The 228,471-nt window shown below is 58.6% G+C and carries 209 protein-coding genes, 3 pseudogenes and 1 other annotated feature (2 of these 213 only partly in view); of the genes and pseudogenes, 95 read left to right on the plus strand and 117 right to left on the minus strand.

Translation table 11 applies throughout. From position 1 onward, the window contains the following. The 4 genes and pseudogenes from CWM57_RS04205 to CWM57_RS04220 form a co-directional block, all read left to right on the plus strand. Window positions 1–460: pseudogene (locus tag CWM57_RS04205) on the plus strand (MFS transporter); it begins 1,193 nt to the left of the window's first position. 28 nt (window positions 461–488) lie between these two features. Then, complete coding sequence (locus CWM57_RS04210; RefSeq protein WP_100675664.1) at window positions 489–1,574, plus strand: HlyD family secretion protein; 1,086 nt, start codon at window positions 489–491, stop codon at window positions 1,572–1,574. Beyond that, the gene (locus CWM57_RS04215) at window positions 1,571–2,941 is read left to right on the plus strand and encodes an efflux transporter outer membrane subunit (protein WP_100675665.1); all 1,371 of its coding nucleotides are present in this window, start codon (window positions 1,571–1,573) and stop codon (window positions 2,939–2,941) included. The genes CWM57_RS04210 and CWM57_RS04215 overlap by 4 nt, the downstream gene beginning before the upstream one ends. 103 nt (window positions 2,942–3,044) lie before the next feature. After that, a complete protein-coding gene (locus CWM57_RS04220; protein ID WP_032754220.1) occupies window positions 3,045–3,704 on the plus strand; it encodes an O-methyltransferase in 660 nt (219 codons plus the stop codon). A gap of 100 nt (window positions 3,705–3,804) precedes the next feature. On the opposite strand, the gene CWM57_RS04225 is transcribed toward CWM57_RS04220, so the two are convergent. Both CWM57_RS04225 and hrpA read right to left on the minus strand, forming a co-directional pair. Beyond that, complete coding sequence (locus CWM57_RS04225) at window positions 3,805–4,605, minus strand: hypothetical protein (RefSeq protein WP_227520634.1); 801 nt, start codon at window positions 4,603–4,605, stop codon at window positions 3,805–3,807. Window positions 4,606–4,847: 242 nt separating this feature from the next. Continuing rightward, window positions 4,848–8,750: an ATP-dependent RNA helicase HrpA gene (gene hrpA / locus CWM57_RS04230; protein WP_100675666.1), complete on the minus strand. Its 3,903-nt coding sequence runs from the start codon at window positions 8,748–8,750 to the stop codon at window positions 4,848–4,850. A gap of 203 nt (window positions 8,751–8,953) precedes the next feature. Between hrpA and azoR the strand changes: the two genes are divergently transcribed. The 3 genes from azoR to nadS all read left to right on the plus strand — a co-directional run bounded on the left by azoR (window position 8,954) and on the right by nadS (window position 10,422). Next, window positions 8,954–9,559 (plus strand): FMN-dependent NADH-azoreductase, encoded by a 606-nt coding sequence (gene azoR, locus CWM57_RS04235; RefSeq protein ID WP_100675667.1) that lies wholly within the window; start codon window positions 8,954–8,956, stop codon window positions 9,557–9,559. Between the two features lie 244 nt (window positions 9,560–9,803). Next, window positions 9,804–10,136, plus strand: a complete 333-nt coding sequence (locus tag CWM57_RS04240; protein ID WP_008805112.1) for a type II toxin-antitoxin system RelE/ParE family toxin — start codon at window positions 9,804–9,806, stop codon at window positions 10,134–10,136. A gap of 1 nt (window position 10,137) precedes the next feature. Continuing rightward, on the plus strand, window positions 10,138–10,422 hold the full coding sequence (gene nadS, locus CWM57_RS04245; RefSeq protein ID WP_100675668.1) for a NadS family protein: 285 nt from the start codon (window positions 10,138–10,140) through the stop codon (window positions 10,420–10,422). Window positions 10,423–10,454: 32 nt separating this feature from the next. Here the strand turns inward: nadS and paaY are convergent, their stop codons facing one another. From paaY to paaA, 13 genes are all read right to left on the minus strand, one after another. Continuing rightward, window positions 10,455–11,051, minus strand: a complete 597-nt coding sequence (gene paaY, locus CWM57_RS04250) for a phenylacetic acid degradation protein PaaY (protein ID WP_008805114.1) — start codon at window positions 11,049–11,051, stop codon at window positions 10,455–10,457. A 9-nt stretch (window positions 11,052–11,060) separates the two neighbouring features. Continuing rightward, window positions 11,061–11,987 (minus strand): phenylacetic acid degradation operon negative regulatory protein PaaX, encoded by a 927-nt coding sequence (gene paaX / locus CWM57_RS04255; RefSeq protein ID WP_165451785.1) that lies wholly within the window; start codon window positions 11,985–11,987, stop codon window positions 11,061–11,063. Window positions 11,988–12,086: 99 nt separating this feature from the next. Beyond that, window positions 12,087–13,403 carry a phenylacetate--CoA ligase PaaK gene (gene paaK, locus CWM57_RS04260; RefSeq protein WP_100675669.1) on the minus strand — a complete coding sequence of 439 codons (1,317 nt, stop codon included), beginning with the start codon at window positions 13,401–13,403 and terminating at the stop codon, window positions 12,087–12,089. A gap of 26 nt (window positions 13,404–13,429) precedes the next feature. After that, window positions 13,430–14,635, minus strand: coding sequence for a 3-oxoadipyl-CoA thiolase (gene pcaF / locus CWM57_RS04265; protein WP_100675670.1), 1,206 nt, complete (start codon window positions 14,633–14,635; stop codon window positions 13,430–13,432). Continuing rightward, complete coding sequence (gene paaI / locus CWM57_RS04270; RefSeq protein WP_002902876.1) at window positions 14,635–15,057, minus strand: hydroxyphenylacetyl-CoA thioesterase PaaI; 423 nt, start codon at window positions 15,055–15,057, stop codon at window positions 14,635–14,637. Before paaI ends, pcaF begins: the two co-directional genes overlap by 1 nt. Continuing rightward, window positions 15,047–16,468 (minus strand): 3-hydroxyacyl-CoA dehydrogenase, encoded by a 1,422-nt coding sequence (locus CWM57_RS04275; protein ID WP_100675671.1) that lies wholly within the window; start codon window positions 16,466–16,468, stop codon window positions 15,047–15,049. The genes paaI and CWM57_RS04275 overlap by 11 nt, the downstream gene beginning before the upstream one ends. Window positions 16,469–16,471: 3 nt before the next feature. Next, complete coding sequence (gene paaG, locus CWM57_RS04280; RefSeq protein WP_100630859.1) at window positions 16,472–17,260, minus strand: 2-(1,2-epoxy-1,2-dihydrophenyl)acetyl-CoA isomerase PaaG; 789 nt, start codon at window positions 17,258–17,260, stop codon at window positions 16,472–16,474. A gap of 2 nt (window positions 17,261–17,262) precedes the next feature. Continuing rightward, entirely contained in the window at window positions 17,263–18,030 is a 768-nt protein-coding gene (gene paaF / locus CWM57_RS04285) for a 2,3-dehydroadipyl-CoA hydratase PaaF (protein WP_100675672.1), read from the minus strand. Then, window positions 18,027–19,097: a 1,2-phenylacetyl-CoA epoxidase subunit PaaE gene (gene paaE / locus CWM57_RS04290; RefSeq protein ID WP_100675673.1), complete on the minus strand. Its 1,071-nt coding sequence runs from the start codon at window positions 19,095–19,097 to the stop codon at window positions 18,027–18,029. The genes paaF and paaE overlap by 4 nt, the downstream gene beginning before the upstream one ends. Before the next feature lie 7 nt (window positions 19,098–19,104). Further along, the gene (gene paaD / locus CWM57_RS04295) at window positions 19,105–19,602 is read right to left on the minus strand and encodes a 1,2-phenylacetyl-CoA epoxidase subunit PaaD (RefSeq protein WP_061154786.1); all 498 of its coding nucleotides are present in this window, start codon (window positions 19,600–19,602) and stop codon (window positions 19,105–19,107) included. A gap of 11 nt (window positions 19,603–19,613) precedes the next feature. Then, window positions 19,614–20,369: a 1,2-phenylacetyl-CoA epoxidase subunit PaaC gene (gene paaC / locus CWM57_RS04300; RefSeq protein WP_074386018.1), complete on the minus strand. Its 756-nt coding sequence runs from the start codon at window positions 20,367–20,369 to the stop codon at window positions 19,614–19,616. Window positions 20,370–20,376: 7 nt separating this feature from the next. Next, window positions 20,377–20,664 (minus strand): 1,2-phenylacetyl-CoA epoxidase subunit PaaB, encoded by a 288-nt coding sequence (gene paaB, locus CWM57_RS04305; protein WP_002902768.1) that lies wholly within the window; start codon window positions 20,662–20,664, stop codon window positions 20,377–20,379. Window positions 20,665–20,675: 11 nt separating this feature from the next. After that, a complete protein-coding gene (gene paaA / locus CWM57_RS04310; RefSeq protein ID WP_004176377.1) occupies window positions 20,676–21,605 on the minus strand; it encodes a 1,2-phenylacetyl-CoA epoxidase subunit PaaA in 930 nt (309 codons plus the stop codon). Window positions 21,606–21,891: 286 nt separating this feature from the next. On the opposite strand from paaA, the gene paaZ reads away from it, so the two are divergent. Together paaZ and tynA are read left to right on the plus strand one after the other, a co-directional pair. After that, a complete protein-coding gene (gene paaZ, locus CWM57_RS04315) occupies window positions 21,892–23,937 on the plus strand; it encodes a phenylacetic acid degradation bifunctional protein PaaZ (protein WP_100675674.1) in 2,046 nt (681 codons plus the stop codon). Between the two features lie 279 nt (window positions 23,938–24,216). Then, window positions 24,217–26,484, plus strand: coding sequence for a primary-amine oxidase (tynA, locus tag CWM57_RS04325; protein ID WP_074386020.1), 2,268 nt, complete (start codon window positions 24,217–24,219; stop codon window positions 26,482–26,484). Window positions 26,485–26,486: 2 nt separating this feature from the next. Here tynA and CWM57_RS04330 read toward each other — a convergent pair whose 3' ends face one another. The 7 genes from CWM57_RS04330 to CWM57_RS04360 form a co-directional block, all read right to left on the minus strand. Beyond that, window positions 26,487–27,470 carry a zinc-dependent alcohol dehydrogenase family protein gene (locus CWM57_RS04330; RefSeq protein WP_165784133.1) on the minus strand — a complete coding sequence of 328 codons (984 nt, stop codon included), beginning with the start codon at window positions 27,468–27,470 and terminating at the stop codon, window positions 26,487–26,489. 22 nt (window positions 27,471–27,492) lie between these two features. Beyond that, window positions 27,493–28,311 (minus strand): phytanoyl-CoA dioxygenase family protein, encoded by an 819-nt coding sequence (locus CWM57_RS04335; RefSeq protein ID WP_064142375.1) that lies wholly within the window; start codon window positions 28,309–28,311, stop codon window positions 27,493–27,495. 24 nt (window positions 28,312–28,335) lie between these two features. Further along, entirely contained in the window at window positions 28,336–29,505 is a 1,170-nt protein-coding gene (argE, locus tag CWM57_RS04340; protein ID WP_100675779.1) for an acetylornithine deacetylase, read from the minus strand. Beyond that, window positions 29,498–30,172, minus strand: coding sequence for a DUF1028 domain-containing protein (locus tag CWM57_RS04345; RefSeq protein ID WP_100675675.1), 675 nt, complete (start codon window positions 30,170–30,172; stop codon window positions 29,498–29,500). Before CWM57_RS04345 ends, argE begins: the two co-directional genes overlap by 8 nt. Beyond that, window positions 30,169–30,603 (minus strand): RidA family protein, encoded by a 435-nt coding sequence (locus tag CWM57_RS04350; protein ID WP_061154791.1) that lies wholly within the window; start codon window positions 30,601–30,603, stop codon window positions 30,169–30,171. The genes CWM57_RS04345 and CWM57_RS04350 overlap by 4 nt, the downstream gene beginning before the upstream one ends. Window positions 30,604–30,627: 24 nt before the next feature. Then, a complete protein-coding gene (locus CWM57_RS04355) occupies window positions 30,628–31,887 on the minus strand; it encodes a flavin-containing monooxygenase (RefSeq protein ID WP_100675676.1) in 1,260 nt (419 codons plus the stop codon). 168 nt (window positions 31,888–32,055) lie between these two features. Continuing rightward, window positions 32,056–32,970 (minus strand): LysR substrate-binding domain-containing protein, encoded by a 915-nt coding sequence (locus tag CWM57_RS04360; protein ID WP_004190428.1) that lies wholly within the window; start codon window positions 32,968–32,970, stop codon window positions 32,056–32,058. A gap of 488 nt (window positions 32,971–33,458) precedes the next feature. On the opposite strand from CWM57_RS04360, the gene CWM57_RS04365 reads away from it, so the two are divergent. From CWM57_RS04365 to CWM57_RS04380, 4 genes are read left to right on the plus strand one after another with little or no spacing between them, the layout of a single operon-like run. Next, window positions 33,459–34,979 carry an amino acid ABC transporter permease/ATP-binding protein gene (locus tag CWM57_RS04365; RefSeq protein ID WP_004224471.1) on the plus strand — a complete coding sequence of 507 codons (1,521 nt, stop codon included), beginning with the start codon at window positions 33,459–33,461 and terminating at the stop codon, window positions 34,977–34,979. A 26-nt stretch (window positions 34,980–35,005) separates the two neighbouring features. Continuing rightward, window positions 35,006–35,878, plus strand: coding sequence for a phytanoyl-CoA dioxygenase family protein (locus CWM57_RS04370; RefSeq protein ID WP_004224469.1), 873 nt, complete (start codon window positions 35,006–35,008; stop codon window positions 35,876–35,878). Window positions 35,879–35,901: 23 nt separating this feature from the next. Then, complete coding sequence (locus CWM57_RS04375) at window positions 35,902–36,732, plus strand: ABC transporter substrate-binding protein (RefSeq protein WP_100675677.1); 831 nt, start codon at window positions 35,902–35,904, stop codon at window positions 36,730–36,732. A 5-nt stretch (window positions 36,733–36,737) separates the two neighbouring features. Continuing rightward, window positions 36,738–37,469, plus strand: a complete 732-nt coding sequence (locus tag CWM57_RS04380) for a class II aldolase and adducin N-terminal domain-containing protein (RefSeq protein WP_100675678.1) — start codon at window positions 36,738–36,740, stop codon at window positions 37,467–37,469. A 17-nt stretch (window positions 37,470–37,486) separates the two neighbouring features. On the opposite strand, the gene CWM57_RS04385 is transcribed toward CWM57_RS04380, so the two are convergent. Together CWM57_RS04385 and CWM57_RS04390 are read right to left on the minus strand one after the other, a co-directional pair. Then, window positions 37,487–38,377, minus strand: a complete 891-nt coding sequence (locus tag CWM57_RS04385) for an oxidoreductase (RefSeq protein ID WP_074386026.1) — start codon at window positions 38,375–38,377, stop codon at window positions 37,487–37,489. A gap of 124 nt (window positions 38,378–38,501) precedes the next feature. After that, a complete protein-coding gene (locus CWM57_RS04390) occupies window positions 38,502–40,001 on the minus strand; it encodes an aldehyde dehydrogenase family protein (protein WP_100675679.1) in 1,500 nt (499 codons plus the stop codon). Window positions 40,002–40,236: 235 nt separating this feature from the next. Between CWM57_RS04390 and feaR the strand changes: the two genes are divergently transcribed. Continuing rightward, window positions 40,237–41,139 (plus strand): transcriptional regulator FeaR, encoded by a 903-nt coding sequence (feaR, locus tag CWM57_RS04395; protein ID WP_100675680.1) that lies wholly within the window; start codon window positions 40,237–40,239, stop codon window positions 41,137–41,139. On the opposite strand, the gene CWM57_RS04400 is transcribed toward feaR, so the two are convergent. Genes CWM57_RS04400 through CWM57_RS04410 form a run of 3 tightly spaced genes read right to left on the minus strand, consistent with a single transcriptional unit; the run spans window position 41,140 to window position 44,292 of the window. Beyond that, complete coding sequence (locus CWM57_RS04400) at window positions 41,140–41,463, minus strand: YdbL family protein (protein WP_012541948.1); 324 nt, start codon at window positions 41,461–41,463, stop codon at window positions 41,140–41,142. 7 nt (window positions 41,464–41,470) lie between these two features. Beyond that, a complete protein-coding gene (locus CWM57_RS04405; RefSeq protein WP_012968375.1) occupies window positions 41,471–41,656 on the minus strand; it encodes a YnbE family lipoprotein in 186 nt (61 codons plus the stop codon). Beyond that, window positions 41,653–44,292: a YdbH family protein gene (locus tag CWM57_RS04410; protein ID WP_100675681.1), complete on the minus strand. Its 2,640-nt coding sequence runs from the start codon at window positions 44,290–44,292 to the stop codon at window positions 41,653–41,655. Before CWM57_RS04410 ends, CWM57_RS04405 begins: the two co-directional genes overlap by 4 nt. A 205-nt stretch (window positions 44,293–44,497) precedes the next feature. Here CWM57_RS04410 and CWM57_RS04420 point away from each other — a divergent pair, with 205 nt between their 5' ends. The 3 genes from CWM57_RS04420 to hslJ all read left to right on the plus strand — a co-directional run bounded on the left by CWM57_RS04420 (window position 44,498) and on the right by hslJ (window position 46,698). Continuing rightward, a complete protein-coding gene (locus CWM57_RS04420) occupies window positions 44,498–44,998 on the plus strand; it encodes a DedA family protein (RefSeq protein ID WP_074386029.1) in 501 nt (166 codons plus the stop codon). 147 nt (window positions 44,999–45,145) lie between these two features. Continuing rightward, window positions 45,146–46,135, plus strand: a complete 990-nt coding sequence (locus tag CWM57_RS04425) for a 2-hydroxyacid dehydrogenase (RefSeq protein ID WP_074386030.1) — start codon at window positions 45,146–45,148, stop codon at window positions 46,133–46,135. Window positions 46,136–46,257: 122 nt separating this feature from the next. Continuing rightward, window positions 46,258–46,698: a heat shock protein HslJ gene (hslJ, locus tag CWM57_RS04430; protein WP_074386031.1), complete on the plus strand. Its 441-nt coding sequence runs from the start codon at window positions 46,258–46,260 to the stop codon at window positions 46,696–46,698. Between the two features lie 44 nt (window positions 46,699–46,742). Here the strand turns inward: hslJ and CWM57_RS04435 are convergent, their stop codons facing one another. After that, window positions 46,743–47,006 (minus strand): DUF333 domain-containing protein, encoded by a 264-nt coding sequence (locus CWM57_RS04435; RefSeq protein WP_004140155.1) that lies wholly within the window; start codon window positions 47,004–47,006, stop codon window positions 46,743–46,745. 363 nt (window positions 47,007–47,369) lie between these two features. Between CWM57_RS04435 and nifJ the strand changes: the two genes are divergently transcribed. From nifJ to ttcA, 5 genes are all read left to right on the plus strand, one after another. Then, a complete protein-coding gene (gene nifJ, locus CWM57_RS04445; RefSeq protein WP_032730192.1) occupies window positions 47,370–50,897 on the plus strand; it encodes a pyruvate:ferredoxin (flavodoxin) oxidoreductase in 3,528 nt (1,175 codons plus the stop codon). Between the two features lie 358 nt (window positions 50,898–51,255). Next, window positions 51,256–52,380: a porin OmpK37 gene (gene ompK37 / locus CWM57_RS04450; protein ID WP_088716947.1), complete on the plus strand. Its 1,125-nt coding sequence runs from the start codon at window positions 51,256–51,258 to the stop codon at window positions 52,378–52,380. A gap of 142 nt (window positions 52,381–52,522) precedes the next feature. After that, entirely contained in the window at window positions 52,523–52,735 is a 213-nt protein-coding gene (locus tag CWM57_RS04455) for a KTSC domain-containing protein (RefSeq protein WP_074386033.1), read from the plus strand. An 81-nt stretch (window positions 52,736–52,816) separates the two neighbouring features. Further along, window positions 52,817–53,251 carry a universal stress protein UspF gene (gene uspF / locus CWM57_RS04460; RefSeq protein WP_008805149.1) on the plus strand — a complete coding sequence of 145 codons (435 nt, stop codon included), beginning with the start codon at window positions 52,817–52,819 and terminating at the stop codon, window positions 53,249–53,251. Window positions 53,252–53,482: 231 nt separating this feature from the next. Then, complete coding sequence (gene ttcA / locus CWM57_RS04465) at window positions 53,483–54,418, plus strand: tRNA 2-thiocytidine(32) synthetase TtcA (RefSeq protein WP_002902422.1); 936 nt, start codon at window positions 53,483–53,485, stop codon at window positions 54,416–54,418. Between the two features lie 45 nt (window positions 54,419–54,463). On the opposite strand, the gene dbpA is transcribed toward ttcA, so the two are convergent. The 3 genes from dbpA to zntB form a co-directional block, all read right to left on the minus strand. Further along, on the minus strand, window positions 54,464–55,837 hold the full coding sequence (dbpA, locus tag CWM57_RS04470) for an ATP-dependent RNA helicase DbpA (RefSeq protein ID WP_008805151.1): 1,374 nt from the start codon (window positions 55,835–55,837) through the stop codon (window positions 54,464–54,466). A gap of 14 nt (window positions 55,838–55,851) precedes the next feature. Next, window positions 55,852–56,028, minus strand: a complete 177-nt coding sequence (locus tag CWM57_RS28345; RefSeq protein WP_373996481.1) for a hypothetical protein — start codon at window positions 56,026–56,028, stop codon at window positions 55,852–55,854. 333 nt (window positions 56,029–56,361) lie between these two features. Continuing rightward, window positions 56,362–57,345, minus strand: coding sequence for a zinc transporter ZntB (zntB, locus tag CWM57_RS04485; RefSeq protein WP_061154809.1), 984 nt, complete (start codon window positions 57,343–57,345; stop codon window positions 56,362–56,364). Between the two features lie 277 nt (window positions 57,346–57,622). Here zntB and CWM57_RS04495 point away from each other — a divergent pair, with 277 nt between their 5' ends. The 3 genes from CWM57_RS04495 to CWM57_RS04505 all read left to right on the plus strand — a co-directional run bounded on the left by CWM57_RS04495 (window position 57,623) and on the right by CWM57_RS04505 (window position 59,878). Continuing rightward, window positions 57,623–58,366, plus strand: a complete 744-nt coding sequence (locus tag CWM57_RS04495; protein ID WP_074386035.1) for a DeoR/GlpR family DNA-binding transcription regulator — start codon at window positions 57,623–57,625, stop codon at window positions 58,364–58,366. After that, complete coding sequence (locus tag CWM57_RS04500) at window positions 58,329–59,447, plus strand: oxidoreductase (RefSeq protein ID WP_100675683.1); 1,119 nt, start codon at window positions 58,329–58,331, stop codon at window positions 59,445–59,447. The genes CWM57_RS04495 and CWM57_RS04500 overlap by 38 nt, the downstream gene beginning before the upstream one ends. Window positions 59,448–59,683: 236 nt before the next feature. Next, the gene (locus CWM57_RS04505; RefSeq protein ID WP_061154812.1) at window positions 59,684–59,878 is read left to right on the plus strand and encodes a hypothetical protein; all 195 of its coding nucleotides are present in this window, start codon (window positions 59,684–59,686) and stop codon (window positions 59,876–59,878) included. A gap of 117 nt (window positions 59,879–59,995) precedes the next feature. Here the strand turns inward: CWM57_RS04505 and CWM57_RS04510 are convergent, their stop codons facing one another. Continuing rightward, window positions 59,996–60,745 carry a hypothetical protein gene (locus CWM57_RS04510; RefSeq protein ID WP_100630875.1) on the minus strand — a complete coding sequence of 250 codons (750 nt, stop codon included), beginning with the start codon at window positions 60,743–60,745 and terminating at the stop codon, window positions 59,996–59,998. Window positions 60,746–60,981: 236 nt separating this feature from the next. Further along, complete coding sequence (locus CWM57_RS04515) at window positions 60,982–62,358, minus strand: amino acid permease (RefSeq protein ID WP_100630876.1); 1,377 nt, start codon at window positions 62,356–62,358, stop codon at window positions 60,982–60,984. A 334-nt stretch (window positions 62,359–62,692) separates the two neighbouring features. On the opposite strand from CWM57_RS04515, the gene CWM57_RS04520 reads away from it, so the two are divergent. Next, a complete protein-coding gene (locus CWM57_RS04520; protein ID WP_061154814.1) occupies window positions 62,693–63,172 on the plus strand; it encodes an Lrp/AsnC family transcriptional regulator in 480 nt (159 codons plus the stop codon). Between the two features lie 250 nt (window positions 63,173–63,422). Next, the gene (locus tag CWM57_RS04525; RefSeq protein ID WP_023322497.1) at window positions 63,423–64,037 is read left to right on the plus strand and encodes a YitT family protein; all 615 of its coding nucleotides are present in this window, start codon (window positions 63,423–63,425) and stop codon (window positions 64,035–64,037) included. A 115-nt stretch (window positions 64,038–64,152) separates the two neighbouring features. Here the strand turns inward: CWM57_RS04525 and CWM57_RS04530 are convergent, their stop codons facing one another. From CWM57_RS04530 to CWM57_RS04540, 3 genes are read right to left on the minus strand one after another with little or no spacing between them, the layout of a single operon-like run. After that, complete coding sequence (locus CWM57_RS04530) at window positions 64,153–64,821, minus strand: methionine ABC transporter permease (RefSeq protein ID WP_004892563.1); 669 nt, start codon at window positions 64,819–64,821, stop codon at window positions 64,153–64,155. After that, the gene (locus tag CWM57_RS04535) at window positions 64,814–65,827 is read right to left on the minus strand and encodes a methionine ABC transporter ATP-binding protein (RefSeq protein ID WP_100675780.1); all 1,014 of its coding nucleotides are present in this window, start codon (window positions 65,825–65,827) and stop codon (window positions 64,814–64,816) included. Before CWM57_RS04535 ends, CWM57_RS04530 begins: the two co-directional genes overlap by 8 nt. An 8-nt stretch (window positions 65,828–65,835) precedes the next feature. Then, window positions 65,836–66,642 carry a MetQ/NlpA family ABC transporter substrate-binding protein gene (locus CWM57_RS04540; RefSeq protein ID WP_074386039.1) on the minus strand — a complete coding sequence of 269 codons (807 nt, stop codon included), beginning with the start codon at window positions 66,640–66,642 and terminating at the stop codon, window positions 65,836–65,838. A 220-nt stretch (window positions 66,643–66,862) separates the two neighbouring features. Here CWM57_RS04540 and CWM57_RS04545 point away from each other — a divergent pair, with 220 nt between their 5' ends. Beyond that, window positions 66,863–68,038 carry an aminotransferase class I/II-fold pyridoxal phosphate-dependent enzyme gene (locus tag CWM57_RS04545; protein WP_040968439.1) on the plus strand — a complete coding sequence of 392 codons (1,176 nt, stop codon included), beginning with the start codon at window positions 66,863–66,865 and terminating at the stop codon, window positions 68,036–68,038. A gap of 45 nt (window positions 68,039–68,083) precedes the next feature. On the opposite strand, the gene CWM57_RS04550 is transcribed toward CWM57_RS04545, so the two are convergent. Beyond that, window positions 68,084–69,118, minus strand: coding sequence for an NADP-dependent oxidoreductase (locus CWM57_RS04550; RefSeq protein ID WP_100675684.1), 1,035 nt, complete (start codon window positions 69,116–69,118; stop codon window positions 68,084–68,086). An 88-nt stretch (window positions 69,119–69,206) separates the two neighbouring features. Between CWM57_RS04550 and CWM57_RS04555 the strand changes: the two genes are divergently transcribed. Then, window positions 69,207–69,755 (plus strand): TetR/AcrR family transcriptional regulator, encoded by a 549-nt coding sequence (locus CWM57_RS04555; protein ID WP_060612847.1) that lies wholly within the window; start codon window positions 69,207–69,209, stop codon window positions 69,753–69,755. Between the two features lie 58 nt (window positions 69,756–69,813). Here CWM57_RS04555 and CWM57_RS04560 read toward each other — a convergent pair whose 3' ends face one another. Both CWM57_RS04560 and CWM57_RS04565 read right to left on the minus strand, forming a co-directional pair. Beyond that, a complete protein-coding gene (locus CWM57_RS04560; RefSeq protein WP_074386041.1) occupies window positions 69,814–70,725 on the minus strand; it encodes an NmrA/HSCARG family protein in 912 nt (303 codons plus the stop codon). Next, window positions 70,718–71,588: pseudogene (locus CWM57_RS04565) on the minus strand (MBL fold metallo-hydrolase). The gene CWM57_RS04560 and the pseudogene CWM57_RS04565 overlap by 8 nt, the downstream one beginning before the upstream one ends. A gap of 87 nt (window positions 71,589–71,675) precedes the next feature. On the opposite strand from CWM57_RS04565, the gene CWM57_RS04570 reads away from it, so the two are divergent. Next, window positions 71,676–72,599, plus strand: a complete 924-nt coding sequence (locus CWM57_RS04570; RefSeq protein WP_100675685.1) for a LysR family transcriptional regulator — start codon at window positions 71,676–71,678, stop codon at window positions 72,597–72,599. Window positions 72,600–72,617: 18 nt separating this feature from the next. Here the strand turns inward: CWM57_RS04570 and CWM57_RS04575 are convergent, their stop codons facing one another. Then, window positions 72,618–73,523, minus strand: coding sequence for a LysR family transcriptional regulator (locus CWM57_RS04575; RefSeq protein ID WP_100675686.1), 906 nt, complete (start codon window positions 73,521–73,523; stop codon window positions 72,618–72,620). Window positions 73,524–73,661: 138 nt separating this feature from the next. Between CWM57_RS04575 and CWM57_RS04580 the strand changes: the two genes are divergently transcribed. Then, window positions 73,662–74,591 carry an aromatic alcohol reductase gene (locus CWM57_RS04580; protein WP_074386045.1) on the plus strand — a complete coding sequence of 310 codons (930 nt, stop codon included), beginning with the start codon at window positions 73,662–73,664 and terminating at the stop codon, window positions 74,589–74,591. Between the two features lie 25 nt (window positions 74,592–74,616). Next, complete coding sequence (locus CWM57_RS04585) at window positions 74,617–74,823, plus strand: DUF1471 domain-containing protein (protein WP_077268394.1); 207 nt, start codon at window positions 74,617–74,619, stop codon at window positions 74,821–74,823. A gap of 56 nt (window positions 74,824–74,879) precedes the next feature. On the opposite strand, the gene CWM57_RS04590 is transcribed toward CWM57_RS04585, so the two are convergent. Continuing rightward, on the minus strand, window positions 74,880–75,758 hold the full coding sequence (locus CWM57_RS04590) for an AraC family transcriptional regulator (RefSeq protein ID WP_004151595.1): 879 nt from the start codon (window positions 75,756–75,758) through the stop codon (window positions 74,880–74,882). A 158-nt stretch (window positions 75,759–75,916) separates the two neighbouring features. Here CWM57_RS04590 and CWM57_RS04595 point away from each other — a divergent pair, with 158 nt between their 5' ends. Then, window positions 75,917–76,672 carry an SDR family NAD(P)-dependent oxidoreductase gene (locus CWM57_RS04595; protein WP_100630886.1) on the plus strand — a complete coding sequence of 252 codons (756 nt, stop codon included), beginning with the start codon at window positions 75,917–75,919 and terminating at the stop codon, window positions 76,670–76,672. 4 nt (window positions 76,673–76,676) lie between these two features. On the opposite strand, the gene CWM57_RS04600 is transcribed toward CWM57_RS04595, so the two are convergent. Then, entirely contained in the window at window positions 76,677–77,270 is a 594-nt protein-coding gene (locus CWM57_RS04600) for a TetR/AcrR family transcriptional regulator (RefSeq protein ID WP_074386048.1), read from the minus strand. A gap of 73 nt (window positions 77,271–77,343) precedes the next feature. Between CWM57_RS04600 and bdcA the strand changes: the two genes are divergently transcribed. Then, window positions 77,344–78,057, plus strand: a complete 714-nt coding sequence (gene bdcA / locus CWM57_RS04605) for an SDR family oxidoreductase (RefSeq protein ID WP_008805173.1) — start codon at window positions 77,344–77,346, stop codon at window positions 78,055–78,057. Between the two features lie 66 nt (window positions 78,058–78,123). On the opposite strand, the gene CWM57_RS04610 is transcribed toward bdcA, so the two are convergent. The 22 genes from CWM57_RS04610 to CWM57_RS27150 form a co-directional block, all read right to left on the minus strand. Beyond that, complete coding sequence (locus CWM57_RS04610) at window positions 78,124–78,618, minus strand: hypothetical protein (protein WP_100675687.1); 495 nt, start codon at window positions 78,616–78,618, stop codon at window positions 78,124–78,126. Window positions 78,619–78,724: 106 nt separating this feature from the next. After that, complete coding sequence (gene tssJ / locus CWM57_RS04615) at window positions 78,725–79,267, minus strand: type VI secretion system lipoprotein TssJ (RefSeq protein WP_100630888.1); 543 nt, start codon at window positions 79,265–79,267, stop codon at window positions 78,725–78,727. Beyond that, window positions 79,245–80,330 (minus strand): type VI secretion system baseplate subunit TssG, encoded by a 1,086-nt coding sequence (tssG, locus tag CWM57_RS04620; protein ID WP_074386051.1) that lies wholly within the window; start codon window positions 80,328–80,330, stop codon window positions 79,245–79,247. The genes tssJ and tssG overlap by 23 nt, the downstream gene beginning before the upstream one ends. Continuing rightward, the gene (gene tssF, locus CWM57_RS04625; RefSeq protein WP_100675688.1) at window positions 80,294–82,048 is read right to left on the minus strand and encodes a type VI secretion system baseplate subunit TssF; all 1,755 of its coding nucleotides are present in this window, start codon (window positions 82,046–82,048) and stop codon (window positions 80,294–80,296) included. The genes tssG and tssF overlap by 37 nt, the downstream gene beginning before the upstream one ends. Before the next feature lie 75 nt (window positions 82,049–82,123). Then, window positions 82,124–82,594: a hypothetical protein gene (locus tag CWM57_RS04630; RefSeq protein ID WP_074386053.1), complete on the minus strand. Its 471-nt coding sequence runs from the start codon at window positions 82,592–82,594 to the stop codon at window positions 82,124–82,126. After that, entirely contained in the window at window positions 82,591–83,646 is a 1,056-nt protein-coding gene (locus CWM57_RS04635; RefSeq protein ID WP_074386054.1) for a polymorphic toxin type 44 domain-containing protein, read from the minus strand. Before CWM57_RS04635 ends, CWM57_RS04630 begins: the two co-directional genes overlap by 4 nt. Window positions 83,647–83,682: 36 nt before the next feature. Further along, window positions 83,683–85,281: a type VI secretion system protein TssA gene (gene tssA / locus CWM57_RS04640; protein ID WP_074386055.1), complete on the minus strand. Its 1,599-nt coding sequence runs from the start codon at window positions 85,279–85,281 to the stop codon at window positions 83,683–83,685. Further along, window positions 85,278–88,736 carry an ImcF-related family protein gene (locus CWM57_RS04645; protein ID WP_100675689.1) on the minus strand — a complete coding sequence of 1,153 codons (3,459 nt, stop codon included), beginning with the start codon at window positions 88,734–88,736 and terminating at the stop codon, window positions 85,278–85,280. Before CWM57_RS04645 ends, tssA begins: the two co-directional genes overlap by 4 nt. After that, entirely contained in the window at window positions 88,733–89,941 is a 1,209-nt protein-coding gene (locus tag CWM57_RS04650) for a hypothetical protein (RefSeq protein WP_074386057.1), read from the minus strand. The genes CWM57_RS04645 and CWM57_RS04650 overlap by 4 nt, the downstream gene beginning before the upstream one ends. Before the next feature lie 339 nt (window positions 89,942–90,280). Beyond that, window positions 90,281–90,502, minus strand: a complete 222-nt coding sequence (locus CWM57_RS04655; protein ID WP_074386058.1) for a hypothetical protein — start codon at window positions 90,500–90,502, stop codon at window positions 90,281–90,283. A gap of 183 nt (window positions 90,503–90,685) precedes the next feature. After that, entirely contained in the window at window positions 90,686–91,045 is a 360-nt protein-coding gene (locus tag CWM57_RS04660) for a maltose transporter permease (RefSeq protein ID WP_227520635.1), read from the minus strand. 162 nt (window positions 91,046–91,207) lie between these two features. Next, window positions 91,208–93,058 (minus strand): TIGR02594 family protein, encoded by a 1,851-nt coding sequence (locus CWM57_RS04665; RefSeq protein ID WP_100675690.1) that lies wholly within the window; start codon window positions 93,056–93,058, stop codon window positions 91,208–91,210. A 17-nt stretch (window positions 93,059–93,075) separates the two neighbouring features. Next, the gene (locus CWM57_RS04670) at window positions 93,076–93,477 is read right to left on the minus strand and encodes a DUF4431 domain-containing protein (RefSeq protein WP_226682273.1); all 402 of its coding nucleotides are present in this window, start codon (window positions 93,475–93,477) and stop codon (window positions 93,076–93,078) included. 11 nt (window positions 93,478–93,488) lie between these two features. Then, window positions 93,489–96,179 (minus strand): type VI secretion system Vgr family protein, encoded by a 2,691-nt coding sequence (locus CWM57_RS04675; RefSeq protein WP_165784152.1) that lies wholly within the window; start codon window positions 96,177–96,179, stop codon window positions 93,489–93,491. A 1-nt stretch (window position 96,180) separates the two neighbouring features. Next, window positions 96,181–98,835, minus strand: coding sequence for a type VI secretion system ATPase TssH (gene tssH / locus CWM57_RS04680; protein WP_100675692.1), 2,655 nt, complete (start codon window positions 98,833–98,835; stop codon window positions 96,181–96,183). Window positions 98,836–99,099: 264 nt separating this feature from the next. Further along, window positions 99,100–99,591, minus strand: a complete 492-nt coding sequence (gene hcp, locus CWM57_RS04685) for a type VI secretion system effector Hcp (protein ID WP_002902160.1) — start codon at window positions 99,589–99,591, stop codon at window positions 99,100–99,102. A 4-nt stretch (window positions 99,592–99,595) separates the two neighbouring features. Continuing rightward, a complete protein-coding gene (locus tag CWM57_RS04690; RefSeq protein WP_100675693.1) occupies window positions 99,596–101,302 on the minus strand; it encodes an OmpA family protein in 1,707 nt (568 codons plus the stop codon). Next, a complete protein-coding gene (gene tssL, locus CWM57_RS04695; protein WP_100675694.1) occupies window positions 101,299–101,988 on the minus strand; it encodes a type VI secretion system protein TssL, short form in 690 nt (229 codons plus the stop codon). Before tssL ends, CWM57_RS04690 begins: the two co-directional genes overlap by 4 nt. Continuing rightward, entirely contained in the window at window positions 101,985–103,328 is a 1,344-nt protein-coding gene (gene tssK / locus CWM57_RS04700; protein ID WP_165784135.1) for a type VI secretion system baseplate subunit TssK, read from the minus strand. Before tssK ends, tssL begins: the two co-directional genes overlap by 4 nt. Window positions 103,329–103,337: 9 nt before the next feature. Next, window positions 103,338–104,882 carry a type VI secretion system contractile sheath large subunit gene (tssC, locus tag CWM57_RS04705; RefSeq protein ID WP_064159186.1) on the minus strand — a complete coding sequence of 515 codons (1,545 nt, stop codon included), beginning with the start codon at window positions 104,880–104,882 and terminating at the stop codon, window positions 103,338–103,340. A 42-nt stretch (window positions 104,883–104,924) separates the two neighbouring features. Continuing rightward, on the minus strand, window positions 104,925–105,416 hold the full coding sequence (gene tssB, locus CWM57_RS04710; protein ID WP_004176434.1) for a type VI secretion system contractile sheath small subunit: 492 nt from the start codon (window positions 105,414–105,416) through the stop codon (window positions 104,925–104,927). A gap of 160 nt (window positions 105,417–105,576) precedes the next feature. Beyond that, complete coding sequence (locus tag CWM57_RS27150; RefSeq protein ID WP_133122267.1) at window positions 105,577–105,864, minus strand: hypothetical protein; 288 nt, start codon at window positions 105,862–105,864, stop codon at window positions 105,577–105,579. A gap of 126 nt (window positions 105,865–105,990) precedes the next feature. Here CWM57_RS27150 and CWM57_RS04715 point away from each other — a divergent pair, with 126 nt between their 5' ends. Next, window positions 105,991–106,557: a DJ-1/PfpI family protein gene (locus tag CWM57_RS04715; protein WP_100675781.1), complete on the plus strand. Its 567-nt coding sequence runs from the start codon at window positions 105,991–105,993 to the stop codon at window positions 106,555–106,557. 156 nt (window positions 106,558–106,713) lie between these two features. On the opposite strand, the gene CWM57_RS04720 is transcribed toward CWM57_RS04715, so the two are convergent. Continuing rightward, window positions 106,714–107,475 (minus strand): SDR family NAD(P)-dependent oxidoreductase, encoded by a 762-nt coding sequence (locus tag CWM57_RS04720; protein ID WP_100675695.1) that lies wholly within the window; start codon window positions 107,473–107,475, stop codon window positions 106,714–106,716. Window positions 107,476–107,583: 108 nt separating this feature from the next. Here CWM57_RS04720 and CWM57_RS04725 point away from each other — a divergent pair, with 108 nt between their 5' ends. After that, window positions 107,584–108,498: a LysR family transcriptional regulator gene (locus CWM57_RS04725; protein ID WP_074386067.1), complete on the plus strand. Its 915-nt coding sequence runs from the start codon at window positions 107,584–107,586 to the stop codon at window positions 108,496–108,498. A gap of 302 nt (window positions 108,499–108,800) precedes the next feature. After that, window positions 108,801–108,989, plus strand: a complete 189-nt coding sequence (locus CWM57_RS04730) for a cold-shock protein (RefSeq protein ID WP_071839087.1) — start codon at window positions 108,801–108,803, stop codon at window positions 108,987–108,989. Between the two features lie 52 nt (window positions 108,990–109,041). On the opposite strand, the gene CWM57_RS04735 is transcribed toward CWM57_RS04730, so the two are convergent. From CWM57_RS04735 to opgC, 5 genes are read right to left on the minus strand one after another with little or no spacing between them, the layout of a single operon-like run. Continuing rightward, on the minus strand, window positions 109,042–109,512 hold the full coding sequence (locus CWM57_RS04735) for an ATP-binding protein (protein ID WP_074386068.1): 471 nt from the start codon (window positions 109,510–109,512) through the stop codon (window positions 109,042–109,044). Then, the gene (locus CWM57_RS04740) at window positions 109,505–109,843 is read right to left on the minus strand and encodes an STAS domain-containing protein (protein ID WP_074386069.1); all 339 of its coding nucleotides are present in this window, start codon (window positions 109,841–109,843) and stop codon (window positions 109,505–109,507) included. Before CWM57_RS04740 ends, CWM57_RS04735 begins: the two co-directional genes overlap by 8 nt. Beyond that, the gene (locus CWM57_RS04745) at window positions 109,833–111,047 is read right to left on the minus strand and encodes a PP2C family protein-serine/threonine phosphatase (RefSeq protein ID WP_074386070.1); all 1,215 of its coding nucleotides are present in this window, start codon (window positions 111,045–111,047) and stop codon (window positions 109,833–109,835) included. The genes CWM57_RS04740 and CWM57_RS04745 overlap by 11 nt, the downstream gene beginning before the upstream one ends. Window positions 111,048–111,055: 8 nt before the next feature. Next, window positions 111,056–111,955, minus strand: a complete 900-nt coding sequence (locus tag CWM57_RS04750) for a hypothetical protein (RefSeq protein WP_061154854.1) — start codon at window positions 111,953–111,955, stop codon at window positions 111,056–111,058. A 10-nt stretch (window positions 111,956–111,965) separates the two neighbouring features. Beyond that, window positions 111,966–113,183: an OpgC domain-containing protein gene (gene opgC / locus CWM57_RS04755; protein ID WP_100675696.1), complete on the minus strand. Its 1,218-nt coding sequence runs from the start codon at window positions 113,181–113,183 to the stop codon at window positions 111,966–111,968. Window positions 113,184–113,459: 276 nt separating this feature from the next. Between opgC and CWM57_RS04760 the strand changes: the two genes are divergently transcribed. The 7 genes from CWM57_RS04760 to CWM57_RS04790 are packed head-to-tail and all read left to right on the plus strand — an operon-like array spanning window position 113,460 to window position 124,843. Then, window positions 113,460–115,277, plus strand: coding sequence for a glycosyltransferase (locus CWM57_RS04760; protein WP_100675697.1), 1,818 nt, complete (start codon window positions 113,460–113,462; stop codon window positions 115,275–115,277). Continuing rightward, window positions 115,274–116,605 (plus strand): DUF3131 domain-containing protein, encoded by a 1,332-nt coding sequence (locus CWM57_RS04765; protein WP_074386073.1) that lies wholly within the window; start codon window positions 115,274–115,276, stop codon window positions 116,603–116,605. Before CWM57_RS04760 ends, CWM57_RS04765 begins: the two co-directional genes overlap by 4 nt. Next, a complete protein-coding gene (locus CWM57_RS04770; RefSeq protein ID WP_100630902.1) occupies window positions 116,602–118,149 on the plus strand; it encodes a DUF3131 domain-containing protein in 1,548 nt (515 codons plus the stop codon). The genes CWM57_RS04765 and CWM57_RS04770 overlap by 4 nt, the downstream gene beginning before the upstream one ends. Continuing rightward, window positions 118,134–119,528, plus strand: a complete 1,395-nt coding sequence (locus tag CWM57_RS04775; RefSeq protein WP_074386074.1) for a DUF3131 domain-containing protein — start codon at window positions 118,134–118,136, stop codon at window positions 119,526–119,528. Before CWM57_RS04770 ends, CWM57_RS04775 begins: the two co-directional genes overlap by 16 nt. Beyond that, window positions 119,525–119,959: a globin gene (locus CWM57_RS04780; protein ID WP_025714185.1), complete on the plus strand. Its 435-nt coding sequence runs from the start codon at window positions 119,525–119,527 to the stop codon at window positions 119,957–119,959. Before CWM57_RS04775 ends, CWM57_RS04780 begins: the two co-directional genes overlap by 4 nt. A 2-nt stretch (window positions 119,960–119,961) precedes the next feature. Beyond that, complete coding sequence (locus tag CWM57_RS04785; RefSeq protein WP_100675698.1) at window positions 119,962–122,655, plus strand: response regulator; 2,694 nt, start codon at window positions 119,962–119,964, stop codon at window positions 122,653–122,655. After that, window positions 122,645–124,843, plus strand: coding sequence for a glycoside hydrolase family 2 protein (locus CWM57_RS04790; protein ID WP_100675699.1), 2,199 nt, complete (start codon window positions 122,645–122,647; stop codon window positions 124,841–124,843). The genes CWM57_RS04785 and CWM57_RS04790 overlap by 11 nt, the downstream gene beginning before the upstream one ends. 24 nt (window positions 124,844–124,867) lie before the next feature. Here CWM57_RS04790 and CWM57_RS04795 read toward each other — a convergent pair whose 3' ends face one another. Further along, a complete protein-coding gene (locus CWM57_RS04795; RefSeq protein ID WP_100630906.1) occupies window positions 124,868–125,737 on the minus strand; it encodes an aldo/keto reductase in 870 nt (289 codons plus the stop codon). A 78-nt stretch (window positions 125,738–125,815) separates the two neighbouring features. Further along, window positions 125,816–125,920: pseudogene (locus CWM57_RS28385) on the minus strand (hypothetical protein); the annotation flags it as partial. Window positions 125,921–126,076: 156 nt separating this feature from the next. On the opposite strand from CWM57_RS28385, the gene CWM57_RS04800 reads away from it, so the two are divergent. The 5 genes from CWM57_RS04800 (at window position 126,077) to CWM57_RS04820 (ending at window position 133,258) form a co-directional block, all read left to right on the plus strand. Beyond that, window positions 126,077–127,210 carry an efflux RND transporter periplasmic adaptor subunit gene (locus CWM57_RS04800; protein WP_074386214.1) on the plus strand — a complete coding sequence of 378 codons (1,134 nt, stop codon included), beginning with the start codon at window positions 126,077–126,079 and terminating at the stop codon, window positions 127,208–127,210. After that, window positions 127,207–130,287: an efflux RND transporter permease subunit gene (locus CWM57_RS04805; RefSeq protein WP_100675700.1), complete on the plus strand. Its 3,081-nt coding sequence runs from the start codon at window positions 127,207–127,209 to the stop codon at window positions 130,285–130,287. Before CWM57_RS04800 ends, CWM57_RS04805 begins: the two co-directional genes overlap by 4 nt. Then, a complete protein-coding gene (locus CWM57_RS04810) occupies window positions 130,284–130,985 on the plus strand; it encodes a heavy metal response regulator transcription factor (RefSeq protein ID WP_061154864.1) in 702 nt (233 codons plus the stop codon). Before CWM57_RS04805 ends, CWM57_RS04810 begins: the two co-directional genes overlap by 4 nt. Next, complete coding sequence (locus tag CWM57_RS04815; protein WP_074386079.1) at window positions 130,969–132,360, plus strand: heavy metal sensor histidine kinase; 1,392 nt, start codon at window positions 130,969–130,971, stop codon at window positions 132,358–132,360. The genes CWM57_RS04810 and CWM57_RS04815 overlap by 17 nt, the downstream gene beginning before the upstream one ends. A gap of 124 nt (window positions 132,361–132,484) precedes the next feature. Next, window positions 132,485–133,258: a hypothetical protein gene (locus CWM57_RS04820; protein ID WP_074386080.1), complete on the plus strand. Its 774-nt coding sequence runs from the start codon at window positions 132,485–132,487 to the stop codon at window positions 133,256–133,258. A gap of 60 nt (window positions 133,259–133,318) precedes the next feature. Here CWM57_RS04820 and CWM57_RS04825 read toward each other — a convergent pair whose 3' ends face one another. Beyond that, window positions 133,319–133,573, minus strand: a complete 255-nt coding sequence (locus CWM57_RS04825) for a late histone H1 (protein WP_100675701.1) — start codon at window positions 133,571–133,573, stop codon at window positions 133,319–133,321. Window positions 133,574–133,647: 74 nt separating this feature from the next. Between CWM57_RS04825 and CWM57_RS27155 the strand changes: the two genes are divergently transcribed. After that, the gene (locus CWM57_RS27155) at window positions 133,648–133,908 is read left to right on the plus strand and encodes a hypothetical protein (protein WP_133122268.1); all 261 of its coding nucleotides are present in this window, start codon (window positions 133,648–133,650) and stop codon (window positions 133,906–133,908) included. Between the two features lie 176 nt (window positions 133,909–134,084). On the opposite strand, the gene CWM57_RS04830 is transcribed toward CWM57_RS27155, so the two are convergent. Genes CWM57_RS04830 through CWM57_RS04840 form a run of 3 tightly spaced genes read right to left on the minus strand, consistent with a single transcriptional unit; the run spans window position 134,085 to window position 138,204 of the window. Further along, complete coding sequence (locus tag CWM57_RS04830) at window positions 134,085–135,872, minus strand: aryl-sulfate sulfotransferase (protein WP_074386081.1); 1,788 nt, start codon at window positions 135,870–135,872, stop codon at window positions 134,085–134,087. A 23-nt stretch (window positions 135,873–135,895) separates the two neighbouring features. After that, window positions 135,896–136,639 carry an ABC transporter ATP-binding protein gene (locus CWM57_RS04835; protein WP_061154870.1) on the minus strand — a complete coding sequence of 248 codons (744 nt, stop codon included), beginning with the start codon at window positions 136,637–136,639 and terminating at the stop codon, window positions 135,896–135,898. Further along, a complete protein-coding gene (locus CWM57_RS04840) occupies window positions 136,636–138,204 on the minus strand; it encodes an ABC transporter permease (RefSeq protein WP_074386082.1) in 1,569 nt (522 codons plus the stop codon). Before CWM57_RS04840 ends, CWM57_RS04835 begins: the two co-directional genes overlap by 4 nt. Window positions 138,205–138,427: 223 nt before the next feature. Between CWM57_RS04840 and CWM57_RS04845 the strand changes: the two genes are divergently transcribed. Continuing rightward, a complete protein-coding gene (locus CWM57_RS04845; protein WP_074386083.1) occupies window positions 138,428–139,495 on the plus strand; it encodes an ABC transporter substrate-binding protein in 1,068 nt (355 codons plus the stop codon). Here CWM57_RS04845 and CWM57_RS04850 read toward each other — a convergent pair. Together CWM57_RS04850 and CWM57_RS04855 are read right to left on the minus strand one after the other, a co-directional pair. Beyond that, entirely contained in the window at window positions 139,492–140,436 is a 945-nt protein-coding gene (locus tag CWM57_RS04850) for a LysR family transcriptional regulator (RefSeq protein WP_100675702.1), read from the minus strand. The two genes, CWM57_RS04845 and CWM57_RS04850, sit on opposite strands and share 4 nt — an antisense overlap. A gap of 172 nt (window positions 140,437–140,608) precedes the next feature. Further along, the gene (locus tag CWM57_RS04855; protein ID WP_061154874.1) at window positions 140,609–141,496 is read right to left on the minus strand and encodes a LysR family transcriptional regulator; all 888 of its coding nucleotides are present in this window, start codon (window positions 141,494–141,496) and stop codon (window positions 140,609–140,611) included. A gap of 95 nt (window positions 141,497–141,591) precedes the next feature. On the opposite strand from CWM57_RS04855, the gene CWM57_RS04860 reads away from it, so the two are divergent. From CWM57_RS04860 to CWM57_RS04875, 4 genes are read left to right on the plus strand one after another with little or no spacing between them, the layout of a single operon-like run. Continuing rightward, window positions 141,592–142,380: a substrate-binding periplasmic protein gene (locus CWM57_RS04860; RefSeq protein ID WP_074386085.1), complete on the plus strand. Its 789-nt coding sequence runs from the start codon at window positions 141,592–141,594 to the stop codon at window positions 142,378–142,380. 5 nt (window positions 142,381–142,385) lie between these two features. Then, window positions 142,386–143,177, plus strand: coding sequence for an amino acid ABC transporter ATP-binding protein (locus tag CWM57_RS04865; protein WP_012968429.1), 792 nt, complete (start codon window positions 142,386–142,388; stop codon window positions 143,175–143,177). After that, window positions 143,177–143,851 (plus strand): amino acid ABC transporter permease, encoded by a 675-nt coding sequence (locus CWM57_RS04870; protein WP_063106100.1) that lies wholly within the window; start codon window positions 143,177–143,179, stop codon window positions 143,849–143,851. The genes CWM57_RS04865 and CWM57_RS04870 overlap by 1 nt, the downstream gene beginning before the upstream one ends. 6 nt (window positions 143,852–143,857) lie before the next feature. Then, entirely contained in the window at window positions 143,858–145,264 is a 1,407-nt protein-coding gene (locus CWM57_RS04875; protein ID WP_100630912.1) for an MmgE/PrpD family protein, read from the plus strand. Between the two features lie 37 nt (window positions 145,265–145,301). Here CWM57_RS04875 and CWM57_RS04880 read toward each other — a convergent pair whose 3' ends face one another. Next, a complete protein-coding gene (locus tag CWM57_RS04880; protein ID WP_100630913.1) occupies window positions 145,302–146,918 on the minus strand; it encodes a peptide ABC transporter substrate-binding protein in 1,617 nt (538 codons plus the stop codon). Then, window positions 146,915–147,031 carry a hypothetical protein gene (locus CWM57_RS27425; RefSeq protein WP_165784137.1) on the minus strand — a complete coding sequence of 39 codons (117 nt, stop codon included), beginning with the start codon at window positions 147,029–147,031 and terminating at the stop codon, window positions 146,915–146,917. The genes CWM57_RS04880 and CWM57_RS27425 overlap by 4 nt, the downstream gene beginning before the upstream one ends. A 72-nt stretch (window positions 147,032–147,103) precedes the next feature. Here CWM57_RS27425 and mpaA point away from each other — a divergent pair, with 72 nt between their 5' ends. After that, entirely contained in the window at window positions 147,104–147,811 is a 708-nt protein-coding gene (gene mpaA, locus CWM57_RS04885) for a murein tripeptide amidase MpaA (protein ID WP_061154878.1), read from the plus strand. Here the strand turns inward: mpaA and ycjG are convergent. After that, window positions 147,808–148,773, minus strand: coding sequence for an L-Ala-D/L-Glu epimerase (ycjG, locus tag CWM57_RS04890; protein ID WP_074386089.1), 966 nt, complete (start codon window positions 148,771–148,773; stop codon window positions 147,808–147,810). The genes mpaA and ycjG overlap by 4 nt on opposite strands. Before the next feature lie 102 nt (window positions 148,774–148,875). Between ycjG and tpx the strand changes: the two genes are divergently transcribed. After that, on the plus strand, window positions 148,876–149,382 hold the full coding sequence (gene tpx / locus CWM57_RS04895; protein ID WP_008805229.1) for a thiol peroxidase: 507 nt from the start codon (window positions 148,876–148,878) through the stop codon (window positions 149,380–149,382). Between the two features lie 70 nt (window positions 149,383–149,452). Here the strand turns inward: tpx and CWM57_RS04900 are convergent, their stop codons facing one another. From CWM57_RS04900 to pspA, 8 genes are all read right to left on the minus strand, one after another. After that, on the minus strand, window positions 149,453–150,505 hold the full coding sequence (locus CWM57_RS04900) for an AbrB family transcriptional regulator (protein ID WP_165784138.1): 1,053 nt from the start codon (window positions 150,503–150,505) through the stop codon (window positions 149,453–149,455). A 100-nt stretch (window positions 150,506–150,605) separates the two neighbouring features. Further along, complete coding sequence (gene tyrR / locus CWM57_RS04905) at window positions 150,606–152,147, minus strand: transcriptional regulator TyrR (protein ID WP_100675703.1); 1,542 nt, start codon at window positions 152,145–152,147, stop codon at window positions 150,606–150,608. 227 nt (window positions 152,148–152,374) lie between these two features. Beyond that, window positions 152,375–153,436, minus strand: a complete 1,062-nt coding sequence (locus CWM57_RS04910; RefSeq protein ID WP_100675704.1) for a TIGR01620 family protein — start codon at window positions 153,434–153,436, stop codon at window positions 152,375–152,377. Next, a complete protein-coding gene (locus tag CWM57_RS04915; RefSeq protein WP_023297458.1) occupies window positions 153,433–154,830 on the minus strand; it encodes a YcjX family protein in 1,398 nt (465 codons plus the stop codon). Before CWM57_RS04915 ends, CWM57_RS04910 begins: the two co-directional genes overlap by 4 nt. 102 nt (window positions 154,831–154,932) lie before the next feature. After that, window positions 154,933–155,151, minus strand: coding sequence for a phage shock protein PspD (gene pspD, locus CWM57_RS04920; RefSeq protein WP_002901915.1), 219 nt, complete (start codon window positions 155,149–155,151; stop codon window positions 154,933–154,935). A gap of 28 nt (window positions 155,152–155,179) precedes the next feature. Then, entirely contained in the window at window positions 155,180–155,539 is a 360-nt protein-coding gene (gene pspC / locus CWM57_RS04925) for an envelope stress response membrane protein PspC (RefSeq protein WP_100675705.1), read from the minus strand. Continuing rightward, the gene (gene pspB / locus CWM57_RS04930) at window positions 155,539–155,763 is read right to left on the minus strand and encodes an envelope stress response membrane protein PspB (protein ID WP_002901911.1); all 225 of its coding nucleotides are present in this window, start codon (window positions 155,761–155,763) and stop codon (window positions 155,539–155,541) included. Before pspB ends, pspC begins: the two co-directional genes overlap by 1 nt. A 55-nt stretch (window positions 155,764–155,818) precedes the next feature. Next, entirely contained in the window at window positions 155,819–156,487 is a 669-nt protein-coding gene (gene pspA / locus CWM57_RS04935; RefSeq protein ID WP_061154884.1) for a phage shock protein PspA, read from the minus strand. A gap of 152 nt (window positions 156,488–156,639) precedes the next feature. On the opposite strand from pspA, the gene pspF reads away from it, so the two are divergent. Further along, complete coding sequence (gene pspF / locus CWM57_RS04940) at window positions 156,640–157,629, plus strand: phage shock protein operon transcriptional activator (protein ID WP_165784139.1); 990 nt, start codon at window positions 156,640–156,642, stop codon at window positions 157,627–157,629. Here the strand turns inward: pspF and CWM57_RS04945 are convergent. Next, window positions 157,620–159,011, minus strand: coding sequence for an MFS transporter (locus CWM57_RS04945; protein WP_100675706.1), 1,392 nt, complete (start codon window positions 159,009–159,011; stop codon window positions 157,620–157,622). The genes pspF and CWM57_RS04945 overlap by 10 nt on opposite strands. A gap of 25 nt (window positions 159,012–159,036) precedes the next feature. Further along, complete coding sequence (locus CWM57_RS04950; protein ID WP_074386093.1) at window positions 159,037–160,206, minus strand: M20 aminoacylase family protein; 1,170 nt, start codon at window positions 160,204–160,206, stop codon at window positions 159,037–159,039. A 171-nt stretch (window positions 160,207–160,377) separates the two neighbouring features. On the opposite strand from CWM57_RS04950, the gene CWM57_RS04955 reads away from it, so the two are divergent. Continuing rightward, window positions 160,378–162,708: a helix-turn-helix domain-containing protein gene (locus CWM57_RS04955; RefSeq protein ID WP_074386094.1), complete on the plus strand. Its 2,331-nt coding sequence runs from the start codon at window positions 160,378–160,380 to the stop codon at window positions 162,706–162,708. Here the strand turns inward: CWM57_RS04955 and CWM57_RS04960 are convergent. Further along, complete coding sequence (locus tag CWM57_RS04960; RefSeq protein ID WP_061154887.1) at window positions 162,663–163,505, minus strand: helix-turn-helix transcriptional regulator; 843 nt, start codon at window positions 163,503–163,505, stop codon at window positions 162,663–162,665. The genes CWM57_RS04955 and CWM57_RS04960 overlap by 46 nt on opposite strands. 107 nt (window positions 163,506–163,612) lie before the next feature. Between CWM57_RS04960 and CWM57_RS04965 the strand changes: the two genes are divergently transcribed. The 6 genes from CWM57_RS04965 to sapF all read left to right on the plus strand — a co-directional run bounded on the left by CWM57_RS04965 (window position 163,613) and on the right by sapF (window position 170,138). After that, window positions 163,613–164,521 carry an SDR family oxidoreductase gene (locus CWM57_RS04965; RefSeq protein WP_165784140.1) on the plus strand — a complete coding sequence of 303 codons (909 nt, stop codon included), beginning with the start codon at window positions 163,613–163,615 and terminating at the stop codon, window positions 164,519–164,521. Window positions 164,522–164,852: 331 nt separating this feature from the next. Further along, on the plus strand, window positions 164,853–166,496 hold the full coding sequence (gene sapA / locus CWM57_RS04970) for an ABC transporter substrate-binding protein SapA (protein ID WP_074386096.1): 1,644 nt from the start codon (window positions 164,853–164,855) through the stop codon (window positions 166,494–166,496). Next, window positions 166,493–167,458: a putrescine export ABC transporter permease SapB gene (gene sapB, locus CWM57_RS04975; RefSeq protein WP_061154890.1), complete on the plus strand. Its 966-nt coding sequence runs from the start codon at window positions 166,493–166,495 to the stop codon at window positions 167,456–167,458. The genes sapA and sapB overlap by 4 nt, the downstream gene beginning before the upstream one ends. Next, window positions 167,445–168,335, plus strand: a complete 891-nt coding sequence (sapC, locus tag CWM57_RS04980) for a putrescine export ABC transporter permease SapC (RefSeq protein ID WP_061154891.1) — start codon at window positions 167,445–167,447, stop codon at window positions 168,333–168,335. The genes sapB and sapC overlap by 14 nt, the downstream gene beginning before the upstream one ends. Then, a complete protein-coding gene (gene sapD, locus CWM57_RS04985) occupies window positions 168,335–169,327 on the plus strand; it encodes a putrescine export ABC transporter ATP-binding protein SapD (protein ID WP_061154892.1) in 993 nt (330 codons plus the stop codon). Before sapC ends, sapD begins: the two co-directional genes overlap by 1 nt. Window position 169,328: 1 nt before the next feature. Then, window positions 169,329–170,138, plus strand: coding sequence for a putrescine export ABC transporter ATP-binding protein SapF (gene sapF / locus CWM57_RS04990; RefSeq protein ID WP_004140269.1), 810 nt, complete (start codon window positions 169,329–169,331; stop codon window positions 170,136–170,138). Window positions 170,139–170,167: 29 nt separating this feature from the next. On the opposite strand, the gene CWM57_RS04995 is transcribed toward sapF, so the two are convergent. Genes CWM57_RS04995 through CWM57_RS05015 form a run of 5 tightly spaced genes read right to left on the minus strand, consistent with a single transcriptional unit; the run spans window position 170,168 to window position 174,777 of the window. Next, complete coding sequence (locus CWM57_RS04995) at window positions 170,168–171,667, minus strand: HAL/PAL/TAL family ammonia-lyase (protein ID WP_100675707.1); 1,500 nt, start codon at window positions 171,665–171,667, stop codon at window positions 170,168–170,170. Then, window positions 171,664–172,458, minus strand: coding sequence for an ABC transporter ATP-binding protein (locus CWM57_RS05000; RefSeq protein WP_061154894.1), 795 nt, complete (start codon window positions 172,456–172,458; stop codon window positions 171,664–171,666). Before CWM57_RS05000 ends, CWM57_RS04995 begins: the two co-directional genes overlap by 4 nt. 1 nt (window position 172,459) lies before the next feature. Further along, window positions 172,460–173,191 carry an ABC transporter permease gene (locus CWM57_RS05005; protein WP_012968438.1) on the minus strand — a complete coding sequence of 244 codons (732 nt, stop codon included), beginning with the start codon at window positions 173,189–173,191 and terminating at the stop codon, window positions 172,460–172,462. Between the two features lie 9 nt (window positions 173,192–173,200). Beyond that, window positions 173,201–173,920, minus strand: a complete 720-nt coding sequence (locus CWM57_RS05010; protein ID WP_100675708.1) for an ABC transporter permease — start codon at window positions 173,918–173,920, stop codon at window positions 173,201–173,203. An 11-nt stretch (window positions 173,921–173,931) separates the two neighbouring features. Further along, window positions 173,932–174,777: a transporter substrate-binding domain-containing protein gene (locus CWM57_RS05015; RefSeq protein ID WP_100675709.1), complete on the minus strand. Its 846-nt coding sequence runs from the start codon at window positions 174,775–174,777 to the stop codon at window positions 173,932–173,934. Window positions 174,778–174,987: 210 nt separating this feature from the next. Between CWM57_RS05015 and CWM57_RS05020 the strand changes: the two genes are divergently transcribed. From CWM57_RS05020 to osmB, 7 genes are all read left to right on the plus strand, one after another. Next, the gene (locus tag CWM57_RS05020) at window positions 174,988–175,530 is read left to right on the plus strand and encodes a HutD family protein (protein WP_100675710.1); all 543 of its coding nucleotides are present in this window, start codon (window positions 174,988–174,990) and stop codon (window positions 175,528–175,530) included. A gap of 198 nt (window positions 175,531–175,728) precedes the next feature. Beyond that, the gene (gene fabI, locus CWM57_RS05025) at window positions 175,729–176,517 is read left to right on the plus strand and encodes an enoyl-ACP reductase FabI (protein WP_061154898.1); all 789 of its coding nucleotides are present in this window, start codon (window positions 175,729–175,731) and stop codon (window positions 176,515–176,517) included. Window positions 176,518–176,710: 193 nt separating this feature from the next. Further along, window positions 176,711–177,868: a CMD domain-containing protein gene (locus CWM57_RS05030; protein WP_074386101.1), complete on the plus strand. Its 1,158-nt coding sequence runs from the start codon at window positions 176,711–176,713 to the stop codon at window positions 177,866–177,868. A gap of 81 nt (window positions 177,869–177,949) precedes the next feature. Further along, complete coding sequence (locus tag CWM57_RS05035) at window positions 177,950–179,884, plus strand: exoribonuclease II (RefSeq protein WP_074386102.1); 1,935 nt, start codon at window positions 177,950–177,952, stop codon at window positions 179,882–179,884. 158 nt (window positions 179,885–180,042) lie between these two features. Further along, window positions 180,043–180,222, plus strand: a complete 180-nt coding sequence (locus CWM57_RS05040) for a hypothetical protein (protein WP_012542045.1) — start codon at window positions 180,043–180,045, stop codon at window positions 180,220–180,222. Between the two features lie 71 nt (window positions 180,223–180,293). Then, window positions 180,294–181,043, plus strand: a complete 750-nt coding sequence (locus CWM57_RS05045; protein WP_100630918.1) for a DNA-binding transcriptional regulator YciT — start codon at window positions 180,294–180,296, stop codon at window positions 181,041–181,043. Between the two features lie 274 nt (window positions 181,044–181,317). After that, window positions 181,318–181,536, plus strand: a complete 219-nt coding sequence (osmB, locus tag CWM57_RS05050) for an osmotically-inducible lipoprotein OsmB (RefSeq protein ID WP_002901783.1) — start codon at window positions 181,318–181,320, stop codon at window positions 181,534–181,536. A gap of 130 nt (window positions 181,537–181,666) precedes the next feature. Here the strand turns inward: osmB and yciH are convergent, their stop codons facing one another. The 5 genes from yciH to pgpB all read right to left on the minus strand — a co-directional run bounded on the left by yciH (window position 181,667) and on the right by pgpB (window position 185,313). Beyond that, on the minus strand, window positions 181,667–181,996 hold the full coding sequence (gene yciH, locus CWM57_RS05055) for a stress response translation initiation inhibitor YciH (protein ID WP_100675711.1): 330 nt from the start codon (window positions 181,994–181,996) through the stop codon (window positions 181,667–181,669). Next, on the minus strand, window positions 181,996–182,733 hold the full coding sequence (gene pyrF / locus CWM57_RS05060; protein WP_023297452.1) for an orotidine-5'-phosphate decarboxylase: 738 nt from the start codon (window positions 182,731–182,733) through the stop codon (window positions 181,996–181,998). Before pyrF ends, yciH begins: the two co-directional genes overlap by 1 nt. 191 nt (window positions 182,734–182,924) lie before the next feature. Next, complete coding sequence (gene lapB, locus CWM57_RS05065) at window positions 182,925–184,094, minus strand: lipopolysaccharide assembly protein LapB (RefSeq protein WP_008807790.1); 1,170 nt, start codon at window positions 184,092–184,094, stop codon at window positions 182,925–182,927. 6 nt (window positions 184,095–184,100) lie between these two features. After that, complete coding sequence (locus CWM57_RS05070; protein WP_061154905.1) at window positions 184,101–184,409, minus strand: LapA family protein; 309 nt, start codon at window positions 184,407–184,409, stop codon at window positions 184,101–184,103. 136 nt (window positions 184,410–184,545) lie between these two features. Continuing rightward, window positions 184,546–185,313 (minus strand): phosphatidylglycerophosphatase B, encoded by a 768-nt coding sequence (gene pgpB, locus CWM57_RS05075; protein WP_100675712.1) that lies wholly within the window; start codon window positions 185,311–185,313, stop codon window positions 184,546–184,548. A 163-nt stretch (window positions 185,314–185,476) separates the two neighbouring features. Between pgpB and ribA the strand changes: the two genes are divergently transcribed. After that, the gene (gene ribA / locus CWM57_RS05080; protein ID WP_008807788.1) at window positions 185,477–186,079 is read left to right on the plus strand and encodes a GTP cyclohydrolase II; all 603 of its coding nucleotides are present in this window, start codon (window positions 185,477–185,479) and stop codon (window positions 186,077–186,079) included. Window positions 186,080–186,125: 46 nt separating this feature from the next. Here the strand turns inward: ribA and acnA are convergent, their stop codons facing one another. The 4 genes from acnA to topA all read right to left on the minus strand — a co-directional run bounded on the left by acnA (window position 186,126) and on the right by topA (window position 193,516). After that, on the minus strand, window positions 186,126–188,798 hold the full coding sequence (gene acnA, locus CWM57_RS05085) for an aconitate hydratase AcnA (RefSeq protein WP_100675713.1): 2,673 nt from the start codon (window positions 188,796–188,798) through the stop codon (window positions 186,126–186,128). A gap of 390 nt (window positions 188,799–189,188) precedes the next feature. After that, window positions 189,189–189,356 carry a YmiA family putative membrane protein gene (locus tag CWM57_RS05090; RefSeq protein ID WP_002901776.1) on the minus strand — a complete coding sequence of 56 codons (168 nt, stop codon included), beginning with the start codon at window positions 189,354–189,356 and terminating at the stop codon, window positions 189,189–189,191. A 245-nt stretch (window positions 189,357–189,601) separates the two neighbouring features. Continuing rightward, window positions 189,602–190,576 (minus strand): HTH-type transcriptional regulator CysB, encoded by a 975-nt coding sequence (cysB, locus tag CWM57_RS05095; RefSeq protein ID WP_008807786.1) that lies wholly within the window; start codon window positions 190,574–190,576, stop codon window positions 189,602–189,604. 342 nt (window positions 190,577–190,918) lie between these two features. After that, window positions 190,919–193,516, minus strand: a complete 2,598-nt coding sequence (gene topA, locus CWM57_RS05100; RefSeq protein WP_008807785.1) for a type I DNA topoisomerase — start codon at window positions 193,514–193,516, stop codon at window positions 190,919–190,921. A 406-nt stretch (window positions 193,517–193,922) separates the two neighbouring features. Between topA and CWM57_RS05105 the strand changes: the two genes are divergently transcribed. Then, window positions 193,923–194,174: a YciN family protein gene (locus CWM57_RS05105; RefSeq protein ID WP_002901761.1), complete on the plus strand. Its 252-nt coding sequence runs from the start codon at window positions 193,923–193,925 to the stop codon at window positions 194,172–194,174. A 46-nt stretch (window positions 194,175–194,220) separates the two neighbouring features. Here the strand turns inward: CWM57_RS05105 and sohB are convergent, their stop codons facing one another. Beyond that, on the minus strand, window positions 194,221–195,267 hold the full coding sequence (gene sohB / locus CWM57_RS05110) for a protease SohB (protein WP_008807783.1): 1,047 nt from the start codon (window positions 195,265–195,267) through the stop codon (window positions 194,221–194,223). Window positions 195,268–195,522: 255 nt separating this feature from the next. On the opposite strand from sohB, the gene CWM57_RS05120 reads away from it, so the two are divergent. Together CWM57_RS05120 and cobO are read left to right on the plus strand one after the other, a co-directional pair. After that, complete coding sequence (locus CWM57_RS05120) at window positions 195,523–196,284, plus strand: YciK family oxidoreductase (RefSeq protein ID WP_100675714.1); 762 nt, start codon at window positions 195,523–195,525, stop codon at window positions 196,282–196,284. Further along, window positions 196,281–196,871 carry a cob(I)yrinic acid a,c-diamide adenosyltransferase gene (gene cobO, locus CWM57_RS05125; protein WP_002901749.1) on the plus strand — a complete coding sequence of 197 codons (591 nt, stop codon included), beginning with the start codon at window positions 196,281–196,283 and terminating at the stop codon, window positions 196,869–196,871. Before CWM57_RS05120 ends, cobO begins: the two co-directional genes overlap by 4 nt. A 60-nt stretch (window positions 196,872–196,931) precedes the next feature. On the opposite strand, the gene rluB is transcribed toward cobO, so the two are convergent. Continuing rightward, complete coding sequence (gene rluB, locus CWM57_RS05130; protein WP_008807781.1) at window positions 196,932–197,834, minus strand: 23S rRNA pseudouridine(2605) synthase RluB; 903 nt, start codon at window positions 197,832–197,834, stop codon at window positions 196,932–196,934. A 281-nt stretch (window positions 197,835–198,115) separates the two neighbouring features. Beyond that, window positions 198,116–199,015, minus strand: a complete 900-nt coding sequence (gene gcvA / locus CWM57_RS05135) for a transcriptional regulator GcvA (protein WP_074386218.1) — start codon at window positions 199,013–199,015, stop codon at window positions 198,116–198,118. A 111-nt stretch (window positions 199,016–199,126) separates the two neighbouring features. On the opposite strand from gcvA, the gene CWM57_RS05140 reads away from it, so the two are divergent. Beyond that, window positions 199,127–200,035, plus strand: a complete 909-nt coding sequence (locus CWM57_RS05140) for a DMT family transporter (RefSeq protein ID WP_100675715.1) — start codon at window positions 199,127–199,129, stop codon at window positions 200,033–200,035. 21 nt (window positions 200,036–200,056) lie between these two features. Here the strand turns inward: CWM57_RS05140 and CWM57_RS05145 are convergent, their stop codons facing one another. Then, window positions 200,057–200,677, minus strand: a complete 621-nt coding sequence (locus CWM57_RS05145) for an L-threonylcarbamoyladenylate synthase (protein ID WP_008807778.1) — start codon at window positions 200,675–200,677, stop codon at window positions 200,057–200,059. A 16-nt stretch (window positions 200,678–200,693) separates the two neighbouring features. Beyond that, complete coding sequence (rnm, locus tag CWM57_RS05150; RefSeq protein WP_061154911.1) at window positions 200,694–201,557, minus strand: RNase RNM; 864 nt, start codon at window positions 201,555–201,557, stop codon at window positions 200,694–200,696. A gap of 159 nt (window positions 201,558–201,716) precedes the next feature. After that, window positions 201,717–201,812 (plus strand) — a sequence feature (Trp leader region). A gap of 33 nt (window positions 201,813–201,845) precedes the next feature. Between rnm and CWM57_RS05155 the strand changes: the two genes are divergently transcribed. Genes CWM57_RS05155 through trpA form a run of 5 tightly spaced genes read left to right on the plus strand, consistent with a single transcriptional unit; the run spans window position 201,846 to window position 208,377 of the window. Further along, on the plus strand, window positions 201,846–203,408 hold the full coding sequence (locus CWM57_RS05155) for an anthranilate synthase component 1 (protein ID WP_100675716.1): 1,563 nt from the start codon (window positions 201,846–201,848) through the stop codon (window positions 203,406–203,408). Next, a complete protein-coding gene (gene trpD, locus CWM57_RS05160; RefSeq protein ID WP_100630922.1) occupies window positions 203,408–205,003 on the plus strand; it encodes a bifunctional anthranilate synthase glutamate amidotransferase component TrpG/anthranilate phosphoribosyltransferase TrpD in 1,596 nt (531 codons plus the stop codon). The genes CWM57_RS05155 and trpD overlap by 1 nt, the downstream gene beginning before the upstream one ends. 3 nt (window positions 205,004–205,006) lie before the next feature. Further along, a complete protein-coding gene (gene trpCF, locus CWM57_RS05165; protein ID WP_074386111.1) occupies window positions 205,007–206,365 on the plus strand; it encodes a bifunctional indole-3-glycerol-phosphate synthase TrpC/phosphoribosylanthranilate isomerase TrpF in 1,359 nt (452 codons plus the stop codon). A gap of 9 nt (window positions 206,366–206,374) precedes the next feature. Next, the gene (trpB, locus tag CWM57_RS05170) at window positions 206,375–207,568 is read left to right on the plus strand and encodes a tryptophan synthase subunit beta (protein ID WP_012542059.1); all 1,194 of its coding nucleotides are present in this window, start codon (window positions 206,375–206,377) and stop codon (window positions 207,566–207,568) included. Beyond that, on the plus strand, window positions 207,568–208,377 hold the full coding sequence (trpA, locus tag CWM57_RS05175; RefSeq protein ID WP_100630923.1) for a tryptophan synthase subunit alpha: 810 nt from the start codon (window positions 207,568–207,570) through the stop codon (window positions 208,375–208,377). Before trpB ends, trpA begins: the two co-directional genes overlap by 1 nt. Before the next feature lie 218 nt (window positions 208,378–208,595). On the opposite strand, the gene CWM57_RS05180 is transcribed toward trpA, so the two are convergent. Genes CWM57_RS05180 through CWM57_RS05190 form a run of 3 tightly spaced genes read right to left on the minus strand, consistent with a single transcriptional unit; the run spans window position 208,596 to window position 212,271 of the window. Further along, a complete protein-coding gene (locus CWM57_RS05180; RefSeq protein ID WP_100675717.1) occupies window positions 208,596–209,855 on the minus strand; it encodes a glycerate kinase in 1,260 nt (419 codons plus the stop codon). A gap of 2 nt (window positions 209,856–209,857) precedes the next feature. Next, window positions 209,858–210,946 carry a tartrate dehydrogenase gene (locus CWM57_RS05185; RefSeq protein WP_074386114.1) on the minus strand — a complete coding sequence of 363 codons (1,089 nt, stop codon included), beginning with the start codon at window positions 210,944–210,946 and terminating at the stop codon, window positions 209,858–209,860. A 14-nt stretch (window positions 210,947–210,960) separates the two neighbouring features. Then, on the minus strand, window positions 210,961–212,271 hold the full coding sequence (locus tag CWM57_RS05190; RefSeq protein ID WP_074386115.1) for an MFS transporter: 1,311 nt from the start codon (window positions 212,269–212,271) through the stop codon (window positions 210,961–210,963). 128 nt (window positions 212,272–212,399) lie between these two features. Here CWM57_RS05190 and CWM57_RS05195 point away from each other — a divergent pair, with 128 nt between their 5' ends. Beyond that, complete coding sequence (locus tag CWM57_RS05195) at window positions 212,400–213,308, plus strand: LysR family transcriptional regulator (protein ID WP_100675718.1); 909 nt, start codon at window positions 212,400–212,402, stop codon at window positions 213,306–213,308. Between the two features lie 43 nt (window positions 213,309–213,351). Here CWM57_RS05195 and CWM57_RS05200 read toward each other — a convergent pair whose 3' ends face one another. Next, window positions 213,352–213,810 (minus strand): MarR family winged helix-turn-helix transcriptional regulator, encoded by a 459-nt coding sequence (locus tag CWM57_RS05200; RefSeq protein WP_074386117.1) that lies wholly within the window; start codon window positions 213,808–213,810, stop codon window positions 213,352–213,354. Window positions 213,811–213,884: 74 nt separating this feature from the next. Between CWM57_RS05200 and CWM57_RS05205 the strand changes: the two genes are divergently transcribed. From CWM57_RS05205 to ybiX, 3 genes are all read left to right on the plus strand, one after another. Next, window positions 213,885–214,832: a quinone oxidoreductase family protein gene (locus CWM57_RS05205; RefSeq protein ID WP_100675719.1), complete on the plus strand. Its 948-nt coding sequence runs from the start codon at window positions 213,885–213,887 to the stop codon at window positions 214,830–214,832. A gap of 700 nt (window positions 214,833–215,532) precedes the next feature. Beyond that, window positions 215,533–217,818 carry a catecholate siderophore receptor Fiu gene (locus CWM57_RS05215; protein ID WP_100675720.1) on the plus strand — a complete coding sequence of 762 codons (2,286 nt, stop codon included), beginning with the start codon at window positions 215,533–215,535 and terminating at the stop codon, window positions 217,816–217,818. Window positions 217,819–217,866: 48 nt separating this feature from the next. Then, on the plus strand, window positions 217,867–218,544 hold the full coding sequence (ybiX, locus tag CWM57_RS05220; RefSeq protein WP_074386121.1) for a PKHD-type hydroxylase YbiX: 678 nt from the start codon (window positions 217,867–217,869) through the stop codon (window positions 218,542–218,544). An 84-nt stretch (window positions 218,545–218,628) separates the two neighbouring features. On the opposite strand, the gene ompW is transcribed toward ybiX, so the two are convergent. Beyond that, a complete protein-coding gene (gene ompW, locus CWM57_RS05225; RefSeq protein ID WP_012542066.1) occupies window positions 218,629–219,267 on the minus strand; it encodes an outer membrane protein OmpW in 639 nt (212 codons plus the stop codon). A 269-nt stretch (window positions 219,268–219,536) separates the two neighbouring features. Here ompW and CWM57_RS05230 point away from each other — a divergent pair, with 269 nt between their 5' ends. The 5 genes from CWM57_RS05230 (at window position 219,537) to yciA (ending at window position 224,266) form a co-directional block, all read left to right on the plus strand. Further along, window positions 219,537–219,950, plus strand: coding sequence for a YkgJ family cysteine cluster protein (locus CWM57_RS05230; RefSeq protein ID WP_061154919.1), 414 nt, complete (start codon window positions 219,537–219,539; stop codon window positions 219,948–219,950). 25 nt (window positions 219,951–219,975) lie between these two features. After that, on the plus strand, window positions 219,976–220,719 hold the full coding sequence (locus tag CWM57_RS05235) for a YciC family protein (protein ID WP_100632202.1): 744 nt from the start codon (window positions 219,976–219,978) through the stop codon (window positions 220,717–220,719). Window positions 220,720–220,773: 54 nt separating this feature from the next. Next, entirely contained in the window at window positions 220,774–221,313 is a 540-nt protein-coding gene (locus CWM57_RS05240) for a septation protein A (protein ID WP_008807761.1), read from the plus strand. A gap of 271 nt (window positions 221,314–221,584) precedes the next feature. Further along, complete coding sequence (locus tag CWM57_RS05245; RefSeq protein ID WP_074386222.1) at window positions 221,585–223,768, plus strand: TonB-dependent siderophore receptor; 2,184 nt, start codon at window positions 221,585–221,587, stop codon at window positions 223,766–223,768. A 99-nt stretch (window positions 223,769–223,867) separates the two neighbouring features. Next, window positions 223,868–224,266, plus strand: a complete 399-nt coding sequence (gene yciA, locus CWM57_RS05250; protein WP_008807759.1) for an acyl-CoA thioester hydrolase YciA — start codon at window positions 223,868–223,870, stop codon at window positions 224,264–224,266. A gap of 29 nt (window positions 224,267–224,295) precedes the next feature. On the opposite strand, the gene CWM57_RS05255 is transcribed toward yciA, so the two are convergent. Further along, window positions 224,296–224,832, minus strand: a complete 537-nt coding sequence (locus CWM57_RS05255; RefSeq protein WP_074386140.1) for a YniB family protein — start codon at window positions 224,830–224,832, stop codon at window positions 224,296–224,298. A gap of 188 nt (window positions 224,833–225,020) precedes the next feature. Here CWM57_RS05255 and hxpB point away from each other — a divergent pair, with 188 nt between their 5' ends. From hxpB to CWM57_RS05275, 4 genes are all read left to right on the plus strand, one after another. Beyond that, window positions 225,021–225,689, plus strand: a complete 669-nt coding sequence (gene hxpB, locus CWM57_RS05260) for a hexitol phosphatase HxpB (RefSeq protein ID WP_012968454.1) — start codon at window positions 225,021–225,023, stop codon at window positions 225,687–225,689. Window positions 225,690–225,838: 149 nt separating this feature from the next. Continuing rightward, on the plus strand, window positions 225,839–226,600 hold the full coding sequence (gene kduD, locus CWM57_RS05265; protein ID WP_032730134.1) for a 2-dehydro-3-deoxy-D-gluconate 5-dehydrogenase KduD: 762 nt from the start codon (window positions 225,839–225,841) through the stop codon (window positions 226,598–226,600). Window positions 226,601–226,691: 91 nt separating this feature from the next. Then, window positions 226,692–227,282, plus strand: a complete 591-nt coding sequence (locus CWM57_RS05270; RefSeq protein WP_002901611.1) for a metal-dependent hydrolase — start codon at window positions 226,692–226,694, stop codon at window positions 227,280–227,282. Between the two features lie 135 nt (window positions 227,283–227,417). After that, on the plus strand, window positions 227,418–228,471 hold the 5' portion of the coding sequence (locus tag CWM57_RS05275; RefSeq protein ID WP_061154921.1) for an L-cystine transporter. Its footprint extends 338 nt past the window's final position; 1,054 of the gene's 1,392 nt are visible here — the first part of the coding sequence; the start codon lies at window positions 227,418–227,420; its stop codon lies off the right edge, out of view.

A 228,471-nucleotide genomic window follows, 5' to 3' on the forward strand; every position in this document is an offset into this window, starting at 1 on the left:
CGCCTTCTTCCTGGCCCCGGCGATGCTCGCCGGCATTGGCGGCGTGTTTGCCGATCCGCGCAACCTGGTCAGCTTCTCGGTGCTATTCGGCATGAGCCAGAACATCGGCGGCCTGCTGGGGTCGGCGATCCTCGGCACCTTCCAGACCTGGCGGGAAAAATTTCATTCCAGCCAGCTGGCGGACCAGATAACCACCCTGAACCCGCTGATCGTCGAGCGGCTGCAGCAGTACAGCCAGATGTACCAGAGCCAGATCGGCGACAGCACCCTGCTTAACGTCCAGGCCACCACTTTGCTGCAAAACGCCGCGACGCTGCAGGCCAATATTCTCGCCTGGAATGACACCTATCTGCTGACGGCGGCGATCTCCGCCGGCACATTAGTGTGGGTTTTCTGGCGCTTAATTCGCTTACGACTGACCGCCCGTATCGCCTTAAAACGCGCCACCGGCAGCAAATAATTATCATCATTTCATCTCTGGAGTCGTTATGAGTCAGCAGGATGCGGCCAAACAACAGGCCAACACCCGGAACAACATTCGCGTGGTCTCCATTTTTTCCGCCGCGGCGATAGGTCTCGTCGGCGTACTGGTGATCCTTTACGCCTGGCAACTGCCGCCGTTCACCCGGCATAGCCAATTTACCGACAACGCCTATGTGCGCGGGCAGACCACCTTTATCAGCCCGCAGGTCAACGGCTACATCACTGCCGTCAACGTCAAAGATTTCGCGATTGTCGAGCCGGGCGAGGTGCTGTTCCAGATAGACGATCGCATCTATAAGCAGCGGGTGCATCAGGCTCAGGCTACGCTGGCGATGAAGGAGGCCGCGCTGCGCAACAACCTGCAGCAGCGCAAAAGCGCCGAGGCGACGATCGCCAAAAATGAAGCCGCGCTGCAAAACGCCCGCGCGCAGAATCTGAAAATCCAGGCTGATTTAAAACGGGTGCAGGAGCTGACTGCCGATGGTTCGCTGTCGATCCGCGAGCGTGATTCGGCGCGCGCCAGCGCGGCGCAAGGGGCTGCGGATATTGAACAGGCGAAAGCGGCGCTGGAGATGTCGCGCCAGGACCGTGAATCGACCATCGTCAATCGCGATTCGCTGGAAGCCGACGTCGCCAGCGCCAAAGCCGCCCTCGAGCTGGCGCAGATTGACCTGCAGAATACGCAGATCATCGCCCCCACCGGCGGCCAGCTGGGTCAGATTTCGGTGCGTCTTGGCGCCTACGTCAGCGCCGGAACCCATCTGACTTCGCTGGTCCCGCCGCAGCACTGGGTGATCGCCAACCTGAAAGAGACCCAGCTGGCCGATGTGCGTCTCGGTCAGCCGGTGACCTTCACCGTCGACGCGCTCAACGGCGAGCGTTTCCACGGCAAGGTGCAGAGCATCTCCCCGGCGACCGGGGTGGAATTCAGCGCCATCTCACCGGACAACGCCACCGGCAACTTCGTCAAGATCGCCCAGCGGATCCCGGTGCGCATTACGGTCAACGACGGGCAGAAGTACAGCGAACACCTGCGTCCCGGTATGTCGGTGCAGGTGACCATTGATACCCGCGCGGAGAAACAGCCATGATCCGCCCGGTCACCCTTGCCCTCGCCCTGGCGCTGGTCGGCTGTCAGTCCGCCGACGTGCAGCAGGCGCAACCGACGCTCACCATCCCTGCCGCCTGGCGGGCCGACGTTGGCCCTGCCAGCCCGGTGGAAGGCGTCTGGTGGCGTAATTTCCATGACAGCACGCTCAATCAGTATGTCGACCGGGCGCTGCGCTATAACAGCGATGTGCTGATCGCCCGGGAGCGGGTGAATGAGTATCAGGCGCGGGCCTATGCCGCCGACAGCAGCCTTTTCCCCTCGCTGGACGCCAGCCTGACCGGCACCCGCGCCCGCGCGCAGTCCGCCGCCACCGGCCTGCCAATCCATAGCACGCTGTACAAAGGCGGCCTGACCGCCAGCTATGACGTCGATATCTGGGGAGCGAACCGCAGCGCGGCCAGCGCCGCCGGGGCCAGCCTCGAGGCGCAAAAAGCCGCTGCAGCCGCGGCCAATTTGAGCGTCGCCAGCTCGGTGGCCGTCGGCTACGTGACGCTGTTGTCGCTGGATGAGCAGCTGCGGGTTACCCAGCAGACGCTGAAATCACGGGAAGACGCGTGGCGCCTGGCCAAACGTCAGTTTGAAACCGGGTATACTTCACGCCTTGAGCTGATGCAGGCAGATTCGGAGCTGCGCTCAACGCGGGCGCAGATCCCGCCGCTACAGCACCAGATTGCGCAGCAGGAAAATGCGCTCAGCGTGCTGCTGGGTGATAACCCCGGCGCGGTAAAACGCGGCGAGTTCGCCCAGCTCACTCCGCTGCGTCTGCCGTCGCAACTGCCGTCCACCTTACTCAACCGCCGCCCGGATATCGTACAGGCTCAGCGTCAGCTGGTGGCCGCCGATGCCACCCTGGCCTCGTCGCAGGCGCAGCTGCTGCCGTCTATCAACCTCACCGCTACCGGCAGCATGCAGGATCGTACACTGCCGGACCTGCTGGACAACCCGCTGCGGCTGTGGAGCGTCGGCGGCAGTATTCTGGCGCCGCTGCTTAACCGCCAGGCGTTAAATGCCCAGGTGGATGTCTCCATGGCCCAGCGCAACCAGGCGCTCTATAGCTACGAGAAAACGGTGCGCGGCGCGTTCAAAGAGGTGAATGACAGCCTTGACGCCATTAGCCGCTACGGCGAACAGCTGGCCGAACTGCAGGGGCAGGTGGCGGTGGCGGAGGAAACATTGCGCATTGCGCAGAATCGCTACCGTAACGGCTACTCTTCGTATCTGGATGTGCTCGATGCCCAGCGAACGCTGTTCTCCACCCAGCTTAGCGTAGTGCAGGTGAAGAACAACCTGCTGCTGGCGCAGATCGATCTTTACCGGGCGCTGGGAGGCGGCTGGATGAACGCGTGAATCCCCTGTGCGCGCCGGTCCACAACCGTGGAGAGCGCAGAAACCCATATTCAGGCCGGTGTAGCGCAGCGCTACCCGGCAACAACCACCAGGGAGTCAATCTATGCAACAACAGTGGTCTGCCGTCGATAATTTCATGATTTCTTCGCTTATTCCTGAAGATGACATACTGAGTCAGGTACTGGAAAACAACAAACGCGCCGGGCTACCTGAACATGATGTTGCGGCCAATCAGGGGCAACTTCTGGCGCTGTTGGTGCGCATAACGCAGGCGCGGCGGATCCTGGAAATTGGCACGCTCGGCGCCTATAGCGCTATCTGGATGGCGCGCGCGCTGCCCGCCGACGGAAAGCTGATTACCCTCGAGGCCGATCCTGGCCATGCCGGGGTGGCGCGCCAGAATATCCGCCTTGCGGGGCTAAACGAGCGCATTGAACTCATTGAAGGACCGGCGCTGAACACGCTGGAAAATTTCGCGAATGTGCAGCCGTTCGACCTGATCTTTATTGATGCCGATAAACCTAATAATCCTCGCTATCTGGAGTGGGCGCTGCACTATTCGCGCCCCGGGACGCTGATCGTGGGCGATAACGTGGTGCGCGATGGCGAAGTGATTAACGGACAAAGCGATGATGCGCGCGTGCAGGGCGTGCGTCGGTTTATCGAAATGATCGGGGATAACCCGCGGCTCACTGCCACCGCGCTGCAGACGGTGGGCATCAAGGGATGGGATGGGTTTACGCTGGCGCTGGTGAATGGGTAAGATCCTGGCGGCCTGATGCCCTCATCCCGGCCCTCTCCCCCAGGGAGAGGGAGAAAACCCGCGCCGGGACGCGTCACCAGCGGCATTCGTCCGCTGACGATCATTGGGGATAATACGTATACTGATAGTGCAGAGACGCGTCGCTTTTTCCGCCGTATCCTTCATGCTCGCCATATTCCCCGGTACAGTTCCCCTCGGGGTCCCAGCCTAAACAGCGCGACTGGTGTTTTGTACTATACGTGGTGGTTCTTTCCTCGGATAACCACCGCCCTTTTTCATCCCAACGCAGCGTCGTGGTCGCATCCGAGTCGGCAATGCGGCTTAAATGCCCTTCCGCGTAGTGATAATTGACAACAAGCATGGCCATCATGCCGCCATTGACCGTTTTACGCGCCAGCCGGTGGCGGTCGTCATAGTGATAGGTGGTTGTGCTCATGGCTTTGGGCGGTTGCTGCGACACGAGTAGATTATCTGAACGTACAATGCGCCCGAGATTATCGGTATAAAACTGAGTGCGTATAATCATCTTGCTGATATTTCCCGTCGCGCTCCGGGTCTGTCGGATATATTCCCGCATCCATCCTTTATCATTTCGCCAGTGAACATTATCTCTGACTATCGTGGAGTCATTCGCGGTATTAAAGGTTTTTGCTCGCTCGTAACTTTCCAGCCGACGGCACTGGGCAAAACGAAGGGTGCCAGACTCGTTATTTTTGCTACCGACGATTTGCACGCTCTGCACCTCGCCAGTCAGCGGCGTAAGATAGGTCAAAATAAAAAAATTGGCATCGTTGATCGCCCGCGGTGTTTCATCACAGGAGAAAGCGTCAATGAAGGGTTTACACGCCGTAATAACAAGAATTGCCGACACCAGCATAAATAGTCTGTACATAGCCATCATGGTAAAAATAGACTCCGTGTCCTGTTTATCCGGCAAAGCGAGGATAAAAATACGCCAATAAAGCAGGTTCCCCAAGCCACCGGGGCGATTTTCAGAATCCGTTAATTTTACGACCGGGATAACCGGTATGGGTCACATCAGGGACGGGAAGATTATCGGGTACGGCGTACTGATGAGTATCAGCCTCAGGATATGCCCCCGCCCGGCAAGCACAGCGCCACCGGGCGGGGGGAAGGAGGGGATTACGGCGTGATCTGCTCCATCGCCTGCAGGACGCGTTTGTCCGAGATAGGATACGGGGTGCCCAGCTGCTGGGCGAAGAAGCTCACCCGCAGTTCCTCGATCATCCAGCGGATCTCCCGAACATCGTCGTCCTCACGGCGGTTCGGCGGCAGCTTATTCAGCCACTGCTGCCACGCCTGCTGCACGCTCTCAATTTTCAGCATTTGTGCGCGATCGCGGTGCGGATCGATAGCCATCTTCTCCAGACGCTTTTCAATCGCCTGCAGATAGCGCAGCGTATCGCCAAGACGGCGGAAGCCGTTGCCGGTGACAAAACCGCGATACACCAGGCCCGCCATCTGCGCTTTGATATCCGACAGCCCCAGCGCCATGGTCATATCCACGCGGCCTTTCAGCCGTTTGTTGATATTGAACACCGCGGTGAGGATCTGCTCGACCTGTTTGGCGATCTCCACCACCGTGTCGTTGAGCTCGGCTCGCACTTTATCGTGCAGCTGACTGAAGCCCTCTTCCGTCCACACCGGACCACCCGCCTCGTCGATAAGCTTATCAACGCCGCAGGAGATGCAATCGTCAATCAGATCCAGCACTTTGCCGTACGGATTAAAATAGAGCCCAAGCTTGGCTTTATTTGGCAGTTTCTCGTGCAGATACTTAATCGGCGACGGGATGTTGAGCAGCAGCAGGCGACGCAGACCGCGCCACATGGCCTGCTGCTGTTCCTGTGGATTATCAAACAGCTTGATGGCCACGCTGTCGCGCTCGTCCACCAGCGCCGGCCAGGCTTTCACCTTATAGTTGCCGCGCTTCTGTTCGTAACTTTCCGCCAGCGTGCCAAAGCTCCAGATATGCAGCCCGCTCTGCTCGATGCCGTCATCGGCCACCGCCGACAGCGTCTCCTGAACTTTGCCCTTTAGCGCGTCTTTCAACGCCTGCAGCGAGCGCCCTTCCTGCAGCTTCTTGTTTTTGTCATCCACCACCCGGAAGGTGATTTTCAGGTGATCGGGCACCTGATCCCACTGCCAGGCCTCGCGGTCGATGGTCACGCCGGTCATCTTACGCAACTCACGCTCCAGCGAATCAAGCAGCGGCAGCTCAAGCGGCGTCGCCCTGCCGAGAAACGCTTCCGCATAGTTAGGGGCCGGGACGAAATTGCGCCGCACCGGCTTCGGCAGCGATTTTATCAGCGCGATAATCAGCTCGCGACGCAGGCCGGGGATCTGCCATTCAAACCCGGCCTCCTCCACCTGATTCAGCAGCGGCAGCGGAATATGCACCGTCACGCCATCGGCATCGGCGCCCGGTTCAAACTGGTAGCTAAGCCGCAGCTTGAGGTTGCCCTGATGCCAGAAGTTCGGGTAGTCCAGCTTGCTGACCTGCTCCGCCCCCTCTTTAATCAGCATGCTCTTTTCAAAATTGAGCAAGTCTGGCGTTTCGCGGCTGGCCTGCTTCCACCAGGCATCAAAATGACGGGCGGAGATGACGTCGTGGCTAATGCGCTGGTCGTAGAACTCGAACAGGGTTTCGTCATCCACCAGAATGTCGCGGCGGCGCGATTTATGCTCCAGCTCTTCGATTTCCGCCCGCAGCTTCAGGTTTTCCCGGAAGAAGGCATGCCGCGTCTGCCAGTCGCCCTCCACCAGCGCGTGGCGGATAAACAGTTCGCGGCACAGCGCCGGGTCGATCTGGCTGTAGTTGACCTTGCGTGCGCCAACGATCGGCAGGCCGTAGACGGTGACCTTCTCCGTCGCCATCACCGCGCCCTGCGCCCGCTCCCAGTGCGGTTCGCTGTATGAGCGCTTGATCAGGTGCTGCGCGACCGGCTCAACCCACTCCGGCTCAATGCGGGCGGCGATGCGCCCCCACAGCCGGCTGGTTTCCACCAGTTCCGCCACCATCGTCCATTTTGGCGGCTTTTTAAACAAACCGGAACCCGGGAAGATGGAGAAGCGGGCGTTGCGCGCGCCGGTAAACTCCTGCTTATCGGCATCCTTCATGCCGATGTGCGACAGCAAACCGGTCAGCAACGCGGTATGGATCTCGCGATATTCCGCCGGCTCGCTGTTGATCGGCAGGCCGAGCTCTTTCACCACCTGGCGCAACTGGGTGTAGATGTCCTGCCACTCGCGCACGCGTAGATAGTTAAGAAAATCGACCCGGCACTGGCGGCGGAACTGATTCGACGACAGCGCCTTCTGCTGCTCGCCAAGGTAGTTCCACAGATTGACGAAGGCGAGGAAATCGGACTCTTTATCATGGAAGCGGCGGTGTTTTTCATCCGACGCTTGCTGCTTATCCATCGGCCGCTCGCGCGGGTCCTGAATCGACAGCGCGGAGGTGATGATCATCGCTTCCCGCACGCAGCCGTGCTTCTGCGCCTCCAGCACCATGCGCGCCAGACGCGGATCCACCGGCAGCTGGCTGAGCTGGCGGCCCATCGGCGTTAGCTTATAGGCGGTGGCCTGCTCATCGGTGGTGATGGCGCCCAGCTCTTCCAGCAGGCGCACGCCGTCCTGGATATTGCGCTTATCCGGCGCTTCGACAAACGGGAAGGCGGCGATATCGCCTAAGCCCAGGGCGGTCATCTGCAGGATGACCGACGCCAGGTTGGTACGCAGAATTTCCGGGTCAGTAAACGCCGGGCGCGACAGGAAATCGTCTTCCGAATAAAGACGAATACAGATCCCTTCCGAAACGCGGCCGCAGCGGCCCTTACGCTGGTTGGCGGACGCCTGGGAAACCGGCTCGATAGGCAGGCGCTGCACCTTGGTGCGGTAGCTGTAACGGCTGATACGCGCAGTACCGGGATCGATAACGTATTTAATGCCCGGCACGGTCAGCGAGGTTTCCGCCACGTTGGTCGCCAGCACGATGCGTCGTCCGCTGTGCGGCTGGAAGACGCGGTTCTGCTCGCTGTTGGACAAACGAGCGTACAGCGGCAGCACTTCGGTATGGCGCAGATCCAGTTTATTCAGCGCATCGGCGGTATCGCGAATCTCCCGCTCACCGCTCATAAAGATCAGAATATCACCGGGCCCTTCGCGCCCCAGCTCGTCGACCGCATCAAAAATCGCCTGTAACTGATCGCGCTCGGTGTCGTCCGCCTCTTCCACTATCGGCCGGTAGCGAACTTCCACCGGGTAAGTCCGCCCGGAGACTTCGATAATGGGCGCATGATTGAAATGCTTTGAGAAACGTTCCGGGTCGATGGTCGCCGAGGTAATGATGATTTTCAGGTCCGGGCGGCGCGGCAGGAGCTCTTTCAGATAGCCGAGCAGAAAATCAATGTTCAGACTGCGCTCGTGCGCTTCATCGATAATGATGGTGTCGTACTGCATCAGCAGGCGATCCTGCTGGATCTCCGCCAGCAGAATACCGTCGGTCATCAGCTTGACCATGGTGTTGTCGCTGACGTGATCGCTAAAGCGGACTTTATAGCCGATGCAACCGCCCGGCTCCGTTTGCAGCTCCTCGGCGATACGGTTGGCGACGGTTCGCGCGGCCAGACGACGCGGCTGGGTATGACCGATGAGTCCTTTCAGCCCGCGCCCCAACTCCATGCAGATTTTGGGCAACTGGGTGGTTTTGCCCGAACCGGTCTCCCCGGCGACAATCACCACCTGGTGGTCGCGCACCGCCTCGAGAATCTCTTGTTTTTTCTGGCTAACCGGCAGGTTTTCCGGATAGGTGATGGCCGGACGCGCCGCTTCGCGCAGCAGGACTTTACCGGCTGCCTGGCTTATCTCCTGCGCCATCTCCTGCAGAATGGCCTGTTGCGATTCAGGATTTTTAACCTTCTTCACACCGTGCAGACGGCGGGCAAAGCGCGTTTTATCGCGCAGCATCAGGCCGTCGAGCTGTTGATAAAGCTGGGGGAAGGTGATTTTTTGTTGTTCTGTCATAGCGTTATCGGGCAGAGCTCTGCCGGGAAAATCTCTTTTGAAGTATTGCCTTAGAGTACCACATCTGTGTCATTCGCGCCTTGTTCAAAAAATCTGAACGTAGGATTCGATATATTGCGCTATCTCTGTGGCGCGATTGTGAATACAGTGTCAACAAGCACCAGGGCATTGACCCGTCAATCACATTAAAAAAGGAAACACCCATGAGCAAAGTATTAGTTCTGAAATCCAGTATTCTGGCAGGGTACTCACAATCTGGTCAGCTTTCCGACTATTTTGTTGAACAATGGCAGGAAAAACACCCGGGCGACGAGATCACCGTGCGTGACCTGGCCGCTAATCCGATCCCGGTCCTGGATGGTGAACTGGTCGGCGCCCTGCGTCCGAGCGACACCCCGCTGACCCCGCGTCAGCAGGAAGCGCTGTCCCTTTCCGACGAGCTGATCGCCGAACTGAAAGCGAACGATGTGATTGTTATCGCTGCCCCGATGTACAACTTCAACATCCCGACGCAGCTGAAAAACTATTTTGACCTGGTGGCTCGCGCCGGCGTCACCTTCCGCTACACCGAGAAAGGGCCGGAAGGTCTGGTGACCGGTAAACGTGCGATCGTCGTCACCAGCCGCGGCGGTATCCATAAAGATACCCCGACCGATCTGGTCACCCCGTACCTGTCCACCTTCCTCAGTTTCATCGGCATCACCGACGTGAACTTCGTGTTCGCCGAAGGTATCGCTTACGGCCCGGAAGTGGCGGCCAAAGCGCAGTCCGACGCGAAAGCGGCCATCGACAGCGTGGTTGCAGCCTAAGATTTCCACTCCCGCCGCCCGGTGGGAGTGTTTTTTTCCCCTCGCCCGTTTCCCCTTTTACGAGCCGCCTCGTAAATTCACGCATCATTCCAACGCCTTAAGCATCCAGTCTGTACCATGGCTGTCGCCGCACGAATCTGGCTCACTGCCGGTGGCTGACGGCAACCGTTGTCATGGTCAAAAACAGGAGTGCGTACTATGTACACTCAATGGTGTACATGGTACCTTAGCAAGGCGCGTTTTCGTGTGTCATGCCATTGAATTTATCGAAACGTCGCTATTTACCCGCCAGATAAAACAGCTGGCTAGCGATGAAGATCTGAGGGCACTGCAGAGGCAACTCATAGGCAACCCGGATTTTGGCGATCTTATCCAGGATACCGGCGGGTTACGGAAAATAAGAATGGCGACAGGCTCACAGGGAAAAAGCGGCGGCGTGCGGGTGATTTATTTTCTGGCAACCCGCGAGATTATCTATCTCGTCTTAGCCTACCCGAAGCACACCAAAGAGAGCCTGAGCGCTGCGGAAAAAAACGAACTCAGGAAACTGACCCGGCGACTAAAAAATGAGGTTTGAAATGGGTTACTTTGACGAGCTTAAAGCGTCTCTGGAAGAGGCTGTTGAGATCAAAGACGGCAACAAGGTCCCAGCCCGTGCGACGCGCTATGAAGTGGCTGATGTGAAAGCCATCCGCGCGCAGCTTAATGTTTCGCAGGCGGAAATGGCAAAAGCGCTGGGTACCAGCGTGGATACCATCAAAAGCTGGGAGTCCAGGCGGCGCAACCCGACAGGCCTGGCAGCAAAAGTACTGGCGGTTATCCAGGCCAACCCGGCGTTCTTTCGCGAACTGGCTGAGCACTAATCCACTCAACCTCTCCGGGTTGCTCTGGGAAGTTAGCGCTGCGTTTTTGGCCGCAGGTTTTCATCAAACTCCAGCCGCTTACGCCCTGCTTCCACTTCCCGCAACGGTTCAACCTGATGCAGCGTCTGCTTACAGCGCTCCACCAGCACCTGGTATTCACGGGTACCCTGTTTTTTCCACGCCAGCTCCTGTTCGCTCAGGGTGCGAATCGCTTTTGCCGGGCTGCCGATAATCAGATGGTTGGCGGGCATCTCGGCGTTGGCTTTGACAAAGGCCGAAGCGCCGACAATGCTGTTTTCGCCAATGACCGCCCCGTCGATAATCACCGCGCTCATGCCCACCAGCGCGTTGCGGCCAATCACGCAGCCGTGCAGAATAGCGCCGTGACCGATGTGGCCATCCTCTTCCACCACCGTATCCTGGCCGGGGAATCCATGCATGACGCAGTTGTCCTGAATATTGGCGCCGTCTTTGACCACAATGCGGCCAAAATCGCCGCGCAGGCTGGCGTTGGGCCCAACATACACCCCTTTACCGAGGATCACGTCGCCAATCAGCACGGCGGTTGGGTGGACGTAGCTCTCTTCCGGCACCACTGGCGTCAGTCCATCAATCTGATAAATCGGCATGCAACCTCCTTATGCGCCCGGCAAACCGCCAAAGCGCTGATAATAGAGCGGGCCCGGCGCGGGAAGCTCGCCCACCGAGCTTTCCCCTTTCTCGCTGACGAACGCCAGCGCGCCGGGATTCACGCGTTGATAAATATTGATACACAGCTGGCGGGCGGTTTGCCCCGCCCAGTGCGCCGGCAGCAGCTCTTCCGGCAGCAGCGGATCTTTGAGCACCACCCGGCGATAAAAATGGATCAGCAGCAGCTGGATCTGGAAACAGCGCGCCGGCGTCAGCTCGGCCGGGTCGCAGTCGCGCAGCAGCGGCAGTAACGGTCGGAATAGCGAGATGAACGATTCATACATCTCGTTTTGTTCGGTGAGATGCCAGCACTCCTCCACCCGGCTGCGCAGCGCCGCACGGGAGAGCGCCAGCGGCGAATGGGCTTCAAAACAGATGACGTTTTCGGCGACGCCCGCTTCATGGAGCAGCGACTGGACATCGGCCAGCTTTTGCGACGGCGAGGCCAACAGGCTGGGCGCCAGTGCGCCAAACCCCTGCCACAGCAGTTGCTTTTTGACGTCGGCCAGCACATTTTTCTCCAGGCCTTCCGAGAGCAGCAGCAGCCAGGTGCCGTCCCATTCCGGCGCGTTCGCGCGATAAATTTTATGTTCCGCGCGCCGGGTCAGGCGCAGGCCTTTATCGCTCAGGCGATAGAAGCTACGCCGGCCGATACGCACGACATCGAGCCACTCTTCTTTATTGAGGCGAAACAGCGCAGTGCGGACAAAGCGCTCGCCAAATCCTAATCCTTCCAGCAGCGCCGCGACGCTACCCAGCCACACTTCCCCACCGCGTTGTAACAGGGCATCGCCATACAGCGAGGCAATTAATGACGTGCCGCTGATCGGCGTCGCCGTCACCGCTTGTTGAATAAAGACGTCGAGTTTACTCATCTGATTCATTCTGTTGTTATATTTTTCCTTTATGAATCATAGCACAGGAAAATCCCGGCTTATGGCGTAAAGGCCTCAGCCGGGTTACCGGGGAGAGAATTAACCGCTGACCACCGCTTTACGCAGGTCGAATACCCGACAGGCTTTCCCTTCAGAGCGGGGAATGCTGCCGCAGTTGACGATAGTAATATCGGTAGAGATCCCGACCATCGACTTAATGCGATGGCGCAGCTGATGGCAAATCTGGCAGCGTTGTTCATGACTTAACGCCAGCCCGCTCTCTTTCAGCTCAACGCGTACCGCCAGCGAATCAAGATGACCGCGGCGATTGACCTCTAACTGATAGTGCGGCGCCAGGTGTTCAAACTTGAGGATCTCCTCTTCCAGCTGCGAGGGGAAGACGTTAACCCCGCGGATAATCAGCATATCGTCGCTGCGTCCACTGATGCGATCCATGCGGCGCATGGTCCGCGCGGTGCCCGGCAGCAGGCGCGTCAGATCGCGGGTACGATAGCGGATCACCGGCAGCGCTTCTTTGGTCAACGTGGTAAACAGCAGTTCGCCATGCTCGCCATCTTCCAGCGGCGTACCGTCGTCCGGGTTGACGATTTCCGGGAAGAAGTGGTCTTCCCAGATGGTCGGGCCGTCAACGGTTTCCAGGCACTCCATTGCCACCCCTGGCCCCATCACCTCTGACAAACCGTAAATATCCAGCGCGGTGATCCCCAGACGACGCTCGATCTCCGCGCGCATCGCCAGCGTCCACGGCTCGGCGCCAAACACGCCGACTCGCAATGAACAACCGCGCGCATCGCCGCCCATCTGGCGCTCCAGCTCTTCAATCAGATTCAGACAGTAGGACGGCGTCACCATGATCATATCCGGCTGGAAGTCGCGGATCAGTTGCGCCTGTTTTTCGGTCTGTCCGCCAGACATCGGGATCACCGTCGCGCCTAAACGCTCCGCGCCGTAGTGCGCGCCAAGGCCGCCGGTAAACAGGCCGTAGCCGTAGGCGACGTGAATTTTATCTTTTGCTGAACCACCGGCCGCGCGCAGCGAACGGGCGACAATATTGGCCCAGTTATCAATATCGTTTTGCGTATAACCCACCACCGTCGGTTTGCCGGTGGTGCCGGAAGAGGCGTGAATGCGCACCACCTGCTCCATCGGCACCGCGAAGGTATCGAAGGGATAGTTGTCGCGCAGATCCTGTTTGGTGGTACAGGGGAATTTTTGCAGGTCGTTTAATTCCCGGAAGTCGTCAGGGTGCACGCCGGCAGCGTCGAATTTGCGGCGATACATCGGCACATTGTCATACGCATGCTTGAGCGTCCATTTCAGGCGCTGGGTTTGCAGGGCCTGCAGTTCGTCACGCGATGCGGTTTCAATCGGATCTAATTTTGTAGTAGTTATCATTGTAGGGTACTCGCAGGTAAATTAGCTCACACTCGCTCGAGGATCATGGCAATGCCCTGACCCACGCCAATACACATCGTACACAGCGCATAGCGCCCGCCCCGGCGTTGCAGCTCAAGACTGGCGCTCAGCGCTAACCGCGCGCCGCTCATGCCCAGCGGATGGCCTAACGCGATGGCGCCGCCGTTGGGATTCACGTGCGCCGCATCGTCCGGCACGCCAAGCTGTCTGAGCACCCCCAGCGCCTGGGCGGCGAAGGCCTCATTCAGCTCAATCAGATCCATATCGTTAATATTGAGTCCGGCGCGCTCCAGCACTTTACGCACCGCCGGTACCGGCCCCAGTCCCATCAGGCGCGGTTCAACACCCGCCGTCGCCATCGCCACGATACGCGCCCGCGGCGTGAGCCCCTGTACGCTGGCCTGCTGTTCACTGGCGATAATCAGCGCCGCGGCGCCATCGTTAACGCCGGAAGCATTGCCCGCGGTAATGACGCCGCCCTGGCGGAACGGCGCTTTCAGTTTCGCCAGCTGCTCAAGCGTGGTTTCCGGGCGGGGATGCTCGTCCTCGCGCACGTCGCTAACCACCCCTTTCCGGCCCACAATCTGCACCGGCACGATCTCCTGGGCCAGAATGCCGTCGCGCTGGGCCTGCGCCGTACGCTGCTGGCTGCGCCAGGCGAAAGCGTCCTGATCGGCCCGGCTAATATTTAACAATTCAGCTACATTCTCGGCCGTTTCCGGCATGCTGTCAGTTCCGAAGTGTTGCGCCATGAGCGGGTTCACAAAACGCCAGCCAATCGTGGTATCAAAGAGTTCCGTCTGACGCTGATACGGCGCGCTGGCTTTTCCCATCACGAACGGCGCGCGCGACATCGATTCCACGCCGCCGGCAATCAGCAGATCGGCATCGCCAGCTTTGATCGCCCTGGCGGCAAAACCAATTGCATCCAGACCCGATCCGCACAGGCGGTTAATCGTGGTGCCCGGCACGCTATGCGGGTAACCGGCCAACAGCGTCGCCATGTGCGCCACGTTGCGGTTATCTTCACCGGCCTGGTTAGCGCAGCCGAAAATCACATCATCTATCGCTGCCGGGTCGAGCCCGGGGTTACGGCTCAGCAGCTCACGTAGCGGGATCGCCGCCAGATCGTCGGCGCGGACGCCGGCCAGCGCGCCGCCGTAGCGGCCAATCGGCGTGCGGATCCCGTCACAAATAAAGGCGTCGCGCATTACACGTCTCCTGTGATTGTGCCGCCGATGCGGTGCGATTTGCCGCGGAACAGGGCCACAATTTTTTGCTGTTGATTAACAATTTCAATGTCGTAGACACCGGTCAGCTTGCCCTGCTGTTTGACTCTGGCGGTGGCGACCAGCCGGTCGCCGGCAAACGCCGGACGAAGAAAATCAATGCTTGCCGCGGAAGCCACCGCCGCCAGCCCCTGGCTGTTACAGGCGTAGGCAAAAGCGGTATCGGCAAGCGTAAATAGCTGGCCGCCGTGACAGGTCTGATGGCCGTTAAGCATGTCCGCCGAGACGGTCATGCTCATCTGCGCAAAACCGTCGTCCATTTCGATAAGTTCGATCCCCATCTTTCTGGCGCAGGTATCTTTTTCGTACATCACGCGCGCGTTGCGCCACGGATCATTGCTCATAGTGCTTCTCCATCAGCGCCTTCTGGCGCAACAGGGAACTGGGGCGATAGCGCTCCTCGCCATAATGATGTTGCAGGTTCTCCAGCAGACGCAGCACCCGCCGCCAGCCGAGGCGTTCTCCCCACGCCAGCGGGCCGTACGGATAGTTGACGCCAAGGCGCATCGCGGTATCGATATCCTGCGGGCTGGCGACGCCTTTTTGCACCGCATCCAGCGCTTCGTTAATCAGCATCGCCACCGTGCGCCATACCAGCAGGCCGGGATAATCGGCAATACGCAGTACTTTCTTGCCCTGCTGCTGGAAGTAGTGCACCGCTTTGTCCGTCGCCGCCGGCGCGTTGGTCGCCGCTGCGGCCAGCACCACCGTATCGCTGGCGCACAGGTCATACACCACCACCGGGCGGTGGTGCTTCACACTCAGCGCCAGCGCCGTCTCGCCTTCGGTCTCCAGCAACAAGAGATCATCTAATTCAGTGACGTTGTCACTTAGAACTGTAATGGATTGAGCGCCAGTAGATACGGGCGGCAACGCCGCGTCCGGCTGCGTCTCCGTAGGCCAGTGATAAACGCCGTGACCGCTCTTTTTACCCAGCCGCCCGGCCAGCGCCAGCTCTTGCTGCAGGAGCGATGGCAGGTAGCGGCGGTCCTGCCAGAAGGCGTTAAATACCGAGCAGGTCACGGCGAAGTTGACGTCCTGACCAATCAGGTCCGTCAGCGCTAACGGCCCCATCGGAAAACCACCGCCGTCACGCAAAGCGGCATCAATAACCTCAGGGGCGGCAACCTGCTCTTCCAGCGCGCGCCAGGCCTCAGCGTAGAATGGACGCGCTACGCGGTTAACAATAAAACCGGGCGTTGAGCGGCAGCGTACCGGCTGTTTCCCCCAACCGCTTACGCACTGGCACAGCTGCTCTACCACCTCCGCAGACGTCTCCAGGCCACTCACCACCTCGACCAGCTTCATCACCGGCGCCGGATTAAAAAAGTGCAACCCGGCCACCCGCTCCGGGTTTTTGACCCCGGCGGCGATGGCGGTAATCGAAATCGACGAGGTATTGCTGGTCAACAACGTTGACGGCGCGCAGATCGCCGCCAGCTGCGCGAACAGCGCCGTTTTGACCTCCAGCCGTTCAGAGGCCGCTTCGATCACTAAATCCGCGTCGGCAAGCGCGGCTAAATCGTGGGCCGGATGCAGGCGCGCCAGCAACGCGTCGGCCTGCTCTGACGCCAGTTTGCCGCGCTCGACCCGTGAGGCGAGACGCCTGGCAATGCCGTCGATCGCCCGGGCAATCGCGGTTTGATTAATATCGAAAATACGCACCGGATGTCCGGCGGCGGCGGCCACTTCGGCAATACCAGCGCCCATGGTGCCGCTGCCGATCACTGCCACCGTGGATAAGGATGTTGTCATGGCCTATTTCCCGCTGAACTGTGGTGGTCGTTTGGCCAGAAACGCGCTGACCCCTTCGCGGTAATCATCGCTGCGCCCGGCCAGACGTTGATAATCGCGCTCCAGGTCCAGCTGCGCGTCGAGACTGTTGGTTTCAGCAGCCAGCAGCGCCTTTTTAATCAGCCCAAGACCAAACGTCGGTTGCGCCGCCAGATGGCGCGCCAGCTGCAGACTGGTATCCGCCAGTTCTGAATCGTCCACCAGCTGCCAGATCATTCCCCACTGCGCGGCTTGTTCCGCGCTGAGGCTATCGCCCAGCAGCGCCAGCCCCATCGCGCGCGCGCGGCCGGCCACCCGCGGCAGGAACCAGCTACCGCCGCAGTCCGGCACCAGGCCGAGCTTACTGAACGCCATCACAAATTTGGCCGAACGCGCGGCCAGCACGATATCGCAGCCCAGCGCCAGGGTAGCGCCTGCGCCGGCGGCCACGCCGTTAACCGCGCAGATGACCGGTTTCGGCAGCGCCGCCAGACGGCGTACCAGCGGGTTGTAAAAGCGTTCTACCGACAGACCAAGATCCGGCGGCGGGCCGCTGGGGTCGACATTGCGGTCGTTCAAATCCTGGCCGGCGCAGAAGCCGCGTCCGGCGCCGGTGATCAGCAAGCAGCGTACGCCGTCGTCGCGCTCGGCCTGCTTCAGACAGTCCGCCAGCTGTTGATGCATCAGGTCGTTAAAACTGTTGAGGCGGTCCGGGCGATTGAGGGTAATGGTCATAACGCCCTGTTCCACTGCGCTGAGAATGAAAGCTTCCACGATTAGCGTCCTTTAAAGTCCGGTGTACGTTTTTGTAAGAAGGCGTCGATGCCTTCGCGGCGGTCCTCGGTGGCGCTCAGCAGGCTAAACAACTGACGCTCCTGTTGCAGACCGGCCTGCAAACTGACTTCCTGCGACAGGCGCAGCGACTGTTTTGCCGCCCGTAGCGCTAACGGCGAATGGCGGGCGATGGTGGTTGCCAGTTTCAGGGCGTACTCATCGGTTAACGCCGCCGGATGGATATCGCTGACCAGCCCGGCCTGCAGGGCCTGGCGGGCGTCAATACTCTCGCCGCTCAGCACCATCCGGCTGGCCAGCGCCTTGCCAACGCTGCGGATCAGCCGCTGGGTGCCGCCCGCGCCCGGCATAATGCCGAGGGTAATTTCCGGCAGGCCAAAGCGGGCGTTGTCGCCGGCGACAATCAGGTCGCACAGCAGGGCCAGCTCGCAGCCGGCGCCAAGCGCGTAGCCGTTGACCGAAGCGATGAGCGGTTTAGTGAAAGCATCAATTCGTGCCCACAACCGTGGGCGAATATCGTCAAGGGTGGCTGGCAGATCTTTCTCCGCCATCTCATTGAGGTCGGCCCCGGCGGCGAAAAAACGCGGGTTGCCGCTGATAACGCAGACGCCGACGCTGTCATCAACTGCCGCAACCTCCAGCGCCTCGGCAATCTGGGTCAATAAGGCATTGTTCAGCGCGTTGCGGGCCTGCGGACGGTTTAGTGTCAGCTGTAGCACCCGGCCATGACGGTGGATCAGCAGGTCACTCATGCCATCCCCCGCGCGTCAAAGTCGACCACCACGTCGCCGCTGGTTGGCAGCGACTGGCAGCTCAGGACATATCCCGCCGCCAGCTCATCCGCTTCCAGGCTGTAATTGGCGGCCATCGCCACTTCACCGCGCAGCACTTTGCATTTACAGGTGGCGCATACCCCGCCCTTACAGGCGAACGGCAGATCCGCGCCCTGACGCAACGCGGCATCCAGAATGCTGTCGTCTTCGGCGCTGAGGGCGATCAGCCTATCGCGCCCGTCCTGGCGGATGGTCACCGTGCGCCCTTCCGCCTGCACGCCAGCGGCGCGCTTCACATTGCCGCCTGGTGTATTAAAGCGTTCGAGATGAATCGATTTCTCCGCTACGCCAAGTTCACGTAACGCCGCTTCCGCCTCGTCCATCATCACCGCCGGACCGCAGATAAAGGCCTCGTCGAAACGGCTAAAATCCAGCAGATGGTCAGCGAGCTGGCGCAGTTTGTCGCCGTCAATGCGCCCCTGTAGCAGATCGCTGTCCATCGATTCCTGGCTAAACAGGTGTATCACCTGCAGGCGCTGCGGATAGCGGTCTTTTAAATCGGCCAGCGCCTGGCGGAACATCATGCTATGGCTGCTGCGGTTGCCGTAGATCAGCGTGAAGCGGCTTTGCGGCTCGGTCGCCAGCGTCGCGCTAATGATCGCCATCATCGGCGTGATCCCGGAGCCGGCGGCAATCGCCAGATACTCACCCTGCCGTTCAGCCTGCGGTTGATAACCGAAATGCCCCTGCGGCACCATCACGTCCAGCTCCATACCCTGCTGGATATCGTGCTGGGCGTAGCGCGAGAAGCGCCCGCCGTCGATAGCTTTGACCGCGACGCTAATTTCGCCGGGCGTGCGGCTGCGACAAATGGAGTAACAGCGGCGCAGTTCTTCGCCGCCCAGACGGGCTTTTAGCGTCAGATGCTGGCCCGGACGAAAGCAGTATTCCGCCTGCAGGGCTTGCGGGATCGCAAAAGTGATGGTCACCGCATCGCGGGTTTCCGGCTCGACTCTCACCACCTTAAGCGAATGGAACGTCGTCATGGCAACCTCAAATACATTTAAAGTAATCAAAAGGTTCGCGGCAGTTGTCGCAGCGATAGAGCGCTTTGCAGGCCGTGGAACCGAATTCGCTTATCAGCGAGGTATGGGTGCTGCCGCAGCGCGGACAGCTCACCTCGGTGGGCATGTCCGCATGGCAGGCGTGCCCCTGCGGCGGGCTGATGCCGTACTGGCGCAGGCGCTCGCGGGCCTCCTGGCTCATCCAGTCGGTGGTCCACGGCGGATCCAGCTGCAGGACGATATGTACCGGCACAAAGCCATGTTCGCTCATCACGGCGCGGATCTCGCCCAGCAGATGCTCCGTTGCCGGACAGCCCGAATAGGTCGGGGTAAAGCCAATCACCCAACCGTCGCCGTGGCGCGCGACGCTGCGCACCATACCGAGGTCGGTGATGGTGAGTACCGGCACTTCCGGATCCGGGATCGCGCTTAATAATCCCCAGATGGTACGAACCTCTGCTGGAGCGATATCGGCAAGACGTTGCATAGTCACCTCACTTACCACTGCAGTCCGGGATGCGAACGCTGCAGATATTGCATCTCCGCCAGCAGCGGGCCGAGATGTTCACTGTGCAGCCCCTGTTTGCCGCCGCTGCGGAAGGCCGCTTCCTGCGGGATCTGTAAACCGGAGTCGAGCAGCGCCGTATGTACCGCGCTTTGCCATTCGGCCTGAAGCTCGCGCGGATCAACCGCAATACCCTGCTCAACCAGGCTGAGCTCCACTTCATCGGCAAGGAACAGTTCGCCGGTGAAGCGCCACAGATTGTCGACCGCCTGCTGCATTTTGCGATTTGATACCTCGGTGCCGTTACCAAGACGCTCCAGCCAGCCGCGGCTAAAGCGCTGGTGGTAACGCACCTCTTTCAGCCCTTTGGCGGCAATGGCCGCCAGCTGCGTATCGCGGCTGTTCACCAGCCGGCTGAACAGGGCAACATGCCAGACGTCGATAAAGAACTGGCGGGCGATAGTGTCGGCAAAATTGCCGTTTGGCTGCTCCACCAGCAGCAGGTTGCTGAACTGGCGCTCATCGCGGCCAAAGGCCAGCGTATCTTCGTCGCCGCAGCCGTTAAGCTCGGCGGCATAGCTTAAAAAATTGCGCGCCTGGCCGAGCAGGTCGAGGCCGATGTTGGCCAGCGCAAGATCGATCTCGAGCTCGGGAGCATGGCCGCACCAGGCGCCTAAACGCTGGGCCAGAACCAGACCATTGTCGCCAAGACGCAGGGCGTAGGTGGCTACGGGGTTAGGGTTATTCATCGCCGCCTCACATATGTTCCATGCCGTCCGGCACGGTATAGAAAGTCGGATGACGGTAGACTTTGCTTTCCGCCGGGTCGAAGAATTCGCCGCGATCTTCCGGCTGCGAAGCAACGATTTCGCTGGCCTTCACCACCCAAATTGAGCAGCCTTCGCTGCGGCGGGTGTAGGCATCGCGGGCATTCTCCAGCGCCATTTGATCATCGGCAGCGTGCAGACTGCCGACGTGACGATGGGATAACCCCTGTTTGCTGCGAACGAACACTTCATATAACGGCCAGTAAACTTTGCTCATGTTGTCTCTCCTCATGCCGCGCTGCGGGCCTGCTGTTTTTGCGCATGGGCCAGCGCGGCTTCGCGCACCCATTCGCCCTCTTCCCAGGCCTTACGCTTGGCGGCCAGCCGCTCGTGATTGCAAATGCCGCGGCCGCTAATCACCTCGTTAAATTCCTGCCAGTCGATTTCGCCGAAGCGGTAGTGGCCGCTGGCTTCATCAAACTGCAAATCCGGGTCCGGGACGGTCATACCGAGGATCTCTACCTGCGGCACGGTGTTATCGACGAAGCGCTGACGCAGTTCGTCGTTGGAGTGCAGTTTGATTTTCCACGCCATGCTGCGGGCGCTGTTCGGCGAGTTGTCATCGTTGGGGCCAAACATCATTAGCGCCGGCCACCAGAAGCGGTTAATGGCGTCCTGCAGCATCTGCCGCTGCGCGTCATTGCCCTGCGCCAGCGCCATGCAGGCTTCAAATCCCTGGCGCTGGTGAAAGCTCTCCTCTTTGCAGATTTTGACCATCGCCCGGGCATAGGGGCCGTAGGAGGTCCGGCACAGCGCCACCTGGTTGACGATGGCCGCGCCATCGACCAGCCAGCCGATCACGCCGATATCGGCCCAGCTGAGGGTTGGATAGTTAAAAATGGAGGAGTATTTCATCTGCCCGTCGAGCATCTTCTGATATAGGTCTTCCCGCGCGCAGCCCAGCGTTTCCGCGGCGCTATAGAGATAAAGCCCATGCCCGGCCTCATCCTGTACCTTAGCCAGCAGGATCGCTTTGCGGCGCAGCGTCGGCGCGCGGGTGATCCAGTTGCCTTCCGGCAGCATGCCGACGATTTCCGAGTGCGCGTGCTGGCCTATCTGACGAATCAAGGTCTTACGGTAGGCATCCGGCATCCAGTCCTGCGGTTCGATGGCCGTTTCCTGCGCGATGCGCTGGTCAAAGCGTTGTTCTTCTGTCACGTCATCACCTTTATGATTCCGATATTCACAACAAAAATATTTATGTGAATCACTTTGTTTATTGAAGGTTACATATTGGTTAAATAAAACCACAAATTTTGTTTGTTCTTTTTGTGATGCTAACCGCAAAACCTTTTGTAAACAGCCTATATATCAGTGATATAAACAAAACAACCCATTACCCACCGATCACAATGTTAATAAATTATTAAATACAGACTTGCTTTTTATGATTCATAAAAGAACTATTTATAGATATCACACGTAACACATTTGGAGATTGACGATGCAGCAGTTAGCCAGCTACTTATCCGGCGCCTGGCAGACCGGCCGAGGCCGCGCCCGTACTATCCATCACGCCATTACCGGGGCCGCGCTGTGGGAGGTGACCAGCGAAGGCCTGGATATGGCGCAAGCGCGCCGCTTCGCGATTGAGCGCGGCGGTAAGGCTCTGCAAGCCATGACCTTTATTGAACGCAGCGCGATGTTAAAAGCGGTAGCAAAACGGTTGCTGGAGCAGAAAGACGAGTTCTACGCCATCTCCGCGCAAACCGGCGCCACCCGCGCCGACAGTTGGGTGGATATTGAAGGCGGCATCGGCACCCTTTTCACCTATGCCGGGCTCGGTAGTCGCGAATTGCCGGACGATATCCTGTGGCCGGAGGACGAGCTGATCCCGCTCTCCAAACAAGGCGGTTTTGCCGCGCGTCATGTGCTGACCTCGAAATCAGGCGTCGCCGTCCATATCAACGCCTTCAATTTCCCCTGCTGGGGAATGCTGGAAAAACTGGCGCCTACGTGGCTTGCCGGTATGCCGGCTATCATTAAACCGGCCACCGCTACCGCCCAGCTCACCCAGGCGATGGTAAAAGCGATTGTCGACAGCGGCCTGGTGCCGGAAGGCGCTATCAGCCTGATTTGCGGCGGCGCGGGCGATCTTCTCGACCATCTCGATAGCCAGGACGTGGTGACCTTTACCGGCTCAGCCGCCACCGGCCAGCAGCTGCGGGCGCACCCTAACCTGGTGGCCAAATCGATTCCCTTTACGATGGAAGCGGATTCGCTCAACTGCTGTGTGTTAGGCGAAGATGTCACCCCGGAGCAACCGGAATTCGCGCTGTTTATCCGCGAGGTGGTCCGCGAGATGACGGCAAAAGCCGGGCAAAAATGTACCGCTATCCGTCGCATCATTGTTCCGCTGGCGCAGATCAATGCGGTTAGCGATGCACTGATCGCCCGCCTGCATAAAGTGACCGTCGGCGACCCGGCGCAGGAAGGCATAAAAATGGGGGCGCTGGTCAATAGCGAGCAGCGTCAGGACGTACAGGAGAGCGTGAATAAACTAATTGCCGCCGGCTGCGAAGCGCTGCTTGGCGGAGAAGCGGACCTCAGCGCGGCCGGCGCGTTCTTCCCACCGACCCTGCTGTACTGCCCGCAGCCGGATGAAACGCCGGCGGTTCACGCCATTGAAGCCTTTGGCCCGGTGGCGACGCTAATGCCGTATCGCGACCGCCAGCATGCGCTGACGCTGGCGCGCGCCGGTGGCGGTAGTCTGGCCGGTACGCTGGTCACCGCCAGCGGCGAGCTGGCCCGCGAGTTTATCCTTGGCGCCGCGCGCGCGCATGGTCGTATTCAGATCCTTAACGAAGCGTCCTCGGCAGAGTCGACCGGCCACGGCTCGCCGCTGCCGCAGCTGATACACGGCGGCCCTGGCCGCGCTGGCGGCGGAGAAGAGCTTGGCGGACTGCGCTCGGTGAAACACTATATGCAGCGTACCGCGGTCCAGGGCAGCCCAACGATGCTGGCGACCATCGGCCAGCAGTGGGTGCGAGGCGCGCAGGTTAGCGAAGACCGCATTCACCCGTTCCGTAAATACTTCGAAGAGATCCAGCCTGGCGACAGTTTACTGACCCCGCGCCGAACGCTGACCGAAGCGGATATCGTTAACTTCGCCTGCCTGAGCGGCGACCATTTTTATGCGCATATGGACAAAATCGCCGCCGCTGAGTCGATTTTCGGCGAGCGGGTGGTTCACGGCTATTTCCTGATCTCCGCCGCGGCCGGGCTGTTCGTCGATGCCGGCGTCGGGCCGGTTATCGCCAACTACGGCATGGAAAACCTGCGCTTTATTGAGCCGGTCAAACCGGGAGATACCATTCAGGTTCGCCTCACCTGTAAGCGTAAAACCGTTAAGCGTCAGCGCAGCGCCGATGAGAAAGCCACCGGCGTGGTGGAATGGGCGGTGGAGATTTTCAACCAGCACCAGCAGGCGGTGGCGCTGTATTCCATTCTGACCCTGGTGGCGCGCCAGCAAGGGGATTTCCCGGCGTGATGCGCTGAAAATCGCCCGGCGGCGCTGCGCTTGCGCGGGCCTACAGACAGTCAGACCCGGTTGGGTAGGCCGGGTAAGGCGTCAGCCGCCACCCGGCAAAAAAATCGGCGCACGTTCTCAATGCCTCTGCGGAGGCATTTTTTACGCCCGTCTGGCAAAACTGACAAACAAGCTGGCAAAAGCAAACAAACGCCCCGGCGCCGCTGGCTGGTAGCTTAAGGGTGACAAAGCCGACATTCGCAGCGGCAAGAGACAACACAACAATAAGATGAGGTCATCATGGCAAACGGCTTGAAATTTTCTCCTCGTAAAACCGCGCTGGCGCTGGCCGTGGCGGTGGTTTGCGCCTGGCAATCACCGGTCTTCGCCCACGGCAGCGAAGCCCACATGGTACCGCTGGATAAAACGCTGCAGGCGTTCGGCGCCGATGTGCAGTGGGATGACTACGCACAAATGTTTACCCTGATAAAAGACGGCGCTTACGTCAAAGTGAAGCCCGGCGCCAAAACGGCGATCGTCAACGGTAAAACCCTTGACCTGCAGGTGCCGGTGGTGATGAAGGAAGGAAAAGCCTGGGTCTCCGATACCTTTATCAACGATGTCTTCCAGTCCGGTCTCGATCAGACCTTCCAGGTGGAAAAGCGCCCGCACCCGTTAAACTCGCTCTCGGCGGCGGAAATCAGTGAAGCGGTGACCCTTGTTAAAGCCGCGCCGGAATTCCAGCCCAATACCCGCTTTACCGAAATTTCCCTGCACGAGCCGGATAAAGCGGCGGTGTGGGCCTTTGCTTTGCAGGGAACGCCCGTTGACGCCCCGCGCACCGCCGATGTGGTGATGCTGGATGGCAAACACGTGATTGAAGCCGTCGTCGATCTGCAAAACAAAAAAATCCTCTCCTGGACGCCAGTTAAAGGCGCCCACGGGATGGTACTGCTCGATGATTTTGTTAGCGTGCAGAACATTATCAATGCCAGCAGCGAATTCGCTGAGGTGCTGAAAAAGCACGGCATTACCGATCCTGGCAAAGTGGTCACCACCCCGCTCACCGTCGGCTATTTTGATGGCAAAGATGGCCTGCAACAGGATGCGCGTCTGTTGAAGGTAGTGAGTTATCTCGATACCGGCGACGGCAACTACTGGGCGCACCCGATTGAAAACCTGGTGGCGGTGGTCGACCTTGAAGCGAAGAAAATCATCAAAATTGAGGAAGGCCCGGTGATCCCGGTGCCGATGGAACCCCGTCCGTATGATGGCCGCGACCGCAACGCCCCGGCGGTGAAACCGCTAGATATTACGGAACCAGAGGGCAAAAACTACACCATTACCGGGGATACCATTCACTGGCAGAACTGGGATTTCCACCTGCGCCTTAACTCGCGCGTCGGGCCAATCCTCTCGACGGTGACCTACAACGATAACGGCAAAAAACGCCAGGTGATGTATGAAGGTTCCCTCGGTGGGATGATCGTTCCCTACGGCGACCCGGACGTCGGCTGGTATTTCAAAGCCTATCTGGACTCCGGCGATTACGGCATGGGCACCCTGACCTCGCCGATTGTCCGCGGCAAGGACGCACCGTCGAATGCGGTGCTGCTGGATGAAACCATCGCCGACTACACCGGCGCGCCGACCACCATCCCGCACGCAGTCGCCATATTCGAACGCTACGCCGGGCCGGAATATAAGCACCTGGAGATGGGCAAGCCCAACGTCAGTACCGAGCGCCGGGAGCTGGTGGTGCGCTGGATCAGCACCGTCGGCAACTACGACTATATCTTTGACTGGGTGTTCCACGACAACGGCACCATCGGTATCGACGCAGGCGCCACCGGGATTGAAGCCGTCAAAGGCGTGATGGCGAAGACCATGCACGACCCCAGCGCCAAAGAGGATACCCGCTACGGGACGCTGATCGACCATAATATTGTCGGCACCACCCACCAGCACATCTATAACTTCCGCCTCGACCTCGACGTGGACGGCGAAAACAACACCCTGGTGGCGATGGATCCTGAAGTGAAGCCCAACACCGCCGGTGGCCCGCGCACCAGTACCATGCAGGTGAATCAGTACACCATTGACAGCGAGCAGAAAGCAGCGCAGAAATTCGACCCGGGCACCATTCGCCTGCTGAGCAACACCAGCAAAGAGAACCGCATGGGCAACCCGGTCTCTTATCAGATCATCCCGTATGCCGGCGGTACGCACCCGGCGGCGACCGGCGCGAAGTTCGCCCCGGACGAGTGGATCTACCATCGCCTGAGCTTTATGGATAAACAGCTGTGGGTGACGCGCTACCACCCGACAGAGCGTTATCCGGAAGGGAAATACCCGAACCGTTCCGCCCAGGATACCGGCTTAGGGCAGTACGCAAAGGATGATGAGTCGCTGACTAACCACGACGACGTCGTGTGGATCACCACCGGCACCACTCACGTGGCGCGCGCCGAAGAGTGGCCGATCATGCCGACCGAATGGGCGCACGCCCTGCTGAAGCCGTGGAACTTCTTTGACGAAACCCCAACCCTTGGCGAGAAGAAAAAGTAATCTTAACCGGCGGTGAAATCGAGCAGGATTTTACCGCCTCTTCCCGGCTGGTCGGCGGCGGTAATTGCCTCACGCCAGTCGTTCAACGCTATGCGCTGGGCCGGCGGCTGGGTGGTCGTTGGCAAGCGCAGCCAAATCTCGTCAAACGCCGCCCGCCACGCCGCCACGCTGAGTGTCGGCAACGCCTCCCGCAGATGAAACTTGCGCACCGTCGCGCTACCGCGCGTCTGGGTCAGCGGCCGCCCGGATAACAGCCCATAGGAGATCAGGGTCGACGATGCGGGCAGCACCGACAGCAGCGTATTCGCCAGTTCGCCGCCCACCGCGTCAAACACCAGATCGCTGTGTTGGCTGACCTTCTCCATCAGCGCCCGGTCGGTATCGAGGATCGGATAGATCCCGGCCTGTTCCAGGCGCGCCCGGTGCTGCGGCGAGCGAATAATCCCGCTCACCGAGCGGGCGCCCATCGCCAGCGCCCACTGTCCCAGCAGGCTGGCGCAGGAGGACGATGCCGCGGTCAGCACAAGGTGTTTTCCGGCAACCGGCCAGCGCTTGAGCATCAGCATAGCCGTCAGCGGATTGATATACCCGCGGGTGGCCAGCAGATCGTCAACCGCTGGCGGCACCGGCACCAGCCAGGTCTCATCCAGATCGATAAACCGCTGCCAGGTGCCGCCCCCGCGAAGAGGTAGCACCCGCTGTCCCGCGGACAGCCGGCTGCCGTATGGCGCGGCGACCACCTCGCCAAGGCCTTCATAGCCGGCGACGGCCGGCAGTCGGGTGCGGTGGCGATAGGCGCCGGTCACGGGGATCAGATCTGAGGGATTCACCGGGGCATAGCGCATCCTGACCCGCACCCGTCCGCCCGCCAGCGGCGCCAGCGGCAGGCGTTTCAGGATCAGCACCGCGGCCGGCGGCCCGTAGCGATCATAAACAATGGCGTCGTTGAACATCGACAGGCTCCAGACAGCGAAAGGCGGGATCATAGCAGATCCCGCCGCCAGTGGCTCACGCCCGCGGCCAAACCTGGGGGAACAGCGGGGAATCCAGCGGGTCGCCGTCCCGCAGGGTCAGCTCGGGGAACGGTGGCGATGTCACGCCGCCGCGATCGGCAAACGCGGCGTCATCCCCCACCCAGCGGGCGGAGAAGACCCGTCGCGCCCGCGCGCCGGGGTTGCCGCGGGCGCCATGGACGGTGCGGAAATGGAAGGCCACCGCATCCCCCGGCTCCAGCGCCCAGCTGACGATATCGTATTCGTCCTCATGGGCGTCGATATCCGGCAGGGTGCTGAACCGGGTGTGCTCGTAAAGCTTAGTGCCATTGAAACGGGTAGGACTGAACTCCTCCTCCCAGCGATGCGACCCGCGAATGCAGCGCAGCGAGGTGGCCTCCGCCACCGGGTCCAGCGGGATCCAGAAGCTGACGTTCTGTCTGCCGGAGACGCAATAGTAAGGCTGGTCATGATGCCAGGGAGTCACCGTGCTGCCTCCGGCCGGTTTGACCAGCGTATGTTCATGGAAAAATTTCGCCGTTTGCGACTGCATCAGCGCCGCCGCGATCTCGGCGGCCGCTGACTGAAAGACAAATTCGCTAAACGCCGGGATCCGCGACCAGTTGCAGTAGTCCTGAAAAAAAGGCGGCGAACCATCTTTGGGGATCACCGTGCGCGCATGACCATACTCGCTGGGGCTGGCCATCAGCGCCGTGACCCCTTCGGCGAGGCGCTCGACCCAGGGGGTAAAGACGCCTTTTAATAACACCGCGCCATCCGCCTGCCAGCGGTCGATGGTCGCTTGATCGATGTGGGGAGAGTGTTGATTGTGCATCGCTTGGGTTCCTGTGTTGAGGGATCAGGTGAGCGGTTCCGCCGGTTCGGCACGCATCCACGCGCAAAGCTGTCGCAGCATCGTCATACAGCGCTCGGTCTGCGCGATGCTGATGTACTCATCGGCCTTATGGCCCTGGGCCATGCTGCCCGGTCCGCAGACCAGGGTCGCGACGCCCATCTCATCGAACAGCCCTCCTTCGGTGCCGAACGCCACGGTGGAGAAGCGATCGCTGCCGCACCACTGCGCCAGCCAGCGGGCGAAGTCGGACTGCGGATCGCTGAGCAGCGGCGGATAGTGGCTTAACAGCTGGAACTGGATGTCGCTCCCACTGGCTACCCGGCGCATCTCCGGCAGCAACTGGCGACGGGCGTAGGCCGCCAGCGCCTCGGTGACCGCTTCGGGACGCATCCCCGGCAGGTAGCGGATCTCAAAATCAAAGCGGCAGGACTGCGGAACGATGTTCAGCGCGGCCCCACCCTGAATGGTGCCCACCTGCAGCGTGCTGAAAGGCGGCGAAAAGCGGCTGTCCTGCTGCCGGGCCAGACGCACGCCCAGCCGATCCAGGTGGTTGATCAGTCTGGCCGCGTAGCGGATGGCGTTCACTCCTTGCGGGGCATAGGCCGAATGGCAGGCCTGCCCCTCGATGCAGCAGCGCATGGCCAGTTTGCCTTTATGACCGAACACCGGCTGCATCTCCGTCGGCTCGCCGATGAGGCACAGCGCCGGTTTCTCCGGCGAGGCCTGCAGAAAATCCACCAGGCTGCGCACACCGAGACAGCCGACCTCTTCGTCATAGGAGAAGGCCAGATGCAGTGGCATGCGCAGCGGCGCCGCCAGAAAGTCATCCACTGCCGCCAGCACGCAGGCGAGAAACCCCTTCATATCGGCGCTGCCGCGGCCATAGTAGCGGCCATCGCGCTCGGTGAGGCTGAAAGGCGGAACGCTCCAGGCCTGGCCGTCCACCGGGACCACGTCGGTATGGCCCGAGAGCATCACCCCGCCGCCGCCGGACGGCCCCAGCCGGGCGTAGAGATTGGCCTTGCCGCCCGACGGGTCATAAAAGCGGCGGGACGCCACGCCGCGGGCAGCGAGAAAATCGGCGATCCAGTCGATCATCGCCAGGTTCGAATGGCGGCTGGTGGTGTCAAAGGCCAGCAGCGCGGCCAGGATCGCCCCCGGCGTGTTATTCATCGCCGGGGACGCCATAGGCGGGCGCATCGCGCGGGTCGAGCGCCCGGGTAATGTAGGCGTCCATTTGCGGCTCCCAGGCCAGCCACAGTTGCTCAAGGGCCGCCAGCGGATCCGTCTCCGCCCAGTCAATGCGCAGATCGACCACCGGCCACGGGTAATCGTCCACCACCTTCACCGCCGCCGAGTGGACCGGGCCGGCCTCGCCCCCGGCGGCAATCCCCGCGCGCAGCCCGGCCAGCAGCCGGCTGGCCAGTTCACCGCTCGCCGTCTCGAAGGCGGCCACCATCGCGGCGATCACCCCGTGACTGGCCAGCATGTTGCCCGCCGCCACGCAGTTATCCCCCGCCTGGGTGCCGCCGATGCCGAGGGTATATTCCCCGCTGAACACCGCCACTTCACCGTTGGCGTCAATCGCCGCGACCTGGCGATATTCGCGGAAGCGATCCTCCGCCAGGGCCAGGTTCAGAGCCTGCTCAACGGAGGCCCCCGCCTCAAGGGCGCCAAGAATATGCGGCCCCAGCGACGGTAACGTGATGTTCTGACTGGCGACCGCGCCGACGCCGGGCAATAGCCACGGACAGCGCGATCCCACGGCCATGCTCGACGAACTAATGGCAATGCCCATCTGACCTGATTCCGGACAACGGGCGCTAATAGAGAGAGTCATTCTGCTGCCTCCCCCTGCCAGTCGTCGGGGATCACCGCCGTAACGTCAATCTCCATCAGCCACTGCGGCTGCGCGAGGGCCGACACCACCACCCCGGTGGAGATGGGAAAGACGCCTTTTAACCATTTGCCCACCTCCTGATAGACCGGCTCGCGATAACGAGGATCGATCAGATAAGTGGTGGTCTTGACGATATGCGTGAGGTCGCTGCCGGCCTCTTTCAGCAACTGCGCGACATTCTTCATCGCCTGCTCCGCCTGCGCTCGCGGGTCGCCGAGGCCAATCAGATTACCGGCGAAGTCGGTGCCAACCTGGCCGCGAACGTAGACGGTATTGCCGGCCCGCACCGCCTGGCACAGATCGTTGTTCAGCGTCTGGTTCGGGTAGGTCTCTTTGGTGTTAAACATGCGAATACGGGTATGAGTTGGCATCAAAGCACTCCTTAAGGAAAACGGTTAACAGGACGGCTGGTAACGCTGGTACTGGCGCTGAATGGCGATCTGGTCGGCAATATATTTGGCATCGTGCCAGACGCCCCAGATAAAGGTGGACCCGCGCCGCGAGAGCCACGGCAGGCCGAGGAAATAGACGCCCGGCTCCGTCGACACGCCGCGATGATGCTGTGGCCGCTGTGCGTCATCGAAAGCGTTGACCTTCAGCCAGCGATAGTCGGTGGTGTAGCCCGTCGCCCAGATGATGGTGCCGATCCCGGCCTCGGCCAGATTGAGACTGAGCAGCGGGTCGGTAACGCAGGCCGGATCGGGCAGAAATTCGCGGGCAGAGGGCTCTTCGGGCAGGTCCATGCCGTTGCGGGCCACCCACGCGTCCGCGGCGTCGAGCAGCGCAAGGTAGGAGGCATCGCCGCGGCGGATATTCTCCGCCAGGTCGTGGTGAAACAGTGCTTTGTCACCGTCAAAGCCACGGGTCTGCCCCACTAACGTGACCCCCTGATGCGCCAGCTGGCGAAAATCGACGGTATGGCCGCCGCGCGCGCCGCTCACCGCGATAGTGACATGCTCTTTACCCGGCGCATTGGCCGCGGCATCCCACATTCCCAGCACCCCGAGCCACCAGCAAAAATCGCGCTGACGATAGCGACGCGGCGGGCGGTCGTGCGCTCCCACCGACAGCCACACCGCGCGTCCGGCTCGCTGTAGCTCATCGGCAATCTGCACGCCGGAGGAACCTGCGCCAATCACCAGCACACCGCCCTCCGGTAGCTGCTGCGGGTTAAAATAGTGCGCGGAGTGGAGCTGCTGAATAGCCTGACTCTGCGGGGCGATGGCCGGGATCACTGGCCGCTGAAACGGCCCGGTGGCCGCCACGATCCGCTGCGCTTCAATCACCCCCTGCGAGGTGTCGACACGAAAGCCCGGCCGTCCGACGAGGCGTTCGGCGCTGAAAACCTCCACCCCGGTATGGATCGGCGCATTGAAGCTGCGGGCATAGGCGGCAAAATAGTCTGCCACCTGCTCTTTGCCGACAAAGCTGTCTGCCGGGCAGTCCGGGAACACCATGCCCGGGAACCGATCGTGCCAGGCCGGGCCGTTGGCGACCAGCGAATCCCAGCGTCCGCTGCGCCAGGCCTGGGCAATACCCTGCTTTTCCAGCACCAGGTGGGGGATATCCAGCCGGGTCAGATGCTCGCTCATGGCGACGCCCGCCTGCCCCGCGCCCACCACCAGGGTATCGATCTCGGTAATCTGTTCAGTCATTTCGCTATCCTTCAAGCACAGTTGCCGACGACGTCGCCGGAATTGACGGCTTTCAGGTTATTTAACTGTGACGAATTGGTAAAATATTATAAAACGATCGACTGAATAGAATTTTACGAGGCTGAGTGACGACAAAAAATAATGCCTGCCGGATCGACAGGCGTTATTTCAGGCGTGAGTTGGGGTTAATTCGATGCTGCGACAATAATCCATAAACAGTTGCGTCGGCCGCGTGGGCTCATTATTCGCGAGATGCGCCATAATTAAGGTCGAGGCGGGCATCTCGTCGGCAATATCCCGCTGCACCACTCTTTCGCCATCGTAGGTCATATCGCAGCAGGGCCGGGTGACCAGCACCGAAAAACCCAACCCCTGACCCACCATACAGCGCACCATTTCAATGGAGGGGGAACTGTAAGCCACTTCCGGGTGATAACCCTTTTCCTTAAAGATGGAGATAAAATAATTTTTACTGGGGACCGCATCGAGGAGGATCATCGGCTCGCGGCTCAGCTCCTGCAGCGTCACCTGCGCCTTCTGCGCCAGCGGATGCGCGGCGGGCAGCAGCGCGTAGGGTTTATGCGGGGCATTGAGCCGCTCTTTATTGATCGAATGGCCGAGCTCCAGATCGTAAACCAGCGCCAGGTCGAAGCGGCCGCGGTGCAGGCCATGCATCAGCTCATGCTGTTCGCCGTCGTACAGATGCAGGGTGATTTCCGGATAGCATTTCTTAAACCCGGCCACCAGCTTCGGCATATACAGCGGAGCCACCGATTCAAAGCAACCGATGGAGATCATGCCAGAAACCAGCTCTTTATCCGCTCGCGAATTCTGTTCGAACTCCCAGGACAGGCGCAGCAGTTCTTTCGCTTTATCGTAGATCCGCCGACCGCTGGAGGTGAGCGAAACGCCCTGCGCATGGTGGCGAATAAACAGCTGCTGGTCGAAGGTGCTCTCCAGATTCTTGATGGCAATCGAAATCGACGGCTGCGCAATGTGCAGCTGGCGGGAGGCCTCGGCGATACTCTCCGTCTCCACCACGGTGACGAAATATTTGAGCTGCTTCAGGGTAAATCGGTTCATAGCATCACCATTGATAAAATATGGTCCGGCGCACACGGGGAATAGTTTTCCTCTAAGTCCCAAGCAATCCGCGTGCCACCCGCGGAAAAGAGCGGCGCGTTGCCCGACAAGGGGCGACAATATTTATTATTGCTCTACGCCCGCCTGGTTTATTTCCGCCGTTGCACCATCATGCGCCACGCTGCACGCCAGACAGGCAGCGTCTGCCCCAGTTTCGCGCAAAATAACCTTCTTCCACAAAATAGCGTTATTGAATTACTGTCATTGTTTTTAAATTGTTTACACAAAGTATCTCAGCAATCACTTTAAATTCCATATCGTTAATATCGCTGTATAGTTTTTTTAAACTTAAAGGCCAAAAATTTACTAATTGCCTCTGAAAGCATCCTGCCAGCATAGTGTATTCGCACGATGAATACCGGTGGCGCTCCATTACGGCACAGCCGAGCCACTTTCATTTTTGATAATTATGACGAGTGAAATAGCCCATGACGTTTAACTGGAACTACATGTTAAGCCTGCTCAGCGATGCCGATTTTTGGTGGGCCACCTGGACCGTCATTAAATTAAGTCTGCTGACCTGGGGCTGCAGTATTGTGCTCGGATTTATTCTGGCGCTGGCCAAACAGTCGCCGCGCGGCTGGTTATCCACCCCAGCCCGGCTGTATATCTGGTTATTTCGCAGTATGCCGCTGCTGGTCCTGCTGATTTTTGTCTACAACATGCCGCAGGCGCTGCCCTCCTTCGCCCCGGTGCTGAACGATCCCTTCTGGGCAGGCCTGCTGGCGATGGTCCTCAGCGAAGCGGCTTATATCGCCGAGATCCACCGCGGCGGGTTGCTCTCTATCCCTCGCGGGCAGAGCGAAGCCGCGCGGGCCCTGGGGTTGCGCTACGCTGGGATCCAGTGGCGGGTGATCATCCCCCAGGCGCTGCGCGTCGCCCTGCCGGCGCTGGCCAATGAATATATCGCCATCGTGAAGCTCAGTTCGCTGGTGTCGGTGATCTCCCTGACCGAAATATTGATGGTCGGCCAGCAGCTCTACTCGCAGAACTTTCTGGTCATGGAGACGATGACGGCCGTGGCGTTTTATTACATCTTTATCGTCACGGTGTTCGATTTTCTGCTGAAACGGCTGGAGAACTACCTTGACGTGACCCAGCGCAATACCGCTCGTCCGGTAGATGCCGAGATGCAGCGGCTGGCCAGCGCCCGCCGCCCGGCGATGGCGCGCAGCGTCGCCCAGAGTCATGAGCCGGCGCTGCAGGCCTCTAAGCTGCATAAGGCCTACAACAACGTCGAAGTGCTGGGGGCGGTGAGCCTGCAGATCCAGCCCGGCGAGGTGGTCTCGGTCATCGGTCCGTCAGGCTCGGGGAAAACCACCCTCATTCGCCTGCTGAACGGTCTTGAGCAGATCGATAACGGCGAAATTCAGATTAACGGCCAACCCTTTATTCACCTGGACCGTCAGGGGCAGCAGAAGCCGCGCTTTATGGAGAATGCCGAACATCGCCTGAACATCGGCATGGTGTTCCAGAGCTTTAACCTGTTCCCGCATCTGACCGTGTTCGGCAATCTGCTGCTGGCCCCGCGCTATCACCATCTGGCAAGTGACGCGGAACTGCGCCAGCACGCCTGCGAACTACTGCACAAAGTGGGCATGCTGGAGCACGCCTGGAAGTATCCGCACCAGCTCTCCGGCGGACAGCAGCAGCGGGTGGCGATCGCCCGCGCCCTGATGATGCGTCCGCAGATCATGCTGTTCGATGAGCCCACCTCGGCGCTGGATCCGGAAAAAGTGAATGAAGTGCTGCAGGTTATCGAATCCCTGGCCCACGAAGGCATCACCATGGTCATCGTCACCCACGAGATGAACTTCGCCTTCAAAGTGTCCGACCGGATCGTGTTTATGGAGAAAGGCCGGGTGGTGTGCGATGACACGCCGCAGGCGATGCGTAGCGGGCAACACCCGCGGGTCGAGGCCTTTCTCAAAGATGTTTCTCTGGCTTAACTATCGGAACGTGAAGAGGAAAAACTATGATTGCGCAGTGGCAAATTGATCAGTTTCATCAGCAGGGTTTTCTGGTGGTCGAAGAGGTGCTTTCCAGCGCCGACATCGCCGCCCTGCAGAGCGATTTCGACGGCTGGGTCGAGGAGAGCCGCGGTCACGCGACGGTGTGGGGAGAAACCCTCGACGGGCGGCCGCGCTTCGATATCGAGCGCGATCATGCTCCTGACCATCCGTCGCTGCGCCGGGTCGCCTCCCCGACGGAGATCTCCGAGGCCTATCGCCACACTGCGCTGAATTCGCGGATGGCGACCATCGCCGCGCAGCTGATCGGCGGCAGCGGCACCCGCTTTCATCACAGCAAAATTAACTCCAAGCTGCCGCACACCGCCACCGAGGTGAAATGGCATCAGGATTTCCTTTTCACCCCGCACAGCAATGACGACATCATCACCGCCCTGCTGATGGTCAGCGAGGTGACGCCAGAGAATGGCCCGCTCAACGTGGTGCCGGGCAGTCATCAGGGGCCGCTGTGGTCCCACTGGCAGGAGGGGCGCTTCACGGGGGCGGTGGATGATGAGGTGGTGGCGACGCACTGCCAGCAGCCGCAGGCCTGTTTTGGCCCGGCGGGCTCAGTCTGCTTTATGCATACCCGCCTGCTGCACGCCTCCAGCCCCAACGAGACCGCCCTGCCGCGCACCCTGTTCATCAGCGTCTACGCCGCGGAGGATGCGCTACCCTACGGCGAAAACCCGCTGCCGAGCCGCCATGCCGGCCAACTGGTCGCGGGAGAAGAGAGCGGTCTGGTGCGCAGCACCAATAACCAGCTTCGTCTGCCGCAGAAGCCGCGCGGCGCTTCGTTTTTTGTTCAGCAGGCCGGCGCCGATCGCGCCAGCATGTAATTTGCCCACACTCCGGAGGTTTTATGACACGCATTTTCGCACCACGCCCGCTGACCCTGCTGCTCTGCGCAGCGGCTGCTCTGACATCCTTTAGCGCACTGGCCTTTCAGCAAAGCGGTAAGATCACCGCCGGTTCGGACATGACCTTTTTTCCTTACGAGTACATGGAAAACAATAAGCCAGCCGGTTTTGACATCGAGCTGCTCGATGGTCTGGCGAAGACTATGGGCCGTGAAGCAGTGAATATCGATACCCGCTTCCCCAACCTGATCCCCGGGCTGCAGGGCGGGCGCTTCGATATCACCAACTCGTCGATGTACATTACCGCCGAACGCCTGAAGGTGATCGATATGGTGCCGTACCTGAAAAGTGGGGAAGCGATCCTCGCCCGCAAAGGCGGCGACTACCAGCCTAAGACCCCGGAGGACTTCTGCGGGCATAAAATCGGCTCGATGGGCGCCACCTCGTGGCTGGCGCAATTGCAGAAGCTTTCCGCCGACTACTGCGTGAAGAAGGGGTTGAAGCCGATTGCGCTGAGCGTTTATACCACCGACCCGCAGACCACCCAGGCGCTGTTGTCGCACGCGGTGGATGCGCAGATCACCGACGCCGCCGTGGCGCGCGGGGTGGTGGAAAAACTGGGTGACCGGGTGGTTATCTCCTCTGACACGCTGATCTATCCGGTGCTGAACGGCTTTGGCGTTAAAAAAGGCAATACTGAGGTGAAAACCGCCCTCGAAGAGGCGCTGAAAAAATACAGCGCGACGCCGGAATATGCCGCCCTGCTGAAGAAATATCACTTCCAGGCGCCGACGGCGGACGATCTGCAGACCCTGATGCCGAAAGCGGAGTAATGCCCATGCGCGATTCCGATGAAGAGCAGATCCGCATCGACCTGGCGGCCACCTTTCGCATCATTGCCCATCTTGGCATGCATGAGGCGGTGGCCAACCATTTCAGCGCCGCGCTCTCCGCCGACGGGAAAACGTTTTTACTCAACCCGAAGTGGAAACACTTTTCGCGCATCCGCGCCAGCGATCTGCTGGTGCTGAACGCCGATGATGAACGTTGCGCCGCGCGCCCTGACGTCGATGCCACCGCGTGGGCCATTCACGGGCAGATCCATCAGCGGCTCCCTGACGTAAGGGTGGTGCTGCATTTGCACCCGGTGTACACCACCAGCGTCGCCTGTCTGGCGACGCCGCAGATCCTGCCCATCGACCAGAACACGGCCCGCTATTTTAACCGGGTCGCCGTCGATACGCTGTATGGCGGGATGGCGGACACCGCGGCAGAAGGCGCCCGGCTGGCGGGCCTGCTGGCGGACAAACGCCGCCTGCTGATGGGCAATCACGGGGTGCTGGTGACCGCCCCGACCATCGGCGAAGCGTTCGATGATATCTGGACCCTGGAGCGCGCCTGTCAGATCCTGATCACCGCCTGGTCCACCGGCCAGCCGCTGAAGGTACTGTCAGACGCGGTAGCGGAAAAAACGGCCCAGGACTGGGAGAAGATCGCCGATTTCTCGCGTCAGCATTTTGCCGAAATGAAGCAGTTAATGATCGACCTCGATCCCTCCCTGGTGGACTAACCCCGCGCCTGCCCGGGTCAGCCCGGGCCGTCGCTGGCTGCCGCCAGCAGCGGCACGATGATATCGCTGAGCGGTGTCGGAATGCCGTGCTGACGCCCGCGACGCTGCACCACGCCGTTACGAATATCCCACTCCAGCGGTCGGCCATGCAGGCGATCGATCAGAATAGAGGTGCTTAAGTCGGCAGGCGCCCGGTGAAAGCCGGCGATAATCTCCTCCGGCACGCTGTCGCCCAGGGCGGCCCCTTCCGCCCGCGCCACCTGCAGACATTCGCGCAAATAAGCCAGTCCGAGGGCAGTGATGTCCTCCCGGGCAAACATCCCGGCGCGTCGTCCGGTCAGCACCATCAGTCCGGCGACGGCGTTCTGCAACAGTTTACGCCAGGCCACGGTGGTAAAATCCGCCGCCAGGTCCACCGCGCAGCGGGTCCCCGCCAGCGCCTGCTGTACCCGCTCTGCCCCCGGCAGATCCGGGAGGGTCAGGCGCGGCGTGGCGCGCAGCCAGACAGAGGCATCGGCATCGCGCTGCGCCGGAAACCAGACCACCGAGGGCAACACCGTCGCGCCGCCGGTCAGGGGGGCAAACTGCTGGCGCTGCTCAACGCCGTTTTGCAGCACGCACACCACGGTGTCCGCGGAACACAGAGCCGTCAGCCAGGGGGCGATGGCCTCCGTCTGTGTGGTTTTCACCGCGACAAACACCAGGTCGAAGGGGGCGGCTATCGCCGTTGGGTCGGTATGCACCGGGCCGGGCACCACGATCTCGCCCTCGTCAGTGCGCAGCACCAGCGCCGAATGGGCGGTACGGCCGCAGACCACCGGCGCCCTCCCCACCGCAAACAGGGCGGCGGCGATAGTCGTGCCGATGGCGCCGGGACCAATAAGTGCAACCTTAGGAAATGCTGTCATGCCGAAGACCTCCTGATGATTCACCGCCCTGGTTGGGCAAAGATTGCCCTCCACAGTAGCGAGAAAGACCGGAGGTCGGCAAGCGGCGCGTCGGGAAAAGCCATTCGCTTTCCCCGACAGCGGTCTAGTAACGCACGCAAACGGATTTGGTTTCGCACCAGCCGTCGAGCCAGTCAGGGCCGAAATCGCGGCCGGTACCAGACTGCTTCATGCCGCCGAAAGGCAGGTTGGCGTCAATCAGGGTATGGCTGTTGACCCATACCGTTCCCGCCTGCAGACGGTCGGTGTAGTTCAGGGCCTGGGTCAGATCGCGGGTCCAGACGCTGGCGGTCAGGCCAAAATCGCTGTCGTTGGCCAGGCGCAGCGCCTCCTCGCCGTCGGCTACCCGCACCAGGTTCACCACCGGGCCAAATACCTCCTCACGGGTGAGGCGCAGCCCGGCGTCGGGGTTAACCACCAGCGTCGGCGGAATATAGTACCCCCCCGCATCCGGTCCGGCGCTGCCGCTGATGAGCTCTGCCTTCTGCTGGCGAGCCTCTTCGAGGTAGGCCGCCACCTTGTCGCAGTGGGCCCGGGAGACCACCGGGTTGATCTGCGCCGTCTCCTGCATCCCCGGCCCCACCTGCAGCGATTTTACCGCCTGCTCGAAACCGCTGACCAGGGTGTCAAACAGCGGCGCTTCGATGTAGATCCGCGAGCTGGCGGCGCAGACCTGTCCCTGATTGAGGAAGCTACCGGTCATCAGCCCCTCAATAACCCACTGGGGATCGGCATCTTTGAGCACAATCGCCGGGTTCTTGCCGCCCAGCTCCAGCGTCACGTGAGTCAGGCGGTCGGCGGCCACGCGGGCGATCTGTTTCCCGGTCGCCGTTGAGCCGGTAAAGCTGACCTTCGCTACCTGCGGATGGGCGGTCAGCGCCGCGCCACAGCCGGCACCGCTGCCGGTGACCACGTTGAACACCCCGTCAGGAATGCCCGCCTGGGTCGCCAGCTCCGCCACCCGCAGCAGGGTCAGCGGGGTGGTTTCAGAGGGTTTGATGACGATCGAACAGCCCGCCGCCAGCGCCGGCATGACCTTCCACATGCCGATCATCAGCGGGAAATTCCACGGGACGATGCCCGCCACCACCCCGACCGGCTCTTTTTTGGTCCACGCCTGGTAACGCGCCCCTTGCGGGAACGGGATCGACACGTCCAGCGTCCGGCCGCTGATCTTGGTGGTCAGCCCCGCGGTGTAGCGCATCCAGTTCAGGGTGCAGCCGACCTCAAAGGCGCGAGAGATCGCAATGGATTTGCCCTGCTCGAGGGTTTCCAGTTGCGCCAGCTCTTCGCCGTGCTGCTCCACCAGATCGGCAAAACGCAGCAGGATGCGTTCACGGTCGGCCGGGGTGCGCCCGGCCCAGCGGCGATCGACAAAAGCGCGCCAGGCGGACATCACCGCCCGGTCAACATCCGCCGGGCTGGCATCGGCGGTGGTGGCAATCGCCTGCCCGGTGGCCGGATCCCAGACGGTTAACCGGTTTTCGCTCTGCGCGGCGCAGGGGGCGCCGTCGATATACAGGCCATGCTGACGGTCTAAAAACTGCTGGACGCTGGCAAGCAGCGCTATCTGAGAGGTGGACATACCCTTTCCTTATTCTTCGCGGATAGTGCTTTCAGTCTATGTCCGGTTGGCGGCTGGCGCTTTTTTCTCTGTGACATTCGTTTGCGCCGCTGTGACAGTCGCCGCAAATCCGCGGCTTGCCCTGGCAGAAATGTGCCGCAGGTAATAGTTCTTTCATATACCCGCCATCGCGGCCTTGCCTGAGGCGGCATAAATGCAACAATGCGGAAACATTGTTATTACAGGAGAAGGGCGAATGATGACCACGGCAGAGGGGGGGCTGGCGTACCAGCGCTGGCTGGCGACGATCAATCAGGTCTGCGGCCATTTCGCCGCCCGGCCGCTGGAGGGGCGCTTCCACGGCGAGATTGACGCCCGCTACGCCGGTAACCTCAAGGTCAGCACGGTCACCGCCGCCGGCGTTAATCTCTACCGCACACGCAATGAGATAAAACGCGATAACGACGCCTGGTTCTATACCGTGTTTCAGCTTGCCGGCGAAGCCATCATCGAACAGGACGATCGCCAGGTGACGCTGGCGGCGGGCGATATCACGTTAATCGACGCCGCCCGCCCCTGCTCGATTGTCTGGCAGCAGACCTCGCGTCAGGCCTCCCTGCTGCTGCCGCGCCAGCGGGTGGCGCCCACAGGCGACATCGCCACCGCCTGCCGGCTGGACAAATCCCTACCAATGGTGCAGCTCAGCCAGCGACTGTTGCTGGAAAGCATGGGCGGCACGACACTCTCCGCCAGCGAGAGTGAAGCGGCGCTGGAGGCGATCGCCTGCCTGTTACGCCCGGTGCTGCATCAGCGCGAGCCTACCCCTTCCCGGCGGGAAAAGCAGTTTCAGAAGATTATTGCGTTAATCGATGCGTCCATTCAGTCGGAGCATTTGCGCCCGGAGTGGCTGGCCAGCGAGACGGGGATGTCGGTACGCAGCCTGTACCGGTTGTTTGCCGACAAAGGGCTGGTGGTGGCGCAGTATATTAAGAACCGGCGGTTGGACCTGTGCGCCCGGGCGTTACAGAACGTCCATGACGACGAAAAGCTGGCTGGGATCGGCTACCGCTGGGGCTTCAGCGACCACAGCCATTTCTCTACCGCCTTTAAGCAGCGCTTTGGCGTCTCGCCGGGCGAATACCGCAAGCGCTGCCGCTGATCATTTACGCCGCCACTGGCCGTTCAGCCCCTGGACGTACTCCCCGGGCTGAGCGCGGGCCACCAGCTTCTGCCCGGCCATTTTCGCCACTTCATCTACCGGCAGATTGTTGTCATCCGCCAGCTGCTGATAGCTTTCGCTGCGCGCGGCATTGATCTGCTTCACCAGCGCTAAGGTCTCTTTATCCTGGCGCAGCGGCGCCAGATAGCCGTTCAGCGTTTCCCCCACCCGCCCCTGCTGCCGCGCTTCGCTCAGGGTCAACGCCAGCGCGGGCGCGCTGAGTAAGGTCAGCGCCAGCGCTGCGCTTAACAGTCGTTTTCTCATCGTCGCCTCAGAACAAATCACTGCGGGATTTCAGCAGGTTTTCCACATCCTTATCGACCTTGATGTGGATCTCATGCTCAATTTTGACATTCATGTTAATAGTGATGGGCTCTTTCGAGGCCGCAATTTCGATACGCGGCGTACAGCCGGCGAGCAGCATCGGCGCCACCATGGCCAGTAGCAACTTATTCATTTAGGTTCCTTACATGTCTTACCGTCCGTCCAGTGCCGCACGGGCAGCATGGCATTCTGTTCGAGCCACGCCTGTAAATTGTCGCCGAAGCGTAAACTGCGCCACAGGTCGAAAATATTCTCTTCATGAGCGTAGTTTAAATGCACGGTACTGCTTTTCCCTTCCACCCGGCTGGTGCCGTTGATGGTGGCCTTAAGCGTCAACACGCCCAGATTGTCGAGGTTAATCCGCGTCCACGAGCGGGAGATCTCCATATAGCGCAGCCAGTTAATCGCCGCCCCGGCGGAGACATTGTCCGCCACCAGCGCATCGGCAGTGTCTTTATCCAGCCGCAGGGTCATCGGCCCGTCATTACGCAGCCAGCCGTCGTGGATGATCCATTGGTTGTTTTCCAGCCACAGCGGCAGCGCGCCGCTCACCGCGCCGGACATGGCGAACTGCTTCACCTTGACGGCGCTGGTGAGTTCGCTGCTGGAGATATGTTGCAGACGGATCAGCGCCGGGTCGCGCTGCGGTATGCGCAGCTGCAGCAGGGTCAGTTTTCCGCCTAACAGATCGACGCTGACGTCGCTGAGCTGCAGCGGATTGGCCTCACTCCACGGCCAGGTGCCCTGCAGGTCCGCCGTCAGATTGCGCGCGGTAACCTGGTTGACGATTTCGCCAATACGCAGGGAGACCGGACGGCGGGTGCCCAGTTGCCATTGGCCATCGCTGAAACGGAATGGCAGCACGAAGTCGACGCCGTTAATCTGGTTATCCGGCATCCAGGCGCTGCCTCCCTTCAGCACGCCGTGGCCGCCCGCCTCAAATCCCTGCCCGGCTGCCGCCGAAAAGGCCACCTGCGCATAGAGACTCCCTTCCCGCAGGTTCATCTTCCAGTCTGGTGGCACCAGCGGCTGGAACACCGTCAGCGACTGTTTTGGCCACCACGCCTGGCCGCGCAGCCGTTCGCCGTCCCAACGCCCGGTCAGCCGCACCGGGCCAATGGTATCGGCGTGCAGGGAGCCGGTGAACTGGAACCACGTCGGATCCCGGCCGTCGAGGGCAAATTTCAGCGTTGACGCCGGGAGATAGCTGCCGCCGGAGAAGGTGGTTTTTGCCGCGTCCAGCGACAGCGCGCCGGTCAGCCGCGGGTGCTGGGCATCACGCAGCCAGCGGATCGGCTGCTCGAGCGTCAGACGCGGCGTACTGACCCGCATCGTGCCGTACTCGAGCTTATCGAAGCCGGTGGAGAGGCTGCTCAGGGTAATGGCATTGTCGCGCCACTCCCCGCTGCCCTTCACATCCCAACGCGCCTGCATCGGGGTGAAGTGTCCCTCACCCCAGTAGCGCCATTGCCAGCGGCCGCTGTCAGGCAGAAAATCGCTCGCCTGACCGTCCAGATGCAGCGTAAAGTCGCCCATCTGCTGCTCATGGGCGCGGAGGATCGCCTGCAGGCGGCCATCGACGCCCTGCTGGGTCACTTTCACCCCAGCCAGCGGCCAGCGAATTTCATCAATATTCAGCGCATCGATCACCCGTCCTCGCGAACGCAGCAGCGCCCCGGGATGAAACGCCAGCTGCGGGCTGACCAACGACCCGCTGAGCTGGGCCGGCAGCGCCGCGTAGAAGATCATCTCACCCAGCTTGGCCTCGCCGGTGAGCCGCAGCGGCATGTCGCTGTTATCCATGCTTAGCTTGCCCGGACCGATATTCAGCACTGCGTTGCCTTTGCCAGCATGCCCCTCGGTGAGGACATTTAAGCGACCGCTGACGGTCATCTGCTCGGTCCCCTGCTGCCAGTTGCCCACCGACAGTGCGACACGCCCGCTGAGCGGATAGTTCTGGTAGCGGGTGCGCCAGCGGCCGTCGCTGATGGTGATCCGCTCCGGAGTGATCTCCCACGGTAAGTCCAGGATCGGTTCTACCTCGCCGCGCGGCGTCACCAGCAGCTGGCCGCGATTGTGCTGCCACTCGAGCTCGGCATCGATCCATTCCGCGGTCTGTGGAAATTCAAAGGTGCCCTGCATCTGGCCGTCGACCGGCAGGCCATCCGGCACCAGCGGCAGATGGAAGGTCCCCACCAGCTTCACCGGCGGCTGATCGTCAGTCAGCCGGGCGCTGAACTGGCTGACGGTGAGGGCCTGGCCGCGCAGGCGCGCCTGCAGACTCAGTTCCTTACCGGCAAAGCCGATGTCCTGCTGCGCTGGCGTCAACGACATCACCAGCCGCCCCTGCCATTTCTCCCACGGCGACAGCCGCAGGTTATCAATCGTTAACCAGCTGTAGGGCAACATCGATTGCCATTCGGCGAGGGTGCGCGGCGATCCCGGCGTGGGCTCGCTGGCCGGCAATTTGCTCAGACAAGCGCTGTTGATGTCCAGCTGGCCAATATGCAGCCGCCAGCGGCTGGGACGCGAGAGGCGGGTATCGGTCACCCGGGCGAGTTCACAGTCACCCACCAGATAGCGCAGGTCGGGGATCAGCAGAGCGGACCGCGTCAGACGCGGGCTCTCCTGCAGCGAGATACGAGTGCCCACGGGCAGCCAAATGCCCGCCAGCGTCGGCACCCAGTGGGTCAGCGTCAACAGCAGCGTTAGCGGCAATAACACCAGCACTAACACCAGCGCGATGGCGGCTTTATATTTACCCTTCATGGGCAGTTAATATCCTGATTCAACATAAGTAAAAGCCGAATGGCGTCTATTGTGACACGTTCGACCAGTGAGTGAAAGTTTGCGGCCTGTTAAAGCATAGTTGCCAGCGGGTATCGCGGCGCGGCGATCGGCCGTCATCATTTAGCTTTTGTTTAAGCAACGCCTGCCACACTCCAGCCAGACAGAATGGCTTGCGGGAGAGACGGTGTCGTTCATTATTTCGCTCATTGAGAGCGCACAGGGCCACTATCCATGGGTGTTGCTGATTGTTTTCCTGCTCACCTTCACTAAATCCTGCGCGCTGGTGTCGCTGGCGATCCCGGGCACCTCCGGTCTGCTGCTGTTGGGGACATTCGCTTCCGCCAGCCTCGGTCATTTCCTGTTAATGTGGTCCAGCGCCAGCCTCGGCGCCATCGGCGGATTCTGGCTCTCGTGGTGGTTAGGCGTTCGCTATCGTCACCGCCTCACACAGTTACGCTGGCTGACCGCCGAGCGGCTGGCCCGCAGCCGACTCTTTTTTCAGCGCCGCGGGCTGTGGGCGGTCTTTTTCAGTCGCTTCCTCTCTCCCCTGCGCGCCACCCTGCCCCTGGTCAGCGGCGCCAGCGGCCTGCCGCTGTGGCCATTTCAGTGGGCTAACGTTACCTCTGGATTACTGTGGCCGCTCCTGCTGCTCTCCCCCGGCGCTTTTAGCCTCAGTTTGTGGTGAAAAAACTTTGTCTTTCAAAGAGATTCCGCAAATCCGCGATATGCTCTAGAATTAGCATAAGCACCTGCTATTTAAACTATTTTTTAATAATTGTACGATTATTTTAAATATGCTACCGTGACGTTATAATCACTGGAGAAAAGTCTTATGAAAATCGCGGTTTACAGTACGAAGCAGTACGATAAAAAGTACCTGCAGCACGTGAATGATACCTACGGCTTTGAACTGGAATTCTTCGACTTCCTGCTGACAGCGAAGACCGCCAAAACCGCCAACGGTTGCGAAGCGGTGTGTATCTTCGTCAATGACGATGGCAGCCGCCCGGTGCTGGAAGAGCTGAAAGCCCACGGCGTGAAGTATATCGCCCTGCGCTGCGCCGGGTTTAACAACGTCGACCTCGAGGCGGCGAAAGAGCTTGGCCTGCGCGTGGTCCGCGTCCCGGCGTACTCTCCGGAAGCCGTCGCTGAGCATGCGATCGGCATGATGATGTCGCTCAACCGCCGCATCCACCGCGCCTACCAGCGTACCCGTGATGCCAACTTCTCTCTCGAAGGCCTCACCGGTTTCACCATGTACGGCAAAACCGCCGGGGTGATCGGCACCGGCAAAATTGGCGTGGCGATGCTGCGGATCCTCAAAGGTTTCGGTATGCGTCTGCTGGCGTTCGACCCGTACCCAAGCGCCGCCGCGCTGGAGCTGGGGGTGGAATATGTCGACCTCGCCACGCTGTACAAGGAATCGGACGTGATCTCCCTGCACTGCCCGCTGACCGACGAAAACTACCACCTGCTCAATCGCGAGGCGTTTAACCAGATGAAGGACGGGGTGATGGTGATTAACACCAGCCGCGGCGCGCTGATCGACTCTCAGGCGGCCATCGACGCCCTGAAGCACCAGAAAATTGGCGCGCTGGGGCTGGACGTTTATGAGAACGAACGCGATCTGTTCTTTGAAGACAAATCCAACGACGTTATCCAGGACGACGTCTTCCGCCGCCTCTCCGCCTGCCACAACGTACTGTTCACCGGCCACCAGGCGTTCCTCACCGCTGAGGCGCTGATCAGCATTTCGGAGACCACTCTGGGCAACCTGCAGCAGGTCGCCAACGGCGAAACCTGCCCGAACGCCATCGTCTGATTCCTTTCCCTTTTGTGCTCCTCTCCCGGGGGGAGCACATTCAGATAATCCCCACAGATCCCCGCTGCGATACCGTTACACTGGCTTTATTTTATTAGTAATGTGAATGTTTCGGAGTACAAATGAACAAATTTGCAGCGCTACTGGCGGCAGGTATGCTGCTGTCCGGCTGTGTCTACAACAGTAAGGTGTCCACCGGCGCGGAACAGCTGCAACATCATCGCTTCGTGCTGACCAGCGTCAACGGCCAGGCGGTCAACGCCGGCGACCGGCCGCTGGAGCTGAGCTTCGGTGAGAAGATGGCTATTACAGGCAAGGTGTATGTAACGGGCAATATGTGCAACGGCTTTAGCGGGGAAGGTAAGGTGTCGGACGGCGCGCTGAAGGTGAAGTCGCTGGCAATGACCCGGATGCTGTGCAACGATGCCCAGCTTAATACCCTTGACGCGACGATCGGCAAGATGCTGCGCGAGGGCGCACAGGTCGATCTGACGGAAAACCAGTTGACGCTGGCGACCGCCGACCAGACGCTGGTCTATAAGCTCGCCGACCTGATGCACTAGCCGGCATTGAGGTGCCGCTGACGCTGCCCCGCGACGGGGCGCCGTTAGTAGCCGCAGCTGCCGCCTGCCAGCGCCTGCTCGCTGCAGCGTTTGCCGTTCGGCAGCGCACACATGCCAATCGCCGAACCATCGAGCTGACGAGCCACCGATAACGAGCCGCCTATCATGGCGCAGTTGGCCTGACCGGCGTCGCTCATCGCCGCCCGCATGCCTGGCGTGACGTGCGCCGCCGTGGCCTGCTGAACGGGTTCACTACTGCACGCCGACAGCAACAGCGCCGCACAACCTACTAACATCGCAGCTCGCATTCTCTCTCCCCTCGGAAACGTCTTAAAAAAGCAAACCCCAGAATAATAGGCAGCGTGGCGGGCGGCGTCGAGAGGGGAAGTACGTATTTATGCGCCTCATTAACATTTTCTAGCAAATTTTCGCCGAAAGCTTGATCTGCTCCGGCCTGGTCGCCGGGCGCGCGTGGTTCCCCCCCTCTGCAGGCAGCCATTTTCTCCGCGAACCATGCAAAATATTGATCTGGTCACGGGTGCCCGGCGCATTGAGGACACAAATGCAAAAATGGCCGCGCCAACGGTTTGCTAAACTACCCCTTATATAATTACAGGGCGCGTCGCGGTTTCACGTGTCCATTCTTTTGCGCAATGTAAGGGTGTCTTCATATGATTACGATTGATGGTAATGGCGCGGTCGCTTCCGTCGCGTTTCGCACCAGTGAAGTTATCGCCATCTACCCGATCACGCCCAGTTCAACGATGGCGGAACAGGCCGACGCCTGGGCCGGCAATGGGCTGAAAAACGTCTGGGGCGATGTACCCCGCGTGGTCGAAATGCAGTCGGAGGCAGGCGCCATTGGCGCCGTACATGGCGCGCTGCAGACCGGCGCCCTCTCCACCTCCTTTACCTCATCGCAGGGCCTGCTGCTGATGATCCCCACGCTGTACAAACTGGCCGGCCAGCTGATGCCGTTTGTGCTGCACGTCGCCGCCCGCACCGTCGCCACCCACGCGCTATCGATCTTCGGCGATCATTCCGACGTCATGGCCGTGCGGCAAACCGGTTGCGCCATGCTGTGCGCCAGCAGCGTCCAGGAGGCGCAGGATTTTGCGCTGATCTCGCATATCGCCACCCTGCAAAGCCGGGTGCCGTTTATTCATTTCTTTGATGGTTTCCGCACCTCGCACGAAATCAACAAAATCGCCCCGCTGGCGGATGACACCATTCGCGCCCTGCTACCGCAGGATAAAATCGCCGAGCATCGCCAGCGCGCGCTCAATCCGGAACACCCGGTGATCCGCGGAACCTCGGCCAACCCCGACACGTACTTCCAGTCCCGGGAGGCCACCAATCCGTGGTACGACGCGGTCTATGACCATGTTGAGACGGCGATGAACGACTTCGCCGCCGCCACCGGCCGTCAGTACAAACCGTTTGAGTTTTACGGCCACCCGCAGGCAGAGCGCGTGATCGTCATTATGGGTTCGGCTATCGGTACTTGCGAAGAGGTGGTTGATGAACTGCTGAGCCGCGGCGAGAAAGTCGGCGTGCTGAAAGTGCGCCTCTATCGCCCGTTCTCCGCCGCCCACCTGCTGGCAGCACTGCCGGAAAGCGCCCGGGCGGTAGCGGTGCTCGATCGCACCAAAGAGCCTGGCGCGCTTGCCGAGCCGCTGTATCTCGATGTGATGACCGCCCTGGCGGAAGCCTTTAACCGCGGCGAGCGCGAGACGCTGCCGCGCACCATCGGCGGCCGCTATGGCCTCTCCTCCAAGGAGTTCGGCCCGGAATGCGTGCTGGCGGTATTTAGTGAACTGCAGTCCGCTCAGCCGAAGCCACGCTTTACCGTCGGTATCTATGATGACGTGACCAATCTGTCGCTGCCGCTGGGAGAAAATACCCTGCCGGCTGAGGCCAAACTCGAGGCCCTGTTCTACGGTCTCGGCAGCGATGGCAGCGTGTCGGCCACCAAAAACAACATCAAAATCATCGGCAACTCGACCCCGTGGTTCTCGCAGGGCTATTTTGTCTATGACTCGAAGAAAGCGGGCGGCCTCACCGTCTCGCATCTGCGCGTCAGCGAAAAACCGATTCGTTCTTCGTATCTGATTTCGCAGGCTGATTTCGTCGGCTGCCACCAGCTACAGTTTATCGATAAATACCAGATGGCCGAGCGGCTGAAGCCCGGCGGTATTTTCCTGCTCAACACGCCGTACAGCGCCGATGAGGTCTGGTCTCGCCTGCCGCAGGAAGTTCAGGCCACTCTGAATCAGAAAAAAGCGCGATTTTACGTGGTCAACGCGGCGAAAATCGCCCGCGAGTGCAGCCTCGGCGCGCGCATTAATACCGTGATGCAGATGGCGTTCTTCCATCTCACCCGCATCCTGCCGGGCGACAGCGCGCTGGCGGAACTGCAGGCGGCGATCGCCAAAAGCTACAGCAGCAAAGGCCAGGAGCTGGTGGAACGCAACTGGCAGGCGCTGGCCCTGGCCCGCGAATCGCTGGCGGAAGTGCCGCTGCAGCCGGTGAACGCCAGCAGTCCGAACCGCCCTCCGGTGGTCTCCGACGCCGCACCGGATTTCGTCAAAACGGTCACCGCCGCGATGCTGGCCGGCCTCGGCGATGCGCTGCCGGTCTCCGCCCTGCCGCCGGACGGCACCTGGCCCATGGGCACCACGCGCTGGGAGAAACGCAATATCGCCGAAGAGATCCCCATCTGGAAGGAAGCGCTGTGTACCCAGTGCAACCACTGCGTCGCCGCCTGCCCGCACTCGGCGATCCGCGCCAAAGTGGTCGCCCCGGAAGAGATGGAGAACGCGCCAGCCAGTCTGCACTCGCTGGACGTCAAATCCCGCGATATGCGCGGACAAAAATACGTTCTGCAGGTCGCCCCGGAAGACTGCACTGGCTGTAACCTGTGCGTTGAAGTGTGCCCGGCGAAAGATCGCCAGAACCCGGAGATCAAGGCCATCAATATGATGTCGCGCCTGGAGCATGTGGAAGAGGAGAAGGTCAATTACGATTACTTCCTCAACCTGCCGGAAATCGACCGCACAAAACTGGAGCGGATTGATATTCGCACCTCGCAGCTGATCAGCCCGCTGTTTGAATACTCCGGCGCCTGCTCCGGCTGTGGCGAAACGCCGTATATCAAACTGCTGACCCAGCTGTACGGCGATCGGATGTTGATCGCCAACGCCACCGGCTGCTCCTCCATTTACGGCGGCAACCTGCCCTCGACGCCGTACACGACCGACGCCAACGGCCGCGGCCCGGCATGGGCCAACTCGCTGTTTGAGGATAACGCTGAATTCGGGCTCGGCTTCCGCTTAACCGTCGACCAGCATCGTCAGCGCGTGATGCGCCTGCTGAGCGAATTTGCCGACAAACTGCCGGCAGAGTTGAACGCGGCGTTACATGCCGAGGCGACGCCGGAAGTACGCCGCGAACAGGTGGCGGCCCTGCGCCAGGCGCTGGCCGGCGTGGACGGCGCTGAAGAGCTGCTGACCGATGCTGACGCGCTGGTGGAGAAATCCGTCTGGCTGATCGGCGGCGACGGCTGGGCCTACGATATTGGCTTCGGCGGTCTGGATCATGTGCTGAGCCTGACGGAAAACGTCAACATTCTGGTGCTGGATACCCAGTGTTACTCCAACACCGGCGGCCAGGCGTCAAAAGCCACCCCGCTGGGGGCAGTCACCAAGTTTGGCGAACACGGCAAACGCAAGGCGCGCAAAGATCTTGGCGTCAGCATGATGATGTACGGTCATGTCTATGTGGCGCAGATTTCGCTCGGCGCGCAGCTGAACCAGACGGTGAAAGCGATTCAGGAAGCAGAAGCCTATCCGGGACCGTCGCTGATCATCGCCTACAGTCCTTGCGAAGAGCACGGCTACGATCTGGCGCTCAGCCACGATCAGATGCGTCAGCTGACCGCCACTGGATTCTGGCCGCTCTACCGCTTCGACCCGCGTCGCGCCGACGAAGGCAAACTGCCGCTGGCGCTGGATTCTCGTCCGCCGTCCGACGCGCTGGCCGAGACGCTGCTCAACGAGCAACGCTTCCGTCGCCTGAACGCCCAGCAGCCGGAGGTGGCGGAGCAGTTGTGGAAAGACGCCGCCGCGGATCTGCAGAAACGGTATGACTTCCTCGCCCAGCTGGCTGGCAAAGCGGAGAAATCACCGAGCGAAGGCTAAGGTTCTTTTCCACACGGTAGCCATAAAAAAAGCCCGAACATGTTGTTCGGGCTTGTCGTTTTACCGATAAACAAAATCATTCCGCAGAATGAGACGGCAGCAATAAATGATTGGCGTGACAATAAAGGCATATAACGTTCGAATAATACGTGATTATCGCGGGCATGTATAATTTTTATTTTGTATATTTTCTTTAGACATATTCAGCGCAATTATCACCATTTCTTTGGTATTATTTATTTTAGATTTTACTTATATCGTAACAATTGAGTCTTACCGGATCTCAGACCGCTCCTTTAGCATGAGTTCACTTCCTTCCCGGAAGCTAAAACATAAAAACAGTTAAAGGAATTTCTTCATGAAAAGAAAAGTACTGGCCCTCGTTATTCCGGCTTTATTAGCCGCCGGTGCCGCCCATGCGGCAGAAATTTATAATAAAGACGGAAATAAATTAGATCTCTATGGCAAGGTAGACGGTCTGCACTATTTCTCCAGCGACTCGAAAAAAGACGGCGACCAAACTTATTTGCGTTTTGGCTTTAAAGGCGAAACTCAGATCAACGATATGCTTACCGGCTATGGTCAGTGGGAATATAACGTTCAGGCCAACAACACCGAGAGCTCCAGCGATCAGGCGTGGACCCGTCTGGCATTCGCGGGTATCAAGGTCGGCGATTACGGCTCCTTCGACTACGGTCGTAACTACGGCGTGCTGTACGATGTTGAAGGCTGGACCGATATGCTGCCGGAGTTCGGCGGCGACTCCTACACCTATGCGGATAACTTTATGGCAGGCCGCGCCAACGGCGTCGCGACCTACCGCAACAGCGATTTCTTCGGCCTGGTGGAGGGTCTGAACTTCGCCCTGCAATATCAGGGTAAAAACGAAGGCCAGAACGCGCAGGATATCAACGTCGGCACCAACAACCGCAGCAGCGACAGCGATGTTCGCTTCGACAATGGCGATGGCTTCGGTCTCTCCACCTCTTATGACTTCGGCATGGGCATCAGCGCGGCGGCAGCCTACACCTCTTCTGACCGTACCAACGATCAGATGACTCAGACCAACGCCCGCGGCGATAAAGCCGAAGCCTGGACCGCCGGCCTGAAGTACGACGCCAACGATATCTACCTGGCGACCATGTACTCAGAAACCCGCAACATGACCCCGTACGGCAATGACGGCGTGGCCAATAAAACGCAAAACTTCGAAGTCACCGCGCAGTACCAGTTCGACTTCGGCCTGCGTCCGGCTATCTCCTACCTGCAGTCCAAAGGCAAAGATCTCTATAATAACGGCCGCTACGCCGATAAAGATCTGGTCAAATATATGGACGTTGGCGCCACCTATTACTTCAACCGTAATATGTCTACCTACGTTGATTACAAAATCAACCTGCTGGATGACAACGACAACTTCTACAAAGACAACGGTATCTCTACCGACAACATCGTCGCTCTGGGCCTGGTTTACCAGTTCTGATGCGCCAGCCCGTCGGTTCCGGCGGGCTTCTTCCTCCTGCCGTACAGTAGATAAAACAAAACAATATATCCCGCCGGTTAAAATAGCCGTCCATTTAGTGATATAGTCGTGCTCAGTCAGTGCTTGCCCGAGGACGTCCACCATGCATCATCACCCGGTAAAATCATCCCGAATTATCTCTGTCGCCTACGATGACGCCTCCGCCACACTGGAAATCCATTTTTATCACCAGCCACCGTTGCAATATACCGGCGTGCCACCGCGTATTTTCCGTGACTTTTTACAGGTGGTGTCAAAAGGTCGATTTTATGACGGCGTGATCAAAGGGAAATTTCCCGAACGCAAGCCACGTTAATGTCAAAGTGTGACCTCGGTCATGATACAAAACGTGCTCTAATGCCGTACAATGTGAGGGGATACTTAAACAGGAGGTTTTATGAGCAGAATGATTCTTGTCCCCATCGATATCTCTGATAAAGAATTTACTGAACGCATTATCAGTCACGTTGAATCGGAAGCACGGATTGACGACGCCGAGGTCCATTTCCTCTCCGTGATCCCTTCCCTGCCCTATTATGCCTCACTGGGAATGGCCTACACCGCCGAGCTGCCCGGTATGGATGAGCTGCGCGAAGGAACGGAAACGCAGCTTAAAGAGATCGCCAAACAATTTTCTATCCCAGAAGATCGGATGCATTTTCACGTCGCCGAAGGGTCGCCAAAAGATAAGATCCTCGCACTGGCCAAGTCGCTACCCGCCGACCTGGTGATCATCGCTTCGCACCGGCCAGATATCACCACCTATCTGCTGGGCTCCAACGCCGCCGCGGTGGTCCGCCACGCCGAGTGCTCAGTCCTGGTGGTTCGTTAACGCCACAGCCCGCCGCCCGGCGGGCTTTTTATTTCCGCTTACACCGCCTCCGCCTGCCTGCCCGCAGCGGAAAGTGCCGGAAAGATGCTGACATTCCGCCCCTGAATCCGTACCATACACGCCACGGTTGTCTGTCAGACCTCATTAATTGCTACGCGCCAGCGCCATGTTGTCCAGGCTGGCAGAACGCGTGCTCTTCTGATGCCACACTATGAATTGAGCCACTATTACATGCTGCAAAATCAAGAAATCAGTAAAAAAGAAAAATACAACATCGATAAGCTGCAGAAACGTCTGCGCCGCAACGTTGGTGAGGCGATCGCCGACTTCAATATGATTGAAGAGGGCGACCGCATTATGGTTTGTCTTTCTGGCGGCAAGGACAGCTATACCATGCTGGAGATCCTGCGTAATCTGCAGAAAAGCGCGCCCATCTCCTTCTCGCTGGTGGCGGTGAACCTCGACCAGAAACAGCCTGGGTTCCCGGAGCATATTCTGCCGGCGTATCTTGAGCAGCTGGGCGTGGAATACAAGATTGTCGAAGAGAATACCTACGGCATCGTCAAAGAGAAGATCCCGGAAGGGAAAACCACCTGCTCGCTGTGCTCTCGCCTGCGTCGCGGTATCCTCTACCGTACCGCCACCGAGCTCGGGGCGACCAAGATCGCCCTCGGCCATCATCGCGACGACATCCTGCAGACGCTGTTCCTGAATATGTTCTACGGCGGCAAAATGAAAGGGATGCCACCGAAGCTGATGAGCGACGACGGAAAACACATCGTCATCCGCCCGCTGGCCTACTGCCGCGAAAAGGACATCGAGCGCTTCTCCCAGGCCAAAGGCTTCCCGATTATTCCGTGCAACCTGTGCGGTTCGCAGCCAAACCTGCAGCGTCAGGTGATCGCCGATATGCTCCGCGACTGGGATAAGCGTTATCCTGGGCGCATTGAAACCATGTTCAGCGCGATGCAGAACGTGGTGCCTTCACATCTGAGCGATGTCAATCTGTTTGATTTTAAAGGCATCACCCACGGCTCCGAGGTGGTGGACGGTGGCGATCTGGCGTTTGACCGGGAGGATATTCCCTTGCAGCCCGCCGGCTGGCAGCCGGAAGAAGAAGACGCCCGTCTCGATGAACTGCGTCTGAACGTGGTGGAAGTGAAGTAACCCTCACGCGTCTCAGGCAGCCGCCTGAGACGCACTAACCAGCCCTTACTTCAGCAGTCGAACGCGGCAGGCTTTGCCCTTAATCTTACCGTTTTGTAACTGCTTATACGCCTTCTGCGCCATATTCTGGCGGATCGCCACATAGACATGAGCCGGATGGACGGTAATTTTGCCGATATCGGCGCCATCAAAGCCCATATCCCCGGTCAGGGCTCCCAGCACATCTCCCGGGCGCATTTTCGCCTTTTTACCGCCGTCAATACACAGCGTGGCCATCTCCGCCGTCAGCGGTGCGATGGTGTTGCCCGTCGGCGCCGGCAGCCAGTTCAGGGAGAGCTGCAGCATGTCGGCCAGGATCGTGGCGCGCTGCGCCTCTTCCGGCGCACAGAAGCTGATGGCCAGCCCTTGTTCGCCGGCGCGGGCGGTACGGCCGATGCGGTGAACATGCACCTCCGGATCCCAGGCCAGCTCGAAGTTCACCACCAGCGCGAGGGATTTGATGTCGAGGCCGCGGGCGGCGACGTCGGTCGCCACCAGAACCCGGACGCTGCCGTTGGCGAAGCGCACCAGCGTCTGATCGCGGTCGCGCTGCTCAAGATCACCGTGCAGCGACAAGGCGCTCTGCCCGGCGGCGTTGAGCGCATCGCAGACCGCCTGGCAATCGCGTTTGGTGTTGCAGAACACCACACAGGATGCGGGCTGATGCTGGCTGAGCAGGCGCTGCAGCAGGGCAATCTTACCGTGGCGGGAAACTTCAAAAAACTGCTGCTCAATCGCCGGGAGCGCATCGACAGTGTCGATCTCTATCGTCTGCGGATTGCGCTGCACCCGGCCGCTGATCGCCGCGATTGCCGCCGGCCAGGTGGCGGAAAACAGCAAGGTCTGCCGGTCAGCCGGCGCGAAGCGGATCACCTCGTCGATGGCGTCGCTGAAGCCCATATCGAGCATGCGGTCCGCTTCATCCATCACCAGCGTCTGCAGCGCGTCAAGGGAGACCGTCCCCTTCTGCAGATGATCGAGCAGACGGCCCGGGGTGGCGACGATAATATGCGGCGCGTGTTGCAGAGAATCTCGCTGGGCGCCAAAGGGCTGGCCGCCGCAGAGCATCAAAATCTTGATGTTCGGCAGGCAGCGCGCCAGGCGACGCAGCTCGCCGGCAACCTGATCGGCCAGCTCGCGGGTCGGACACAGGACCAGCGACTGGGTTTCAAAGCGCGCCGGATCGATATGCTGCAGCAGACCCAGCCCAAATGCGGCCGTTTTTCCGCTGCCGGTTTTTGCCTGCACGCGCACATCTTTTCCCGCAAGGATCGCCGGCAGGGCGGCGGCCTGAACCGGCGTCATCGACAGATAACCCAGCTCATTAAGGTTGGCTAATTGGGCGGCAGGTAAAACAGTCAGGGTAGAAAAAGCGGTCACAATGTATTCTCGTATTAAAGGACGGACAATCTGCAGGCGCGTATCCTCGCAGATCTCCGCGCCTGATGCGACAATTTAATCGGCTCTTCGTCAGGCGGCGGATCGGGCTGCGGCTGCGGACGCGGTCGTGGGTCGGGTAAAGGAACCGGATCGTTCGGTTCGGGTGAGATGGGGATAGACTGGGCTGTCAGCCCTGAAGCGTAATGCATAGAGGCCTCCCGGAGAGTAATACGGGCGTACCCGCAGGCTTAACGGCCTGAAGACCGTCGGGTGTCTTAGTAAGCGTAGAAGCTGGTCCGGAGAGCGCAAAAAAAAGCCGACTCAACAAAGTCGGCGTCGTACGAATCAATTGTGCTATGCAGTAATTCAAAAAAGGAAGTAAGACAATATGGAGCGCAACGCCCATCGCTTGACGTTGCATTCACCTGCGAGAGAGATATTGCCCTGAATGGGTAGGTGGTTTATTGATTTCGCTCAAACATTGCCGGGTTTTCCCGGCAATGCGGCCGCTAAAAGGCGATTCTTTACAACCATTTACTGCGATGTAACCACCACGCAACACCACCGATGACAACAACTAACATCAGGCAGAAGAGGCTAAATCCCAGATGCCAGCCGTTGCCGGGGATCCCGCCAAGGTTGACGCCGAACAGGCCGGTTAAAAAGGTGCTGGGCAGAAACACCATCGCCATCAACGACATTGTATAAGTCCGCCGCGCTAGCGACTCCTGCATAATCTGGGCGATCTCATCGCTCATGATCGCCGTCCGGGCAATACAGCTGTCGATCTCATCCAGCCCGCGTCCCAGCCGCTCAGCGATATCCTGCATTCGCCGCCGCTGATCGTCACTCATCCACGGCAGACGCTCGCTGGCCAGCCGGGCATAAACATCGCGCTGCGGCGCCATATAGCGGCGCATCACGATCAGTTGCTTACGCAGCAGCGCGAGAAAACCGCGCGGCGGCACCTGCTGGTCAAGCAGGTCATCTTCCAGGTCGATAATGCGGTCGTGCAGCTGTTCGATAAACTCGCTGGCATGATCGGTCAGCGCATCGCAGACCTCCACCAGCCAGCTGCCGCCGTCCGTCGGGCCATTGCCTTCGCGCAGGTCGCCAAGCACATCATCCAGCGCCAGCACCTTGCGCTGACGGGTGGAAACGATCAGCCGCTCGTCCATATACAGACGCATCGCCACCAGCTGGTCGGGACGCTCATCGGTACTGCCGTTAATGCAGCGCAGGGTGATCAGCGCCCCGTCGCCGATCCGCGTCACTCGCGGCCGGGTGCTCTCCCCCGCCAGGGCGTCACGCACGTTATTGGGCAGCAACGGGGTGGCCGCCAGCCAGTCAGCGCTGTCGCTATGGGTATAGTTCAGATGCAGCCAGCAGGGCTTGTCCTTGTCGATAATATCGTTATCGGTAAGCGGCTTCACGCCGCCCTGCCCGTCGAGCACCCACGCGAAGATCGCGTCCGGTATCTGCAACTCCGAGCCTTTAATCGCGTCCACTCAACCTCCGTTAATCCATACCTGTCACATTGCGCGTACTCTCTATAAGGTACGCGAAAGCGCGCTTTTTCGCTTTTTGTTGCCCGGAAGACTGGCTAATGGCTTCATTGAAAAGCGCTTTTGCCCCGGGTCGCGCCGCTCTCCTCATTTAACGTTAAAGCGTAGTGAAATCAAGTTCTTCCCGTTTTGCCGATCTCACTGCGTCTTTTTGCGGTTTATTTTGCCATTCATTGCTGTATTATGCTGTTTATTGCGTTAATTTGCGGAGGCGCTTGCCATGCATAAGCTCGCCAGACAAAAACACATCCTCGACAGGCTGAGTGAAAACGGCCAGCTAAGCATCAGCGAACTGGTCGAAGGGCTACAGGTCTCGGCCGATACCATTCGCCGGGATCTGAGCGAGCTGGAAAAACAGGGCGTCCTGCAGAAAAGTCACGGCGGCGCCATCGCTCTTAACGTCCCGGCGATGACGCGCCAGGGTCGAAACGCCCTGCTCCCCCAGACCAAGCAGCGCCTGGGCCAGCGGGTCGCCGCGCGCATCCCCCTCGGCTCAACGCTGTTTCTCGACGCCGGAAGCACGGTGCTGGCGGTCGCCGCCCAGCTTAAAGGGCCGATGACCGTGATCACGCCTTCGCTGGATATAGCCCAGCTGTTTAGCGACCGTGCGGATATCCAGCTGATCCTGCTTGGCGGCCAGTGGGACAGTGAACAGCGGCTGTTCGCCGGCAGCGCCACGCTGTCGCTTGTCGCCCGCTACCGCGCCGACATCGCCATTCTCGGCGCCTGCGCGCTCCATGCCGGGCTGGGGCTGAGCGCCAGCCAGGAGGCCGATGCTGACGTGAAGCGCGCCATGCTGGCCGCCAGCGCAGAGCACTGGCTGGTGGCAGACCATACCAAAGTCAACCATTGCGAGCCGTGGCTGGTGGCCGGGCTCAGCGACATTCACCATCTTTTTCTTGATCGTCCCTGGGCTGAGCTGGGGGATGACCCCGCCCTCTCTGTACACATTGCTGACGCTTAACCGCGTGGAGAACCTGATGAGTAACAACACAATAAATATCGCCCTGATTGGCTATGGCTTCGTCGGTAAGACCTTCCACGCGCCGCTTATCCGTTCAGTGCCGGGCCTGAATCTGGCGTTCGTCGCCTCGCGAGATGAAGAGAAAGTCAAACGCGACCTGCCGGATGTCACGGTCATCGCCTCCCCGGAGGCAGCGGTCCAGCATCCGGATGTCGATCTGGTGGTCATCGCCTCCCCCAACGCCACCCACGCGCCGCTGGCCCGTCTGGCGCTCAACGCCGGCAAGCATGTGGTGGTGGATAAACCCTTTACCCTCGATATGCAGGAGGCCCGGGAGCTGATCGCCCTGGCTGAGGAGAAGCAGCGCCTGCTCTCCGTCTTCCATAACCGCCGCTGGGACAGCGATTACCTCGGGATCCGTCAGGTCATTGAGCAGGGCGCCATCGGCACCGTGAAACACTTCGAGTCGCATTTTGACCGCTTCCGTCCTGAAGTTCGCGTCCGCTGGCGTGAGCAGAACGTCCCGGGCAGTGGTTTATGGTTCGATCTGGGGCCGCACCTGATCGATCAGTCGCTGCAGCTGTTTGGTTTGCCGCAGTCGGTACAAGGCAATATCGCCACCCTCCGCGACGGCGCGGAGATCAACGACTGGGCGCATGTGGTCTTAAACTACCCGGCGCATAAAGCGATCCTGCACTGCAGCATGCTGGTCGCGGGCGGCTCGTCGCGTTTCACCGTGCACGGCGATAAAGGCAGCGTTATCAAAGCGCGGGCCGACCAGCAGGAGAGCCAGCTGCTGGCGGGCGTGGAGCCCGGAAGCGCCGGCTGGGGTCAGGATGATGACAAGCTGGTGATCTATGACGCCTCGCTGCAGGCCCACTCTCAGGCCACCCCGCAGGGCGATCAGCGCCAGTACTATAAGCAGATCCGCGACGCGCTGAAGGGTCAGATCGCCAATCCGGTGCCGCCGGTTGAAGCGCTGGCGGTAATGGCCGTTCTGGAAGCGGCGGTGCGCGCTGCAGAAAGCGGCATGGTGCAGACCCTGGACCTGACCGACGACGAGCGCAACGCGCTGCGCTAATCCTGCCTGTTCTCCGGTTATCTGCGCATCCCGCAGGTAACCGGATCTCCCGCCCAACGTCAGAAAAAATCACTACCCATACGAAATTTAACCTTTCTTTATCCTGCTTTATAGCGCAAAGCACCGCTGGAAATTTCAGCCAATTGGGAGGAGGATAGAGAGCAGATCGATCGTGATGAGAAAAGGGTTGCTGACGCTGTGGACGTGGCGACCGCATTAATGGACAGGAGAAGCTCATGTATTACACGTTAGGAGATACCACTCTCCATTTTTATCGCTATCAGTGCAAATTTTACGTGGCCCACTGGGACGGGGGTAACGTGATGGACGACAAATTTAAACCCTTTATTGAACAGATCACTGAGAAGACCGGGCTGGATGCGAAACGCGTCGAGACCGCCGCGCGCGATTATTTTACCAACGTGGATTAACATGCAACCTGGCGCTGTAGGGCGTGGGTGCAGGCTGGCGCGATGACCGTGCATGCGAACCCACGCTTTCGCCGCCGGGTGTTTCTCCCCCTGGCGGCATCCCTTCCCCCGTCTGCGTTAAACCGTGGACAGTTTGGCCAGAATGGCGGCAAAGGCGTCATTGACGTCATCGCCGGCGAGCAGTTTTTTACGCAACGTGAAGCTTCTGCCGCTGGAACGGATCAGTAGTCGAACTTTCGCATCATTATTCCCGCGCTCAGCCAGCACAACGTCACGCAAGGGAATAACGTAAGTATCGGCATAGAGTCCCGGCGTAAATATCATCGACTCGCCGCTCACGCCAATCACCACCCGATTCTGCAGACGATAGCCGTTGCACAGCGCCAGAATACCGGCGGCAATAAACACGCCACCAATCCCCATGCCAATCATTAAGATAATAATGCCGGCAATGAGCGCCAGTCCTCCCTGAGGATAAAAACCGGACGCATTAAAGGTTAATAGCCGGTGATTATCGTCGCTGCCCATCGCCCCGGTTGTTGACCGCCACAGGGTAAAACCGGCGTTAATCCGCGTTTGAAAGCTGAACATACAGCCAACCAGAAAGATCATGCTGGCAGGTACCATGACGATACCGCCAATAAACGCCAGCACGATGGCCAGATAAGGATAGCGGCCTGACAGTATAATACTGACAGCCTGAACCACCACGGCGATAAACAGGGCGAGCACCAGCCAGGACCACATGCTGTCCGCCCGACGATGAAAGTTCAGCTGTCCTTCATCGAGTAATAAATTTCGCGCGACAAAACAGATAATAATATTGACGAACAGGCCTATCCAGACCAGCTTATGAACATGCTTCATTCCATACTCCATTATGTATTTTGCTATTCCATTCGGTGGCATTATAAAATAAACCTGAATGCCGCCTGGATATTACCAAAGCGCCACGCAAGATCAATAAAAAGCATGTCCACTTACTCTATTCCCAGATTAACATGTCCTGTTATCATTTATCGGAATTATATAATCAACTATAAGTATTGACGTTATTTTTCACGATGAGAATATCACCCTGCCGCCCGGCAGGGTGTTGGCTATTAACCCTCTTTCATCGCCACCAGCGCCGGGGCGCTTTTCTTCCGCAACAGATAACCGGCGGCGAGGATCAGCAGCCATACCGGGATCAGGCAGACGGAGATGCGGATGTCGGGGGTGAGATACATCACCACGAGGATCCCGGCGAGAAACAGCAGGCACAGCCAGTTAGTCAGGGGATAACCGAGGCTTTGGAAGGCCGTTACCTTTCCGGCCCGCTGCATAGCGCGGCGGAACTTAAGATGGGTGATGCAGATCATCGCCCAGTTAATCACCAGGGCCGCCACCACCAGCGCCATCAGCAGGCCAAACGCCTTACCTGGCATCACATAGTTAATCACCACGCAAAGCGCCGTAGCGAAGGCAGATACCGCCAGCGCGGTCAACGGGATCCCCCGGCGGTTAACCCGCAGCAGCGCCCGCGGAGCATTGCCCTGCTGAGCCAGGCCGAACAGCATCCGGCTGTTGCAGTAAACGCAGCTGTTGTAGACCGACAGCGCGGCGGTGAGCACCACCAGATTGAGAGCGTTGGCCACAATATTGCTGTCAATGGCATGAAAGATCAGGACAAAGGGACTGCCTCCTTCCACGACGTTACGCCACGGGTAGAGTGACAGCAGGACCGCCAACGATCCCACATAAAACAGCAGAATGCGATAGATCACCTGGTTAGTGGCTTTGGGAATGGTTTTATGCGGTTCGTCGGCTTCCGCCGCGGTGATCCCCACCAGCTCAAGCCCGCCGAAGGAGAACATGATTACCGCCATCGCCATCACTAAGCCAGTGATGCCGTTAGGGAAAAATCCCCCATCCTGCCACAGGTTGGCGACCGTCGCCGCCGGACCGCCGTGGCCGCTAAATAACAGATAGCTACCAAAGGCGATCATGCTGATGATGGCGGCCACTTTGACAATCGAGAACCAAAACTCCAGCTCGCCATACACTTTGACATTCGTCAGGTTGATGGCGTTGATCGCCACGAAGAAGATCGCCGCCGACAGCCAGGCGGGTACTTCCGGCCACCAGTACTGAATATAGATCCCCACCGCCGTCAGCTCCGCCATGCTCACCAGCACGTACAACACCCAGTAATTCCAGCCGGACATAAACCCGGCGAAGGGTCCCCAGTAGCGGTTGGCAAAATGGCTGAATGACCCGGCCACCGGCTCTTCCACTACCATTTCGCCAAGCTGACGCATGATGAAGAAGGCGATCGCTCCGGCGATGGCGTAGCCCAGCAGGACCGAGGGGCCTGCCATGCGGATCGTCTGCGCGATACCTAAAAACAATCCGGTGCCGACTGCGCCCCCGAGGGCGATCAACTGGATATGGCGGTTTTTTAACCCACGTTTTAATTGATGCTCTTGCTGCGTTGTCATCTCTGACCTGCCCCTGTCTGTAAAAAGTCACCTTCGGCGATAGCAACTTTCAGGCCAGGGCGCAGCAACCCGGCGTAAGAGCAAGAGCAATATATTGAATTTCATTAAAATATTATTTATCCGTCTGCTCCGGGGCGTGAGTCATGCGCTGCCAGGTCAAACATAACGCGCGAAAAATCGCCTTAAATCGCACAGTTCATGAGAAAACCAGCCATTTCATGCATGAATCTGACCCGTTTTGGTGCGCTTCGTCCTCCGGCTAGCCTGGCGGGCTTCACGCAGGGAAAAAAGCTGTTAGGCTGTTAGCCACTCTTACGCTCCGCTAGTGGCCACCATGTACAACATCGACGACTATGATCTGAAAATACTCACCCTGCTGCAGGCCAATGGCCGTTTGACCAATCAGGAACTGAGCGATCTCATCGGCCTGTCAGCCTCCCAATGCTCACGGCGCCGCATCGCCCTTGAACAGGCACAGCTTATTCTCGGCTACCATGCGCGGCTGGCGCCGGATGCTGCCGGGAAGGAGATGCTGGGTCTGATAGAAGTGCGCTTGCTGAATCACACCCCGCAATGCGTGGAGAGCTTTCACCAGATGCTCAGTGAAGTGGACGCCATTCTGGACGCCTGGAAAACCACCGGCGACGCCGACTATCTGCTGCGGGTGACGGTTCCGGATCTGCCCGGCCTGAGCCATTTGATCAGCCATATTCTGTCGCAAAACAAAGGGGTCGCCCATTTGAAAACGGCGGTAATACTCAACCGCCTCAAAGAGAATGGTCAGCTGATGCCGGGGACGGATCCGCTGCGCTGAACCGGGGCACTGTGCCCTGCGGTGGTGCAAACGCAGGGTTACTCAATGCATCATGGCATAACAATTTACACAGATCGCGCAATACATTGCAGAAAATCGCATGACTTGTGCAATTTTCTCTTTTCGGCATAACAATACGTTAGGCTGAATGGCGCCTGTTTTTTCCGCAAACGATCGCCAGGCCCCCTCCTCTGGTGCGATTTTTGCAAATAGGGACTTATCCTTGTTAACGAAAAGATAGTGCTTATTTATGGATAATATCCTGTCCCCTGAAAAACTGACCCACACCTGGCTGGAGGATACCCTGGCGCTGCTGTTCGGCACGCTGATGATCTCCTTTGGCATTATTTTATTTCGCCAGGCGGGTGCCCTGACCGGCGGGACGGCGGGTATGGCCTTTCTGATCCACTATGCCACCCACCTGCCGTTTGGCGTGGTCTTCTTCGTCATTAACCTGCCTTTCTACTGGCTCTCCGTCCGGCGGATGGGGGCTGCCTTCACGCTGAAAACCTTCTGCGCGGTCGGACTGGTGTCCCTGTTCTCTGACCTGCACGGCTACTTTATTCATGTCGATCGCCTGAACCCCTATTACGCCACCCTCTTCGGCAACATCATGGTCGGCATTGGCTTTGTGGTGCTGTTTCGCCATAAAGCGAGCCTCGGCGGCGTTAATATTCTGGCCCTCTATCTGCAGGACAAAAGCGGCATCCGCGCCGGTAAATTCCAGATGGTGGTTGACGCCTGCATCGTCACCGCCTCGCTGTGGGTAGTGAGCTTGCCGATGCTGCTGGTCTCTATCCTCGGCGCCGTCGTTTTGAATTCGATTATTGCCATGAACCACCGTCCCGGACGCTACGCAGTGTAATGGTTTCACTTTTGGTCGGCGGCCTGGCAGTGATCTGTGACACTGCTTTTGCCCCGGTCTCCACGCGCTAAGCCGCTGTCCCGCCAACCGCGGTTACCCCGGGGCGGGACGACGGTTATTCGCGACGCAGTCGGCGAGCCAGGCGGGTGCCCAGCGTCTGAATGAGCTGGACAATCACAATCAGCACCAGGGCGGTGGTGAGGGTGGCAAAGGCGTCGAAGCGCTGATAGCCATAGGTGATCGCCAGGTCGCCAATTCCGCCGCCGCCCACCGTTCCCGCCATGGCGGTCGCGCCAAGCAGGCCGATGGTCGCCGTGGTGAGGGCCAGAATCAGCGACGCTGCCGCCTCCGGCAGCATAAAGTGCCAGACCGTCTGCAGGGGGGTCGCGCCCATAGCATCCGCGGCTTCGAGGATCCCCTCATCCACCTCCAGCAGTGAGCTCTCCACCAGCCGGGCAATGTAGGGGGCGACAAAAACGATCAGCGGCACGATGGCCCCCGCGGTGCCGATAGTGGTGCCCACCAGCAGTCGGGTAAAGGGCAGGATCACAATCAGCAAAATGATAAACGGCAGCGAACGCAGCACGTTAATCAGCGGATTCAGCGCCTGATGCACCACCGGGTTGGCCACGATGCCGCCGGGACGGCAAACCACCAGCACAATCCCTAACGGTACGCCGATCAGCGCGCCAAAGCCCAGCGAGACGGCGACCATAATCAGCGTGTCATGCAGCGCCAGCAGAAACTGATCGCCGGTAATGGCGGTATCAATAAGATCAAACATGGGTGATTTTCACTCCTGCATCGGCCAGATGGGTGATGGCGCGTTCGGTTTCGTCAGGCTCGCCGAGGAGTTGCACAATCATAAATCCCAGAATCCGGCCCTGAACTTCAGACATGCTGGCAAACAGGATATTCACCTCGACAGCATACTCGCGGATCAGGTGGTTAATGATCGGTTGCTGCGCAGTCGCGCCGATAAATTCGAGACGTAAAGCCCGGGCGCCGTTATCGCGCTGCAGGAGCGACGCCACCCGCTGCGGCAGACGATCGTGCACCACCGACTGCACGAAACTGGCCGTTACCGGATGCTGCGGCTGGGCAAAGAGGTCGAAAACCGTCCCCTGCTCAACGATACGGCCCGCCTGCATCACCGCCACTTTGTGACAGATTTTCTGGATCACCGACATTTCATGGGTGATCAGTACGATAGTGATACCATAGCGGCGATTAATCTCCTGCAAGAGCAGTAAGATCTGCACCGTGGTGTGAGGATCGAGCGCCGAGGTGGCTTCATCGCACAACAGCACCGACGGGTTGGTGGCCAGCGCCCGGGCAATACCGACCCGCTGCTTTTGTCCGCCCGACAGCTCATTAGGGTAGCTGTGGATTTTGTCGCTCAGATCGACGAACGCCAGCAGTTCCGCCACCCGCGCCTGGATAAAGGCCTTGTCGCGGCCTTGTAAAATCAGCGGGATGGCGATGTTATGGAAAACGGTTTTCGAATTCAGCAGATTAAAATTCTGAAAGATCATGCCGATATCTTTTTTGATGGCCTGCAGGCGCTGGCCGCTGCAGGCCTGTAGCGGCTCGCCGTTTAACAGCACCTCGCCCTCGCCAGGCGTTTCCAGACGATTAATCAGCCGTAATAAGGTGCTTTTTCCTGCTCCGCTGTAGCCAATAATGCCGAAAATATCGCCTCGTTCAATGCTGAGATTAATATCCTGCAGGGCCAGAACCGGATGTCCTTTCCTGGAAAAGCTTTTACTGACGTGGCGAAACTCTATCATCGCGTTATTCATTTTAAATAATCAGGAAGCAGGTAACCATCATACTGCGGATGGCTGAGAATATATTTTTTGAAATCGGCAGAGTGGTAGCCATCGATAATATCTTTGGCAAACTGCGCCTTCTGATTTTTACCGGCGACGGTCACGACATTAATAAAATGGCTGGTGGCTGCCTCCAGCTTTAATGCCGAAGTCAGAGACATACCGCTGGAGACGGCGAAATTGCCCTGAATCAGGCCATAGTCGACGTCCGGCAGAGCGCGTACCTGCTGGGCATTATCCATCTCTTTGAGGACAATTTTGTAGGGATTATCAACGATATTGCGCTGCGAAAAGGTGGCGGGGTCGCTGTCCGGTTTGACCTTCACCCAGCCCAGGCTCTGCAGCACCAGCACCGCGCGATATTCGTTTGACGGCTGGTTCGGTACCGACACGACGGTCCCTGCCGCCGGCGTCCCCAGGGTGGTCAGTTTACCGCCGTACAGCCCCATCGGCGGCGTGGGGACCTGCACAATGCCCACGTTATCGATCCCCAGCCGCTCATTAATTGCTTTCAGATATACCGGATGTTGCATAATATTCGCTTCGATATCGCCGCGGGCTACCGCGTCATTCACCTGAATACCGTCGCTGAAATCCTTATATTCGATTTTATACCCTTTACTCAATAAATAGGGCGCAACGCCTTTCTCAAATTGCTCTTTATACGGCCCGGGGTTAAAGCCGATGCGGATAAGGTGGTCTTCGGCGGCGGCATAAAAAGAGGTGGCCGACAACAGGGCGAGGGTCATCCCGAGCGCAACTGACTTGTTCATAAGGTATTTTCCTGGAAGGTTGACGATATTGAGCGATTAAATCACAGCCGACTGAGGGTTGTAAGCCAGAACGCCGGATTTCCTTTTGCTAATTCCTCATTAACTTTTGCTATATCGACATATCCTAAAAACAAGAATCCTTTGCGTATTTTGTTATTTAGCCAGGCGTAATAAATCCCTTAAAGATGGCTAATTATTCGTGACTTAAACCGGGAATGTTATGCCTGATTTTACTGCTTCACCGCTGGTGGACGCGCTGGAAGAGAATCTGTTCAGCCTGCTGGAAAAACTGGCCGCGGAGGTCAACACCGAAGCGCTGCCGCTGATCGATCTTTCCAGCGGCAGTCCGGATCAACCCACTCCGCCGGAAGTGATTGACTCGCTGCAGAGCGCCATTCATCGTCGTGAAAACCATGGCTACCCGTCGTTCTGGGGCAAACCACAGGTCCGCGAGGCGATCGCCCAGTTCTATCGCCGGCAGTATGATGTGGAACTCGATCCGCACAGCGAAGTCGCCGTGTTTCAGGGTTCGCATATCGGCATTGGCGGCATCCCGCGGGCACTGCTCAGCCCCGGGCAATATCTGATCTCCACCGATCCCTGCTATCCGATTTACCGCTCGGCGGCGCTGCAGTCCCAGGCCGCGTTTTATGGCCTGCCGCTCAGGGCGGAGAACCATTTCCTGCCGGATTTTAACGACCTCCCCCGGGAGGTGGCTGACAAGGCCGGGCTGGTGGTGCTGAACTACCCGCATAATCCAACCGGCGCCCTCGCCACGCCGGCGCTGTTCGCCAGCGCTCTGCAATTTGCTCGTCGTCACCAGGTGCCGATCCTCCATGATTTTGCCTATGCGGCCATCGGCAGCGCGGCCAGCGATGCGCCGCTGAGCCTCTTCTCCCAGCCCGACGCGAAAGCGTGGGGAGTGGAAACCTATACCTTTTCTAAGACCTTTAATATGGCCGGCTGGCGCTTCGGCTTCGCGGTCGGCAACGCCTCGATTATCCGGGCGTTTAAAAAGCTGCACACCCATAGCTACAGCACGGTGTTTGGCGCGATTCAGGATGCGGCGATCGCTGCGCTCAACCTGCCGGCTGAGCGGATTGCGCAGCTGACGGCGGTCTATCATCAACGTCGGGAGTGGGTTCTGCGTCGACTGGCCGCGCTGCGCTGGCCGGCGCGTGCCGCACAAGGCACTTTCTTCCTCTGGCTCGGCGTGCCGCCCGGCTACCGTTCGCAGGAGTTTGCCCGCCTGCTGCTGCAGGAAGCGCATATTCTGGTGGCGCCGGGCACTGGTTTTGGCGAAGGGGGTGAAGGGTTTATTCGCATCAGCCTCACGGCAGGCGACGACGCGCTGAGCAATGCGCTGGACCGTCTCGCCCGGCTGGCGCTGTTTTAGTCCGCCGCCGGGAGAAGTGAAAACACGTAACTCTCGCCGCCGGGGTTACTCCGCTGACGAGTCCATCACCGACAGCACAATTTTGCCCTGCAGACGACCTTGCACCGCTCGCTCGTGCGCCATCTGCGCCTGCGCAAGGGGGAAAACGCTGTCAATCGCCACCCGGATGACCCCGGCGTCCAGCAGGTCGGCAAGCCGGGCGAGTTGCGCGCCGCTGGAGCGCACCTGGGTAGTCGAGACCGTCACTCCGCGCTGTCGCGCCTCTTCCGCCCCGGCAAAGCCGAGCGGAAAGACCGGGTACAGCGCGCCGCCGGGCCGCAGGGTACGCAGAAAACGGCCGCTGGCCGCCCCGCCCGGCGCATCGATGACCAGATCCAGGTCACGCACCGCCTCCTCAACCGCAGTAGTCGTATAGTCGATAAAAGCATCGGCGCCGAGCTGACGCAAAAAAGCTTCGTGGCGGCCCGCGGCGACGGCAATCACTTGGGCGCCCTGCCACTTCGCCAGCTGTACGGCGAAATGACCAACGCCTCCCGCCGCACCGTTGACCAGGACGCGTTTACCCGCCAGCGGCACCGGCCGATGCGGCCCCGGCTGCAGCGGATTCGCCACCTCATGCCCGGGATCGATCATGAACTGCCAGGCGGTGAGGAGCGACATCGGCACCGCGGCGGCCTGCTGATGGCTCAGGGTTAGGGGTTTGCGGGCCAGATCGCTGACCGGCACGCTAACGTACTCGGCGTAAGCGCGGCTGCCCCCTGCTGCCCCTTCGGGAAAACGCGCCATGGCGTAGACTTCGTCGCCGACCGCCACCTCCCGGACGTCATCCGCCCGCGCCACCACCACCCCGGAGAGATCGGTCCCGAGGATCAAGGGAAAGCGGACCTCGGGCCGCCACTCCGGGGGCAGCTGTTGATAGCCATCGCGCAGATAGCTGTCCGGTGGGTTCACGCCCACCGCGTGCACCTGCACCAGCACCTCGCCGGCCTGCAGCACCGGCAGTGGCGCATCCTCATAGTTCAGGACTTCCGGCCCGCCAAAGGCGTGCTGTTGAACGGCCTTCATCATCTGCGTCGACATCGCTTTCTCCTCATATGGAAATGCGTTATATTTAACGGAGCACTGTTCCGAATATATGGAGCGGTGCTCCGCTTGTCAAGGAACGCCAATGAGAGCTGATGCCAGAAAAAATTATGATCTGTTAATCGAGGTGGCCCGGGACGTCTTCGTGGAGCAAGGCGCCGAAGCCTCGCTGCGCGATATCGCCCGCCGGGCGGGCGTCGGAATGGGAACCCTTTACCGCCACTTTCCCAACCGCGACAGCCTGCTGGAAGCCCTGCTTCGCAGCCGCTTTGCGGCGCTAACCGCCCGGGCAGAGTCGCTTCTGCTCGCCGCCGATCCTGCCGCGGCGCTGCTGGAGTGGCTGGCCGAGAGCGTGGCGTTTACCCATCAGCATCGCGGGATCATCGCTCCGCTGATGAGCGCCATCGACGATCCTGAGTCCGCCCTGCACAGCGCCTGCGTTGCCCTGCGCGCCGCCGGTACGTCGCTGCTGACCCGCGCGCAGCAGGCCGGCCAGGCACGGCCAGATCTCAGCGGAGACGAACTGTTCGATCTGATTGCCGCGCTTGCCTGGCTGCGGGAGCAGCCCTCCCATGCCCCACGCGCAGAGCGGATTTTAGCGGTGCTGGCCGACGCGATCCTGACTGCCGGCTAGCGGCGGCCAGCCACCGGCGAGACAGCACACGCCTGGAGAGTGACCGGTACGCCTGCCTTTAACGATTAAACGCCCAGTTGGCCCCGCTGGTCAGCGCCTGCTCGAAAGCGGGACGGCCGGGGCCGGACAGCCAGCCGGCGAAGGTGTGCAGCTGCGGGTGCAGCTGGCGCATGGCGTCGAGGTCGGCGTGCCCGGCCAGCCGCCCGTCGTCCACCAGCCCGGTCAGCTTGTGCAGAAAAGGGCTGGCGGCCAGCACCTCATCGGAAAATCGCGAATAGGGGATCGGCCGTCCCGCCGCCGCGGAGAATAACGCCTCCAGTTGACGGCCGGTCACGCTGTCGCTGGCGATCTCAAACGTCTTGCCGGCAAACCGCGCTGGCGCGGCAAAAACCGCCGCGACAAGATGGCCAATATCCTCCACCGCCAGCACCTGCATCCTCCCCTCCGGCAGCATAAAAAAGTGAAAATGACCTTCATCAAGGCCAAAACCGGGCATCACCAGCAGCTCCATAAAGGTGGCGGGCCGCACGATGGTCGCCACCAGCGGCAGGCGGCGGATATGCCGTTCAATTTCCGCTTTGGTGTCATAATGCGCTACGCCGGTGGGCGTCTCCCCTGCCGCGCTGCCGGAGCTGTACACCAGATGCTTCACCCCGCACTCGACGGCGAGATCGGCGATAGTTATCCCGTAGCGTACCTCCTGCTCATCGGTCACCGTCCCTCCCGGCGAACTGGGCTGGACGCTGAAGACGCCGTCGACCCCGGCCATTGCCGACCGCATTGCCGCCCGGTCTTCAAAGGTACCCACCACCAGCTCGGCTCCCCGTGCCGCCAGCGCGACGGCCCCGGCGGAGAAAGGATCCCTGACCAGCGCCCGAACCCGCCAGCCGCGGTGCAGCAGCGCCCGCGCCACCGAGCCTCCCTGCTGACCGGTGGCGCCAAAAACCAACACGCTTTGCGCATTATTCATCACTGTTTCCCCTTATCTGCAGCCTGTTGCCCGGCCTCTCGCCAGCGATAGTCACCTTGCTTATCCTTCTCCAGCCAGCCGCAGGAAGGCCCGGCAAAATGCCCGGTGAACCATTGAGCATGATGGCTGGCTCCCCACGCCATCATCTCCCGTCGGGAGGCTTCCGCCTGCCGGGGATCGCCGCAGAACGCTGAGTTCCACTGCGGATGGGCAAACTGGAGCGGAGAATGAAGGAGATCGCCGGAGAAACAGGCGTAATCATCTCCGGCGGCGAGGATCAGCGCGGCATGGTCCGGACTGTGGCCGGGGGTGGGCACAAAGGCGATCCGCCCGCCGACCCGCGGCCGGGCCGCCACATCGACGGTTTCCAGCTGGCCGGCCTCGATCACCGGCAGCAGGCTGTCGAGCCACAGCGCCCGGTAGCGTTCGCTGTTTTTCACCCGCGTCAGCTCTTTTGCCGAGCACAGGTAGCGGGCGTTGGGAAACAGCGGCACCCAGCGATCATCCTGCCAGACGGTATTCCATCCGACATGGTCGGTATGCAGGTGGGTCAGTAGCACCAGGGTCACGTCCTCCGGGTTCACTCCCGCGGCGCGGAGATTCTCCAGATACGGCGTGTTAAGTTGATGATAGAGCGGATTGCCGCCGCGCTCCCGACCGTTGCCAGTGGCGGTATCGATAACAATCAGATCGTGGGGGGTCTGCACCACCCAGCTGTGGATCGACAGCGCAATCGACTGAATAACGTTGTCCGCCTCCGCTACCGGGAACGCCTGTGGATAGAGCGCCGCTGGCTGCAGGGTCATCTCACGCTCCGGCACTTTGAAAATCAGGCTATCGCCTGTCTGGTAAGTTTGCATCACACCCTCCGCGCGCATTGCGCTGGTTGATTTATCGGGGTGAGATTCACTATGCTGCCGGGATAACCCACATTCAAATTGATTATCATAATGAAGAAAATCATTGAAAATGATTTTAGTCGTATCGATCTGAATCTGTTGACGGTCTTGATGGTGCTGTACCGCGAAGGGAGCGTCACCCGCACCGCAGAGGTGCTGCATCTTGGCCAGCCGGCTATCAGCGGGGCGCTGAAACGCCTGCGCGAGATGTTTGACGATCCGCTGTTCGTGCGCAGCGCCAGAGGCATGCTGCCAACGCCGCGGGCGCAAGCGCTGATGACCGACCTGCAGCCGCTGATGGAAAACCTGCATTCGGCGATGTTTGGCGCCGGGGAGTTCGTCCCGGCGCGCGCGCAGCAGCTTTTTCGCATCGGCCTCAGCGACTGGAGCGAACACTGGCTGATGCCCCCGCTGTTACCCGGGCTGATGCAGGAGGCGCCCGGGGTCTCACTGCAGTCGATAGCCGCCGACCCCTTCCAGGTTCGCCAGCTGCTGGAGGAGGAGCGCATTGATGTCGCGGTGTCCCTCAACAAACAGAGCCGCGGGGAGGTGGTCAGCGAGCCGGTGATGGCCATGGGAGTCACCACCCTGTGGTCGCCGCAGCAGATCCCCTGTCGCGGGCCGCTGTCGGTGAGCGACTTTGTCGCCTGGGAACACGTGATGGTGGCCTATCGTGAAACCGGCCACGGGGAAATAGACCGCCAGCTCGCCAGCCAGGGGCTCGCGCGGCGCGTGCGCTTTGCCACGCAGAATTTCTCCACCTTTCCCCTGCTGCTGACCACCCTGCCGCTGTTCGCCACCGTCCCGCAGGGGCTGGCGCAGCGCTGGCAGGCGCAGTACGCGTTGCGTGCAGACGCCCCGCCGGTAGCCTACCCGGAATTTACGCTGTGCATTTTGCGGCACAAACGCCGGGCGCAGGATCCGGCGCTGAACTGGCTGGTGACGAAGTTAAAACAGGCCATGCGCGGCCAATAACCGGGCCGATGCCCGGCATCAGGCCTCGCTGAGCGGGGGTTGCAGAACGCGCCTGCTCCAGTCATAAAACGCGCGCACCGCCGGCGGCAGATAGCGGTTTTGCGGATAGACCAGCGACAAGGGAAGATCAGAAGCGGCCTGCTCAATACAGGCGACCAGCGCGCCGCTCTGCAGATAAGGTTGCGCCAGATAGCTGGCGACGCGGATCAGGCCCAGCCCCTGAACGCCGGCCTGGATATAGGCATCGGTATCGTCGACCACCAGCGTCTCCTGCATACGGATCGCGCAGTCGCCGTCATCGAGGGAGAAAAGCCAGTCGATGGTCCGCCCGGTACGGTGGTTCAGGTAGCCCACCGCCCGGTGGTGGTGCAGATCGTCGATGCTCTGCGGCCGGCCGTGGGCCGCGAGCCAGGCCGGCGAGGCGAGGACCATCCAGCGGTAGCGGGCCAGAGGACGCGCCACCAGGGTGGTGGAATCTTCGATCCGCCCGGTACGGATCACGCAGTCATACCCCTCCAGGATAATATCTTCCACGTTGTCGCTTGAGCAGAGGATTAGCTCCAGGTCGGGATACTGCTGCAAAAACTCGCCGATCCTCGGCAGAATGCAGTGGCGGGCAAGGGATTGCGGCATCCCCACCTTGAACCGCCCGGCGGGCTGAGCCGAGCGCCCGGGAAAGGAGGCTTCCATCGCCGCCATCTCGGCCAGCAGCCTTTTACACTCCTCGTAGTACCGGCGACCCTCCGCCGTCACGCTGAGCTTGCGGGTGGTACGCTGAAGAAGCTGCGCCCCAAGCCAGGCTTCCAGCTCCTTCACTACCCGCGACACCGTGGAGCGCGGCTGCCCGAGCACCTCCGCCGCACGGGCGAAGCTGTGGGCATCCACAACAGCAACATACAACTGCATGGCATCCAGTCTGTCCATTTCGTTCTCCCCCGGCAATTATTATCCCATTATCACGAACAGTCTAACCCGAAATCCTGTTCTTATCGAATGATGCCCGCCCCCCTACACTGAGCCTGTAGCCAGTCAGTACAAGGCTTAACTGAGCAAGGAGTCAAAATGAAAACTGATAATCTTAATCATGAGGAAAAGGTATTGGTGCTGGGAGCGGGACAACTGGGCACCGCCGTTCTCGATGCGCTGGTGCCTGCGGTGATCCAGCGCCAGGGCACGGTATCGGTTATCGTCTCGCCGGCGGCCTGGGATGAAACCGGCCAGCTGCGATCGGCAAACCATCAGGCACTGGCCGACGCCGGGGCCACCTTTCTCGCCGTCGACATCGCCGGTAGCGCCATGGAGACGCTGGCTGGGCAGTTTCGCGGATTCACCACCGTGATTAACTGCATGGGGTTTGTCGCCGGTCCGGGGACACAGCTGAAAATTACCCGCGCGGTGCTGGCGGCCGGGGTACCCCGCTATTTTCCCTGGCAGTTTGGCGTCAATTACGATGTGGTCGGCAAAGGCAGCGGCCAGCCGGTCTGGGACGAGCAGTACGATGTCCGGACCCTGCTGCGCGCGCAGCAGGCCACGGAATGGGTCATTGTCTCCACCGGGATGTTTACCAGCTTTCTCTTCGAGCCAGACTTCGATGTGGTGAATTTATCCAACCGAACCCTGCACGCCCTTGGCAGCTGGGACACCCAGGTGACCGTCACTTCGCCGGCAGATATTGGCCGCCTCACCACGGCGATTTATCTGCATCAGCCGCGGATTGCCAACGAAGTGGTATTTGTTGCCGGCGAGACAATCTCTTACCGCCAGCTGGCAGACACCGTAGAGCGCGTGACGCAGCAAACGTTCAGCAAAGCTGTCCATACCCTGCCCGCCCTGCTGGAGCAGCTGCGGGCGGACCCGGAGAACACCATGCTGCGCTATCGCGCCGCCTTCGCCCGGGGCGACGGCATGTGGTGGCCGATGGAGGATACCTGGAATGCCCGGCATCATCTGCCGACCCAGAACGTTGCCGGCTGGCTGCAGGCCGCGCGCTGATTTTCTCCCACAGGACAGAATGAAGATGAAAAAGTTGATTCCACTGATCGTATTGAGTTGTCTGCTGCCGCTGGCGGCAAATGCCAGGACCATCACCGCCACCGGCGATACCCTGGACCATGCGGAGAGCAAAATCCGCCAGCAGGCCGCCCGCGAGGGTGCGACCGCCTATCGCATTACTGAAGCGCGAATGGGCAACAAAGTGCATATCACGGCGAAAATCACGGACTAAACCACCGGCGCCAGGCTCAGGGACGAGCTACCGCTGTCGCTTGCCCGCGCACCAGGTCAGGCGCTCATTTTTTCCCGCCGACGATCGCGGCCTGGCGGCGCGCCGTACAGGCGAGCGTATTCCCGGGTAAACTGCGACACGCTGATATAGCCCACCTCCCCGGCAGCCTGCGCAATGCTCATCCCTTCCGCCAGCATCAGGCGGCGGGCGTGGATCAGGCGCAACTGCTTCTGAAACTGCAGCGGCGACAGCGTGGTCATGGCGCGGAAATGACGGTGAAAGACAGAGACGCTCATCCCGGCGGCATCGGCCAGCGCGTCGACGCTGACGGGCTGCATAAAATCCCGGCGCAGCATCGCCACCGCCCGGCGGATCCGCGCCGAATGGCTGTCTACGGCGCCCAGCGCCCGAATGGCCGGCCCATGGACACTCTGCAACAGCCAGTAATGCAGCTCCCGCCGCAGACCTTCCCCCAGCACCGCCAGCGCCCCCGGTTGATCAAACAGCCTTGCCAGCCGGTAAGCGGCGTCTGTCACATCGGCATTCATCGGTTCGATACCGACACGGGGCGCCTCATCCGGCCCTGACGGCCCGGCCTCCTGCAGCTCGCGCAGGATAGCCAGGTCCAGCTCCAGCACCAGCGCGTAATAGGGAAAACGCTGACTGGCCTCGGTGATCTGGCTGGTGGTGGGGACATCCGCGGCAATCACCATCGCCTCGCCCGGGCCATAGTCAAAGCTCGCCAGACCGGTGGTCACGCTCTTACGTCCCTGGAGCAGCATGGCCACCAGCGGCCTGGCGATAGCCGCCTGTAAATCGCCAGGATGGAGGGCCCGCACCAGGGTGATGCCGGGAACCGGGGTAACCGCCACCCCGCTGCTATCGACATGAGCATCGGCAAACCGGCGGCAGAGATCAAACAGGGCGTCGCGCATAAGATCCTTTCAGGCAAGTTTTAAAGCCTGAGTATGCGCTATTTCCCGGGGAAAGGGAGTGAATGGAGAGAAATGGGCAAAAAATAACAAGGATTGGGCAACCCGACCTGACGCGCGGCCCCTATTGTAGAGCCTCAACATACCAGAGAGGACCGAACATGACTAAGATTGCACTTATTACCGGCGCCAACCGCGGCCTTGGCCGTCAGACCGCACTGGATATCGCCCGCCAGGGTGGGGATATCATCGTCACCTGCCGTGGCAATCTCGAACAGGCGGAAGGGGTGGTCGCGGACATCCGCGCCCTGGGTCGCAAGGCCATCGCCCTGCCGCTGGATATGGCGCAAACCGCCAGCTTCCCGGCCTTCGCCGACAGCCTGAGCGCTGCGCTGGCCAGCGTCTGGGGGCGGGTCACCTTCGACCATCTGATCAATAACGCCGGACACGGCGAATTTGCCTCGCTGGCCGAAACGCGCGAAGCGCAGTTCGACGGGCTGTTTAACGTCCACGTTAAGGGGGTATTTTTCCTCGTACAAACCCTGCTGCCGCTGCTGGCGGACGGCGGACGGATCGTTAACTTTTCTTCCGGGCTGACCCGCGTCTCCTATCCTGGCTTCTCCGCCTACGCCGCGGCCAAAGCGGCTGTGGAGATGCTGAGCGTGTATATGGCCCGCGAGCTGGGCGGGCGCGGCATCACCGTCAATACCATCGCCCCCGGCGCTATCGCCACCGATTTTGGCGGTGGGCTGGTGCGGGACGACGCAGGGGTTAACGCGCAGTTTGCCGCCATGACGGCGCTGGGACGGGTGGGCGTTCCTGAGGATATTGGGCCGATGATCGCCAGCCTGCTGCGCGACGATAACCGCTGGGTGACCGCCCAGCGGATCGAGGTGTCGGGCGGACAAACCATCTGACGACTCAGGCTGGCAGGATGCGCTCCAGCGCCAGGCCTGCCAGCCGCACGGTCTCCAGAAGACGCGGCAGGCTATCCCCTTCCCGCGCTTTCGCCGACAGGCCAAGCATCAGTGTATCCATATAGTCAGTCACCCGCAGCGCGTCCTGCGGGTGATGGCGGGCGATATACTGCTGGATTTTGGCTCTTGCCGCAGCATGCCATTCGCCTGCCGCCACCCGGGCGTCGGCATCCTGACAATGCCCCCCCTCCAGCACCAGACAGCCGGCGGCGGCCGGATCGGCCACATAGCGGCGAGCCGCCTCCTGCAGCACGGCGATGAGCGACGCCGCCACCGGCTGGTCGTCTCGCAGCAGGGCGTCGATGGGAATGGCCCCGGTCTGGCTGTAGCGCTGCAGGACGCGGGTATACAGCCCGAGCTTGCTGCCGAAAGCGGCATAAAAACTCGGGGGATTGATACCGAAAGCCTGGGTCAGATCGGCCACGCTCACCGCGTCGTAGCCTCGCGCGTGAAAGAGGCGTTGCGCCGTTTCAATGGCCTGTTCCGCATCAAACTGGCGAGGACGTCCCGGAGTACGCCCTTGTTTTGTAGTGGTCACTATATTAATCCTTGACAGCCTGTTTTGCCGCAGCATATTGTAATCATCACTACAATATCATGAGGTACGGGATATGACAGCATTTCACAACAAATCAGTGCTGGTTTTAGGCGGGAGTCGGGGAATTGGCGCGGCGATCGTCAGGCGTTTTGTCGCCGATGGCGCATCGGTGGTGTTTAGCTATTCCGGTTCGCCGGAAGCGGCCGAGCGGCTGGCGGCGGAGACCGGCAGCACGGCGGTGCAAGCGGACAGCGCCGATCGCGATGCGGTGATAAGCCTGGTCCGCGACAGCGGCCCGCTGGACGTGTTAGTGGTCAATGCCGGGATCGCGATTTTCGGTGACGCTCTCGAGCAGGACAGCGATGCCATCGATCGCCTGTTCCGCATCAATATTCATGCCCCCTACCATGCCTCCGTGGAAGCGGCGCGCCGGATGCCGGAAGGCGGGCGCATTATTGTCATCGGTTCGGTTAATGGCGATCGCATGCCGGTGCCTGGGATGGCGGCCTATGCGGTCAGTAAATCGGCCCTGCAGGGGCTGGCGCGCGGCCTGGCGCGGGATTTTGGCCCGCGCGGCATCACGGTCAACGTCGTCCAGCCCGGCCCTGTTGATACCGACGCCAACCCGGAGAACGGCCCGATGAAGGAGCTGATGCACAGCTTTATGGCCATTAAGCGTCATGGCCGCCCGGAAGAGGTGGCGGGAATGGTGGCGTGGCTGGCCGGTCCGGAGGCGTCGTTTGTCACTGGCGCCATGCACACCATCGACGGCGCGTTTGGCGCCTGATACTCCAGGGCGGCGGCGCGCGCTTTGCACCGCCGCCGCGGTGATGTCATGGCCTGTCAGGGATCATCAGGCCAGACTGTCGACCGCCATAAAAAAGCGATCTTCGGTAAGCATCAGCCGCACTTCCGGGGACTGGTGCGCCTTGCGGATCATCCAGCCATCCTCCGGGGCCAGGCTCAGATAAAACATCTCCCGGGATCCCGCGCCGCCGGGTGTCTCGAGACTCAGCGTCACGATCCCCTTTTCCACGCCATCCAACAGCTGCTGTGGCACGATATTGACGCTACGTTCGCCGTTTTGCAGGCGGATGGTCGGGATATCGTAGCGGCAGATGCCGCTGTTGAGGCTGTACCCAAGAGTGCTCAGGTCGTGGAGATGGCGGGTCGACATCACCACCTCGATACCGGTTCCATCAAACCACTGACTTATCTGCTGAGCCAGCGCCGCCATTTGCTGGCGAAACCTGGCGATATCCGCGGCGGCCGACCCGTCGAGGGCCGCTGTCCGCTGCGGATTTTGCTGTTGCTGCAGTTTCTTAAAAAAACGTTCCCTCGCTGTCACGTTATCTCCCTGTGCTGTGGTGAAGATGGTTATCGCCCGTTCGCTGGTTACGAAGATTGAGGGCGAACTGGCGCGATGGCCCCGCCACAAATGTTTGTTTTCGACGTTACTTCGCCGCTTCAGGCCTGAGCCGTAGCTGGTTGTGTTCGGCGGTCAAAATGCGCGGCTTGTCCGGATCCAATTCCTCACGCGCCAGCACCTGCTTCCAGGTATTCCTGTCTGTGTCCGGATGGCGGAACAGGCCGACAACCGCCACGAACGTCGCCTCCGCTTCCAGCGGCATATTCAGACTGGCACCCCCTCCGGGACTGATCACCACATCGCGACTGGCGAGGAGATCGGCGGCGAGCAGAATATCCCCCTCCTCCAGCAGCTGCTGATAAACCAGCCGGTCAAAGGTCTGGCGATCTTTAAGCTGATAGATGCGCACCACCACCGGTTCAGAGAGCGAGTGATTCTCTCTGGCATCGGTGTTGAGCGCTTCACGCGCGGTAAAGTCCAGATGCAGCGTATTAATTTGCTTATAAAAAACGGCGTTGAAGGCAGTTTTGGTCCCCTCCGAGACGCGCTGAGTGAGCCCGCACCCGCTCAGACAAAGTGCAAGCAAGGGCAGCAGGCAGGCTGTTTTAGTCAAACTTGTACGTAACACGTCGGTTTCCTTGTAGAAAGGTGGCAGGCTGCAGGCCCGTATAGGTACCCAGCTCGGTGGTAAAGGTCTGAGGAATATCGTCCTGACTCTCGCCCTCCCCCACACCCAGCACGCCGTTCATACCGAGCCAGAACGGCTCGTCCCCCAGCGGTGGGACAGCCAGCAGTCGGGTCGGCGCGGTCAGGGTGATGTTGGCCCGGAATCGCCAGCCGAGGTATACCCGCAGCAGGATGAGAAAGTCCCGAAACAGCGGGCCGTCAGGCTTCCAGCCCTGCGCCTCCGCGGGATTGTCGGTGGTAAGGGCGACGAGGAGCTGGCTGCTGGCGTCCGTCGCTTCGTCACCCAGCGGCGTATTGCCGTCCAGTAAGAAGTCATCATCGCCGTAAAACCCCAGCGGCTGGCTGATCGCCACCGGACGCAGGCTATACGGGCTCACCCTGACGGTGGTCTCCGGGGCCAGCAGGGTGACCAGCGCCTGGATCCCCTGCTGGGTTTTGCCAGGCTGACGCAGCACGCCAGTTAGCGCCAGAAAGCGCGACGCCGGCGAGGCGATATGTTGCGTCGTGCCGGGGATGCCCAACCCCGCCAGGCCCAGCAGCGACTGCGAGAGACGATCGGTGCCGCCAGGCTCAAAGGTGGCGGGCCAGGAGTATTTCCGCCAGATGCGGTAAAACTGCGTCATGATCCGGTGGCTGAAGATATCCAGTAAGCCCTGCAGCGCTTCATGCCCTTCCCTGCGCTGGGCGATATCATCGAGATATGCCGTCGGGAGCGGCGAATCGACACCGTACAACCCCATAAAGGTGGTGCGAATGACCGGCGGCCCGCAGTCATCGGCCTCATCGTATTCCACGGCTCTGAGTTCGCTGGCCGGGAATCCCATCCCCGGATGCGGGTAAAAACGCACCGGATCGTCAGCCGGATGGCTGGTCGCCCCCATCAGCTGTTGGCCGGGACGCCGTTTTTCCAGAAGCTGGCAGAATCGGTAAAAATTGATCCGCGGCAGATCGGCCTCCAGCCGCGGGGTCAGCCGGGAATGCGTCGGCTGTGCTTCTCTTCCCATTCCAGTCGTTCTCCGGTTGGTTGCAGAATGATAATCAGGCGGTTGAACAAGTAGATGTCGGTGTAGAGCGCAAAGAAGCGGCTAAGCATCTCGCCAAACAGGCATATGTCGCCTCGTCCGGCAAAGCCGTGACTGTCGAGGGTGACTTCGATCTGCACGCCGCGCACCAGATGGCCCCGCGCAAAGCGCTCTGTTGCGCGGTGCTTCACGTCGAGGATGGCTTCCAGACGCCGACGATTCATCTCGCTGTCGGTCCATTCATACAGCGCCAGGGTGCCGCGCAGGACTTCAGCGTTGTCCATCAGGGAAAGAAAACTGCTGCCCAGATGGCTCAGCACCCGCCAGTGAAAACGATCCTGGGCGGGGGGATAGCACGGCAGCGTTGGTGCGCAGAGGTTACGCACCGCGACGCTGGCCGAAGTGGTTTTCATCACCGTATCAAGCACGGTACTCTGCAGCGCGCGACGCGGCAGCTGGCCGTTAGTTCCGGTGAGGGTCAGCGACAGGCTTTCATCTTCCGGTACGGTATGATTATCAAAGGCTTCTCCGCCGACGATAAGCCAGGTGTTGTACAGCCCGGAGGGGCCACGGCGCACCCGGGTATGATAGTAATATTCCGCCGCGTCATGACGCATCATGCCGCCTTTGTGGCGAAAACTTGAGAACGGCGTGTAAACCTGCTGGTGCGAGGAGATCACGGAATCGACGGTGTAAATTTCGGTGTGGCCGTCCTGCACGCGCATCGGGCGCAGCGGGTATTCGGTCTGCAGGGAGTTGATGGTCAGCGGATCGGACTCCAGCGGAAACAGGTTGATCACTGGCACGCAGTGCAGGCGCAGCTGCTTTTCGCTGAAGCGGAAGTCATGTTCCCAGCGTTCCGCCAGCACGACGTCGATTTCAAACCACGCCAGTCCGGCCGGTAAATCCACTGTCTCCAGTCCGCGCAGGTCGATGAACATGAACTTTTCGCGGAAGGTAAAATACTCCAGCAGCAGCTGATAACCGCGAAAACTGCGGCCATCTTCAGGCCAGAGGCCGTCCTCCTCGCCAAATCCCAGCGCGCTGAAATACCCGTCCAGCGGCCTTCTGTCCACCTCATCGGGCATGCGCAGCCACATCCGGGCCACATTGAGGGTAAAGGCCTCGTGCATGGCGCAGGCTAGCGGTGCATCGGCGTTGCAGTAGAGCGGGATATGACTGAGATCGACCCGGCTCCAGTCCGTCAGCTGGCTGCAGGTAAAGCGCAGCGTGATCACCGACCGGCCATCCGTATCGGTGGCCAGCTGGACGCGCTCAAGGGATAACGGCTGTAGAGCGATCGCTTTGGTGGTGGTGTACCGGCAGCGCGTGCCCTTTTCACCGATCGGCCGGGAAAGCACTTCAAAGCCTTTGGCCATCGTCATCGGCTCTTTCATTTCCGGCCAGTCGGGGGTGAACTCCACGACCGACATCGAGGGAATGGTACGTAAATAATGTGGCCACAGCAGACTGACCACGCCTTCGGTCAGCTCAGGCAGATCGTCATCGAGTTTCTCGCGCATGCGGCCCATCAGGAAGGCAAAACCTTCAAACAGGCGCTCGACAAAGGGGTCGCGGGCGCCCGCTTTGTCGAGATTGAGCATTGCCGCCTGCTCAGGATGAGCGCGGGCAAACTCTTCACCCGCTTCCAGCAGGTAGCGCATTTCAGCGTCGTAATAACGCAGGGTTAAATCGTCCATAAATTAATATTGATTTCCTTTCAATCATCAGATTTTGAAACAGGCATCTAAAAAATAACCTTTATAACACCTGAATTAATACTTATAATTAAATGCCTTTATTTTTTTAAAACACTTATTGCTTGAACCATTTTTAATCGTACCCTTAAAAAAATCATCTTTTATATAAATCGATGCGTAGCACACGCCCTCTTTTGAAGAAAGAATAAAATTTTGACCACCGCTACCTGCAGCGTTATATTCGTATTGACCACCAACCCTCCAACCAATGTCAAGCGCTGCATCTTTCCTAATCAGAGATGTAAACGAAGCTTTAATCTTAACTCTTTTTCCAGGTGCTATAATTTCAGGCTTTGATCGTACTATGCGCGCGACTTCGTCAGGCTCAGGTTCGACATTATATACACTCTCACCTGCATACACGAATATAGTTTCATTAGTGTTATTTATAATAACAACAACTGGCCTTATCGGAATAAAATGAGCGACAAGGACTAACACCACCATAAATAATGCAATACCCGTTAACGTTTTTATTTTTTTCAAAATGATGAGTCACTTTTTTCTGGATTATCTGTATTCCAGCACCAATGATTTTCTCTTGAGTGAGGAAGGTGCGCGCCAGGTGTTGTTTCTAAAACGCAAAGAATATTATCTGCCGTCAACGTCTCAGCAAATTTCCCATGTTCATAAAATAGATTAAACCCTATTTTCATGCTAGTAATGTCATCCATGGTATCATCCCCCATTGCACCTGGCGTCATGTTTTGTTCCCAAGTGGACCCTTTCAAGAGAATTGCTTCAGAAAAACCGACACTACGTCCAACATAACCATAATGTATGTTTGACCAAACATCATAAAAATAATCATGCTGTTTGAATTTATGATAATAAGACTTTGATGATTTTCCTTTCCTGGGAAGTGGTCGTACTACTGCAACGGATGAAAACAGATCGCGGATCTTCGGTTTATGATCCCAGATTGAACCTGTTTTCACGGTCTGATACCAAATAGCCATTGCAGCAAGTAAATCTGCTTTAGGGGGCGGACCCAGCCTTGCATAAAAGGGAAGTTTATTCCATTCAGTAAGTCTTTTTATTAAAAAATCTTCGTCAATTAAATATCGTATTGTTTCTGCCGTATCGCTTCTGACATTCGCCTTTATTTCACTTAGTATATATTCTGCAACTTTAATCGCCCCATCTGTGTGAGTACACTGTCGTTCAGTCTTATTTTCTGGATGAAGATTCTTGTAGGGTTCCTGTAAAGATGCCATAAGCCCATCGAGTGAAAATAAAGTAGTTATGCACTCACCTCCTTTCTCATAAGTATCATTCATCATTGATGGAATAAACTTCGCCTTACAGGGGCAAGTACTACAGCTGTCGAGGGTTCCGGCCATTCGCCGGCCGTGAATGGTATCGTTGTCGATGCCACCGGCAATCTTGTATAGCCCCGCGTGCTTTCCGCAAGTGACGCTGTCCTGCTCCCGGACAACAGGTTTATCAAACAGAGTGTGATCTTCTGCGCCTGTAGTGATTCTTCCGCCGCAGGTCGTTCTGTCTCCCTGTACCAGATAAAAACCTTTTGCTGCCATACGTTCTCCTTAGTGTCAGTGTCAGTTTCCGTTCTGTTAGCCGCAAAGCACCGCGCTACTGGCTGGATCGAGCGCAATCAGACCTGCCAGCAATTGATCCATCTCCGGTTGCAACCGTAATTTTTCACTCTCGCTGCGCGTAGCTTTCATGCGCAGTAGCCTGAGCCGTCGCGATTTAATCTCGAACAACAGAGCTGGGATCCACTGCGTGAGGGTGATTGATCCCGCCGTATCGTCGAGTTCTCGCAGCAGATAGAGCGCGAGGTCATTCTTCCCCTTTTGTTCGGCCACGCGGGCCATCAGCAGGCGCAACAGCCATTTTTCTTTAGTGGATTCCGTGCCCGGGCGCGTCTGAATCCAGTGGAGTGCAGCATCGAGACCGTCAGTGTCAGCTTTCTCAAGCGCTTCAGGTTCAAGTGCCAGAATGTCGTTATCAGCGCCGCTGGCAGCCGATACTGGCTCATCCTGCCAGACGGACATATCGTCAAGTACACTCTGATTTATCCAGTTCAGCGTGACCTCATCGGCAAAGGGTGTGCCGTCGTTAAAAGCTAATGTTTCAAGCCCGGTGAGACGGCGCAGCAATCCTTTCAGATCGGCAATGATAATATCGGCCAGTACATCCTGACCCGACCTCGCCAGCGCCTGATGGATATACCATTGCAGGTCAAGCCAGAGGTGGTTAGCGCCACGTGAGAAGGTACTGTCCGCCTGTTCCAGTATCTCCGACCAGCTCTGTTGCAGGTACAGCCGCTTGAGCATGGCCCGCTGATCTGCTCTGGGAGGCTCGATACGTGTTTTTCCTTCAGCATCAGGCGCAGGGATGATTGTCAGGGTGTCATGACGAAGGCTTTTCATTAGCCGATGTGCGGCAAGCCAGCCATCGGGTTGAACGCGCAGGTATGCTGTCAGGGTTCGCGCCTGGGCCAGCAGATCCTGACCGGAGGTGATGTTACTGAGAACCGGCGCTTCGTATTCAGCCGTGCGGGAAGCAGTTTGAGCCAGCCCCCGGTTTCCGACGTTCTGCGGCACCACTGCATCGACTCCCCCGCCCTTTATCAAACGAGACTCCAGTGCGCCCCAGAGTGCTTGCAGATCTGGCCGTGATGTTTCTGGTTCTGTCGTCAGACAATCATCAATGAGAAGCAGCGCGCCGACGGTACGCCTTGCGTCCTCCCGCACAACTTCTGGAAAAAGTGAAAGACTGTCTAAGATACGAGTACCCGCCAGCCACTCGAGGGCTGCTTTGCGGCTACGGTCGCGCTGCGGATAAAGCTGCATACTATATCGTTGCAGCAAGCCTGCCAGCAGCTCCAGCCCATCGGCCAAGCCAGCTTCCCCGTCCTGGTGCAAACGGGCCCAGCAGTAATAGGTAACAATCCGGATATCTTTTGTTGTTGCCAGTAACTGTCCAGCCAACTGGCAAATCAGTACGGTATCGACACCGGAGATCTTATTGACCTCCTCGCGGATACGCTGAAAATCATCGTCATAGCCCGGATCGTCCCCGGTTGGCTGGGTGTCACTGATTGGCGCAAGCCAGGACTGCCACTGCGCCTGGCGTGACCGGGCCTGCTGGCGCAGTACGCTTTCATCCAACTGACTGGCGGCAACCAGATTTTGTAAAATGCTCATAATTCCATCTCATCCATGTCACTATTCCCTCCCCCCGTCGTCAGGGCCTGTGCGCTCTCAGCCGCATCGACACTAAAAATCTGATCCGGCAGGGTCAATCCGCGCAGCGCCAGAAGCACCAGCGGGCCGCTCCCAAGCTGGGAGCGCAATACCCACTGCAGGGTGCGGCCATCCGGAGCGGTGAAGCTCATCATCCACTGGCTGCGTTCGAGTTGCTGGCGTTTACCCTGCTCCAGCCAGCGAATAAAGCCCCAGGTACCGCTGTAGTCACCAAACAGACGCGTGCCCGCATTGACGGTGGTCCAGGTCAGCAGAGTGCCGGGTTTATACGTCTCCCCCGGCCAGCGGAAAGTCTGCCAGTCGGCAATCTGATTGAAATAGCGCAGCTTTTGGCCGTCTATCGTCAACTGTGTCTCGACAACCTCCGGGGCAGGCCTGGCCTGTAACTCAAAGCTGATCCCCTGGCTGCCGTCGGTGAAAAGAATGTCGGACAGCTGGCTTAGCTGGTTGATAGCGCGCAGAAAGGCCGGATTAAAGACCAGGCCGTGGCTGTTGACCTTATCCGGCACCCACTGGCTACCTTCTTTATGCAGGACACCGTTCAGCTCCGTCGTGAGAAAACGGTCGATCCGCCCGCTGTCCTTGCGCACAAACTCAGCCAGCATCGGCAGCGAGGCGTCACTTTTGCTGGCGGCAAACGGAAAGCGTCCGTCAAAGGCGGTGTGCCAGTTGGCGACCACCGAGCGGCGCCATTTATCATTCAGACTGGCCGCCGACGGCAGAAGCACGGTTTCCCATGCCTGGGTCAGCGGTTGCACAAACAGAGTGTTGCCGAAGCCACTCCACTCTTCGCCAAGGCTTGCCGAAATCAGGCTACCGTACTGTTGCGTGTCGGTCAGGTCGACGCTTTTCCCCTGGAAGACGGTCTGCGCCAGGGTCTGCATCATCTCCTGCGGATCGGAGGCATTCGCAACCTGCTGCAGGCGCAGGCGCACGCGGGTGATACGGGTCAGATAGGTTTGCAGGCTCAGGGTGCTATCGGCCGACATGACGTTGCTGCCCGTGTTTTTCCCCATCAGCTGGAGCAGTGGGCCGAACGTGTCATCCAGAGGCCCCTGCGGGCCGGCGGCCGACTGGTCGATGACCGGCTTGTCTTTCCCGCCCACCAGGTCTTTGGCCGATTTAATAAGGCTGTCCGACAGCCCCTCCCTCTGTTGTCCAGCCTGTCCCTGCCAGGCAAGAGTATTCATCAGGGCAATCAGCGGCGACTGGCGGACATCGCTTATCAGCGTGAGCTGGTCGGTAACATCGGCGATATTGGTCGCCGGATTAAGTCGCAGACTGTTGAGAAAATTCAGCCAGCTGCCGGCGAAATCGGTGAAGTAGCGTCGGGTCAGACGCGCTTTCAGCGCCTCCGGCGACAGGTCTGTCGACACCGTTTTGCGCGAATCGCTCAGCACCCAGTCGATTTCTTCCCGGCGCGAGCTGGCTGCCTTATCAATGGCCTGCTGAATGCCGCCTTCCCATGCCTGGCGGGTAAACATCCCCGGGACCACTTCATCGGTGGTAAACAGGCGGCGCGCATCGGTGCCACTGGTCATGTCTTCCAGCGACACATCGGCAAAATTACGACGCACGGATTTGAGCATGTTCTCATATAAGGTGCTTTCGGCATTGCGGCGACCTATCTGCTGTAAAAGAACCTGGCGGCTCTGACTGACCCGTTGCGCATCCGGAGTTATCTTCCATTCAGGCCGTTCGGCCAGCAAGGAGAGATAAAAGGCCCACAAATCCGGCGCCAGACTTTGCCACAGACCGGTCGAGATCCCCATTCGCGTCGGCTGGACCGTTTTCATGGTCTGCGCGAAAAATGCGCCATCGGCTTTATCCGGACGAGCCATCATCAGCCAGGCTTTCAGCTGGTCATAGCCCGGTTTCGCCAGCTGGGCTCGTTGGTCGCTGTTGGGGGCGGAGTTGACCAGCGCGCTGAGCGCCTGCTGCAACGCGGCATTGGCCGGGTCACGTATCAGGCGATGATTCGCCACACCGTACCAGGGCAGGACGGCGTCTAATAGTTGCTGATGATGATCCAGGCCAAAACGCCGATACCAGGGAGCCCCCTTCTGTCCATCGTGCACGAGACGGCCGGCCTCATTGCGCAGGGCATGGAGGGCCGTCAGTTGATAGTCAGAAACGGAGGGGTGGGCCACCAGGTCGCGGGCTTTTCCCGCGACTGTAGCAATCTGGTTGTAATTGAGGGTAAAGGAGAGCAGCAGTCCCGCCGCCCACAGGCCGAGGGTGGCCAGCAGTGTCCAGGCCAGCGTCTGTTCCCACGCCATACCGACACGGTGGCCACGTACACGGGTGCAGTCATCCACAATGCCCTGCCAGGTGGCGGGCAGCGTCAGGAGATGAGGCTGGCCCGCAGGCAGGGCATCAGCTTCCTGATACGGATCCACGGCGCGAGGTTCTGGCAGGCTAAACATCAGGCCACGCAGCGCAAGCCGCTGCCGCGAGGCGGTCAGCCACGGCGCCAGCTGCCAGCGCCATTGCGCGATCCCCCCGTCGATAAGCCGATGCCCCAGACGCAGCAGGAAGTCGTGGCGGGTCTCCTCCGCGATCTGGCGCATCCCCTGCTCCCGCAGCGTGGGCAGCATCTGCGCAAGCTGACGGGCGACATCGTCCTCGGTAGCGCGTAACGGGAAGCTAACCCCTACCGCCTGCACCACGCGGTCAGCCTGCGACCACTCACTGTCGCACAGTTTCCACAGCCAGACCGGGGCGGCATAGCGCAGCAGTTCGCTGATTTTTTCCAGCCCACGCAGGTCGCTCTCACTTATCTGCGGCGTCAGGGTGAGAGACGACGGCATCACCCGCACAATTCCGTCCAGAGGACGACCGCGGCGCAGCTTGCGCAGCGCGGCGTATTGTTGGCGATCGGGTTCGGAGAGCAAGCTGCCGCCGTAAATCAGAACGGTACGCTGGCCCTCCAGCCAGCGCTGCTGACGCAGACCCGGTGCCAGTTGTTCGATTGCCGCCTCGTCGCCGGTGACTAAAAGCAGGCGGACTTTGCGTCGCCAGTGAATTCCAATTCGGGTTCGCAGATGGTCACGAATCCTGGCACACATCACCACTGCTGGAGAAACAGAGATGTTTTCACTCTCATCTTTTCTCTTATTGTCATCACCACGAGTGACATCCAGGAGAGCCTCAAACTCCTTTTTACCGGCACTGCGAGCTGTCCACAGGAGCATAACTAACATGATAAAGATACATCCGGTAATGCAGCACCCACCAATAAGCCAGTAATTCTGCTGCTGACTATCGCCCTCAAGTCCGGCCATGTCAGGATGTTTCCAGACGATAAATGTCATTGCAGCCAAGAGTAAAAAGAGAATGAATACGACTGAAAGATAGCGACCTTCCGCAGTTTTCGGTGCTAAAAGTAACTTCACAGATCCATCTCCTGTCTTGAAGCTATCGGGGTAATAAGCGTGCTCCATAGCACTTTCTGAGTGGTATCCCCGCAGATAATCATCTGCGGGGATTGTGTTTGTCGGGCGATTTCAGTGGCGGCAGCAATAGCCAGCCAGGGTGCAGCGGCTCCAGCATTCCCCATGGATATATCGAGTGAAATGACAGCCTCATCTTTTACGCACTGCGCAGGATGTGCATTCTGACATCCAATCGCTTCTGCACGTTGCTCACCTGTCATTCCAGCGAGCCATAAATTTTCCACCATATTTTCTTTTAGCGGGACGTTCCAGGCGGCCATCCTCATCCCCTCGCTCAGTTCACCTGATGGAGCAGCATCTGGCCGGTGTAGTAATGCGAGGGGGTCAAGCGCCTCTTGCGTTAGGCGGTTGCCAAGAAGTAGAGCAACAGCTGCTTCAGCAGTATTGTTTGTAACAATCGGATCAATCTGGAGGCCAACAATCAATAGCATTGCTTTATCTTTAATACGTTCATTTAACCAACGGTCAATTACACTAAGACCACTCCCTTCACCGTGTTCAACAGGAAAAGTGATATTGTTCTTTTGCCATGCCTCATCCCAGTAATGGCGAATGTTCTCCAAAGGCAGCGATGTTGTTACATCAAAAACTACTACTAATGGGCATTTATCAGGGATTTGTGTAAAAGGAATGTCTGCAATCATCTGCGAAAAAATATTTATTATCACGAATTCCATAGAATCCTGCGGGCTGGAAGAAATTTGGCTCATTCTGGCGCTTTCATTACCATCCCGGCCGACCTGTGAAACAATAATGCTGTCGTTATTTTGCATAGCAATAGCGGTATCTTTCTGAGCAACTGATGAGTGGCCGGTAATAAATGTTGCACTCAGCACTTGTAATGCACGCCGTGCCTTACGGGTTTCTCGAAGAATCCACTGTTCTCGCTGTTTGTCAAAAGCGTTTGCTTTGCTATCCTGTAAAGACCAAACAAGCAGACGAGAAGAAAGCAAGACACTCCATAAAGCAACAGGAAAACCTACAGCTAATCTCCAGAAGTACAGATTTTCAACATAACGCCCAAATATACGCATTATGATAATACTGACCGAAAGCATGACAACCAGAGCAACAAGCCAACGAGAGAATTTCAGAGGCTTAGGTCTGGGGTAGCGTTCTGGCAAATGTTTAAGTGTAAATGGCATTAATTTCCTCATGTTACAGGATGGCTAAATTAGCTTGATATGCAGACGAAACAAAATTTACCACATTATATTTCTCTCATTAGCAAACTCACACTTAAACATACGACCATCCTTTTTGGTAACAAAACATAAATCAACGTGCTAGTTTACTTTTGTCGTTGAAACGGCCTTCCATTTTTTTCAGCATGTAATTTAACAGAGACTTGTCTTTTTTAACTATAATCTGGAATCGGAGGGTTTTCTCCACCACACCTACCATTTTCAACTATGATATTCTCTTCCCCTCGTAGTGCATATTTCAATCCATTTTATACGCGAAATACTTGACAGTAACTGGGTCTATCCCATCAATACATCCAATTTATAAGCAAATAAAACAGTGCCTTCGTCATTAGTAAAGCTACTGTTTATTTCAATTGATTCTTTTACCCCATTCACATTAATATCCATTTCATAGTCAATAATATAATCATTTGAAATGCAATCATCCTTACCCTTTGTCACCTGTTTTACAGATAAATGCTCTGCAGTATTATTCTGGTTGATTTCCTTTTTCATCACCAGTAAATGCTTACCAGAATTACCTTCCCACTTTGTAGAAAAGATTAGATTTTTAGTAAAAGTAGAATTTATTGGCTACAAAATAATATGCAACACAACCTAAAAAGCAGCAAGAACGCCGAATAATGATTCATCAACAACACCCTTAATTTATAGCGAGATGCTTACTTCAATACTCACAAGCTATTTTTGCAGCATAAATTTATTGGCAGCTTTGCAAGCTAAAGTTCCGTCGGGAAGAGAATCAAACAAAGAGGTAAAGTTATATAGGACTGTTTTCCCATTAACTTTCTTAAATTCAATAAAATACCCATAAGCACCATCATCATCACATTTTTTTCTAATAGACTCTGGTAGTGCAAAAGATACATTCCATACACACACTTTTTCATTTGGGAAAACTGCCGATGTGTTAACAGGATACTTTGATTTTTTGTCCACTCCCCAGCCATAGTAAACCTCAGATACATTGACAAGTGTACTGTATTTATTTTTGATAAGTAAATCACTTTCAACATAATGCCTCACTTCTTTTGAAGACATTTCAATCAACAACTTCTTATTGTTTTTTTAAAAACCTCTCTTAGAGAATCTATATTTGAGTTATCCATACACTCTTCTGCCAGTACACAGGAGCTGTAACCAAGTAACAATGCTAAAACATAATAATACTTCACATCACCTCCAGTATTAAATTTTTATTTATCACCTTGTTCTTCCATCCTCGTTCGAGAGTAGATTGGCTCCAAGGCTTTCACGCAACTCTGCAATATTAGAAATCGCTGCTTCTATCGAGCCAGAATTTATTATTTTTTGTGCATAAGAATAATATGAATCAGGTACATAGAACCCTATCAACTCATAATGTAACCGTCCATTGATATAAACTTGATATAATGGGTTTATTGTTACACTATCTCCCTGATTTCCGCCAAGCACACCTATTTCTCCATCCTCAAAAAGACAGTATATAAAAGCAACGTGCCCTTTCCAAGATCCTTTTTTCCGTAAAACGACTATTGCACCGTATATAGGTTGAGACACTTTTATAAAACTTTTATTTTTCGAGAAAGATTGAGAACTGGCGCTACCAGATGTTGAATATCCAGATTCTTTAAGGCAATAATTTACAAAAGAAGCACACCACGGATTAGAGTCACCAACCATGGATGACATATTAATGCCTGTCTTCTTATGGTAGTTTATTCCGCCATCGCCTTCCTTTACACGCCCCCATTTCCATCGAGTCTCTCCCTCCTCGAATGCAACCGCCATCCACGGAGCCTCTCGCTGATCATGAGGAAGTAACGCAATCGGATTACCGGAATTTTTTCCTCCGACTGATTCCAACGTTTTTTTATTGGAATTTACTTCTTTGTTTTGTAGTTGTTTTTTACTCACTGTTTTTGAGGTTGGAGGATTAACTGCTGAGTTATCGGACTCGACCGCAGTATTGCTACCATTTTTTCTTATAGAAATTGATTGCCCCGGATATATTTTATTAGGGTCTGATATATTATTCTGACGCGCAATATCGTCAACATTCGCACCATTTTTTTCTGCGATCTTCGCCAGCGTGTCACCAGGTACAACGATATAGATTAAGGGGCTATTAGTTTTGGCACCATAAATCATCAAGTGTTGACCAGGGAAGATCTTACTCACATCTTTTATATTATTGTTTTTGGCAATTTCATCAGCACTTGTCTTATAACGTTTGGCAATTTTTGATAGAGAATCTCCTGGCATGACTATATACTCTATCGGTTTCAGAGCGCTCTTCTCACGTGGCACTTTGGGAGTCTCGGCAAGTGTTTTTGCAGAGAATTGAGAAAAATTTCGCGTGAGCAGTATATTCTTCGTTTCATCCCCAGCAACTGCTGAATAAACAACATCCTCTTTTCCAGCAGAATTAGTATATTTGACGACAATAACCATTCCTTGTTTCGTATGAATAATTGTCTTGAGCTTGCCGTAAGCGTCTGTTTTCCACTCGTAGCTAGTACTTTCTAGTGTTACCTTAAATGGCACATTAGCAACTGGGCGAGAGCCGTCTGAAACCGTCAAGTTTGTCACATACACCCATTTTTCAGTACCAGCCTTCAGGCCCCCTTCTTTTTTACTGATCGCATCCACAACTTTGCCGAATTCTTTATCATCCAAGTCAGATATTTTTTTATCTTTTGCAACGCCACTCTCTGAACTTATAAAGTTAGCATAAGCAACGGGATCATTGCCTGCGGTTTCAGGAGCATACTGCGACATCATCTCAGATATGGTGTCATTTTGATATTTTCGCCTCAATAATGCACATTTTTCACGCTCCCCAGCTTCAATGCTGGAAAAAATCGCAAATGTATTTTCTTTCGGATTATATACAGTACCGACACCTATTCGCCCTTTTTGCTTACTTGCATCAGGCAATGCCATAATATTTCCGGGGTTGTTAAATCTCCAGTTTAATGTCCCTGCAGTTTTTAGCAAACGAGTCCCATCACCAGCTTCGTACTCAACCGTCTTGGTTTCAAGATGGTATGTCGCTTTTATAAATCTCATACATCATCCTTTTTATTTTATTCTGTTGGCTGAAAGCTGGTGTCGTTTAATAAGACGGAAGTCATATGATAGCCTGTGACAGCAAGCATAACTTTTCCATCTACAATGACATGGTGATTAAGTAGATTGCGTTTAGTTTTATAATCGTCACCACTAACAATGAGCTGAATATTGCTATCCCAACCTTTTTGCTCAGTATTAGCATCAACCACGCACTTTAGCGGACTATTTATATGCAGGATCCAGTAGAGTAATTTTTCGTCATGCGCCCTATCTTCCCCCCAATTTGGGGGGCCGTAAAATATTTCTTCTTTCATTATTCCTGTGAGTACAATCTTATCCCCCTCTTTCAGGCATGCAGCATATACACCGAAGTTATAAAATAAGATAGCCAGACTCAACGTAAGTTTCATAAGCATACTTAACACTATCAACTATCCTTTGTTAAACTTAATAAAGTTGAAATCATTGATTCAGTCAATGCTGATGTTCTATCATCTTCAAAACCCACTTCACTTAAATAAAGATCGGCATCAGGTGCTTCATCCTCAAAATCCTCCATACTGTCGTCTTCAGTTGATGAGACAGAATGATCCTCTTTACTCCAAGTTTCTCGGCCAATGATTAAATTTAATGTATCGCTTTCAGGAAGTACTATTTTGGGGAAACGACCTGAACTGTCTACTGTTCCGGTAGACAGAATTTTTCCAGCGCTATCAGTAATACTGTACGGCTGATTTATCAGCCAGTTCATACTTTGGCTGACACTATCCGCACCTGGAAAAGCAAAACGTAAACTGTGCTCTCCAGGCTCCATTACAGGAAATACAGGCATTTTGACTTTTTCAGAAGCGCTTTCCTGACGCCCGTAATATCCTGCTTTCGTGCGATATTCGCCTGCAGTAGCAGATTCAATCGCATTTGCATCAAGTCTGATATAGCTCCCTCCACCATTCAAGGTCAGCTTCTTCTTCGCGATGATTTTGATTTCATCCTCCGTGCTGACAATGCTGATTTCCTTCCGGGCAAGCAGCGCCATCAGGTCATTCTGCGCCTGCATCTGCACCGGTCCCTGATTCGCTATCAGCCTGATCCCAAGCTTTCGCACAAACACGCTCAGCGCACTGCCCACCCCGATGAACAGGTTTTTCACCACGCTGACATCCGCATTCTTTCCGGCCGTGGCAATCAGGTTATGCCCGGCTGAGACCTGCAGATGCTCCCCGCTGGTCAGCGCTATCCCCTCCGGCGCGCTGAACAGCAGCACCGATTTTTTGAGGTCCGTCAGCTGCTGCTCCAGCAGGGTAATTTGCGCCTGGAGATCGGCCGGGTTCGCGGTCGCCTTCTGCGCGTCACCGGAGATGGACATCATCTGCTCCCGGGCTTCAGCCAGATTGCTGACCGCCGGCTCCATCGCCAGCACTTGCCCCCGGGCCTGAGCCTGTCCGTCCGCGCTGATAAATATCCCTTTCTGTGCCCGGATGGCGCCCCGGCTGTCGGTTCTCAGCTCAAAACCGTCCCCGCGCTGCTGCTTTTCAGCATCCACGAGATGGCCGAGATTGAGCTGGCTCTTGCCGCCGTACTCCGTCGACACCTTGATATGCTCTTTCCCGCGCTCGTCGTCGAGGCGGATTTTGTTGTTGGCCGGGGTGCGCAGGACGTTACGTTTGTCATTGCGGATGGTGACGTGGTCGCCGTGTGCCGAGTCGTGCACCACCCCCGCGATATACGGCCGGTCGGGGTTACCATCCTCAAAGCCAATCGCCACCTCCGTCCCCGCCAGCAGCGGCAGGTGCAGGCCGTAAGTGTCTCCGGCATACGGCCGCGACTGGCGGACCCACAGACTCTCGAACCCGGTTTCCCAGCGCGCCCGGTCAAACAGCATATTCACCCGGTAGCGCCCGTGTTTGTCGATATGCCCGTAGGTGTCGTTTTCCCGGGTGCTGGTCACGCGGGCCGGCAGCGTCCCGGCCATCACCGGACGCGCACCGGGCTCAGGCCGGTAACCGACGTCCGGGCTGTCCGGTATGCCGGCAAACTCCACTGCAAAGTCGGCATCGCGCCGGGCGTGGCTGTGCATCGCCGTGACGAGCACGCCATCAGCAAACTCCCCGGCCACCTCCTCTCCGCCGGTGACCTTCAGCACCTGACCCGGGCAGAGCGTCGGGCAGCTGGTGGTGGCCTGCATCCGGGTCTGGCCGTTAAGATAACGCTCATGACGAAGGCGGGCGTAAAACGCCCCGGACTCCGGCGCCGGATGGCGGTCATGGACATTCCCCGCGGTCAGGTAGTTATCTCCCCAGTGGTAAGCCTCCCCGAAGGTGGTGGTCTCCCCGCGGGTGACATCCACCTGCGCGTTCATGTCCGCCGTCGCCTCGCGGTAGTTGTAGTCGCGGGTACTGACCTGCTGCTCCACGACGCGGTGGCGGCATGCCATCTCCCACACCGCGTCCACCCCGGCCGACTGCTGCCCGGACGGCGGGACCGAAGGCAGCGTCAGTCCCTTCTCATAGCCCTGCTGACTGTCGCAGAACTCAGCGACGTCGATGTGCAGCCGCGTGTCGGCGCTAAAGCGAAACCAGATCCCCACCTCACCCAACAGCCGGGTGATAAAGCGCAGGTCATCCTCGCCGTACTGCATCACCTGCTCGCGTCGCGGATACGTTTTTGTCAGTGAGAACAGAAAATCCTGACCGCGCAGGCCGTGGCGCTCGCGGAGGATTTTTTCCACAATCTGCGGAACGGACTGGTCCTGGTAAATGGCGTTCTGGTGCGAGCGGTTAAGCAGCGCCAGGCGCGGCTGAAGCGTCAGCGCGTAGTGCGTTTCATCCCTGGAGGTACTGAGCCGTTCAAACCCCGTCACCACGCCCTGGATCACCCGCACGGGTTGCTGAACATGGATGCCGAAGCCCTGAGCCACCGGCGCCTGCATCGTCAGGGAGGCTGCCTTCATCAGCATCATCTCTTTGCTGATGGCATGGTTTGCGCTGGTGAATTCGATACGGTAGCGGAACGGCTGGCTCAGGGCTTCATCGCCCTCAAACGCCAGCACATCAAGCCCGGCTTCACATCCTTTCACCGAAAGCAGGTGGTGGTTGTGGCTGAACAACAACGATTTCACGCTACTCATCGGCGATTGCCCCCTCGTCAAACGCCATCACGACGCCTTCCTCTTCGTGATACCCCAGCGTCACCTGGCGCGGTTTCTGCCCCGCCGCCATATGGCTCAATAGCTGCTGACTCAGCGCCGGCAGGATCTGCTGATTCAGCAGGCTGTCGACGTTGCGGGCGCCGGTGTCCGGCAGCAGGCAGGCCTCGGTCAGCGCGTCGAACAGGCTCTCGCTGAGGGTGGTGGTGATTCCGTAATGGCAAGCCAGACGCTGGCTCACCTGCCCGAGCTTCATCCCGACAATGGCGCGCAGCGCTGCCGCCGGCAGCGGACGGTAAATCACCGTCTGGAAGCGGGCCAGCAGCGCCGGCTGGAAGTGGCCGCGCAGCACCGGGCGCAGCAGCTCGTGCAGGTCTGATTCGCTGGCCTCCGGCTGTTCATCCAGCAACTGCATCAGGAGGTCGCTACCGAGGTTGGCGGTCATCAGGATCACGGTGTTGCGAAAGTCAATTTCACGCCCCTCGCCGTCGCGCATCCCCCCCCGGTCGAAGACCTGATAGAACAGGTTCATCACATCGCGATGGGCCTTCTCCACCTCATCGAGCAGCACCACGCTGTAGGGGCGTTTGCGCACCGCCTCGGTCAGGATCCCGCCCTGGCCGTAGCCGACGTAGCCCGGCGGAGAACCCTTCAGCTGGCTGACGGTGTGCGACTCCTGGTACTCGGAGAGATTGATGGTGATCAGCGCTTTCTCACCGCCGAACAGCGCATCGGCCAGGGCGAGCGCCGTTTCCGTTTTGCCGGTGCCGCTCGGCCCGACCAGCAGGAACACCCCCTGCGGACCGTTCTCCGGCGTCAGGCCGGTTTTTGCGGCGCGCAGGCGCCGGGCAATGGCGCTCAGGGCCGCCTCCTGGCCAACCACCCGTTTGCCGAGGCTCTCTTCCAGGCTCAGCAGCTCCGTCTGCTCATCTTTCATTAGCGAGGAGAGCGGCACGCCGGTCCAGTCGGCAATCACCGTCGCCACGGTGCGGACGTCGACGTCCAGCCCGAGCAGCGGATTGCCCTGCTGGACAGCAATAAGCGCGCTTTGTAGTTCGCTGATTTCCGCCTGGCGGGAGATATCGCGGCGACAGACGAGCAGCGCCTCCGTCAACTGCAGCTCCTGACCATACTGGGTTTCGAGGGTATCCAGCGCCAGAATAAGGCGGATCTCCTCCTGCTCAATGGCCGCCAGCCGTTCGCCGTGGGCGCTGTTGCCCAGCGCAATATCTTCCAGCAGCGCCTGTTTCTCCATTGCCAGCGCGGTGAGCTGCGCCTTCATGCGGGTCAACGGCTCAGGCACGGTATCGAGACTCATACGCAGGCGGGCGGAAGCGGTGTCGAGTAAATCCACTGCCTTGTCCGGCAGCTGGCGGCCGGTGAGATAACGTCGAGACAGCGTCACGGCGGCGCGCACCGCATCATCCGTGATATGCACGCCGTGGTGGTCGGCATAGCGGGACTTCAGGCCGCGCAGCATCAGGCAGGCGGTGTCGTCGTCCGGCTCATCCACCTTGACCATCTGAAAGCGGCGCTCCAGCGCGGCGTCGCGCTCGAAGTACTGCTTGTATTCACTCCAGGTGGTGGCGGCGATGGTCCGCAGTTCGCCCCGGGCCAGCGCCGGTTTCAGCAGGTTGGCGGCATCCGCGCCGCCCGCCTGATTACCCGCGCCGATGATCGTGTGCGCCTCGTCGATAAACAGCAGCACCGGCGAAGGCGACTGCTGTACCGCCTCAATGATATTTTTCAGCCGCTGCTCAAACTCGCCTTTGACCCCGGCGCCGGCCTGCAGCAGACCGAGGTCGAGGGTGCGCACCGACACCGGCTTCAGCGCGTCGGGGACGTTGCCTTCGGCAATACGCAGCGCCAGGCCTTCCACCAGCGCGGTCTTGCCCACGCCCGGCTCACCGACGAGGATCGGGTTGTTTTTACGACGACGGGAGAGAATGTCCACCATCTGGCGGATTTCCGTGTCACGTCCGAACACCGGGTCAATCTGGCCGTCTCTGGCTTTGGCGGTGACGTCGAGCGTGAATTTGTCCAGCGCATTCTGCAGCGCCGGGTTGAGCCCATCCGCATTCAGTTCGCTGCCCGCAGGACGCCCCACAAATTCAACATCCCCGCCATGGCGCTGCGCCAGTGCCGCTTCCTGCTGCGCTGGCGGACGTTCGTCGGACTGGGCATCCAGCAAGGGGCGCAGGCGATCCAGCTGGCTCTGGCCCAGCGTTAACAGCGGCCACAGGCCATCGCACTGGATCAGATTCTGTTTTTCAATCAGCGCCATCAGCAGGTGAACACTGCGGATCTGCGCTTCGCCGCTGAGAGAGGCAATCAGCCAGGCCTCCTGCATCAGCCTCAGGATAGGATCAGAGAGCTGGGGACGATGACGTACCGAGCGCGGCTGTTTATCCAGCCAGTTCAGCAGATCCTGCCACAGCGCATCCATATCCCATTCATAGCGCCGCGCCAGCACCGTCAGATCGCCTTCCCCCTGTTCCAGCAGCTTGAGCAGCCAGTGCTCGGGCAGGATCTCGGCATGCGCCCGGGTCTGGCACAGGGAGGCGGCGCCTTCCATCGCGCGGGCACAGCTGGGATTAAGACGGCGTAACAGGCTGGCTGGATTTTCCATGAGATCCTCTCTTATTGGTTCCGGACACGCTACCGCCCGTCGCTGTTCCCGAACAGGAACCCAAAGCGCACAAGGTCAGGCAGACAGATTGTGTTTTTCTTTGCTGAGAACCCGCATCTCAGGCACTCAGCAAAAAACGGCGGGCAGAGAAACGCTGCCCGCATCAGGCGATCGCCCGCAAAAATCCCCGGCCGCAGAGATAACGATGCGGCCGGGATGAGCGAACGTCGCCTGCGCGCCAGCGGCGCGAAATATGACGGGCAATTACGCGGTGGCGCGTTCGTTCCAGCTATCGGAGTGAATGATGTTGCCGTCTTTATAGGTCCAGGTGATCTTCTCGTAGCGCAGCTCAATCTGTTCCAGATGGTTGTGCTTCTCGTAGGCGGGGTTTTTGATGTCGTGCATCAGGGGATTCACTTTCACCACCTTGACGTTCTCAAGTTTGGTATTGAAATACTCCACTTCCTGGCCGGCATCGTTGATTCTGTACCACTTGAACTCAGCGGATTTCAGGGTCTGGCCGGTGGTCACTGCCTTGTACAGGTAGGGGCTGGAGGAGTCGATCTCCTTGGTGAACAGGAACGGCGTATGGATACGCGTGCCGGTCAGTTTGCCGGTGTTGTTATCGGTCGGGATGTACAGGTTGTGCTCCTGGGCCACCACTTCGATACTGCCTTCACGATCCTGAACGTCGACAGACCCTTTAATGTCCGCGCCGCCGTCGTCTTTCAGCCAAAGATAAACAGGAATTGCCATGGAATTACTCTCCATTGTGTAGTGAAGCGCCATCATCCTGGGATGACGCAGAGGGTTGGTCCGGTAACCGGCAGGCGTCTACCTGCGGCACCAGACTGATTTCGACACGGCGGTTCAGCGCACGGCCTTCCGGCGTATCGTTTGTTGCAATTGGTCGGCTTTCGCCATAGCCCTGAACGGCAAAGCAGCTGTCCGGCACGTCGCCGGTATCGCGCATCCAGTCGCGGACCGATTCCGCGCGTTTCAGCGACAACAGCTGGTTGGCTTTTTCCTCACCCACGCTGTCGGTGTGGCCCGCCACCACGATCAGCCACCCGGGCCTGGCCTTAATGTCCACCAGCGAGTTGACCAGCCGCTTTGTCGAACCGGGCTTCAGTACCCATTTCCCGGTATCGAACAGCGACATGCTGTCAAGGCGGATGACGTTCGGCGCGACGCGCTGCACCGGCCTGGGCGGCGGTGGCGGCGGCACGTAACCGCGAATCGCCTCCAGCAGCGGCAGGCGAATCCGCTCCCCGCGATACAAGCCCAGACTCAGGCGCAGCGGGACACCGTTACGCGCCCAGCTATCCAGCAGCGCGGCATCTTCACGCAGCACCCTGACAGCGCTGGCTTTTGGCCGATAATCATCCATCGCAATCCGCTCATAACGGGCAATATCGACGCCCACGCGCTGCAGCAGCTGTCGATTGTTCCAGCCACTGCTGAGCAGCGCGGCGACAGCCGCAAGGGTGAAAATCGCGAGCGCCGCGCGCCAGGCCCTGCCTCGTGGCGTGAGTCCCCGTCCCGCCGGTAACTGCGGCAGGATGAATTCCGGCAATGCTGAAGCGTCTTCGGTGTCGCTCTCGCCAGGCTGCCAGCCCGCTACCCGCGACAGACCGCTATGTCGGGATAACCACGTCGTCCAGGCCGACGACGCCAGACTGCCAGGCAGCGAGGGCCCGAGGCCCCACAGCACGGCCGCTGGGGTCAGAGGCGGCAGGTCGGTATTCTCTTCCGTCAACACGGCATGGACGTGCTGTTCAAACCAGCCCATCAGGCTGTTCATCAGCACCTGCTGCTCCAGCGCGGCCGCCCCGCCGGCGCTTACCCAGGCCGGTACGGAACAGGGGGCGCAGGAGGGCTGCCAGACTTTCACCGCTTCACCCGACATCGCCGCCTGCCAGAGCAGGTCGCGACTCATCGTGCTGCCCACCTGCCCCTGCAGCGCCAGCGGTACAGCATACCCCGTCTGCTGGCGCAGCTGGCTGAGTTGCCAGCGCAGGGCCAGCAGAGCGCTGGTCAGCGCATCGCTTTGTGCGTGCCGCTGCGGGCAGACGCAGAGCAGCACCGACAGCTGAGGCCCCCATTCCGGCCGCTGGCTCAATATCTGACGCGCGACCTGCTGCAGCTCCTCCGTCTTTTCCACGCGGATCCAGCAGCCCTGTTTGACGACCCGCACCGGAGACTTTTGCGACCAGACACACGGCAGATCGCCGCAAACGAGGACCACCGGCTGGCGATAAGCGGCCGCCGGGAGATCGTCCAGGCTTGACGCAACGTTACGCCCGGAACGACGACTGGCGATGCGCCAGATCCCGATGATCAGGGCCAGCGTGACCAGCAGAATGAGCCACGCCCCCCAGCGGGGAACCGGCAAAAATAGCAGGCACACCAGCGCACTCAGCAGACTGGCCCACAGCGCCAGCCCACGCTGCTGCGCGGGGCTCATTTCACCTCCCCCGGTAACAGCGTCAGCAGCAGGTGATCGAGCCAGTGGTTCAGCCCCCACCACAGGACGAGTACCACCATCACGCTCAGGCCAATACGTACCGGCCAGGAGGCCAGCCAGCCGCTTATCCCCAGTCCGGCCCGACTCTCTACCAGTACGGGAGCGGCTGACGGGCACTGAAAAGGTGGGACATGCTCACTGAGCGCGTTGATCAGCTTCAGGCGCTCGGGATCGTTGAGGGAGCGAAAGCTGCCAACAAAACCCAGCTGCATCACCCGCTGAAAACAGGTGACCACGGCCAGGTCGGGCGCCGGTTCACGCAGCACATCACGCATCCGATCGCACAGCGTATCACCGGCATCCATGGTGCCGAGGAAGTGCCCCTGCAGCGGAATGTCATACCACTGCAGGCAGGCCTCATCCTCCACGCCGCGCCCTTTCACGGCTTCATCGAGCAGCGCGCACTGGGCGGTGAGAATATGCTGACAGCTGGCGTCATCAAGCCCGCTCGCCTTCAGCTCATGTTGCACGCGCTCGACATCAGCAATACAGCGCTGCCATAGCGTGTACCCTTCCTCATCGCGGAACTGCGGGCCGTGGCGCAGGCTGATAACCTGTAGCCAGGTGTTCTGCAGCAGCGCATCAATATCAATGGACGCGGCGTTACCGCGTTTAGGCTCATTCACGTTCGTAGTACCGCAAAAAGTTCAAGTTCAGGCTCACCGAGCATCCCCGGGACGTAAAACATACAGGTGCCGCTCTGCAGCATTTCCGTCGCCAGAGGGTGGGACACATCGAGGCTGAAATACTGATTTTCCAGACGCAGCGGGATCGCCGCCGGCACATGACGCAATGGCGTCAGGGGCACCCCTGTCCGCGAGGAGTTGACGATGGCTTTGACATGATCCGGACTGCCCACTTTGCACTGTCGCGGAAACTGCTCCTGCAGCCGGGCGACCGGTACCGACGAACGAACCGACAGGTAGTAATCAGCCCCTTCCCGCAGCCGGGCATCGTGCAGACGCGCCTGCCAGAAGTGCAGCCGGGCATCATGCTCCAGCGCAATCGCCACCACCCGCGACGGCAGGCTCGCCTCCAGCAGATCGCTCAGTAAATCAAACAGCGGCGGAAAAACCGTGTTCAGCTGGTCATGTTGATAGATCGGGACGGCATTCGCCTGATGGGTGAGCGAAAAGGTCAGCAGGCTGCCAGCCAGGCGCGCCAGCTCCGGATAGAGGCGTTCCGGCGGGCTCTGTTGGTCACGCAGAAAGTACCCCAGCACCGGCTCGGCGCTGTTCAGCGCATTCAGCAACCAGAACAGAGAGACATCGGCCACGGCAAAATCAGCCATCCGTTCATTGCTCTCGCGACGCATGGCCATCAGGCGCGTCAGACGAGCCCGAAGCTGAGTAAGCAGCTGTTCAAGCTGCGCCGCCAGCCAGCGGCTGCCCTGGATCTGCAGCAGCGGCGGGAGAAAGGTCTCGTCGATAAGCCAGGCCCCCTGCGAGTCCCGCTGCAGGCGAACAAGCGGGCAGGTCAGGTAATCGCTGTTGTCCTGATGGGCGAAGCGGAGGGTCAGCTCCGGCTGCATGACGGCAATCTGCCGGGTATCATCCCCGAACTGGTTGCGGACATCGCGCCAGCGCTGCCGGAAACGCACCGGCCTTTCGGCCACCTCCTCCGGCTTCAGACAGTTGCCGCCATTCGCCTGCATCAGGGGCAGCGCCAGCACGATCACCGCCTCGCCGTCCACCCTGTCCAGTGACAGCGCGGACGGCAGCGCATCGGCATTGTCCGTATCAATCATCGTGCCATCCTGGAACCGGACCTGCAGCCTGTGAACCTGCAGGCGGCCCAGTTTGAGCATCTCTGGTTCGAAGGTAACCTGAACCACTCCCCAGGGGTGGTTAAGCCCCATCCGGGCAATCATTTCCGCAGTCCAGGCTGCATACGCAGCCTGCTGTTGAAAATGCTGGGGCGACACCATAATGCCCCGGCCCCACAACGGACGTTCCGTTTTCATCATCGTCCGGACCTACGCCTTCGCCTTCGGCATCTGGCTGACCAGCGACAGATTGACGTCCATCCCCTCGACCTGGAAATGCGGCACCGCGTACAGCTTCACGCGGAAGAAGCCCGGGTTATCCTCAATATCTTCCACCACCACGCTGGCATCGCGCAGCGGATGGGAGGCCTGCAGCTCGTCGCCAGGGTCGGTCATTTCGGTCACCAGGCTCCGCACCCAGGTGTTCAGCTCCAGCTCCAGCAGTCGCCGGTCCTTGGTGGTGCCGATATTCTCGCGCTGGATCATCTTCAGGTAGTGCGCGATGCGCGAGAGCAGGAAGATGTAAGGCAGACGCGCGTTGATGCGGCTGTTGGCGGTGGCGTCGGCGGTATCGTACAGCGCCGGTTTCTGCGCGGAGTTGGCCGAGAAGAAGCAGGCATAATCGCGATTTTTGTAGTACGACAGCGGAATAAAGCCCAGGCTGGCGAACTCAAACTCCCGCGTTTCCGGGATCATCACCTCGGAAGGGATCTTCACCTGGTTGCCGGTGCCCAGATCGTACAGGTGGATGGGCAGATCTTTCACCGCACCACCGGCCTGCGGACCGCGGATCTGCACGCACCAGCCGTTATTGACAAAGCTCTTCACCATATTGGAAGCGAAGGAAAACGCCGCGCTGGTCCACAGATACTTTTCGTGGTCCGGGCCCTTCACCTGCTCGACATAGTTGAAGCTGCGCACCGGCACGGTATCCGGACCGTACGGCAGACGGCCCAGCACGCGCGGCATCACCAGGCCGATATAGCGGGCATCGTCGGTTTCACGAAATGATTTCCAGCGAATATATTCCGCGCGATCAAAGTAGTTGCCGATATCCTTAATAGCAGCCACCTCTTCCATGGTCTCTTTCAGGAAAAAGGCCGGACCGACGGCGCCGATAAACGGCATATGGGCGGCAGCAGAGACGCGGGAGATATTGCGCAGCAGCGCCACATCCTGCGGGCTGGCATCGAACTCATAAGCCGAGATCACCGAGCCGATCGGCTCGCCGCCGGGAGTGTCATACTCCGCGGTATAGGTGTGCCAGTAGAGTCCGCTCTGGATAAGCTCCGGCGCGTCCTCAAAGTCCTGGCGCAGATCATCTTTGGCGACGTCCAGGATCTCCGTTTTGACGTTCTGGCGATAGTCGGTGTTGTCCACCAGCTGTTTGAGGCCGCGCCACAGGGATTCGACCTGCTGAAACTCCTGGTGGTGCATCACCGCGTCCAGCTGGCGGCTTATCTGGAAATCCAGTTCGGCGATATGGTGATCAATCAGCGTTTTGTCGAGCTTTTCCACCCGCTGGCCGGACTGTCGGATGCGCTCCATAAACACCTGCATCGCCGCGGTGAGACGTTCTGCCGCCGGCGCCTCGGAGAGCGCGGCATCGTCCAGAAAGTCGTTGATATCCCCGAGGCGAGACGCCGGGGCGAGATTAATTTTCTCAAACAGCGAGGCGTAAACGCCCTCGCCCGCCCTATTTTCCTGCAGCGTGGTTTGCCCCTGAACAGGAGCATTTTCTGTGGTAACAGACATTAGCATTTTCCCGGTTAATCCATTAACAGACTTGCCTCGAAATTATTTCGGAGCAAGTGCACTCATTTCGTCACGTAATTCCTGGGACAGCGCCGGATCTTTCAGGATTGCCTCAAGCTCTTTTCTGAAAGTGGCGTTATCAAGCAGATTGGATTTGAGATCGCGTAATAAATTACGCATCGCCAGCATGGCGCGGAGTTGCGGAATTTGCCGGGCAACCTGCTCCGGTTCAAAATCTTTGATGTCGGTAAAACGCAGTCTGACATTCTCCTCTTCGCCGTTGCCGGCCAACGTATTTGGCACCGAGAGATTCACCTCCGGGCTAAATTCCGAAAGTACGCTGTTAAAGTTATTTTTATTGACGTTGATCTTTTCTCTTTCCGATAAGGGCCGGTTTTCCTTACCATGACTAAAATCGCCAATGGTAAGCAGCTTCAGCGGCAGTTCGACCTTCTTTTGCGCGCCGCCGGTATGAAGAGATAATTTGAGATTAATGCGCGCTCTGGGGACTTCATTCTGGAACGTATCAGCCATAGTAGTTCCTTTCCTTGAGGAATAATTGTTGAAGAATTGACGGTAAAAAACCTGAGGATGATAAAGCAAAAATAGATTATCGACCAACTTAACAAGAAGATTGATTGAATATACTCACAAGGTGAATGAATTTATTTCCCTCGGCACTCAACGTGAATATTTAATAAGTCAATACAAAGCCTGCAAATAATAATCGTAATAAATCCCGCACAAAATTAAAATAAAAGAATAAACATAGCGGAAGCACCACCTGGGATAAAATCATCCAGATATCAACGCAATTAACTCCTGCTGGCGGGTAAAAATTATTATCTGCATGCACCAGACGTGACGAGGAAGGGCCTGCGGAACCCGCGGTATTTTCCACCGCAGACAGCCGTCTGTAGCTGAAAAGGATATTTTTCCGGGTAACTGACCGCAGGGCGGCGATGCCGGAAAAAGTTGTCATTGCCAGAAAAACATGACCCCGATAACAAGATACGCACGCCACCGTCTTCGGCATCCTGAGGGGGTCGCATTCTGCGGATCGCCAGGCTATATCTAAGACACCTTTCTCCCACAACGAGTAAAAATGATGAGCAAGAAGATCCTGATGCTGGTCGGCGATTATGTCGAAGATTACGAAACGATGGTCCCTTTCCAGGCACTGCAGATGATTGGCCACCAGGTCGATGCCGTCTGCCCGGATAAAGCCGCTGGCGACTATGTCATGACCGCAATCCATGACTTTGACGGCGCCCAGACCTATAGCGAAAAACCGGGGCACCGCTTCACCCTGAACGCCGACTTTGCCGCAGTGAAGGCCGAGGACTACGACGCGCTCGTGATCCCCGGCGGCCGGGCGCCAGAGTATCTGCGCCTGAACGAGGAGGTTATTAAACTGGTACAGGCATTCGACGCCGCGCGTAAACCTATCGCCGCCGTCTGCCACGGCCCGCAGCTGCTGGCCGCCGCCGGTATTCTGCAGGGCCGCACCTGCAGCGCCTATCCCGCCTGCGCTCCGGAAGTGCGCCTGAGCGGTGGGCACTATGCGGATATTGGTATCGACCAGGCGCATGTGGACGGCAATCTTGTTACCGCCCCCGCGTGGCCGGCCCACCCGCAGTGGCTGGCGAAATTCGCCGCTCTGCTGGCGGAATAACGGCCTGTAGAGAAAGCGTGTTCTGACGAAGGGAATTGTCCATCGCCGCGCTGGTGCTCTCCTGCCCACCGGCACGGCGGTGTTTGATCAGCCGTTCCCGCAGCAGCTTAACCTGACTCAACTCCGCATGACATTGACCGGGCAATATCCCGCGATTTAGATCCGCATTCCCCCGGAAACTTCAATTCGCTGGGCATTCACCCAGCGATGATCGTCAGATAGCAGCGAGGCGATCATCGGCCCGATATCCTCTGGCAGACCAGGCCGCCCCAGCGCCGTCATCCCGGCGACAGCCTGGGCGACCTGCGGGTTATCCCGCACCGCCCCGCCGCTGAAATCGGTGGCGATGGCGCCGGGCGCCACGCAGTTCACCGTAATTCCGCGACTGCCCAGCTCAAACGCCATATAGCGGGTCAGGGTTTCCACCGCGGACTTCATGATCGCATAGGGCGCCCGGTTCGCCATCACGATACGGGTTAGCCCGGACGAGACATTCACTATCCGTCCGCCATCTGCCATCAGCGGCAATAGTTTTTGGCTGAGGAAAAAAACGCCCTTCACGTGGATACGATACAGCGCATCGAATTCCGCTTCCGTGGCGTTAAGAAAACCCATACCGCTGGCGTTGCCGGCGTTATTGACCAGATAATCAAATTTATCGGCACCCAGCTCCGCCAGCGCGCCCTGAAAGGCGCTAACAAACGCGTCAAAGGTGTCGATGTCGCCGGCGCTGAAGGGCAGCGCGATCGCCCGCGCGCCCAAGTCTGTAACCCGCGCGACCACCTCGTTCGCCTCGGCAAGACGCGTTTTGTAGGTCAATACCACGTTCACGCCGCGCTGAGCCAGCGCTTCAACGGTCGCGCGCCCCAGGCCGCGACTGCCGCCTGTCACCATGGCAATTTTTGCGCTATTGTTCATGTTTCCCCCTTTTATCTCTGCTGAAAACATGAGCGATTATAGGCTTCTGCATGCCGACGATAAGACCGCGTTGCGCGACAGGATTGTTTTGCCAGCTGGAACAATGTCATGGATAAACTGGATACCCTGACCCTGTTCGTGCGCATCGTCGAACGCGGCTCATTCAGCGCCGCCGCCGCGGACCTCGGTCTTTCCCGGCCGGTGGCGACCGCGGCGATTCAGGCGCTGGAGGCCAGCCTCGGGGCGCGACTGCTGCAGCGCACCACCCGGCACGTGCAGCCCACGGCAGAGGGCACGCTGTATTATCAGCGCTGCGTGTCCATTCTGGCGGCCCTTGAGGAGGCTAACCGCAGCGCCGGGGGGAGCATTGCCGGTATGATCCGCGTGGACGTGGCGGGCAATCTGGCGCGAACCCTGCTGTTGCCCGCGCTGCCGCAGTTTCTCGCCCGCTATCCCGCCATTACGCTGCAGATCGGCGAAAGCGAACGCGACGTCGATCTGGTTCGCGAAGGGGTCGACTGCGTTATTCGCGGCGGCCATCTCCCCGACAGCGAGATGATTTGCCGGCCGCTCGCCAGGCTGCAGGAGATCACCTGCGCCAGCCCGGCCTACCTTGCCCGGTATGGTACCCCGGAAACCATCGACGGACTGACAGGCCACGTGATGATCGGGTTTGTTTCAACGCGTACCCACCGGACCCTGCCGCTGAGCTTTACCCTGGATGGCAGGCAGACGGAGGTCAGTTTGCCCTGTCGGCTGCTGACCTCCGATGCTGACGTCGGCGCCGAAGCGGCAAGGCTTGGCTTTGGCCTGTATCAGGCCCCCTCTTCCCGCGTTCAGGTCGATCTGGCGTCAGGCGCGTTAACTGAGGTGCTGGCCGATTTTCGCCCTGCGCCGCTGCCGCTCTCCCTGCTCTATCCCAGTAATCGGCAGCTCTCTGCCCGGGTTCAGGTGTTTATCGACTGGGTTACCGCGCTGATGAAGGCACCCCTGACACAGCAGGCATCCGGAAGGCTAAAATAATATTTGCTATTATTCGCGGCACGTGCGTTAATCGTTGTGTCGATTTACCAGACGAAAAGTTATTATCTGAGTACGAGTTCTCATCTCCAGGCGTTATCCCTGATACCACCTTCCTTTGAGCAGTCCCGTTAGTATTTTGCTTTTTCTGTAAACAGGCTCTGTCAGCCCCCTGCTGGCTCGTTAATAAAGCCCTCCGTCTGACCCAATACCCGGCTTACCACTAACTAAAATCAGCCGCGTTAATTTCCCTGAAAACGACCATTGTCTTTTCAACAGAACATTACCCATACAAGGTTTACATTATGATCGAACATATCCATTTTAGATGCCCATGCTGCCATGGCTCCCAGTACAGAACGTCCCAGTTTGACGTGACTGAAAAAAATCCCTTTGGTGCGAAATGCATTTTCTGCAAATCGGCAATGATGACATTTGATGCTATCCGCCCTCATCATCTGGGTGCGTTGTCCACCGCGCACGCGCAACAATAAGAATGCGCAGGAAAAGAGTGCCCGTTATCCGCCTGGGGATAACGTCTTTTTTTCAATCGCGGTTTTTGTCGGTTGAATAATTAACGCCGGGATCAGGCAACGCTTTTATCAGGGTGGTGATATTCTTCCCTGCATTCATTTCAACGTTAAAATAGTCCACCGCGCGCAAAATAAGTCGCAATCCTCTACCACTTTCCGCTAACGGGTCGACATCGAAGCGCTCATCGCTACGCGCCAGCGCCAGGCGCTCGGCGGGAAAGATTTCCCCCGCGTCGGTAAAGCGCAGCGTCACCCGTCGGTCCGCGACCCTAAATTCCACACCAAAACGACTTTCCCGATCCTCATGCAGCGCATAGCGAATAATATTCGTTGCCGTTTCACAGGCAGCGAGATCGAGCGCGAAGCGCCACTCGTCCGCAACAGGCAGCGGCGCCATTCGCTGGGCAAGCCACTCCGCCAGCGGTGAAAGCGAGGTGAGTTCGGCAGGAAACATCATGATGTTGTTCACGGGCACGTCACTCATTTAACTGCGCAAGTGCCGAGGTACGATCCTCGCAAATGCGGAAAATACGATCCATACGGGTCAGCGTGAACATATTGCGGATGCCAGGATTCAGCGCGCACAGCATCATCTCACCTTTGCCGTTCATCATCTTCATCAGAGAAACCAGGGTTCCCAGACCGCTACTGTCGATAAAATCGATTTTGCTGAAATCAACAATCAGATCGGTGCGAGATTCGCCTATCTCCTGGGCGATTGCCGATTTAAAGGCTACTGCGACGGAAGCATCCAGCCGACGCACGGCCGGCGTCAGGATCGTCACCGAGGCCTGCCGTTCGGTTTCAATTTTCATCACTGTCCCCTGTACGTTCAATAATCAAGAGTGAAACATCATCAGCCATTGCCTGCGACTCCCGGTCATCACCATTGCGCCAGCAAGTAAGATGCTCGGCAAACTGCGCCAGCAGCGTGGGTAGCGAAAGCGTTACGCCATCCTGCAAACGGCGCTGCAGGCGCGCTTCGCCAAACTGTTCACCGTTACGGGTTTCACATTCGGTTATACCGTCGCTGAACAAGCACAGCCGCTCACCCGCCGCCAGCGAGAAGCTAACATCTGACCACGTGAGATTGGACATCAACCCCACCGGCGCCCCACCGCTGCCGACCGTGCGCACATCTCCGTCCACGGTGACGATAAACGGTGTGGGATGCCCGGCCTGACACAGTTTCCCCTCGCCGGTTGCCAGGTCGATGACGCCATAGATCAGGGTGAAATAGCTGACGATCTCTGCCTCGTCGCTACAAAAACGACCATTCAGGATCTGCACCACCTCGGCTGGTGACGCCGGCTGGTTGTCTGCAGTAAAAAGAAAACGCTCAACCGCTCTGCCATGCAGAAACTGACGGGCGACGGCGAGCGACATCATCGCCGCCCCCACACCGTGGCCGGAGACATCCACACAGTAAAATCCGAGATGATCCCCCAGCGTGAAAACATTAAAAATATCCCCCGACACCCAGGCCGACGGCAGGAATATCCAGTCGGAGAAGAAGCCCTGATGGCGCAGCTGATGGGCCGGGAGAACCGACTGCTGGATGCGGGCCGCCAGCTCCAGATCTTGTTCAATCTGATGCAGTGCTTCGCTTAGCCGCGTATTGCGCGCGGCGAGATCGGCTTCAAGGGAGAGGATCCGCGCCCCGGCGTGCAGTCGCGCCCGCAGTTCACTCTGCTCCACCGGCTTACTGAGAAAATCATCGGCACCGGCCTCAAACCCCAGCGTCAGATCGCCTGGATTTTCGCGGGCAGTGAGCAATATCAGATAAACATAGTGACCAAAGTGGCGGCGGCGCACTTCCCGGCACAGCGTCAGGCCATTCATCTCCGGCATTTCCCAGTCGCTAATCACCAGGCTGACGGGCTGGTTCTCCAGGATCGTCAGCGCAGCGACGCCGTTTTCCGCCTCGCTGACGATATAACCCCACTGCGTCAACATTCGACTCAACAGCCGACGATAAACCAGTGAATCTTCAACAATCAGGACGTGCTGCACCGACATCGCGCCTCCTAAATCGGCAGGAACCAGATAAGGCTGACCGTGCCTTCACGAAACTTGCCGCTGCCACTGTCATGGCCCGGATAGCGGGTGCCGGCATAGTTGGCGTACTGCACTGAAAATGACCCTGGCGTATAGCCCGCATAGCCGAAGCTGTAGCTGTAGTCACCGTTCCACGGCTGCTGTTGGCTGCTGTCGGGGTACCAGAACGCCGTCGCACGAATAAAGAAATGTTGCTTAAAGGTATATCCGCATCCCCCGAGCAGCACGTTTTTGTTTTTGCGGATATCGTCGCTCTCCAGATCGTAATAACGCGGGACCCAGCTGTAGCCCACCTGGCACATGATGGCATCGCCTTTATTGATCAGCAGCGCATTCTCCATTTTCTTCGGCAGGGAAAATTTATATGCCAAAGTGATGGCTCCCTGTTCAAAATAGGTATGACGCGTGCTGCCTGAGGTCCAGAAATGGTTATCACCATAGTTACTGTAAACCAGGCTGACGGTGTTGGCATGCCAGTCGTCATAGCCAAAACTATAGCGAAAATCGGCGGTATAGCGGCTGGTGTCAGTTACCGGTAGACGCGATGTCACGTTGGCGAACCAGAAGCTGTAAGGCGAATATTGCAGGCTAAGATTTAATGTCTGGTTATATTTTTTCTTCTTTTCCGCGCTGTCGGAGCTGTTGGGAATCGTCATCCACTGCTCTTTCAGGCCCGAACTGAAGCTCAGCGCGCCAGAGAAAACCTTATCATTACCGGAAAAAAGTCGTCCCCAGCGGCTGGTAAACACACCGGCCTGCACCGGTTCACCATTTTTGTCGCGCAGTGGTTCAGTCTCGTTTTTGTCTGCGCCTTCCGCACCCGAGACTGCGCACCATAGCGCACAGGCCAGCATATATTTCTCCCGCATTTGCCCTTCCTTAGTTAGGTATCCAGCGTGCGGCGACATGATATTTCGCCATCAGCCACAGCACGCCCAGCGCGGCCGCGTGGATCAGGGTGTTCACTATCCAGTCCTGGCGCCACAGATCGAAGGTGACCACCTGGCTTACGGCGAGCACGACGTAAACATGCAAAATAAAGGTGTAGAGCGAACGCTGACCGAGCGGGATCAGGAACCAGCCTGCCAGCCAGTTAAGGGGCCGCCAGCACCAGCTCAATAGCAGATAAATGGTTACCATCAGACTGATATCATTCAGGATCCGCACCGGACCCAGGCCGTTTTTCGCCGCCCAGGTATGGTAAAAAGCGTTAAACTCCGCCGGTGGGATCACGTGCATCAGCAGCGCGGGCGGCATAAAAGGATTGGTATGGTTCTGGGCGACAAACGCAAGGATAAGCGCGATGAACACCAGCGCCGCGACGGCGACTTTGCCGGGCGGTGTGCGGGCGAAAGAGAGCAACTCCGCTTTGTACCAGCCGCAGCACATCCCCAGCACAAAGATAAATTGCCAGGCCAGCAGGGGAAAGGCGAATTCAAATTCGCAGAGCGTCACCCGTATCGGCCAGCGTTGCCAGCAGCCGTAGATGAGCAGCGAGACGCCCAGTAATGGATAGACGTGACCCTTTTGCAGCATTCCCAGAAACAGCGGGCTGAGCAATAACAGAAAAATATAGAGACCGAGGATCTGCGTCTGATGCGGGCCAATCTGCAGATAGAGGATAATGTTAAACCACGTTTCTTTTATTTGCGGGGTGAGCGGGTAGAGCGACCAGCTGGTACCGGAAAAGCGGTCGGTAAAATGAGTCACTTCAAAGACATTAATATACGGAAAATATCCCAGCAACAGAAAAGAGACAATGATAATAATATTAACCCGGTATATTTTCCATGCGCGCAGATAAAGTCCCCAGCCCACCGTCAGTAATACTGCCTTTTGTAATCTGACACGATTTAGCATCCCTAACATAAAACCCGACAGGATCACAAAGCCCTCGGCGCCGGTGGTCAAACCAAAACGTTCCCAGCTGAAAATATTAAATATCGACATCACTTCCGTATGCGCCACCACCATCATAACGAGGGCAATGCCACGCATAAAGTCGATACGCAGGTCACGATCACCGGCCAGGGAATAACGCCAGGATATTGATTTATCAGTTTCTTTTTGCAAAATCGCTGAAGCAGCCTGGCTCATGGGGGATCCTGTCGTCTACCCTGCAACACTTATTACAAATTATTTAGATAGTGTAGAATGTGCTATCTTGCAATGCCCCTTTTATAAATTCCGCCTGCAGACATCACACTATGTTAAGTCATCCAGGCGCCAGTCAATTCACGCTGTGGAAATTTTTACGCCACCATCTACACTCAATTTACTGTTATTTACCTGCCCTTATGCGTCCTGCAGAATGCACCCAGTCGATAACAGATCTGTCACTCAAACTCAGCGCGGAATCAGGATATCCTTGCTATGGATTTTTATTTTTCCCGTTTTGAACATCGCCGACCGCCTGAGCCGCTCAGCACCCCGAACTGGGTGAGAATGATCTGGCAGGTATTCGCTGTGGCCGCCCTGGTTCTTGGCGCCAATTATATTTACTGGCGCTGGACCGCGTCCTTAAACACTGACGCCCTGTGGTATGCGATCCCTCTGGTGCTGGCGGAAACCCTGGCGTGGATTGGCACCGTCCTGTTCACCATTAATTTATGGCAGGAAGAAGATCCTCCGCAAAGCGCGCCCCCGACGGAGATCAACGACTGTTTGCGCGCGGATGAAGCGGTGGAGTCGAGGCCGATTAAAGTCGATCTGTTTATCGCCACGTATTCAGAAGACGTGGAGCTGGTCAGGCTGTCGATTCGTGACGCTATGCAGATGACCTATCCCGGTCCGCTCGACTATAAGGTGCATGTCCTTGACGACGGGCGTCGTCCGGAAATGAAGGCGGTCTGCGAGCAGGAGGGGGCGAACTACATCACCCGTCAGAGCAATATCGGCTATAAAGCCGGTAACCTGCGCAACGGGCTGGAACACACCGACGGCGACTTTCTGATCATCTGTGACGCCGATACCCGCGTTTTCCCGACCCTGCTCAGTCACACGCTCGGCTATTTTCGTGATCCGGACGTCGCCTGGGTGCAAACCCCGCAGTGGTTTTTCGATCTACCAGAAGGCGAAAACCTGGCGCGCTGGCTGCGGCGTAAGGCAGGCAACGCAGGCTACGGAGTGGGCTGGCTGGCGCAGAAAATCGTCGGTCCGGTGACCATCGGCCGCGACCCCTTTTTCAACGATCCGCGCATGTTCTACGACGTGATTTTACGCCGCCGCAACTGGGCTAACGCCGCGTTCTGCTGCGGCGCTGCCTCCGTTCACCGGCGCGAAGCGGTAATGCAGGCGGCGCTGCGCAGCTACGTCTGGAGCGTTGAGGCAGAGATCGCGCGTCATACGCGGGATATTCGCGATCCCGCAACGCGGGAAGCGCTACAGGATGCCATGCGCCCCCACGTAGCCTTCGATACCGAACTGACCCCCTACAAGTTTCACGTCTCGGAAGATATTTATACCTCCATCCTGCTGCACGGCGACGCCGCGCGTCGCTGGCGTTCGGTGATGCACCCGCGGATCGAATCAAAAATGCTCTCTCCACAGGATATGCTGACGTGGATGATCCAGCGCTTTAAGTACGCTGCGGGATCGCTGGATATCCTGTTCCATGACAACATCTTCAGCCGACGCCGCTTTAAACTCTCGCTGCCGCAAACGCTGATGTACGCCACCACCTTCTGGTCCTATCTGGCCTGCGTGTGGAATACCGTATTCCTGATTTCACCCATTATCTATCTCTTCACCGGCATTCCCCCGGTGTCGGCGTGGTCTACCCCTTTCTATCTGCACTTTTTACCCTTTTTTATTGTCTCCGAACTGGCCTTTATGTTCGGTACCTGGGGCATTTCGGCCTGGGACGGCCGGGCCTCTTACCTCTCCTTTTTCTCGATGAACCTGCGGGCGCTGAACACCGTTTTGCGCGGCGAGCAGATCAAATTTCACGTCACGCCGAAAGAGCGACAGACGGGCCGCTTTCTCTATCTCGTCAAGCCGCAAATTGCCATCGTTTTGCTTACCCTGGCGGGGCTGATATGGGGCGGTATTCAGGTGGCGCGCGGACAGGTTGACGACCCCTCAGGGTATGTCATCAACATCTTCTGGGGCGCGGTGAATATTGCCGCCATGCTGCCGCTGATCTTCGCCGCCATGTGGACGCCCCCCGAAGAGCAGGAGGCAAGCCAATGAGAATACGCGACGCCCTGCTTTCCGCCCGCAGCTATCTCACCATCCTCATTGGCTTCCTGCTGGGCTTTGCGATTGTCGTGTGGGTGGAAAAGCAAATGCCTGCGCGCGTCGAGAGCAGCGGCGGGTTGATATTGAGTCAGGATTTCCCGCCGCTGCCCGCCCCGCGCGCGCTGACCTTTGACGAGGCCATCTGGGCGCGGGTGGCCTGGCAGTATTATGTCAACAATACCCAGCCAAACGGTCTGGCCAACGCGCACGATGGCGAACCCTGGCTCAGCCTGTGGAGCGTCGGGAGCTATCTTTTCGCCGTGGTCGCCGCACAGCAGCTGCATATTGTGACCGTCGCCGAAGGTGATGAGCGCATTGCCGCCGCCCTGTTTACACTCGGTCAACTGCCGCTCAACGACCAGGGATTGCCCGCTGCCCAGTACCATGCCGACACGCTGCAGATCCTCGGCAACCCGGACGCCTCCGCCATCGGTATGGGACGCCTGCTCACTGCCCTGCAAACGCTGCTCTGGCGCTATCCTCAGCATGCGGATGCGGTGCGAGATCTGTTTAATCAGTGGCAGGTCGGCGCGCTCATCAGCAACAGCCCCGCCAGCCAGGCCGCGGCGCCGCTGCACCACTGGGCGCTGGCGGCGGATGAACCGCGGGACAGCTTTGGCTACCGACTCTATGCCAGCCATACATTACGGCTGATCGACAGCGCAGCGGGGCTGGCGGTGACCAATCCGCCCCAGGGGCAGCAGATGGTCGATATCGACGGCATCATGGTGCCTGACGAGGGGCTGCGCACGCCCTGGGGGAGACAGCCGTCGCTGATCAGCCTGCCGTACTTGTTAACCGGGCTTGAGCTGGGTTTCGACGCGCAAAGCGCTGAGATCGCCTGGCGTATTATGCAAATTCAACAACGGCGGCATAGCCTGAAGGTCAGCAAGCCGCCGATCAGCACCGACTACGCCGAGCCTGCCCCGGATTATGCCAGCGCGCTGGCCGACCGGCAGCCGCCGAGCGCCTTCGCCCCACGCAGCGCCGCCCCGGAGCAAACGGCGATCACCTCCACCCGCACCGCCTTTGCCTGGTACGCCCTGTTCCGTAATAGCTGGAGCGAGGCGCTGCGCCAGCAGGTTCAGACGCTGCAGGTCCCGGGCAAGGGCTGGCAGCGTGGGTTAAATCTCAACCGCAGCGTCAACGACGTTATTGACGGCGATACTAACGCGATCGTGCTCGAAAGCCTGGCCTACATTTCCCGGGGGCAGATGCTGTGTCTGGCCTGCCTGAGCCCTGCCCCCCCACTCACGTCCTCAGCAGGAGCAACGCCATGAAGCTGACACTGTTATCCCGTTTCCCCCTGCTGGCCGGACTCATGGCGCTGTGGCTCTCACTTTCTGCCGTACAGGCTGAAACCGGGCTGCCGGCAGCGGAATACGCCCCGCGCAGCGGGGAGCTCACGCCAAGGGAGATGACTATTGCCAAAAATGCCTGGCAATATTTCGTCACCAACTTTCAACCCACGACCGGACTGGTTAATGCGGTTAATAAATACCCCTCCACCACCATGTGGGACAGTGCCTCCTATCTGGCCGCAATGACCGCGGCCCGTGAGCTGGGAATTATTGACAAAGCGGAATTCGACCGTCGGATGCTGAAGTTTCTCGCCACGCTGAATAAGCTCGTTTTATTCCGTAATGAGCTGCCCAACAAAGCCTATAACACCATTAGCGGACAAAAGGTGAACTACCAGAACCAACCGGGTGAAATCGGCTATTCGGCGCTGGATATCGGCAGAATGTTGATCTGGCTGAAGGTGATCAAGGAGCGCTATCCGGAATACAGCAACAGCATCGATAACGTAGTATTGGGGTGGGATTTTAGCCACGTGGTCGATCCCTGCGGCACGCTGTACGGGGCGTATCTGGAAAACGGCCAGCCCAAATACGTTCAGGAAGGGCGCCTCGGCTACGAGGAGTACGGCGCGGCGGGCTTTCAGCTATGGGGATTTAACACCTGTCAGGCCAGCCGGCCTCAACCGTATGAGCTGGCGGAGATTTACTGCGTGATGGTCCCTTATGATTCTCGCGACCCGCGGCAAACCAGCCAGCATAACTATGTGGTCAGTGAATCCTATGTGCTGTATGGCATGGAGTTTGGCTTTGATAATCCTGCTGACCGGAACAACAGCCCGCGCGAGTACTCCCATCCGTGGATGAAAAACTTCGCCGACCGGGTTTATCAGGCTCAGGAGAATCGCTACGCCATCACCGGGATCCTCACTGCCCGCTCCGAGCATCAGCTCGATAAATCCCCGTACTTTGTCTATGACACCGTGTTCAGCGACGGTTTTAACTGGAACACGATAACCGACAAAGGTCAGTTCGTACCGAACAGCGCCGCGGTGTCGCTCAAAGCGGCGATGGGGATGTGGGTGCTGTGGAACTCGCCCTATACCGATCGTCTGCTGGATGCCATTGAAAATGCGAACGAAGCGGGAAAAGGCTATTACGAGGGACTGTATGAAAACGGCGACGGCCCAATCAATGAATTCACCGCCAATAATAACGGCATCATGCTGGAAGCGCTGCTGTTTAAAAAAGAGGGCAAACTGCTGCAGTTTTCCAGCGACAATCCGAAAAACCGCGATTTCGCCCCATCGCTGTGGGACAAAAAGCTGGTGGATCTCTTTGAGCCGAATAACAGCCCGCGCAACCGTCCGTTCCTGAGCAACACTCCTGCCGTCAAAACATGGTGCGAACAGACCGGGACCACGCAGCGCACCAAACCCGCCTGCCAGGCCTGCCAGTGCGCCGCCTGCCAGGCTGACGAGCCCGTTAAACTTCCGCCGGTGACCGCGCAATGCTTAAAACCCTAGCTCGCTGGCTGGCTGTCGCCGTCGTCCTGCTGCTTATCGCGCTGGCGCTGTTCAGTCGCGAAGGCGCGGGGTGGCGCTGGCTGACCAAAGGCGGCTGGCACACCACCGCCCGTATCAGCAGCCTGACGCCGCAGGAGCGGACGTGGGCGCAGATCGCCTGGCAGTATGTCAAGAACAATACCCAGCCGCAAACCGGCCTGGTCAACGGCAGCGACAAACAGCCGCGGGCGACGCTGTGGCAGATGGGCGACACCCTTATCGCCCTCCTCGCCGCCAGAGAGCTGGGGCTGGTAAAGGAAGCCGAATTCGACGCCCGCCTGACGCCCCTGCTTGGCACCCTCAATCGCCTGACGCTGACCGACGGCGGTTCGCCGGGCAGGCTATACTCCACTCAGACGGCGACCCCTGTCGACTTCAGCGGCAAACCGGCGGCCAGCGGCTGGTCAGCAAAAGATATGGCCCGACTGATGCTCGCCCTGCGGCTCACCGCCGAACGTGCGCCGCAGTACGGCGAGTACATTGATAAAATTATCCTGCGCTGGAACTTCTGCCCGGTGATCGATAAAGACGGAGAGCTGTGGTCCGCCTCACTGCAGAACGGTCAGCAGACGATCCGCGAGGAGCTTCGGCTGGGAGACAGTGAATACGCCGCCAGCGCGTTTCGCCTGTGGGGATTCCCGGTCGGCAAGGCCTTCTCTCCCCCGGCGCGCAATGTGATTATGTATCAGCGCCGCCTCGCCGTTGACGACCGCGACCCGCGCACCACCTGGCAACCCGTGGTGCTCTCCACTCTGCCCGCCATGCTACCGGGACTGGAGTTCGGCTGGCAGCCGCCCGGCGTGCCGGAAGAGGTACAAAAAGCCATGCGCGAACGGGCGGAAGGGATATGGCTCAGCCAGAAAACGCGCTGGACACAGGATAAAGTGCTAACCGCCCGGGCCGATTTTTCGCTTAGCCAGGCGCCCTGGCACGTGGAAGACACCGTGTGGGGGAATGGCTACGCCTGGAATACGCTCGGGGACGACGGGAAATACTATCCCCGACTGGCGCAGGTGACCACCAAAGCGGTCTTTGTCCTGTGGACGCTATGGAAGGCCGAGTATACCGATGCGCTAATGGCGGTCACTGCCCATCTTAACGACCCACAGCGCGGCTGGTTTGAAGGGCGGGTCGAGGCCACCGGCGACGTCAACGCCACCCTCACCCTCTCCACCAACGCCATGGTGCTGGAGGCGCTGCTTTACAAACATAACGCCGGACCGTTGTTCAAAAACGGCCTCGCGAATGACAACAGCTATTTTGCCCACCGCACGACGGACGAATTTAACCCACCCGGCCGTTGCCTGCCGGGCGAACGGGTCATGAGGAACGCACCATGAAGTTTTATCGCGATCTTTTTGAAGCCAGCCTGAATCGCGTCGTACCGGAGCACGATAAAAAGCGCTTTTTTCAGGCCTTCTACAGCACCTTTATCCATATGTCTCCCGAGACGGAGCAGCACTTTTCACGACGCCCGGGCGAGGAAGGCCAGCAGATGATCTTTAAAAGCTTTTTCGCCATGCTGGCGGTCAACGGTGATCTCTTCGTACCCGATTTTCTGGAACGGCTGGCGCGCGAGCAGAGCGAGGAAGGCCTGCGCCTGCCGCCGCGTTTTTTTGCACTGTGGCGGGAAGCCATGCTCAAAACCGTCCGCGCCAGCGATCCGCTGTGCGATGAAGAGATCCTCACTGCATGGGCGATGGCGATCGCCCCTGGCCTTGAGTATCTACGCCGCCAGGCGGAGCTCCACTATCAGACAGCAGGTCAGTAATCATGTGCGCCGCTAACCGTGTCGACCTCAACGTCCTGCCCTCGGCGGTGATGATCTACGATGAGCGCGAACGACTGCAGGCCTGGAATGATAAGGTGGCGCTGTTTTATCCCGCGATCGCGCCCTGGCTGGCCGTCGGCGCTCCCCTTGAGAGCCTGGCGGAGAAGTTCATCGATGCCGGGTATAACATCGACCCTGGCCGGCAACAGACGCTACGCGAGATGATTATCCGCAACTGCCGCCAGACGAACCACTGCGAGGTCCGCCAGTCGGGCAACCGCCGGATTTACGTTCAGCATCAGCGGCTGGCGGATGGTGGAATTGTCAGTCTGCATACCGACATCACCGAGCTTGACGAGGCCCGACGCGCACGTCACCAGCTTCACGACGATTTTTTATTCACCGCGGAGTCGATCCAGATCGGTATCTGGGACTGGCAGGTCTCCCACGACAACCTGCAGGTGAATGACACCCTGCTGGCGATGGTCGGCCAGTCGCGCGCACAGTGGCGTTATCCGCTGCGTTTTATGCTCAATCTGGTTCACGAGGACGATCGCACTACCCTGCAGCAGGCGATGATCGCCTCGCAAAACGAACATATGCCGGTTTTTGAATGCGAACTTCGCGTCCAGCACCCGACGCAGGGCTGGCGCTGGATGCTGCTCTCCGGGCAGATCGTCACTCTCAATATGCAGCAGCAGGCAGAGCGGGTGATCGGGACGTTGCAGGATATTACCCGGCGCAAAGCTGCAGAGCTGCTGGCCATTGAGGCGGCGAAGGAGGCTCGCGAGGCGAACGAAGCGAAAAGCGCCTTCCTCGCCAATATGAGCCACGAAATCCGCACCCCGATGAACGGCATTCTCGGCATGACGCAACTGTGCCTCGATACGCCGCTGACCGCGGAGCAGCGGGAGTACCTTTCGCTGGTGATGAGCTCAGCCCAGTCGCTGCTGCACATTATTAACGACATTCTTGATTTCTCACGCATTGAGTCGGGCAAGATGCAGGTGGACGAAGAGCCGCTGGAGATCCGCCCCTTTATCCAGTCGCTGATCCGCCCGCATATGCCTGCCGCCAGCGAAAAGGGCATTGAGCTGCTGGTGGATATCTCCCCTGCGGTACCGGAGGTGCTGATCGTCGATGGCCCCCGGCTGCGGCAAATTCTGACAAACCTGTTGGGTAATGCGCTGAAGTTCACTCATCAGGGGGAGGTCCTGCTGGCGATAGCGCCGGCCGGCGACGAAAACCGCTGGCGCTTTCGCATTCGCGATACCGGGATCGGCATCGCCCCAGAGAAGCAAAAGGCGATCTTCGAGGCCTTCAGCCAGGCCGATAGCTCCACCACCCGCCGCTACGGCGGCACCGGGCTGGGGTTAACCATTTCGGCCCGCCTGGTCAGCCTGATGGGCGGCGAGCTGACGGTGGAGAGCCAGCCCGGGGCGGGCAGCGAATTTGCCTTCACCCTGCCGCTGGAAGGCCTGAACGCCGCGGCCTCCGGTAGCGCTCCGCTGAGCCGCTTCAACAACCAGCGGGTGCTGGTGGTTGACGACAACAGCACCAACCTGCGCCTGCTCGACACCATGCTTCGCCAGATGGGGCTGATGCCAAGCTGCGTGGACAACGCCGGCGAGGCGCTACGCCGGGCCGCCGAAGGGCCGCCCTGGCCACTGATCCTGCTGGATGCGCAGATGCCGGATATGGACGGTGTGTCGCTGGCGCTGGAGCTCTCCGCCCTGCCCGAGGCCAGACAAAGCCAAATCATTATGCTCAGCTCCATGAGCCGCCATTTTGACGCCAATATGCTTAAGCGCATCGGTATCGCCCACTATCTGCATAAACCGGTGGCGCAGCGCGAACTGCATCAGGTTATCGCCGGGATTCTGGTTCCCGCACCGGTGGCGGCGTCAACGCCAGCCCCCGTTGCGGTGCCGATCAAGGCCCAGGCCGGGCTGCATATCCTGCTGGCCGAAGATAACCTGGTGAATCAAAAGGTCGCCAGACGACTGCTGGAACAGCTTGGCCACCGCTGCGAAGTGGTGAATAACGGCCGGGAGGCGCTGGAGCGCTGGCACGCCGCCTGCTGGGATCTCCTGCTGATCGATCTGCAAATGCCGGAGATGGACGGTGAAACCGCCATCCGCCTGCTGCGCGAAGAGACGCTGGCGCGGGGCCGGGAGCACCAGCCCGCGATTGCCATGACCGCCCACGCCATGCAGGGCGATAGAGATCGCTGTCTGGCGATGGGCTTCGACGACTATATCGCCAAACCGGTGAGCCAGGAGGCGCTGAAGGAAGCCATCGCCCGCGTCGGCGCAGCGGAAGATAGCGGTCCGGACGAAGAGGCAGGCCTGCCGGACGAGGCCCACCTGCTAAAACAGTGCGCCGACAATCCTGAGCTGGTCGAGGAGCTGCTGGGACTCTTCGCTGAAGGGCTTGACGCCGCAATCATCGCCCTCACCCACGCCATTGACGCCAATGACCGGGAGACGTGGCGCCGTACCGCCCACAAGCTGCGCGGCGAGGCGGTTACCCTCGGCTTTCAACGCCTTGCCGGGGTGCTTCAGCAGCTGGAGAGCCAGGCGACGTCGCCCGACCAGACCGTGCCAGATGACCTGCGCGACGCGCTGGCCGAGGCAACCACAGGCTGCCACCGGTGGCTACATCGCAGATCGCAGGAGGTCCTCCGTGATCCATAGACGCCTTCTGCTGCTGGTCGTTTGCCTGCCGCTGGCGCATGCCGGTTCTACGCCGGTGACCTGGTCACTGGCCGGACAATGGCGGGTGCATGACGCCAACGACAGCGCCTTCAACGGCGCGCAGGCTTCCGACGGCGACTGGCGCACGCTGCGGGTACCGGCAAACTGGTACAGCGCCGGATACGATCATCAGGGTGCCCTGTGGTATCGCCATCAGTTTACCCTGCATGGCATGTCGCCGGATGCCATGGCGACGCTGGTGTTTGACGGCGTCGATTACTTTGCCGAGGTGGCGCTCAACGGCAAGACGCTGGCCCGACACGAGGGCTATTTTCAGCGCTTCCCGGTGGACATCAGCGGGGCCGTACGCCGCCATAATCAGCTCGCCGTGCGGGTCGACAGCCCCTATGAAGACCCGCAAAAGATCTGGCCGCTGCACAAAACGCTGATGAAAGGGATCCTGAATCAGCACGACACCCGCCCGGGCGGCGCCTGGTCGGTTCAGGGGCAGGATGCCAACTCCGGGGGGATCTGGGCGCCGGTGAAGCTCCATCTGAGCCGCGGCGTCACCATCGACGAGGTGATCCTGCGCCCGGACTGGCAACAGGGGCTGGAGCAGCCCATGCTGCGTGCCGAAATACGCTATCGCGCCGTGACGCCCGGCCCCGTCACGCTACGCCTGACGGCTACCCCGGACAATTTTTCCGGCCCACGTTTTCAACAGGCCTTCGCGGTCACTCTGGAGAAAACCGCAGGTGTCCTGCACGTCTCGCTGCCCATGCCGTCCGCGAAGCTCTGGTGGCCCGTGGGCGCAGGCAAGCCGAACCTGTACCGGGTGCGCGCCAGCCTAACGGATAACCGGGGAATGATGGATACCGCCGTCACCCGCACCGGATTACGTAAGGTGGAAGCGCTGGCGGATAATCAGGGCTGGCGCATCAACGACAGACGGCTGTTCATTAAGGGCAGCAACTATATTGGCTCCCCATGGCTAAGCACCATGACGCGGAAAAAGTACCGTCGGGATTTCAGGCTTGTCACGGCGATGAACGCCAATGCCATCCGCGTTCACGGCCACGTGGCGGGCCGCGCGCTGTATGAGGTGGCCGATGAGATGGGGCTGATGATCTGGCAGGATGTCCCCCTGCAGTGGGGTTACGATGACAGCGTCGCCTTCGCCGATAACGCCGTGCGCCAGACCCGGGCGATGATGGAGCAGTTCGGCAATTCGCCGGCGATTATTGTCTGGGGCGGTCACAACGAACCACCGTGGAACTCGCCGTGGATGGAAAAACGCTTCCCCGACTGGCATAAAACCTTAAACCAGACCTTGACGCAGCGGGTGGGCGATGCGCTGGCAGAAGACACCTCCCGCATCGTGCATCGGTTTTCCTCCGTCGAAGAACACTACTGGGCCGGCTGGTATTTCGGTACCCTACGCGACCTGCTCGCCCCGGCGAAGACCGGGATTATTACCGAGTTTGGCGCCCAGGCGCTGCCCCGGCTCTCCACCCTGAAGACCATTATCCCGGCTCATCTGCTGTGGCCGAAAACGACCGCCGCCGACGACCCCGGCTGGGTGCGATGGAAATACCATAATTTTCAGCCTTTCCAGACCTTTAAATTCGCGGGCGTTCCGCGGGGAAATAATATTCAGGAAATGATCGCCAATACCCAGGCGTATCAGGCCCAGCTGGTGGCACTGGCGGCGGAGAGCTACCGCCGCCAGCGTTATCAGCCGGTGACCGCCCTGTTCCACTTTATGTTTGTCGAGACATGGCCCTCCATCAACTGGGGGGTGGTGGATTATCTGCGCCAGCCGAAGGCGGGGTACTATGCCCTGCAGCGCGCCTATCAGCCGATCCTGCCGTCCATCGAGCCGGTGACCGCCAGCTGGCGTCAGGGAAGCCCGGCGACGGTGCGCCTGTGGGCGATTAACGATACCTGGGCAGCCTGTGAGGATTGTCGCCTGAGCTGGCAGGTCAGGCAAAATGGCCAGATACTGACGCAGGGGGAAACCACGCTGACCCTGCCGCCCGACGCCGGCCAGAAGATCAGAGAGCTGACCGTCACCCCCACCAGCCAGCAGCCCGTAACGATCGTCTACCGCATCGACAACCGTCGCGGCAAACGCGTGGGTGCTAACCAGCATACCGAGCCCGTCGCCGCAGCTCAGGCGGCTAAATGAAGGCGGCTTCACGCTGAGCCGCGATCAGTCGTGGATTTTCACCCCCAGACAGCCGCGAACAAATTCAGGGTTAAAGTGTTTCACCGCTTCGCCGACATAACCTAAATCCAGGGCGCCGATCTGCGCCATTTCGCTCGCGGTAAGCGAGAAATCCCAGATGGCAAAGTTCTCTTCAATACGCTCCTGGCGGGTGGATTTCGGGATCACCGTGACGCCACGCTGCACGTTCCAGCGCAGGATAACCTGCGCAATGGTTTTTTGATGGGCATCGGCAATCCCCTGCAGCATTGCCTCTTCATACGGGTGATGTCTCCCGCCGCCTAACGGCGCCCAGGCTTCAGGCTGAACGTGATAATGCTTCATGGTTTCCAGCGCCGCTGGCTGCGCGAAATAGGGATGCAGTTCAACCTGGTTCACCATCGGCCTGATTCTGACGGTTTCGCAGAAGTTAGCTAACACATGGGGATAGAAATTGGAGACGCCAATCGCTTTCAGCTTCCCGGCTTCATACGCGTCTTCCAGCGCGCGCCAGGCGCTGAAATAATCGCCCATCGCCTGATGCAACAGATAAAGATCGAAGTATTCCAGCCCGGATTTTTTTAAGGATGCGGCAATCCCGGCTTTCGCCATCCCGGTGTTGGCCATGTCCTGGACCCACAGTTTGGAGGTAATAAATAGCGCCTCTCGGGTACACAGACCTTCGGCGATGGCTTCGCGAACGGCATCACCCACCGCATCTTCATTATCGTAGACGGCAGCGGTATCGATGAGGCGGTAGCCAGTACGAATGGCGTTCAGCACCGACTGCTTACACTCTGCTTTATCGGTCACCTTGAACACCCCAAAACCCAGCATCGGCATTTTACGGTTGTTACTTAATACGGAATATTCCACGGTGAAGCTCCCCTCTTGTTAAAACACCATGGTAAGACAGGAACGCGGTCACGATTAGCCTGTCATTCCTGATTTGACTTATGCATTCAATTCATTAATCGCAGTGCGCTGAGATGCCCCACTCAGGTCAAAAGTGCTGCGCCATCGCAGACGGTCATACGCCACACCTTCCGCCACGGCCCCCTCGGGCAGCGTTCACGTCAGCCATGTCCGCGAGGACAGACTGAATTATCTGCTCGGTCTTCCACCGCAAGATGACAGGATTGTCATCTGGTTAACGCCTTTCTGTCGGGTTCCCACGAGTAGACTGCCTCTATTTCTTCCAGACAGCGAATGATCATGACACTACTTCGCACAAGACCCCTGCTTATCATTGGTCTGATGTTAGGCGCTGGCCTTTTTTCGTATGGTATCCTCCACCAGACCAGCGATGCGGCGCCAGCACACAACGTCGCCGAACCGCTTGTCAGCCTCAGTCAGGCACAGGTGAAACTCGTCCCGCTGCGGCTCTCTACTCAGGGACATGTGGTCTCCCTCAATCAGGTCGATATCCAGTCTCAGGTGACCGGCACGGTAAAATCGGTGGCCTTCAAGGAGGGGGATTTCGTTCAGCAGGGACAACTGCTGTTTACCCTCGACGATAGCACGCAACAAGCCACGCTACGCCATGCGGTGGCGACGCTGGCTGAATCCCACTCTGAGCTGACAAAAGCGCAGAACGATCTCGCCCGCGGCCGTAGCTTAAAGGCGAAGAATTATATTTCGGCGTCAGACTGGGACACGTTAAAAAGTACTCAGCAGCAGTACGCTGCACAAAGCAGCGCCGCGCAGCAGGATATCGAGACGGCTCAGGCGCAACTGGGCTACACGAAAATTTATGCCCCCGTCAGTGGTAAAACCGGGGTGTTGAACGTCCACATCGGTAGTCTGGTACAGCCCGGGAGTACCTCGCCGATGGTAAGCATTAACCAGTTCGATCCTGTCGGCGTTTCGTTCACCTTACCTGAAGCCAGCCTCAATGCGGTACTGGCCGCGCAAAGCCAGGGACCGGTAAAAGTATGGGTGAAAAATGCCAGAGGCGAAGACGTCGCGGGACAACTGGATTTCATCAATAACACCGTGAGTACGGATAGCGGCACTGTCGTCTTTAAAGCCCGTTTTTCGAATGCCGACCATCTGCTGTGGCCGGGGGCATTTGAGGATGTCAGCGTCGATGCCGGCTCGCAACATGTCGTGGTACTGCCACCTCAGGCTGTACAGAACGGTCCGGAAGGTCACTTCGTCTTTCTCGTCGATAGCAGCAGACGCGTGTCCACGCAGGCCATCACGCTGTTGCGCATGCAGCAGGGAATGGCGATCGTCAATGGCGTGGCGCAGGGAACCCGGGTGGTCGTGGAAGGCGCTAACGCGTTGCGCCCGGACATGACCGTCAGGCTGGCAAGCCATGCGGCAACCCAGGAGCCCAGGTCATGAAGTTTGCTGAATTGTGTCTGTCACGGCCCATTGCCGTGATGCTGCTGTGGCTGGCGGTGATGGTGACCGGGATCATTTGCTGGACGAAGCTGCCTGTTGCCGCGCTGCCTGAGTTTGATACCCCGACGATTAAAGTTAACGCATCGCTTTCCGGTGCCAGCCCGGAGACCATGGCCTCATCGGTGGCGACACCGCTGGAAAAAAACCTCTCCACTATCGCCGGAATATCAACGCTGACCTCAACCAGTCTGCAGGGGGCCACCACCATTGTGATGGAGTTCGCCCCATCGGTGAATATTGATTCAGCCGCGGTGGATGTACAGGCCGCCCTGTATCAGACGATGAAAAATCTGCCGTCAGAAATGACCACCCCACCCTCGTTTCGCAAGGTCAACCCGGCTGATGCCCCCATTGCCATTATTGCCATCGACTCGCCCTCAATGACGCTGTCGGATCTTAACCGTTTTAGCGACAACCTGATTTCTCCGGCACTTTCCACGATTAAAGGTGTGGCTGAAGTTACCGTGAGCGGCCAGAAAAAGTATGCCGTACGGGTTGAAATCGATCCTGACAAGCTCGCGGCGATGGACCTGACGCTCACTGACGTGCAGTCGGCGCTGAAATCGGCAAATTCGAATGCGCCTATTGGAGAACTGGACGGTAAGCGACAAATGATGATGCTGCAAACCCGTGGCGACCTGCGTAATGCCGCCGACTTTGCCCAGGTCATTATTGCGACCCGCAACGGCCAGCCGGTACGCCTGTCCGATATCGCCAGCGTGCAGGATAGTATTGAGAACACCCTGAGCTACAGCTCGGTAAACGGCCACACGGCAATTGTACTGAACATCAGCCGCCAGCCGGGCGCGAACATCGTCTCAACTATCGACGCCATCAAAGCACTGCTGCCACGGCTGCAGTCACAAATGCCGCCGTCGGTACACCTGCAACTGCTCAACGACCGTTCTTTATCTATCCGTCAGGCGATCCATGACGTCAACATCACGCTGCTGGTGACTATCGCGCTGGTGATTCTGGTGATCCTGCTGTTCCTTCGTCAGCTGCGCGCGACCCTGATCCCGGCGCTCAGCGTGCCGATGTCGCTGCTTGGGGCATTTGCCCTGATGTACGTGATGGGCATGAGCCTGAACAGTATCTCCCTGATGGGACTGACGATCGCCGTCGGGCTGGTGGTCGATGATGCGATCGTGGTGCTGGAGAACATCATGCGCTATCGCGAGCAGGGAGAAACAATATGGCGGGCGGCGCTGCTGGGTGTGCGCGAAGTGGCGTTTACCGTCATTTCCATATCGCTGTCGCTGGTTGCCGTTTTCCTGCCCATTTTCCTGATGCCAGGCACGCTGGGGCTGCTGTTCCATGAGTTCGCGTGGGTGGTTTCCCTGGCGATCCTGGTCTCGGCGGCGGCGTCATTAACGCTGGTGCCGCTGCTGGTATCGCTGCTGATTAAAGACCATGAGATTGAGCAAGCGCAGCCTGCGTGGAGCCGTTATTTCGAACGCGGATTTGATGCCCTGCTCAAAGGTTACGCACGTGCCCTGGAGGTGGCGATCGCCCATAAAATGTGGATGGTGCTCACGGCACTTGCCACAGTACTGCTGACGGTCTTCCTTTACTGGAGCGCGCCGAAAAGTTTCTTTCCGCAGGAAGATATCGGTCAGATCACAGCGAATATTGATACGCCACAGGACATGTCCTATGACGGTCGCCTCGCCGTGGCGCAGCAGATCGGCAAAACGTTGCTCGCCGATCCTGTCGTGGCTGACATGGTCACCAAGGTCGATCATGACACCACGCAGGTGGTACTGACGCTGACAGATCGTTCGCAGCGTCCGGCCATGGCGCAGGTGGTGCAGCAAATGCGAGCAGAAACCAGCTATATGCCGGGGATCACCGTGTTCTTCAGCCCGGTACAAAATCTGAAAATCGGCGGCCGCTCGTCGAAAAGTAGCTATCAATACACGCTGCAATCCGTCAACAGCAGCGATGGGTTAGCGCTGAATAACTGGGCGAACAAGCTGATGGAGGGGATGAAAAAAACCGGCGTATTTGTGGGCGTCAACAGCGACTCGCAGCTCAACGGCCTGGAGGCTGATCTGCAGATAGACCGTAATAAAGCCTCACTGCTCGGTGTCGATACCAGCCAGATCCGCAGCAATTTGTATGCCGCCTTTGGCACTCAGCAGGTCTCGACCATCTACGCCCCGGAAGACAGCTATGAAGTGATTATGGAAGTGAAGCAGCCGTTTCGTCAGAACGAAAGCGATCTGGCGAAGATCTATGTGCGCTCATCTTCCAACACACTGCTACCGGTAACCACCTTCACCCACATTTCGCGTGCGCAAGGAATTACCGCGGTTAACCACCAAGGGCAGTTGCCGGCGATAACCGTCTCATTCGACCTGGCGCCCGGTAAGTCACTGTCGGATGCCACCGCCGCGATAGCTCAGGTCGAGAACGACATGCAGATGCCCGCCTCGGTCTTTGGGAGCTACGCCGGGCAGGCGGCGCTGTACCAGCAGTCGCAGAGTAGCCAGATTTGGCTGATTGTGATGGCGCTGGCGGTGATCTACGTGATCCTTGGCGTGCTGTATGAAAGCTGGATCCACCCATTGACCATTTTACTCGGCCTGCCTTCGGCGGCAGTCGGCGCGCTGCTGGCGTTAAGGCTATGCAATCTGGATCTCACCTTTATCGCCATGATTGGCATTCTGCTGCTGATCGGGATCGTAAAAAAGAATGCCATCATGATGATAGATTTTGCGCTGGCGGCGCAGCGCCAGCATAATTTATCTGCCCATCAAGCAATCACTCAGGCCTGTCTGCAGCGCTTCAGACCCATCATGATGACGACCTTTTGCGCCATGATGGGAGCCCTGCCTATCGCGTTTGGCTGGGGCGCGGGCGCCGAGCTTCGTCAGCCGATGGGCGTGGCGATTGTCGGCGGCCTGCTTTTTTCTCAACTGATCACGCTGTTTATTACGCCCGTTTTATACCTGCTGTTTGAGCGGAAAGCCCGTCCACAGGAGAATGCAGCACAATTGCTGGAGGAACAATGAGACTACTGTTGGTAGAAGACCAGTCAATGGCCGCGGACTACATCGCAAAAGGGCTCAGAGAGAATGATTTCGTCGTGGACGTGGCCAATAACGGTGTCGACGGACTGCACTACCTGTTGACCAACGACTACGATCTGGCCGTCCTCGACGTGATGTTGCCGGGAATGAACGGCTGGAAAATCCTTGAGTTAGCGCGCCAGGCTGGGAAAGCCACGCCGGTGATGTTTCTGACCGCGCGGGATGACGTAGAGGATCGGGTCAGAGGGCTTGAGCTGGGTGCGGAAGATTATCTGGTTAAGCCATTTTCATTTAGCGAATTGCTGGCGAGAGTACGCGTCATCATGCGTCGTCAAACCGTCCATAGCACACCGCTGGAAGACGCCGTATTACAAATCAGCAATCTGCAGCTCGACTTCCATAAACATCGCGTTATTCGTGATGGAAAACGCATCGAGTTGACGCAGAAAGAGTTTTTACTGCTTAACCTGTTGATGCGTCGCAGCGGCGAAGTATTATCGCGTACCGTGCTGGCAGAACAGGTCTGGGATATGAACTTTGACCCGGAAACCAATGTTATTGACGTCGCTATCCGCCGTCTGCGCAGCAAAATTGATGATGGTTTTGATGTGAAACTGCTTCACACCATTCGCGGCGCAGGCTACGTGCTGGAAGAGAGACAAGATGCAGATCCCGCGTAATATGTCGATAACCCTCCGGCTGACGCTCTACTTTACCCTCGCGATGTCGCTGGTGCTGTACAGCGTCTCCGGACTATTGTACTCCACTATGCGCAATCAGCTCAGCCAGAAGGATGAGAACGAACTGCGCAGCACCCTGCAGTACCAGCAGGAGATTGCCACCACCATCAGCGAACGTCAGGGGCCAACCGACCTCTGGCAACAGGAACTGTTCGAATTTATCGCCCGCCAGGACCGGCTTTCGCTGCGCATTATCAGCCCTGATGGGAAAGTCTGGGCGCAGTCGAAGACTATGCGGGCGCCAGAAGCAGTTTTCCCCCCGCCATCCCGTGACTTTACGTACCGTTCATGGCGTTATCACGAAGGAGAGATAAAGGAAAAGTACCTGATCGCGTCAACCAATTTTATCCTGAAAGGCAATCAACCGTGGCTGGTTCAGGCTGCGCTGAATGTCTCGCGAAACAATGAAATCATTGAAGATTACTGGCAGCGGATGCAGATTGCTGTAGCGCTGGCCATTGTGGTTTTTTCGGCCATTGGCTACTGGCTCGCACGGCGTGGCCTGCTGCCGTTGCGCAAAATCAGTCGCGAAATTGCGTATATTCATGCCGAAGACCTGGATACCCGCTTGGCAACTCAACACTGGCCATCAGAATTGAACGCGCTGGCGGCCTCCTTTGACGGGATGATGACCCGGCTTGAAGCCTCCTTTAAACAGCTAAGCCGCTTCTCCTCCGACATCGCTCATGAGCTTCGCGGCCCGATTAACAACCTGATCTCGGCCGCCAGCGTGACGCAAAGTAAAGACCGCAGCCCGCAAGAGTACCAGGAGACCCTGGCCGCCATCGTCGAAGAAGGCGAACGACTGTCGCGCATGATTTCCTCTATGCTGTTCCTGGCCCGAGCCGATAACAGCCGCGAAACGCTGCACCGGGAGTTACTCAATAGCGTCACGGAATTTGAACGTCTCATCGGTTACTACGACATTCTGGCGGAAGATAAAAACATCCGTTTAACCCATGAGGGGGATGTCTCTTTCCCTGCCGATGCTCTGCATTTGCAGCGAGCGCTCTCTAACCTGCTGTCTAATGCTATTCGCCATACCCGCTCGGGCGGTACGGTACATCTCAAAGCATCTCAGGCGAACAGCTCAGTCTTACTGGCGGTGCAGGATAATGGCGAGGGCATCAGTCCGGAGCATTTGCCGCATATTTTTGACCGCTTTTATCGCGTGGATGCGGCACGCAGCAGCGCGGATAACACCGGGCTGGGCCTGGCCCTGGTAAAAACCATTGCCGAATTACACGGAGGAAGCGTTCAGGTGGAAAGTATTCCGGGCCAGGGAAGCTGCTTTACGCTGGTACTTCCCCTGTAATGAGGTTGCCAGCCAACCTGACAAAATTGTCATCCGGGCGTTGAGTTTTGGTCATGGTCAGAAGCGAATAATTGCAGAACATTTATTCCGGAAATTCACTTTTCCCTGACATGAGAAGACCCCTATGACTATTCCGCAAAGTCATTCAGTGTGGCTCAATAAAGTACCTGAGATTACGCTTGTATTCTGGTTAATCAAAATGATGTCGACCACCGTTGGCGAAACGGCGGCAGATTTCCTTAATATGGATTTGCAGTTTGGTTTAACCAATACTTCAATAGTAACTGGCGCGCTGCTGGCATTGTCGCTCTTTTTCCAGATGCGGGCCACACGCTATCAGCCGGTGTTGTATTGGGTCACGGTCGTGTTTATTAGCGTATTCGGCACCTTGATCACAGATAACTTAACCGATGCCTGGCATGTACCGCTGGCGCTCTCTTCGCTGGTGTTCAGCGTCCTCTTATTGGTCATCTTTGTCACGTGGTACCGGCGGGAAGGTACGCTGTCGATTCATCACATCGATAGCCGGAGCCGTGAATCATTTTACTGGCTGGCGATTCTGGCCACATTTGCCCTCGGTACAGCGGTAGGTGACTGGCTGGCGGAAGGCGTGAGTCTGGGTTATTACGGTGCGGCAATGTTCTTCGGGACGTGGATCCTGATTATCACCGGCGCCTGTTTTATCTTTAAAGCAAACCGCGTATTTTGCTTCTGGGCGGCGTATATTCTGACCCGCCCATTCGGCGCAGCCTGCGGAGATTTACTTTCACAACCGGTTGATAACGGTGGTATCGGCTTAGGGGCAAACCTCACCAGCCTGATTTTCGGGCTCGCGATTATGTTCATGATTGCCTGGCTGATGGTGCACGACTGGCGTAAGCGTTCTGCTGAAAGATAATGGCAGGATGGTAGAACAAGCGTCACTATGATGACGGTGGGTTCCCCCACCGTCTCGTTATTATTTATTCACTGCATTTTTGGCGTTATTTTTTGCATTATTGCAGGCGGTCTCATTTTTAGCGCAGGCTGCTTTAGCCGCTTTCGCTTCTTTTTGCGCATCCGCTTTTGCCGTGGACTTGGCCTGGGAACACTGCGTCGGGTTATTCTGGCAGGCTGATTTAGCTTTTGAAATCATCTGACCATTTGCTGCATTGGCGGCGCCGCAAACCATAAGCGCGCAGATACCCAGCGCCATTGCGAATTGTTTCATCATAGTTATCCGTATTATTAAATTTAAGTGAGTCACATCCGGGATAATTCCCGTCCGTTAAGAGCAGGAATAAGCTTATGCCGCAGGTGCTGGCGAGCTTACCGCCGTTGGCGTACCCTGCTTCATCTGCAGGCGGTGCTGCAATTCAGTTTTGCAATCAGCATTCCCTTTCCATGCGCACCGCGCCAGTTCACGACCGTTCATCTGTTGCGGGGATTTGCTGGCACAGCCTGCCAGTAGCAGAAGCGCGAGGGGGAATAATATTTTCTTCATCGCCAGATTACTCGTTAGTTAAAAACCACATGAATTATCAGGATGAAATATTAAGACTTAATTAAGTGAAACGAGAGATAGCATGGATAGCTAATAGTACAAGGTCGCGGCACGTCGCGACCTTGTAAGGTTTAACCATGGTTTTCTGACATCATCAGGCAACCACTGCTCATCACTGGCTGGTTAAGCGCTGCGCCAGACTCAGCCGCAGCGCCACAGTTATCCTCTCAACCGGATAGCATCACAGGCTGACACTGTTCAACCAGTTGAGCAGACTTTCCACTGAGTATTGCGTCGGTGCGCGCGATATCGGTTGGCCCGATGTTATCAGCAGTAGCGTCGGCAGGCCGCGTACGCCGAGGTCGCTGGCCAGTTCCTGATGCAAATCGGCATCCAGATAGCGCGTTTCAAACTGAGCAATACGCTGGCTGAGTTTTTCATGGGCCAGCAGCTGCCAGAGTTTACGGCAATGCACACAGCGCTCCGCGCCAACGAACAGCAGCACGGGTCGTTCACCCTGCAGTTCACTCGCCGCGCTTATCGGCCGGAATGCGCTTTCCGCAACGCGGAACAGCTTCGGACTGCGGCGCAGCGTATCGTTATCGGTAGCTACGCATAGCGCATCGGCGCTTTTACTGTACGGCTGTACGCCCGCCACGCGCACCACGCTCTGCGCCGGGCCCGCCGCCGCCGCGCCCGGCTGACGCAGAGTGCGGACATCGACTGCCGCAATCGGCGTCTCCTGCGGTTGCGCAAGCTGCGGGATCCACGCGTAAGGAATGCGGTAGGCGCGGTAAACCATATTATTATTCAGCGTCTTGCCCCAGAACGGCGAAATATATTCCCAGACAATGTCGTGATCGCGGGTCACTTCAAAAATGCGGCCGTTCGATCCTTCGTTAATCAGCGTATTGCCATTTTCCAGGCGCTGCATATTACTGATATACGGGCTGTAGAAGCGATAGGAGTCGGTCGGTTGCGGCAGATCCGCTTCATAAGGCGAGTAGCGCCACTCAATATCGAGGGTCAGCGGGTTGATCTCAAGGATCCGTGAATAATCGCGCCAGGCGTTTTTCACCCCATCCGCCGACGCCGGATTCGGCGCACCGTATCCGGCCCAACCGCCGTTGTCGAAAATAAGGATATTGCCCGCGCCCGGCAGCCCCTGCGGGATCATATGCGCATGATGCTGGCCGATGATCCAGCCGATGTGCTTCAGCTCCGGTTTGCTGTAGTCCGGGCCGAGCTGCCAGACAATTTTGCCGCTCTGCTTATCGATAATGGCGATAATGTTGGATTCGCGGGCGTCCCAGATAATGTTATCGGGATGAAAGCGCGCATCGCCGGCGTCATACCATTTATTCGGTCCCAGCGCCGACATCGAGTTGATATGCATCCAGTCGCCCATTCCGCCGCCGCTGGCGCGCATATTCGGGTTATTGTACAGCGCGGTGCGTGCCGCATCGTCGAAGCCCAGCTCATGAAAATGGTCGCTGCAGCGCCACTCCCAGACCACATTGCCCTGCCAGTCGACTTCAATAATGGTGTCGTCCAGCAGCAGCTTGTCGGAGATCGCTTCATTAACCAGATTGGTGTGGGCGAGGATCAGGGTATTGCCGCCATCCACCTGCGGCTCCAGCCCCGGTGCGTAGTAGCCGACCGGGTTACCCGCTCGCTGATAGTCGTGATGAGCGCGCGCCATCCAGCGCGTTTCGTTGCCGGGATCGCTGACCTGTTCGTAGCGGTCGAATTTCCAGGTTACGTTGCCCTCCCAGTCCACCTGGATCAGATCGAGCATATCCTGCATGCCATAGCGCGGGTCGCGCTCGCCGCTGTGGCCAAGGATGGCACCGCCGGGCAGAATTTTGTTGGGAAACCCATGCAGTTCAGGCCATTCCCGCACCACGTGACCATTCATATCCACCAGTACCGCGCCGTGTTCGGTGGCCTGGAAAAGGGTGTAGCCGCTCCAGGCGCGCTGCGGATCGTAAAGGGTGGCGCCGGTCGGGTAAACGGAAGGATGTCCCATATGTTGCTCCTTAAATAATAAAATCAGACAGAAGTAATCAGGTTGCGAATGTGGCGGCAGGCGGCGGTAAACGAGTCATCATCACGCTGGCGCGGATGAGGCAGCGCCAGGTTCACGATTTCTCGTATCCGCCCCGGACGCGGTGAGAGCACGACGACGCGATCGGCCAGGGCGACGGCCTCTTCCACATCGTGCGTCACCAGTAACGTGGTGGTTCCCGCGCTTTGGTGGATCTGTAAAAGTTCCTGCTGCAGGGTGTGACGCGTCAGGGCATCCAGCGCGCCGAAAGGCTCATCGAGCATCAGGATCTGCGGGCGGGCCACCAGACCGCGGGCAATAGCCACCCGCTGGGCCATGCCGCCGGAAAGCTGCGCGGGCAGCGCGCTGGCGAACTCGCTGAGCTGCACGCGCGCCAGCATCTCCAGTGCCCGCTGGCGCTTCGTCGCCCGGCTGAGCTTTTCATCCGCCAGGCCGAGCATCACGTTGTCGAGCACGTTAAGCCACGGAAACAGGCGCGGCTCCTGAAACACAATGCCGCGCTCTTTGCCCACGCCGGTGACCGGCTCGCCGTTAATACAAATATCCCCCTGGGTGGCTGACTCAAGGCCCACCAGCATCCGTAGCAGCGTCGATTTACCGCAGCCGCTGCTGCCCACCAGCGCGACCAGTTCACCGGCGGCGATATCCAGGTTGAAATTCTGTAGCGCCGTCACCTGTTGCCAGGATTTACGCACGTGACGAAAAGAGACCAGAGTTGAAGAGGTCATAACTGCTCCTGTTGACGCCAGCGGGTGGCGCGCATTTCCAGTAAACGTCCAGCTTTATCCAGCGCCGCGCCGGTGATACCGACCAGCACCATGCCGCAGAGAATAGTGGGCATATCCAGCAGCTGCTGGGCATTGATCATCAGGCTGCCGATCCCGACGCCGGAGGACATGAAATATTCCGCGCCGATATTGCCAAGCCAGGCGTAAATCAGCGCCAGCCGCAGACCGGCAAAGATCCCCGGCGCGGCACCGGGAAGAATGACCCGGCGCAGGCGCGCGAATTCGCCCAGCCGCAGTACCCTGGCGACTTCATCGAGTTGCGGATTTCGCTGAAGCACCGCCTGCAGGGTGCTGAAGAACATCGGAAAGAACGACGCCAGCGCGATAAAGACAATTTTGCCGCCGTTATCGTTACCCACCCATGCCGTCAGCAGCGGCAGCCAGGCAAACAGAGCAATATGGCGCAGCACGTTAAGCGTGGGGGTGAAAATTTGTCCGGCGCGTGGGCGCAGCGCCAGCAACAGCCCGCACAGCAAACCGCCGGCAATCCCCAGCGCGCCGCCGACAACCGCTCTCCCCAGACTGGCCAGCATCGCGGCGCTCAGCTCTCCGCTCAGGATCCCCTGAACAAAACGCGCCGCCACCGCCAGCGGCGAAGAGAATAATCCGCCATCAATCCAGCCCCACTGGCTGGCCAGCTGCCACAGCGCCAGCAGGACTATCGGCAGCTGCAACGCCCGCCAGCTGGCCTGCGGTTTCCACGCCAGGCGTCCGGCGGCTGGCTGCGGCCAGAACACCAGTCGGGAACAGGCCCGATTCGCCGCCCACTCCATCAACATGCCGCTCAGGCCAACCACCGCGATGGTGACGAAGACAATATCCAGCTGAAACAGCTGGCGGCCCCAGACCATCAGGTAGCCAATACCTTCTGAAGAAGCCAACAGCTCGACAACGATAAGCGATACCCAGGCCTGCGAAAGCGCCAGACGCAGACCGGTAAACCAGCCCGGCAGGCTTGCCGGGATCACCAGCCAGCGCAGCCGCTGCCAGCGGGAAAAGTTCATCACCCTGCCGGCTTCGCTCAGGGTCAGCGGCACGCTGGCAACTGCCTGCTGAGTGTTGATGGTCATCGGCACCACGGTGGTTTTCACGATAACCGCCAGCTTGAGGCCGTTATCAATCCCGAACAGCACCATCAATAGCGGGATCCAGCCGAGCGTCGGAATTTGCGCCAGCGCGTAGAACAGCGGTTCCACCCGCTGCGCGGCCGCTGGCACCAGGCCAAACAGCGCCCCGAGCAGCGTGCCGGCGATGGCGCCCAGCAGCAGGCCAAGCGCCAGATGCTGGAGGCTAAATCCCCACTGCGCCAGCAGATCGCCGCTCAGCAGCGACAACGCGGTATCGGCAACCACCGACGGCGCGGGCAAAATTTGCGCGGGCATCCATCCCTCGCGGGCGGCGATGTACCACAGCAATAGCAGTAGCGTTGGCAGCAGCCACGGCCAGCCGTTAAGCCGGAAACCCGGCCTGCCAGGGGCATCGGTTCTTAAGATCATCTGCGACATATCGGTCCACTCATCGGAAAGTGATGCCGCTATGAAAACGTGACTCACGCTGCCCCGCTATTGCGTAAGGTGAATAATCCCGATGCATCGAATGCATTTCAGCCTGGCGGGCACGCTGCGTCTGATTTAGCTTTTTTTCACCCATGCTTGGCGAATAAAAGCATTTAACACACCGCCCGCCGGCTCTTTAGGGTGAGAAAAAAACTCAAGGGAGCAATACGTTATGATGAAAGCATTTTTTAGCCGCACCTTGCTGGCATTGGTCACGGTCATCGGTCTGGCGGCAAACGCCCAGGCCGAGACGCTACGAACCATTCGCATCGGCGTGCCGGATCAGAGCGCAGGCAGTCAACCTTTTATTGAGGGGCCGGTCGGCATGGCGTTTATCCGCCATCAGCTGGAAGAGGTGTTTAAACCGCAGGGTGTGGAAGTGCAGTGGCAGTTTTTCAAGGGGGCAGGCCCGGCGGTGAATGAAGCGTTAGCCAACCGACAGCTTGATTTTGTTTACCTCGGCGATCTGGCGGCGATTATCGGTAAGGCCAATGGTCTGCCGACACGCCTGCTTCTGGGCAGCCGCGGCTCGGAATCCTGGCTCGCGGTAACCAAAGCCTCGGGTATTAAAACGCTGGCCGACCTGAAAGGCAAACGGGTAGCGGTCTATCGCGGTACGGCGGACCAGTTGGCCTTTGACCGGGCGCTGCAAACCGCCGGCCTCAATGAGCGCAGTTTGCAGGTCATCAACCTTGACTGGAACGCGGGTAAAGCAGCGCTGGCGGCCGGTCGCGTCGATGCGGTATGGGGAGGCGTCTCCCTGCTGGCGCTACGCGGCGACAAAATTGATGTGGTGGTTAAAAGCGGCGACTCAGGCCGCCAGAACACCACCCAGGCGGGGTTCCTCGGCACGCAGACGTTTATCGAGACCTGGCCGCAGGCGACTCAGCAGATCGTTAATGTGCTGGTGAAGAATGCCGCTGAAATCAGCGATCCGGCTAATCGAGACGCCTGGTCTGCCGAGATGGCGCAGCAAAGCCAGATCCCCAAGGCGTTATTTCTGGAAGCGCTGCAGCCGCAGGATCTGAACTTTACCACCTCACCGCGTATTGACCCGTTCCTGACCGACAGCTTCAGCAGTAGCGTCGAGCAGGCTAAATCGGGTCGTCTGATCCGCAGCGCCTTTGACGTTAAGCAGTGGGTGGACGGCCAGTTTGTCGAGCAGGCGCTGAAAACGCAGCAACTGGAAAACCGCTGGCCACTGTACGATGCCAAAGGTGAGGCGAAAAACGCCGGTTAATCCCCCTCCTCCTGCGCCAGCAGCTGAAGCTGATGCTGACGGTCGGTGTGGAGGATAATCTCAATCAGCCTCTCAACCAGCGGCGGCTGAATCGCATGAACCGGGGAGATAATGGCAAACCGGGTCTGCATTAGCCGCCACTCATCTGGCAGATCGCTAAGTTCCAGTTTCACCAGCCGATGGCTGTGCTGGCACAACGCGAAGCCGTCCTCGCTGGCGAAGCTTATCGCGTGGGTTTGCGCCAGAGTGGAAAGCAGCGCGTAAATATGGTCGCACTGGATCGCGGGCGTAAAGTCCTGTTGCTGGCTGAGGGTTGCCAGTACCTTGCGTACCCCCGGCGGCAAATAGGGGGCGGCAAAAGGATAGCGCAGCATCTCCTGAATCGAGATCGTCCCCTGTTTTGCCAGCGGATGTTCGGCATGGCAGACAAAGAAACAGCGTTGTGGGCTGAGCGGCTGCACGCGTAACTGCGGGTCAAGCTCGGCCTGCCAGCTATCGGCGACCACAAAAGGATAGTGCTGGGAGGTAAGCGTCTGATGCAGAGCAAGCCAGTTATCAATGTGAAAACGCACCCTCGCCTGCGGCAAAAGACGATGAAACTCACCGATGGCCGCCGGAATCAGCCTCGCGCCGGGGGCCGGGCCGCAGCCAAAAGCGACCTCGCCATTTTGCGCATCGTCCGCCTCACGCAGCTGGCTACTGAGCTCGATATTGAGTTCCTGAAAACGGCGCGCATAAGGCAGCAGCTTTTGCCCATGCAGCGTGAGCGTCGGTAGCTTGCTCTGGCGGTCGAATAAAGGATGACCGACACTCTGCTCCAGCGCCTGAATACTGCGGCTAAACGCCGACTGCGACAGGCAAACCGCCTCCGCCGCACGATTAAAACTGCCGTACTCCACTAGCGCCACAAAATTGCGTAACTGGCGAAAATCCAGATGCATCGATCCACTCCCTTCCCTCTACTATTCAACAAAAGTACTGGAAGGCGGCCTGGCGGTAAACCACAGACACCACTCCCGGTGAGTTAGTCCACGGTGACTGGGAGTGAAAGTTCGCGTTGCAGAATAGTGATGAATCTGCAAGAGCGGCCAGCCACAGAGCCTCACGCTGATCTCATGTTTCAGCCATTAATTCCGTCATCACTTTCGCAAACACTTCGCCCGGCTGAGACAGGGTGCTATGTCCATCCGTCACCGCGACGACAGAAACCGGCAACGCATGACGGAACGGCCGCACCGCCAGACCGCTGGTGTCGACGCCCTGTAGAGAAAAACTGTCAACAATAGTCATACTGTTGTTGCCGTGTCTGACAAGATTAATCGCCATGCTGTAGCGGTTGGTTTCTACCGCCGCCACCTGGCGCTGGCGGAACGCCGGCACCTCTTCGGCAATCATGGCAACCAGCCGCGCGTCGGTCGTGATATACACCAGGTCGCGCGTCGGGATATCCTGCCAACGGATTTCCGTCTGCTGCGCCAGCGGATGCTGCTCGGGCAGCACACACACCATTTCGCCCCGGCAGATGGCCAGCGGGTTATCCTCTGGTTCGTAGCCGGGTTTCACCAGAAAACCGAGATCGTAACGCCCTTCTTCAACCGCTGTCTCAATTTCATTGTTGAGACACATATCCGCCACCACACCATAATCGGGAAAGGTCTGGCGAAAACGCGCCACCGCCAGTGGCAATATATTCAGCGCCAGCGCAGGCGTGGCGCAGACCCGCAACTGACCAACGCGATACTGGCGGATGTGATCAACAAAACGCTCAAAACGAAGCCGATCTTGATGCACGCGCAGCGCCTCTTTATACAGCGCTCTGGCTTCCGCGGTTGGCTGCATCTTGCCTTGATAGCGCTCAAACAGGCTGAACCCCATCTGCTGCTCGATAAGCGCCAGGCTTTTACTCACCGAAGGCTGCGACATGGCCAGCTGCGCCGCTGCCGCTGTCACTGAACCTAGCTGAACAATACTGATAAAGACCTCGAGTTGCTTGGGTGTCATTGCCATTTTCCTGATAACGATATGCTGATTATGCATTTAAAAAATATGCACTCAGGGTTATAGAATCCATAATTATATTCACCAGAGGACATAAAATGAAATTTTTCACGTCACGCTTCATGTCGATATTGTTGCTTATACCGGGGATGTTCTTAGCCCAGTCTCCTGCTCAGGCCGGGGAAGAAATCAATACGATTCTGCCAGACCATGTGATCCGCGTCGGTGCGGTCAACGCACCGCCGTGGTATCAGAAAGATCTGCTGACCAACCAGTGGACCGGGCTGGTTCCGGATGTTGTGCAGGCGATATTTAAAAACACCGATATCAAGATTGAATACGTTGATACGCAATGGGGCACCGCCGTCGCGGGTTTACAATCTGACCGTTTCGATATTTTAGGTGGTTTTAATAATACGCCAGAAAGGGCCAAAGCCGTCGACTTTACCCGCCCAATGGGCTCGCACCAGATGGGCGTCCTGACTCTGGAGAAAGAGACGCAGAAATATCAGCGCTGGGACACTATCAACACTTCACAGACCAGACTCAGCGCGATTGATGGCTCGGCAGCCGTCACGCTGCTGCAGCCTCAACTGGACAAAGCCCAGTGGATTATCGTTCCCGATAGCGACAACATGCAGCTCCAGATGGAGAGCGGCCGCGCGGATGCCATCGTCACTAACGATATCCAGATGGCGCAATATATTCAAAAGCGTCATCAGGGCACGATGATTATTCCGCAGCCGGTCAAAGAACAGGCAACCAATATGGGCCTGCGTAAAGATCGTCCGGAATTACAGGCGTGGCTGAATGGACGGCTCGAACAGCTGGATAAAGACGGCACGCTGAAAAAAATCTGGCATAAATATACTCACCCAGCGAAATAACTCTGATGAACCCACAATCATTATTACCGTTGCTGAAAATTGAAGCGCTTAGCAAATCATTTTCAGGTAATAAAATTATAGATGATGTTTCCTTCGCGGTTCGTCCCTCGGAGGTGATTGGCATCATTGGCCGCAGCGGCGCGGGTAAATCCACCCTGCTGCGTTGCCTGAACATGCTTGAAGTCCCGGATAGTGGGCATATCTGGCTGGGTGAGGAAGAAATAGGCTTTCACGGCGCGCAGAGAAAACAGGTCACACAGCGCACATTAGCGCGCCAGCGTGCCTCAATGACGATGGTATTCCAGCACTTTAATCTGTGGCCACACCGCAGTGTATTGCAGAATATTATTGAAGGTCCGGTACAGGTCCTGGGCGTGCCGCGTAAAAAAGCCATCGAAAAAGCCATGGCGCTGCTCACGCGTATGGGCCTGCAAGAAAAAGCCGGAGACTTCCCGGTGCAACTTTCAGGCGGTCAGCAGCAGCGGGTATCTATCGCCCGCGCCCTGGCTATGGCGCCGCAAGTGATCCTGTTCGACGAACCGACTTCCGCACTCGATCCGGAATCTGTCGGGGAGGTGCTGTCCGTTATTTCCGAACTGGCGGCCAGCGGCACCACCATGCTGGTGGTTACCCATGAAATGCGTTTTGCCCTGCAGGTCTGTAGCCGGCTGCTGTTGATGGATAATGGCAAACTGGTGGAAGAAGCATCCCCGCAGGAGATCTGGTCACGACCGCCCGATGCCCCTATCCGACGCTTTATGACGCTGTCCGGCGTAACGGCAGAGGAGCTGCGCTAATGTCTTATCACTGGGATTTCTCAATACTGTGGCAATATCACGCGGTTTTGCTGGAAGGGATATTGACCACTTTTAAAATTGTGCTGGCCTCAGTCACGTTAAGCATTCTTGGCGGAGCGCTGTTGGCCCCGTTGCGCGGCGCGTCCAGGGCGGTCATCCGCTTACCCACCCAGGGGTTGATTGAGATTGTGCGTTCAATCCCCCCTCTGGTGCTGATTGTCTGGGCCTACTACTGTCTGCCCATTTTGTTCGGCCTGACCCTCTCCTCGTATCTGACCTGTGTCCTCGCCATCTCGTTATATGGCAGCGTATTTTTTGCTGAAATATTTCGTTCTGGTATGCAGTCGGTCGATCATGGTCTGGTCGAAGCGGGCCTGTCGGTGGGGATGTCACCGCTGAAAGTATTAGTTCGCATTACCGGGCCGGTAGCCTTTTTACGAATTCTACCGGCGTTTGTCAGCCAGTGCGTGATGTCGGTTAAGAATTCCGTGCTGGCGAGTTATATCGCAACGGGTGAGATCCTCTATCAAGGGCAACGGCTGAGTACCGCCACCTTCCGCCCTCTGGAAACACTGACTTTTGTGGCGCTGTTTTTCGTCGCCACCATTCTTCCGCTGTCACTGCTGGCAAGCTATGCCGAGCGCCGGATCCGCAGCCGCTACTTCAAACGTTGAGTAACCATGACTATTTCCGCAACACGCCAGCTGGTCAATTTTGCCAGTACCTTATCTGCGCCAGCTATCCCGGCTCCCCTTCGGCGCAAAATTCGACTGCATTTACTGGATGCTCTCGCCTGCGGTTGGGCGGCCAGTGGTCACCGGGTCAGTGAACCGATGATACGCGCCTCCCGGCTATTTGGCGGAAACGGTCACTGTAGCGTCTTCGGTGAGTCCGGTTTCAGCCCATTAGCGGCCGCGTTCGCGAACGCCGCCATGATAAACGGCCTGGATCACGATGACGGTGTGGAGATCGACGGAAAAGGGCTCGGCCATCCGGGAGCCACGCTGGTTGCCGCCGCGATGGTTGCGCTTGACCTCAATCCTGAGCCGGTAGCTCAGGACGTGCTGATTACCACCCTGACGGCCGGTTTCGAGGTGAATAACCGGCTCATCCACGCCATTCAACCTTCGGCAGAACGCTTCAGCCAGGTCTACGGCGTGGCGCAGCACCAATCTATCGGCGCAGCCGTGGTGGCCGGTCGGTTGTTGGGGTTAAACCCTGAGCAATTACATCACGCGGTGGGCCTGGCCGCCGCGTTAACCCCGCTCCCCAGCCTGCACCAGTATAACTGGCGACAACGGCCGCTGTTGTCGCTCAAAGATGCCGTGGCGCCCGCCGCGCAAGTCGCCGTCCAGGCGGTGATAATGGCGCAGCAAGGCCTCAGCGGCAGCCTTGACGTACTCGATGGCGAACAGGGCTTCTGGCGGATGATTGGCTCTGACCAGTTCGCGCCAGACAGGTTGACCGACGATCTCGGCAGCCACTGGTACGCTGGTTACGGTAGCTTTAAGCGATATCCCGCCTGCCGCTGGCTGGCCTGCGCGCTGGAATGCATGGAGGGCATTATGCAGCAGACCGGCTGGTCTGTTGCGGATCTCCGCACCATTGAGGTACAAAGCTTTCCCCGCCTGGTCAACGATATGATGGACTACCGGCCGCAAACGGTGACCGACGCGCAGTTCAGCCTGCCGTGGACGCTGGCAGCGGTCGCCGCTGGCCTGCCACCTGGTGCCGGCTGGTATACAGAAGACAATATGCAAAACCCAGCCTTGCTGGCGGTGGCGGATAAAGTCACGGCCACTGTCACACCTGAATTTACACAGCGAATGAACGGTCCGGCACGCCAGCCTGGCGCGCGCGTTGTGGTCACAAACAGCTGTGGTGAACGTGCAGAGCAGGAACGCTACAAACCCCTCGGCAGCGCCGAACGCCCGCTTAGCGATGGCGAAATTATTGCCAAAGCGCGGCGAAATTTGCCCGGACATAAGATAAAGGTTAACGAACTGCTTACGAGCGTGATGGAGGAGGAAACGGCTCGGTATTACTCCTCTTCGGCAGATCTGATGGGCTTTGCACTACCGGCGTAGCAAGGGTTGCCTGACATCATCAGGCAACCACGACCGATTAGTGCTTCTCGATATACATGGTACGGCTGTAGGCCACATCTTCCGGGTTGGTGATCGGGTATCCTTTCAGCCACGGCTTAATCAGCCGGCCGTTCGTGTACTGGTAGATCGGCGCGATCGGTGCTTTGACCATAATGATCTTCTCCGCCGCGTTGTAATCGTCGTTACGCGCTTTGGCCGAATTCTCCACCGCCGCCTGGGCGAGGATTTTATCGTACGCCGGATCGTTAAAGCGCGAGATATTTCCGCTGTGGGTGGAGGTCAGTAGCGACAGGAAGGTGGACGGCTCGTTGTAATCCCCCACCCACGAGGCGCGGATCACGTCGAAATTGCCGGTGTTACGGCTGTCGATATAGGTTTTCCACTCCTGGTTCTGCAGTTTCACCTCCACGCCGAGGTTTTTCTTCCACATCGACGCCACCGCGATGGCAATCTTCTGATGGTTCTCAGAGGTGTTATACAGCAGCGTCAGCTTCAGCGGACGATTCGGGCCGTAGCCGGCGGCAGCCAGCAGGGCTTTCGCCTGGGCGTTAAGCTCGGCCTGACTCATGCTCTCAAACTGTGAAGGCTGGGGGGTGAAGCCCGCCGTCACGTCCGGCGTGAAGCGCCAGGCCGGTTTTTCCCCGGTTCCCAGCACTTTCTCCGCCATCACCCGGCGATCGATGGTCATACTCAGCGCCAGTCGCACCCGCTCGTCCGCCGTCGGCCCCTTTTGGGTATTAAAGGCGTAATAGTAAGTGCCCAGCTGCGGCGGGGTATAAACCTGCCCCGGAATATCCTTCAGCAGCTTCTGATACATATTTTTCGGGAAAGATTCGGTGATATCGATATCGCCGGCAAGATAGCGCTTGGTGGCGGCAGACTCCTGGTTGATCGGCACAAAGGTGACCTGCTGGATCACCGTTTTGGCGTTATCCCAGTAGTGCGTGTTCGGCACCAGCACCAGCTTTTCATTCACGACGCGGTCTTTCAGAACATAGGCGCCGTTGCCCACCAGGCTGCCGGGCCGCGTCCAGTTTGCCCCGCTGTCGACGTTCGCCTTTTGTACCGGGTAGAAGGCAAAGCTGGCGGTCAGGTTGCTGAACCACGGCAGTGGTTTATCCAGCTGTACCCGCAGGGTGTGGGCATCGACGGCGGTGACCCCCAGGGTCTCCGGCGCGGCTTTGCCGTCGATGATGTTCTGCGCGTTAGCGATCCCCGCCAGCGCCGCGAACCAGGCGAACGGCGAAGTGGTTTTCGGATCCACCAGACGTTGCCAGCTATAGACGAAATCCTCGGCGGTAACCGGCGTGCCGTCGGACCAGCGCGCGTCATCGCGCAGGGTAAAGGTCCAGACGCGGTTATCGTTGCTCTGCCAGCGGGTCGCCACGCCTGGAACCAGGTTGCCTTTCGCATCCTGATTGACTAAACCTTCAAACAGATCGCGGATCACCTGGATTTCCGGCAGGCCCACCGCTTTGGCGGGATCTAACGAGGCGGGTTCATCTTTGATATGGCGTACTAACAGCTGTTTTTCAGCCAGTACCGTGCCCGGCGGTACGTCCGCCGCCCAGGCTAAAGAAGATACGCTGGCTAACCACAGCGCGCCGCATGTCAAAGCGACAGGATACTTCATAAGATCCCCTTTAAAATGAAAAAAATACCGCCAACAGAGCGATAATTATTTGTTTTATCACCTGAAATTGCAAACGACATATGATAGAAAATTGATGTGTCGTCGGATTTCACGCCTCAGGGAATGGGTTTGATCACGACACGCTTTTCGCCAACACTGAATAATAACGACACACAGGAAGCCCTATGTCTATTTCACGTCCTCGTCCGCAGCGCGGCGACTTTCCGCCGGGAACCCGGCAGTACGGCAGCTCGGAACTGGGCGCGCCGTTGCTGTGGTTTCCTGCACCGCAGGCCGACAGTCGCAGTGGCCTGATTATTGCCGGCACCCACGGTGATGAAAATTCGTCGATTGTGACCCTCTCCTGCGCCCTGCGCACCCTGAAACCCGAGCTGCGCCGTCACCACGTGGTGCTAACGGTCAATCCTGACGGCTGTCAGCTCGGGCTGCGTGCCAATGCCCGCGGGGTTGACCTCAACCGTAACTTTCCAGCCGCTAACTGGCGACAAGGGGAAACGGTTTATCGCTGGAACAGCGCGGCAGAGGAGCGCGACGTGGTGCTGTTGACCGGCGAGCAGCCGGGTTCGGAGCGGGAGACCCAGGCCCTGTGTCAGTTGATCCATCAGATCCATCCGGCGTGGGTGGTCTCCTTTCACGATCCGCTGGCCTGTATCGAAGACCCGGGCCACAGCCCGCTGGGGCACTGGCTGGCTAATGCCTTCTCCCTGCCGCTGGTCGGCAGCGTGGGCTACGACACGCCGGGCTCCTTTGGCAGCTGGTGCGCCGATATCGGACTCCCCTGCATCACCGCCGAGTTCCCGCCGGTCTCCGCCGACGAGGCAACGGAGCGTTACCTGCCGGCGATGACCGACCTGCTGCGCTGGCAGGCTTAAAGATGAAGCACGCCGGTGCTGAACCGCAGCGCCGGCTCAACGTCCACCGCCAGCCATGTCGGGCCGTCGAGATCGGCGAAGCGCGCCAGCGGCGCCAGGGGGAGCGCGGCGGCGATCCCGCGCGAGGTGCAGAGCATACAGCCCAGCATCCGTTCAAACCCCTGCCGTTCCGCCTCCTCGGCCAGAGCCAGCGCTTCGGTCAGACCGCCCGTTTTATCCAGTTTGATATTGACCATCTCATAGCGCCCGCGCAGCCTCGGCAGGCTCTCCCGGGTATGGCAGCTCTCGTCGGCGCAAATCGGTAACGGATGAACGAAGTTTTCCAGCGCCGCATCGGCGTCAGCCGGGAGCGGCTGCTCGAGCATCGCCACGCCGAGGTCCGCCAGCAGCTGACAGCGCGCCGCCAGCCCCTCGCTGTGCCAGGATTCATTGGCGTCGACAATCAGGGTGGCCTGCGGCGCCGCCTGACGGATAGCGATTAACCGCTCGCTGATCAGCCGGTCGTCAAGCTTCACTTTCAACAGCTGGGCCCCCTTCTGCCACAACGCCGCGGCGCTGGCTGCCATCTGATCCGCCGTACCAATGACCACCGTTTGGGCGGTGATCACCCGGTTGGGTAACGCCACACCCAGCAGCTGGGGCAAGGTTTTGCCTTCGCGCCGCGCCTGCAGATCCCACAGCGCGCAGTCAACGGCATTGCGCGCGGCGCCTGCCGGCAGCAGTCGCTGCAGCTGTTCGCGGGTGAGGCCCGCTTCCAGTTGCTCGCCGATCGCCATCACCTGGGCCATGACCGAAGCGATGCTCTCGCCATAGCGGGGATAAGGTGTGCATTCGCCCACCCCTTTCACACCGTCCTCCTCCAGTTCCACCACCACCACTTTTGCCTCGCTGCGGCTGCCGCGGGCGATCACAAAAGGGGTATGTAGCGGCCAGGCTTCCTCATACACTCGCACGTTGCGCATTCCCTTGTCCTCTCTGGTAGATGTTAAATAGGGTTTGCCGTGTAGCTGGCGGATGTCATACACTACTCGTGACGTTAACTATATGTAAACAGGAAGATAACCATGTCACAAACCGTGCATTTCCAGGGCAACCCCGTTTCTGTTCAGGGCACCATTCCGCAGGCAGGCGCTAAAGCGCAGCCGTTTACGCTGGTCGCCAAAGATCTCTCTGACGTCGCGCTGAGCCAGTACGCCGGCAAACGTAAAGTACTGAATATTTTCCCGAGCATTGATACCGGCGTGTGTGCCGCATCAGTGCGTAAATTCAACCAGCTGGCCGCTGAACTGGACAACACCGTGGTGCTGTGCATTTCCGCTGACCTGCCGTTCGCCCAGTCCCGCTTCTGCGGCGCGGAAGGCCTGAGCAACGTGGTGACCCTTTCCACGCTGCGCGGCGCGTCGTTCCTCGCTGACTACGGTGTCGCCATCGCCGCCGGTCCGCTGGCTGGCCTGGCTGCTCGCGCCGTGGTCGTTATCGATGAAAACGATCAGGTCGTCTACAGCCAGCTGGTGAACGAAATCACCGAAGAGCCGGACTACGACGCCGCGCTGGCCGCCCTGAAAGCCTGATAACAGCGTGCCCGGGCGCATCGCGCCTGCGGACATTCTCTTTGCTCAGCCCCCGCTCTGCGGGGGCTTTTTATTGCCGTGGCGCATAGCGGGAGATAGCCCGCGCCATCGCCGGGCCGGTCAGTAAAATGGTAAACAGCCGCAGCGTCTGTAGCGCCATAATGAACGACATATCCGCCCGGGTGCCGGCGGCGATAATCGCCACCGTGTCCAGCCCGCCTGGACTGGTGGCCAGATAGGCGGTCATAAAGTCCATCTGCAAAATATGAGTCAGGCCGAGGGCCATCAGGGCGCACATCATGATCAACCCGAGAATAGAGGCGATAATCTGCGGCAGCGTCTTCAGCGCCAGCAGAAAAATGGCTTTATTAAACTGAAGCCCCACCGTCCAGCCCAGCACGGCATAGGCCATCGCCAGCAGCCACTCCGGCAGCTCCAGCATCACCCCACCGCTGCCCTGCGCGAGTGCGCCGAGCAGCATCGGCAACAGCATGGCCCCGGAGGGGATGCGCAGCCGCATGCCCAGCCAACAGGCTAGCGCCGTCAGCAGCAGCGTGAAAGGGAAATTCAGGGTCAACGATGGAAACCAGACAATATCCTGAGTCATTTCCTGCGCTTCATTGCCCAACGCATAACGCACCACCAGCGCCGCCGCGCCGACGACAAACAGCACCCGCAGATACTGCATCAGCGCCACCAGCCGCACATCGGCCCCGTATTCCTGGGCCATCACCACCATTGCCGACGCGCCGCCGGGAGAGCTTCCCCAGGCGCCAGTGGCGCCCGGCAGCGCGCTATAGCGAACCAGTAGCCAGCCGGTGAGGCCGCTAATCGCCAGGGTGGTCAACAGGATCGCCAGTACCAGCGCCCAGTTGTTGAACAGCACACCAAAAACAGAGGGGTTGATCGCCCGGGCAATCATGCAGCCGACAATGGCCTGCGCCGCCAGGTAACAGGGGCGGGGAAGCTGCAGCGTCACCCCGCGCAGGCTGAAGATGATGCCGGCGATTAGCGGCCCCAGCAGCAGCGCCGCCGGCAGATGAAGGCGTAACAGCAGCGAGGAAAAGAGAACAGAGAGCAGCAGCAATGCCAGCCATTGCCCGATCGCGCGACGCGACGCCAAGATGCACCACCCGGAAAAAGGATTAAAAAACCAGTATATACAGGTTTGGCCCGCTTTGCAGGCCAGGATGCCGGCAACGAGGGTCGCCGGCCTGGCGGGATTATTCGTCGCCCTTTTTCTGACTCAGACCATATTCACGCAGCTTATTGGCGATGGCGGTATGCGACACCCCCAGCCGCTTCGCCAGCTTACGGGTACTGGGGTAGCTGCGATAGAGCTGGGTCAGCACCGAGCGCTCAAAGCGGCGGGTGATGTCGTCCAGCGACCCTTCCATCGCCTCCTCGCCCACTGGCAGCGACGCGACGTCATGGTCCGGCAGCAGAATGTCCTGTGGGCGCAGCTCGAATCCCTCCAGTTGGGTCAGTGCGCGATAGACGGCATTCTTCAACTGGCGAACGTTGCCGGGCCAGCTGTAGCGGGTGAGCACCGTACTGAGATCGGCGGAGAGCTTCGGCCGCGGGACCCCCTGCTCATCAGCAAAGCGGGCCACGAACAGCTCCGTCAGCGGCATAATGTCCTGCGGGCAGTCGCGCAGCGGCGGCAGATACAGCGTCAGGACGTTGAGGCGATAGTAGAGATCTTCACGGAACAGCCCTTTCTGCACCAGCTCGACCAGGTTTTTCTGCGTCGCGCAGATCACCCGCACATCGACGTGCACTTCATGATCCTCGCCAACGCGACGGAAGGTGCCGTCGTTGAGGAAGCGCAGCAGCTTAGTCTGCATTCGCGGCGACATCTCGCCAATTTCATCCAGCAGCACCGAGCCGCCGTTGGCCTGCTCGAAGAAGCCCTTCTTACCCTGCAGCGCGTCGCCAAACAGCTCGCTCTCGACCGCGTCCTCGGGAATGGAGCCGCAGTTGAGCGCCAGATAGGGTTTGCCCGCCCGCGGACTGGCCAGATGGCAGGCATGCGCCAGCAGATCTTTGCCGGTACCGGTGTCGCCGACAATCAGCAGCGGCGCGCTGAGCATCGCCAGCTTGCGCGCTTGCTCCACCACGTGGCGCATTTTCGGCCCCACCGCGAGGATCTGGCTGAAGGCGCTGGTGTCCTGGCTGGTCATGGTCTGCAGCTGACGTCCCATCCGCACGGTTGAGCGCAGCATCGCCACGGCGCCGGTCAGCACCCGCTCGTTATGCTCCCCTTCCAGATAGACCGGAGTCACTTCCAGCAGGTAATTCTGACCATTCACCACCACATGTTCCGCATGCGTCTCCAGCGGGCTGCTCTCCAGCCAGCGCTGAACGTTAAAATCGGCGATCAGCTGGGCCACAGGATGGTTACGCAGCTTCGCCTGGCTTTGACCAAACAGCAGACAACTGGCGGGGTTGGCCAGTTCCACCTTGCCTTTGGTATCCAGCGACAGCACCGGCTCCGGCATCGCCACCAGCAGGGCGCTGAGCGCCAGGTGTTCACGCTCCGATGGCATCCACGGCACGGTGCGCACATCTGTCACGCCGGCGATACGACGGATCTCTGCCATCAGGCTGCTGAACGTGGCGAACTCCAGTTCGGCAAAATTGAGGTAAATTCGGCCAATAGGGTCAATATCGATACCACGTAGATCAATGCCGCGCAGCACCAGCAAATCGAGCAATTCACGAGTCAGACCGAGACGGTCTTCACAAAAGACTTCAAGACGCATGGGAGTGTTCACCCTAAAAGTGCCAATGACGGGAGAATAATAGGACAGGAATGGGTTTTCGGGAAGCTAACTGTCAACAATTATTGACAGTATGGCGGAAAAATGGGCGTTGTGCCGTAAAGTCAGGCGGTCAGTGGCTAAATGACCGCCTCGGCGAGCCGGGATCCGACGTGCCCTGTCGGCCGGGCAAGGCGAAACCGCCGCCCGGCAATGTCTTTCAGCGGGGATCAGTTCTCCGGGCGGGTTTTGCTTTTCTGCAGGGTCTCTTTCAACTGCCCAATCAGCTCGCGACGAAAATCGCCGAGCCGCGGTTTATCATCGGCGATCCACGGCAGTGGGCGGCACAGCTCCATTGCCTTGATCCCGAGACGGGCGGTCAGCAGTCCGGCGCCGATGCCCTGCGCGGCGCGCGCCGACAGCCGGGCCGCCAGATCCTGCGACATCCAGTCCATCCCCACCTCGCGCACCAGTTCGCTGGCGCCAGCGAAAGCGATATTCAGCAACACCAGGCGAAACAGTCGCAGACGGCTGTAATACCCGAGCTCAATGCCGTACAACGTGGCAATTCGATTGATCAGCCGCAGGTTACGCCAGGCGATAAACGCCATATCCACCAGCGCCAGCGGGCTGACGGCAATCATCAGCGTCGACTCCGCCGCCGAACGGCTGATTTCCCGCCGCGCCTGGGCATCCAGCACCGGCTGCACCAGCTGCGCATAAAGGCTCACCACTTCCCGGTCGCTTTGCGTTTCGTGGATCGCGGCATACCAGCGCTGCAGCGCCGGATGCGACTGATCCAGACCCGCCTGCTGCGCCAGCTTCTCACAAAACGCTTTCGCTTTACCGACCGCGTGACTGTGCAGCATATCGCGCGCTTCATCGCGTTCGTGGGCGCGCTGGCGCAGTCGCCACAGACGGCGCCACTCGGTAGCTACCGATCCGACGCCGGCGCCGACGATCAGCGCCCCGGCGACGCAGCCGCCCAGCGCAATCCAGTCCTGGGTCTGCCAGGCGTTGGCCGTCCACTGCACGCCTTGCGCCACGACGCTGACGCCGAAGATCGCCAGTCCGGCGCTGACCATCCGCCGCCACAGGCTGCGTTTGGGTCGCAGGACCGACTCCACCACCGCTTCCGCCGCCCCCTCTTCCTCTTCGCCGGTCACCAGCCGCGCTGGCGCGAAGTTGTCCGCCTCGAGGCGGTCGAAGGCGCGGGCGCTTTTCAGCGGCGGTATTTTTTCCGCTTGCAGCGGGCCATCAAAATCAATCCGCGGTTTTAAGGGTTCGCTCATCGCAGTTTATCTCCAATCAAAAATTCCAGCGCCGCGTCGAGGCGAATGTGCGGCAAAGGCCGATCGACATCCATGACCTGCGGACGAAAGTTTTCAAACTGAAATCCCTGCTGCTGCCAGAAGGCCTGGCCCGGCAGGCGCGCGGGTACCTCGCCAGGATAGATGGTCAACGGCTGGCCGTCGCTCAGCCGATCGCCGCGCAGGGCGGGAATTTTCTCGCCATTCACCTCAATCAACCCACTCTGGGTCGCCTGAATGGACGCCAGCCCCAGGCAATCCATACTGATCCCCTCAAAGGCGGCGTTCTGCCACGCATCCTGAATCAACTGCTGCAGGAGCGACACCATATTGCTGTGCTGATCGACCGTGACGTGATCGGCTTTGGTGGCGGCAAACAGCAGCTTGTCGATGACCGGCGAAAACAACCGGCGGAACAAGGTGCGCTGCCCGTAATGGAAACTTTGCATCAGCTGGGTCAATGCCAGGCGCATATCGTTAAAGGCCTGCGGCCCGCTGTTGAGCGGCTGCAGACAGTCCACCAGCACAATCTGCCGGTCGAAGCGCAGGAAGTGCTCTTTGTAGAACCCCTTCACCACCCTTTCGCAATAGTATTTGTAGCGTTCGCGCAGCATGCCGGCGTTGCTGTGTTTGTCCGCCTGCGCCAGCTTGGCTTCGCCGACGGCATCGACGTCAGGCCATGGGAAAAACTGCAGCGCCGGCGCGCCCGCCATTTCACCGGGCAGGACAAAGCGCCCGGGCTGGATAAAGTGCAGCCCTTCACGCTTACAGGCGTGCAGATAGTCCGTCCAGGCGGCGGCGATATCTGCCAGACGGGCCTCGTCGGCAGGGGCCAGCGGATCCAGCCCGGCGCACAGCTGCCGCCAGCGGGCCGACCACTCCGCACGCTGTCCCTGCAGGAGTCCGGTCATCTGTCGTGACCAGCTCAGATAATCCTGTGCCAGCATCGGCAGATCGAGCAGCCACTCGCCTGGATAGTCGACGATCTCCAGATACAGCGTGGAGGTGTCTTTAAAATGGCGCAGCAGGGAGTCATTCGAACGGTAGCGCAGCGCGAGACGGATCTCGCTCACCCCGCGCGTCGGGGTTGGCCACATAGGAGGCTGGCCGTACAGCTGGGCCAGCCCTTCGTCGTAGGTGAATCGGGGAATGCCAAAGTCCCGCTGCGGCACGCGCTTGACGCCGAGCAGCCGCTCTTCGCGTGCGGCGCTCAGCAGCGGCAGGCGGGCGCCGGTGTGGATATTCAACAGTTGATTGACCAGCGCGGTGATAAACGCCGTTTTACCGCTCCGGCTCAGGCCAGTCACCGCCAGACGTAAATGCCGGTCAACCCCGCGGTTGACCAGCGCATTCAATTCAGTTTTCAGTCGCTTCATCGCCAGTCCGTTATGCCCTGAAGGTGGTTCTCGTTATCATAAGCTATCTGGTGAGGATAAGCAGGGCAACGTTCATCCCTGGGGGATTTCCTCACGGCGGCATTATTTCATCCCGCGCGTGACGCGGTTGGCCAGCCGGCTGAGCAGCGGCTCCAGCGCCACCGCCAGCAGCATTTTCAGCGGCCGACGCGCGACCGATTTGACCGCCCAGCCGGCAACGCCCGCCGGGCCATAACGCAGCGCGGTCAGCAGCGCCAGCTTACCGACGATTTTCAGACCGGGCTTTACCTGCTGCCCGGCGCGTTGCCATTTGCTATTCATGCGTTGCCTCACTCGTTAAAAACAGGATTTACAGCTGGCGAAAGCGGCTGCGCAGCGTAAAGGTGTCGGAGGTCACATACCGCTCCATTTCACGCAGACGCTGTTCACCGGAGGCCAGCTCAGCATCCACGGCGGCCAGCAGATCGCCATTGCTCGGCGCTTTGTGGCCGTACAGCTCGCTGTCCGGCATCGGATCCAGAGCAAAAGTCAAAATGATGTAGGCCACCAGGACAAAGAAAAAGAGGCCGAAAATCATCGCCAGCACGGTAATCAGTCGCACCAGCTTCACCGGGACATCAAGATGCTGAGCAATGCCCACGCAGACGCCCTTCACCATCCCGCGCTGCGGGATACGCCACAGTTTTTTATTCAGATCCAGTCCGGCCATTATTTGTCTCTCCAGTTCGGATGTTCGGCATCCAGGATCGCTTCCAGCGCCTGAATGCGTTCGCGCATCCGCTTCGCGTCATCGGTCAACTGCAGCAGCCGTTGCTGCTCATTTTGCGTCAGACTGCCGTTGGCGCCGCGATTGTTATAATGCAGCCACAGCCAAACCGGCAGAACAAACAGCACAAACAGCGTCAGCGGAATGGCGAGAAAAAGCATGCTCATGTGTACTCCTTACAGGGGGTGAGCCGCGGCGCAACGCCGCGCCGCGCAATCGTACTTACTGGTTCGACTGGTTCATTTTGGCTTTCAACGCCGCCAGTTGATCGCTGATTTCGTCGTCTGCTTTCAGTTCGGCAAACTGCTGATCCAGCGTCTGCTGCTTGCCAAAGCGGTGGCTCTCCGCTTCCGCTTCCATCTGATCGATGCGGCGCTCAAACGATTCAAAGCGGGCCATCGCCTCATCCAGTTTACCGCTGTCCAGCTGGCGACGCACATCGCGGGACGAACTCGCCGCCTGATGGCGCAGCGCCAGCGCCTGCTGACGGGCGCGGGTTTCGCTGAGTTTGTTCTCGAGCTCGCCAATCTCTTTTTTCATGCGCGCCAGCGTTTCATCCACCAGCTGCACTTCGTGGTCCAGCTGAGCAATCAGGTCGGTCAGCTTCTGTTTTTCGATCAGCGCCGCCCGGGCCAGATCCTCTTTCTCTTTACGCAGCGCCAGCTCGGCTTTTTCCTGCCATTCCGCCTGTTGGGCGACCGCCTGCTCAATACGACGGGACAGCTGTTTCTTTTCCGCCAGCGCGCGGGCCGACGTCGAACGCACCTCCACCAGCGTGTCTTCCATCTCCTGGATCATCAGACGCACCAGCTTTTGCGGGTCCTCCGCTTTCTCCAGCAGGGAGTTGATGTTGGCGTTCACGATGTCGGCAAAACGAGAAAAAATACCCATAATTTCAATCCTCATAGTTCTGGTTTCAGGTATTCACCTGTGGCTTAGCTAATACAAATGGCGTGCCAACTTTTTATCTTATTGATTTTAAACAGAGTGGTTGCGAATTGTGCAAGGCGTTGCTACAGTCACCTGGTTAATCACACTACTTAATGGCGAAATTCATCATGGCGCAGTACAAGGATAATCTGCTGGGCGAGGCCAACAGCTTTCTCGAGGTGCTGGAACAGGTTTCCCGGCTGGCCCCGCTGGATAAACCGGTGCTGGTCATCGGCGAGCGCGGTACCGGGAAAGAGCTTATCGCTAACCGTCTGCACTACCTCTCCAGCCGCTGGCAGGGGCCGTTTATCTCGCTGAACTGCGCGGCGCTGAACGACAATCTGCTCGACTCGGAGCTGTTCGGCCACGAAGCCGGGGCCTTCACCGGGGCCAGCAAGCGCCATCCCGGGCGCTTCGAACGCGCCGACGGCGGGACGCTGTTTCTCGATGAGCTGGCGACGGCGCCGATGCTGGTGCAGGAGAAGCTATTAAGAGTCATTGAATATGGCGAGCTGGAGCGCGTAGGCGGTAGCCAGCCGCTGCAGGTTAACGTCCGGCTGGTGTGCGCCACCAACGCCGATCTGCCGCAAATGGTAGAGGAAGGCCATTTTCGCGCCGACCTGCTCGACCGTCTGGCCTTCGACGTGGTACAGCTCCCCCCGCTGCGTGAACGGCAGAGCGACATCATGCTGCTCGCCAACCAGTTTGCCATTCAGATGTGCCGCGAACTTGGCCTGCCGCTGTTTCCCGGCTTTAGCGAGCGGGCGACCGCAACGCTGCTCGGCTACCGCTGGCCGGGCAATATTCGCGAACTGAAGAATGTCGTCGAGCGCTCGGTGTATCGCCACGGCGACAGCGAGCATGAGCTGGACGCGATTATCCTTAATCCTTTCCGCCAGACTACCTCACCCACGCCGGAAGCCGCGTCCGGCGAAGAGCTGCCCGCCCTGCCGCTGGATTTGCGCGATTTTCAGCTGCAGCAGGAAAAACGCCTGCTGCAGCGGAGTCTGGAGCAGGCGAAGTATCATCAGAAGCAGGCGGCGGAGCTGCTGGGGTTGACCTATCACCAGCTCCGCGCGCTACTGAAAAAGCATCAGCTGTGAGAGGTGCGCGGCAGCAGCAGCGCGCTCACCGCCATCGCGCCCAGGCATAAGACGGCGTTGAACCACAGGGCATACTGGGCGGCATGGGCCATGCACAGCGGTAAAAACAGCGCAAAAAGTGACGCCGTCACGGCAATGCCCATTGCCCCGCCCAGCGAGCTGCCCATCTTGTAGATCCCCGAGGCGACGCCGATTTTGTTCTCCGGCGCGTTGGCCACCGCCGTATCCGTTGACGGCGTGGCGTAGCAGCCCAGCCCGAGACCAAACAGCACATTGCTGGCGAACACCACCCCGATATACAGCGCCTTATCGAGAAAAGTGCAGGATATCAGGCCGATGGCAATGGCGGTCAGCACCGGCCCGGCCATCATCGGCAGCCGGGCGCCATAGCGCTGCAGCAGCTTCTCGCCGACCCGGATCATCGCCAGGACGGTCACCAGATAGCCGAGGGTCATCATCCCGCTCTCCAGCGGCGTCAGGTGGTGCCCCTGCTGCAGCCAGATGCTGGCGATCATCATGGTGCCAATCGCCCCATTGAGCAGAAAGTTCGACAGCACTGCCGCGCCGTAGGCCCGGTTACGAAACAGCGCAAAATCAATCAGCGCCGCCTCGCCTTTGCGCATGCCGTTGCGGATAAATACCGCCCCCGCCGCCAGCGCCCCGACCAGCATGGTCAACGACAGCGGACTGCTCCATCCCCAGCCATGGCCCTTGCTGATAAACAAATTCACCAGCACCAGCGCGGCAATCAGGCTCAGCAGACCGCCGACGTCCAGCTTATGCTGGCTGGCGCTGGCGCTGCGGCTCTCCGGCGTGCCGCGCAGCAAAAACAGCGCCAGCAGGGCGACGGCGATGGAGAAGACGAAGATCCAGCGCCAGCCGAGCCCGGTGGCGATGGCCCCGCCAACGAAGGAACAGAGACCGCTGCCGCCCCACGAGCCGATGACCCAGAAGCTGACCGCCCGCTGACGCGCACGCCCCTCATACCAGGTCTTAATCAGCGCCAGCGTCGCCGGCATAATGCACGCCGCCGACAGCCCCTGTAGCACCCGGCCGGCCAGGAACAGCCCCGGTCCCTGAGCGACCACCAGCATGGCGCTGCCGACGATGCTCAGCCCCAGTCCGAGGGTGGTCATCCGCATCCGGCCAAACTTGTCCGCCAGGCCGCCGCTGGCGACCACGAAACAGCCGCTGAACAGCGCGCTGAGACTGACGGCCAGGGTTAAGGTTTCAAGGGAGATATCAAGACTGCTTTTCATCGCCGGCACCACGTTAATCACCGACTGGGCAAACAGCCAGAAGGTTAAAACGCTTAGCACAATCCCCACCAGCAGGCGATCGCTGCCGACAAAGGGGGGGTCGCTCACGGTGACAGTGCTCATCGCATGGCCCTCCTGTTTCCGGTGATTAACGCAGATAGTGTTCCGCCAGACCGCACCACAGCGCCGCCCCGGTCAGCAACAGCGCGTCGTTGAAGTCATAGCCCGGGTTATGGACCATGCAGCGATCCGGCTCATCGCCGGCGCCGATGGTGAAATAGCTGCCATGCGGGTGCTGCTCCAGCATGAAGGCAAAATCTTCACTGCCCATAAACGGCTTCACCTCGCCCACCTGCTCTGCGCCAAACAGCGATGTCGCCACCTCCCGCACCATCGCGTTGGCCGCCGGATCGTTACGCAATACCGGGCTGCCGTTGACGTGCGTCAGCGTGGCCGTGGCGTTGAAGCTCTCCGCCTGAGCCATGGCGATATCATGGATCCGCTGCAGCACGGTCTCGCGCACCTGCTCATTGAGGGTGCGCACCGTGAGCTTCATCAGCACGTGATCGTTAATGATATTGGGCGCGTGTCCGGCCTGGATGCTGCCGACGGTCACCACCGCCGGTTCGAACGGGGTGATATTGCGCGAGACGATCGACTGCAGCGCGAGGGTGATATGGCAGGCGACCAGCGTGGCATCCACGGTATGCTCCGGTACCGCGCCGTGGCCGCCAACGCCTTTCACCTCAATATGCAGCGTATCGGAGGAGGCCATCATCGCCCCGTCGCGCAGGCCGATCTTGCCCAGCGGCTGACCCGGCATATTGTGCAGGCCAAAGATGGCATCGCAGGGGAACTGGTCAAACAGACCGTCCTCGACCATCACTCGCCCGCCGTACAGCAACTCTTCCGCGGGCTGGAAAATCAGCTGCAGCGTCCCGGTAAACTGGCGGGTGCGCGCCAGATATTCTGCCGCGTAGAGCAGCGTGGTGGTGTGCCCGTCATGGCCGCAGCCGTGGAATCGCCCCTCGACCTGGCTTGCCCACGGCTTCCCGCTCCGCTCCTGCATCGGCAGGGCATCCATATCCGCCCGCAGGCCGAGGCGTTTTTTCCCGTGGCCGACGCGCAGCGTGCCCACCACTCCGGTGCCCGCCAGGCCGCGGTGAACCTCGTATCCCCACTCGCCAAGCAGTCGGGCGACCTCGCTGCTGGTCTGATGCTCTTCAAAGCCGATCTCCGGCTGCTGGTGGAACTGGCGACGCAGGGCAATAAATTGCGCCTCGTTGACCTGCAAGGCTTCAAGCAACGGATGTGTCATTTTTGTTATTCCTGTGTTGTGTTTGCACGACACTTTCGAGTTTATGCGGGTGAAACAGCTTTCAGGTGCGCTTTTTTGTTTTATATTGACGAGAAATCAATGACTGTTTTTCATACATATCAGTTATGGCAAAAAATAACGGGTTGTTTTTTGTCTGCGGAGGAGTGTTACGTGGAGCAGCATTCAGGGGACTTTAGCGTTGCCGTGCGCGATGTCCGTCAGTTGAACCAGCCGGAAAGCGATCTGCTGACGCTGCTGTGGGTGCTGGAGGGGTCTGTGACGCTGACGGAGGCCGACGCTGCGCAGCCGCTCGCCGCCGACGGGCTGGCGATCGTTAACCGCAATCGTCGCTGGAACCTGCGCGGCGACGGGGCCAATGCGGTGATGTTCCTGACCCTTTCCGCCAGCTGGTTGACCCGCATTGACAGCGCTTTTTTTGCCGTCGATTACCAGATAACGCCGCGCACCCGGGATGCGGAGGACGGCCTGCGCCGCCTGATGCGCCAGCTGCTGGTGAGCGGCCTCGTCAATCATCCTGGCCATTACCGGCTGGAGGCCAATCGCTGGCTGAGTGAGATAGCGCTCCTGCTGGCCACGCGCTTCAGCCAGCCCATCGCCTCCACGCCACGCCGTGGGGCGGAGAACTGGAGCCGGCGAATCGCCAGCGTGGTGGCGCGGATCGACGCCAACTATCAGCGCCGCCTCTCGTTACAGGAGGTGGCGGCAGCGGAATTTGTCTCCGAGGCCTGGCTGTCACGCTTATTTCACAAAGAGGTCGGGGTGAGTTTTGTTCAATACCTCACCGCGCTGCGCCTGCGCCACGCCGCCGAACAGTTGTTGACCACCCGCAAACCCGCCCAGCAAATCGCCCGCGAACAGGGGTTCGCCAGTACCCGTATGATGAGCGATCTGTTTAAGCGCCAGCACGGCGTGACGCCGCGCCAGTATCGTGAACAGCATCCCCGGGAGATTGCCCGGCCGCGTCCGCCGCAGGCCGACCGCTGGCAGCCGGTCGCTGTCGACCGGCTCTATGCTCGCCTCAATGAACCGGAACCACGCGACCGGGAAAGTCCCCCGCTGCCGATCAATCCGCCGCAGACCCGGGAGATCAACCTGCAGGAACGCCCGGCGCGCGCCGCCGTGCTGCGCCATACCCGGATGGTGGTGACCGTGCGCGAGCTGGACGATCTGCTGCGGGAGGATGTGCGCCGGGAACTGGAGCAGTTGCACCGCGCCCTGCCGGTGTATGCCATCGATATCAACGATCCCTTTCTCAGCAGCCGGCTGTTCGGCACCGGCTGGGACGATCCGCAGATGGCCGGCTACGCCTGCTGGTATAACCTGCAGCAGATTTTTAGCTGGCTGGCGGCGATGGGCTGGAACGTGATCCTTCACACCGGCGTCACCACCCGCAGCGACCTGCTGCAGCGGTTTCTGCTGCTCGCCGCCAACCATTTTCCGCCGGCCACGCTCAACAGCTGGCGCTTTGTCTGGCACTGGTCGCCGCAGGCCAGCGAAGCGGCCCGCCAGGCGGCCTGGCGCCAGCAGCGCGAGGTTCTTCACCGCCTGCTGCCGCAGCCGCAGCTGGGGATCTGGCACCGCTTTGCACCCAGCGATCCCGGGAACGATCCGCTGTTTCACTCACCGCTGCTGGCGGAGGCGGATTTTCTCGCCTGCCAGGCAGATGCCAACGAACAGCTGGATCTGGCGCAGGCAGACAGCAGCCGCCTGGCGTCCAGCGAACATTATCCGCTGCACAAGTTGCGGCAGATCCACAGCGCCCTGCGCCAGCGACAGCTTAACCTGCCGCTGTGGCTGCTCTCCTGGAATACCCTGACCGGCGATACGCGGGATACCAACGGCCGCTTTTTTCGCGGCGCGCTGTTGATGGATAATCTGCTGGGGGTGGCGGACCAGGTCTGGCTGGCGGGCTTCTGGTTAAATTCAGGCCTCCAGGGCGAAGCCCGTGCTAACGGGAAGCTCGATACCTCCAGCCTGGCGCTGCACTATCTGCATGGCCTGCCTCGCCCGGTTTACTGGGTACTGTGGCTCTGGCGGCGGCTACGCGGCGAGATCCTGTTTCAGGATAAAAACCTGCTGTTGCTTCACCACCAGGGGCACTACCAGCTGCTGCTGCGCAATACGGTGGTCTACAATCCCTGGCTCTCCAGCGAAGCGGCTTTTATCCAGCGCTTCAGCCAGCCCTACAGCGTGCGGCTGCAGGGACTGGAGGGCGGCTGGCGCGTCAAACAGCACCTGTTCGATCAGCATCATGGCGCGTTATTCCCGCTGGTCGACGCCTTTCGCAGCCGCAGCGGCCCTGACGCCGAGGATTACCAGTGGCTGATGCATCAGGCCCGTCCGGCGCTCAGCGTGGAAGATGCCCGGCTCGACGGACACTGGCTGCGGGTCGACTCGCTGGAGAGCAATGCTCTGGCGCTGTACGAATTTACGCCTCAGCGCTCACCAGGCGAGGATCCCGCCCCCGCAAGCAAACCGTGAATTTTCCGCTGACTTTCCGTCGTTGCCGGATTAAAGACCAGTAGCGAAAGATCGGGGCGGCCTTCCACGGCAAAAGAGGTGAACTCCAGATCGAGCGGGCCCATCTGCGGGTGGTGAATGCGCTTATAGCCTTCTCCGTGGCCGGCGACGTCATGGCTTTGCCAGAAACGGGCGAACTCAACGCTCTGCTGCGTGAGTTCAGCGATCAACTGGTCAGTTTCCGCCGTCGCCCCCATCCGGGTGACGTCGGCGCGAAAAGCGTTGACGATAAGCTGCCCCACCGTCTGCCAGTCTTCCAGCGTGCTGCGGGCTTCAGGTCGGGTAAACAGGCGGCGCAGTACGTTGCGCTCCGCCAGCGGAAGCTGGCTGTAGTCGGTTAGCACCCTGGCCGCCGCCGCGTTCCAGGCGATGACGTCCCAGCTGGCGGTGCGGATAATCGCCGGAATGGTGAAAGCATCAAGCACCCGCTGCAGCCGCGGCGTCATATCATCTGTCACCGTCAGACGCGTCTGCGGCGGATGGCCAAAGGCGAGAATAAACAGATGCTCGCGCTCCGGGGTGGTCAGCCGCAGACCGCAGGCGATCCGCTCCAGCACCTCGCGGGAGGGCGCCCCGCCGCGCCCCTGTTCAAGCCAGGTATACCAGGTCGGGCTGATACTGGCGAGCTGCGCGACCTCTTCGCGGCGCAGCCCCGGCGTGCGTCGACGTCCCGCAGGGAAGCCAAACGTCACCGGATCGAGACGCTGGCGCCGGGCGCGGAGAAAATCGCCTAAAGCATGGTTGTCAGAAGTGTTCATCATCTGCCTGTGGGATCTGCCTGTTAGAATTTATACCCCGATAATGTCTCTACTTTTATAGTATGGCATCGCGGGTAGGATACGCCTGAAACCCGTTCAGGAGATCCATGATGCGTATATTTCTTACCGGCGCGAGCGGCTTTATCGGCTCACGTATTCTTCCGGCGCTACAGGCGTCGGGCCATCAGGTTATCGGCCTCGCGCGCAGCGACACCGCAGCGCAGACCCTGAAGGCGCATGGCGTCGAGGTGCACCGCGGCACGCTGGACGCCCCGGAGTCGCTACTGGCAGGCGTCGAGGGCGCTGACGCCGTGATCCATACCGCTTTCGACCACGACTTCAGCCGCTTTGCCGCCAACTGTGAAAAAGACCGCCAGGCGATCCTGACCATGGGTCGGGCGCTGCAAGGTAGCCCGCGGCCACTGATCATCACCTCCGGCACGTTGATGGGCGACGACGGGAGCGGCATCCCGGCCCGGGAGTCGTGCTTTAACGCAGGGCACCCCAGCCCACGCACCGCCTCTGAGCTTGCCGGCCAGCAGTTGCTGGAAGCGGGAGTGGATGTCCGGGTGGTCCGCCTGCCGCAGGTGCATGACACCGTGCGTCAGGGGCTACTGACCAGCTACATCGAACGCGCGGTCGCCAACGGGGCGGTGGCCCTGCGCGGCGAGGGAAGCAATCGCTGGTCCGCCGCCCATGTCGATGACGTCGCGCGACTGTACGTTAGCGCCCTGCTGCAGGGCGCGGCCGGTGAGCGCTATCATGCGGTGGACGAAGAGGGGATCGCATTGCGGGATATTGCTGCGCTCATTGCTCAGGGATTAAACCTGCCGCTGACCCACCTGGATGAGTCGCAGGTCGACGCCTGGTTCGGCTGGTTTGCGCCATTTACCGCTCTCGATCTGCGCGCCAGCTCCGCATGGACCCGTGAGCGATTGCAGTGGCAGCCGGTTGGCCCCGGGCTGCTGGAGGACCTGCGGAACATGGATTACCAAAAAGTGACGTTGTCACCATAAGCAGGCACGGCCCCTGCTTATTTCCTGACGGGCTCGCCCGCTGCCCGTCAGCCCCTCTGCTCTCTCCCCGCTATACTGAATACATCTCCCCGGCGTCAGCGCCTGTTTCATCGTCTTGCAAACCGCGGCCAAACAGACCTGACTGGCGATATCGGCGATAAAAAGTTACCATGTTTCAATATACAGACTCGGTTCCGCTACTATTTTAATCAATTGACTGAATACTATACGCTCCCGGTGACCGCATTATCCCTCAGGCTTGTTGAAGGCGGTGGTGAATGTCTATTAATCTTAATAAGATAGAGTTCAACTCTATAATCAAACAGAAAATATGCGCCTGAAATTGTCATCTCTCCTGGCAGCGGTTTCCCTGCTGTGTGGGCAGGCCTTTGCCGCCCCTGTGCTCCCTGACCGCGCCGATATCCGCGACAGCGGTTTCGTCTATTGCGTCAGCGGCCAGGTGAATACCTTTAATCCGCAGAAAGTCAGCAGCGGCCTGATTGTCGATACGCTGGCCGCTCAGATCTACGATCGTCTGCTTGACGTCGACCCCTATACCTACCGGCTGGTCCCCGAGCTGGCGGAGAGCTGGGAAGTCCTCGATAACGGCGCCACATACCGCTTCCACCTGCGCCGCCATGTCCCGTTTCAACGCACGGCATGGTTTACCCCGACGCGGGACTTCAACGCGGATGACGTGATTTTTACCTTTGGGCGTATTTTTAACCGCGACCATCCGTGGCACAACGTCAACGGCAGCAGCTTCCCCTACTTCGACAGTCTGCAGTTTGCTGACAGCGTGGAGAGCGTGCGTAAGCTGGATAATCAGACCGTGGAGTTTCGCCTCAAGCGGCCGGACGCCTCGTTCCTCTGGCATCTGGCCACTCACTATGCGTCGATTACCTCTGCCGAATATGCCGCCCGCTTAACGCAAGACGACCGCCAGGAACAACTGGATCGCCAGCCGGTCGGCACCGGTCCGTTCCAGTTGTCCGAGTACCGCTCCGGGCAATATATCCGTCTGCAGCGTCACCCCGACTACTGGCGCGGCAAACCGTTGATGCCGCAGGTGGTGGTGGACCTTGGCTCTGGCGGTACCGGCCGACTGTCGAAACTGCTCACCGGGGAATGCGACGTGCTGGCCTGGCCCGCCGCCAGCCAGTTGACAATCCTGCGCGACGACCCGCGCCTGCGCCTGACGCTACGCCCGGGAATGAACATTGCCTGGCTGGCCTTCAACACCGCCAAGCCGCCGCTGGATAACCCCGAGGTGCGCCACGCGCTGGCGCTGGCCATTAACAACCAGCGCCTGATGCAGTCCATCTACTACGGCACCGCAGAGACGGCGGCATCCATGCTGCCGCGCGCCTCGTGGGCCTATGATAACGACGCTAAGATTACCGAATATAATCCCAGGGAGGCCCGCACGCGCCTGAAGGCCCTGGGTCTGGAAAACCTGACCCTCAAGCTGTGGGTGCCCACCAGCTCGCAGGCGTGGAACCCCAGCCCGCTGAAAACGGCGGAGCTGATCCAGGCGGATATGGCGCAGATTGGCGTCAAGGTGATTATTGTGCCGGTGGAAGGACGCTTCCAGGAAGCGCGCCTGATGGACATGAACCATGATCTGACGCTCTCCGGTTGGGCGACGGACAGCAACGATCCGGACAGTTTCTTCCGGCCACTGCTGAGCTGCGCGGCGATCGCCTCGCAAACCAACTTTGCCCACTGGTGTAACCGGGAGTTTGATGACGTGCTGCAAAAAGCGCTGCTCTCGCAACAGCTCTCCTCGCGGATGGACGCTTACAAAGAGGCGCAGCGGATCCTCGCCCGCGAACTGCCGGTCCTGCCGCTGGCCTCCTCGCTGCGTTTGCAGGCCTATCGCTATGATATGAAAGGCCTCGTGCTGAGCCCCTTCGGTAACGCTTCGTTCGCTGGCGTATCGCGGGAGAAAACCGAAGAGGTGAAAAAGCCATGATTATTTTTACCCTGCGTCGTCTGCTGTTGCTGCTGGTCACCCTCTTTTTTCTGACCTTTATCGGCTTCAGCCTGAGTTATTTTACCCCTCATGCGCCGCTACAGGGCGCCTCCTTGTGGAATGCGTGGCTGTTCTGGTTTCAAGGGGTGCTGCACTGGGATTTTGGCGTCTCCAGCATTAACGGCCAGCTGATTTCCGAACAGTTGCGCGACGTGTTCCCGGCGACCATGGAGCTGTGCATCCTCGCCTTCGGCTTTGCCCTGCTGATTGGCATTCCGGTGGGCATGATCGCCGGCGTAATGCGCAATAAATGGCCCGATACGTTGATCAGCGCCATCGCGCTGGTTGGTTTCTCGATTCCGGTGTTCTGGCTGGCGCTGCTGCTGACCCTCTTCTTCTCGCTGACTCTTGGCTGGTTTCCGGTCTCTGGCCGCTTCGATCTGCTGTATGAGGTGAAAACCGTCACCGGTTTTGCGCTGATTGACGCCTGGATCTCGGACTCGCCATGGCGCCATGAGATGATCGTCAGCGCCGCACGACATATGGTGCTGCCGGTGCTGACCCTGGCGGTGGCCCCCACCACCGAGGTGATCCGCCTGATGCGCATCAGCACCAGCGAGGTGTATGACACCAACTATGTCAAAGCGGCAGCCACCCGCGGCGTGTCGCGACGCAAAATTTTACTGCGCCATGTACTGCACAACGCCCTGCCGCCGGTGATCCCGCGCCTCGGCCTGCAGTTTTCCACCATGCTCACCCTGGCGATGATCACTGAGATGGTGTTCAGCTGGCCCGGACTGGGACGCTGGCTGATCAACGCGATCCGCCAGCAGGACTACGCGGCGATCTCCGCCGGCGTCATGGTGATTGGTGCACTGGTTATTATCGTCAACGTGATTTCCGATATCCTCGGTGCCATGGCTAACCCGCTGAAACATAAGGAATGGTATGCCCTACGATAGCGTTTATCTGGAAAAGCGTCCGCCCGGCGCGCTGCGCACCGTATGGCGTAAATTCTATGGTGACACCACGGCGATGATCGGCCTGTACGGCTGCGCGGGTCTGCTGTTGCTCTGCGTCTTCGGCGGCTGGTTCGCCCCCTATGGTATCGATCAGCAGTTCCTTGGCTACCAGTTGCTGCCGCCGTCGTGGTCGCGCTATGGCGAAGTCTCCTTCTTCCTGGGAACCGATGACCTGGGCCGCGATGTGCTGAGCCGGCTGCTGAGCGGCGCGGCGCCGACCGTCGGCGGGGCCTTCGTCGTCACCCTCGGCGCGACGCTGTTTGGCCTGGTGCTGGGCGTAATTGCCGGGTCGACCCACGGCCTGCGTTCGGCGGTGATGAATCATATTCTCGATACCCTGCTCTCTATTCCCTCGCTGCTGCTGGCGATTATCGTCGTCGCGTTCGCCGGGCCGCACCTCAGCCATGCGATGTTCGCCGTCTGGCTGGCGCTGCTCCCGCGCATGGTGCGTTCCGTCTACAGCATGGTCCACGACGAGCTGGAGAAAGAGTACATCATCGCCGCTCGCCTCGACGGGGCGTCGACGCTGAACATTTTGCTGTTTGCCATTCTGCCCAATATTGCCTCTGGCCTGGTGACCGAGATCACCCGCGCCCTGTCGATGGCCATTCTGGATATTGCCGCGCTGGGCTTTCTTGATCTCGGCGCCCAGCTGCCTTCACCGGAATGGGGAGCCATGCTGGGCGATGCGCTGGAGCTTATCTATGTCGCACCGTGGACCGTGATGCTGCCCGGGGCCGCGATTATGCTCAGCGTACTGCTGGTCAACCTGCTGGGCGACGGTATTCGCCGGGCGATCATTGCCGGGGTACAATAATGCCGTTACTCGATATTCGTCACTTAACTATCGAATTTAGAACCAACGAAGGTTGGGTGAAAGCCGTCGATCGCGTCAGTTTGACCCTGACTGAAGGCGAGATCCGCGGCCTGGTGGGCGAATCCGGTTCCGGGAAAAGCCTCATCGCCAAAGCCATCTGTGGGGTGACCAAAGACAACTGGCGGGTCACCGCCGACCGCATGCGTTTCGATGATATCGACCTGCTGCGGCTGTCGAACCGCGAGCGGCGCAAACTGATCGGCCACAACGTGTCGATGATTTTCCAGGAGCCGCAGTCCTGTCTTGATCCCTCTGAGCGCATCGGCCAGCAGCTGATCCAGAGTATCCCCGGCTGGACCTACAAGGGCCGCTGGTGGCAACGGCTGGGCTGGCGTAAGCGCCGGGCGATAGAGCTGTTGCACCGCGTCGGCATTAAGGATCACAAAGACGCGATGCGCAGCTTCCCCTATCAGCTCACCGACGGTGAGTGTCAGAAGGTGATGATTGCCATCGCCCTGGCCAACCAGCCGCGTCTGCTGATCGCCGATGAACCCACCAATGCCATGGAACCCACCACCCAGGCGCAGATTATTCGTCTGCTGACGCGGCTCAACCAGAATAACAACACCACTATTTTGCTGATCAGCCACGACCTGCAGATGCTCAGCAAATGGGCGGATAAAATCAACGTCATGTACTGCGGACAGACGGTAGAGAGCGGCCCGAGTGAAGAGCTGATCACCCTCCCGCATCACCCGTACACTCAGGCATTAATCCGTGCGATCCCGGATTTTGGCAGCGCCATGCCACATAAAAGCCGCCTCAACACCCTGCCGGGGGCGATCCCGCTGCTGGAGCAGTTGCCCATCGGCTGTCGGCTGGGGCCGCGCTGCCCTTACGCCCAGCGCGAGTGTATTGAAACGCCGCGTCTTACCGGGGCGCGCAACCATCTGTACGCCTGTCATTTCCCGCTGAACATGGAGAAAGAGTGAAATGGTCGAAACATTGCTGGAAGTTCGCCAACTCAGTAAGACCTTTCGCTACCGCACCGGCTGGTTTCACCGCCAGACGGTGGAGGCCGTCAAGCCGCTGAGTTTTACTCTGCGCGAACGGCAGACGCTGGCGATCATCGGCGAGAACGGCTCCGGGAAATCCACCCTCGCCAAGATGCTGGCGGGGATGGTGGAACCCACCAGCGGCGAGCTGCTGATCGACGACCATCCGCTGACCTTCGGGGATTACTCCTACCGCAGCCAGAAGATTCGCATGATCTTTCAGGATCCGTCGACCTCACTGAATCCGCGCCAGCGTATCTCGCAGATCCTCGATTTTCCACTGCGGCTGAATACCGACCTCGACGCCGAGGCGCGGCAGAAGCAGATTATCGACACGTTGCGCATGGTCGGTCTGCTGCCGGACCACGTCAGCTATTACCCCCATATGCTGGCACCCGGTCAGAAGCAGCGTCTCGGCCTCGCCAGGGCGCTGATCCTGCGCCCGAAGGTCATTGTCTGCGATGAGGCGCTGGCCTCGCTGGATATGTCGATGCGCTCCCAGCTCATTAACCTGATGCTGGAGCTGCAGGAGAAACAGGGCATCTCCTATATCTATGTCACTCAGCACCTGGGAATGATGAAGCACATCAGCGATCAGGTGCTGGTGATGCATAACGGCGAAGTGGTCGAGCGCGGCAGCACCGCCGATGTGTTGGCCTCACCACTGCACGACCTGACCCGACGCCTGATCGCTGGCCACTTCGGTGAAGCCCTCACCGCCGACGCCTGGCGCAAAGACGGGAAATAGCCCCATCTCATTCACCTCGCCCGGTGACCTCACACCGGCGCGTGGCCAGCGTTCCGCTTGAGGATAGCCACCGCGTTGGCGATATCCGGCGCCAGCCAGCGATCGTCCTCCCAGGTGGGCACGCTTTGGCGCAGCAGATCGCGCGCCCGACGCGTCCCCGCCGCCAGTTTCTGCGGCTCGTGAAAATCGAGCCCCTGCGCCGCGAGTAAATATTCGATACCCAGGATCTGATAGAGGTTGCCGAGCAGGCGCTGTAGTTTCAGCGCGGCGCTGGTGCCCAGGCTTAAATGATCCTCCTGCAAAGCCGAGGTAACAAAATTATCCAGCACCGCCGGCTGCGCCAGCTGCTTATTTTCCGCGCACAACGACGCGGCGACGTACTGGGCAATCATCATGCCTGAATTCACCCCGGGTCGGGCGACCAGAAAGGCCGGCAAGCCGCTCACCAGAGGATTCACCAGCCGGTCAAGGCGTCGTTCGGCGATAGCGCCCAGCTCTGCCATGGCAATGGCCAGCAAATCGCAGGCCATTGCCACCGATTCACCGTGGGGATGCGCCTGGGACACCACCCGCCACTGCTCAAGGGTGCCCAGGATTAGGGGATTATCGGTACAGGCGTTAAGTTCGATATTAATCTGCGTCTCTGCATGACTAAACTGGTCGCGGCAGGCGCCATGCACCTGAGGCATCGAGCGGAGACTCAGCGCATCCTGGGTGCGAAGACCTTCGCTTTCGGCCAGAAGATGGCTGTCCGCCAGCAGCTCACGCAGCCGCTGGCCGCTGATCTGGATCCCGGGACTGGCTTTCAGCGCCAGGATCTCGGCATCGAACGCCACAAGCTGGCCGCGCAGCGCTTCAAAGCTCATCGCCCCGGTCACATCGGCCCAGTTCATTAAGCGCTCGGCGTCGTCTAAAGCCAGGCAGGCCAGGCCGGTCATGCACGGCGTACCGTTGACCAGACTGAGCCCCTCTTTCGCTCCCGGCGCAATGGGCTGTAGATTCAGCTGCGACAGGACCTCTGCCGCAGACCACGTTCGCCCTTGCCATAGCACATCGCCGACTCCCATCAGGGCAAGGCCAACGTGCGCCATATGCGTTAAATAGCCAACCGACCCCTGAGAGGGCACCTGCGGTGTCACGCCATGCTGCAAAAACGTCAGCAGTTGTCGCACTATTCCGGCGGAGATACCGGATTTACCGTGGCTGAAATTGGCCACCGCGGCGCACATAATGGCCCGGGTTGGGGCGACCTCCAGCAGCGGACCCACCCCGCAGGCATGACTAAGCAGCGTATTGCGCGACAGCTGGTGTAACTGCGCTTCCGGCAGCGTAATGTTGCACAGCGCCCCCAGCCCGGTGTTAATCCCATAGGCCACCTGACCGGCGTTAACGATATGCTGGACAATCGCCCGTCCCTGCTCGATACGCGCCCAGGCGCTTTCGCTAAGGCTCAAGGTCGCCTCGCCCCGGGCGACACAAGCCACCTCCTGCCAGCGTATCGGTGCATCGCCCCACTGGATCATATTCATACGACCTGTCCTGGCTGTTGATGGCTGGAGATAAATTGCTTAAAGCGCGCGGAACCCTGAGTGCCAAATAGCGCCTCAGGCGCACCGTCGCAGTCAATCGTCCCCTGGTGCATAAATACCACCCGGTTGGAGACATGGCGGGCGAATCCCAGTTCGTGGGTGACCACCAGCATCGTCCGCCCCTCTTCCGCCAGGCTGCGCATGACCTTTAACACCTCGCCGACCAGTTCGGGATCCAGCGCGGAGGTGGGTTCATCAAAGAGCATGACGTCTGGCTCCATCGCCAGCGCGCGGGCTATTGCCACGCGCTGCTGTTGGCCGCCGGAGAGCTGTGCCGGATAGAAATCCTTTCGGTTCAACATCCCCACCCGCTCCAGCAGCTGCTCAGCCTGTTCAATGCAGGTCCGTTTATCCCGTTTGAGCACATAATGCGGCCCCTCAATGACATTCTGCAGGACCGTCATATGCGACCACAGGTTAAAACTTTGAAAGACCATCCCCAGCCGCGAACGCAGGCGCTCTATCTGCCGGGGATTCGCCGCCAGCCGATGCCCGCGGGCGTGGTGCTTCATTTCAATCGTCTCTCCCCCGACGCTGACCACCCCGGCATCGGGGGTTTCCAGCAGATTAATGCAGCGCAGCAGCGTACTTTTACCGGAGCCGCTGGCGCCGAGGATCGAAATGACATCGCCCTGCTGGGCCTGGATGGTGATCCCCTTCAGGACATCCAGGGAGCCAAAGGACTTATGAATATCGCTGACCGATAAGGTCACCGGACGTGAATCGAGCATCTTACTCTCCTTTGGTTATCGGCTTGAGCGACACGGTCGCCGGGTTTTGCCGGGTATGCGGCGTTAAACGCCGTTCAAGCAGGGCGTACAGTTGCACAATGATGAAATTAAGCAGCAGGTAGATGGCCGCCGCGCAGAGGAATACCTCCATCGTCCGGTAGGTACGCTGAATAATCTGTTGCGCCACCCCGGTGACGTCCCAGACGGTCACCAGGCTTGCCAGCGCCGTCGACTTGACCAGCAGAATGGCCTCCGTGGAGTAGGCTGGCAGTGCATAACGTAGCATCACTGGGGCAATGATCCGCCGCAGCAACAGCCAGCGCGACATACCGCAAGCCTGACCGGCTTCAATCTGCCCCGGCGGTATCGCCAGCAACCCGCCGCGCAGAATTTCCGCGGTGTAGGCCGCCGTACAGAGCGCCAGCGCCAGAACGGCGCAGATAAAGGGTTCGCGCAGCAGTGGCCACAGGAAACTGTGACGGATCACCCCAAACTGACCCAGCCCGTAATAAATGAGAAACAACTGGATCAGCAGTGGTGAACCGCGAAAGATCAGGATATAGCCTTTGGCGAAACCGCTTGCCAGCGGCCAGTGGCTCATTCGCAGCGCTAAAACGCCGAGGGCCAGTACGCCGCCGAGGATAAAAGAGCAAATAAAGAGCCCCAGCGTCACCGGCAGCGCCGCGCCGAGCTTCAACAACGTCTCACCGAGGAAGGCAAAATCGATAAACATACGGGCTCCTTACGCCTGCGCGGTGCTGCGACGCAGCCAGGCGCGGTTGAGATGGCTCTCCGCCCGGGTAAACGCGCGGTTAGAGAGCAGCGTCAGGATCAAATAGCCGCCGCCGCCGATGAGATAGAACAGGAAATATTCGCGGGTCGAGCCTGCGGCAATCTGGCTGGCGCGCATCAGTTCAACCATCCCGGTCACCGATACCAACGCCGAATCTTTGAGGCTCATTTGCCACACGTTGGATAACCCCGGCAGCGAATAACGGACAATCTGCGGCAACAGAATGCGCTGCAGGATCCGCCAGCGCGGCATGCCGATAGCGGTAGCCGCCTCCACTTCACCGGGCATCAGCGCCAGGCGAGCAGCACGGTAGACTTCCGCCTGATACGAGGAGGAGATCAAACCAATCGCCAGGGCGCCAATCAGAAAGGGCGGAACCTCAATAAAGCCATCAGCGCCAAACAGACGCCCCACCCATGAAATCATCCCTGAGCCGCCAAAATAAAACAGGTAGATCACCAGTAATTCGGGGATACCGCGGAATACCACCGACCAGGCGGCGCCAAACCAGCGCGCTGGCGCGTGCCGGGATAGCTTCGCGGCGGCAATGACGCCGCCCACCGCCGCACCGACGGCCAGCGCGGCGAGCGACAGCAGCAAGGTGGTCAGCGTGGCACTGAGGATCAGCGTCCCCCACCCGTTTTCACCAAAACTCAGAAGATTCAACATAACAGCCTCACTCAGGGGGTAACGTCGCTTTTAAACCATTTCTCACTCAGTTTTTTTACCGTCCCATCGGCCAGCGCCGCCTGAATAGCGCTATCCAGTTTCGCTTTAAGATCGGTATCGGTCAGGCGTACCCCCATCGCTTCACCGCCTCCCCAGATCGGCCCGCTTATCAGCGGACCGCTCAATGCCAGATTGCTATTCTCCGGGCGCGACAGGGTGGTGTTGGCAAAGGTAATATCATCAAACACCGCATCGATGCGCTCAGCCTGCAGGTCGAGGATCGCATCCGCTGAGTTGTTATATTCCCGGATATCAGCGATATCCTTGAAATACTTGTCAATAAACGGGGTGTACACGGTGCCGGAAGCGATGCCGATGGTTTTCCCTTTCAACGCCGCGCGCAGAGGCGCAATCGCCGCCTGAATCTCTTTCTCATCATCATGAAGCTTGACCGTCGGAGACGGAGGGAGCAGTGACCCTTTTACCGCAATGAACGAGGCTGGCGTGGCAGCGTAGGCCTGGGTAAACGCCACGACCTTCGATCGCTCCGGGGTGACGACAATAGCGTCCATGATCACGTCATATTTTCCGGCGTTAAGTCCGGCAATCATGCCATCCCAGTTCTGTACCACCAGCTTGCATTCGATCTGCATCCGCTGGCATAAATTCGCCATGAGCTCAGGTTCGAAGCCGCTCAACTTCCCTCCGGGAAGCGTCAGGTTCCAGGGTTCATAGCCGCCTTCCGTAGCGATGGTGATTGATTTCCACTCTTTAGCGTATGTTGAGCCACCAGACAGCAGTAGCCCCGAAAACAGGGTGACCAGGCAGGCCTGGCGGAAAGTAATACGCTGTTGCATTTTCATTCTCCCGATCGCGTTTTGTCATGATGGCTCTGGTCACTGCGATAAGATAATTCGCAGATGACTGCTCATGTATATACAAGCATTGACAAACCCACACACGCGCTCGATGATGGATTTGTGAGCCCTGTTGTAAATAATTTGTAAGCATGTTGAGACACACATGTAACAAATACCATCCACCCTCTGAATTCCGCCGAGCAGACCATGATCTTTTTTTTTGATATCGCCACCTTACCCATCACGCCATGGAAGAACGGTGCCGGTGCCACCCGGGAAATTATCGCCGTTCCTTCCACAGAGGCTCCCTTTCTCTGGCGAGCGAGCATTGCCACCCTGCAGGCAGATGGTCCATTTTCCCCCTTCCCCGGCGTCGACCGGGTGATTACCCTGCTGGCGGGACAACCGCTACGACTGTGCGGCGAGGACATCGACCATCCGCTGACGCTCTGGCAGCCGTGGGCGTTCCCCGGCGAATGGGCGCTGTCCAGCGTCGGGATCGTTGAGCCAGGGCTGGACTTCAATATCATGACTCAGCGCGGACGTGCCTCGGCGAGAGTAAAGGTGATAAACGACCAGCAACGCCCTGCCACTGAGGGAGTCGCTTATGTTCTTCAGGGCGAGTGGGATCTGACCGGGAAGCGAAGCGCGGCCGGCAGCGGTCTCTGCTGGCGCGGTGAATCCCCTGGCGAGCTATTGCCCCTCAGCGCCAATGGGCGTCTGCTGCTGGCGGAGATCGCGCTCAAATAATCGTCAGGAGAGATGGTATACTGGAGCCGTCGCGATGAGCTTTTGCCCCGCGCGGCGCGGGCCGGCTGAAAAATATCGTGACACAAGGGGTCGTCAGTGGGATATAATTCCCGGCTAAATTTGAGTTATTTTGAAATAACAATGTTAACGCTATGATTGTTAAAGTAAAAATAAGCAATAACGATAAGGATTAAAGCTATGGGTTTTCTTTCCGGTAAGCGCATTTTGATCACTGGCGTCGCCAGCAAACTGTCCATCGCCTACGGTATTGCGCAAGCAATGCACCGCGAAGGCGCGGAACTGGCATTCACCTATCAGAATGAAAAACTGAAAGGTCGCGTAGAAGAATTTGCTGCCGCGCTGGGTTCTAACATTGTGCTGCCGTGCGACGTTGCTGAAGATGAGAGCATTACCGCACTGTTCACCGAGCTGGAAAAAGTCTGGCCGAAATTCGATGGTTTCGTCCACTCTATCGGTTATGCTCCGGCTGACCAGTTAGATGGCGACTACGTCAATGCCGTGACCCGCGAAGGTTTCAAAATCGCGCACGACATCAGCGCTTACAGCTTCGTGGCGATGGCTAAAGCCTGCCGCAGCATGCTGAACCCGGATTCAGCCCTGCTGACGCTCTCCTACCTGGGTGCAGAGCGCGCGATCCCGAACTACAACGTGATGGGTCTGGCCAAAGCCTCTCTGGAAGCTAACGTCCGTTATATGGCTAACGCCATGGGTCCGGAAGGCATTCGCGTCAACGCCATCTCTGCCGGTCCGATCCGTACACTGGCTGCTTCTGGCATTAAAGATTTCCGTAAAATGCTGGCACACTGCGAAGCGGTCACCCCGATCCGTCGCACCGTCACCATTGAAGATGTGGGTAACAGCGCAGCCTTCCTGTGCTCCAACCTGTCTGCGGGGATCTCCGGTGAAGTCGTTCACGTTGACGGCGGGTTCAGCATCGCCGCCATGAACGAACTGGAACTGAAATAAGTTCCATACCCTCCTCACCCGGGTGAGGAGGGCTTATCCCTTACTCCCTTCCGTTGCGCTGTCTCTTGTTATTCCAATCGGCTATTTGTTAGCACGTATCAATATTTTCTCCTGCTTCCGGGTTACGCCAGGATAGTTCTGCATAAACGATCCGCGGAACGGCGGTTCGCCACATACCGAACAAGGAAAGCCCATGGAGCCACGCCGCGTGAATGGCAAAAACCACTGGTATCACGAAACCCAGTCAACAATCTGCCCGGTGGATGTTCTGCCACTTGTCCCTGAAGCCGCCCATGTTGAAGACCGCTTTTTGCTGGACCTGACGCTGCCGGATGCCTGGCTACACATCCACGCAGGCTGGCTACATCCTGCTCGCCAGCTGGCAGTGCGGCTGTTTCCCGATCAGGTAACGGTGAGCCGACTGCAAACTTTTACCGCCTATGATCGCCTGAGCACCGCGCTGACTGTCGCCCAGGTCTACGGCGTCCAGCGGTTGTGTAACCACTATGCCGCCCGTCTGGCCCCCTTGCCTGGCCCTGACTCTTCGCGTGAGAGCAACCGTCGCCTGGCGCAGATCACTCAGTACGCTCGTCAGCTCGCCAGTTCGCCCTCCGTTATTAACGCCCTCTCACGCAGCCAGCTGGACGAAGTAGGCTTAACCAGCCGGGATATTATCCTGATCAACCAGATTATTGGTTTCGTCGGCTTCCAGGCCCGGGCGATTGCTGTCCTGCAGGCGGCGCTGGGCTATCCGGTGCGTTGGATCCCCGGCATGCCTCAGCAAGAAGAGGCCCCCGCCGAACTGTTCACCGCGCCACCAGGAGAGTGGCAGAGCGACCTTGAGGACCCCGATCTGCAGTATGCCGATGATGAGCGCCAGCGGCGCATCGCTGGCTGGCAGTCGCTGCCCGGCCTGGGCGAGTTGGCCCCACTGCTGGCCTGCGACCCACCGTTGTTCACGCCTCTGGAGACCTTGATCCGCCAGCTCAGCACGGATGATACCTTTGGCCCGCAGGTCGCCTTACTCGCGGCGCGCACCAACGGCAGCCCCACCTGTTTTGACGCCTGGCTCCCCCACTGGCAGGGTGAAGAGGAGTTCGCCAGCCATCTGCGGGAGGGCGACCAGGCCCTCCATCACTGGCTCCAGCAGCATCCTCAGTCCCGGGCCCTCGTGACCGCGGTGCAGCTGTTAACCCGCTCGCCGGACCGGTTTAGCGCCGCCCAGTTAACTCCCCTCGCGGAATATGGACTCTCTGTGGAACAAGCGATCGATCTGTTGACCTGGAGCGGGCTGTGCGGATGGATGAATCGTCTGAAAATCGCCCTCGGCAATGTGCGTCAGCAGACGTAAATTGCTGAAACAGCGCTTGCTGCGGCAGGCATATTCGCGTAAAAATGTCAGCCGCTCTTTTAGCCACGAAAATACCTAATTATGTTTCAGGATAACCCGCTGCTAGCGCAGCTTAAACAGCAACTGCATTCCCAGACGCCGCGCGCTGAAGGGGTCGTTAAGGGCACGGAAAAGGGCTTTGGCTTCCTCGAAGTGGACGCTCAGAAGAGCTACTTCATTCCGCCGCCGCAGATGAAAAAAGTGATGCATGGCGACCGTATCGTCGCAGTGATCCATTCTGAAAAAGATCGCGAAAGCGCCGAACCGGAATCACTGATTGAGCCGTTCCTGACCCGTTTCGTCGGTAAAGTCCAGAAGAAAGACGATCGCCTCGCTATCGTTCCTGACCATCCGCTGCTGAAAGACGCCATTCCCTGCCGCGCCGCCCGTGGCGTTGAGCATGATTTCAAACAGGGTGACTGGGCCGTCGCCGAGATGCGCCGTCATCCGTTAAAAGGCGACCGCGGGTTTTACGCGGAGCTGACCCAGTTCATCACCTTCAGCGACGATCACTTCGTCCCCTGGTGGGTAACCCTGGCGCGCCATAACCTCGAAAAAGAAGCGCCGGACGGCGTGGCCACGGAAATGCTTGATGAAGGGCTGACGCGCCGCGATTTAACCGCTCTCGACTTCGTCACTATCGACAGCGCCAGCACCGAAGATATGGACGATGCGTTGTACGCTGAATCCACTGCTGATGGCAAACTGCTACTGACGGTCGCCATTGCTGACCCGACCGCCTGGATTGCCGAAGGTAGCAAGCTGGATAAGGCCGCAAAAGTGCGCGCCTTTACCAACTATCTGCCTGGCTTCAATATTCCAATGCTGCCGCGTGAGCTGTCAGACGATCTGTGCTCCCTGCGCGCTAACGAAGTGCGTCCGGTGCTGGCCTGCCAGATGACTCTGGCGGCCGATGGCACCATCGAAGACAATATCGAATTCTTTGCCGCCACCATCGAGTCGAAAGCAAAGCTGGCCTATGACGACGTCTCTGACTGGCTGGAAGGCCGCGGCAGCTGGCAACCGGGCAGCGACGCCATCGCGCAGCAAATTACGCTGTTGAAAGATGTGTGCCAGCGTCGTAGCGAATGGCGTCAGACCCATGCGCTGGTGTTCAAAGACCGTCCGGACTACCGTTTCGTTCTTGGCGAAAAAGGCGAAGTGCTGGATATCGTCGCGGAGCCACGTCGCATTGCCAACCGCATTGTCGAAGAGTCGATGATCGCCGCCAACATCTGTGCCGCCCGCGTTCTGCGCGACAAGCTCGGCTTCGGCGTTTATAACGTCCATACCGGCTTCGACCCGGCGAATACCGAACAGCTGGCGGCGCTGCTGAAAACCCACGACGTGCACGTCGACCCAACGGAGGTGCTGACGCTGGAAGGGTTCTGCAAGCTGCGCCGCGAACTGGATGCCCAGCCGACCGGTTTCCTCGACAGCCGCATCCGCCGCTTCCAGTCGTTTGCGGAAATCAGCACCGAGCCGGGCCCGCACTTTGGCCTCGGCCTTGAGGCCTATGCCACCTGGACCTCGCCGATCCGTAAATATGGCGACATGATCAACCACCGTCTGCTGAAGGCCATCATCAAAGGCGAGACCATTGCGCGCCCGCAAGATGATGCCACCGTGCAGATGGCGGAGCGCCGTCGTCTTAACCGGATGGCAGAGCGCGACGTCGCCGACTGGCTGTATGCTCGTTTCCTCAACGATAAAGCCGGGACCGATACCCGCTTTGCGGCGGAGATCATCGACATCAGCCGCGGCGGGATGCGCGTGCGCCTGGTGGACAATGGCGCGGTCGCCTTTATTCCGGCTCCGTTCCTCCACTCGGTACGCGACGAACTGGTGTGCAGCCAGGAGAACGGCACCGTGCAGATCAAGGGCGAGGTGGTCTACAAAGTGACTGACGTTATCGATGTCACCATCGCTGAAGTCCGCATGGAAACCCGCAGCATTATTGCGCGTCCGGCAGTCTGACGCCCCTTCACAGCGGTTCCTCCGGGAACCGCTGCTTCTTTCCTCTCCATCCAGCGATTTCCGTCGTACCGATTAAGGTTGTGCGTTTTTTTCGCTTCTCTTTTTCACTCATTTTTAGCATCATTGATTTCATTCGTTTTTGTTACCAGGATAATGCCATGTCAGATGTGAATGCCCACCTGCTCGCCCAACGTATCGATACCGTGCTGGATATTCTGGTTGCCGGTGATTACCACTCTGCGATCCATAATCTGGAAATCCTCAAAGCGGAGCTGCTGGCACTGGCAGCGGACGACGCTGAGCAAAAAAACCAGCCCAAGGCCCCCTGGGAAATCTGATTATCGCCCATGCCGCAACCGGTGACTCATACCGGTTGCTCGCCATATAGCCCCCTAACAGTGATGTTGCTATGAACGCCCGACAACAAAGTATTTTGCAAGTGGTCATTGATAAAGGCCGGATGAGCGTCGCCGATCTGGCGAAGATGACCGGTGTCTCAGAGGTCACTATTCGCCAGGATCTGAATCTGCTGGAAAAGCAGAGCTATTTGCGCCGCACCCATGGCTATGCAGTCCCACTGGACAGTGAAGATGTTGAAACCCGCATGATGACCCATTTCGCCATTAAACGTGAACTGGCCAGCCGGGCGGCGGCGCTGGTGAGCGCCGGCGAAACGGTATTCATCGAAAACGGCAGCAGCAACGCCCTGCTGGCGCGCACCCTCGCCGAACGCGGCGATATCACCATCATTACCGTGAGCAGCTATATCGCCCATCTGCTGAAAGAGACGCCGGGAGAGGTGATCCTGCTGGGCGGGATTTACCAGAAACGCAGTGAAAGCATGGTGGGCCCGCTGACCCGCCAGTTCATCCAGCAGGTGCATTTCAGCAAAGCCTTCATCGGGATCGATGGCTGGCAGGCAGAAACCGGCTTTACCGGTCGCGATATGATGCGTGCGGATGTGGTTAACGCCGTGCTGGAAAAGCACTGTGAAGCGATTATTCTCAGCGACAGTTCAAAATTCAGCGCGGTTCATCCCTATCCCCTCGGTCCCGCCGGGCGCTTTAACCGCGTTATTACCGACGATCGCCTGCCGGCAGCCTGCCGCGACCAGTTACTGCACAGCGGCTTGACCGTCGATATTGTGCCGTACGCCTGATGTTTACCCTGCCCCGAGCCATGCCATAGCGCCGTTCGGGGCGTTATTACGCTCTGAGAGTATTCCGAGCCGCTAATTAAGATTTTTTACCTGACGATACATTTAAAAAAAAGTAAAATTATTATTAGCGATATAACAGGAAGTGACTATCACCTGCGTGATTTTCGTGACACCTGCGCACCCTAACTTCATGGAATTGCCCTAAAGCTGCTATTTCAGGCTATGCTTAAAGGAGCGTAGTATCCATGAATAGATTATTCAGGAGAAAAAAATGATGACTTCAACGAGCAAAAAAATGGCTGCCGTCGTTCTGGCTGTCACTGTAGCAATGTCTCTGAGCGCTTGTTCTAACATGTCTAAACGCGACCGTAACACCGCGATCGGTGCTGGCGCCGGCGCCATCGGTGGTGCGGTGTTAACTGACGGTAGCGCACTCGGTACCCTGGGTGGCGCGGCAGTCGGTGGTATTATTGGTCACCAGGTTGGCAAATAATATAATTACCTGACGAAATAAAAGAATAATTCACACGAATTGACTTACGCACGTTAAATCATTCAAGGCCGCGGCATTCACCGCGGCCTTGTTATTTCAGCACTCTATTTAATTAGTGTCGAAATAGCATTCAACCACCGGCTAACTTAACCTTCATCCCTTTCGCCTCGAGCAGCGACTTAAGTAAATCCCGTTTATCACCCTGGATCTCGATCACGCCATCTTTCACTGCGCCGCCGCAACCACATTTCTTTTTCAGCTCTGCTGCCAGAGCGTTAAGCGCGGCATCGTCAGCATCGATGCCGCTAATCAGGCACACGCCTTTGCCCTTGCGACCGCTGGTCTGGCGCTGAATACGGACAATACCATCGCCTTTAGGCCGCACCGGCGCCGGTTGTTTCGCCTCGTCGATACGCCCGGTTTCCGTGGAGTAGACCAGGCGGCTATTGGAATCGCTCATTATGCCTCCTTTGACAACGAGACGTTGATTGCCCGTAACGTTGCGGCAGGATCGGCCGACTGAGTCACCGGACGACCAATAACCATATAATCCACCCCCGCCGCCTGGGCCTGCTCGGGGGTCATAATCCGCCGCTGATCCCCGGCCTCGCTCCCCTGCGGACGGATCCCCGGGGTCACCAGCTTAAACGCCTGTCCCAGCTCCTGTTTGAAGCGCACCGCCTCCTGAGCTGAGCACACGACCCCGTCAAGGCCGCAGCGTTGGGTCAACGCTGCCAGCTTCGCCGCGTAATCAGCCGGGGATAAGGTAATGCCCAGATCCTGCAGGTCGCTGGCCTCCATGCTGGTGAGCACGGTGACGGCGATCAGTAGCGGAGCGTCTTTGCCAAACGGCAGCAGCGCTTCACGCGCGGCGGTCATCATCCGCGCGCCGCCGGAGGCATGAACATTCACCATCCATACACCAAGTTCGGCCGCCGCCGCCACCGCGCGAGCCGTGGTGTTGGGGATATCGTGAAACTTAAGGTCAAGGAACACCTCAAACCCACGCTGATGTAGATCGCGAACAAACTGCGGGCCCAGCAGGGTGAACATCTCTTTGCCCACCTTCAGGCGGCAGTCTCGCGGGTCGATGCGGTCGACAAATGCCAGCGCTTTATCGCGATTATCATAGTCGAGCGCAACCACAACGGGAGAGGATGTGACAGCGCGGGAAGATGTGATAGCTGTAGACGTCATGACCAGACCTTAGTGTTGATGGGCGCCAGGGCGGCGCAAAAAAGGTAAACGGGCAGCATTCTACCTGTGATGCTAACAAAATAACAGGCTGCTGTATTGGCGCTGGCCAGACGATGGCGCAGCCGGGGCCGCGCCTGGAGAGGAGAGAAGCGATAAGTATGTTGTAACTAATTAAGGGATTTTTTTTGACTTTATTGGCCGTCGAGGCCGCGAATGGGTTTGATGGTTGCCCACGAACGGCAGGATGGGCAGTGCCAGTAGAGCGTATGGGCGGTAAAGCCGCATTTCTGGCAGCGATAGCGCGGTTTGCTGCGCACCTGTTCCCCGACCATGTTTCTCAGCACCCCGAGGCTTTCTTTCGCGCGCCCTTCTTCCGCTTCGTTGAGATGGTAGTCCATCAGCTTATGGAAGACACGCATGGTCGGGTGACGTTCCAGCTGCCGGGTAACATAGTTTTGCGCGGCTTCGACCCCTTCCCGTTGCTCGAGGATCTGCGCCAGCATCAGTTCAGCAGTGGCCCCGGTGTTCTCATCCACACAACGGCGCAGGAAAACTTCCCACTCTTCGGCTTTACCCAGTTGCTGGTAGCAGGTCTGCAGCATCTCCAGCGTCTCACCGACCAGCTCTTTATCCTGATCGATAACCCGCTCAAGGCTCTCTACCGCTTTGGCGTAATCACCCTTTTCCATCCACACCCGGCCCATCATTATTGAGACCCGGGCGCTATTGCGGTCTGCGGCGGCGCCTTTCTTCAGCAGCGCCATCGCCTTATCCAGATCGTTGGCCGCCATCTGCTGCAGGGCCAGCTCACACCAGAAGTTGGCGATTTCGCCACGATGTTTCTCTTTACCCAGCTTCACCAGCCGTTCAGCCACTTCGATCGCCGACTGCCAGTCGCTGGTCGCCTGGTAGATCTGCAGCAACTGCTGCAGAGCGCTCAGGCGGAAATCGGTCTCATCCACCAGCTGTTTGAACATATCTTCCGCGCGATCGTACAACCCGGCGGCCATATAGTCGCGCCCCAGCTGCTGGACGGCCAGCAGGCGCTGATCGTAGGTTAACGATGCGCTTTCCATCAGGCTCTGATGAATACGGATCGCGCGATCAACCTCGCCGCGCGAGCGGAACAGGTTACCGAGCGTCAGGTGGGCCTCAACGGTGCCGGTATCCTCTTTCAACATATCAAGGAACAGGTCGACGGCTTTATCCTGCTGGTTGCTGAGCAGGAAGTTAACCCCCGCCACGTAATCCCGTGACAGGCGGTTCGCATCGTCCTGTTTGGACTGTTGTGCACTTCTGCGCCCCATGTACCAGCCGTAGGCGGCGGCAACGGGTAAAAGCAGAAACAACAACTCCAGCATAAGAGGTTATTCCTTCACGGCAGGCACGCCTGCGTCGGCAGCTGCCGGGCTGACGGGGGCAATCTGGTGCTCAAGGCGCTTAATTTTTCGCTCCGCGCGCGCCAGCGAAACACGCACCCGCAGCCAGAACAGGCCGCAGATCAACCAGCCAATGGCAAAGCCCGCGGCGAACAGCACCGCCAGCAGCGTCGAAATGCGGAATTCACCCTGCGCGAGTAAATAGTTGAACGTGACCTGTTGGTCATTCTGCGCCCCCAGCGTCACTGAAATGACGAAGATTGCTAGCACCAGTAAGAAAATGAGTAAATATTTCACATGACTTCCCGTTATGTGGGTTGCGCGTAAAAAAGCCCGCTTTCAGCCCTATAAAGTATCATTTTCGCCGCAGCGGTGGAATGAAAAAGCATGGCAACTGTACAGGATATGCGGTCGGATGCCGCTAAAATCAACATTATTCCGCTTCAGACGTCCGTTTTTTAATATCCTGCGCCTCCTCCCCCGGCGGCGAGAGCGGTCCGCACAGGCGCTGCGTCAGCCAGCAGGCCACCGTGACCAGCAGCCAGGAGATCAGCGTGGCGACAATGAGATCCAGCGGCCAGTGCATGCCCAGCGCCAGGCGACTGCCCATCACCGCCGTCGCCCATACCAGCAGCACGGCGACCGTGCCCCAACGCCGACGCGGCCACAGCAGCCCGGCGGCCAGCAGCGCCCAGCTGGCGGCGAACATCGTGTGACCAGACGGGAAAGCAAAGCCCGTCTCTTTCTGCCAGTGCTTGCGTAAAAATGGCGGAATGTCCTGCGACTGCGCCAGCTGAGCATGCACCAGTTTAGCGCGTTCTTTACGCTTCAACGCATAGAATTGCGTCACCGGCACCTGTCTTGAGTTTTCCAGCCAGATGACAAAGGGTCTCGGCTCCTGAACCCGCTCTTTGACCCAGGATTTAACCCCCTGTCCCGCCAGGATGGCGGCGGCAAGAATCAGGAACAGGATCAGTGCTGCGCGCAGCCGGTAGCGCAGACACCAGAGAAACCAGCCGCACAGGGCGACATGCGTGATAATTCCCCACGGCTGCGTCACCGTTTCCGTCACCCACCAGAGGGTTTTCAACATCGCAACCGGCAGTCCTGGCTGCCACAGCCAACCAGACAGCCAGACCGTAACAGGCATAACAAGCAGCAGCGCCGCCGCGAGAGCGGTTCGTCGGGCAATCAACAGCATTTTCTCTCCTTCTCCTTGTAGATGAACATCATAGCGGAAAGTAGTTCGTTTGTGCGCTTTCCACGCGGCTAACCGTTCGCGATTAGGAGAACGTCCCGGCCTTGTGGCAAAATAGCGGCAAACAGAAAGCACATTCAGGTGCTGACAGAATCTGGAGAATCACATGCAGCTTAAACGTGTGGCAGAAGCCAAACTGCCAACCCCATGGGGCGATTTCCTGATGGTGGGTTTTGAAGAACTGGCAACCGGACAAGATCATGTCGCGTTGGTGTATGGCGATATTTCGGGGCAGTCGCCGGTCCTGGCCCGCGTCCATTCAGAGTGTCTGACGGGCGATGCCCTGTTTAGTCTGCGCTGTGATTGTGGCTTTCAGCTGGAAGCGGCCCTGTCGCATATCGCCGAAGAAGGTCGGGGGATCCTGCTCTATCACCGTCAGGAAGGACGCAACATTGGTTTATTGAATAAGATCCGCGCCTACGCGCTGCAGGATCAGGGCTACGACACCGTTGAGGCAAACCATCAGCTGGGCTTCGCCGCCGATGAGCGTGATTTCACCCTGTGCGCCGATATGTTCAAACTGCTCAACGTTGAGCAGGTGCGCTTATTAACCAATAACCCGAAAAAAGTGGAAATTCTTACCGAAGCCGGGATCAACATTGTGGAGCGCGTACCGCTGATCGTCGGGCGCAACCCCAAAAACGCCCACTACCTGGACACCAAAGCTGCCAAAATGGGCCATCTGCTGAACAGCAAGCCGGCGGAATGAATCGTTTGGATCAAAGAGAAAGGGCCAGCGATGCTGGCCCTTTATTTTACAGCATATTGCGGATGACGTAGTGCAGAATGCCGTCGTTGCGGTAGTAGGTAAGCTCGGTCGCCGTGTCGATACGACACCGACAGGGGATTACCTCCTGCGAGCCGTCAGCGCGAGTCAGGGTCACCGGCACCGTAGCGCCAGGCTGAAGCGACTGCAGATTGCTGATATCAATCTGCTCTTCCCCGGTCAACTGCAGCGTTTTGCGGGTGACGCCCTGCGGGAACTCCAGCGGTAAAATCCCCATCCCGATCAGGTTGGAGCGGTGGATACGTTCGAAGGACTCGGCGATCACCACCCGAATGCCCAGCAGGCGCGGCCCCTTCGCCGCCCAGTCGCGGCTGGAACCTGAGCCATATTCCTTACCGGCAATCACCGCCAGCGGTATGCCTTCCGCTTTATACCGCATCGCCGCATCGTAGATCGCCACCGGTTCGCGGTCCGGCAGATGCCGGGTCATACCGCCTTCCACTCCCGGCACCATTTCGTTACGAATACGGATATTAGCGAAGGTGCCGCGCATCATCACCTCATGGTTACCGCGACGGGAACCATAGGAGTTAAAGTCGCGCCGGGCAACCCCATGCTCCTGCAGATAGCGGCCTGCCGGGCTATCGGCTTTGATGCTCCCCGCCGGCGAAATGTGGTCAGTGGTCACAGAATCGCCCAGCATGGCGAGGATCCGCGCGCCATGAATATCCTCCACCGGCAGCGGCTCGACGCCCATCTCGTCAAAGAACGGCGACAGGCGAATATAAGTCGAGTCCTCCTGCCAGTCGTAGGTATCTGACGCCTCTACTTTGATTGCTTTCCACTCCTCAGTACCGGAAAACACTTCCGCGTACTCTTTGCGGAACATCTCGGTGGAGACCTGTTCCACCGCGCGGGCAATCTCCTCCCCGCTCGGCCAGATATCTTTCAGATAGACCGGCTGACCATCGCTGCCCTGCCCCAACGGCTCGCGGGTAAGATCGATGTTCATGTTCCCCGCCAGCGCGTAAGCAACCACCAGCGGCGGTGAGGCCAGCCAGTTGGTTTTCACCAGCGGATGGATACGCCCTTCGAAGTTACGGTTACCGGAAAGCACCGCCCCGACGGTCAGGTCGCCCTTTTTGATCGCCTCTTCGATAGGTTCTGGCAACGGACCGGAGTTACCGATACAGGTGGTGCAGCCATATCCCACCAGATTAAAGCCGAGCTGGTCGAGGTAAGGCGTCAGGCCAGCATGAGCCAGATAATCCGACACCACTTTCGAGCCTGGCGCCAGGGAAGCTTTTACCCACGGCTGCGGCTGCAGGCCACGCTCGACGGCTTTTTTCGCCAGCAGACCGGCGGCCATCAGCACGCTGGGGTTGGAGGTATTGGTACAGGAGGTGATTGCCGCAATGGCCACGGCGCCGTCCGGTAGCGAATAGTGATGCCCGTTCAGCGTATAATCCACCGGCTGGCGCTGACGCTGCAGATGGTTAACTTCCAGCTCGCCGCTGGCGGCGAAGGCTTTCGGTACATCGCCGAGCGCCACGCGATCCTGCGGCCGCTTCGGCCCGGCAAGGCTCGCTTCAACGCTGCCCATGTCCAGCGCCAGGGTGCTGGTAAAGACCGGCTCATCGCCAGGTTTGCGCCACATGCCCTGCGCTTTGGCATAGGCTTCCACCAGCGCGACCTGCTCTTCGCTACGGCCGCTGAGACGCATATAGCTGAGCGTCACGTCATCGATCGGGAAGAAGCCACAGGTCGCGCCATATTCCGGCGCCATATTGGCGATAGTGGCGCGATCGGCCAGGGGTAAGGTATCCAGGCCATCGCCGTAGAATTCAACAAACTTGCCGACGACACCGTGCTGGCGCAGCATCTGGGTGACCGTCAGCACCAGATCGGTGGCGGTAATGCCTTCACGCAGTTTGCCACTGAGCTTAAAGCCCACGACATCCGGGATCAGCATCGACACCGGCTGGCCCAGCATGGCGGCTTCCGCTTCAATCCCACCCACGCCCCAGCCCAGTACGCCGAGACCGTTAATCATAGTGGTATGGGAGTCGGTGCCCACCAGCGTATCCGGCCACGCCATCCATTTCCCGTTCACCTCTTCGCTCCAGACGGCCCGACCAAGGTATTCCAGGTTGACCTGGTGACAAATACCGGTGCCTGGCGGCACCACGCTGAAGCGGCTGAAGGCCTGCTGACCCCAGCGCAAAAAAGCGTAACGTTCGTGGTTACGCTCCATTTCCAGACGGACGTTATCTTCGAAGGCCTCGTCATCGCCAAAGCGGTCGACGGTGACCGAGTGGTCGATCACCAGATCGACGGGCGACAGCGGATTCACCTTCTCGGTGTCGCCGCCCAGGCGCTTCACCGCCTCGCGCATGGCGGCCAGATCCACCACTGCCGGCACGCCGGTAAAGTCCTGCATCAGAACGCGCGCCGGACGGTAGGCTATCTCCCGGTCGGCATGGGCCTGCTGCAGCCAGCCGGCCAGGGCACGAATATCTTCTTCTGTCACCGAGTCACCGTCCTGCCAGCGCAGCAGGTTCTCCATCAGCACCTTCAGCGACTTAGGCAGTCGACTAAGATCGCCCAGCTGCTTCTCTGCCAGCGGCAGACTGTAGTAATGCCAGGTTTTCTCGTTGACCAGCAGCGTGTCCTTACTGGCTTCTCGTAGGGTTGACGACATAGCTCCTCCTTTATCTCAGGGATGGCATACCCCGATTCTCCTCAGGGTCTCCATTAAAGATAACACATGCAGAGCATAACACTTTGATAACAACCCAAATTGCTAAATGCGCAGATGGCGAGAGTGATTATTCGGGAATTATCCTGGAATCGGAGAAATAGCACCAAAATAGTGCAGAAGCGACGATTAAGCCGATATTGTATTAGTACACGAGGACAAAAAAAGAGCTAATCGGCCAGCAGGCTATGATTAGCTCTTGTGAGTGATTTCAGAGTGGATGAATCCAGCGGCAAAATATATTCTCCCTGTATTGCCGGTCACTGATCTTATATTACCGTTTCCTTTCACTGTCATAAAAATGACATGTATCTACAACGATGACCTACAGCTTTAGCTGACAATCCAGATGTTGCAGATGGTAAGCGCGATGATGCTCCAGAACATCGCCAGCCCTACCAACACTACGCCCCATACGCGACTACGCAGAACGGGATCGATTTCGGTTTTGTCATTCTCGTATGACATCGCCAGTTTCATGTAATCGATATTACTTATCATATTGTCACCACCAATTGCTCAAATCATCAGGTACAGATAAATCTTAATTATGGATAAAAGATTAATCCAGTGAATTTAGGCCTGATGGAATATATTTAACCGGTTATTTGATCGCGGCGGGCATAATGACAAACGTGTTGCCAGAAATTACTAATTTTGTGATTGGTTCGAGGTTTAAGATGTTAAATTGGGACCATGATAGTCAATGGCACTCCCCACAGGGAATGCCATTATTTTTTTAAGGGTTATTTTTCCGGAAGTTTTATATCTTTAAACATCGCTTCAATATCTTCATTCGACCGCAAAGCCACCGCGGTATCCACGACATCCCGGGTCAGATGGGGTGCAAAACGTTGAATAAAATCATACATGTAGCTTCGTAAGAACGTGCTACGGCGGAAACCAATTTTGGTGGTGCTGTGGCTGAATATACCGTTCGCATCCAGCTTCACCAGATCAGGGTCAGAGACCGGATCGACCGCCATGCTGGCAATCACCCCTACCCCAAGGCCCAGACGAACATAGGTTTTGATGACGTCGGCGTCAGTGGCGGTAAAGACAATGCGCGGCGTCAGGCCCGCACGGTTAAACGCGGTATCCAGTTCCGAACGACCGGTAAAGCCAAAGGTATAGGTCACCAGCGGGTACTGCGCCAGCTCTTCAATGGAAACCGAGCCCTTCGCGGCCAGTGGATGCTCAGGCGTCACCACAATCGACCGGTTCCAGTGATAGCATGGCAACATCACCAGATCGTCATACAGATGCAGCGCCTCGGTGGCGATGGCGAAGTCGGCATTGCCTTTCGATACGGCTTCGGCAATCTGGGTTGGCGAGCCCTGATGCATATGCAGCGACACGCGCGGGTAGCGTTCAATAAAGCCCTTGATCACCCCCGGTAACGCATAGCGCGCTTGAGTATGGGTCGTCGCCACATATAACGACCCTTTATCAGGCCAGGTATGCTCCCCGGCGACAGATTTGATCGCATCGACTTTCGACAACACCTCGCGGGCGATACGGATGATCTCCTGCCCGGCAGGCGTCACCTGGGTTAAATGTTTGCCGCTGCGGGCAAAGATCTGGATGCCCAGCTCATCTTCCAGCATGCGGACCTGCTTACTGATGCCCGGCTGGGAGGTATAAAGCCCTTCGGCGGTGGATGAAACATTCAGGTTATGGTTCACCACCTCAACGATGTAGCGAAGCTGTTGTAGTTTCATGCTGATATCCGTTTGCGCGTAAAATGAAGCCGCTTAATACACTTTACGTTCAGGCAACTTGTCGACCGTGAGGCCCGGCCTCCCGGCAGTTGGCCATAGTGGCGCCGCAACGCATCCTGAAAGCGATGATGTATAAGACGTTTTAATAATAAAAAAGGGATTAACTATAACCACTATATCATTTATATCAACAGTGTATAGATACTAACGAAAAATAATATAGGTGGTTATAAGGGGAAGAAAAGCCGATCCAGAAGGGGAAACGATGCGGCAGAAGCATCCACTGCTTCTGCCGGTCGTTAGAGCAGGAAAAGCGCGCTTTTCCTGCCAGGTCATGCACAATTACTTCTTGGCTTCAGTCCATTTACCGTCGATAAAGAAGGCTGACCAGCCGGTCGCTTTGCCCTCTTTTTCGGAAGCCACGTACTGCTGTTTCGTTTTACGGCTAAAGCGCACCAGCGTTTTATTACCTTCTGGATCCTGCTGCGGCGCATCGGCGAGATAGCGCAGTTTTTCCGGCAGACGATCGCGGAAGCGGTACAGCTCTTCCACCAGCGGCGCACGCGTTTCCCGTGATTTCGGGAAGGTGTTGGCCGCCAGGAAGACACCCGCCGCCCCGTCGCGCAACACGAAGTATGCATCAGACTTCTCGCACGGCAGCTCCGGCAGCGGCACCGGATCTTCCTTCGGCGGAGCCACTTCGCCATTGCGCAGGATCTTACGCGTGTTTTTACACTCGTCGTTGGTACAGGCCATGTACTTGCCGAAACGCCCCATTTTCAGGTGCATTTCAGAACCGCACTTCTCGCACTCTACTACCGGACCGTCATAGCCCTTGATGCGGAATTCGCCCTCTTCAATCTCATAGCCGTCGCAGGTCGGGTTATTACCACAGACGTGCAGTTTACGCTTGGGATCGATAAGGTAGCTGTCCATTGCCGTCCCGCACTTCTGACAGCGACGTTTGGCACGCAGCGCGTTGGTTTCCGCGTCATCGCCTTCCAGCACGTTGAGAACTTCGTTTTCCGGCACCAGGTTGATGGTGGTTTTGCAACGCTCTTTCGGCGGCAGAGCATAGCCCGAACAGCCGAGGAAAACGCCGGTACTGGCAGTACGGATCCCCATTTTACGTCCACAGGTCGGGCAGTCGATGCTGGTAAGCACCATCGGGTTCGGCTGCATGCCGCCCTCTTCCGGATCTTTCTCAGCGGTCTCCAGCTGAGTGGTAAAATCGCCGAAGAAGTGGTTCAGCACCTCTTTCCACTCGGCCTGGTGGTTGGCCACCTGGTCGAGACGATCTTCCATCTGCGCGGTGAAGTCGTAGTTCATCAGATCGCGGAAGTTTTCTTCCAGCCGATCGGTGACGATTTCGCCCATTTTCTCCGCGTAGAAACGACGGTTTTCCACCCTCACGTAGCCGCGATCCTGAATGGTCGAGATGATCGAAGCGTAGGTGGAAGGACGGCCGATACCGCGTTTTTCCAGCTCTTTGACCAGCGAAGCTTCGCTGAAGCGCGCCGGCGGCTTGGTAAAGTGCTGCGCAGGCGTCAGCTCCACCAGGCTCAGGCGGTCGCCCTGTTTGACCACCGGTAGCGTCCGGTCTTCATCGCCCTTGCGCAGCGCCGGCATGACTTTGGTCCAGCCGTCGAAACGTAAGGTACGACCGCGTGCTTTCAGTTTGAAATCGCCCGCCGCCACGGTCAGCGTGGTGGAATCGTATTGCGCCGGCGTCATCTGACAGGCGACAAACTGGCGCCAGATCAGCTGATAGAGTTTCTGCGCATCGGCTTCCATATCTTTCAGCGTTTCCGCCAGCACGCTCACATCAGAAGGACGAATCGCTTCGTGCGCTTCCTGCGAGTTTTCTTTGCTGGCGTACTGGTTAGCGCTCTCCGGCAGATATTTTTTGCCAAAGTTGTCGCTGATATAACCACGAACCATGTTCAGCGCGTCCTGACTCAGGTTGGTGGAGTCGGTACGCATATAGGTGATGTGCCCCGCCTCATAGAGACGTTGAGCCATCATCATGGTCTTTTTCACGCCGAAGCCGAGACGGGTGCTGGCCGCCTGCTGCAGCGTGGAGGTGATAAACGGCGCGCCCGGCTTGCTGCTGGTCGGCTTGTCTTCTCGCTCCAGCACGCTGTAGCTGGCTTTTTCCAGCAGCGATACCGCCGCCATGGTCTCATCACGGCTGACCGGACGGAACGGCTTATCGTCTTTATGGGTCACCTGCAGAGGCAGCGCGTCGCCGCCCGGCGTGGTGGTGCTGGCATCAACTTCCCAGTACTCTTCCGGGACGAAGGCTTTGATTTCACGCTCACGTTCCACCACCAGGCGGACCGCAACGGACTGCACGCGCCCGGCAGAAAGACCACGGGCAATTTTTTTCCACAGCAGCGGCGAGACCATATAGCCCACCACCCGGTCCATAAAGCGGCGCGCCTGCTGGGCGTTAACCCGATCGATATTCAGTTCGCCCGGCTTTTCGAAGGCCTGACGAATAGCGTTTTTGGTGATCTCATTGAACACCACGCGGCTGTATCGCTGTTCATCGCCGCCGATCACTTCCCGCAGGTGCCAGGCAATGGCTTCCCCTTCGCGGTCAAGGTCGGTTGCGAGATAGATGTGGTCAGCTTTTTCTGCCAACTGTTTGAGTTCTGAAACTACCTTTTCTTTACCCGGAAGTACTTCATAGTGCGCATTCCAGTCATGCCATGGGTCCACGCCCATGCGGTTAACCAGAGCACCACGTTCGTCCTTTTTAGGCTTTTTAGCCCCTTTGGTGGCGGTAGAGTCGGTGCTCTTTTTGGAAGCTGATCCACTGGTCGGCAAATCGCGGATATGACCGACGCTGGATTTCACCACGTAGTCATTACCCAGATACTTATTGATCGTTTTGGCTTTTGCCGGGGACTCAACGATAACGAGAGCTTTACCCATATTCACCTTTACCTAATTTGATTCATCCAGGAATACATCGCACATTCATACACCCTCCACTGGCGACTGCCTCATATGTTGCGGCACCGTCGGTGAATATCAACCCTGAACACCCGTTTCATCTCCGTAAAACCAGGCGTTTGAGTTTGCTGACTTTTTTTCGTCAGGTGACATAGCACGAAGAATTTTTGGCCGAATGTCAAGCAAATCTGTTGCCAGATCGCCGAAAGCGTCACACTGTACCTGATAAAATTCGTTACGCAACTTTATTAGCATGCAAAAGCGAATCCCGCCAGTAAACGGCTGTTTCTCCACTGGTTACGATTACCCTTGTTTTGTCCATGGAAAATTTGCCCCACGCCGCCGCGCGGCGTAAACTACGCGCGGAGAAAAAGAGGAGTCCGTTATGCAAGGTACAACCCAACCTATCGATCGCCAGACGCTGCTCGAAAAAGCCAACAAACTTATTCGCGAACATGAGGATACGTTAGCCGGTATCGAAGCCACCGACGTCGTTCAGCGCAACAATGTCCTGGTGTTTAGCGGTGAGTTTTATCTTGACGAGCAAGGTTTACCGACGCCGAAGAGTACGGCGGTATTTAACATGTTTAAGTACCTCGCCCACGAGCTGTCGGACAAGTATCACCTGGTCGATTAAGGCCAGTAGAAACGATAACGCGAGGCCTGGCCTCGCGTTATGTTGTTTACATCAGCGGTTTCTGACCGCGCTGCCACCAGCGCAGCAGAAGTCGATCGGCGCTCTCCGCGGCGCTACCGGTGAAGCGGTCGAGCATTTTCTTACGCTGTTGATAACGCACCCCGATCACCTCGTGGCTCTCCATGAGCCCCAGCAACAGCTCATCGCTGGTTTCAACCGCATCCACCAGCCCTTTTTCCAGCGCCTGCACCCCGTACCAGTGCTCGCCGGTAGCTACCTGCTCAATATCAAGTCCCGGACGCATCCGATGGACGAAATCCTTGAACAGATGGTGCGTCTCATTGAGATCCTCGCGGAACTTGCGCCGCCCTTCTTCGGTATTTTCACCCAGCATAGTGAGGGTTCGTTTGTACTGACCAGCGGTGTGCAGTTCGATATCAATATCTTTGTTCTTCAGGAAGCGATGGAGGTTAGGGATCTGCGCCACCACGCCAATGGAGCCAAGGATCGCAAACGGCGCCGACACAATTTTGTTCGCCACGCAAGCCATCATATAGCCGCCGCTGGCCGCCACTTTGTCAACCGCCACCGTCAGCGGGATCTGTTTGTCGCGCAACCGCTGCAGCTGAGAGGCTGCCAGCCCGTAACCGTGCACCACCCCGCCGGGGCTTTCCAGACGAATCACCACCTGGTCACGCGCTTTCGCCGCCGCCAGTACCGCCGTGATCTCTTCCCGCAGGCTGTTGACCTCATGGGCATCCATACTGCCTTTGAAATCCAGCACCCAGGCGCGCGGCTTGCCTTCCGGCTCCACGTTACCCAGCTTCGCCCGCGCTTTCGCGGCCTTCGCCTCTTGTTTTTGCTTTTTTTTCTGCGCCTTATGCCACTGCTTCTGCTGCGGCCCGTCCAGCAGCGCCACCGCCAGTGATTCCTTCATCTCTTTATAATGCTCGCTAAGATTGGTCACCCGCAGCTCGCCGCGTTGCTTCTTGCGCTGGGCCAGGTTGACGATAATAGCGGCAATCACCGCGATAGCGACGACAACCGTCGCGATCTTGGCTAAAAATAAGCCGTACTGAGCAAGTAATTCCACGTTTTCACCTTGTGTAAAGCACTGACGTTGCTGCACAGTGTACATCAGCCCCTGGCGAGAAGTCTTTGTGCTTTGTGTCTTGTGCGCAGCGGATTCCGTTTTTTTTCAGCGAGGCTGAAATCGTTGCAAGATATTAATTTTCTGAATACTTTCCGCTTCGCCGATTGCAATGGCGAGCGCTTTCAGGCATAACAGCGCAAAAGTGAGATACCAAAGATGAAGCGCGATCGGGAACCGATCGCCCAAGGAGTCGCCGTGCATTATCAACCACAACGCCACTTGCTGAAAGATCGCATCATCCTGGTCACCGGCGCCAGCGACGGGATTGGTCGTGAAGCGGCCCTGACCTACGCACGCTACAGCGCCAGCGTGATCCTGCTTGGCCGCAACGACGAAAAACTGCGCGCCGTCGCCCAGGAGATTGAACGCGAGGGCGGCCTTCCCGTCCGCTGGTTTACTCTCGACCTGCTAACCTGCACACCACAGGAGTGCCAGCAGCTGGCGCAGCAGATAAGTATGCACTATCCCCGTCTTGACGGCGTGCTGCACAACGCCGGCCTGCTCGGCGACATCTGCCCTATGGACGAGCAGAAGCCGGAGGTCTGGCAGCAGGTGATGCAGGTGAACGTCAATGGCACTTTTATGCTGACCCAGGCGCTTCTTCCTTTATTACTCCGTTCGGATGCGGGCTCGCTGGTCTTCACCTCGTCCAGCGTTGGCCGTCAGGGCCGCGCCAACTGGGGCGCCTATGCGGTCTCCAAATTCGCCACCGAAGGAATGATGCAGGTGCTGGCCGACGAGTACCAAAGCCGCCATCTGCGGGTGAACTGCATCAACCCCGGCGGCACCCGCACCGGGATGCGCGCCAGCGCCTTCCCGACGGAAGATCCGCTAAAACTGAAGACCCCCGCTGACATCATGCCCGTCTATCTGTGGCTGATGGGTGACGACAGTCGCCGCAAGACGGGAATGACCTTTGACGCCCAACCGGGCCGTAAGCCAGGAATTGCCCAATGAGTGATGAACGCTACCGCGAACGCCAGCAGCGGCTGAAAGATAAAGTTGACGCCCGGGTGGCGGCAGCCCAGGACGAACGCGGCATTGTGATGGTCTTTACCGGCAACGGCAAAGGCAAAACCACCGCCGCCTTTGGCACCGCGACCCGCGCCGTCGGCCACGGTAAAAAGGTCGGCGTGATCCAGTTTATCAAGGGGACCTGGCCTAACGGCGAGCGTAACCTGCTGGAACCCCACGGCGTCGAATTTCAGGTGATGGCGACAGGCTTCACCTGGAACACCCAGGACCGTGACAGCGACACCGCCGCCTGTCTGGCGGTCTGGGAGCATGCCCGCCGTATGCTTGCTGACGACCAGCTCGATCTGGTGCTGCTGGATGAACTGACTTACATGGTGGCGTATGATTACCTGCCGCTGGAGTCGGTGCTGAGCGCCCTGCGTGAGCGTCCTGCCCATCAGTCGGTGATCATTACCGGCCGCGGCTGCCATCGCGATATTATTGAACTGGCGGATACCGTCAGCGAACTGCGTCCGGTCAAGCATGCGTTTGATGCCGGGATTAAGGCGCAGATGGGAATTGACTACTGAGGGCCTGATACGGCGAAAGGCAGTACGCGTTCCGGCGGCAAGCCACCGGAACGCATAACATTAACCGTTGGTCTTATTGCGAGTACTGGAACGACGGTTGCTGTTGTTACCCTGGCGCGGGTTAGCGCTGGTCTGGCTGTGACGCTTCACCGCCCGCCGGATCTGATTGGCTTTCATCCGGCGACGGTCTTTCTCGACGGCAACTTTAGAACTGGTTTCCGGCGTCAGCTCCACCAGCTCACGCAGGTAGTTGGTCTGCGCCAGGTCCAGTTCGGTATAGCCGCCGCGCGGCAGGCCTTTCGGCAGCAGAATATCGCCGTAGCGCACGCGGATCAGGCGGCTGACCTGCACACCGACCGCTTCCCACAGGCGACGCACTTCGCGGTTACGCCCTTCGGTCAGGGTGACGTTGTACCACTGGTTAATCCCTTCACCGCCGGTGAATTTGATGGTTTTAAATGCTGCCGGACCATCTTCTAACTGCACGCCGCGAGACAGCTGACGCAGCTTATCATCATCCACCTGGCCGAAAACGCGAACGGCGTACTCACGCTCGACTTCACGGCTCGGATGCATCAGGCGGTTTGCCAGTTCGCCATCGGTGGTGAACAGCAGCAGGCCGCAGGTGTTCACGTCCAGACGGCCAACGGCAATCCAGCGCGCGCCGCGCAGTTTTGGCAGACGATCAAACACCGTCGGGCGCCCTTCCGGATCGTTACGGGTGCACAGCTCGCCTTCCGGCTTATAGTAAGCCAGCACGCGACAGATCTGCTCAGCAGACTCTTTCACCGAGATCAGATGACCATCGATACGAATTTTTAAACCGGGGACGATTTCCACACGATCGCCGAGGGTGGCGATTTTTCCGTCGACGCTGACGCGGCCAGCTTCGATTTTCGCTTCAATTTCACGGCGGGAGCCGTGGCCGGCGCGGGCCAGCACTTTTTGCAGTTTCTCGCTCATTGAGCTTCCTTAAGGTGTCGCCTTCCCAGGCGTCTGGTATGCTTTATGAAACAATGAGGCCTGTATCAACAACTCATTGTTACGTATATACTTTTTACGTAAAGTCTCGCTGACATGCGCTAAACATTCACCGCGAGCCCGTAATCGTGGCCGAACATACTACACTAACTTCGTCGGGAAAGCTTCTGTTCGCCGCATCGCGCCTTGAGTATGGAACAGATTTTCCTCATTCTCCTGTGCACATTCACGTATGGAGGTCTTTACCGGACAGTGAGCTCCCCTCACTGCGCGCCCTCCTCCACAACTGCCGGGCGCTGGTCGAGCAGCCAGTCGCGAAAACAGCGGTTGGCAGGCGCCAGCAGCGCGGTCTCGTGGTAAACCAGATGATAGGCCAGCGGACAAGCGATGGGCTGAGCCAGAGGATTAATCAGCCGCCCCTGCGTCAGCGCAGGCGCTATGAATGAACGTCGTAGTAATGCCATCCCCATACCGGCGAACGCCGCCTCCGTCACGCCGTTGGAATCAGTGAACACCGGGCCGCGGCGCGCGCGGTGCGGCTCCAGCCCCACGGCCTCACACCACAGCGCCCAGTCTTCACGATGTTCATCGTGCAACAGCGGATACTGTAGCAGCTCGCTCACATCGATGAGGGTCCGGCGCGGAGCAATCAGTTGCGGACTGCAGACCGGTATAAGGTCGTCATCCAGCAGGCGGTAAGCCTGCAGTTCCGGCCAGCCGCCGACACCATGACGCACGGCAAAATCGATCCCTTCACTCAACAAATCTACTCGCCGGTTGGTGGTGCCGATCTGGATCTCAATCTGCGGATAGCGTCGTTCAAAATCAGCCAGCCGTGGCAGCAGCCACTGAATGGCGAAACCGCTGGTACAGCTGAGTGTCACCTTTTCTGGCCCCGCGGGCACCTGCAGGCGATGAGTGGCGGCGGCTATCTGGAGAAACGCGGGCTGAACGGCCCGCAGGTAGATCTCCCCCACCTCCGTTAACTGTAACTGTCGGGGAGTACGAATAAAAAGCGGGGTATTTAGCGCTTCCTCGAGGCGGGCAATTTGCTGGCTGACGGCGCTGGGCGTAACGCAAAGCTCACTGGCGGCCTGCTTCAGACTGAGCAGCCGTGCCGCCGCTTCAAAGCAGCGCAGCGCATTCAGCGGTGGAAGTTTCATCAACATGGCATCTCAGTTAAGAATAACTTAATCATGTAAGCATAACGCGTTTGTCGGACGCTGCACGTGAGTTCTACAGTTGACTTCCTTCGTGACTACAAGGAGTCAATCATGCGTGTTATCGACTATGGCCGCCTGCTGCTACTCGCCGCTCTCTGGGGCGCCAGCTTTTTGTTTATGCGCATCACCACCCCGGCCTTCGGGGCGATGAACAGCGCTTTTCTTCGCGTACTGTTCGCCGCTATCGCGCTCGGGCTGTTACTCGGCGTGCAGGGTAAATGGAGCGGGTATCAGGGAAAATTCATATCCACTCTGAAGCTGGGGATCATTAATTCAGGCCTTCCTTTTCTGATGTACTGTCTTGCCGCACAGTGGCTGCCGGCAGGGTACTCCGCCACGCTCAATGCCACGGCGCCGATGATGGGAATGCTTATCGGCGCGTTATGCTTTGCAGAACCGTTAACCCTGCGCAAAGGCGGCGGCGCGTTACTGGGCGCCATTGGCGTGGCAGTCATTGCGCGCCCAACCTCCAGCCTCGGCGCCGCCCTCCTGCTGCCGGGGATCGGGGCCTGCCTGATCGCGACCGCCTGTTACGGTCTGGCCGGCTTTCTGACCCGCCGCTGGATCCAGCAGCGGGGCGGCCTTGAGGCTGAGCACGTTGCGCTGGGCAGCCAGGTCGGCGCCACGCTGTTTCTGTTGCCTTTCTTTCTCTGGTCAGGCTGGTATGGTCCGGTCATAGACTGGCGACAGAGCCTGCCGTGGATAGCGATAGTCATGCTGGGCGTGGTCTGTACAGCAGCAGGGTATATTCTCTATTTTCGCCTGATTGCTGATATAGGACCGCTGCGTTCGCTGTCGGTGACCTTTTTGATCCCACCTTTTGCGGCGCTGTGGGGCTATCTGTGCCTCGGAGAGGCCATACAAAAAGGGCTGATTCTCGGCGCACTGCTGATCGGTCTGGCGCTGTGGTTGATTGTCGTCCCGTCAGGAAGGAAACGCGGGGTGTCGGGCGGAGCATGATCCACCGCCCGACGAGGACGATCAGAGAAACGGCTTCACGTCGCCGACGCCTTCGCGCAGCACCACCGGAGTATCTTCCGTCAGGTCGATAACCGTGGTCGGCTGCTGCCCAAGGAAGCCGCCGTGAATGATGAGGTCCACCACTTTCTCCAGACGATCTTTGATCTCTTCCGGGTCGGACTCGGTAAAGTCGCTGCCGGGCAGCATCAGCGACGTGGACAGCATCGGTTCGCCTAAAGTCTCGAGCAACGCCTGAGCAATGGGGTTGGACGGGACGCGCATGCCGATGGTTTTACGTTTCTCTTGCAGCAGCCGGCGCGGCACTTCTTTGGTCCCCTTGAGGATAAAGGTGTAGTTGCCCGGCGTGTTGTTTTTCATCAGACGAAACGCCACGTTGTCTACAAAAGCGTAGGTTGACAGCTCGGACAGATCGCGGCACATCAGGGTAAAGTTGTGGCCGTCAGGCAACTGACGGATACGGCAGATCCGCTCCATCGCGCCCTTGTCTTCAATTTTGCAGCCCAGGGCGTAGCCGGAGTCGGTAGGATAAACGATCACCCCGCCCTTACGCACAATCTCCACCGCCTGGTTAATCAACCGCGCCTGCGGGTTATCCGGATGGATATAAAAAAACTGGCTCATACTTCCCTCTCAATTTTTATTCGGCGGCCGCTTCCCAGCTGTGCCAGACGCCTTCCACGCCGGCAGGAAGCCAGAGCTTACGGCCAAGCTCGATCCACGCACAGGGCTGATGAAAATCGGATCCCTGTGACGCCAGAAGACCAAACTGCACGGCCAGGGTGGCCAGCTGGGCGCGTTCATGGGGCGCCTGCTGACACTGGGCCACTTCCATGGCATCACCGCCCTGCTCGCTAAAGTGGGCCAACAGCCGCTTCAACCACTTGGCGGAGAGATCGTAGCGCCCGGGATGGGCTATCACCGCCTTGCCGCCAGAATGATGAATGACATCAATCGCTTGTTTTATTGTACACCACTGCGGCGGCACGTAACCGGTTTTCCCGCGGGCAAGGTATTTTTTGAAGACCTCCGCCATGTTTTTCGCATGGCCGGCCTCCACCAGAAAACGGGCAAAATGGCCGCGGGTGACGGCGCCACCGTCCGCCAGCCGTAACGCCGCTTCCCAGGCGCCGGGGATCCGCGCCTTCTCCAGACGTTCGGCGATCATTTGTCCCCGCAGCTGGCGTCGCGCTTTCTGCTCCTCCAGCAGCGCGGTCATCGTCGGGTGCGCAATATCAATATTCAGACCCACGATATGTATTTCGTGATTCTCCCAGAGCGTCGAAATCTCGACGCCGTTCACCAGCGTTAAGGGTAATCCGGCGCGGGCGATCTCTTCCCGGGCGGCCGGGATCGCCGCCACGCTGTCATGGTCGGTGATCGCCAGGGTGCCAACGCGCATCTCATGGGCGCGATGGACCAGTTCCTGCGGAGTCAACCGCCCATCAGAGGCGGTGGTGTGGCTGTGCAGATCGTAAATCACTGCGTATTGGCTGTCGCTCAAAAGGACTCCTGCTGGACATCAACGTAAATAAGCGCATTATCATACCGACAGGCAGAGAAAATCTGCAAACAAGGGTTGACTTTATTCCATTGAACTAGTTAACTAGTACGCAAGTTCACATGAAGGGGTATCACGATGAAAACGTATGTTATCACTCTGCACAGCTGGTGGCGCACCTCCTGACTTCGGGCGGCGTGATCGCGTTTTGCATTCAGCATACAGATACCCGGCCCGCCAATGAGCGGGCTTTTTATTGGACAAAAATAATACGAACAGGCGAGAACAATAATGCAAACATCCAAACCGGCACTCGAGCTTCTCACCAGCGACGCCATCTACCGGGAGAACCCGACGGCGTTATTCCACCAACTGTGCGGCGCCCGTCCGGCCACGCTGCTGCTGGAATCCGCTGACATCGACAGCAAAGATGACTTAAAAAGCCTGCTGCTGGTCGACAGCGCGCTGCGCATCACCGCCCTTGGTGACACTGTCACTATTCAGGCCCTTTCCGCTAACGGCGCCGCGCTGCTGGAACTGCTGGACAGCGCGCTGCCCTCCGGGATCGCCAATCAGCGCCAGCCCAACGGCCGCATCCTGACCTTCCCCGCGGTCAGCACCCTGCTCGATGAAGACGCCCGTCTCTGCTCACTGTCGGTGTTTGACGCCTTCCGTCTCCTGCAGGAACTGGTGACCGTCCCGGCCAACGAGCGTGAAGCGATGTTCTTCGGCGGCCTGTTCGCCTATGACCTGGTCGCCGGCTTTGAAGATCTTCCACCGCTGCAGAGCGACACCGCCTGCCCGGACTACTGCTTCTATCTGGCAGAAACTCTGCTGGTCATCGACCATCAGACCAAGCATACCCGCATTCAGGCCAGCCTGTTCACCCCGCTGGAAAGTGAAAAGCAGCGCCTGGAGCAGCGCCTGAGCCAGCTGCGTCAGCAGCTGAACGAGCCGCCGGCGCCGCTGCCGGTCACCACCGTGACCGAAATGCAGTGCGACGTTGACCAGAGCGATGAAGAGTACGGTGCGGTGGTGCGTAAAATGCAGCGCGCGATCCGCGCCGGGGAAATCTTCCAGGTGGTCCCTTCCCGTCGCTTCTCGCTGCCCTGCCCGTCGCCGCTGGCCGCCTATGATGTGCTGAAGAAGAGCAACCCCAGCCCGTACATGTTCTTTATGCAGGACAACGATTTCACCCTGTTCGGCGCCTCGCCGGAGAGTTCGCTGAAATATGATGCCGTCAGCCGTCAGATTGAGATCTACCCGATCGCCGGCACCCGGCCACGCGGCCGCCGCGCCGACGGCTCGCTGGATCGCGATCTTGACAGCCGCATCGAACTGGAAATGCGCACCGACCATAAAGAGCTTTCCGAACACCTGATGCTGGTGGACCTGGCGCGTAATGACCTGGCCCGCATCTGCACCCCGGGCAGCCGCTATGTCGCCGATTTAACGAAGGTTGACCGTTACTCCTTCGTGATGCATCTGGTCTCCCGGGTGGTGGGTGAACTGCGTCAGGATCTCGATGTGCTGCACGCCTACCGCGCCTGCATGAACATGGGCACCCTCAGCGGCGCGCCGAAGGTCCGCGCCATGCAGCTGATTGCCGCCGCCGAAGGTAAACGCCGCGGCAGCTACGGCGGCGCGGTGGGCTATTTCACCGCCCACGGCGACCTCGACACCTGCATCGTCATCCGTTCCGCCTACGTGCAGGAGGGTATCGCTACCGTCCAGGCCGGAGCCGGCATTGTGCTCGACTCGGTTCCCCAGTCGGAAGCGGATGAGACCCGAAATAAAGCCCGCGCGGTGCTGCGCGCCATTGCCCAGGCCCATCACGCGAAGGAGATTTTCTGATGGCTGACATTCTGCTGCTCGATAATATCGATTCTTTCACCTATAACCTGGCAGACCAGCTGCGGGCCAATGGCCATAACGTGGTGATTTACCGTAACTCCGTCCCGGCGCAGGCGCTGATTGAGCGTCTGGGCACCATGGCCAACCCGGTGCTGATGCTCTCCCCGGGCCCGGGTACGCCGAGCGAAGCAGGCTGCATGCCGGAGCTGCTGACCCGTATGCGCGGCAAGCTGCCGATCATCGGCATCTGCCTCGGTCATCAGGCCATTGTTGAAGCCTACGGCGGCTATGTCGGCCAGGCGGGCGAGATCCTCCATGGCAAAGCTTCCAGCATTGAGCACGACGGCCAGGCCATGTTTGCCGGTCTGGCTAACCCGCTGCCGGTGGCGCGCTACCACTCGCTGGTTGGCAGCAATATTCCCGCCGGGCTGACGATTAACGCCAATTTCAACGGCATGGTGATGGCGGTGCGTCACGATGCGGACCGGGTGTGCGGCTTCCAGTTCCATCCGGAATCGATCCTTACCACTCAGGGCGCACGGCTGCTGGAGCAGACCCTGGCCTGGGCGCTGCAGAAGCTGGAGCACACTAACACCCTCCAGCCGATCCTTGAGAAGCTGTACCAGGCGGAAACCCTGAGCCAGCAGGAGAGCCACCAGCTGTTCTCCGCCGTCGTGCGCGGTGAAGTGAAGCCTGAGCAACTGGCCGCCGCGCTGGTCAGTATGAAAGTGCGCGGCGAGCAGCCGCAGGAAATTGCCGGCGCCGCCACCGCGCTGCTGGAAAACGCCGCGCCGTTCCCGCGCCCGGACTACCTGTTTGCTGACATCGTCGGCACCGGTGGCGACGGCAGCAACAGCATCAACATCTCCACCGCCAGCGCCTTTGTCGCTGCGGCCTGCGGATTGAAAGTGGCGAAACACGGCAACCGTAGCGTCTCCAGTAAATCAGGCTCTTCTGACCTGCTGGCGGCCTTCGGCATCAATCTCGATATGAACGCCGATAAATCCCGCACGGCGCTCGATGAGCTGGGGGTTTGCTTCCTGTTCGCGCCGAAATACCACACCGGTTTCCGCCATGCGATGCCGGTCCGTCAGCAACTGAAGACCCGTACCCTGTTTAACGTGCTGGGGCCGCTGATTAACCCGGCGCATCCGCCGCTGGCGCTGATTGGCGTCTACAGCCCGGAACTGGTGCTGCCGATCGCCGAGACCCTGCGCGTGCTGGGCTATCAGCGCGCGGCGGTGGTGCACAGCGGTGGGATGGATGAAGTCTCGCTGCATGCGCCCACAGTGGTGGCCGAACTGCATAACGGGGAAATTAAAAGCTATCAGCTGACCGCTGACGACTTCGGCCTGACGCCTTACCATCAGGCGCAGCTGGCGGGCGGCACGCCGGAAGAAAATCGTGACATTCTGACGCGCTTGCTACAAGGTAAAGGTGAAGCCGCTCACGAAGCCGCCGTCGCCGCCAACGTCGCCATGTTGATGCGTTTACACGGGCATGAAGATCTGAAAGCTAACGCTCAGCAGGTACTGGATGTGCTGCACAGCGGCGCGGCCTATGACAGAGTGACCGCCTTAGCGGCAAGAGGGTAAAGAATGCAGACCGTTTTAGCAAAAATCGTTGCCGACAAAGCGATTTGGGTAGAAGCCCGCAAACAACAACAACCGTTAGCCAGTTTTCAGAATGAAGTGGTCCCGACGCAGCGCAATTTCTATGACGCGCTGGCCGGCACCCGCACCGCGTTCATTCTCGAGTGCAAAAAGGCCTCGCCGTCGAAGGGGTTGATTCGCGAAGATTTCGATCCGGCGGCGATCGCCAGCATCTACAAACACTACGCCTCGGCGATCTCAGTGCTGTGTGATGAGAAATATTTCCAGGGCAGTTTCGATTTTCTGCCGATCGTCAGCAAGGTCGCGCCGCAGCCGATCCTGTGTAAGGACTTCACCATCGACCCTTACCAGATCTACCTGGCGCGCTACTATCAGGCCGATGCCTGCCTGCTGATGCTCTCGGTGCTCGACGATGAGCAGTACCGCCAGCTCTCCGCGGTGGCGCACAGCCTGAATATGGGTGTGCTGACCGAAGTCAGCAATGAAGAGGAGCTGGAGCGCGCCATCGCCCAGAAGGCGAAGGTGGTGGGCATTAACAACCGCGACCTGCGCGATATGTCGATTGACCTTAACCGCACCCGTCAGCTGGCGGCGCGTCTCGGCCCGGATGTCACGGTGATCAGCGAATCCGGCATCCATACCTATGCTGAAGTGCGCGAGCTGAGCCACTTCGCCAACGGCTTCCTGATCGGCTCCGCCCTGATGGAGCAGGCGGATCTGGAAGCGGCGGTTAAACGCGTGCTGCTCGGCGAGAACAAAGTGTGCGGCCTGACGCGCCCGCAGGATGCCCAGGTGGCCTGGGAGTCCGGCGCCATCTACGGTGGCCTGATTTTCGTCCCGACTTCGCCGCGGGCGGTGAATGACGCGCAGGCCAAAGCGGTGATCGCCGCTGCACCGCTGCAGTACGTCGGCGTCTTCCGCAATGCGCCGCTGGACGAGGTGGTCGCCCGCGCGCAGGCTCTGGGGCTGGCCGCCGTGCAGCTGCACGGTGATGAGGACCAGGTCTATATCGACGCGCTGCGCGACGCCCTCGCGGACAACGTCCGCATCTGGAAAGCGCTGAGCGTTGGCGAAACCCTCCCGGCCCGTACGCTCCGCCATGTTGACAAGTACCTGTTCGACAACGGCCAGGGCGGCAGCGGCCAGCGCTTTGACTGGAGCCTGCTGCAGGGCCAGGATCTGCGCAACGTCATGCTGGCGGGTGGCCTGGGTGCCGATAACTGTGTGGAAGCGGCCAAAAGCGGCTGTGCCGGACTCGATTTCAATTCAGGCGTAGAGTCGCAACCCGGGATTAAAGACGCCAGCAAACTGGCCTCCGTATTCCAGACGCTGCGCGCATATTAAGGAGCAATAATGAGCACTTTACTGAACCCCTACTTCGGCGAATTCGGCGGCATGTATGTGCCGCAGATCCTGATGCCCGCCCTGCGCCAGCTGGAAGAAGCCTTTGTCAGTGCGCAGAAGGACCCGGCCTTTCAGGCGGAATTCACTGACCTGCTGAAAAACTACGCCGGACGTCCGACGGCCCTGACCAAATGCCGGAATCTGACCGAAGGTACTCGCACCACCCTGTACCTGAAACGCGAAGATCTGCTGCACGGCGGCGCGCACAAAACCAACCAGGTGCTGGGCCAGGCCCTGCTGGCCAAACGGATGGGCAAAACCGAAATTATCGCCGAGACCGGCGCCGGTCAGCACGGGGTCGCCTCAGCGCTGGCCAGCGCCCTGCTCGGCCTGAAATGCCGTATCTACATGGGCGCCAAGGACGTCGAGCGCCAGTCGCCGAACGTCTTCCGTATGCGCCTGATGGGCGCCGAGGTGATCCCGGTGCACAGCGGCTCCGCCACGCTGAAAGATGCCTGTAATGAGGCGCTGCGCGACTGGTCTGGTAGCTACGAGAAGGCGCACTATATGCTGGGCACCGCCGCCGGTCCGCATCCGTTCCCGACCATTGTGCGTGAATTCCAGCGCATGATTGGCGAAGAGACTAAAGCGCAGATCCTCGAAAAAGAGGGACGTCTGCCGGACGCGGTGATCGCCTGCGTTGGTGGTGGGTCAAACGCCATCGGCATGTTTGCCGACTTTATTGATGAAACCAACGTCGGCCTGATCGGCGTGGAACCGGCCGGGCACGGTATCGAAAGCGGCGAGCACGGCGCGCCGCTGAAGCATGGCCGCGTGGGGATCTACTTCGGTATGAAGTCGCCGATGATGCAGACCGCCGACGGCCAGATCGAAGAGTCTTACTCCATTTCCGCCGGGCTGGACTTCCCGTCCGTTGGGCCGCAGCACGCGTTTCTGAACAGCACCGGTCGCGCTGACTATGTGTCGATCACCGACGACGAAGCGCTGGACGCGTTTAAAGCGCTCTCGCGCCACGAAGGGATCATCCCGGCGCTGGAGTCCTCTCACGCTCTGGCCCACGCGCTGAAGATGATGCGCGAAAATCCGGAAAAAGAGCAGCTGCTGGTGGTTAACCTCTCCGGTCGCGGCGACAAAGACATTTTCACCGTACATGACATCCTGAAAGCGCGAGGGGAAATCTGATGGAACGCTATGAGACGCTGTTTGCCCAACTGAAAAATCGCCAGGAAGGCGCCTTCGTTCCCTTTGTCACCCTTGGCGATCCGGGACCGGAGCAGTCGCTCAAAATTATCGATGCGCTGATCGAAGGCGGCGCCGATGCCCTTGAGCTGGGGATCCCTTTCTCCGACCCGCTGGCGGACGGCCCGACCATCCAGGGCGCGGCCCTGCGCGCCTTCGCCGCCGGGGTGACCCCGGCGCAGTGCTTTGAGATGCTGGCGGCGATCCGCCAGAAGCATCCGACGATCCCAATCGGCCTGCTGATGTATGCCAACCTCGTCTTCAGCCCGGGCATCGATGCGTTCTATGCCCAGTGCGAACGCGTCGGCGTCGACTCGGTGCTGGTGGCCGACGTGCCGGTGGAAGAGTCCGCCCCGTTCCGCCAGGCGGCGATGCGCCATAACATCGCGCCGATTTTCATCTGCCCGCCCAATGCGGATGACGATTTACTGCGCCAGATTGCTTCTTATGGCCGCGGCTACACCTATCTGCTGTCGCGCGCCGGAGTGACGGGTGCGGAAAATCGCGCCGCACTGCCGCTGCACCACCTGGTGGAGAAGCTGGCGGAATATCACGCCGCGCCGCCGCTGCAGGGCTTTGGCATCTCCGCGCCGGAGCAGGTGAGCGCCGCCATTGACGCCGGGGCCGCCGGGGCTATCTCCGGTTCCGCCATCGTCAAAATCATCGAACGCCACCTCGAGGAGCCGCAGATCATGCTCGACGAACTGAAAGCCTTCGTCCAGAGCCTGAAGGCGGCGACCAAAACCGCCTGACCGTTAGCCGCCTGGTATTGCGCCAGGCGGCGATTTCCTCGCGTTACCTTCCCCTCCATGTCATCTTGCACGCCAACACATCAGACGGAATGATGATCGACACCTTGGCGCCAGGCGATGCGCTTTAACGTGGAAATGGATGGCGGGCGGATGCCGAAGATTTGAACTATGTTGAAAGGGAAAAATATCGCTCTCCCTGGCACAGGAGAGCGATACAGTCAGGCAATCAATATTGCCCGAATATCATTGACGTTGGTTAACGTCGGGCCGGTGATCAGCAAATCATTAAGCGCGTGAAAATAACAATAACTATCATGGCCATCCAGATATTGCACGGCGTTAAGACCGCTCAGCTTGCCGCGCGCAAGCGTATCCGGGAAGACGATCGCGCCTGCGGCATCTTCTGTGCCATCAATACCATCGCTGTCTCCCGCCATGGCCCAGATACCGTGTTCCCCCTGGAGCGCACAGGCCAGACTGAGTAAAAACTCGGTATTGCGGCCCCCTTTTCCAGGCTGAGTGTGGTTTACTGTCACCGTGGTTTCGCCACCTGACAACAGTACAGCAGGCCCTGAAATCGGGTGACCATACTGCTTCGCCGATTTCGCCATACCGGCCATGACCACCGCCACTTCCCTGCTTTCACCTTCTATCGCATCCCCCAAAATAAGGGGGGTGAGCCCATGTTGTCGTGCGGCCAGCCCCGCCGCCGCTAACGCCATCGCCGGCGTGGCGATAAGCCTGACCTCGCCTGTCGCGGCGTTTTCCATCGGGCCGGCCGGCTGGTTTAGCCGTTCGCTAACGGGCTTCGGGATCGCAATGCCATACCGCTGCAGTACCCGGAGCGCATCACGTGGTGCGCTGTTATCGGCAACGGTGGGGCCAGACGCTACGTCCGTCGGATTATCGCCAGGCACATCGCTGATAATCAGTGATACGATGCGCGCCGGTTGCGCCATGGTCGCCAGCTTTCCGCCTTTCACCGCTGAGAGATGACGACGTACCAGATTCATCTCTTTGATGCTGGCCCCGCTATGGAGCAGGGCCCGGGTGATGGTCTGCTTATCTGCCAGCGTTAACCCCGGGGCGGGCAGCGCCATCAGCGCCGACCCTCCCCCTGAAATCAATGCCAGCACCAGATCATCGGCAGTTAAACCGCGCAGCGTCTCCACAATCAGCATTGCGGCAACCTCGCTCATGGCATCCGATACGGGATGAGCCGCCTCAATAATGCGGATGCGGCCCGCAGGAACCGCGTAACCGTAACGCGTCACCACCACGCCCGACACCGCCACATCCGGCCAGGCCGCATCTACGGCAGCCGCCATTGCCGCGGACGCTTTACCCGCACCGATCACCACACAACGGCCGCGAGGTTTTTCCGGCAGGTTAGCCAGGGTCACCGGCCCGGCACGGGCACTGTTGACCGCATGTTGAAAGATATCCTGCAGGATCTCTGCAGCCTGTTCGTTATTCATGGTTATGCGGTCTCGGCAATGTCAGCTATAGCGTCAATGTAGTGCACCACGGCGCGTGTCACCTCCGCGGTATTGGCTGAGCCACCGACATCTGGCGTCAGAATGCCTTTTTCACACACATACTCAATGCCTTCCATAATCAGCGCAGCGGCATGGCGTTCGCCCAGATGTTCAAGCATCTGTACCGCGGTCCAGAAAGTGGCAATGGGGTTCGCAATTCCTTTGCCGGTGATATCGAATGCGGAACCATGAATCGGTTCGAACATGGAAGGGAAGCGGCGTTCAGGATCAATATTCGCGGTCGGCGCTACGCCCAGGCTACCCGCCAGCGCGCCAGCCAGATCGGAAAGGATATCGGCGTGCAGATTGGTGGCAACGATGGTATCCAGGGTCTGGGGATGCAACGTCATACGGTGCGTCATGGCATCGACCAACATTTTGTCCCACTGCACATCCGGGAATTCCTGCGCCACTTCGGCGGCAATCTCATCCCACATCACCATACCATGGCGCTGGGCGTTGGATTTGGTCACCACGGTCAGCAGTTTACGTGGCCGAGACTGCGCCAGTCTGAAGGCATAGCGCATAATGCGCGTTACCCCAACACGGGTAAAGATTGCCACTTCGGTACCGACTTCTTCAGGTAAACCACGGTGCGCACGGCCGCCGTTACCAGAATATTCACCTTCGGAGTTTTCACGCACGATGACCCAGTCAAGATCGCCCGGCCCGCGGTTGCGCAGCGGTGAAGTGACGCCCGGCAGAATTTTGGTGGGTCGCACATTGGCGTACTGGTCAAAGCCCTGGCAAATAGGCAGCCGCAGGCCCCAGAGTGTGATGTGGTCAGGGACATCCGGTGCCCCCACCGCGCCGAAGTAAATGGCATCGAATGCTTTCAGCATGTTCAGTCCTTCTTCCGGCATCATCACGCCATGTTTTTTGTAATAGTCTGACCCCCAGTCAAAGGTCTCTATATCAAATTTCAGTTGCGGATCGTGGCGCGTCAGCGCGTGCAAGACTTCAATACCTGCCGAAATGACTTCCGGTCCGATACCGTCCGCAGGGATGGCAGCAATTTTGTAGTGACGCATCGTTACTTCTCCAGTTAATGAGTATGAGGATGTGGAAGCTCTGCTGTCGGCGATTTGTTCGCTCTGGCAGAAAGAATCACGACCACGAGGGCCGAGAGCGCCAGCAATCCGGCGACAAAGTACAGGCCCCAGCTGTAGCTACCGGTTTGCTCGCGGATCACGCCAATCATCATCGGGCCGACGAAACCGCCGAGGTTGCCGATGGAGTTGATAGCGGCAATGCCAGCGGCCGCAGCCGGGCCGCTGAGGAACAAGGTTGGCATGCTCCACAGCGGGGGTTTTGATGCGCTAATCCCCACGGTGACCAGCGTTAAGGCGACCATTACGGTAAACAATGTGCTGACGTTACCGGCGTATATCAGCCCGCCAGCCGCCAGCAGGCAGGCGCCAATCACGTGCCAGCTCCGCTCTTTGGTTCGATCGGAATGACGCGCCCAGAGGATCATGGCGATGACGCCGATCACCGCCGGAAAAGCGTTCAGGAAACCAATATCCAACGAGGAAGCACCGAAACTGCGAATGATTTGCGGGGACCAGATGCCAAGCGTATACAGCCCGGCGGAGGTACCGAAATAGACCAGGGCCAGCGCCAGGACGCGTATATCCGCCAGTCCCCGCCATGCGCTGGAATGGCTCTGTTTTGCCGCCCGCGCCAGCTCCTCGGCGTGCATGGTGTTTTCCAGCCAGGCACGCTCTTGTTCTGTCAGCCATTTGGCTTTGGCCGGGCGATCCGTCAAAAAGAACAAAACCACAACACCGAGCACCAGCGCCGGCAAAGCTTCCAGGACAAACATCCACTGCCAGCCGGCATAGCCGAGGAAGCCATGCATCTCGAGCAAAGCGGCCGAAACCGGCGATCCCAGTGCTGTAGACAGGGGGGCTGCAGCCATAAAGATGGCAGTGACCTGCGCACGCCTGGCGGCAGGAAACCAGTAGCTGAGATAGAGAATGATACCCGGGAAGAAACCGGCTTCCGCCACACCGAGCAGAAAACGCAGAATGTAGAAGCTCGTCGTGCCCTGCACAAAAGCCATGCAGCCAGAGACGAATCCCCAGGTGATCATGACGCGGGCGATCCAGATACGGGCGCCCACTTTATGGAGAATTAAGTTTGACGGCACCTCAAACAGAAAGTAACCCAGGAAGAAAATGCCAGCGCCCAGCCCAAAAACGGTGGGTGAAAACCCCAGGTCCTGGTTCATGGTCAGAGCGGCAAAGCCAATATTGACGCGGTCAAGGAAGGCGATGAAGTACAGCAGCATGATGAAAGGAATAATGCGCAGGGTAACCTTGCGCATCACCTTCTTTTCGAGGTCGTTATTCATGACGGGATGCTCCATAGTGATGTAGGGTTGTTATCGTTTTGTAATAATCCCAGTATGAAGTTTTGAATCGCTTTATCATCGGCGCAGCTTTATATAAATAATTTGTATAATCAGGTTTTGGTGAAAAAATGGATATAAATCAGCTACGTTGCTTTGTGGTATTAGGTGATGAGCTTCACTTTGGCCGGGCTGCCCGTAAACTCGAAATGATGCCTGCGTCACTGAGTCGCTTCATCAAACTGCTGGAAGATGATTTGGGGATAAGGCTACTGAATCGATCGACCCGCAATGTGTCGCTAACGCCTGAAGGTGCCGCCTTTTTAAATGAGGCCAAAACGGTCATTGCTGATTTCGATGCGCTACGGCAGCGATTCCGTAAAAATAGCCTGTTACAGAAAAGAACTTTGCGGATCGGGGCTATCGACAGCGCAGCCAAAGGATTACTTCCTGAATTGCTGAATCTTTTTGTCAGACGTTTTCCTGAGGCAGATATTCATCTTACGGAAGATAAATCTCACAAGCTGATTCCCCGACTTATTTCAGGATGGCTGGATGTAGTCTTTGTACGCCCGCCGGAACATATTGATGCCACGCTGACAGCGCGTTTTATCGCTAATGAAACCTGCGTGCTCGCCGTGCCCGCTCATCACCGGCTGGTCAGTTATGACGAAGTCAGTATCGATGATTTCCGACACGAGCCGGTTATCTTGCCGGAAAGACGCACCCGGCGTCACAGCCATGACCTGACAATGAATATTTTCAAAGAGGGAGGCAGCATGCCTGTCATCGCGCAGTATGCTGAAGAGAAGCTGACTATCCTGAGTTTTGTTGCCGCTGGACTCGGCATTGCTCTGGTGCCAGCGTCCTATAAAGACATGAATGCGGACGGCGTGAAATACCTTGCGCTCACGCCCAAAAAACATATCGAAGGCCTTCCCCTCAGCGCGATGTGGCATCAGGGAAATAACAATATCTATGTACGATCCCTGCTGGAGATACTTTCCGACAACATCGACGAGCTGACCCGTGATTTGTGACGGAGAAAGAAGATTGTTGCGCCAGGCGGCAACACGCGAGAATTTAGCCTGGTTGCAGCAAACTGTCGGCGTATTTGCGCGTTAAGCGAAACAGCGCCTGCACTTCCTCTTCCGGCCACTGCGCCAGCACCTGATTCATTAACCGCCGCCGCGCTACCGCAATACTGTCGATCATCTGTTGTCCGCTGGCGCTAAGCGTCACTTCGCTGATCCGTCGGTCATGACGGTTAGGTTGCTTACAGGCGAGCCCCTGGGCTTCCAGTTTTTTCACCTGGCGGCTGACGGTGGTGTAATCGCGCCCTAAATGATCCGCCAGCTCAACAACCCCCACCGGGCCATGGCGCCCTACCGCCACCAGCAGCGGAAACAGCATCTGTTCCAGCTGGACGCCGGCCGCCTGGAGGATCTGCTCGTCGCGCAGCGGCTGGTTCATCACGCTGATGATATCCAGCAGCGCGCCGTGAAAATCGGTAATGTCGTAGTCATTATGTGCATCTTGCATGTATTAATTTTCCGCGTATAGTGCTGCAAAACAATATGTGTATTTTACACATAATTCCCGACAGGAGAGAATTTATGAAAGCAGCCGTGGTTTTTGACCTCGCAGAAGGCCCGGTTTGGGCCGATTTTATCGAGCCGCAGCCCGCTGCCGGCCACACGCTCATTGACGTCCGCGCCGCCGCGATGAGCCATGTGGTTAAGGCCCGGGCATCCGGACGCCATTATAGCTTCGACGGCAATCTGCCTTTTGTACCCGGTATCGATGGCGTCGGCACCACACCTCAGGGCCAGCGCGTCTACTTCGCCTTCCCCACCGCTCCCTTCGGCAGTATGGCGCAGCGGGCGCCGGTTGCCCTGCAGAATTGCCTGCCGCTGCCGGATGCGCTCGATGATGTTAGCGCGGCGGCGATGGCCAATCCCGGCATGTCCGCGTGGGCGTCGCTGGTAACACGCGCCCAGCTTCAGGCCGGTGAAACGGTGCTGATTAACGGCGCCACCGGCAGTGCCGGTCAGCTGGCGGTGCAGATTGCCCGCTATCTGGGGGCAAAAAAAATCATTGCGACCGGGCGTAATGCGCAGGCGCTGGCGGCGCTGGACGCCGATGAGTGTATTCAGTTAACCGCTGATGATAAAACCTTGAGCGGGCAATTTTCAGCGGCCAGCGCCGCGCAGATTGACGTGGTCATCGATTACCTGTGGGGACGCAGCGCGGAAGTGTTATTGCCGGCCCTGGCGAAATATACCCCAGCCGGCAGACCGGTACGCTATGTGCAGGTGGGGTCCCTGGCTGGCGCCGATATCGCGTTAAATGGCGCAGTTCTGCGTTCCGCCCCGCTCCTGCTGATGGGCAGCGGTATCGGTAGCCTGTCGATGCCGCAGCTGCTGGCGGCGACGGGTGAAATGCTGCAGGCGGCGGTGCCGGGTAAATTGACCATCGCCACCACCCCGCGGCCGCTGCAGGAGATCGCGGCGGCCTGGCCGCGGGACGACAGTCAGAAGCGTACGGTTTTCACCCTCGGATAAAAAATCGCTTCCGCACAAAAGATGGGGTTGATATCTTAAATGAGAAATATTATCTTTCTCATTACTGAATAGTTGAGTAAATAACTCAGGTATTCAGTACGACATTGCTCACATTGCTTCCAGTATTTTTGCCCGCACTTGTGCGGGCTTTTTTTATTCGCGACACACTTCTCGCACCAGCTGCCGCCGCCAGCGGTGGCCCGGCACCTGCTCCAGACGACATACGGCCCAGCATCGTTCTCCGTCACGCGGCGGGAGAACGCTCGCTGGTCGTCCCCCCAATAACGCGGTCGCGGAACAGTGCCTGCAGAGGGATCGGTGGTCCCCTATTTTTCATTACACCAATTTCCAGAACGGCGTTCTCCTCGCGCAGAAGGAGGGCATCTTTTATGCCAAAAACCACGAAGCGCCGGGTTAGCCCTGGCGCCTGTCACCTCGCGGCGCGGCCTGTCAGCGGCCTCATCCTGCCGCTCTTTTGCTTCATCCCCGCCCTTTTCGTTCAAAATTTATGAACTATGTAAATTGCGATGAAGAAATATGTTTAAACGTCAACATTTCTATGTAAATATTAAGGCGAATGATAACTATTCTTTTTATCATTTATAGAATCACACCGGGTCAGCGCAAGCCAGACGACGAATAACGTCGCTTTTGCGCGGTGTGATATGTGCTCATAACAAAAAATAAGCCTGCATTTATCATGGAAAAAAACGCTTCTCTGCCGTTTGGCAGTTTCAACTCATTGGCATTGTTTACGGGTCTGTGTCTGGGGGCCTCACCGGCAACGGGCATCGCAGCGGAAAAATCAGTCAAAAATAGTGAAGAGACGCTGGTGGTGGAAGCCACTCCGCCTTCACTCTACTCTCCCGGCGTCTCCGCCGATCCCAAGTTCAATAAACCGCTGGTCGATACCACCCGCACCATCACCGTGATCCCGGAACAGGTGATTAAAGACCAGGGCGTCACCAACCTGACTGACGCCCTCAAAAACGTCCCCGGCGTCGGGGCGTTTTATGCCGGTGAGAATGGCAGCTCATCTACCGGGGATGCCATCTACATGCGCGGCGTGGATACCTCTAACAGCATCTATGTGGACGGCATTCGCGACATCGGGAGCGTGACGCGGGATACCTTCAATACCCAGCAGGTGGAAGTCATCAAAGGGCCCGCCGGCACGGACTATGGCCGCAGCGCGCCCTCCGGCTCGATCAATATGATCAGCAAGCAGCCGCGCCTTGACTCCGGGATCGACGGTTCGGCCAGCATCGGCAGCGCCTGGTCGCGTCGGGGAACCCTCGACCTGAACCAGGCGTTTAGCGACAACGCCGCGTTCCGTCTGAACCTGATGGGGGAAAAAACCCATGACGCCGGTCGGGACAGCATTGAAAACGAACGCTATGGCATCGCGCCGTCGCTGGCCTTCGGCCTCGATACCCCAACTCGTCTGTATCTGAACTATCTGCACGTCCGGCAGAACAACACCCCGGATGGCGGGATCCCCACCGTCGGCCTGCCGGGCTATTCGGCGCCTTCGCCGAAGTATGCCGCGCTCAACTCCGCCGGTAAGGTCGATACCAGCAATTTTTATGGCACCGACTCCGATTATGATAAATCCACCACCGACAGCGGCACTCTGCGCTTCGAGCACGATCTGACGGACAATACCACCGTGCGCAATACCACCCGCTGGTCGCGGGTGAAACAGGAGTATCTCCTGACCGCGGTGATGGGCGGCGCGAGCAATATCACCGCCCCCGATATCAATGACGTCAACACCTGGAGCTGGTCGCGTCTGGTTAATACCAAAGATGTCAGCAACCGCATTCTGACCAACCAGACCAATATCACCTCGACCTTCAATACCGGCTCGATAGGCCATGACGTCAGCGCCGGCGTGGAGTTTACCCGGGAAAACCAGACCAACTATGGCGTGAACGCCATGACCGCGCCGGCGGTGAATCTCTACCATCCGGTGAGCAACCTGTCGATTGGCGGGCTGGACAGAAACGGCGCGAACGCCAACGGCCAGACCGATACCTTAGGGATTTATGCCTTCGATACGCTGGCGCTGACCGAGCGGATTGAGGTCAACGGCGGGCTGCGTCTCGACAATTACCATACCAAATATGACAGCGCCACCGCCTGCGGCGGCAGCGGACGCGGGGCTATCGCCTGCCCGCCCGGCCAGTCGACGGGCAGCCCGGTCACCACCGTGGATACCGCCAAATCCGGCAATCTGGTTAACTGGAAAGCCGGGGCGCTGTACCGCTTAACCGAGCAGGGAAATGTCTACGTCAACTACGCCATCTCACAGCAGCCGCCGGGGGGCAGCAGTTTCGCCCTGGCCGCCAGCGGCAGCGGCAACAGCGCCAACCGAACCGACTTTAAGCCGCAGAAGGCGAAATCCAGCGAGCTGGGCACCAAGTGGCAAATCTTCGACAAACGTCTGTTGCTCAGCGCGGCGTTATTCCGCACCGATATTGAAAACGAAGTGGCCGCCAACGATGACGGGACCTGGTCGCAGTACGGCAAAAAGCGCGTGGAGGGATATGAGCTTTCTGTAACCGGAAACCTGACCCCGGACTGGACGATCATCGCCGGCTACACTCAGCAGCATGCGACGGTGACGGAGGGGCAGAATGTGGCGCAGGATGGTTCTTCCGCACTGGCCTACACCCCGAAACATGCCTTTACGCTGTGGACGCAGTATCAGGCCACCAGCGATCTGTCCGTCGGCGGCGGTGCGCGCTATGTCGGAAGCCTGCGCCGGGGCAGCGATGGTGCAGTCGGTACCCCGGATCACACCGAGGGCTATTGGGTTGCCGATGCCAAACTGGGCTATCGGGTCAACAGCAACCTCGATCTGCAGCTCAATATGTACAACCTGTTTGATACCGATTACGTGGCCTCCATCAACAAGAGCGGCTATCGCTATCATCCGGGCGAACCCCGGACCTTTATGCTGACGGCGAACGTCCACTTCTGAGTCTGTGCGTGGGGCCGTTGCGCCCCACCTTTTAGAGAGAACACCGCGATGATGTATCACATTCCTGACGTGCTTTCGGCAGACCAGGTGGCGGAATTTACCCGTCAGCTGGCGCAGGCCGACTGGGTCGACGGGCGGGTTACGGTGGGCAGCCAGGGGGCGGCCGTCAAACAGAACCAGCAGATCGATACCCGAACGCCGCTGTATGCCCGCCTGCAGGCCACTGTGCTCGACATGCTGCACGGCCATCCGCAGTTTTTTTCCGCCGCGCTGCCGCGGACGATTTCCGCACCGTTGTTTAACCGCTATGGGCCAGGAGAGACCTACGGTTTTCATGTCGATGGCGCCGTTCGCCAGAACGGCGAGGCGGGCTGGATGCGTACTGACCTGTCAGCGACGCTGTTTCTTTGCGATCCGGAGAGCTATGAGGGCGGTGAACTGGTGATTGAAGACACCTATGGCCAGCACCGGGTGAAGCTCCCGGCCGGGCATCTGGTGCTCTATCCCGCCAGCAGCCTGCACTGCGTCACCCCGGTGACCCGCGGCGTACGTCAGGCCTCTTTCCTGTGGATCCAGTCGATGGTCCGCGACGATAAGCAGCGCGCGATGCTTTACGACCTGGACCGCACCATCCAGTCTCTGAAGGCCCGCTTTGGCGACGGAGAAGAGGTCCTCTCCCTGCTCAACATGTATCACAACCTGCTGCGCCAGTGGACGGAAGTGTGATCCGCTATCGATGGCGAAGGCTTGCGGCAGACAGATGTGACGTGACAATGAACTGGCCATCCGTTGGCCAGTTTTCAGCAGGATTTAAAACCGATAACCCGCAGAGAACATAAACACCCACGGATCCAGGCGGGTGCTGACTTTCTGGTCCACGCCGCCGGCTTTGAATTTCACATCGGTATCGATATCCATGTACCACACCGACATATTCAGCAGCCAGTCACGGTTAATCAGATAATCGAGGCCAACCTGCCCCGCCGCGCCCCAGGAGTCCTTCAGGCTCAGATCGGAAAGCCCGGCCGCCTTGCCGGTATCGTTAAAGTCTTCATTAAAGAAGGTGGTGTAGTTAATACCAGCCCCCACATACGGGCGCACCTTGCTTTGTGCATCGCCAAAGTACCACTGCGCCATCAGGGTGGGTGGCAACTGATGGACGGTGGCGATAGTCCCGGTTGGCCCGGTACCGACCTTATGGCGGAACGGCGTTGCCGCCAGCAGTTCCACGCCGATGTTATCGGTCGCCATATAGGTAAAGGTTAAACCCAGCTGGGTGTTGTTACTGACGTTGAAACTGCCAAGGCTGCCTAACACATTGTCAGAGCCCTCCGTCGGTCGGACGGTGGCGGTCCCGGCACGAATGAAAAATTCACCCGCCTCATGCGCCCAGACGCTGCCGGTGGAAAGCGTGCTTAGAATTAATGCCGCCGCTGCTAACTTCTTCATATCCACTTCCTCATTATGGTTTTTCAGCGCGGCCAAATATACCTATAACGAGTTACGTTTGATCTGTTTTAGATCACACTAAAACCTTAGATTTAACATTTATTGATCCAGATTAATTTTTGATACCGATCGCAATACCCTGAATCCTTCTCACATCAATTTTCACTTTTCGCGAAAAAAAATATTTCTGCCCCTCTTGCCGCCGCTGAAGCGGCTGGATAAGTTAACTGCCGACAATCTGTGTTGATGCGTTTTTTTCAGGTGTAATTATGAGTGAAATCAACCCGTGCATGACGTGCGGTGCCTGTTGTGCGTATTTTCGTGTCTCTTTCTACTGGGCGGAAGCCGACGATGCGGGTGGCCTGGTGCCTTCCGCGCTGACCGAGCCGCTGACCCCTTTCCTGCGCTGCATGAGCGGCACCAACCAGCGACAGAGCCGCTGCGCGGCGCTGTCAGGCGACATCGGTGACGCCGTCCACTGCACTATTTATGAAAACCGTCCCTCCCCGTGCCGTGAATTCACCATGTCCGGTGAGAATGGTGAGGAAAATGACGCCTGCAACCGGGCGCGGGCGCGCTATGGCCTACCGCCATTGATTCCTCTTTACAAAGATATACCTGCCCTGAATGGTGCAGAGAGTGCTACGACGGAACGATTTGCGGTACAATCGCCGGCTAGTTAACACCTGCAACACTCAAGGAGAATGCATGTCTATCACGGCGAAGTCCGTCTACCGTGACACCGGGAATTTTTTTCGTAATCAGTTCATTACCATTTTGCTGATTGCGCTGTTGTGCGCGTTTATTACGGTAGTACTTGGCCATGCCTTTTCACCCAGTGACGAGCAGCTGTCGATACTCAGCGAAGGCGACAACCTCGCCGGTAGCGCCGGCCTGTTCGAACTGGTGCAGAACATGACGCCGGAGCAACAGCAGATCCTGCTGCGCGCCTCGGCGGCATCTACCTTCTCGGGTCTGGTGGGCAATGCGATCCTCGCCGGCGGCATTCTGCTGCTGATCCAGCTGGTCTCTGCCGGTCATCGCGTTAGCGCCCTGCGCGCCATCGGCGCCTCAGCCCCGGTGCTGCCGAAGCTGCTGCTGTTGATCCTCTTCACGACCTTCCTGGTGCAGATGGGGATGATGCTGGTACTGGTACCCGGCGTGCTACTGGCCATCGTACTGGCCTTTGCGCCGATCATGCTGGTGCAGGACAAAATGGGTATCCTCAGCGCCATGCGCAGCAGCATGCGCCTGGCGTGGGCCAATCTGCGGCTGGTGGCGCCGGCTATCATTGGCTGGCTGGTGGCGAAAACTCTGCTGTTACTGTTCGCTTCCAGCTTTGCTGTCCTGACGCCAAACATCGGCGCGGTGGTCATCAATACCATCAGCAACCTGATATCCGCCCTGTTGCTGATCTATTTATTCCGCGTGTATATGCTTATCCGCAACTAATCTTAACCAGGATCGGGGTCTTCCCCGGTCCGTCCTGAAAGACGGGATCGATGTATGAAGCAGTTTCTGGATTTTTTACCGCTGGTGGTCTTCTTTGCCTTCTATAAGCTTTACGATATCTACGCCGCCACTACCGCGCTGATCGTCGCGACCGCTATCGTGCTGATCTACAGCTGGGTACGCTACCGTAAAGTCGAAAAAATGGCGCTGATCACCTTTGTGCTGGTGGCCGTCTTCGGCGGATTAACCCTCTTCTTCCACAATGATGAGTTTATTAAATGGAAGGTGACGGTGATTTATGCCCTGTTCGCCGGCGCACTGCTGTTCAGCCAGTGGGTGATGAAAAAGCCGTTGATCCAGCGCATGCTGGGCAAAGAGCTGGCCCTGCCTCAGCAGGTCTGGTCGCGGCTTAACCTGGCCTGGGCGGTGTTCTTTATCCTTTGCGGGCTGGCCAATATCTATATCGCCTTCTGGCTGCCGCAGAATATCTGGGTGAACTTCAAGGTCTTTGGCTTAACCGCCCTCACACTGGTCTTTACCCTGCTGAGCGGGATCTACATCTACCGCCATATGCCGCAGGACGACCACCACTAACCCCTCCGCCGGCGCGCCATCGCGCGCCGCGCTCGCCCCCTATAATCTCACTGCGCTGGCAAACATTCCCTGCAACCACACAACCTCAGCGCATACGCTGACAGCTTCCCGGCCACACTGTGCAGACTCTCTTCACGATTTCTCTCAACTGCATAAAAAGTTGCGGTAATTGTGAGGATTTTATGGAGATTCATCTCGTTACATTGTAATGATAATGGTTATCATTAATATTCTCGATCTCATTTTGCATTGCTTTGAAAAGGATATTTACATGAGATCGCCGCAATATTCTGTCCCCACGACCCTGGCGCTGGTCATATCCAGTCTCCTCGCCCCTAACGCCTTTGCTGAAGAATCAGAACAAGATACCGAAACGATGATTGTGCGCAGTACGGCGGAAGAGGTGCTTAAGCAACAGCCCGGGGTGTCGATTATCACGGCAGATGATATTGCTAAGCAGCCACCGGTCAACGATCTCTCAGACATCATCCGTAAAATGCCCGGGGTGAACTTGACCGGCAACAGCGCCAGCGGCAGTCGGGGCAACAACCGCCAGATTGATATCCGCGGCATGGGGCCGGAGAACACGCTGATCCTGATAGATGGGGTACCAGTCACGTCACGTAACGCGGTTCGCTATAGCTGGCGCGGTGAACGCGATACCCGGGGCGACAGCAACTGGGTACCTGCAGAGATGGTCGAACGGATTGAAGTTCTCCGCGGTCCGGCAGCCGCGCGCTATGGTTCCGGCGCGGCGGGCGGAGTGGTCAATATCATTACCAAACGCCCGACCAACAACTGGCACGGTTCGCTGTCTTTCTTTACCAACCAGCCGGAAAACAACAAGGAAGGCACGACCAATCGCGCTAACTTCAATCTCAGCGGCCCACTCGCCGGCGAGGCGCTGACGATGCGCCTGTATGGCAATATCAATAAAACGGAACCCGACGCCTGGGATATTAACCATGCGCAAAACGGCTCTTACGCTGCGGGGCGCGAAGGGGTACGCAATAAAGATATTAACGCCTTGCTGTCATGGAAAATGACCCCGCAACAGATCCTCGATTTCAGCTACGCCTATAGCCGTCAGGGGAATATCTATGCTGGTGATACCCAGTACAGCAACGGCAATCTTAGCCCGAACGGGCTGGTGGACTCCCTGTACGGCCACGAAACTAATCGCCTCTATCGCCAGTCCTGGGGACTGACCTACAACGGTCTATGGGATTGGGGCCAGTCCAAAGCCGGTGTTTACTACGAGAAAACCAACAATACCCGCCTGCAGGAAGGCTCCACCGGCCGCGTCGAGGGCATGATCAACAGTGAGGATTATGCCACCAGCCGTCTGGAATCCTGGCGTACTACCTCGGAATTCAATGTGCCTTTCTTCTGGCTGGCGGACCAGACGCTGACGCTGGGAATGGAATGGAACCATGACCAGCTCGACGACCCGGCATCAATGCAGGCCACTAACAGCAACGGCGAGACTATCCCTGGGACCTCGGGCGACCCTACGCAACGTAGTACCAAAAACAGCGCCACCCTCACCGGTATCTATCTGGAAGATAATATCGAAGCCGTGCCTGGCACCAACCTGATCCCCGGCATCCGCTTCGATTATCATAATCAGTTTGGCAGCAACTGGAGCCCAAGCCTCAATCTGTCTCAGGCGCTGAGCGATATGTTCACGCTGAAGGCCGGTATCGCGCGCGTGTTTAAAGCGCCTAACCTCTATCAATCCAGTGAAGGCTATTTGCTCTCCACCCGCGGCAACGGTTGTCCGAACACTATCGCTGAAGGCAGCTGCTATCTGCTGGGCAACCCTGACCTCGATCCGGAGATCAGTATTAACAAAGAGATCGGTATCGAATTCAACCTGAATGGTTACGCTGCCGGGGTCACCTGGTTCCGCAACGATTACAAAAACAAAATCGTCTCCGGAACCGAGGTGCTGGGCTATACCTCCAGCGGCAATAATATTCTGCAGTGGCAGAACGGCGGCAAAGCCGTGGTCGAGGGGCTGGAAGGAAATCTGCTGATCCCGGTGCTGAGAGATGTCCTAAGCTGGCGGACCAATGCCACCTGGATGCTCAAATCAGAAAGTAAAGAGACAGGCAATCCGCTGTCGGTTATCCCGAAATATACCGTTAACACGATGCTCGACTGGCAGGTAAACGATGCCCTGTCTGCGAATGTGAACTGGACGCTTTATGGCCGTCAGAAGCCGCGTCAGTATGCGGAAATTCGCAACGAAACCGGGACCCTTGCCACCACCGAGATAGGTGCCTATTCCATCGTGGGGATCGGTACCCAGTATCAGCTAAACCGGGATATTCGCCTGAACGCTGGAATAAGTAATCTGTTTGATAAGCAACTGTATCGCGAAAACGCCGGCGCCTCGACCTACAATGAGCCTGGCCGCGCGTATTACGCCGGCGTTACCCTCTCCTTCTGAAGTGCCGCGCCCGCCTCAGCGGGCGCTTTCCCCTATTCTCACCGCCCCGTTTTCATAGTAGCATCCCGCTGATCGTCTTTGACCACAACAGAGTAGAGCATGACAACTACAGATCTTGCCCCGAAGGGCGAAATGGTTTTACGCACCCTGGCAATGCCGGCGGATACCAATGCCAACGGGGATATTTTTGGCGGCTGGCTGATGTCGCAGATGGATATCGGGGGCGCCATCATGGCCAAAGAGATCGCTCAGGGTCGCGTGGTGACCGTGCGCGTGGATGGGATGACCTTTTTACGCCCGGTGGCCGTCGGCGACGTGGTGTGCTGCTACGCCCGCTGTGTGAAGCGCGGCAACACCTCGGTGACGATTAACATCGAAGTGTGGGTGAAAAAAGTCTCTTCTGAACCGATTGGCCAGCGCTATAAGGCGACGGAAGCGCTGTTTATCTACGTTGCCGTCGATAATCAGGGTAAACCGCGGGCTCTGCCGGCAGAATAAGATGGCGCCCGGCTAACCGGGCACCTGGCTTACAGAAAGCCCAGCAGCGAGAAGAAGAAGTAACCGATAATAATCACGATCACCGGCAGCACATACAGCGGGAAATATTGCACAAGGATGGTATGGCGCGGTACCACGATCCGCTCAGCGAGCTGCTCACGGGATAACCCTTCTGCGCCTTTGGCCTGCTCGAGGATCAGCTGATCCTCAATCCCCTCGCGAAGAAATTTCGCCTGCCTTGCCATCCGCGCGCCGGAGGCCTGCAGCGCCATGCCGACAAACACCAGAATGAAGATGATCCAGAAGCCGATGTTCAGGCTGTGGTGGAAATCCGGCAGCGGCGAGTTGTACCAGAAAAAGTTCAGGAACGGCGTGTTAAAGCGCATCATCTCAATCATGACATGCGCAAAATCCATCATTACCGCGTCAATGCCGGGTTTCTTTTCACTGTGCTCATACATAAATTTGAGCACAGAAATCAGCGTCGACAGCACGGCGGGAATAAAGATGATCCATCCCAAAATGCGTTTGATAACCGCTATGCGTCCAGCTTGTTGGTACGTCATGAGTTCCCCTTGTTAAAGACGCGTTGGTGATTCGCCCGCCGCCTGTTGCGTGGCGCAGGCGCTCCTCGCTTACCCGAATGTGTCGGGTATAAGTCTATCTTCCACGGCGAATTTCGCCCAATAACGCGCGGTATGATATACCATGAATGCCGATTCGTTTATCTGATTACGCAACAGGAGAAGGACATATGTCAGCGAAGCGCCGCATTGAGGCCGCGATTTTTGATATGGACGGGTTGCTGATTGACTCTGAGCCGCTCTGGGATCAGGCGGAGGTCGAGGTCATGGAAAGCCTGGGAGTGGATACCCGCCGCCGCGATGAACTGCCCGACCTGCTTGGTCTGCGAATCGACCTGGTGGTGGATCTGTGGTACGCGCAGCAGCCGTGGCACGGCGTCGATCGCGCAGAAGCCACCGCGCGCATTATCCGTCGCGCCATCGAGCTGGTGGAAGCCTCACGCCCGCTGCTACCGGGCGTACGCGAGGCAGTGGCCCTGTGTAAAGCTCAGGGCTTAAAGGTAGGGCTGGCCTCGGCCTCGCCGCTGGTGATGCTGGAGAAAGTGCTCAACATGTTCGAACTGCGCGACCAGTTTGATGCGCTCGCCTCCGCGGAACATCTGCCCTGGAGCAAACCGCACCCGCAGGTATACCTCAACTGCGCCGCTGCCCTGGGAGTCGACCCGCAGCGCTGCGTCGCGCTGGAGGATTCGGTCAACGGCATGATCGCCAGCAAAGCCGCGCGCATGCGCGCTATCGTGGTACCGGAAGCGGAGAACAGCCGCGACCCGCGCTTCGTGCTGGCGGACGTCAAGCTCCCGTCACTGCAGGCCCTGACCGCCGAAGCCCTGCTCGGGTAAGGCCGCTGGCGGGTGACGCGATCGCTGTCACGCCGCCGGCAATAAAATCAAAACATCGTTTCATTTTAATTGTAATTTTGTTTTCCTGCCTCTATGCTGGTCACAGGTGGCGTCATCGTACGCCTGAAGATCAGCTGACAGAGGTGAATATGGTACTGAACGCCTTCGACCTGACGGGTAAGGTCGCCATCGTGACCGGTTGCGATACCGGACTGGGACAGGGAATGACGCTGGGCCTGGCGCAGGCCGGGTGCGATATCGTCGGCATCAACCGTAAAATTCCCCATGACACGGCGGCACAGGTTCAGGCGCTGGGTCGCCGCTTTCACGCCATTCAGGCGGATCTCAGCCTTCAGGATGAGATGAGCGTGCTGGTCGACCAGGCGGTCGCGGCGATGGGTCGGGTCGATATTCTGGTCAATAACGCCGGGATTATCCGCCGCCATGATGCCCTGACCTTCACGGAAAGTGACTGGGATGCGGTGATCGATCTGAATCTCAAAGCGGTTTTCTTTCTCAGCCAGGCGGTCGCCAGGCAGTTCATTCGCCAGGGCGATGGCGGCAAAATCATTAACATCGCCTCGATGCTCTCGTTTCAGGGCGGGATCCGCGTCCCCTCCTACACCGCCTCGAAAAGCGGCGTGCTGGGTTTGACCCGCCTGCTGGCCAACGAATGGGCCGGCCAGCGCATCAACGTCAACGCCATTGCGCCAGGATATATGGCTACCAATAACACCCAGGCGCTGCGCGAAGATGAAGAACGTAACCAGGCGATCCTCGAGCGCATTCCCGCCGGTCGCTGGGGAGAACCCAAAGACCTGCAGGGGCCGGTGGTGTTTCTCGCCTCGGCCGCCGCCGACTATATTAACGGCTATACGCTGGCCGTCGATGGCGGATGGCTGGCACGCTGAGAATTTGTGACAAAGAGTTACACCGTCACCTCTTCCGTACACTGTATAAAAACCCTATACTGTATGAATCGACAGTTTAGGGTGTGTTATCATGACGGCGGAAGGCCATCTCTTCTTTTCAATCGCCTGCGCAGTATTTGCCAAAAACGCAGAGTTAACGCCGGTGCTGGCGCAGGGCGACTGGTGGCATATTGTGCCCTCTGCGGTATTGACCTGCCTGCTGCCGGATATCGATCACCCTAAGTCGTTTCTCGGCCAGCGGCTGAGCTGGATCTCAAAGCCCGTGGCACGGGCCTTTGGCCACCGCGGCTTTACCCACAGCCTGCTGGCCGTCTTTGGCGCGCTGACGCTGTTCTATCTGAAAGTGCCTGACAGCTGGATTGTCCCGGCGGACGCCCTCCAGGGCCTGGTGCTGGGCTATCTCAGCCACATCCTCGCCGATATGCTCACCCCCGCCGGGGTGCCGCTGCTGTGGCCCTGCCGCTGGCGCTTCCGGCTGCCGATCCTCGCACCGCGCAAGGGTAACCAACTGGAACGCGCTTTATGCATGGCGCTGTTCGTCTATGCCGTCTGGATGCCGCAGACGCTGGCGGACAACAGCGCGATACGCTGGTCTTCCGGGGTGATCAATTCCCTGCAAATCACCTTCAATCGCTTTATTAGTCACCAGAGTGGCCGATAAACCGCCGGAAAACGCAATTTGGTTATAACCCATTCCATTTGAATATAAGTCCTTGATAACGCCTTCTGCTAACCTTGCCGTCATAAGAGCTGGTTATCGACCAGCCCAGGTTATAAAAATATCAGGAGAACGGGGATGAACTTTCCATTAATAGCGAACGTAGTCGTGTTCGCCGTATTACTGTTTGCGCTGGGGCAAACTCGCCATAAACAGTGGAGCCTGGCCAGGAAAGTGCTGGTTGGTCTGGCCATTGGCGTGGTCTTCGGTCTCGCGCTGCAGCTGATCTACGGGTCTGACAGCCAGGTGCTGAAGGATTCCATCCAGTGGTTCAATATCGTCGGTAATGGCTATGTCCAGCTGCTGCAAATGATTGTGATGCCGTTGGTCTTCGCCTCGATCCTGAGCGCGGTGGCCCGGCTGCATAATGCCTCTCAGCTGGGAAAAATCAGCTTCCTGAGCATAGGCACTCTGCTGTTCACCACGCTTATCGCCGCGCTGGTTGGCGTGCTGGTGACCAATATGTTCGGCCTCACCGCCGAGGGTCTGGTCCAGGGCAGCGCAGAAACCGCCCGTCTGAACGCCATCCAGAGCAACTATGTGGGGAAAGTGGCCGATCTTAGCGTACCGCAGCTGATCCTTTCCTTTGTGCCGAAGAACCCGTTTGCTGACCTGACCGGGGCTAACCCAACCTCCATCATCAGCATCGTCATTTTCTCAGCGTTCCTCGGCGTCGCGGCGCTTAAGCTGCTGAAAGAGGATGTGGAAAAAGGCCAGCGCGTGCTGACGGCCATCGATACCCTGCAGGGCTGGGTGATGAAGCTGGTTCGTCTGGTGATGCAGCTGACTCCTTACGGCGTACTGGCCCTGATGACCAAAGTGGTTGCCGGGTCGAATCTGCAGGACATCATCAAACTTGGTGGCTTCGTGGTGGCTTCGTACATTGCGCTGGGCATTATGTTTGTTGTCCACGGCCTGCTGCTGGCGATTAACGGCGTCAGCCCGCTGAAGTACTTCCGTAAAGTCTGGCCGGTGATCACCTTCGCCTTCACCAGCCGCTCCAGCGCCGCGTCGATTCCGCTGAACGTGGAAGCCCAGACCCGACGCCTGGGCGTGCCGGAGTCAATTGCCAGCTTCTCCGCCTCCTTTGGCGCCACCATCGGCCAGAACGGCTGCGCCGGTATCTACCCGG

Origin of the sequence: Klebsiella sp. G-Nf4, from assembly GCF_002810615.1 — a bacterium.
GTDB classification, from domain to species: Bacteria; Pseudomonadota; Gammaproteobacteria; order Enterobacterales; family Enterobacteriaceae; genus Klebsiella; species Klebsiella variicola.

What these genes read in the sequence shown, in the direction of transcription:
- CWM57_RS04210 (WP_100675664.1), top strand. Translation starts at nt 489, where the DNA reads ATGAGTCAGCAGGATGCGGCCAAACAACAGGCCAACACCCGGAACAAC.
- CWM57_RS04215 (WP_100675665.1), top strand. Translation starts at nt 1,571, where the DNA reads ATGATCCGCCCGGTCACCCTTGCCCTCGCCCTGGCGCTGGTCGGCTGT.
- CWM57_RS04220 (WP_032754220.1), top strand. Translation starts at nt 3,045, where the DNA reads ATGCAACAACAGTGGTCTGCCGTCGATAATTTCATGATTTCTTCGCTT.
- CWM57_RS04225 (WP_227520634.1), bottom strand. Translation starts at nt 4,605, where the DNA reads ATGATGGCTATGTACAGACTATTTATGCTGGTGTCGGCAATTCTTGTT.
- hrpA (WP_100675666.1), bottom strand. Translation starts at nt 8,750, where the DNA reads ATGACAGAACAACAAAAAATCACCTTCCCCCAGCTTTATCAACAGCTC.
- azoR (WP_100675667.1), top strand. Translation starts at nt 8,954, where the DNA reads ATGAGCAAAGTATTAGTTCTGAAATCCAGTATTCTGGCAGGGTACTCA.
- nadS (WP_100675668.1), top strand. Translation starts at nt 10,138, where the DNA reads ATGGGTTACTTTGACGAGCTTAAAGCGTCTCTGGAAGAGGCTGTTGAG.
- paaY (WP_008805114.1), bottom strand. Translation starts at nt 11,051, where the DNA reads ATGCCGATTTATCAGATTGATGGACTGACGCCAGTGGTGCCGGAAGAG.
- paaX (WP_165451785.1), bottom strand. Translation starts at nt 11,987, where the DNA reads ATGAGTAAACTCGACGTCTTTATTCAACAAGCGGTGACGGCGACGCCG.
- paaK (WP_100675669.1), bottom strand. Translation starts at nt 13,403, where the DNA reads ATGATAACTACTACAAAATTAGATCCGATTGAAACCGCATCGCGTGAC.
- pcaF (WP_100675670.1), bottom strand. Translation starts at nt 14,635, where the DNA reads ATGCGCGACGCCTTTATTTGTGACGGGATCCGCACGCCGATTGGCCGC.
- paaI (WP_002902876.1), bottom strand. Translation starts at nt 15,057, where the DNA reads ATGAGCAATGATCCGTGGCGCAACGCGCGCGTGATGTACGAAAAAGAT.
- CWM57_RS04275 (WP_100675671.1), bottom strand. Translation starts at nt 16,468, where the DNA reads ATGACAACATCCTTATCCACGGTGGCAGTGATCGGCAGCGGCACCATG.
- paaF (WP_100675672.1), bottom strand. Translation starts at nt 18,030, where the DNA reads ATGAGTGACCTGCTGATCCACCGTCATGGCCGGGTGCTACAGCTGACA.
- paaE (WP_100675673.1), bottom strand. Translation starts at nt 19,097, where the DNA reads ATGACGACGTTCCATTCGCTTAAGGTGGTGAGAGTCGAGCCGGAAACC.
- paaD (WP_061154786.1), bottom strand. Translation starts at nt 19,602, where the DNA reads ATGCAACGTCTTGCCGATATCGCTCCAGCAGAGGTTCGTACCATCTGG.
- paaC (WP_074386018.1), bottom strand. Translation starts at nt 20,369, where the DNA reads ATGAATAACCCTAACCCCGTAGCCACCTACGCCCTGCGTCTTGGCGAC.
- paaB (WP_002902768.1), bottom strand. Translation starts at nt 20,664, where the DNA reads ATGAGCAAAGTTTACTGGCCGTTATATGAAGTGTTCGTTCGCAGCAAA.
- paaZ (WP_100675674.1), top strand. Translation starts at nt 21,892, where the DNA reads ATGCAGCAGTTAGCCAGCTACTTATCCGGCGCCTGGCAGACCGGCCGA.
- tynA (WP_074386020.1), top strand. Translation starts at nt 24,217, where the DNA reads ATGGCAAACGGCTTGAAATTTTCTCCTCGTAAAACCGCGCTGGCGCTG.
- CWM57_RS04330 (WP_165784133.1), bottom strand. Translation starts at nt 27,470, where the DNA reads ATGATCCCGCCTTTCGCTGTCTGGAGCCTGTCGATGTTCAACGACGCC.
- CWM57_RS04335 (WP_064142375.1), bottom strand. Translation starts at nt 28,311, where the DNA reads ATGCACAATCAACACTCTCCCCACATCGATCAAGCGACCATCGACCGC.
- argE (WP_100675779.1), bottom strand. Translation starts at nt 29,505, where the DNA reads ATGAATAACACGCCGGGGGCGATCCTGGCCGCGCTGCTGGCCTTTGAC.
- CWM57_RS04345 (WP_100675675.1), bottom strand. Translation starts at nt 30,172, where the DNA reads ATGACTCTCTCTATTAGCGCCCGTTGTCCGGAATCAGGTCAGATGGGC.
- CWM57_RS04350 (WP_061154791.1), bottom strand. Translation starts at nt 30,603, where the DNA reads ATGCCAACTCATACCCGTATTCGCATGTTTAACACCAAAGAGACCTAC.
- CWM57_RS04355 (WP_100675676.1), bottom strand. Translation starts at nt 31,887, where the DNA reads ATGACTGAACAGATTACCGAGATCGATACCCTGGTGGTGGGCGCGGGG.
- CWM57_RS04360 (WP_004190428.1), bottom strand. Translation starts at nt 32,970, where the DNA reads ATGAACCGATTTACCCTGAAGCAGCTCAAATATTTCGTCACCGTGGTG.
- CWM57_RS04365 (WP_004224471.1), top strand. Translation starts at nt 33,459, where the DNA reads ATGACGTTTAACTGGAACTACATGTTAAGCCTGCTCAGCGATGCCGAT.
- CWM57_RS04370 (WP_004224469.1), top strand. Translation starts at nt 35,006, where the DNA reads ATGATTGCGCAGTGGCAAATTGATCAGTTTCATCAGCAGGGTTTTCTG.
- CWM57_RS04375 (WP_100675677.1), top strand. Translation starts at nt 35,902, where the DNA reads ATGACACGCATTTTCGCACCACGCCCGCTGACCCTGCTGCTCTGCGCA.
- CWM57_RS04380 (WP_100675678.1), top strand. Translation starts at nt 36,738, where the DNA reads ATGCGCGATTCCGATGAAGAGCAGATCCGCATCGACCTGGCGGCCACC.
- CWM57_RS04385 (WP_074386026.1), bottom strand. Translation starts at nt 38,377, where the DNA reads ATGACAGCATTTCCTAAGGTTGCACTTATTGGTCCCGGCGCCATCGGC.
- CWM57_RS04390 (WP_100675679.1), bottom strand. Translation starts at nt 40,001, where the DNA reads ATGTCCACCTCTCAGATAGCGCTGCTTGCCAGCGTCCAGCAGTTTTTA.
- feaR (WP_100675680.1), top strand. Translation starts at nt 40,237, where the DNA reads ATGATGACCACGGCAGAGGGGGGGCTGGCGTACCAGCGCTGGCTGGCG.
- CWM57_RS04400 (WP_012541948.1), bottom strand. Translation starts at nt 41,463, where the DNA reads ATGAGAAAACGACTGTTAAGCGCAGCGCTGGCGCTGACCTTACTCAGC.
- CWM57_RS04405 (WP_012968375.1), bottom strand. Translation starts at nt 41,656, where the DNA reads ATGAATAAGTTGCTACTGGCCATGGTGGCGCCGATGCTGCTCGCCGGC.
- CWM57_RS04410 (WP_100675681.1), bottom strand. Translation starts at nt 44,292, where the DNA reads ATGAAGGGTAAATATAAAGCCGCCATCGCGCTGGTGTTAGTGCTGGTG.
- CWM57_RS04425 (WP_074386030.1), top strand. Translation starts at nt 45,146, where the DNA reads ATGAAAATCGCGGTTTACAGTACGAAGCAGTACGATAAAAAGTACCTG.
- hslJ (WP_074386031.1), top strand. Translation starts at nt 46,258, where the DNA reads ATGAACAAATTTGCAGCGCTACTGGCGGCAGGTATGCTGCTGTCCGGC.
- CWM57_RS04435 (WP_004140155.1), bottom strand. Translation starts at nt 47,006, where the DNA reads ATGCGAGCTGCGATGTTAGTAGGTTGTGCGGCGCTGTTGCTGTCGGCG.
- nifJ (WP_032730192.1), top strand. Translation starts at nt 47,370, where the DNA reads ATGATTACGATTGATGGTAATGGCGCGGTCGCTTCCGTCGCGTTTCGC.
- ompK37 (WP_088716947.1), top strand. Translation starts at nt 51,256, where the DNA reads ATGAAAAGAAAAGTACTGGCCCTCGTTATTCCGGCTTTATTAGCCGCC.
- CWM57_RS04455 (WP_074386033.1), top strand. Translation starts at nt 52,523, where the DNA reads ATGCATCATCACCCGGTAAAATCATCCCGAATTATCTCTGTCGCCTAC.
- uspF (WP_008805149.1), top strand. Translation starts at nt 52,817, where the DNA reads ATGAGCAGAATGATTCTTGTCCCCATCGATATCTCTGATAAAGAATTT.
- ttcA (WP_002902422.1), top strand. Translation starts at nt 53,483, where the DNA reads ATGCTGCAAAATCAAGAAATCAGTAAAAAAGAAAAATACAACATCGAT.
- CWM57_RS04495 (WP_074386035.1), top strand. Translation starts at nt 57,623, where the DNA reads ATGCATAAGCTCGCCAGACAAAAACACATCCTCGACAGGCTGAGTGAA.
- CWM57_RS04500 (WP_100675683.1), top strand. Translation starts at nt 58,329, where the DNA reads ATGACCCCGCCCTCTCTGTACACATTGCTGACGCTTAACCGCGTGGAG.
- CWM57_RS04505 (WP_061154812.1), top strand. Translation starts at nt 59,684, where the DNA reads ATGTATTACACGTTAGGAGATACCACTCTCCATTTTTATCGCTATCAG.
- CWM57_RS04510 (WP_100630875.1), bottom strand. Translation starts at nt 60,745, where the DNA reads ATGAAGCATGTTCATAAGCTGGTCTGGATAGGCCTGTTCGTCAATATT.
- CWM57_RS04515 (WP_100630876.1), bottom strand. Translation starts at nt 62,358, where the DNA reads ATGACAACGCAGCAAGAGCATCAATTAAAACGTGGGTTAAAAAACCGC.
- CWM57_RS04520 (WP_061154814.1), top strand. Translation starts at nt 62,693, where the DNA reads ATGTACAACATCGACGACTATGATCTGAAAATACTCACCCTGCTGCAG.
- CWM57_RS04525 (WP_023322497.1), top strand. Translation starts at nt 63,423, where the DNA reads ATGGATAATATCCTGTCCCCTGAAAAACTGACCCACACCTGGCTGGAG.
- CWM57_RS04530 (WP_004892563.1), bottom strand. Translation starts at nt 64,821, where the DNA reads ATGTTTGATCTTATTGATACCGCCATTACCGGCGATCAGTTTCTGCTG.
- CWM57_RS04535 (WP_100675780.1), bottom strand. Translation starts at nt 65,827, where the DNA reads ATGATAGAGTTTCGCCACGTCAGTAAAAGCTTTTCCAGGAAAGGACAT.
- CWM57_RS04540 (WP_074386039.1), bottom strand. Translation starts at nt 66,642, where the DNA reads ATGAACAAGTCAGTTGCGCTCGGGATGACCCTCGCCCTGTTGTCGGCC.
- CWM57_RS04545 (WP_040968439.1), top strand. Translation starts at nt 66,863, where the DNA reads ATGCCTGATTTTACTGCTTCACCGCTGGTGGACGCGCTGGAAGAGAAT.
- CWM57_RS04550 (WP_100675684.1), bottom strand. Translation starts at nt 69,118, where the DNA reads ATGTCGACGCAGATGATGAAGGCCGTTCAACAGCACGCCTTTGGCGGG.
- CWM57_RS04555 (WP_060612847.1), top strand. Translation starts at nt 69,207, where the DNA reads ATGAGAGCTGATGCCAGAAAAAATTATGATCTGTTAATCGAGGTGGCC.
- CWM57_RS04560 (WP_074386041.1), bottom strand. Translation starts at nt 70,725, where the DNA reads ATGAATAATGCGCAAAGCGTGTTGGTTTTTGGCGCCACCGGTCAGCAG.
- CWM57_RS04570 (WP_100675685.1), top strand. Translation starts at nt 71,676, where the DNA reads ATGAAGAAAATCATTGAAAATGATTTTAGTCGTATCGATCTGAATCTG.
- CWM57_RS04575 (WP_100675686.1), bottom strand. Translation starts at nt 73,523, where the DNA reads ATGGACAGACTGGATGCCATGCAGTTGTATGTTGCTGTTGTGGATGCC.
- CWM57_RS04580 (WP_074386045.1), top strand. Translation starts at nt 73,662, where the DNA reads ATGAAAACTGATAATCTTAATCATGAGGAAAAGGTATTGGTGCTGGGA.
- CWM57_RS04585 (WP_077268394.1), top strand. Translation starts at nt 74,617, where the DNA reads ATGAAAAAGTTGATTCCACTGATCGTATTGAGTTGTCTGCTGCCGCTG.
- CWM57_RS04590 (WP_004151595.1), bottom strand. Translation starts at nt 75,758, where the DNA reads ATGCGCGACGCCCTGTTTGATCTCTGCCGCCGGTTTGCCGATGCTCAT.
- CWM57_RS04595 (WP_100630886.1), top strand. Translation starts at nt 75,917, where the DNA reads ATGACTAAGATTGCACTTATTACCGGCGCCAACCGCGGCCTTGGCCGT.
- bdcA (WP_008805173.1), top strand. Translation starts at nt 77,344, where the DNA reads ATGACAGCATTTCACAACAAATCAGTGCTGGTTTTAGGCGGGAGTCGG.
- tssG (WP_074386051.1), bottom strand. Translation starts at nt 80,330, where the DNA reads ATGGGAAGAGAAGCACAGCCGACGCATTCCCGGCTGACCCCGCGGCTG.
- tssF (WP_100675688.1), bottom strand. Translation starts at nt 82,048, where the DNA reads ATGGACGATTTAACCCTGCGTTATTACGACGCTGAAATGCGCTACCTG.
- CWM57_RS04635 (WP_074386054.1), bottom strand. Translation starts at nt 83,646, where the DNA reads ATGGCAGCAAAAGGTTTTTATCTGGTACAGGGAGACAGAACGACCTGC.
- tssA (WP_074386055.1), bottom strand. Translation starts at nt 85,281, where the DNA reads ATGAGCATTTTACAAAATCTGGTTGCCGCCAGTCAGTTGGATGAAAGC.
- CWM57_RS04650 (WP_074386057.1), bottom strand. Translation starts at nt 89,941, where the DNA reads ATGCCATTTACACTTAAACATTTGCCAGAACGCTACCCCAGACCTAAG.
- CWM57_RS04660 (WP_227520635.1), bottom strand. Translation starts at nt 91,045, where the DNA reads ATGTCTTCAAAAGAAGTGAGGCATTATGTTGAAAGTGATTTACTTATC.
- CWM57_RS04665 (WP_100675690.1), bottom strand. Translation starts at nt 93,058, where the DNA reads ATGAGATTTATAAAAGCGACATACCATCTTGAAACCAAGACGGTTGAG.
- CWM57_RS04670 (WP_226682273.1), bottom strand. Translation starts at nt 93,477, where the DNA reads ATGCTTATGAAACTTACGTTGAGTCTGGCTATCTTATTTTATAACTTC.
- tssH (WP_100675692.1), bottom strand. Translation starts at nt 98,835, where the DNA reads ATGGAAAATCCAGCCAGCCTGTTACGCCGTCTTAATCCCAGCTGTGCC.
- hcp (WP_002902160.1), bottom strand. Translation starts at nt 99,591, where the DNA reads ATGGCAATTCCTGTTTATCTTTGGCTGAAAGACGACGGCGGCGCGGAC.
- CWM57_RS04690 (WP_100675693.1), bottom strand. Translation starts at nt 101,302, where the DNA reads ATGAGCCCCGCGCAGCAGCGTGGGCTGGCGCTGTGGGCCAGTCTGCTG.
- tssK (WP_165784135.1), bottom strand. Translation starts at nt 103,328, where the DNA reads ATGATGAAAACGGAACGTCCGTTGTGGGGCCGGGGCATTATGGTGTCG.
- tssC (WP_064159186.1), bottom strand. Translation starts at nt 104,882, where the DNA reads ATGTCTGTTACCACAGAAAATGCTCCTGTTCAGGGGCAAACCACGCTG.
- tssB (WP_004176434.1), bottom strand. Translation starts at nt 105,416, where the DNA reads ATGGCTGATACGTTCCAGAATGAAGTCCCCAGAGCGCGCATTAATCTC.
- CWM57_RS27150 (WP_133122267.1), bottom strand. Translation starts at nt 105,864, where the DNA reads ATGACAACTTTTTCCGGCATCGCCGCCCTGCGGTCAGTTACCCGGAAA.
- CWM57_RS04715 (WP_100675781.1), top strand. Translation starts at nt 105,991, where the DNA reads ATGAGCAAGAAGATCCTGATGCTGGTCGGCGATTATGTCGAAGATTAC.
- CWM57_RS04720 (WP_100675695.1), bottom strand. Translation starts at nt 107,475, where the DNA reads ATGAACAATAGCGCAAAAATTGCCATGGTGACAGGCGGCAGTCGCGGC.
- CWM57_RS04725 (WP_074386067.1), top strand. Translation starts at nt 107,584, where the DNA reads ATGGATAAACTGGATACCCTGACCCTGTTCGTGCGCATCGTCGAACGC.
- CWM57_RS04730 (WP_071839087.1), top strand. Translation starts at nt 108,801, where the DNA reads ATGATCGAACATATCCATTTTAGATGCCCATGCTGCCATGGCTCCCAG.
- CWM57_RS04735 (WP_074386068.1), bottom strand. Translation starts at nt 109,512, where the DNA reads ATGAGTGACGTGCCCGTGAACAACATCATGATGTTTCCTGCCGAACTC.
- CWM57_RS04740 (WP_074386069.1), bottom strand. Translation starts at nt 109,843, where the DNA reads ATGAAAATTGAAACCGAACGGCAGGCCTCGGTGACGATCCTGACGCCG.
- CWM57_RS04745 (WP_074386070.1), bottom strand. Translation starts at nt 111,047, where the DNA reads ATGTCGGTGCAGCACGTCCTGATTGTTGAAGATTCACTGGTTTATCGT.
- CWM57_RS04750 (WP_061154854.1), bottom strand. Translation starts at nt 111,955, where the DNA reads ATGCGGGAGAAATATATGCTGGCCTGTGCGCTATGGTGCGCAGTCTCG.
- opgC (WP_100675696.1), bottom strand. Translation starts at nt 113,183, where the DNA reads ATGAGCCAGGCTGCTTCAGCGATTTTGCAAAAAGAAACTGATAAATCA.
- CWM57_RS04760 (WP_100675697.1), top strand. Translation starts at nt 113,460, where the DNA reads ATGGATTTTTATTTTTCCCGTTTTGAACATCGCCGACCGCCTGAGCCG.
- CWM57_RS04765 (WP_074386073.1), top strand. Translation starts at nt 115,274, where the DNA reads ATGAGAATACGCGACGCCCTGCTTTCCGCCCGCAGCTATCTCACCATC.
- CWM57_RS04770 (WP_100630902.1), top strand. Translation starts at nt 116,602, where the DNA reads ATGAAGCTGACACTGTTATCCCGTTTCCCCCTGCTGGCCGGACTCATG.
- CWM57_RS04775 (WP_074386074.1), top strand. Translation starts at nt 118,134, where the DNA reads ATGCTTAAAACCCTAGCTCGCTGGCTGGCTGTCGCCGTCGTCCTGCTG.
- CWM57_RS04780 (WP_025714185.1), top strand. Translation starts at nt 119,525, where the DNA reads ATGAAGTTTTATCGCGATCTTTTTGAAGCCAGCCTGAATCGCGTCGTA.
- CWM57_RS04785 (WP_100675698.1), top strand. Translation starts at nt 119,962, where the DNA reads ATGTGCGCCGCTAACCGTGTCGACCTCAACGTCCTGCCCTCGGCGGTG.
- CWM57_RS04800 (WP_074386214.1), top strand. Translation starts at nt 126,077, where the DNA reads ATGACACTACTTCGCACAAGACCCCTGCTTATCATTGGTCTGATGTTA.
- CWM57_RS04805 (WP_100675700.1), top strand. Translation starts at nt 127,207, where the DNA reads ATGAAGTTTGCTGAATTGTGTCTGTCACGGCCCATTGCCGTGATGCTG.
- CWM57_RS04810 (WP_061154864.1), top strand. Translation starts at nt 130,284, where the DNA reads ATGAGACTACTGTTGGTAGAAGACCAGTCAATGGCCGCGGACTACATC.
- CWM57_RS04815 (WP_074386079.1), top strand. Translation starts at nt 130,969, where the DNA reads ATGCAGATCCCGCGTAATATGTCGATAACCCTCCGGCTGACGCTCTAC.
- CWM57_RS04820 (WP_074386080.1), top strand. Translation starts at nt 132,485, where the DNA reads ATGACTATTCCGCAAAGTCATTCAGTGTGGCTCAATAAAGTACCTGAG.
- CWM57_RS04825 (WP_100675701.1), bottom strand. Translation starts at nt 133,573, where the DNA reads ATGATGAAACAATTCGCAATGGCGCTGGGTATCTGCGCGCTTATGGTT.
- CWM57_RS27155 (WP_133122268.1), top strand. Translation starts at nt 133,648, where the DNA reads ATGCCGCAGGTGCTGGCGAGCTTACCGCCGTTGGCGTACCCTGCTTCA.
- CWM57_RS04830 (WP_074386081.1), bottom strand. Translation starts at nt 135,872, where the DNA reads ATGGGACATCCTTCCGTTTACCCGACCGGCGCCACCCTTTACGATCCG.
- CWM57_RS04835 (WP_061154870.1), bottom strand. Translation starts at nt 136,639, where the DNA reads ATGACCTCTTCAACTCTGGTCTCTTTTCGTCACGTGCGTAAATCCTGG.
- CWM57_RS04840 (WP_074386082.1), bottom strand. Translation starts at nt 138,204, where the DNA reads ATGTCGCAGATGATCTTAAGAACCGATGCCCCTGGCAGGCCGGGTTTC.
- CWM57_RS04845 (WP_074386083.1), top strand. Translation starts at nt 138,428, where the DNA reads ATGATGAAAGCATTTTTTAGCCGCACCTTGCTGGCATTGGTCACGGTC.
- CWM57_RS04850 (WP_100675702.1), bottom strand. Translation starts at nt 140,436, where the DNA reads ATGCATCTGGATTTTCGCCAGTTACGCAATTTTGTGGCGCTAGTGGAG.
- CWM57_RS04855 (WP_061154874.1), bottom strand. Translation starts at nt 141,496, where the DNA reads ATGACACCCAAGCAACTCGAGGTCTTTATCAGTATTGTTCAGCTAGGT.
- CWM57_RS04860 (WP_074386085.1), top strand. Translation starts at nt 141,592, where the DNA reads ATGAAATTTTTCACGTCACGCTTCATGTCGATATTGTTGCTTATACCG.
- CWM57_RS04865 (WP_012968429.1), top strand. Translation starts at nt 142,386, where the DNA reads ATGAACCCACAATCATTATTACCGTTGCTGAAAATTGAAGCGCTTAGC.
- CWM57_RS04870 (WP_063106100.1), top strand. Translation starts at nt 143,177, where the DNA reads ATGTCTTATCACTGGGATTTCTCAATACTGTGGCAATATCACGCGGTT.
- CWM57_RS04875 (WP_100630912.1), top strand. Translation starts at nt 143,858, where the DNA reads ATGACTATTTCCGCAACACGCCAGCTGGTCAATTTTGCCAGTACCTTA.
- CWM57_RS04880 (WP_100630913.1), bottom strand. Translation starts at nt 146,918, where the DNA reads ATGAAGTATCCTGTCGCTTTGACATGCGGCGCGCTGTGGTTAGCCAGC.
- mpaA (WP_061154878.1), top strand. Translation starts at nt 147,104, where the DNA reads ATGTCTATTTCACGTCCTCGTCCGCAGCGCGGCGACTTTCCGCCGGGA.
- ycjG (WP_074386089.1), bottom strand. Translation starts at nt 148,773, where the DNA reads ATGCGCAACGTGCGAGTGTATGAGGAAGCCTGGCCGCTACATACCCCT.
- tpx (WP_008805229.1), top strand. Translation starts at nt 148,876, where the DNA reads ATGTCACAAACCGTGCATTTCCAGGGCAACCCCGTTTCTGTTCAGGGC.
- tyrR (WP_100675703.1), bottom strand. Translation starts at nt 152,147, where the DNA reads ATGCGTCTTGAAGTCTTTTGTGAAGACCGTCTCGGTCTGACTCGTGAA.
- CWM57_RS04910 (WP_100675704.1), bottom strand. Translation starts at nt 153,436, where the DNA reads ATGAGCGAACCCTTAAAACCGCGGATTGATTTTGATGGCCCGCTGCAA.
- CWM57_RS04915 (WP_023297458.1), bottom strand. Translation starts at nt 154,830, where the DNA reads ATGAAGCGACTGAAAACTGAATTGAATGCGCTGGTCAACCGCGGGGTT.
- pspD (WP_002901915.1), bottom strand. Translation starts at nt 155,151, where the DNA reads ATGAATAGCAAATGGCAACGCGCCGGGCAGCAGGTAAAGCCCGGTCTG.
- pspC (WP_100675705.1), bottom strand. Translation starts at nt 155,539, where the DNA reads ATGGCCGGACTGGATCTGAATAAAAAACTGTGGCGTATCCCGCAGCGC.
- pspB (WP_002901911.1), bottom strand. Translation starts at nt 155,763, where the DNA reads ATGAGCATGCTTTTTCTCGCCATTCCGCTGACGCTGTTTGTGCTGTTT.
- pspA (WP_061154884.1), bottom strand. Translation starts at nt 156,487, where the DNA reads ATGGGTATTTTTTCTCGTTTTGCCGACATCGTGAACGCCAACATCAAC.
- pspF (WP_165784139.1), top strand. Translation starts at nt 156,640, where the DNA reads ATGGCGAAATTCATCATGGCGCAGTACAAGGATAATCTGCTGGGCGAG.
- CWM57_RS04945 (WP_100675706.1), bottom strand. Translation starts at nt 159,011, where the DNA reads ATGAGCACTGTCACCGTGAGCGACCCCCCCTTTGTCGGCAGCGATCGC.
- CWM57_RS04950 (WP_074386093.1), bottom strand. Translation starts at nt 160,206, where the DNA reads ATGACACATCCGTTGCTTGAAGCCTTGCAGGTCAACGAGGCGCAATTT.
- CWM57_RS04960 (WP_061154887.1), bottom strand. Translation starts at nt 163,505, where the DNA reads ATGAACACTTCTGACAACCATGCTTTAGGCGATTTTCTCCGCGCCCGG.
- CWM57_RS04965 (WP_165784140.1), top strand. Translation starts at nt 163,613, where the DNA reads ATGATGCGTATATTTCTTACCGGCGCGAGCGGCTTTATCGGCTCACGT.
- sapA (WP_074386096.1), top strand. Translation starts at nt 164,853, where the DNA reads ATGCGCCTGAAATTGTCATCTCTCCTGGCAGCGGTTTCCCTGCTGTGT.
- sapB (WP_061154890.1), top strand. Translation starts at nt 166,493, where the DNA reads ATGATTATTTTTACCCTGCGTCGTCTGCTGTTGCTGCTGGTCACCCTC.
- sapC (WP_061154891.1), top strand. Translation starts at nt 167,445, where the DNA reads ATGCCCTACGATAGCGTTTATCTGGAAAAGCGTCCGCCCGGCGCGCTG.
- sapD (WP_061154892.1), top strand. Translation starts at nt 168,335, where the DNA reads ATGCCGTTACTCGATATTCGTCACTTAACTATCGAATTTAGAACCAAC.
- sapF (WP_004140269.1), top strand. Translation starts at nt 169,329, where the DNA reads ATGGTCGAAACATTGCTGGAAGTTCGCCAACTCAGTAAGACCTTTCGC.
- CWM57_RS04995 (WP_100675707.1), bottom strand. Translation starts at nt 171,667, where the DNA reads ATGAATATGATCCAGTGGGGCGATGCACCGATACGCTGGCAGGAGGTG.
- CWM57_RS05000 (WP_061154894.1), bottom strand. Translation starts at nt 172,458, where the DNA reads ATGCTCGATTCACGTCCGGTGACCTTATCGGTCAGCGATATTCATAAG.
- CWM57_RS05005 (WP_012968438.1), bottom strand. Translation starts at nt 173,191, where the DNA reads ATGTTTATCGATTTTGCCTTCCTCGGTGAGACGTTGTTGAAGCTCGGC.
- CWM57_RS05010 (WP_100675708.1), bottom strand. Translation starts at nt 173,920, where the DNA reads ATGTTGAATCTTCTGAGTTTTGGTGAAAACGGGTGGGGGACGCTGATC.
- CWM57_RS05015 (WP_100675709.1), bottom strand. Translation starts at nt 174,777, where the DNA reads ATGCAACAGCGTATTACTTTCCGCCAGGCCTGCCTGGTCACCCTGTTT.
- CWM57_RS05020 (WP_100675710.1), top strand. Translation starts at nt 174,988, where the DNA reads ATGATCTTTTTTTTTGATATCGCCACCTTACCCATCACGCCATGGAAG.
- fabI (WP_061154898.1), top strand. Translation starts at nt 175,729, where the DNA reads ATGGGTTTTCTTTCCGGTAAGCGCATTTTGATCACTGGCGTCGCCAGC.
- CWM57_RS05030 (WP_074386101.1), top strand. Translation starts at nt 176,711, where the DNA reads ATGGAGCCACGCCGCGTGAATGGCAAAAACCACTGGTATCACGAAACC.
- CWM57_RS05035 (WP_074386102.1), top strand. Translation starts at nt 177,950, where the DNA reads ATGTTTCAGGATAACCCGCTGCTAGCGCAGCTTAAACAGCAACTGCAT.
- CWM57_RS05040 (WP_012542045.1), top strand. Translation starts at nt 180,043, where the DNA reads ATGTCAGATGTGAATGCCCACCTGCTCGCCCAACGTATCGATACCGTG.
- CWM57_RS05045 (WP_100630918.1), top strand. Translation starts at nt 180,294, where the DNA reads ATGAACGCCCGACAACAAAGTATTTTGCAAGTGGTCATTGATAAAGGC.
- osmB (WP_002901783.1), top strand. Translation starts at nt 181,318, where the DNA reads ATGACTTCAACGAGCAAAAAAATGGCTGCCGTCGTTCTGGCTGTCACT.
- yciH (WP_100675711.1), bottom strand. Translation starts at nt 181,996, where the DNA reads ATGAGCGATTCCAATAGCCGCCTGGTCTACTCCACGGAAACCGGGCGT.
- pyrF (WP_023297452.1), bottom strand. Translation starts at nt 182,733, where the DNA reads ATGACGTCTACAGCTATCACATCTTCCCGCGCTGTCACATCCTCTCCC.
- lapB (WP_008807790.1), bottom strand. Translation starts at nt 184,094, where the DNA reads ATGCTGGAGTTGTTGTTTCTGCTTTTACCCGTTGCCGCCGCCTACGGC.
- pgpB (WP_100675712.1), bottom strand. Translation starts at nt 185,313, where the DNA reads ATGCTGTTGATTGCCCGACGAACCGCTCTCGCGGCGGCGCTGCTGCTT.
- ribA (WP_008807788.1), top strand. Translation starts at nt 185,477, where the DNA reads ATGCAGCTTAAACGTGTGGCAGAAGCCAAACTGCCAACCCCATGGGGC.
- acnA (WP_100675713.1), bottom strand. Translation starts at nt 188,798, where the DNA reads ATGTCGTCAACCCTACGAGAAGCCAGTAAGGACACGCTGCTGGTCAAC.
- CWM57_RS05090 (WP_002901776.1), bottom strand. Translation starts at nt 189,356, where the DNA reads ATGATAAGTAATATCGATTACATGAAACTGGCGATGTCATACGAGAAT.
- cysB (WP_008807786.1), bottom strand. Translation starts at nt 190,576, where the DNA reads ATGAAACTACAACAGCTTCGCTACATCGTTGAGGTGGTGAACCATAAC.
- topA (WP_008807785.1), bottom strand. Translation starts at nt 193,516, where the DNA reads ATGGGTAAAGCTCTCGTTATCGTTGAGTCCCCGGCAAAAGCCAAAACG.
- CWM57_RS05105 (WP_002901761.1), top strand. Translation starts at nt 193,923, where the DNA reads ATGCAAGGTACAACCCAACCTATCGATCGCCAGACGCTGCTCGAAAAA.
- cobO (WP_002901749.1), top strand. Translation starts at nt 196,281, where the DNA reads ATGAGTGATGAACGCTACCGCGAACGCCAGCAGCGGCTGAAAGATAAA.
- rluB (WP_008807781.1), bottom strand. Translation starts at nt 197,834, where the DNA reads ATGAGCGAGAAACTGCAAAAAGTGCTGGCCCGCGCCGGCCACGGCTCC.
- gcvA (WP_074386218.1), bottom strand. Translation starts at nt 199,015, where the DNA reads ATGAAACTTCCACCGCTGAATGCGCTGCGCTGCTTTGAAGCGGCGGCA.
- CWM57_RS05140 (WP_100675715.1), top strand. Translation starts at nt 199,127, where the DNA reads ATGCGTGTTATCGACTATGGCCGCCTGCTGCTACTCGCCGCTCTCTGG.
- CWM57_RS05145 (WP_008807778.1), bottom strand. Translation starts at nt 200,677, where the DNA reads ATGAGCCAGTTTTTTTATATCCATCCGGATAACCCGCAGGCGCGGTTG.
- CWM57_RS05155 (WP_100675716.1), top strand. Translation starts at nt 201,846, where the DNA reads ATGCAAACATCCAAACCGGCACTCGAGCTTCTCACCAGCGACGCCATC.
- trpD (WP_100630922.1), top strand. Translation starts at nt 203,408, where the DNA reads ATGGCTGACATTCTGCTGCTCGATAATATCGATTCTTTCACCTATAAC.
- trpCF (WP_074386111.1), top strand. Translation starts at nt 205,007, where the DNA reads ATGCAGACCGTTTTAGCAAAAATCGTTGCCGACAAAGCGATTTGGGTA.
- trpB (WP_012542059.1), top strand. Translation starts at nt 206,375, where the DNA reads ATGAGCACTTTACTGAACCCCTACTTCGGCGAATTCGGCGGCATGTAT.
- trpA (WP_100630923.1), top strand. Translation starts at nt 207,568, where the DNA reads ATGGAACGCTATGAGACGCTGTTTGCCCAACTGAAAAATCGCCAGGAA.
- CWM57_RS05180 (WP_100675717.1), bottom strand. Translation starts at nt 209,855, where the DNA reads ATGAATAACGAACAGGCTGCAGAGATCCTGCAGGATATCTTTCAACAT.
- CWM57_RS05185 (WP_074386114.1), bottom strand. Translation starts at nt 210,946, where the DNA reads ATGCGTCACTACAAAATTGCTGCCATCCCTGCGGACGGTATCGGACCG.
- CWM57_RS05190 (WP_074386115.1), bottom strand. Translation starts at nt 212,271, where the DNA reads ATGAATAACGACCTCGAAAAGAAGGTGATGCGCAAGGTTACCCTGCGC.
- CWM57_RS05195 (WP_100675718.1), top strand. Translation starts at nt 212,400, where the DNA reads ATGGATATAAATCAGCTACGTTGCTTTGTGGTATTAGGTGATGAGCTT.
- CWM57_RS05200 (WP_074386117.1), bottom strand. Translation starts at nt 213,810, where the DNA reads ATGCAAGATGCACATAATGACTACGACATTACCGATTTTCACGGCGCG.
- CWM57_RS05205 (WP_100675719.1), top strand. Translation starts at nt 213,885, where the DNA reads ATGAAAGCAGCCGTGGTTTTTGACCTCGCAGAAGGCCCGGTTTGGGCC.
- CWM57_RS05215 (WP_100675720.1), top strand. Translation starts at nt 215,533, where the DNA reads ATGGAAAAAAACGCTTCTCTGCCGTTTGGCAGTTTCAACTCATTGGCA.
- ybiX (WP_074386121.1), top strand. Translation starts at nt 217,867, where the DNA reads ATGATGTATCACATTCCTGACGTGCTTTCGGCAGACCAGGTGGCGGAA.
- ompW (WP_012542066.1), bottom strand. Translation starts at nt 219,267, where the DNA reads ATGAAGAAGTTAGCAGCGGCGGCATTAATTCTAAGCACGCTTTCCACC.
- CWM57_RS05230 (WP_061154919.1), top strand. Translation starts at nt 219,537, where the DNA reads ATGAGTGAAATCAACCCGTGCATGACGTGCGGTGCCTGTTGTGCGTAT.
- CWM57_RS05235 (WP_100632202.1), top strand. Translation starts at nt 219,976, where the DNA reads ATGTCTATCACGGCGAAGTCCGTCTACCGTGACACCGGGAATTTTTTT.
- CWM57_RS05240 (WP_008807761.1), top strand. Translation starts at nt 220,774, where the DNA reads ATGAAGCAGTTTCTGGATTTTTTACCGCTGGTGGTCTTCTTTGCCTTC.
- CWM57_RS05245 (WP_074386222.1), top strand. Translation starts at nt 221,585, where the DNA reads ATGAGATCGCCGCAATATTCTGTCCCCACGACCCTGGCGCTGGTCATA.
- yciA (WP_008807759.1), top strand. Translation starts at nt 223,868, where the DNA reads ATGACAACTACAGATCTTGCCCCGAAGGGCGAAATGGTTTTACGCACC.
- CWM57_RS05255 (WP_074386140.1), bottom strand. Translation starts at nt 224,832, where the DNA reads ATGACGTACCAACAAGCTGGACGCATAGCGGTTATCAAACGCATTTTG.
- hxpB (WP_012968454.1), top strand. Translation starts at nt 225,021, where the DNA reads ATGTCAGCGAAGCGCCGCATTGAGGCCGCGATTTTTGATATGGACGGG.
- kduD (WP_032730134.1), top strand. Translation starts at nt 225,839, where the DNA reads ATGGTACTGAACGCCTTCGACCTGACGGGTAAGGTCGCCATCGTGACC.
- CWM57_RS05270 (WP_002901611.1), top strand. Translation starts at nt 226,692, where the DNA reads ATGACGGCGGAAGGCCATCTCTTCTTTTCAATCGCCTGCGCAGTATTT.